Origin of the sequence: Herbidospora solisilvae (genome assembly GCF_009901565.1) — a bacterium.
Lineage (GTDB): Bacteria > Actinomycetota > Actinomycetes > Streptosporangiales > Streptosporangiaceae > Herbidospora > Herbidospora solisilvae.
Genome location: NZ_WXEW01000003.1, coordinates 276,586 through 503,614 on the forward strand (window position 1 = coordinate 276,586; position 227,029 = coordinate 503,614).

The 227,029-nt window shown below is 69.6% G+C and carries 209 protein-coding genes, 2 tRNA genes and 4 pseudogenes (2 of these 215 running past the window's edge); 108 read left to right on the top strand and 107 right to left on the bottom strand.

Annotated elements, in window-relative coordinates; all coding sequences use genetic code 11:
* Positions 1-274: the beginning of a WD40 repeat domain-containing protein gene (locus GT755_RS10960; protein ID WP_161479611.1), read on the bottom strand. 668 nt of this gene lie to the left of the window's left edge; only the first 274 of its 942 coding nucleotides appear in the window; the start codon lies at positions 272-274; the stop codon falls past the left edge of the window.
* Between the two features lie 88 nt (positions 275-362).
* Complete coding sequence (locus GT755_RS10965; RefSeq protein WP_161479612.1) at positions 363-818, bottom strand: MarR family winged helix-turn-helix transcriptional regulator; 456 nt, start codon at positions 816-818, stop codon at positions 363-365.
* A 70-nt stretch (positions 819-888) separates the two neighbouring features.
* Here GT755_RS10965 and GT755_RS10970 point away from each other — a divergent pair, with 70 nt between their 5' ends.
* Together GT755_RS10970 and GT755_RS10975 are read left to right on the top strand one after the other, a co-directional pair.
* Positions 889-2,955, top strand: coding sequence for an LLM class flavin-dependent oxidoreductase (locus GT755_RS10970; protein WP_161479613.1), 2,067 nt, complete (start codon positions 889-891; stop codon positions 2,953-2,955).
* Positions 2,952-3,863 (top strand): LLM class flavin-dependent oxidoreductase, encoded by a 912-nt coding sequence (locus GT755_RS10975; RefSeq protein ID WP_161479614.1) that lies wholly within the window; start codon positions 2,952-2,954, stop codon positions 3,861-3,863. Before GT755_RS10970 ends, GT755_RS10975 begins: the two co-directional genes overlap by 4 nt.
* On the opposite strand, the gene GT755_RS40520 is transcribed toward GT755_RS10975, so the two are convergent.
* The gene (locus GT755_RS40520) at positions 3,830-6,820 is read right to left on the bottom strand and encodes a glycosyl hydrolase 115 family protein (protein ID WP_161479615.1); all 2,991 of its coding nucleotides are present in this window, start codon (positions 6,818-6,820) and stop codon (positions 3,830-3,832) included. The genes GT755_RS10975 and GT755_RS40520 overlap by 34 nt on opposite strands.
* 218 nt (positions 6,821-7,038) lie before the next feature.
* Between GT755_RS40520 and GT755_RS10985 the strand changes: the two genes are divergently transcribed.
* Positions 7,039-7,467: a hypothetical protein gene (locus GT755_RS10985; protein WP_161479616.1), complete on the top strand. Its 429-nt coding sequence runs from the start codon at positions 7,039-7,041 to the stop codon at positions 7,465-7,467.
* On the opposite strand, the gene GT755_RS10990 is transcribed toward GT755_RS10985, so the two are convergent.
* The 7 genes and pseudogenes from GT755_RS10990 to GT755_RS11020 all read right to left on the bottom strand — a co-directional run bounded on the left by GT755_RS10990 (position 7,431) and on the right by GT755_RS11020 (position 16,178).
* Positions 7,431-9,944, bottom strand: coding sequence for an ATP-binding protein (locus GT755_RS10990; protein ID WP_161479617.1), 2,514 nt, complete (start codon positions 9,942-9,944; stop codon positions 7,431-7,433). The two genes, GT755_RS10985 and GT755_RS10990, sit on opposite strands and share 37 nt — an antisense overlap.
* A gap of 4 nt (positions 9,945-9,948) precedes the next feature.
* Positions 9,949-10,784 (bottom strand): annotated as a pseudogene (locus GT755_RS10995) (potassium-transporting ATPase subunit C).
* Positions 10,784-12,787 (bottom strand): potassium-transporting ATPase subunit KdpB, encoded by a 2,004-nt coding sequence (kdpB, locus tag GT755_RS11000; RefSeq protein ID WP_161479618.1) that lies wholly within the window; start codon positions 12,785-12,787, stop codon positions 10,784-10,786. The pseudogene GT755_RS10995 and the gene kdpB overlap by 1 nt, the downstream one beginning before the upstream one ends.
* Entirely contained in the window at positions 12,787-14,433 is a 1,647-nt protein-coding gene (gene kdpA, locus GT755_RS11005; protein ID WP_161479619.1) for a potassium-transporting ATPase subunit KdpA, read from the bottom strand. The genes kdpB and kdpA overlap by 1 nt, the downstream gene beginning before the upstream one ends.
* A gap of 1 nt (position 14,434) precedes the next feature.
* Entirely contained in the window at positions 14,435-14,524 is a 90-nt protein-coding gene (kdpF, locus tag GT755_RS39465) for a K(+)-transporting ATPase subunit F (protein WP_161479620.1), read from the bottom strand.
* Between the two features lie 200 nt (positions 14,525-14,724).
* Positions 14,725-15,363, bottom strand: coding sequence for a response regulator (locus tag GT755_RS11015; protein WP_161479621.1), 639 nt, complete (start codon positions 15,361-15,363; stop codon positions 14,725-14,727).
* Positions 15,360-16,178: a sensor histidine kinase gene (locus GT755_RS11020; protein WP_328794290.1), complete on the bottom strand. Its 819-nt coding sequence runs from the start codon at positions 16,176-16,178 to the stop codon at positions 15,360-15,362. The genes GT755_RS11015 and GT755_RS11020 overlap by 4 nt, the downstream gene beginning before the upstream one ends.
* Before the next feature lie 111 nt (positions 16,179-16,289).
* Here GT755_RS11020 and GT755_RS11025 point away from each other — a divergent pair, with 111 nt between their 5' ends.
* The 4 genes from GT755_RS11025 (at position 16,290) to GT755_RS11040 (ending at position 19,951) form a co-directional block, all read left to right on the top strand.
* Positions 16,290-16,994 carry an ABC transporter ATP-binding protein gene (locus GT755_RS11025; RefSeq protein ID WP_161479622.1) on the top strand — a complete coding sequence of 235 codons (705 nt, stop codon included), beginning with the start codon at positions 16,290-16,292 and terminating at the stop codon, positions 16,992-16,994.
* Positions 16,991-17,710: an ABC transporter permease gene (locus GT755_RS11030; RefSeq protein WP_161479623.1), complete on the top strand. Its 720-nt coding sequence runs from the start codon at positions 16,991-16,993 to the stop codon at positions 17,708-17,710. Before GT755_RS11025 ends, GT755_RS11030 begins: the two co-directional genes overlap by 4 nt.
* Complete coding sequence (locus GT755_RS11035; RefSeq protein WP_161479624.1) at positions 17,707-18,279, top strand: hypothetical protein; 573 nt, start codon at positions 17,707-17,709, stop codon at positions 18,277-18,279. Before GT755_RS11030 ends, GT755_RS11035 begins: the two co-directional genes overlap by 4 nt.
* A 205-nt stretch (positions 18,280-18,484) precedes the next feature.
* Positions 18,485-19,951 carry an MDR family MFS transporter gene (locus GT755_RS11040; RefSeq protein WP_328794291.1) on the top strand — a complete coding sequence of 489 codons (1,467 nt, stop codon included), beginning with the start codon at positions 18,485-18,487 and terminating at the stop codon, positions 19,949-19,951.
* Positions 19,952-19,988: 37 nt separating this feature from the next.
* Here the strand turns inward: GT755_RS11040 and GT755_RS11045 are convergent, their stop codons facing one another.
* Complete coding sequence (locus GT755_RS11045) at positions 19,989-20,444, bottom strand: PPOX class F420-dependent oxidoreductase (RefSeq protein ID WP_161479625.1); 456 nt, start codon at positions 20,442-20,444, stop codon at positions 19,989-19,991.
* 78 nt (positions 20,445-20,522) lie between these two features.
* Between GT755_RS11045 and GT755_RS11050 the strand changes: the two genes are divergently transcribed.
* Together GT755_RS11050 and GT755_RS11055 are read left to right on the top strand one after the other, a co-directional pair.
* Entirely contained in the window at positions 20,523-20,984 is a 462-nt protein-coding gene (locus GT755_RS11050) for a lamin tail domain-containing protein (RefSeq protein ID WP_161479626.1), read from the top strand.
* 9 nt (positions 20,985-20,993) lie between these two features.
* The gene (locus GT755_RS11055) at positions 20,994-22,175 is read left to right on the top strand and encodes an ROK family protein (RefSeq protein ID WP_161479627.1); all 1,182 of its coding nucleotides are present in this window, start codon (positions 20,994-20,996) and stop codon (positions 22,173-22,175) included.
* Here the strand turns inward: GT755_RS11055 and GT755_RS11060 are convergent.
* From GT755_RS11060 to GT755_RS11100, 9 genes are all read right to left on the bottom strand, one after another.
* Entirely contained in the window at positions 22,147-22,581 is a 435-nt protein-coding gene (locus GT755_RS11060) for an Ohr family peroxiredoxin (RefSeq protein ID WP_161479628.1), read from the bottom strand. The two genes, GT755_RS11055 and GT755_RS11060, sit on opposite strands and share 29 nt — an antisense overlap.
* On the bottom strand, positions 22,578-23,210 hold the full coding sequence (locus GT755_RS11065) for a sigma factor (protein ID WP_161479629.1): 633 nt from the start codon (positions 23,208-23,210) through the stop codon (positions 22,578-22,580). The genes GT755_RS11060 and GT755_RS11065 overlap by 4 nt, the downstream gene beginning before the upstream one ends.
* Positions 23,207-24,076: an RNA polymerase sigma-70 factor gene (locus GT755_RS11070; protein WP_328794292.1), complete on the bottom strand. Its 870-nt coding sequence runs from the start codon at positions 24,074-24,076 to the stop codon at positions 23,207-23,209. Before GT755_RS11070 ends, GT755_RS11065 begins: the two co-directional genes overlap by 4 nt.
* A gap of 10 nt (positions 24,077-24,086) precedes the next feature.
* Entirely contained in the window at positions 24,087-24,785 is a 699-nt protein-coding gene (locus tag GT755_RS11075) for an alpha/beta fold hydrolase (RefSeq protein WP_161479631.1), read from the bottom strand.
* On the bottom strand, positions 24,782-24,970 hold the full coding sequence (locus GT755_RS11080; RefSeq protein ID WP_161479632.1) for a hypothetical protein: 189 nt from the start codon (positions 24,968-24,970) through the stop codon (positions 24,782-24,784). Before GT755_RS11080 ends, GT755_RS11075 begins: the two co-directional genes overlap by 4 nt.
* Positions 24,967-25,350, bottom strand: coding sequence for a cupin domain-containing protein (locus GT755_RS11085; RefSeq protein ID WP_030455367.1), 384 nt, complete (start codon positions 25,348-25,350; stop codon positions 24,967-24,969). Before GT755_RS11085 ends, GT755_RS11080 begins: the two co-directional genes overlap by 4 nt.
* Positions 25,351-25,354: 4 nt before the next feature.
* A complete protein-coding gene (locus tag GT755_RS11090; protein ID WP_161479633.1) occupies positions 25,355-26,107 on the bottom strand; it encodes an SDR family oxidoreductase in 753 nt (250 codons plus the stop codon).
* A 214-nt stretch (positions 26,108-26,321) separates the two neighbouring features.
* On the bottom strand, positions 26,322-28,424 hold the full coding sequence (locus tag GT755_RS11095; protein ID WP_161479634.1) for a ThuA domain-containing protein: 2,103 nt from the start codon (positions 28,422-28,424) through the stop codon (positions 26,322-26,324).
* Positions 28,424-31,234, bottom strand: a complete 2,811-nt coding sequence (locus GT755_RS11100) for a PQQ-dependent sugar dehydrogenase (protein WP_202609895.1) — start codon at positions 31,232-31,234, stop codon at positions 28,424-28,426. The genes GT755_RS11095 and GT755_RS11100 overlap by 1 nt, the downstream gene beginning before the upstream one ends.
* Before the next feature lie 131 nt (positions 31,235-31,365).
* Between GT755_RS11100 and GT755_RS11105 the strand changes: the two genes are divergently transcribed.
* Entirely contained in the window at positions 31,366-32,550 is a 1,185-nt protein-coding gene (locus GT755_RS11105; RefSeq protein WP_161479636.1) for an ROK family transcriptional regulator, read from the top strand.
* Between the two features lie 39 nt (positions 32,551-32,589).
* On the opposite strand, the gene GT755_RS11110 is transcribed toward GT755_RS11105, so the two are convergent.
* A complete protein-coding gene (locus GT755_RS11110) occupies positions 32,590-38,226 on the bottom strand; it encodes a ThuA domain-containing protein (RefSeq protein WP_202609896.1) in 5,637 nt (1,878 codons plus the stop codon).
* Positions 38,227-38,422: 196 nt separating this feature from the next.
* Entirely contained in the window at positions 38,423-39,700 is a 1,278-nt protein-coding gene (locus GT755_RS11115) for an esterase-like activity of phytase family protein (RefSeq protein WP_161479638.1), read from the bottom strand.
* 155 nt (positions 39,701-39,855) lie between these two features.
* On the opposite strand from GT755_RS11115, the gene GT755_RS11120 reads away from it, so the two are divergent.
* The 4 genes from GT755_RS11120 to GT755_RS11135 all read left to right on the top strand — a co-directional run bounded on the left by GT755_RS11120 (position 39,856) and on the right by GT755_RS11135 (position 45,497).
* Complete coding sequence (locus GT755_RS11120; protein ID WP_161479639.1) at positions 39,856-42,579, top strand: helix-turn-helix transcriptional regulator; 2,724 nt, start codon at positions 39,856-39,858, stop codon at positions 42,577-42,579.
* A 54-nt stretch (positions 42,580-42,633) separates the two neighbouring features.
* Positions 42,634-43,455 carry an alpha/beta fold hydrolase gene (locus GT755_RS11125; protein WP_161479640.1) on the top strand — a complete coding sequence of 274 codons (822 nt, stop codon included), beginning with the start codon at positions 42,634-42,636 and terminating at the stop codon, positions 43,453-43,455.
* Complete coding sequence (locus tag GT755_RS11130) at positions 43,452-44,243, top strand: alpha/beta hydrolase (RefSeq protein ID WP_161479641.1); 792 nt, start codon at positions 43,452-43,454, stop codon at positions 44,241-44,243. The genes GT755_RS11125 and GT755_RS11130 overlap by 4 nt, the downstream gene beginning before the upstream one ends.
* 291 nt (positions 44,244-44,534) lie before the next feature.
* Positions 44,535-45,497 carry a glycoside hydrolase family 11 protein gene (locus GT755_RS11135; protein ID WP_161479642.1) on the top strand — a complete coding sequence of 321 codons (963 nt, stop codon included), beginning with the start codon at positions 44,535-44,537 and terminating at the stop codon, positions 45,495-45,497.
* Positions 45,498-45,555: 58 nt separating this feature from the next.
* Here GT755_RS11135 and GT755_RS11140 read toward each other — a convergent pair whose 3' ends face one another.
* Together GT755_RS11140 and GT755_RS11145 are read right to left on the bottom strand one after the other, a co-directional pair.
* Complete coding sequence (locus GT755_RS11140; RefSeq protein ID WP_161479643.1) at positions 45,556-47,226, bottom strand: choice-of-anchor P family protein; 1,671 nt, start codon at positions 47,224-47,226, stop codon at positions 45,556-45,558.
* Between the two features lie 113 nt (positions 47,227-47,339).
* Positions 47,340-47,933 (bottom strand): TetR/AcrR family transcriptional regulator, encoded by a 594-nt coding sequence (locus GT755_RS11145; protein WP_161479644.1) that lies wholly within the window; start codon positions 47,931-47,933, stop codon positions 47,340-47,342.
* Positions 47,934-48,021: 88 nt separating this feature from the next.
* Here GT755_RS11145 and GT755_RS11150 point away from each other — a divergent pair, with 88 nt between their 5' ends.
* The 12 genes from GT755_RS11150 (at position 48,022) to GT755_RS11205 (ending at position 60,700) form a co-directional block, all read left to right on the top strand.
* Positions 48,022-48,792: an SDR family NAD(P)-dependent oxidoreductase gene (locus GT755_RS11150; RefSeq protein ID WP_161479645.1), complete on the top strand. Its 771-nt coding sequence runs from the start codon at positions 48,022-48,024 to the stop codon at positions 48,790-48,792.
* Between the two features lie 58 nt (positions 48,793-48,850).
* On the top strand, positions 48,851-50,482 hold the full coding sequence (locus GT755_RS11155) for an ABC transporter substrate-binding protein (protein WP_328794293.1): 1,632 nt from the start codon (positions 48,851-48,853) through the stop codon (positions 50,480-50,482).
* Positions 50,479-51,402 (top strand): ABC transporter permease, encoded by a 924-nt coding sequence (locus GT755_RS11160; RefSeq protein WP_161479646.1) that lies wholly within the window; start codon positions 50,479-50,481, stop codon positions 51,400-51,402. The genes GT755_RS11155 and GT755_RS11160 overlap by 4 nt, the downstream gene beginning before the upstream one ends.
* Positions 51,399-52,178, top strand: a complete 780-nt coding sequence (locus GT755_RS39470) for an ABC transporter permease (RefSeq protein WP_161479647.1) — start codon at positions 51,399-51,401, stop codon at positions 52,176-52,178. Before GT755_RS11160 ends, GT755_RS39470 begins: the two co-directional genes overlap by 4 nt.
* Positions 52,175-53,752, top strand: a complete 1,578-nt coding sequence (locus tag GT755_RS11170; RefSeq protein WP_161479648.1) for a dipeptide ABC transporter ATP-binding protein — start codon at positions 52,175-52,177, stop codon at positions 53,750-53,752. The genes GT755_RS39470 and GT755_RS11170 overlap by 4 nt, the downstream gene beginning before the upstream one ends.
* Positions 53,673-54,995, top strand: a complete 1,323-nt coding sequence (locus GT755_RS11175; protein ID WP_161479649.1) for an NtaA/DmoA family FMN-dependent monooxygenase — start codon at positions 53,673-53,675, stop codon at positions 54,993-54,995. Before GT755_RS11170 ends, GT755_RS11175 begins: the two co-directional genes overlap by 80 nt.
* Positions 54,992-56,092: an LLM class flavin-dependent oxidoreductase gene (locus tag GT755_RS11180; RefSeq protein WP_161479650.1), complete on the top strand. Its 1,101-nt coding sequence runs from the start codon at positions 54,992-54,994 to the stop codon at positions 56,090-56,092. The genes GT755_RS11175 and GT755_RS11180 overlap by 4 nt, the downstream gene beginning before the upstream one ends.
* Complete coding sequence (locus GT755_RS11185) at positions 56,089-57,123, top strand: LLM class flavin-dependent oxidoreductase (RefSeq protein ID WP_161479651.1); 1,035 nt, start codon at positions 56,089-56,091, stop codon at positions 57,121-57,123. The genes GT755_RS11180 and GT755_RS11185 overlap by 4 nt, the downstream gene beginning before the upstream one ends.
* Complete coding sequence (locus GT755_RS11190; protein WP_161479652.1) at positions 57,120-58,244, top strand: LLM class flavin-dependent oxidoreductase; 1,125 nt, start codon at positions 57,120-57,122, stop codon at positions 58,242-58,244. Before GT755_RS11185 ends, GT755_RS11190 begins: the two co-directional genes overlap by 4 nt.
* Positions 58,241-58,954: a DUF1684 domain-containing protein gene (locus tag GT755_RS11195; RefSeq protein WP_161479653.1), complete on the top strand. Its 714-nt coding sequence runs from the start codon at positions 58,241-58,243 to the stop codon at positions 58,952-58,954. The genes GT755_RS11190 and GT755_RS11195 overlap by 4 nt, the downstream gene beginning before the upstream one ends.
* Before the next feature lie 91 nt (positions 58,955-59,045).
* The gene (locus GT755_RS39475) at positions 59,046-60,164 is read left to right on the top strand and encodes a helix-turn-helix domain-containing protein (protein ID WP_161479654.1); all 1,119 of its coding nucleotides are present in this window, start codon (positions 59,046-59,048) and stop codon (positions 60,162-60,164) included.
* A 32-nt stretch (positions 60,165-60,196) separates the two neighbouring features.
* Positions 60,197-60,700 (top strand): hypothetical protein, encoded by a 504-nt coding sequence (locus tag GT755_RS11205; RefSeq protein ID WP_202609898.1) that lies wholly within the window; start codon positions 60,197-60,199, stop codon positions 60,698-60,700.
* 38 nt (positions 60,701-60,738) lie between these two features.
* On the opposite strand, the gene GT755_RS11210 is transcribed toward GT755_RS11205, so the two are convergent.
* The 3 genes from GT755_RS11210 to GT755_RS39480 are packed head-to-tail and all read right to left on the bottom strand — an operon-like array spanning position 60,739 to position 63,025.
* A complete protein-coding gene (locus GT755_RS11210) occupies positions 60,739-61,701 on the bottom strand; it encodes an alginate O-acetyltransferase AlgX-related protein (RefSeq protein WP_161479655.1) in 963 nt (320 codons plus the stop codon).
* Between the two features lie 11 nt (positions 61,702-61,712).
* Positions 61,713-62,675, bottom strand: coding sequence for an MBOAT family O-acyltransferase (locus GT755_RS11215; protein ID WP_328794294.1), 963 nt, complete (start codon positions 62,673-62,675; stop codon positions 61,713-61,715).
* Complete coding sequence (locus tag GT755_RS39480; protein ID WP_235966467.1) at positions 62,621-63,025, bottom strand: MBOAT family O-acyltransferase; 405 nt, start codon at positions 63,023-63,025, stop codon at positions 62,621-62,623. The genes GT755_RS11215 and GT755_RS39480 overlap by 55 nt, the downstream gene beginning before the upstream one ends.
* A 124-nt stretch (positions 63,026-63,149) precedes the next feature.
* On the opposite strand from GT755_RS39480, the gene GT755_RS11220 reads away from it, so the two are divergent.
* The 3 genes from GT755_RS11220 (at position 63,150) to GT755_RS11230 (ending at position 65,734) form a co-directional block, all read left to right on the top strand.
* On the top strand, positions 63,150-63,797 hold the full coding sequence (locus tag GT755_RS11220; protein ID WP_161479656.1) for a response regulator transcription factor: 648 nt from the start codon (positions 63,150-63,152) through the stop codon (positions 63,795-63,797).
* A 14-nt stretch (positions 63,798-63,811) separates the two neighbouring features.
* Positions 63,812-64,906, top strand: coding sequence for a sensor histidine kinase (locus GT755_RS11225; RefSeq protein WP_161479657.1), 1,095 nt, complete (start codon positions 63,812-63,814; stop codon positions 64,904-64,906).
* A 75-nt stretch (positions 64,907-64,981) separates the two neighbouring features.
* A complete protein-coding gene (locus GT755_RS11230; RefSeq protein WP_161479658.1) occupies positions 64,982-65,734 on the top strand; it encodes a hypothetical protein in 753 nt (250 codons plus the stop codon).
* 74 nt (positions 65,735-65,808) lie between these two features.
* On the opposite strand, the gene GT755_RS11235 is transcribed toward GT755_RS11230, so the two are convergent.
* The 3 genes from GT755_RS11235 to GT755_RS11245 are packed head-to-tail and all read right to left on the bottom strand — an operon-like array spanning position 65,809 to position 68,653.
* Positions 65,809-66,921, bottom strand: a complete 1,113-nt coding sequence (locus GT755_RS11235; protein WP_161479659.1) for an alpha/beta hydrolase — start codon at positions 66,919-66,921, stop codon at positions 65,809-65,811.
* Between the two features lie 44 nt (positions 66,922-66,965).
* A complete protein-coding gene (locus GT755_RS11240; protein ID WP_161479660.1) occupies positions 66,966-67,634 on the bottom strand; it encodes a response regulator in 669 nt (222 codons plus the stop codon).
* The gene (locus GT755_RS11245; RefSeq protein ID WP_161479661.1) at positions 67,631-68,653 is read right to left on the bottom strand and encodes a sensor histidine kinase; all 1,023 of its coding nucleotides are present in this window, start codon (positions 68,651-68,653) and stop codon (positions 67,631-67,633) included. Before GT755_RS11245 ends, GT755_RS11240 begins: the two co-directional genes overlap by 4 nt.
* Before the next feature lie 82 nt (positions 68,654-68,735).
* On the opposite strand from GT755_RS11245, the gene GT755_RS11250 reads away from it, so the two are divergent.
* Positions 68,736-69,419, top strand: a complete 684-nt coding sequence (locus tag GT755_RS11250) for a response regulator transcription factor (RefSeq protein WP_328794295.1) — start codon at positions 68,736-68,738, stop codon at positions 69,417-69,419.
* A gap of 3 nt (positions 69,420-69,422) precedes the next feature.
* Here the strand turns inward: GT755_RS11250 and GT755_RS11255 are convergent, their stop codons facing one another.
* Complete coding sequence (locus tag GT755_RS11255) at positions 69,423-70,652, bottom strand: sensor histidine kinase (RefSeq protein WP_161479663.1); 1,230 nt, start codon at positions 70,650-70,652, stop codon at positions 69,423-69,425.
* Between the two features lie 89 nt (positions 70,653-70,741).
* Between GT755_RS11255 and GT755_RS11260 the strand changes: the two genes are divergently transcribed.
* A complete protein-coding gene (locus GT755_RS11260) occupies positions 70,742-71,353 on the top strand; it encodes a phosphatase PAP2 family protein (RefSeq protein WP_161479664.1) in 612 nt (203 codons plus the stop codon).
* Here GT755_RS11260 and GT755_RS11265 read toward each other — a convergent pair.
* The gene (locus tag GT755_RS11265) at positions 71,341-71,715 is read right to left on the bottom strand and encodes a DoxX family protein (protein WP_161479665.1); all 375 of its coding nucleotides are present in this window, start codon (positions 71,713-71,715) and stop codon (positions 71,341-71,343) included. The two genes, GT755_RS11260 and GT755_RS11265, sit on opposite strands and share 13 nt — an antisense overlap.
* Positions 71,716-71,919: 204 nt before the next feature.
* Here GT755_RS11265 and GT755_RS11270 point away from each other — a divergent pair, with 204 nt between their 5' ends.
* A complete protein-coding gene (locus GT755_RS11270) occupies positions 71,920-73,197 on the top strand; it encodes a C40 family peptidase (protein ID WP_161479666.1) in 1,278 nt (425 codons plus the stop codon).
* Here GT755_RS11270 and GT755_RS11275 read toward each other — a convergent pair.
* From GT755_RS11275 to rraA, 3 genes are read right to left on the bottom strand one after another with little or no spacing between them, the layout of a single operon-like run.
* Positions 73,179-73,568, bottom strand: coding sequence for a DUF2255 family protein (locus GT755_RS11275; protein WP_161479667.1), 390 nt, complete (start codon positions 73,566-73,568; stop codon positions 73,179-73,181). The two genes, GT755_RS11270 and GT755_RS11275, sit on opposite strands and share 19 nt — an antisense overlap.
* A gap of 51 nt (positions 73,569-73,619) precedes the next feature.
* Positions 73,620-74,111 (bottom strand): DinB family protein, encoded by a 492-nt coding sequence (locus tag GT755_RS11280; RefSeq protein WP_235966468.1) that lies wholly within the window; start codon positions 74,109-74,111, stop codon positions 73,620-73,622.
* Positions 74,112-74,116: 5 nt separating this feature from the next.
* Positions 74,117-74,593: a ribonuclease E activity regulator RraA gene (gene rraA / locus GT755_RS11285; RefSeq protein ID WP_161479669.1), complete on the bottom strand. Its 477-nt coding sequence runs from the start codon at positions 74,591-74,593 to the stop codon at positions 74,117-74,119.
* A gap of 54 nt (positions 74,594-74,647) precedes the next feature.
* Between rraA and GT755_RS11290 the strand changes: the two genes are divergently transcribed.
* Positions 74,648-75,043, top strand: coding sequence for a hypothetical protein (locus GT755_RS11290; RefSeq protein WP_202609899.1), 396 nt, complete (start codon positions 74,648-74,650; stop codon positions 75,041-75,043).
* A complete protein-coding gene (locus GT755_RS11295) occupies positions 75,043-75,324 on the top strand; it encodes a hypothetical protein (protein ID WP_161479670.1) in 282 nt (93 codons plus the stop codon). Before GT755_RS11290 ends, GT755_RS11295 begins: the two co-directional genes overlap by 1 nt.
* Here GT755_RS11295 and GT755_RS11300 read toward each other — a convergent pair.
* Complete coding sequence (locus tag GT755_RS11300) at positions 75,321-76,361, bottom strand: cytochrome P450 (protein ID WP_235966470.1); 1,041 nt, start codon at positions 76,359-76,361, stop codon at positions 75,321-75,323. The two genes, GT755_RS11295 and GT755_RS11300, sit on opposite strands and share 4 nt — an antisense overlap.
* A gap of 172 nt (positions 76,362-76,533) precedes the next feature.
* Here GT755_RS11300 and GT755_RS11305 point away from each other — a divergent pair, with 172 nt between their 5' ends.
* Positions 76,534-77,478 carry a TetR/AcrR family transcriptional regulator gene (locus tag GT755_RS11305; protein WP_161479672.1) on the top strand — a complete coding sequence of 315 codons (945 nt, stop codon included), beginning with the start codon at positions 76,534-76,536 and terminating at the stop codon, positions 77,476-77,478.
* 163 nt (positions 77,479-77,641) lie between these two features.
* Here the strand turns inward: GT755_RS11305 and GT755_RS11310 are convergent, their stop codons facing one another.
* The 3 genes from GT755_RS11310 to GT755_RS11320 are packed head-to-tail and all read right to left on the bottom strand — an operon-like array spanning position 77,642 to position 80,587.
* Positions 77,642-79,141 carry a tripartite tricarboxylate transporter permease gene (locus GT755_RS11310; RefSeq protein ID WP_161479673.1) on the bottom strand — a complete coding sequence of 500 codons (1,500 nt, stop codon included), beginning with the start codon at positions 79,139-79,141 and terminating at the stop codon, positions 77,642-77,644.
* A gap of 1 nt (position 79,142) precedes the next feature.
* The gene (locus tag GT755_RS11315) at positions 79,143-79,625 is read right to left on the bottom strand and encodes a tripartite tricarboxylate transporter TctB family protein (protein WP_161479674.1); all 483 of its coding nucleotides are present in this window, start codon (positions 79,623-79,625) and stop codon (positions 79,143-79,145) included.
* A complete protein-coding gene (locus GT755_RS11320) occupies positions 79,625-80,587 on the bottom strand; it encodes a Bug family tripartite tricarboxylate transporter substrate binding protein (protein WP_161479675.1) in 963 nt (320 codons plus the stop codon). Before GT755_RS11320 ends, GT755_RS11315 begins: the two co-directional genes overlap by 1 nt.
* A gap of 141 nt (positions 80,588-80,728) precedes the next feature.
* Between GT755_RS11320 and GT755_RS11325 the strand changes: the two genes are divergently transcribed.
* Positions 80,729-82,291 (top strand): sensor histidine kinase, encoded by a 1,563-nt coding sequence (locus tag GT755_RS11325; protein WP_328794296.1) that lies wholly within the window; start codon positions 80,729-80,731, stop codon positions 82,289-82,291.
* The gene (locus GT755_RS11330) at positions 82,288-82,950 is read left to right on the top strand and encodes a response regulator (protein ID WP_161479676.1); all 663 of its coding nucleotides are present in this window, start codon (positions 82,288-82,290) and stop codon (positions 82,948-82,950) included. Before GT755_RS11325 ends, GT755_RS11330 begins: the two co-directional genes overlap by 4 nt.
* Here the strand turns inward: GT755_RS11330 and GT755_RS11335 are convergent.
* Both GT755_RS11335 and GT755_RS11345 read right to left on the bottom strand, forming a co-directional pair.
* A pseudogene (locus tag GT755_RS11335) lies at positions 82,932-83,816 on the bottom strand (nucleotidyl transferase AbiEii/AbiGii toxin family protein). The gene GT755_RS11330 and the pseudogene GT755_RS11335 overlap by 19 nt on opposite strands.
* A 38-nt stretch (positions 83,817-83,854) precedes the next feature.
* A complete protein-coding gene (locus tag GT755_RS11345; RefSeq protein ID WP_161479679.1) occupies positions 83,855-84,634 on the bottom strand; it encodes a type IV toxin-antitoxin system AbiEi family antitoxin domain-containing protein in 780 nt (259 codons plus the stop codon).
* A 286-nt stretch (positions 84,635-84,920) separates the two neighbouring features.
* Between GT755_RS11345 and GT755_RS11350 the strand changes: the two genes are divergently transcribed.
* Positions 84,921-86,717 (top strand): elongation factor G, encoded by a 1,797-nt coding sequence (locus tag GT755_RS11350; protein WP_161479680.1) that lies wholly within the window; start codon positions 84,921-84,923, stop codon positions 86,715-86,717.
* Here the strand turns inward: GT755_RS11350 and GT755_RS11355 are convergent.
* Together GT755_RS11355 and GT755_RS11360 are read right to left on the bottom strand one after the other, a co-directional pair.
* Positions 86,671-87,267, bottom strand: a complete 597-nt coding sequence (locus GT755_RS11355) for a YoaK family protein (protein ID WP_161479681.1) — start codon at positions 87,265-87,267, stop codon at positions 86,671-86,673. The genes GT755_RS11350 and GT755_RS11355 overlap by 47 nt on opposite strands.
* A gap of 17 nt (positions 87,268-87,284) precedes the next feature.
* A complete protein-coding gene (locus tag GT755_RS11360; RefSeq protein ID WP_328794297.1) occupies positions 87,285-88,778 on the bottom strand; it encodes a glycosyl hydrolase family 18 protein in 1,494 nt (497 codons plus the stop codon).
* A 192-nt stretch (positions 88,779-88,970) separates the two neighbouring features.
* Between GT755_RS11360 and GT755_RS11365 the strand changes: the two genes are divergently transcribed.
* The 3 genes from GT755_RS11365 to GT755_RS11375 all read left to right on the top strand — a co-directional run bounded on the left by GT755_RS11365 (position 88,971) and on the right by GT755_RS11375 (position 90,624).
* Entirely contained in the window at positions 88,971-89,534 is a 564-nt protein-coding gene (locus tag GT755_RS11365) for a DUF6461 domain-containing protein (protein WP_161479682.1), read from the top strand.
* Positions 89,531-90,055 (top strand): DUF6461 domain-containing protein, encoded by a 525-nt coding sequence (locus tag GT755_RS11370; RefSeq protein WP_161479683.1) that lies wholly within the window; start codon positions 89,531-89,533, stop codon positions 90,053-90,055. The genes GT755_RS11365 and GT755_RS11370 overlap by 4 nt, the downstream gene beginning before the upstream one ends.
* 125 nt (positions 90,056-90,180) lie before the next feature.
* Positions 90,181-90,624 (top strand): ester cyclase, encoded by a 444-nt coding sequence (locus GT755_RS11375; RefSeq protein ID WP_161479684.1) that lies wholly within the window; start codon positions 90,181-90,183, stop codon positions 90,622-90,624.
* A 37-nt stretch (positions 90,625-90,661) separates the two neighbouring features.
* On the opposite strand, the gene GT755_RS11380 is transcribed toward GT755_RS11375, so the two are convergent.
* The 3 genes from GT755_RS11380 to GT755_RS11390 all read right to left on the bottom strand — a co-directional run bounded on the left by GT755_RS11380 (position 90,662) and on the right by GT755_RS11390 (position 97,126).
* The gene (locus GT755_RS11380) at positions 90,662-91,681 is read right to left on the bottom strand and encodes a DUF7662 domain-containing protein (protein ID WP_161479685.1); all 1,020 of its coding nucleotides are present in this window, start codon (positions 91,679-91,681) and stop codon (positions 90,662-90,664) included.
* Between the two features lie 388 nt (positions 91,682-92,069).
* Positions 92,070-96,422 (bottom strand): discoidin domain-containing protein, encoded by a 4,353-nt coding sequence (locus GT755_RS11385; RefSeq protein WP_161479686.1) that lies wholly within the window; start codon positions 96,420-96,422, stop codon positions 92,070-92,072.
* Between the two features lie 275 nt (positions 96,423-96,697).
* Entirely contained in the window at positions 96,698-97,126 is a 429-nt protein-coding gene (locus GT755_RS11390) for a hypothetical protein (RefSeq protein ID WP_161479687.1), read from the bottom strand.
* 58 nt (positions 97,127-97,184) lie between these two features.
* Here GT755_RS11390 and GT755_RS11395 point away from each other — a divergent pair, with 58 nt between their 5' ends.
* Genes GT755_RS11395 through GT755_RS11405 form a run of 3 tightly spaced genes read left to right on the top strand, consistent with a single transcriptional unit; the run spans position 97,185 to position 99,221 of the window.
* A complete protein-coding gene (locus GT755_RS11395; protein ID WP_161479688.1) occupies positions 97,185-98,165 on the top strand; it encodes a DUF6745 domain-containing protein in 981 nt (326 codons plus the stop codon).
* On the top strand, positions 98,165-98,551 hold the full coding sequence (locus tag GT755_RS11400; RefSeq protein ID WP_235966472.1) for a hypothetical protein: 387 nt from the start codon (positions 98,165-98,167) through the stop codon (positions 98,549-98,551). The genes GT755_RS11395 and GT755_RS11400 overlap by 1 nt, the downstream gene beginning before the upstream one ends.
* Before the next feature lie 46 nt (positions 98,552-98,597).
* Positions 98,598-99,221 carry a class I SAM-dependent DNA methyltransferase gene (locus GT755_RS11405; RefSeq protein WP_161479690.1) on the top strand — a complete coding sequence of 208 codons (624 nt, stop codon included), beginning with the start codon at positions 98,598-98,600 and terminating at the stop codon, positions 99,219-99,221.
* On the opposite strand, the gene GT755_RS11410 is transcribed toward GT755_RS11405, so the two are convergent.
* Together GT755_RS11410 and GT755_RS11415 are read right to left on the bottom strand one after the other, a co-directional pair.
* Positions 99,218-99,577, bottom strand: coding sequence for a PASTA domain-containing protein (locus GT755_RS11410; protein ID WP_161479691.1), 360 nt, complete (start codon positions 99,575-99,577; stop codon positions 99,218-99,220). The genes GT755_RS11405 and GT755_RS11410 overlap by 4 nt on opposite strands.
* 41 nt (positions 99,578-99,618) lie before the next feature.
* On the bottom strand, positions 99,619-100,386 hold the full coding sequence (locus GT755_RS11415) for a putative protein N(5)-glutamine methyltransferase (protein ID WP_161479692.1): 768 nt from the start codon (positions 100,384-100,386) through the stop codon (positions 99,619-99,621).
* A gap of 469 nt (positions 100,387-100,855) precedes the next feature.
* Between GT755_RS11415 and GT755_RS11420 the strand changes: the two genes are divergently transcribed.
* Entirely contained in the window at positions 100,856-102,463 is a 1,608-nt protein-coding gene (locus GT755_RS11420) for a TROVE domain-containing protein (RefSeq protein WP_161479693.1), read from the top strand.
* On the opposite strand, the gene GT755_RS11425 is transcribed toward GT755_RS11420, so the two are convergent.
* The gene (locus GT755_RS11425; protein ID WP_161479694.1) at positions 102,460-104,277 is read right to left on the bottom strand and encodes a sigma-70 family RNA polymerase sigma factor; all 1,818 of its coding nucleotides are present in this window, start codon (positions 104,275-104,277) and stop codon (positions 102,460-102,462) included. The genes GT755_RS11420 and GT755_RS11425 overlap by 4 nt on opposite strands.
* 203 nt (positions 104,278-104,480) lie before the next feature.
* Between GT755_RS11425 and GT755_RS11430 the strand changes: the two genes are divergently transcribed.
* From GT755_RS11430 to GT755_RS11455, 7 genes and pseudogenes are all read left to right on the top strand, one after another.
* Entirely contained in the window at positions 104,481-105,014 is a 534-nt protein-coding gene (locus GT755_RS11430; RefSeq protein ID WP_328794298.1) for a DUF305 domain-containing protein, read from the top strand.
* Positions 105,011-106,453: a ferredoxin reductase family protein gene (locus tag GT755_RS11435; RefSeq protein ID WP_161479696.1), complete on the top strand. Its 1,443-nt coding sequence runs from the start codon at positions 105,011-105,013 to the stop codon at positions 106,451-106,453. Before GT755_RS11430 ends, GT755_RS11435 begins: the two co-directional genes overlap by 4 nt.
* A 187-nt stretch (positions 106,454-106,640) precedes the next feature.
* Positions 106,641-107,504 (top strand): lytic polysaccharide monooxygenase auxiliary activity family 9 protein, encoded by an 864-nt coding sequence (locus GT755_RS11440; protein WP_328794299.1) that lies wholly within the window; start codon positions 106,641-106,643, stop codon positions 107,502-107,504.
* 60 nt (positions 107,505-107,564) lie between these two features.
* Positions 107,565-108,095, top strand: coding sequence for a DUF305 domain-containing protein (locus tag GT755_RS11445; RefSeq protein WP_161479697.1), 531 nt, complete (start codon positions 107,565-107,567; stop codon positions 108,093-108,095).
* Between the two features lie 2 nt (positions 108,096-108,097).
* Positions 108,098-108,502, top strand: a pseudogene (locus GT755_RS38550) (GNAT family N-acetyltransferase); the annotation flags it as partial.
* A 42-nt stretch (positions 108,503-108,544) separates the two neighbouring features.
* Positions 108,545-109,306 carry an aldo/keto reductase gene (locus GT755_RS38555; RefSeq protein ID WP_268903250.1) on the top strand — a complete coding sequence of 254 codons (762 nt, stop codon included), beginning with the start codon at positions 108,545-108,547 and terminating at the stop codon, positions 109,304-109,306.
* Positions 109,307-109,354: 48 nt separating this feature from the next.
* Positions 109,355-109,591, top strand: coding sequence for a hypothetical protein (locus GT755_RS11455; RefSeq protein WP_161479699.1), 237 nt, complete (start codon positions 109,355-109,357; stop codon positions 109,589-109,591).
* Here the strand turns inward: GT755_RS11455 and GT755_RS11460 are convergent.
* Positions 109,588-110,091: a VOC family protein gene (locus tag GT755_RS11460; protein ID WP_161479700.1), complete on the bottom strand. Its 504-nt coding sequence runs from the start codon at positions 110,089-110,091 to the stop codon at positions 109,588-109,590. The two genes, GT755_RS11455 and GT755_RS11460, sit on opposite strands and share 4 nt — an antisense overlap.
* Before the next feature lie 98 nt (positions 110,092-110,189).
* On the opposite strand from GT755_RS11460, the gene GT755_RS11465 reads away from it, so the two are divergent.
* The gene (locus GT755_RS11465) at positions 110,190-110,402 is read left to right on the top strand and encodes a hypothetical protein (RefSeq protein WP_161479701.1); all 213 of its coding nucleotides are present in this window, start codon (positions 110,190-110,192) and stop codon (positions 110,400-110,402) included.
* On the opposite strand, the gene GT755_RS11470 is transcribed toward GT755_RS11465, so the two are convergent.
* Positions 110,371-111,573: an ROK family transcriptional regulator gene (locus GT755_RS11470; RefSeq protein WP_161479702.1), complete on the bottom strand. Its 1,203-nt coding sequence runs from the start codon at positions 111,571-111,573 to the stop codon at positions 110,371-110,373. The genes GT755_RS11465 and GT755_RS11470 overlap by 32 nt on opposite strands.
* A 119-nt stretch (positions 111,574-111,692) precedes the next feature.
* Here GT755_RS11470 and xylA point away from each other — a divergent pair, with 119 nt between their 5' ends.
* The 5 genes from xylA (at position 111,693) to GT755_RS11495 (ending at position 117,350) form a co-directional block, all read left to right on the top strand.
* Complete coding sequence (gene xylA / locus GT755_RS11475) at positions 111,693-112,835, top strand: xylose isomerase (RefSeq protein WP_030456334.1); 1,143 nt, start codon at positions 111,693-111,695, stop codon at positions 112,833-112,835.
* Positions 112,835-114,196 carry a xylulokinase gene (gene xylB / locus GT755_RS11480; RefSeq protein ID WP_161479703.1) on the top strand — a complete coding sequence of 454 codons (1,362 nt, stop codon included), beginning with the start codon at positions 112,835-112,837 and terminating at the stop codon, positions 114,194-114,196. Before xylA ends, xylB begins: the two co-directional genes overlap by 1 nt.
* 132 nt (positions 114,197-114,328) lie before the next feature.
* The gene (locus GT755_RS11485) at positions 114,329-115,006 is read left to right on the top strand and encodes a DUF998 domain-containing protein (RefSeq protein WP_161479704.1); all 678 of its coding nucleotides are present in this window, start codon (positions 114,329-114,331) and stop codon (positions 115,004-115,006) included.
* Between the two features lie 122 nt (positions 115,007-115,128).
* The gene (locus GT755_RS11490) at positions 115,129-116,991 is read left to right on the top strand and encodes a sensor histidine kinase (protein WP_161479705.1); all 1,863 of its coding nucleotides are present in this window, start codon (positions 115,129-115,131) and stop codon (positions 116,989-116,991) included.
* Positions 116,988-117,350, top strand: a complete 363-nt coding sequence (locus GT755_RS11495; protein WP_161479706.1) for a DUF742 domain-containing protein — start codon at positions 116,988-116,990, stop codon at positions 117,348-117,350. The genes GT755_RS11490 and GT755_RS11495 overlap by 4 nt, the downstream gene beginning before the upstream one ends.
* A 10-nt stretch (positions 117,351-117,360) precedes the next feature.
* On the opposite strand, the gene GT755_RS11500 is transcribed toward GT755_RS11495, so the two are convergent.
* The 4 genes from GT755_RS11500 to GT755_RS11515 are packed head-to-tail and all read right to left on the bottom strand — an operon-like array spanning position 117,361 to position 121,076.
* Positions 117,361-117,936 (bottom strand): GTP-binding protein, encoded by a 576-nt coding sequence (locus GT755_RS11500; protein ID WP_061296721.1) that lies wholly within the window; start codon positions 117,934-117,936, stop codon positions 117,361-117,363.
* The gene (locus GT755_RS11505) at positions 117,917-118,285 is read right to left on the bottom strand and encodes a DUF742 domain-containing protein (protein ID WP_062341071.1); all 369 of its coding nucleotides are present in this window, start codon (positions 118,283-118,285) and stop codon (positions 117,917-117,919) included. Before GT755_RS11505 ends, GT755_RS11500 begins: the two co-directional genes overlap by 20 nt.
* Positions 118,282-118,689 (bottom strand): roadblock/LC7 domain-containing protein, encoded by a 408-nt coding sequence (locus GT755_RS11510; protein ID WP_030456327.1) that lies wholly within the window; start codon positions 118,687-118,689, stop codon positions 118,282-118,284. The genes GT755_RS11505 and GT755_RS11510 overlap by 4 nt, the downstream gene beginning before the upstream one ends.
* Complete coding sequence (locus GT755_RS11515) at positions 118,686-121,076, bottom strand: sensor histidine kinase (protein ID WP_161479707.1); 2,391 nt, start codon at positions 121,074-121,076, stop codon at positions 118,686-118,688. The genes GT755_RS11510 and GT755_RS11515 overlap by 4 nt, the downstream gene beginning before the upstream one ends.
* A gap of 177 nt (positions 121,077-121,253) precedes the next feature.
* Between GT755_RS11515 and GT755_RS11520 the strand changes: the two genes are divergently transcribed.
* The 6 genes from GT755_RS11520 to GT755_RS11545 all read left to right on the top strand — a co-directional run bounded on the left by GT755_RS11520 (position 121,254) and on the right by GT755_RS11545 (position 127,201).
* Positions 121,254-122,057 carry an SDR family NAD(P)-dependent oxidoreductase gene (locus GT755_RS11520; RefSeq protein WP_161479708.1) on the top strand — a complete coding sequence of 268 codons (804 nt, stop codon included), beginning with the start codon at positions 121,254-121,256 and terminating at the stop codon, positions 122,055-122,057.
* Between the two features lie 31 nt (positions 122,058-122,088).
* A complete protein-coding gene (locus GT755_RS11525; RefSeq protein WP_161479709.1) occupies positions 122,089-123,384 on the top strand; it encodes an alpha/beta hydrolase in 1,296 nt (431 codons plus the stop codon).
* Complete coding sequence (locus GT755_RS11530) at positions 123,381-123,833, top strand: hypothetical protein (RefSeq protein ID WP_161479710.1); 453 nt, start codon at positions 123,381-123,383, stop codon at positions 123,831-123,833. The genes GT755_RS11525 and GT755_RS11530 overlap by 4 nt, the downstream gene beginning before the upstream one ends.
* Positions 123,834-123,905: 72 nt before the next feature.
* Complete coding sequence (locus GT755_RS11535; RefSeq protein WP_161479711.1) at positions 123,906-125,228, top strand: alpha/beta hydrolase; 1,323 nt, start codon at positions 123,906-123,908, stop codon at positions 125,226-125,228.
* A 278-nt stretch (positions 125,229-125,506) separates the two neighbouring features.
* Positions 125,507-125,665 carry a hypothetical protein gene (locus GT755_RS11540; protein ID WP_161479712.1) on the top strand — a complete coding sequence of 53 codons (159 nt, stop codon included), beginning with the start codon at positions 125,507-125,509 and terminating at the stop codon, positions 125,663-125,665.
* A gap of 225 nt (positions 125,666-125,890) precedes the next feature.
* On the top strand, positions 125,891-127,201 hold the full coding sequence (locus GT755_RS11545; protein ID WP_161479713.1) for an acyltransferase family protein: 1,311 nt from the start codon (positions 125,891-125,893) through the stop codon (positions 127,199-127,201).
* Positions 127,202-127,419: 218 nt separating this feature from the next.
* On the opposite strand, the gene GT755_RS11550 is transcribed toward GT755_RS11545, so the two are convergent.
* On the bottom strand, positions 127,420-129,495 hold the full coding sequence (locus tag GT755_RS11550) for a glycosyltransferase family protein (protein WP_161479714.1): 2,076 nt from the start codon (positions 129,493-129,495) through the stop codon (positions 127,420-127,422).
* Between the two features lie 76 nt (positions 129,496-129,571).
* Positions 129,572-130,714, bottom strand: a complete 1,143-nt coding sequence (gene wecB / locus GT755_RS11555; RefSeq protein WP_161479715.1) for a non-hydrolyzing UDP-N-acetylglucosamine 2-epimerase — start codon at positions 130,712-130,714, stop codon at positions 129,572-129,574.
* 119 nt (positions 130,715-130,833) lie between these two features.
* On the opposite strand from wecB, the gene GT755_RS11560 reads away from it, so the two are divergent.
* The 6 genes from GT755_RS11560 (at position 130,834) to GT755_RS11585 (ending at position 138,593) form a co-directional block, all read left to right on the top strand.
* The gene (locus GT755_RS11560; protein WP_161479716.1) at positions 130,834-132,429 is read left to right on the top strand and encodes a glycosyltransferase family 4 protein; all 1,596 of its coding nucleotides are present in this window, start codon (positions 130,834-130,836) and stop codon (positions 132,427-132,429) included.
* A gap of 105 nt (positions 132,430-132,534) precedes the next feature.
* Positions 132,535-133,797: a nucleotide sugar dehydrogenase gene (locus GT755_RS11565; protein ID WP_030456316.1), complete on the top strand. Its 1,263-nt coding sequence runs from the start codon at positions 132,535-132,537 to the stop codon at positions 133,795-133,797.
* Positions 133,798-133,810: 13 nt separating this feature from the next.
* Entirely contained in the window at positions 133,811-134,899 is a 1,089-nt protein-coding gene (locus tag GT755_RS11570) for a glycosyltransferase (protein ID WP_328794300.1), read from the top strand.
* 93 nt (positions 134,900-134,992) lie between these two features.
* On the top strand, positions 134,993-136,768 hold the full coding sequence (locus GT755_RS11575) for a DUF4434 domain-containing protein (protein WP_328794301.1): 1,776 nt from the start codon (positions 134,993-134,995) through the stop codon (positions 136,766-136,768).
* A 26-nt stretch (positions 136,769-136,794) separates the two neighbouring features.
* Complete coding sequence (locus tag GT755_RS11580) at positions 136,795-137,451, top strand: NUDIX hydrolase (RefSeq protein WP_161479718.1); 657 nt, start codon at positions 136,795-136,797, stop codon at positions 137,449-137,451.
* A 50-nt stretch (positions 137,452-137,501) separates the two neighbouring features.
* A complete protein-coding gene (locus GT755_RS11585; RefSeq protein WP_161479719.1) occupies positions 137,502-138,593 on the top strand; it encodes an acyltransferase family protein in 1,092 nt (363 codons plus the stop codon).
* 59 nt (positions 138,594-138,652) lie between these two features.
* On the opposite strand, the gene GT755_RS11590 is transcribed toward GT755_RS11585, so the two are convergent.
* Positions 138,653-139,363 carry a polysaccharide deacetylase family protein gene (locus tag GT755_RS11590; protein ID WP_161479720.1) on the bottom strand — a complete coding sequence of 237 codons (711 nt, stop codon included), beginning with the start codon at positions 139,361-139,363 and terminating at the stop codon, positions 138,653-138,655.
* A gap of 102 nt (positions 139,364-139,465) precedes the next feature.
* Between GT755_RS11590 and hisC the strand changes: the two genes are divergently transcribed.
* A complete protein-coding gene (gene hisC / locus GT755_RS11595) occupies positions 139,466-140,539 on the top strand; it encodes a histidinol-phosphate transaminase (RefSeq protein WP_161479721.1) in 1,074 nt (357 codons plus the stop codon).
* Here the strand turns inward: hisC and GT755_RS11600 are convergent.
* The 3 genes from GT755_RS11600 to GT755_RS11610 are packed head-to-tail and all read right to left on the bottom strand — an operon-like array spanning position 140,514 to position 141,925.
* Positions 140,514-141,407, bottom strand: coding sequence for an EamA family transporter (locus tag GT755_RS11600; RefSeq protein ID WP_161479722.1), 894 nt, complete (start codon positions 141,405-141,407; stop codon positions 140,514-140,516). The two genes, hisC and GT755_RS11600, sit on opposite strands and share 26 nt — an antisense overlap.
* 60 nt (positions 141,408-141,467) lie before the next feature.
* A complete protein-coding gene (locus tag GT755_RS11605; protein WP_161479723.1) occupies positions 141,468-141,752 on the bottom strand; it encodes a hypothetical protein in 285 nt (94 codons plus the stop codon).
* A complete protein-coding gene (locus tag GT755_RS11610; RefSeq protein ID WP_161479724.1) occupies positions 141,749-141,925 on the bottom strand; it encodes a hypothetical protein in 177 nt (58 codons plus the stop codon). Before GT755_RS11610 ends, GT755_RS11605 begins: the two co-directional genes overlap by 4 nt.
* Positions 141,926-142,242: 317 nt before the next feature.
* Here GT755_RS11610 and GT755_RS11615 point away from each other — a divergent pair, with 317 nt between their 5' ends.
* The gene (locus GT755_RS11615) at positions 142,243-143,055 is read left to right on the top strand and encodes a hypothetical protein (protein ID WP_161479725.1); all 813 of its coding nucleotides are present in this window, start codon (positions 142,243-142,245) and stop codon (positions 143,053-143,055) included.
* A gap of 435 nt (positions 143,056-143,490) precedes the next feature.
* On the opposite strand, the gene GT755_RS11620 is transcribed toward GT755_RS11615, so the two are convergent.
* The 4 genes from GT755_RS11620 to purD form a co-directional block, all read right to left on the bottom strand.
* Positions 143,491-144,783 carry a transcriptional regulator gene (locus GT755_RS11620; RefSeq protein WP_030456307.1) on the bottom strand — a complete coding sequence of 431 codons (1,293 nt, stop codon included), beginning with the start codon at positions 144,781-144,783 and terminating at the stop codon, positions 143,491-143,493.
* 212 nt (positions 144,784-144,995) lie between these two features.
* Positions 144,996-146,267: a UDP-N-acetylglucosamine 1-carboxyvinyltransferase gene (gene murA / locus GT755_RS11625; protein WP_161479726.1), complete on the bottom strand. Its 1,272-nt coding sequence runs from the start codon at positions 146,265-146,267 to the stop codon at positions 144,996-144,998.
* A gap of 834 nt (positions 146,268-147,101) precedes the next feature.
* Positions 147,102-147,572 (bottom strand): hypothetical protein, encoded by a 471-nt coding sequence (locus GT755_RS11630; RefSeq protein WP_161479727.1) that lies wholly within the window; start codon positions 147,570-147,572, stop codon positions 147,102-147,104.
* A gap of 37 nt (positions 147,573-147,609) precedes the next feature.
* Complete coding sequence (purD, locus tag GT755_RS11635; RefSeq protein ID WP_161479728.1) at positions 147,610-148,827, bottom strand: phosphoribosylamine--glycine ligase; 1,218 nt, start codon at positions 148,825-148,827, stop codon at positions 147,610-147,612.
* Positions 148,828-149,087: 260 nt separating this feature from the next.
* Here purD and corA point away from each other — a divergent pair, with 260 nt between their 5' ends.
* Positions 149,088-150,191: a magnesium/cobalt transporter CorA gene (corA, locus tag GT755_RS11640; RefSeq protein ID WP_161479729.1), complete on the top strand. Its 1,104-nt coding sequence runs from the start codon at positions 149,088-149,090 to the stop codon at positions 150,189-150,191.
* A 54-nt stretch (positions 150,192-150,245) separates the two neighbouring features.
* Here corA and GT755_RS11645 read toward each other — a convergent pair whose 3' ends face one another.
* The 4 genes from GT755_RS11645 to fbaA all read right to left on the bottom strand — a co-directional run bounded on the left by GT755_RS11645 (position 150,246) and on the right by fbaA (position 154,219).
* Positions 150,246-151,145 (bottom strand): glycerophosphodiester phosphodiesterase family protein, encoded by a 900-nt coding sequence (locus tag GT755_RS11645; RefSeq protein WP_328794302.1) that lies wholly within the window; start codon positions 151,143-151,145, stop codon positions 150,246-150,248.
* Positions 151,146-151,212: 67 nt separating this feature from the next.
* Positions 151,213-152,496, bottom strand: a complete 1,284-nt coding sequence (locus GT755_RS11650) for an adenylosuccinate synthase (RefSeq protein WP_161479731.1) — start codon at positions 152,494-152,496, stop codon at positions 151,213-151,215.
* A 99-nt stretch (positions 152,497-152,595) separates the two neighbouring features.
* On the bottom strand, positions 152,596-153,012 hold the full coding sequence (locus GT755_RS11655) for a DUF3151 domain-containing protein (RefSeq protein WP_030456299.1): 417 nt from the start codon (positions 153,010-153,012) through the stop codon (positions 152,596-152,598).
* 184 nt (positions 153,013-153,196) lie between these two features.
* Complete coding sequence (fbaA, locus tag GT755_RS11660) at positions 153,197-154,219, bottom strand: class II fructose-bisphosphate aldolase (protein ID WP_161479732.1); 1,023 nt, start codon at positions 154,217-154,219, stop codon at positions 153,197-153,199.
* 120 nt (positions 154,220-154,339) lie between these two features.
* Between fbaA and GT755_RS11665 the strand changes: the two genes are divergently transcribed.
* Positions 154,340-155,038: a DedA family protein gene (locus GT755_RS11665; RefSeq protein WP_161479733.1), complete on the top strand. Its 699-nt coding sequence runs from the start codon at positions 154,340-154,342 to the stop codon at positions 155,036-155,038.
* A gap of 128 nt (positions 155,039-155,166) precedes the next feature.
* Complete coding sequence (locus GT755_RS11670) at positions 155,167-155,550, top strand: hypothetical protein (RefSeq protein WP_161479734.1); 384 nt, start codon at positions 155,167-155,169, stop codon at positions 155,548-155,550.
* Here the strand turns inward: GT755_RS11670 and pyrE are convergent.
* Complete coding sequence (gene pyrE, locus GT755_RS11675; RefSeq protein ID WP_161479735.1) at positions 155,522-156,058, bottom strand: orotate phosphoribosyltransferase; 537 nt, start codon at positions 156,056-156,058, stop codon at positions 155,522-155,524. The genes GT755_RS11670 and pyrE overlap by 29 nt on opposite strands.
* Before the next feature lie 126 nt (positions 156,059-156,184).
* On the opposite strand from pyrE, the gene GT755_RS11680 reads away from it, so the two are divergent.
* Together GT755_RS11680 and GT755_RS11685 are read left to right on the top strand one after the other, a co-directional pair.
* Positions 156,185-156,724 carry an RNA polymerase sigma factor gene (locus GT755_RS11680; protein WP_285586058.1) on the top strand — a complete coding sequence of 180 codons (540 nt, stop codon included), beginning with the start codon at positions 156,185-156,187 and terminating at the stop codon, positions 156,722-156,724.
* A 120-nt stretch (positions 156,725-156,844) separates the two neighbouring features.
* The gene (locus GT755_RS11685; protein ID WP_161479737.1) at positions 156,845-158,011 is read left to right on the top strand and encodes an NYN domain-containing protein; all 1,167 of its coding nucleotides are present in this window, start codon (positions 156,845-156,847) and stop codon (positions 158,009-158,011) included.
* A gap of 16 nt (positions 158,012-158,027) precedes the next feature.
* On the opposite strand, the gene GT755_RS11690 is transcribed toward GT755_RS11685, so the two are convergent.
* A complete protein-coding gene (locus GT755_RS11690; protein ID WP_161479738.1) occupies positions 158,028-158,654 on the bottom strand; it encodes a response regulator in 627 nt (208 codons plus the stop codon).
* A gap of 3 nt (positions 158,655-158,657) precedes the next feature.
* Positions 158,658-162,842 carry a HAMP domain-containing protein gene (locus GT755_RS11695; RefSeq protein ID WP_161479739.1) on the bottom strand — a complete coding sequence of 1,395 codons (4,185 nt, stop codon included), beginning with the start codon at positions 162,840-162,842 and terminating at the stop codon, positions 158,658-158,660.
* Positions 162,843-162,965: 123 nt separating this feature from the next.
* On the opposite strand from GT755_RS11695, the gene GT755_RS11700 reads away from it, so the two are divergent.
* Entirely contained in the window at positions 162,966-164,483 is a 1,518-nt protein-coding gene (locus GT755_RS11700; protein WP_285586055.1) for a PP2C family protein-serine/threonine phosphatase, read from the top strand.
* On the opposite strand, the gene GT755_RS11705 is transcribed toward GT755_RS11700, so the two are convergent.
* From GT755_RS11705 to GT755_RS11715, 3 genes are all read right to left on the bottom strand, one after another.
* On the bottom strand, positions 164,370-165,584 hold the full coding sequence (locus tag GT755_RS11705; protein ID WP_161479740.1) for an MFS transporter: 1,215 nt from the start codon (positions 165,582-165,584) through the stop codon (positions 164,370-164,372). The genes GT755_RS11700 and GT755_RS11705 overlap by 114 nt on opposite strands.
* A gap of 125 nt (positions 165,585-165,709) precedes the next feature.
* Positions 165,710-167,482 (bottom strand): S9 family peptidase, encoded by a 1,773-nt coding sequence (locus GT755_RS11710; protein WP_161479741.1) that lies wholly within the window; start codon positions 167,480-167,482, stop codon positions 165,710-165,712.
* Between the two features lie 138 nt (positions 167,483-167,620).
* Positions 167,621-168,400: a putative RNA methyltransferase gene (locus GT755_RS11715; protein WP_161479742.1), complete on the bottom strand. Its 780-nt coding sequence runs from the start codon at positions 168,398-168,400 to the stop codon at positions 167,621-167,623.
* Positions 168,401-168,622: 222 nt separating this feature from the next.
* Between GT755_RS11715 and GT755_RS11720 the strand changes: the two genes are divergently transcribed.
* The gene (locus tag GT755_RS11720) at positions 168,623-169,357 is read left to right on the top strand and encodes an MBL fold metallo-hydrolase (protein ID WP_161479743.1); all 735 of its coding nucleotides are present in this window, start codon (positions 168,623-168,625) and stop codon (positions 169,355-169,357) included.
* Here GT755_RS11720 and GT755_RS11725 read toward each other — a convergent pair.
* Positions 169,309-170,517, bottom strand: coding sequence for an MFS transporter (locus tag GT755_RS11725; RefSeq protein WP_161479744.1), 1,209 nt, complete (start codon positions 170,515-170,517; stop codon positions 169,309-169,311). The genes GT755_RS11720 and GT755_RS11725 overlap by 49 nt on opposite strands.
* A gap of 58 nt (positions 170,518-170,575) precedes the next feature.
* On the opposite strand from GT755_RS11725, the gene GT755_RS11730 reads away from it, so the two are divergent.
* Positions 170,576-171,427 carry a PD40 domain-containing protein gene (locus tag GT755_RS11730; protein ID WP_161479745.1) on the top strand — a complete coding sequence of 284 codons (852 nt, stop codon included), beginning with the start codon at positions 170,576-170,578 and terminating at the stop codon, positions 171,425-171,427.
* Between the two features lie 46 nt (positions 171,428-171,473).
* Here GT755_RS11730 and GT755_RS11735 read toward each other — a convergent pair whose 3' ends face one another.
* The gene (locus GT755_RS11735) at positions 171,474-173,681 is read right to left on the bottom strand and encodes an MMPL family transporter (protein ID WP_161479746.1); all 2,208 of its coding nucleotides are present in this window, start codon (positions 173,679-173,681) and stop codon (positions 171,474-171,476) included.
* A gap of 104 nt (positions 173,682-173,785) precedes the next feature.
* Between GT755_RS11735 and GT755_RS11740 the strand changes: the two genes are divergently transcribed.
* Entirely contained in the window at positions 173,786-174,244 is a 459-nt protein-coding gene (locus GT755_RS11740; protein ID WP_161479747.1) for an NUDIX domain-containing protein, read from the top strand.
* Here GT755_RS11740 and GT755_RS11745 read toward each other — a convergent pair.
* Positions 174,228-175,094, bottom strand: a complete 867-nt coding sequence (locus tag GT755_RS11745; protein WP_161479748.1) for an aldo/keto reductase — start codon at positions 175,092-175,094, stop codon at positions 174,228-174,230. The genes GT755_RS11740 and GT755_RS11745 overlap by 17 nt on opposite strands.
* Before the next feature lie 23 nt (positions 175,095-175,117).
* Positions 175,118-175,975 (bottom strand): DUF4429 domain-containing protein, encoded by an 858-nt coding sequence (locus GT755_RS11750; protein ID WP_161479749.1) that lies wholly within the window; start codon positions 175,973-175,975, stop codon positions 175,118-175,120.
* A gap of 37 nt (positions 175,976-176,012) precedes the next feature.
* Here GT755_RS11750 and GT755_RS11755 point away from each other — a divergent pair, with 37 nt between their 5' ends.
* Positions 176,013-179,054: a BTAD domain-containing putative transcriptional regulator gene (locus tag GT755_RS11755; protein ID WP_161479750.1), complete on the top strand. Its 3,042-nt coding sequence runs from the start codon at positions 176,013-176,015 to the stop codon at positions 179,052-179,054.
* On the opposite strand, the gene GT755_RS11760 is transcribed toward GT755_RS11755, so the two are convergent.
* The 3 genes from GT755_RS11760 to GT755_RS11770 all read right to left on the bottom strand — a co-directional run bounded on the left by GT755_RS11760 (position 179,036) and on the right by GT755_RS11770 (position 181,923).
* Positions 179,036-179,860, bottom strand: coding sequence for an ABC transporter permease (locus GT755_RS11760; protein WP_161479751.1), 825 nt, complete (start codon positions 179,858-179,860; stop codon positions 179,036-179,038). The genes GT755_RS11755 and GT755_RS11760 overlap by 19 nt on opposite strands.
* Positions 179,861-179,873: 13 nt before the next feature.
* Positions 179,874-180,824 carry an ATP-binding cassette domain-containing protein gene (locus tag GT755_RS11765; RefSeq protein WP_161479752.1) on the bottom strand — a complete coding sequence of 317 codons (951 nt, stop codon included), beginning with the start codon at positions 180,822-180,824 and terminating at the stop codon, positions 179,874-179,876.
* 76 nt (positions 180,825-180,900) lie between these two features.
* A complete protein-coding gene (locus GT755_RS11770; protein WP_161479753.1) occupies positions 180,901-181,923 on the bottom strand; it encodes an FAD-dependent oxidoreductase in 1,023 nt (340 codons plus the stop codon).
* 271 nt (positions 181,924-182,194) lie between these two features.
* Between GT755_RS11770 and GT755_RS11775 the strand changes: the two genes are divergently transcribed.
* Positions 182,195-182,953 carry a hypothetical protein gene (locus GT755_RS11775; RefSeq protein ID WP_156046096.1) on the top strand — a complete coding sequence of 253 codons (759 nt, stop codon included), beginning with the start codon at positions 182,195-182,197 and terminating at the stop codon, positions 182,951-182,953.
* Between the two features lie 17 nt (positions 182,954-182,970).
* Here the strand turns inward: GT755_RS11775 and GT755_RS11780 are convergent, their stop codons facing one another.
* Positions 182,971-184,110, bottom strand: coding sequence for an MFS transporter (locus GT755_RS11780; protein WP_161479754.1), 1,140 nt, complete (start codon positions 184,108-184,110; stop codon positions 182,971-182,973).
* 105 nt (positions 184,111-184,215) lie between these two features.
* Here GT755_RS11780 and GT755_RS11785 point away from each other — a divergent pair, with 105 nt between their 5' ends.
* The 5 genes from GT755_RS11785 (at position 184,216) to GT755_RS11805 (ending at position 187,794) form a co-directional block, all read left to right on the top strand.
* Positions 184,216-185,097 carry an LLM class flavin-dependent oxidoreductase gene (locus GT755_RS11785; RefSeq protein WP_161479755.1) on the top strand — a complete coding sequence of 294 codons (882 nt, stop codon included), beginning with the start codon at positions 184,216-184,218 and terminating at the stop codon, positions 185,095-185,097.
* Positions 185,094-185,750, top strand: a complete 657-nt coding sequence (locus GT755_RS11790; RefSeq protein WP_161479756.1) for a Crp/Fnr family transcriptional regulator — start codon at positions 185,094-185,096, stop codon at positions 185,748-185,750. The genes GT755_RS11785 and GT755_RS11790 overlap by 4 nt, the downstream gene beginning before the upstream one ends.
* Positions 185,751-185,834: 84 nt before the next feature.
* Complete coding sequence (locus GT755_RS11795) at positions 185,835-186,284, top strand: DUF3307 domain-containing protein (protein ID WP_161479757.1); 450 nt, start codon at positions 185,835-185,837, stop codon at positions 186,282-186,284.
* A gap of 8 nt (positions 186,285-186,292) precedes the next feature.
* Positions 186,293-187,132: a PhzF family phenazine biosynthesis protein gene (locus GT755_RS11800; protein WP_161479758.1), complete on the top strand. Its 840-nt coding sequence runs from the start codon at positions 186,293-186,295 to the stop codon at positions 187,130-187,132.
* A 143-nt stretch (positions 187,133-187,275) separates the two neighbouring features.
* Positions 187,276-187,794, top strand: a complete 519-nt coding sequence (locus GT755_RS11805) for a hypothetical protein (protein ID WP_328794303.1) — start codon at positions 187,276-187,278, stop codon at positions 187,792-187,794.
* On the opposite strand, the gene GT755_RS11810 is transcribed toward GT755_RS11805, so the two are convergent.
* Positions 187,791-188,393: a TenA family protein gene (locus GT755_RS11810; protein ID WP_161479760.1), complete on the bottom strand. Its 603-nt coding sequence runs from the start codon at positions 188,391-188,393 to the stop codon at positions 187,791-187,793. The two genes, GT755_RS11805 and GT755_RS11810, sit on opposite strands and share 4 nt — an antisense overlap.
* Before the next feature lie 79 nt (positions 188,394-188,472).
* Here GT755_RS11810 and GT755_RS11815 point away from each other — a divergent pair, with 79 nt between their 5' ends.
* On the top strand, positions 188,473-189,765 hold the full coding sequence (locus GT755_RS11815; protein WP_161479761.1) for a serine/threonine-protein kinase: 1,293 nt from the start codon (positions 188,473-188,475) through the stop codon (positions 189,763-189,765).
* On the opposite strand, the gene GT755_RS11820 is transcribed toward GT755_RS11815, so the two are convergent.
* The 5 genes from GT755_RS11820 to GT755_RS11840 form a co-directional block, all read right to left on the bottom strand.
* Positions 189,762-190,553: a hypothetical protein gene (locus GT755_RS11820; protein WP_161479762.1), complete on the bottom strand. Its 792-nt coding sequence runs from the start codon at positions 190,551-190,553 to the stop codon at positions 189,762-189,764. The genes GT755_RS11815 and GT755_RS11820 overlap by 4 nt on opposite strands.
* Positions 190,554-190,610: 57 nt before the next feature.
* On the bottom strand, positions 190,611-192,818 hold the full coding sequence (locus tag GT755_RS11825) for a xanthine dehydrogenase family protein molybdopterin-binding subunit (RefSeq protein WP_161479763.1): 2,208 nt from the start codon (positions 192,816-192,818) through the stop codon (positions 190,611-190,613).
* Positions 192,815-193,795 (bottom strand): FAD binding domain-containing protein, encoded by a 981-nt coding sequence (locus tag GT755_RS11830; protein WP_161479764.1) that lies wholly within the window; start codon positions 193,793-193,795, stop codon positions 192,815-192,817. Before GT755_RS11830 ends, GT755_RS11825 begins: the two co-directional genes overlap by 4 nt.
* Positions 193,788-194,234, bottom strand: coding sequence for a (2Fe-2S)-binding protein (locus GT755_RS11835; protein ID WP_161479765.1), 447 nt, complete (start codon positions 194,232-194,234; stop codon positions 193,788-193,790). The genes GT755_RS11830 and GT755_RS11835 overlap by 8 nt, the downstream gene beginning before the upstream one ends.
* Before the next feature lie 114 nt (positions 194,235-194,348).
* Entirely contained in the window at positions 194,349-195,194 is an 846-nt protein-coding gene (locus tag GT755_RS11840; RefSeq protein ID WP_161479766.1) for an SDR family NAD(P)-dependent oxidoreductase, read from the bottom strand.
* Between the two features lie 155 nt (positions 195,195-195,349).
* Between GT755_RS11840 and GT755_RS41080 the strand changes: the two are divergent.
* Positions 195,350-195,727: pseudogene (locus GT755_RS41080) on the top strand (helix-turn-helix domain-containing protein); the annotation flags it as partial.
* Between the two features lie 101 nt (positions 195,728-195,828).
* Positions 195,829-196,203 (top strand): MmyB family transcriptional regulator, encoded by a 375-nt coding sequence (locus tag GT755_RS41085; protein WP_328794304.1) that lies wholly within the window; start codon positions 195,829-195,831, stop codon positions 196,201-196,203.
* A gap of 62 nt (positions 196,204-196,265) precedes the next feature.
* Here the strand turns inward: GT755_RS41085 and GT755_RS11850 are convergent, their stop codons facing one another.
* Positions 196,266-198,254 (bottom strand): alpha/beta fold hydrolase, encoded by a 1,989-nt coding sequence (locus GT755_RS11850; RefSeq protein ID WP_161479767.1) that lies wholly within the window; start codon positions 198,252-198,254, stop codon positions 196,266-196,268.
* A gap of 394 nt (positions 198,255-198,648) precedes the next feature.
* On the opposite strand from GT755_RS11850, the gene GT755_RS11855 reads away from it, so the two are divergent.
* On the top strand, positions 198,649-200,511 hold the full coding sequence (locus GT755_RS11855; RefSeq protein ID WP_161479768.1) for a serine hydrolase: 1,863 nt from the start codon (positions 198,649-198,651) through the stop codon (positions 200,509-200,511).
* Between the two features lie 305 nt (positions 200,512-200,816).
* Here the strand turns inward: GT755_RS11855 and GT755_RS11860 are convergent.
* The 4 genes from GT755_RS11860 to GT755_RS11875 all read right to left on the bottom strand — a co-directional run bounded on the left by GT755_RS11860 (position 200,817) and on the right by GT755_RS11875 (position 203,335).
* A tRNA-Leu gene (locus GT755_RS11860) sits at positions 200,817-200,928 on the bottom strand.
* A gap of 330 nt (positions 200,929-201,258) precedes the next feature.
* Complete coding sequence (locus GT755_RS11865) at positions 201,259-201,822, bottom strand: hypothetical protein (RefSeq protein WP_161479769.1); 564 nt, start codon at positions 201,820-201,822, stop codon at positions 201,259-201,261.
* A 27-nt stretch (positions 201,823-201,849) separates the two neighbouring features.
* Complete coding sequence (locus GT755_RS11870) at positions 201,850-202,782, bottom strand: hypothetical protein (RefSeq protein WP_202609904.1); 933 nt, start codon at positions 202,780-202,782, stop codon at positions 201,850-201,852.
* A 292-nt stretch (positions 202,783-203,074) separates the two neighbouring features.
* Positions 203,075-203,335 carry a GntR family transcriptional regulator gene (locus GT755_RS11875; protein WP_328794305.1) on the bottom strand — a complete coding sequence of 87 codons (261 nt, stop codon included), beginning with the start codon at positions 203,333-203,335 and terminating at the stop codon, positions 203,075-203,077.
* 736 nt (positions 203,336-204,071) lie between these two features.
* On the opposite strand from GT755_RS11875, the gene GT755_RS11880 reads away from it, so the two are divergent.
* Positions 204,072-204,500, top strand: coding sequence for a GntR family transcriptional regulator (locus GT755_RS11880; protein ID WP_161479770.1), 429 nt, complete (start codon positions 204,072-204,074; stop codon positions 204,498-204,500).
* A gap of 40 nt (positions 204,501-204,540) precedes the next feature.
* Here the strand turns inward: GT755_RS11880 and GT755_RS11885 are convergent, their stop codons facing one another.
* From GT755_RS11885 to GT755_RS11895, 3 genes are read right to left on the bottom strand one after another with little or no spacing between them, the layout of a single operon-like run.
* Positions 204,541-205,512 (bottom strand): hypothetical protein, encoded by a 972-nt coding sequence (locus GT755_RS11885; RefSeq protein WP_161479771.1) that lies wholly within the window; start codon positions 205,510-205,512, stop codon positions 204,541-204,543.
* An 18-nt stretch (positions 205,513-205,530) separates the two neighbouring features.
* The gene (locus GT755_RS11890; RefSeq protein ID WP_161479772.1) at positions 205,531-206,100 is read right to left on the bottom strand and encodes a cysteine hydrolase; all 570 of its coding nucleotides are present in this window, start codon (positions 206,098-206,100) and stop codon (positions 205,531-205,533) included.
* A 6-nt stretch (positions 206,101-206,106) separates the two neighbouring features.
* Entirely contained in the window at positions 206,107-207,279 is a 1,173-nt protein-coding gene (locus GT755_RS11895; RefSeq protein ID WP_202609905.1) for a hypothetical protein, read from the bottom strand.
* A 507-nt stretch (positions 207,280-207,786) separates the two neighbouring features.
* Between GT755_RS11895 and GT755_RS11900 the strand changes: the two genes are divergently transcribed.
* The 7 genes from GT755_RS11900 to GT755_RS11930 all read left to right on the top strand — a co-directional run bounded on the left by GT755_RS11900 (position 207,787) and on the right by GT755_RS11930 (position 212,236).
* Positions 207,787-207,996 carry a hypothetical protein gene (locus tag GT755_RS11900; protein ID WP_161479773.1) on the top strand — a complete coding sequence of 70 codons (210 nt, stop codon included), beginning with the start codon at positions 207,787-207,789 and terminating at the stop codon, positions 207,994-207,996.
* 10 nt (positions 207,997-208,006) lie between these two features.
* Positions 208,007-208,195, top strand: a complete 189-nt coding sequence (locus GT755_RS11905) for a hypothetical protein (protein ID WP_235966480.1) — start codon at positions 208,007-208,009, stop codon at positions 208,193-208,195.
* Positions 208,196-208,324: 129 nt separating this feature from the next.
* Positions 208,325-208,717: a hypothetical protein gene (locus tag GT755_RS11910; RefSeq protein WP_161479775.1), complete on the top strand. Its 393-nt coding sequence runs from the start codon at positions 208,325-208,327 to the stop codon at positions 208,715-208,717.
* Positions 208,714-210,516, top strand: a complete 1,803-nt coding sequence (locus tag GT755_RS11915; protein ID WP_161479776.1) for an FtsK/SpoIIIE domain-containing protein — start codon at positions 208,714-208,716, stop codon at positions 210,514-210,516. Before GT755_RS11910 ends, GT755_RS11915 begins: the two co-directional genes overlap by 4 nt.
* A 132-nt stretch (positions 210,517-210,648) precedes the next feature.
* Complete coding sequence (locus tag GT755_RS11920; RefSeq protein ID WP_161479777.1) at positions 210,649-210,825, top strand: helix-turn-helix domain-containing protein; 177 nt, start codon at positions 210,649-210,651, stop codon at positions 210,823-210,825.
* Between the two features lie 66 nt (positions 210,826-210,891).
* Positions 210,892-211,044: a CopG family ribbon-helix-helix protein gene (locus GT755_RS11925; RefSeq protein WP_161479778.1), complete on the top strand. Its 153-nt coding sequence runs from the start codon at positions 210,892-210,894 to the stop codon at positions 211,042-211,044.
* Positions 211,045-211,048: 4 nt separating this feature from the next.
* On the top strand, positions 211,049-212,236 hold the full coding sequence (locus GT755_RS11930; protein WP_161479779.1) for a site-specific integrase: 1,188 nt from the start codon (positions 211,049-211,051) through the stop codon (positions 212,234-212,236).
* A gap of 92 nt (positions 212,237-212,328) precedes the next feature.
* Here the strand turns inward: GT755_RS11930 and GT755_RS11935 are convergent.
* Together GT755_RS11935 and GT755_RS11940 are read right to left on the bottom strand one after the other, a co-directional pair.
* Positions 212,329-212,402, bottom strand: a tRNA-Pro gene (locus GT755_RS11935).
* A gap of 46 nt (positions 212,403-212,448) precedes the next feature.
* Positions 212,449-213,351: a metallophosphoesterase gene (locus GT755_RS11940; RefSeq protein ID WP_161479780.1), complete on the bottom strand. Its 903-nt coding sequence runs from the start codon at positions 213,349-213,351 to the stop codon at positions 212,449-212,451.
* An 81-nt stretch (positions 213,352-213,432) separates the two neighbouring features.
* Here GT755_RS11940 and GT755_RS11945 point away from each other — a divergent pair, with 81 nt between their 5' ends.
* Complete coding sequence (locus tag GT755_RS11945; RefSeq protein ID WP_030456254.1) at positions 213,433-213,888, top strand: GatB/YqeY domain-containing protein; 456 nt, start codon at positions 213,433-213,435, stop codon at positions 213,886-213,888.
* Positions 213,889-213,950: 62 nt separating this feature from the next.
* On the opposite strand, the gene GT755_RS11950 is transcribed toward GT755_RS11945, so the two are convergent.
* The gene (locus GT755_RS11950) at positions 213,951-216,194 is read right to left on the bottom strand and encodes a transglycosylase domain-containing protein (protein ID WP_328794308.1); all 2,244 of its coding nucleotides are present in this window, start codon (positions 216,192-216,194) and stop codon (positions 213,951-213,953) included.
* Positions 216,195-216,442: 248 nt separating this feature from the next.
* On the opposite strand from GT755_RS11950, the gene GT755_RS11955 reads away from it, so the two are divergent.
* Positions 216,443-216,739, top strand: a complete 297-nt coding sequence (locus tag GT755_RS11955; protein ID WP_030456252.1) for a WhiB family transcriptional regulator — start codon at positions 216,443-216,445, stop codon at positions 216,737-216,739.
* 3 nt (positions 216,740-216,742) lie between these two features.
* Here GT755_RS11955 and GT755_RS11960 read toward each other — a convergent pair whose 3' ends face one another.
* Both GT755_RS11960 and GT755_RS11965 read right to left on the bottom strand, forming a co-directional pair.
* Positions 216,743-217,861, bottom strand: coding sequence for an ArsA family ATPase (locus tag GT755_RS11960; RefSeq protein ID WP_161479781.1), 1,119 nt, complete (start codon positions 217,859-217,861; stop codon positions 216,743-216,745).
* Entirely contained in the window at positions 217,858-218,838 is a 981-nt protein-coding gene (locus tag GT755_RS11965) for an ArsA-related P-loop ATPase (RefSeq protein ID WP_030456249.1), read from the bottom strand. Before GT755_RS11965 ends, GT755_RS11960 begins: the two co-directional genes overlap by 4 nt.
* 62 nt (positions 218,839-218,900) lie before the next feature.
* Between GT755_RS11965 and GT755_RS11970 the strand changes: the two genes are divergently transcribed.
* The 4 genes from GT755_RS11970 to GT755_RS11985 are packed head-to-tail and all read left to right on the top strand — an operon-like array spanning position 218,901 to position 221,100.
* Positions 218,901-219,056 carry a DUF4177 domain-containing protein gene (locus tag GT755_RS11970; protein WP_137246435.1) on the top strand — a complete coding sequence of 52 codons (156 nt, stop codon included), beginning with the start codon at positions 218,901-218,903 and terminating at the stop codon, positions 219,054-219,056.
* The gene (locus GT755_RS11975; protein WP_161479782.1) at positions 219,053-219,508 is read left to right on the top strand and encodes a RidA family protein; all 456 of its coding nucleotides are present in this window, start codon (positions 219,053-219,055) and stop codon (positions 219,506-219,508) included. The genes GT755_RS11970 and GT755_RS11975 overlap by 4 nt, the downstream gene beginning before the upstream one ends.
* A 15-nt stretch (positions 219,509-219,523) precedes the next feature.
* Complete coding sequence (locus GT755_RS11980) at positions 219,524-220,318, top strand: NUDIX hydrolase (protein ID WP_456319069.1); 795 nt, start codon at positions 219,524-219,526, stop codon at positions 220,316-220,318.
* The gene (locus GT755_RS11985) at positions 220,318-221,100 is read left to right on the top strand and encodes an MBL fold metallo-hydrolase (RefSeq protein WP_161479783.1); all 783 of its coding nucleotides are present in this window, start codon (positions 220,318-220,320) and stop codon (positions 221,098-221,100) included. Before GT755_RS11980 ends, GT755_RS11985 begins: the two co-directional genes overlap by 1 nt.
* Here the strand turns inward: GT755_RS11985 and GT755_RS11990 are convergent.
* Positions 221,097-221,777, bottom strand: a complete 681-nt coding sequence (locus GT755_RS11990; RefSeq protein ID WP_030456245.1) for a Crp/Fnr family transcriptional regulator — start codon at positions 221,775-221,777, stop codon at positions 221,097-221,099. The two genes, GT755_RS11985 and GT755_RS11990, sit on opposite strands and share 4 nt — an antisense overlap.
* Before the next feature lie 41 nt (positions 221,778-221,818).
* On the bottom strand, positions 221,819-222,409 hold the full coding sequence (locus tag GT755_RS11995; protein WP_161479784.1) for a TetR family transcriptional regulator: 591 nt from the start codon (positions 222,407-222,409) through the stop codon (positions 221,819-221,821).
* A gap of 91 nt (positions 222,410-222,500) precedes the next feature.
* Between GT755_RS11995 and GT755_RS12000 the strand changes: the two genes are divergently transcribed.
* On the top strand, positions 222,501-223,394 hold the full coding sequence (locus GT755_RS12000) for an SDR family NAD(P)-dependent oxidoreductase (protein ID WP_161479785.1): 894 nt from the start codon (positions 222,501-222,503) through the stop codon (positions 223,392-223,394).
* A 24-nt stretch (positions 223,395-223,418) separates the two neighbouring features.
* A complete protein-coding gene (locus GT755_RS12005) occupies positions 223,419-224,351 on the top strand; it encodes a polyprenyl synthetase family protein (protein ID WP_328794309.1) in 933 nt (310 codons plus the stop codon).
* 4 nt (positions 224,352-224,355) lie between these two features.
* Here GT755_RS12005 and GT755_RS12010 read toward each other — a convergent pair whose 3' ends face one another.
* The 3 genes in view from GT755_RS12010 to metX are tightly spaced (each overlapping or abutting the next) and all read right to left on the bottom strand, a layout consistent with a single transcriptional unit that may run on beyond the window.
* A complete protein-coding gene (locus GT755_RS12010; RefSeq protein WP_161479786.1) occupies positions 224,356-224,826 on the bottom strand; it encodes a CoA-binding protein in 471 nt (156 codons plus the stop codon).
* A complete protein-coding gene (locus GT755_RS12015) occupies positions 224,823-226,145 on the bottom strand; it encodes an O-acetylhomoserine aminocarboxypropyltransferase/cysteine synthase family protein (RefSeq protein WP_161479787.1) in 1,323 nt (440 codons plus the stop codon). The genes GT755_RS12010 and GT755_RS12015 overlap by 4 nt, the downstream gene beginning before the upstream one ends.
* Positions 226,142-227,029, bottom strand: the 3' portion of a protein-coding gene (gene metX / locus GT755_RS12020; RefSeq protein WP_235966481.1) for a homoserine O-acetyltransferase MetX. It continues 297 nt past the right edge of the window; the window shows 888 of its 1,185 coding nt (coding positions 298-1,185); its start codon lies beyond the right edge, outside the window; it ends in the stop codon at positions 226,142-226,144. Before metX ends, GT755_RS12015 begins: the two co-directional genes overlap by 4 nt.

Below are 227,029 nucleotides of genomic sequence, written 5' to 3' on the forward strand. Positions count from 1 at the left end.
TCCCGCTGATCGCCACCGGAGCGGCGGCGAAGCCGACCGGCCTGCCTTTGCCGTCGAGCGCTTCGAGCTGGGCGTCCTTGAGCTGGATGATCTGGCCGTGGTGCGTCACCAGCCGCCAGTTCCCGCACAACACGGTCGCCTTCTTGACCTTGCACGCCTTGGCCGACGCGTAGCGGATGCTGTCGCCGTGGTGCGGCGCGGCCTGCGCGGCGACCGGCACGGCCACGATGGCGACGACCGTCGCCGCCAGCGCGACCAGAACCCCGATCTTCATCTTTACCCCCTGGTTGTGTTCCCCGTCACATCCTTGGATGCGGGCAGAGGGTGGCGGGTTGGTCACAGATCGGAAACGATGGCGCGGCTCACTTGTGGGTGACCTCGATGCGGTCGAGGAGGGTGGCGGAGATCTCCGCGAGCGCGGTGACCTGCTCGGGAGTGAGGGTGTCCATGACGTAGCGCTTGACCGCCGCGTCGTAGTGCTTCCTGGCCTCGCAGGCCAGTTCGCGTCCGCGTGCGGTGAGGCGGACGGCCGAGCCGCGGCTGTCCTCCTCGCAGGCCTCCCGGGTGATCAGGCCGCGCTGCTCCATGCGGCGGAGCTGGTGGGACAGGCGGCTCTTCTCCCACTCCAGGCCGCAGCGCAGCGCCAGCGAGCGCACCGACTCGTCAGGGCGTTCGTTCACGGCGACCAGGACGTCGAAGTCGGCCTCGGACAGGCCGGTGGCGGCGGCGAGCTCGCGGCCGAGGACGCCGCTGAGCCGGACGCGCATGCGCTGGTAGCTGGCCCAGGCGAGGGCCTGGGGGTCGGTGAGATCGGCCATGAACCCCAGATTAGTTGATGCATCAACCTTGACGTATATTGGTTGACGTATCAACCTAAGGGAGTCCCCCATGAACTATGGCCACGCGCTGCGGTTCGGCGCCCTCACCGGCCGCACCGAGCTGGTCGAGGAGCTCGGCTACGACCTGGCGATGGTCCCCGAGTGGACCGGGTTGTCCTGGCTGGCCGGGCGGACCGGGCGGATCGGCCTGGTCGGCCGGCTCGACGTCGCCGAATGGAACGCCGCCGTGCTCGGCCGGTCGGCCGCTGGGCTCGACCTGCTGTCGGGCGGCCGGGTCGCGCTCACGCTCGGCACCTCGGGCGACGTCGCGGCGCTGGCCGAGGCGATCGAGGTGATCCGGGCGATCTGGGACGCCTCGGCGCCCCGGCTCACCTATGACGGCGTCCACCACCGGCTCGCCGGCGCGGAGCCGGGGCCCGAACCGGCGCACGCCGTGCCCATCTGGGTCACCGGCGACGATCCCGCCGTACTTGAGCTGGCCGGACGGCAGGCGGACGGGTGGGTCGGCGTCCATGATCCCGAGCGGCCCGAATGCCCGCGTACCGCGAACAAGCTGATCGACGAGGCCGCCATGGCGGCCGGGCGGGACCCGCGCGAGATCCGGCGTGTCCTCGTCGTCACGGGCGACGTCCCGGCGGGGGTGCTCGACGACGGGTTCGGCACGATCGTCCTGCGCAGCGACGACGAGGCGGTGCTCACGCGGTTCGCCCGCGAGACGATCCCCGCCCTGCGGGCCGCCGCCCCCGGCGGGCTCTCCGACCGGCCGGTCCGGCCCGCCGCCGCGCTCGCCAAGCGCCGCGGGGGCATCGACTACGACGGTGTGCCCGAGTCGCTGGCCGCCACGGCCGTGGAGCCGGGCGACCGGAACTACGGGCGGTTCCGGTCGAACTACCTGCGGGGCGGCTCTCCCGGGCTGCTGCTGTTCCCGCGCGACCCTTCCGAGGTCGCCGAGGCGCTGGCCTTCGCCCGCCGCCACCCCGCTCTGCCGCTGGGCGTGCGCAGCGGCGGCCACGGCGTCAGCGGCCGGTCGACCAACGACGGCGGGATCGTCATCGACCTGCGGCACCTCGACGCCGTCGAGGTGCTCGACGTGGGCACCCGCCGGGTGAAGATCGGTCCGGGCGCCCGCTGGAACAAGGTCGCCGCCGCCCTGCGCCCCCACGGGTGGGCGCTCGGTTCCGGCGACTACGGCGGCGTCGGGGTCGGCGGGCTGGCCACGGCGGGCGGCATCGGCTACCTGTCGCGCAAGCACGGGCTCACCATCGACCACCTGCGGGCGGTCGAGATCGTGCTGGCCGACGGGTCGGTGGTCAGGGCCGACGAGCACGAGAACGCCGAGCTTTTCTGGGGTGTACGCGGCGCCGGCGCCAACTTCGGGATCGTCACCTCCTTCGAGTTCGAGGTCTCGGAGGTCACCGACGTCGGCTGGGCCCAGCTCGTCATGGACGCCGCCGACCAGGCCGGCTTCCTGCGGCGATTCGGCGAGGTGGCCTCGACGGCCCCGCGTGACACCACGGCCTTCCTGATCATGGGACCGCCCCGGCGCGGCCGGCCGGCCGTCGCGCAGATCATGGCCATGGTCGACTCGGCCGATCCCGAGGTCATCGTCGAGCGGCTCCAGCCGTTCGCGGGCATCTCCGCGCTCTACCAGCAGCAGGTCGTCGTCGCGGCGTACGCCGACGTGATGGACAACGCTCACGGCGGCGACCACCAGGGGCAGGGCGAGCCGGTGGCCCGGTCGGCGTTCGTCCGCGAGATCACCCCGGCCTTCGCGGCGGCGGCGGCGAAGATGCTGGCCAGCGGGGTCGTGTACTTCTTCCAGATCCGCACCGTCGGCGGCGCGGTCGCCGACGTCCCGGCCGACGCCACGGCCTACGCCCACCGCGACGCCGGTTTCCAGGTCACCGCGATGGGGATCGACGACAAGCGGATGGACGCGCTCTGGGAGGCGAGCCGCGAGCACTTCGACGGCCTCTACCTCAGCTTCGAGACCGGCCTCGGCAAGGTCGCCGACGCGTTCCCGCCGAAGACCCTCGACCGGCTGCGGGCGCTGAAGCGCCGCTACGACCCGGACAACGTCTTCCGCGACAACTTCAACATCAGGGATGAGAAATGAGCGACTACGGCCACGACCTGCTGTTCGGCACCTTCGTCAGCCCGGCGATCGAGCCGGTCAGGCACGCCGTCGACCACGCCAGGGCCGCCGAACGGGCCGGGCTCGACCTGGTCACCTTCCAGGACCACCCCTACCAGCCGCGGTTCCACGACACCTGGACGCTGATGTCCTACATCGCGGCGCAGACCGAGCGGATCAGGCTCAGCGGCAACGTCACCAACCTGCCGCTGCGCCAGCCCGCCGTGCTGGCGCGCAGCGTGGCGAGCCTCGACCGGCTCACCGGCGGGCGGATCGAGCTGGGCATCGGCGCGGGCGGGTTCTGGGACGCCATCGCGGCCATGGGCGGGCGGCGGCTCACCCCGGCCCAGAGCATCGAGGCGCTGGAGGAGGGCATCGGGATCATCCGCCAGATCTGGGCCGCCGACGAACGCGGCGGGGTGCGGTCGGACGGGCCCTACTACCCGGTGAAGGGCGCGAAGCGCGGCCCCGCCCCGGCTCACGACGTGGGGATCTGGGTGGGGGCGTACAAGCCGAAGATGCTGGCGCTGACCGGCCGGGCCGGCGACGGCTGGTTGCCGTCGCTGCCCTACCTGCCGGGCGGCCCCGCCGACCTGACCGAGATGAACCGGCACATCGACGAGGCCGCCCTCGCGGCCGGACGCGAGCCGAGCGCGGTCCGGCGGCTGCTCAACATCACCGGCGAGTTCACCTCGGCGAACCGCGGCCTGTTGCAGGGACCGCCGGAGCAGTGGGTCGAACAACTCGCCGGGCTGACCGCCGACTACGGCATCAGCGGCTTCCTGCTGATGTCCGACGATCTGGCCAAGACCGAGCTGTTCGCCGAGGAGGTCGCCCCGGCGGTCCGCGAGGTCGTTCAGAAGTGGCGGCTCGGCGGCGGGCCGAGGTAGCTGGTCAGCAGTCCGCCGGTGTCCACGACGATCTTCTGGACGACGACCGTCGGGTCGACCATCCAGAACTTGAGCGTGTGGGCGCCGGGTTTCGTGATGGTGTGCGTGGTGACGGTCCGGTTGACGTTGTCGGAGGTGTTGCGCTCCCACTGCTTGTTCATCCGGGTGTCGTCGGAGCCCGTGGCCGCGATGACGTCGACGACCTGGGGCGCGGCGTCGTCGATGGAGACGGCGTACTTGAGGCCCTCGGTCGGGAGCACGTTGTTGCGCGGCGACAGGTAGGCCCAGACCTTGACCGGACCGGTCGTGAACAGGTGCAGGTCGTACGCCAGATGGGGGCTGTTCCCTCCGGGGGTCTGGCGGGGCGCGGTCACCGGCCACGGGGTGAGGCCGTCGCCGGTGCGGCCGATGCCGGGGATCGTCTTCCACGAGCCCACCGTCTTGGACGGGCGGGCGGCTTCGAGGGAGACGTACCCGCCGGCCTCGACGAAGCCCTTCACCGGGCCCGACGGGTTCTTCACCACGGCCCGCACCACGGAGGTCGAGCCGTTCGGGCCGGTGACCGTGATGGGCACCTCGGTCGTGCCGCGCGGGGCGCGCGACCAGTCGACCTTCAGCGTGCTGCGGACCTGCTTGTCGAGCCGGCCCTTGGAGGGTTCGGCGCGCAACCACGGCACCGATGGCCTGATCTGGTAGTCGAACGGCACGGTGCCCTTGTTGTAGACCTCGATGTGCTGGTCGGGCGCGCTCTGGTAGGGGCTGAACTCCGGCAGCGTCGCGGGCTCCACGCCCATCTCGGCGACGGCCGGGACGGTGATGCGCCGGAGCGCGGGGTAGAAGGCGTCGGGCAGCGCGACGTGGTTGAGCTCGGGCTGCTGCCAGGGGGCGTTGGGGCCGTAGCGTTCGACGTCGCCGTAGCCGATCTTGGGCTGGAGCTGCCAGTTCTTCCACTTCCCGCCGGCGAGGCCGGTGTTGTAGTGGTCGGACATGGCCTGGTCGTCGGCGAAGCGGGCCTCGGCGACGTCGGCCAGGTCGTTGGTGGCGGCCCGGCCCTGGGCGGCGTAGCGGATGTTGGTGAACTGGGCCAGGCGGAGCGCGTAGAGGTTCGCGGTCGCCTTCACCTGGTAGAGGACGAGCTGGAAGTAGGCGTCCTGGGCGTTCTGCGGCAGCCTCCTCGCGACCTTCTCGGCGCGTGCCGACAACGCGGCCCACTCGGCCGTCACCCGTTCGGCCTCCCGGTAGTTGGTCAGGCTGTAGGGGCTGGCCTGGTCGTCGTAGACCACCGCGGAGGAGTCGGTCGACAGGTCCTTGGTGGGATCGAGGCTGATCAGCCGGTTGAGCAGTTCCGGCTTGCGGCGCGACTGGAGGGCCGCGTAGTCGTGCAGCACCTCGGCGATCTCATGGGCCTGGCCGGCGCCGAAGTTCTGGGCGGCGTAGCCGCGCTCCCAGTCCGAGATCCTCTCCAGCGGGATGGGCTTCCAGGCGTAGTCGAGGAAGAACTGCGTCGGCAGCTCCTCGTTCTTGAAGTCGCCAACGTTCACCACCCAGAGCCGGTCGACTCCGTAGGTGTACGACAGGTTGAGCTGCTCCCAGATGTTCGGCAGCTGGTTGGTGTCGACCCACTTGTAGTTCCGGCCGCCGCCCACGTAGTCGAAGTGGTAGTAGAGCCCGTAACCGCCGGCCCGGGGCGGCGCGCTCCGGTCGGGCAGCTTGCGCATGTTGCCCCAGTTGTCGTCGGTGAAGACGACCGTCACGTCGTCGGGCACCCGCATCCCGCGGTCCCAGTAGCGCTGGACCTCCTTGTAGAGCGTCCACACCTGCGGCACGTCGGTCATGCCCTCGGCGGCCAGCAGCTCGCGCTGCGTGCCGACGATGTCGGTCATCAGGTCGATGCCGTCGCCGTCGGGCAGGCTGACGTCGCCGTTGCCGCGCATGCCGAGGGTGACCACACCCTCGAAGTCCTCGTTCTTCATCCGCTGGATGCCGTCGCGCCAGTACTGCGTGATGGCCTCGCGGTTGCGGCGGAAGCTCCAGTCGCCGTTGCCGCCGTAGGGGTCGCTCGTGCCCGCCACGGCGTGCCGGTTCCACTCCTCGATGCCGCGCATCATCGGCGCCTCGTGGGAGGTGCCCATGACGATCCCGTACGCCTTCGCCGTCGCGTGGTTGGCCGGGTCGTCCTCGGCGAACGCGCGTCCCCAGACGGCGGGCCACAGGTAGTTGGCCTTCAGCCGGAGCATGGTCTCGAAGACCTTGGCGTAGAGGTGCCGGTTGAACCCGCCCGGGTAGCCCGGGGCCAGGCCCGGCCCGAAGAACTCCGGCCCCCAGGTGCCGAGCGCCGGGTTCTCGTCGTTGATGAAGATCCCCCGGTACTTGACCGCCGGGGTGCCCTGGGTGTGCCGCCCCGGCTCGACGTAGAGGGCGTTCCTCTTCTGTACGGGCACGTCGTCCCACCAGTACCAGGGCGAGACGCCGATCTCCTTCGAGACGTCGTACACCCCGAAGATGGTGCCGCGCTGGTCGCTGCCCACGATCACGAAGGCGCTCCGCAGCCCGGGCAGCGGGTCGCGCACGACCTGCTCGATCGTGGTCTCCCACTTGCCCCGGATGCCCGACACGTCGAGCTTGCCCCGCGCGACCAACTGGTCGATCAGCGGGCTGCGCCCGAGCGTGCCGACGATGACGACCTCACCCCGGGCGGGCGTCTCGGTCGAGACGACCGGCTTGACGCCGGTGACCTTCTCGACGTCGGTCTGGAGGTCGCCGACGGCCCGGGTCACCCCCGGGAAGTCGGCCTGGCTGACGTGGATCGCCGCCGCCCTGCCGTCGGCGACCAGCGGAAACCGGCCGTGGCCGGGAGTGCTCTTGATGTACGAGCCCGACGAGACGTCGTGGGCCTGCGCGGGCGCCACCAGCGTCGTGAAGACGAGGGTGGCGGCCAGCACTGTTCGTAAGAGCATGGGGGTGGCTCCTTCGCTCCTTCGACAACTTTCGCCGTGGGCTGGAAACTTTCTATCAGCGGGCTGACAACGTCAACCACGGTCAGCAAAGGCCGAGGTAAGGAATGTACGGTTCATCGGGCCGCTGGCCGCCCGTTCCGCCGCCCTAGTGGTGCTCGTCGCGGCGGCGGTGCGGTTGCTCCCATAGAGGGACCGTTCCAAACAATGGAGTCCCTGACATGAAACGCATCAGCGCCCTGCTGACGACCCTTGCCCTGTGCCTGGTCGTGGTCCCGCACGCCGAAGCGGCCGCGACGGCCAAGTGCACCCTCACCATCACCCCGAAGGACACCGAGGACGACACCACGATCACCGTCCAGTGCACCCCGCGCGCCGAGGGCGACCGCATCGACTACGTGACCATCAAGGGCGCCGACTGGCCCGACGGCGACGACACCCAGAAGGTCTGCCAGGCCCACTCGCTGATCTGGACCCGCGTGATCGACTCCCAGCTCCTCAACGAGGACCTCGCCGGCGACGAGATCTACGTGGAGGCCCGCATGCGCACGCCCGACGCCCGGCTCTACTACGTGAAGACCAACGAGGTCTCCGGCAAGTGGGGCGTGAACGTCTACATCGGCGAGCCCGACTGCGGCCACCTGCCCTGACGGGCCGGCAGGCGCAACACCATGGTGAGGCCGCCGCCCGGGGTCTCCTCCGGGGTGAGCGTGCCGCCCATCGCCTCGGTCAGCCCCCGCGACAACGCCAGGCCGAGGCCCACCCCCGTGTGGTTGTCGCGGTCGCCCAGACGCTGGAACGGCTGGAAGACACGTTCGTGCGCGTCGGGCGGGATGCCCGGCCCCCGGTCGATCACCCGGACCTCCACCTGGTCGCCGACCGAACTGGCCGTCACCAGCACGGCCGGGCCGTAGCGGACGGCGTTGCCCATCACGTTGACCAGCACCCTCTCCAGCAGGGCGGCGTCGGCGACGACCTCCGGCAGGTCGTAGGGCACGGTCGTCTCGATGCGGGCGCCGAGGTCGTCGACCGCGCGGGGCACGATCTCATAGAGGGCCAGCGGTTCCAGGGTCACGCCCAGCACCCCGGCCTGGAGACGGCTCATGTCGAGCAGGTTGGACACCAGGCGGTCGAGCTTCACCAGCGACTCGTCGGCGGTGGCGAGCAGTTCGGCGCGGTCGCCCGGAGACCAGACGATCTCCTCGCTGCGCAGCGACTCGACCGCCGCCTTGGCCGAGGCCAGCGGGGTGCGCAGGTCGTGGCTGACCGCCGCGAGCAGGGCGGTGCGCATCTTGTCGGCCGCCGCCAGCGGCTTGGCCCTCTCGGCCGCCTCGGCCAGGCGCTGCTGACGCAGGGCCACCGCGATCTCGGCCGCGAACGCCTCCAGCACGCGCCGGTCGGACGCGTCGAGCGGTGCTCCCCGCGCGGCGAGCACCAGGTCGTCGTCGATGATGACGTCGGTGTCGCCGCTCGACGGCTTCACGCAGGGCGGGCCGCCCGTGGTCGCGATGATGTTCCAGGTCTTCGGCTCCGCCGCGCGTTCCAGCAGCGTCACCGAGGTCAGGCCGAAGGTCTCGCGCAGCCGGGCCAGCAACGACGGCAGCGCCGACTCGCCGCGCAGCACGTGCCCCGCCAGGGCCGACAGGATCTCGGCGTTCGCGCTCGCCTGGGCGGCCTGCCGGGTGCGCCGGGCGGCCAGATCGACTATCGCGGCCACGGCGGCGGCCACGATCACGAAGACGACCAGGGCGAACAGGTTCTCCGGGTCGTTGATCGTGAACTCGTACAGAGGCGGCGTGAAGAGGTAGTTGAGCAGCAGGGAACCGCCGACGGCGGCGGTGACGGCGGGCCAGGTGCCGCCCGCCAGGGCCACCCCCACCGTGAGCATCAGGAAGAAGAGGATCTCGCTCGGCAGCGACAACTCGGCGCGGAACGGCAGCAGCACCGCCGCCAGGCCGGGCATGCCGGCCAGCGCCAGGATCCAGCCGGTGACGCGCCGCCGTCGCGTCAGGGCGGCCCGGGAGCGCTGGCGGCGCGCGCGGCCCTGCCGCGCCTCCGCGTGGGTGATCATGTGGACGTCGATCGAGCCCGACTGCGCCGTCGTCTCGACCCCCACGCCCCGGGAGAGGATCTGGGCGAACCGGCCGCGCCGCGAGGCCCCCAGCACGAGCTGGGTCGCGTTCACGCCACTCGCGAAGTCGAGCAGCGCCGTGGGGATGTCGTCGCCGACGACCTGGTGGTAGGTCCCGCCCAGCGATTCGGTCAGCGTCCGCTGCCGGGCCAGGTTGGCGGGGTCGCCGCCGGTCAGGCCGTCGGCGCTGATGACGTGCAGGGCCAGCAGGTCGGCGCCCTTGCTGCGGTCGGCGATCCGGGCCGCGCGCCTGATCAGCGTGTCGCCCTCGGGGCCGCCCGTCAGGGCCACCACCACCCGCTCCCGGGCCTCCCACGTGCCCCGGATGCCGTGTTCCTCGCGGTAGCGGTCGAGCTGCTCGTCGACCTTCCCGGCCACCCACAGCAGGGCCAGCTCCCGCAGCGCCGTCAGGTTGCCGACGCGGAAGTAGTTCGACAGCGCCGCGTCGACCTTCTCCGGCGCGTAGACGTTGCCGTGGGCCATCCGCCGCCGCAGCGCGTCGGGCGACATGTCGACCAGCTCGATCTGGTCGGCCTGCCGGACCATCTCGTCGGGCACGGTCTCCAGTTGCGGCACGCCGGTGATCTCGTGGACGACGTCGTTCAGCGACTCCAGGTGCTGCACGTTGACCGTGGTGACCACGTGGATGCCCGCGTCCAGGATCTCCTCGACGTCCTGCCAGCGTTTGGCGTTGCGGGAGCCCGGCACGTTCGTGTGGGCCAGCTCGTCGACCAGCACCACCTTCGGCGCGCGTTCGAGGACGGCGTCGACGTCGAGTTCGGTGAAGGTCCCGCCCCGGTATTCCATGAACCTGCGCGGGAGGATCTCCAGGTCATCGAGCTGGGCGGCGGTCTGGACGCGGCCGTGGGTCTCGACGATCCCCACGACCACGTCCCGGCCGCGCTCCTTCGCCCGGCGGCCCTCGCCGAGCATCGCGAAGGTCTTGCCGACCCCGGGCGCCGCGCCCAGGTACACCCTCAGTCGGCCGCGCGGCACGTCGTCACCCCTTGTCGAGCGCCTGGTTGAGCTCCAGCACGTTGACCCCGGGTTCGCCCATGAAGCCGAACGAACGGCCGGTGGTGTACTCGCTGATGAGCGTCTTCACCCGGTCGACGGGCAGGCCGCGCTCCCTGGCCACGCGGGGGCCTGGAGTTCGGCGTAGGCGACGGAGATGTGCGGGTCGAGCGAGGAGGCGCTGGCCGTGACCGCGTCGGGCGGGACCACAGCAGTCACGTCGCCCCTGATCGGGACGGTGCGTCCGGCGCTGTAGTCCTCGCCGGGCTTGCCGCACTCGACCGTGACGCCCTGGTAGGTCGCGACGAACGGCTGCGCGGGGCAGGCCTGGTTGACGCTGACCGCGCGGGTCGGCGTGCCGAGGGCCGGGAAGAGCTTCAGGACCGCGCCGACCCCGTCGGGGGTGCAGTAGGGACGGGCCCCGCTGACACCCTCGAGGTGGCCGATGGCCGCCGACCGTGCGCAGACCTGGGTGAGCAGCGACTGCTTGCCCGTGTCGGGGTGCCCCTCGTCGTCCACGGCGCCGGGGACCGGCAGGGTGTCGAGGACGTCCTCCGGTCCCAGGTTGCCGGCCGCGGTGGCGAGCATGTCGTAGCCGCCCGCCGAGGGGCGCGACTGGAAGTACTTGGCCACCGGGTCGCCGTCGGCGTCGGTGAAGCTCTGGCCGATCAGCGCGGGGTTTCCGTTGGCGTTGCCGTTGAACACCGCCTGGGCCACGCCCGTGGTCACCAGGGGGTAGGCCACGCCGAGGATCACCGTCAGCACGGCCACGGCCCGCAGGGCCGCCAGGTGCTGCCTGATCCAGCTGGGGAGACGATTCATCACACGATCCCCGCGATCAGAAGGTCGATGAGTTTGATGCCGACGAAGGGGGCCACGATGCCGCCCAGGCCGTAGACGAGCAGGTTGCGGCTGAGCAGTTTCGAGGCGCTCGACGGGCGGTACTGCACGCCGCGCAGCGCCAGCGGTATCAGCGCGACGATGACGAGCGCGTTGAAGATCACCGCCGCCAGGATCGCCGACTGGGGCGAGTCCAGGCGCATGACGTTCAGCGCGTCGAGGCCCGGATACACCGCCGCGAACATCGCCGGGATGATGGCGAAGTACTTGGCGATGTCGTTGGCGATGGAGAAGGTCGTGAGCGCGCCCCGGGTGATGAGGAGCTGCTTGCCGATCTCCACGATCTCGATGAGCTTGGTCGGGTTGGAGTCGAGGTCGACCATGTTCCCGGCCTCTTTGGCGGCGCTGGTGCCGGTGTTCATGGCGACGCCGACGTCCGACTGGGCGAGCGCGGGGGCGTCGTTGGTGCCGTCGCCGGTCATGGCGACCAGCCGGCCGCCCTCCTGCTCGCGCCTGATCAGGGCGAGCTTGTCTTCCGGGGTGGCCTCGGCGAGGAAGTCGTCCACGCCCGCCTCGTCGGCGATGGCCTTGGCCGTGAGGGGGTTGTCGCCGGTGATCATGACGGTCCTGATGCCCATGCGGCGCATCTCGTCGAAGCGCTCCCGCATGCCGGGCTTGACGGTGTCCTTCAGGTGGACCACGCCGAGGACCTGGTCCTTCTGGGCCACCACCAGCGGGGTGCCGCCGCTGCCGGAGATGGCGTCCACGATGGCCCCGACCTGCTCGGTCGGGTGGCCGCCGTGGTCGCGGACCCACTTCATCACGGCGGTCGCCGCGCCCTTGCGGATCTCGCGCCCGCCGACGTTCACGCCGGACATGCGGGTCTGCGCGGTGAACGGCACCCATTCGGCGTCGTGGACGTCGCGCTCCCGCAGGCCGTAGTGCTCCTTGGCGAAGACCACGATCGAGCGGCCCTCGGGGGTCTCGTCGGCCAGCGACGAGAGCTGGGCCGCCTCGGCCAGCTCGTGTTCGCCGACCCCGGAGACCGGGAGGAACTCGGCGGCCTGCCGGTTGCCGAGCGTGATGGTGCCGGTCTTGTCGAGCAGCAGCGTCGAGACGTCTCCGGCCGCCTCGACGGCGCGTCCCGACATCGCCAGGACGTTGCGCCGCACCAGCCGGTCCATGCCGGCGATGCCGATGGCCGACAGCAGCGCGCCGATCGTCGTGGGGATCAGGCAGACCAGCAGCGAGACCAGCACGATGCCGCTGACGCCGTCGCCCGTCAGGGCGAGCGAGTCGGGGATGCCGGGGTTGGCGCCCTTGGCCCAGACGGCCATCGGCTGCATGGTCACCGTGGCGACCAGGAAGATGATCGTGAGCGCCGCCAGCAGGATGTTCAGCGCGATCTCGTTGGGGGTCTTCTGCCGGTTGGCGCCCTCGACAAGGGCGATCATGCGGTCGACGAAGCTCTCGCCGGGCTTCTGGGTGATCCGCACGACGATCCGGTCGGACAGCACCTTCGTGCCTCCGGTGACGGCGCTGCGGTCGCCGCCGGACTCGCGGATGACCGGGGCCGACTCGCCGGTGATGGCCGACTCGTCGACCGAGGCGATGCCCTCAATGACGTCGCCGTCGCCCGGGATGACCTCCCCGGCCACGACCACGACCTCGTCGCCCTGCCGGAGCTCGGTGGCGCTGACCCGCTCGCCCGACACCCGCACGGCCATGGTGTCGCGCTTGGTCGCGCGCAGGGTGGCGGCCTGGGCCTTGCCCCGGCCCTCGGCGACCGCCTCGGCCAGGTTGGCGAACAACACGGTCAGCCAGAGCCAGACCACGATCGCCCAGGCGAACACCCCGGGCTCCAGGATCGCCAGCACGGTGGTGAACACCGCGCCGGCCTCGACGATCAGCATGACCGGGTTGCGCCAGAGCGTCCCGGGGTTGAGCTTCTTGACGGCGTCGGGGAACGACGCGATCCAGGTCATCAGAGCAGTCCTTCCGCGATGGGGCCCAGCGCGAGGGCGGGGAGGAAGGTCAGGGCGACGAGGACGATCGTCACGCCGACGACCAGGCCGACGAACTGGGGCCGGTGCGTGGGCAGGGTGCCGGCCGACTCCGGCACCGGCGTCTGCCTCGCGAGTGAACCGGCCAGGGCGAGCACGAAGATGATCGGCAGGAACCGGCCCAGCACCATGCACATGCCGAGCGCCACGTCGTACCAGGGCGTGTTCACCGTGACGCCGCCGAACGCCGAGCCGTTGTTGTTCGAGGCGCTGGTGAAGGCGTAGAGGATCTCGGAGAAGCCGTGCGGCCCGCTGTTCAGCATCGCGGCCAGGCCCGCCGCGTTGCCCATGGCCACGGCCGTGCCGACCAGGACGAGCACCGGGGTGACCAGGAAGTAGAGGGACGCGAGCTTGATCTCGCGTGAGCCGATCTTCTTGCCCAGGTATTCGGGCGTCCGGCCGACCATGAGGCCTGCCACGAACACGGTGATGACGGCCAGGATCAGCATGCCGTAGAGGCCCGCGCCCACGCCGCCGGGCGCGACCTCGCCCAGCATCATGTCGAACAGCGTCATCATGCCGCCGAACGGCGTGTAGCTGTCGTGGAAGGAGTTGACCGCGCCCGTCGAGGTCAGCGTGGTCGCCGCCGCGAACGTGGCCGAGTTGGCCACCCCGAACCTGACGTCCTTGCCCTCCATCGCCGCGCCGACCGCCTGCGGCACGGTCGCGTTCCCGGCCAGCTCGAAGACGTTGGTGAGCACGATCGACGCGACCGCGATCACGCCCATCACGGCGAGGATCGCGTAGCCCTGGCGGACCTGGCCGACCATCCGGCCGAAGGTCCGGGTCAGCGCGACCGGGATGAGCAGGATCAGGAAGATCTCGAACCAGTTGGTCCAGGCGGTGGGGTTCTCGTACGGGTGCGCGGAGTTGGTGTTGTAGAAACCGCCCCCGTTGGTGCCCAGCTCCTTGATGGCCTCCTGACTGGCCACCGGCCCGCCGGTCACGTTCTGCACGTTCCCGGTGAGGGTGGTGATCTCATGGGGACCGGCGAAGTTCTGCACCACCCCGCCCGCCACCAGCACGAGCGCGCCCACGAAGGCGATCGGCAGCAGGATGCGCAGCGTGCCACGCACCAGGTCGACCCAGAAGTTGCCGATCGTGTCGCTGTTCCGCCGGGCGAACCCGCGCACCAGCGCGATCGCCACCGCCATGCCGACCGCCGCCGACACGAAGTTCTGCACGGCCAGGGCGGCCATCTGGGTCAGGTGACCCATCGTGTTCTCACCCGAGTACGCCTGCCAGTTCGTGTTGGTCACGAAGCTGATGGCGGTGTTCCAGGCGATGTGGTCGGGCACCGGGGCGAAGCCCAGCGACAACCAGAGTCTGTCCTGGAGGCGCTGGAGGGCGTACACGAAGAAGATCGAGACGATCGAGAAGGCCAGCAGGCTCCGGGCGTAGGCGCCCCAGCGCTGCTCGTTGCCGGGCTGGACGCCGAGCAGGCGGTAGACGACCCGCTCGACGGCGTTGTGCTTCGTGCCGGTGTAGACGCGGTGCATGTGGTCGCCGAGCACCCTGTAGACCAGGGCGAGGGCGACGATCAGCGACAGGATGAAGAGCCAGCCCATGTCAGAACCGCTCCGGGAACAGCAGGGCGGCGACCATGAAGATCACCAGGCCGATGGCCACGGCGAGGCCGACGGCGTTGATCGCGCTCACAGGCGCTCCACCGCCTTCACCACGAACCCGAAGACCACGAAGATCGCGATCGTCAGGGCGACGAAGATGAGGTCACCCATCTCTGTTCACTGCTCCTCAGTTCCGTTTTCCGGGCGGTACGACGTCCAGGAAAACGGCACTTCCGGGCGGTTCAGGAGATCTTGATGGCTTCCATATGCGGGTGCCGGAATTCTTGACGGCTAACCCACGAGACGGCTCTCGTAGGCGGCGATGACGAGATGCGCCCGGTCGCGGGCGTGCAGTTTGCTCAGCAGGTTGCCGATGTGGGTCTTCACGGTCTTGATCGAGATGGTCAGGCGGGCGGCGATCTCGTCGTTCGACAGGCCGTGGCCGACCAGGGTGAGCACCTCGGTCTCCCGCTCGGTCAGCGTCTTCACCGACTTCGCGGGGGCGGGGCGGCTGACGTACGACTCGATCAGGCGCTCCAGCACGCTCGGGGCCAGCAGCGACTCGCCCTGGTGGACTCGGCGGATCGCGTCGAGCAGGCGGTCGGGGTGGGCGTCCTTGAGCAGGAAACCGCTCGCGCCCGCCAGCAGCGCGGCCCTGACGTACTCGTCGAGCTCGAACATCGTCAGGACGATGACCCTGGCCTCGTCACCGGCCGCCAGGATGCGGCGGGTGGCCTCGATGCCGTCCATGCCGGGCATCCGGATGTCCATGAGCACGACGTCGGGACGGGTCGCGGCGCAGACGGCGACGGCCTCGTCGCCGGTGCCCGCCTCGCCGGCCATGGCCATGTCGGGCTGGGCGCCGATCACCGCGGCCAGGCTGTGGCGCAGCAGCGGCTGGTCGTCGGCGATGACCACGTGGATCGTCATGACGCCCCGGGGACCCGGGCGCTGACCCGGAAGCCGTTGTCGACCGGCCCGGCGTCGAGGGTGGTCACCCGTTCTCTGAGGCCGTCGAGCCCGTGACCGGCGCCGGGGTGGGCGACCCAGCCGTCGACCGGCCCGTCGTCGTGGACGGTCGCGACGATCCAGCCGCCGTCGCGGTGGACCCGGACCGCCACACCGGTCGGACCGGCGTGGCGGGCGGTGTTGGTGAGCGCCTCGCGGACGACCGCGCAGACCGCCAGCTGCGCTCCCGGGCTGACCTCGCCGACGTCGTCGAGGTCGAGGCTGACCCGCAGGCCGGCCCGCTCGGCCTCGCCGACGATGCCGGGCAGGTCGCTGAGCTTGTCGGCCGGGCGCAGCGGCGCCGCCGCGCCGTTGTCGCGCAGCACCCCGAGCATGCGGCGCAGCTCCGTGGTGGTCTCGCGGCCGATGCGCTCGATGTCCTCCAGCGCCGCGTCGGGATCGTCGTGGACGTAGCGGGCGGTGGTCGCCCTGACGGTGATCAGACCGAGGCCGTGGGAGACGAGGTCGTGCAGATCACGGGCGATGCGCAGCCGTTCGGCCTGGGCCGCCCGCTCGCCCGCCCACGCGGTGAGCTGGGCTTCGTAGGCGGCGCGCTGGCGGCGTCCCCGGATCAGCGCCCAGACCGTGGTGGTCAGCGCCACCGTCGCGATGACGGCGGGCACGATGACCATGCCGGGCCCGTCGCCCCCGGCGGACAGCAGGACCAGCAGCAGGAGGACGTACACGGCGGTGATCGGAGGCCAGACCCGCCGCTCGCGTTTCGGAATCGCCACCACGTCCGCAGTGTAGGAACCCCTTCGCGTGCGACGCATCGGACCAGGGTCCGAGACGCGGGTCCCGACCCGGGTCCGATGTGGTTCCGGCGGCCCGCCGGTTGGCTGGGCGGCGTGATTACCATCGACGGCCTCGTCAAGCGGCGGGGCGGCAAGGAGATCCTGGCCGGGGTGGGCTTCGAGGCCCGGCCGGGACGGGTGACGGGTTTCCTCGGGCCCAACGGCGCGGGCAAGAGCTCCACGTTGCGCATCCTGCTCGGCCTCGACCGGGCTCATTCGGGCACGGCGCTGGTCGACGGGGTGCCCTACACGAGGCTGGCCGACCCGGTCCGGACCGTCGGGGCGGTGCTCGACGGGTCGGGCGCGCACCGGTCGCGGACCGGGCGGGCGCACCTGCGGTGGGTGGCCCGGTCGGCCGCGCTCCCGCTGTCACGGGTCGACGAGGTGCTGGCGCTGGTCGGGCTGACCGACGCGGCGGCCAAGCGGGTGGGCGGCTACTCGCTGGGCATGGGACGGCGGCTCGCCCTGGCGACGGCGCTGCTGGGCGACCCCTCCGTGCTGGTCCTCGACGAGCCGCTCAACGGGCTCGACCCGGAGGGCATCCGGTTCGTCCGGACCTTCCTCCGCGAACGCGCCCGGTCGGGGCGGACCGTCCTGCTGTCGAGCCACCTCATGGGGGAGCTCGCCGAGACCGTCGACGACGTCGTGGTGATCGACCGCGGCCGGATCGTCGCCTCGGGCACGCTGGCCGAGGTCACCGGAGAGCACCGGAACCTGGAGGACGCGTTCTTCGCGCTCACCTCGGGGAGCGGGCGATGAGGGCCGTCAGGGCGGAGCTGGCCAAGCTGGGGACGTTGCCGTCGGTGTGGCTGGCCGGGGCGCTGGCGCTGGTCGTGCCGGCCGGGATCGCGCTGCTCAACAGCCGCGTCCCCGGCCCCGACCGGGGCTACCAGGAGCTTGGGTTCGGCGTGATGGGCGTGATCGTGCTCGGGGTCGTGGCCGTCAGCAGCGAGTACCTCACCGAAGGGGCCGACGCGGGCGGCGGTCGGCAGCTCGCCACCAGCCTCACCGCGGTGCCGTCGCGGGTGCGCTTCCTGGCGGCCAAGGCCGCGGCGGTCGTGCTCGTCGCCGTGCCGCTGGCGTTCGCCGCCACGGCGGCGACGATGGGGATCGTGCACGTCACGCTCGCCGAGCGGGCCGCGGCCCTCGACGCCGGGCGGCTCGCGGGGGTGGTCTGCTACTGGACGTACACGGCGCTGCTGGCGTTCGCGATCACGGTGCTGCTCCGGCACGGGATCGTCCCGCTGACGGTGCTCCTGGTCAACACCTCGGTGGTGAGCGTGACCTTCCTGCTCACCAAGGTCACCCCGCTGGCCTACTACTTCCCGGACATGGCCGGGATGCGGATGTTCGTCGGCGAGATCGCCGACGACCGCGTCGTGATCAGCCCGCTGCTCGGCCTGCTGGTCATGTCGGCCTGGGTGGCCGGGCTGCTGGCCCTCGCCGGGGCCGTCTTCACCCGGAGGGACGCATGATCGGGGCGGAACTGTCGAAGCTGGTCTCCCTCCCGGCGACGTGGACGACCCTCGGCTCGACGCTGGCGGCGAACGTGCTGCTGACCTTCGTGATCGCCGTCGGAGACACGCCGGTGGCCTACTCGCGGGCCGGGTTCATCGTCCTCGGGGTGCTGGCGACCTGCTCCGAATACACCGGCGGCCAGATCAGGACCACCCTGACCGTGATGCCGCGCCGGGTGCGCCAGCTCGCGGCCAAACACGCCGCGCTGGCGGTGGTGACCCTCCCGGCCGCCGTGGTCGTGGCCCTGTCGGGGCCGTTGATCGTCTTGGCCGTGCTCGGCACGCCGGTCGGCCTCTGGCAGGTGGCGGAGGTGACGGCGTACCTGACCCTGCTGACGCTGGTCGGCGCGGCCGTGGGGGTGCTGCTCCGGCACACGCTCGCGGGCGTCGGCCTGCTCCTGGGAGGCCTGTTCGTGGCGGCCCCGTTCGTGCACGAGTACCTGCCGGACGAGATGGTCACCCTCGTCGTCTCGACCCCGGTCCTCCTCATCGTGGCCGCACTGGCCTACCGACGCCGCGACGCGTGAAAACGTGTCGCGCGTCACAGTCTTCCTGTCCAAGCCCCGGTTGAGCTGCGAGAACGTGGCGGCGGCGCGGGGGAGGAGGGTGAAAATCGGGTGACATCCGGAGGCGGCTTCCGGAATTCTGAGTGGGCGAGACGAGTTTTGTCGGTGGCGCGGGCCATCCTGGCCATGGCCGCAACTCAGTTTCCGTTCCCCTGATTGAGGTACCGTGTCCAGCCCACAACTTGACCAGCTCGACTCACCCGCCCAAGCCGCGACCGAACCCCCACGTCGCACCCCGCCCGTGATCAGGCTGCTGGTGCTGGCCACGTTCGTGGTCATTCTCAACGAGACCATCATGATCAACGCCATTCCGGAGTTGATGAAGGCTCTCCAGATCACCGCGCAGACCGCCCAGTGGTTGTCGACGGCCTTCATGCTCACCATGGCGGCCGTCATCCCGATCACCGGCTGGTTCCTGCAGCGGGTGACCACCCGCGTCGCCTACACGACCGCTATGGGACTCTTCCTGTTCGGTACGGCTCTCGCGGCGGCGGCCCCCGTCTTCGAGGTGCTGCTCGCCGGGCGGATCGTCCAGGCGTCCGGCACCGCGGTCATGATGCCGCTGCTGATGACGACCCTGATGCAGGTCGTGCCCGAATCGGAGCGCGGCCGGGTGATGGGCAACGTCTCGCTGGCCATCTCGGTCGCCCCCGCCATGGGCCCGACCGTCTCGGGGGTGATCCTCCAGTTCGGCCCGTGGCGGCTGCTGTTCGCCGTGGTGTTCCCGATCGCCGCCCTGATCACCTACTTCGGCCTGCGGCAGCTCAAGAACGTCGGCGAGACCAAGGTCGGCACGATCGACTGGTTCAGCGTGGTCACCGCCGCCGCCGGCTTCGGCGGCCTGGTCTACGGCCTGAGCCGCTTCGAGGGCGGCGACGCCACCGTGGCGGGCTCGATGGTCGCCGGCGGCGTGGTGCTGATCGCCGTGTTCGTGTTCCGGCAGCTACGCCTGCAGAAGCGCGGCGGCCCGCTGCTCGACCTGCGCACGCTGACCCACCGCACCTACACGATCTCGCTGATCCTCATGGCGGTCGCCTTCATGGCGATGCTGGGCTCGATGGTGCTGCTCCCGCTCTACCTCCAGGACATCCGCGGCCTCACCACCCTGCAGACCGGCCTCCTGGTGATGCCCGGCGGCCTCGCGATGGGCCTGCTCGGCCCGACCGTCGGCCGCCTCTTCGACCGCTTCGGCGGCCGAGTGCTCGTGATCCCGGGAGCGGTCGCGATCGCCCTGTCGCTGGCCGGCTTCACCCAGATCACCATGACGATGCCCTACTGGCAGATCCTCGGCCTCCACGCCCTGCTGATGATCGGCCTGGCCGGCACCTTCACCCCCGTCTTCACCCTGGGCCTGGGCGCCGTCCCGTCGTCGCTCTACAGCCACGCGAGCTCGATCCTGAGCACGCTGCAGCAGGTGGCCGCGGCCATCGGCACCGCCCTCGTGATCACGGTCATGAGCGCCCGCGCCGAGACCCTCCACGCCGCCGGCGCCACGGCCGACGCCGCGCTCCTCGGCGGCATGCGCCTGTCGTTCCTCATCAGCGCGGTGATCTCGATCGCGGTGATCGTCACCGCGGTCATCCTCCCGGCCCGAGCCGCCAACCACGGCGAGGGCGCCCCCATGCACCACTGACCCGACGGCGGCCCTTGGCCTGACCATCGGATGGAGGTCAGGCCAGGCGGGCCGGGAAGCCGCCTGTCGCGACCGGGCCCCAGCGGGTCGGGGTGATGCGGAGCAGGGACTTGCCCTGGCGGATCATCGCTTCGCGGTATTCGTCCCAGTCGGGGTGTTCGCCGGAGATGCAGCGGAAGTACTCCACGAGGGGTTCGAGGGCCTCCGGGAGGTCGAGGACCTCCGCGTCGCCGTCGACCTGGACCCACGGGCCGTCCCAGTCGTCCGACAGGACGATCACGCTGACCTGCTCGTTGCGGCGGGCGTTGGCGGTCTTGGCGCGTTCGGGGTAGGTCGAGATCACGATCCGGCCCTCGGCGTCGACGCCGCAGGAGACCGGGGAGGCCTGGGGGCGGCCGTCGCGGCGGGCCGTGATGACGATCGCGTGGTGGCGGGGGCGCAGGAAGTCGAGGAGTTCTTCCCGGGTGACGGTGTCGTTCTTCGCGATCTTCATAGTGTCACTCTAGGCGCGGGGGCCACTTCTCCATATCATTCGAAACCCGGCAAGTCCCCCTCCCTCTTGGAGCGTTCCATGAAGCGTGTGCTCGCGGTCGCGCTGTTAGGCACCGCGGTCTTCGCCCAGCCGGCTCAGGCGAAGGCTCCGGCCGTACAGATCACCAAGATTTTCTATGACTCGCCCGGCTCGCCCGACAACGGCGCGAACGGCAGCGTCAACGGCGAGTGGATCCAGCTCAGGAACTTCTCCAAGAAGGCGGTCAGCCTGAAGGGCTGGACGGTCCGCGACGAGACCAGGCGGGCCGACCACGTCTACACGTTCGGCGTGTTCACCCTCAAGCCCGGCAAGACGGTCACGTTGCGGTCCGGCAAGGGCAAGGACACCGCCACGACCCGCTACTGGCAGCGCAGCGGCCAGGGGACCTTCACCTACATCTGGAACCAGACGTCCGACACCGGCTACCTGCACAACGCGTCCGGCAAACTGGTCGACTCCTGCTCCTATGACTCGTCGCGGGATGACTACGTCATCTGCTGAACTCAGGTCATGAAGAACCTGGGGGCGCTGCTGCGGCACATCCACCTCAACGGGCCGACCTCACGGGCCGCGCTGACGGAGGAGTTCGGGCTGAACCGCAGCACGACCATGGCGCTGACCGCCGAGCTCGCCGCCCTGGGCCTGGTCAGGGAGGAGCTGCCCGACGACGTCCAGAAGGCCGGGCGGCCCTCGCTGGTGGTCAGCCCCGAGAGCGAGAAGGTGTTCGTGCTCGCCTTCGACGTGGCGGTCGACTGGCTGGTGGCGGCGCGGGTCGGGCTCGGGGGCGTCATCCTCGACCGGCGGGCGGCGGTGCGGCAGCGGCGGTTCCCCGACCTCGACGACGTCGTCGGCACGCTGGCCGAGTTCGCCCGGCAGCTCCTGCGCGACGTGCCCGACGGCGCGGTCTGCGTGGGGGTCGGGGCCTCGTTCTGCGGCATGATCCGGCCCCACGACGGCACCGTCAGGTACGGCCCCAAGACGGGCTGGGTCGACCAGGCCTTCGGGCCCGAGCTGGAGCGCCGGCTGCCGCTCGACCTGCCCGTCAGGGTGGGCAACGAGGCGCACCTCGGCGCGGTCGCCGAGAACCAGCGCGGCGCCGGGATCGGCTTCCGCGACCTCATCTACCTGCACGGCGACGTCGGCGTGGGCGGCGGGGTGATCGTCGACGGCAAGCGGCTGGGCGGCAACGACGGCTACGCGGCCGAGGCCGGGCACATGGTCGTGAACCCCTTCGACGGGCGGCCGTGCCTGTGCGGTTCGCGGGGCTGCCTGGAGGCGGAGGTCGGCGAGAGCGCCCTGCTCGACCTGGCCGGGTGGCCCCACGGCAGCGTCGGCCGCGACGCCGTCGCCTCGGTCGTGCACGCCGCCGAACGCGGCGACCGGACCGCCCGCGAGGCGCTCAACCGGGTCGGCGACTGGCTGGGGGTCGGGGTGGCCAACCTGATCAACCTGTTCAACCCGGGCGTGATCGTCTTCGGCGGCATGCTGCGCGACGTCTACCGGGGCTCGGCCGAGCAGGTGCGCACCCGCATCGAGGCCAACGTCCTGCCGGTGTCGCGGGAGCGCGTGGAGTTGCGCATCGCCGCACTCGGCGACGACACGACGCTGGTGGGCGGGGCGGAACTGGGCTTCGCCGGGCTGCTGGACGATCCGGCGCAGGCCGTCAGGCGGGCTCATCGACCGAGAGGCTGATCGTCGCCGGGCTCATCTTCGTGTACGGGCAGAGCGCCTCCGCCCGCGCCACGAGAAGGGCCGCCACGTCGGGGTCGGCGTCCGGCCAGGTGACCGCCAGGTCGGCCCGCACCTGGTAGCCGTCGTCGGCGGGGTCGCGGCCGAAGGCCACCGTCACCGCCACGCTGATCGACGAGGGGTCGAGGTGGTGCCGCCGGGCCGCCAGGCTCAGCGCCGCCTGGAAACAGGCCGCGTACGCGGCCGCGAAGAGCTGTTCCGGGTTCGGCCCGCCCGAGTCTCCGCCGAGTTCCCGGGGCAGCCGCAGCTCCAGGTCGAGCGCGCCGTCGGCCGAGACCGCCCGGCCGGTGGCCCGGCCGTGGGCCGAGCTGCCGCCGGTCACGGTGACGCTCGTGACGTACAGAGTCATGGCCGGTGCCAGCCCTCCAGTTTGTCGGGGTTGAGCACGATCCACACCGCCGTCACGTCGGTCGCGGCCACGCTGACGCTCACCACCGCGACCGCCCGCCCGTTCTGCCGCAGCACCAGGCCGGTCCGCCCGTTCACCGGTTCGACGGCGGCCTCGACCCCGGCCAGCAGCCGGGACAGGAACCGGGTGACGGCCTCGGCGCCGTGGGTGGGATCGAGCGGGGCGCGGACCTTGCCGCCGCCGTCGCTGACGACCAGGACGTCCGGGGACAACACCGCCCGCAGCGCGGGCGCGTCGCCGGTGGAGCAGGCGGCGGCGAAGCGGTGGGCGACGTGGTCGTGCCGGACCGGCGGCAGGAGGCCGCGGCCGGGCCGGGACGCGGTCCGGGTCACGGGTGGCGGGTGCGGAGCGCCGGAGGCCAGGAGCTCCAGGCAGATGCCTCCGGCCACGCGGGTCAGCCACGCCCGTGGGCTGGTGATCGCGGCGCGCTCGGGTTCGGTCAGGGCGTACCAGCGGCGGTAGGTCTCCTGGACGATCTGGTCGGCGGCCGTCTCGGAGCCGAACAACCAGGTCGCGACGTCGATCAGGTGGCGGCGCTCGTCGAGCATCTCGGTCAGGGAATCGGTCATTTCGAATAGCCGGCGAGTTTGTCGGGGTTCATGACCCAGAGCAGCTGGTGGATGCCGTCGCGGGAGGCGTCGAGGACGAGCAGGGCCCCGCCGGTCTTCTCCCGGGCCGGGACGAACACGGCCGGGGCGCCGTTCGCCTCGACGAAGGTGACCGTCGCGCCGGGCCAGAAGCGGGGGGCGAAGGAGGCGACGAACTTGGTCACGCGCGGGACCCCGTGCATCACCAGGCGGGCCGCGCCCCGGACGCCGTTCCCGTCGGTCAGGCTCACGACGTCTTCGGCGAACAGGTGCTCCAGCGCCACGACGTCGCCCGACTGGGCGGCGTCCAGGAAGGTCTCCAGCAGGCGGCGGTGCTCGGTCTTGTCGATGGGCTCGTGCCGCCCGGCCGCCAGGTGCTTGCGGGCCCGGCTCACGAGCTGGCGCGCGTTGGCCGCGCTGACCTGGATGATCTCCGCGATCTGCTCGTACGGGTAGACGAACGCCTCCCGCAGCACATAGGCCGCCCGCTCGGTCGGCGTGAGCCGTTCGAGCAGCAGCAGGAAGGCGAACTCCAGCGCCTCCCCGCGCTCGGCCCCCAGGGTGGGATCGGCGCTGGTGTCGACCGGCTCGGGCAACCACGGCCCGATGTAGGACTCCCGCCGCGCCCGCGCCGAGCGCGCCACGTTGATCGACAACCGGGTGGCGATCGTCGCCAGGAACGCCGGCGGGCTCTGCACGGCCGACCGGTCGGTGTCCTGCCAGCGCAACCAGACGTCCTGGACGACGTCCTCGGCCTCGGCCGCGCTGCCCAGCATGCGGTAGGCGATGCCGAACAGGCGCGGCCGAAGCTCGGTGAAGACCGATGCGGCGTTCTCCAGCGAATCCACGAGCCTCACTTCATCGGACGTGGGTGACGGCGTCGAGGATGGTCCGCGTCACCGTGTCGGGCCATGAGACGGCGATCGCGTGGGAGGCGCCGGAGATCTCCCTGGTGCCCATGGAACCGGCCCGTTCCGCCATGAAGCGCATCGCCTCGACCGGGATGGTCGCGTCGCGTTCCCCGTACACGAACCACGACGGCGTCTCCCGCCAGGCCGCCCTGGTGGCCAGGTCGGTCAGCGCCCGTTCGGTGATCGGGCGCTGCAGCACCGCCGTCACCGCCGCCCACTCGGGGTCGACGTCGTGGCAGAACTGCCGGTGGAACCGGTCGGCGGCGATGCGGAACTCGACGCCGCCGGTGGCGACCGGGTAGGAGACCAGATTCTCGGCCAGGGTGCCGCCCTCGAACTTCTGCGCCAGCGTCAGGGCGCTCTCGCCCGTCTCCGGGGCGAAGGCCGAGACGTACACGAGCGCCCTCACCGCCGGATGGACGGCCTCGGTGATCACCATGCCGCCGTAGGAGTGGCCGACCAGGACGACCGGCCCCCCGATGCCGTCGACCACGTCGCGGACGTAGGCGGCGTCGCCCTCCAGATCGCGCAGCGGGTTCGCCACCGCGACGACGGGCAGCCTGTTGGCGTGCATCCGCCGGATGACACGCTTCCAGCTGCCCGACCCGGTGAAGGCGCCGTGGACCAGGACGACGGTGGGATTCATCGGGTGTCCCAGATGACGTCCTCTTCGAGCACCTCCACGGTGCCGATGAGGCCGCGGAGGCCGATCTCCTCGCGTTCGGCGTCGGCCGGGTCGTACAACCACTCGGTGATCGGCTCTTCGGCGAGCTCCTCCGGGTGGCTGTTCTCGGCCATGGCCAGTTCGGCCTCCAGGAATTCCTCGTTCATCGCGACCATCCCAGGCGGTCGAGTTCGTCCTGTTCGACGAAGGTGAGCATCGGCGTGCCCGGAGCGCAGAACATCGTGACGGTGAACTTCAGCCGCATGTCGTCGCGGGCGTTGCCGTCCTGGAAGTGGATGGGGTCGCCGCCCGGCTCCCAGAAGACCTCGCCGGCCTTGACGATCCTGACCGGCTGCCCCTGCAGCTCGAACCGCATCTCGCCCTCGATGACGTAGCCGAAGGCCGGGCCCGAGTGACGGTGGGGCGGAGTTCCGGGGTCGCCGGGCGGATACTCGATGACGATGGTCGAGGCGTGCGCCCCCTCCGGGATGAACGGAGGGTCGACCTCCTGGAGCACCGTCAGCGCGGTCTTCCATGCTTCGGACATGTGATCACTTCCCCTGGTTGTCCTTGAGCCAGTCGAAATAGCCGATCCGGCCGAGGGTCGCCCCGTCCCCGGGCACGAGCGTGCGCTGCTCCAGCTCACTGCCGAAATAGCGGGCATGGACGTCGGTCACGACCGTGCGCGGGTCGCCGAGGGCCTTGAGCGCCTCGCCGATGAACTCGTCCATCTGGTACTGGTCGGGCCCGGCGATCTCCAGCCGCCCGTTCAGCGGCGCGCCGACGGCCACCTTGGCGACGTTCAGCGACACCTCCGCCGCCGCGATGGGCTGGAACCGGACCGGCGCGACGTGCACGCCGTCGTCGCGGGTCGCCTCGTCGGCGATGCCCTTGACGAACTCGAAGAACTGGGTGGCGTGGACGAGCGAGTAGGGCACCCCCGCGCCCTCGATGAGCTTCTCCTGGGCGATCTTGGCCCGGAAGTAGTCGTTGTCCGGCAGCCGCTCGCTCCCGACGATCGAGAGGGCGACGTGGTGCCCGACCCCGGCGGCCTTCTCGGCCTCAAGGAGGTTCGAGGTGGACGTGGTGAAGAAGTTCCACACGTCCTCCCGCTTCCAGGACGGCGAGTTCGACACGTCGACCACGACGTCGGCGCCCTCCATCACCTCGGCCAGCCCCTCACCGGTGAGGGTGTTCACCCCCGTGCTGGGCGCGGCGGCGACCCCCTGGTGACCGTGCTCCTCCAGCTTCTCGATCAGCCTGGACCCGATCAACCCGGTGCCCCCGATGACGACGATCTTCATTGCCTTCCCCTTCTTTCGTTGCCGGACGTCAGCTAGGACAGGGGAGAGCCTGAAGTTGTGACAAAAGCCGCGAACTTCTTTTCAGATACCCAGTGACCTGGCGTTATATGACAGGCCTGATCCAGGCGCGGTGAGATGGTCGCTGGGGTCGTGGTGAATCGGTCGCACGGAAAAGGGGGCGCCGGTCGCCCGGCGCCCCCTTTTTAAATGTTGCCTAGCTGCCGTAGACCTCGAACTGGAAGAGCGAGTAGCCCCAGGCCGTGCCTCGGGTCGTGCCATAGATGCGGACGTACCTGGCCTGGTTGTTCAGGCCCGTGTTGTCGTCCTCGCCGCCGTTGCCGCCGGTCACCGATCTGGCCGTGGTCCAGGTCGATCCGTTGGTGGAGGTCTGGATCTGGTACGCCGAGCCGTAGGCCGCCTCCCACAGCAGGCGGACCCGGTTGATCGTGTACGTCTGGCCCAGGTCGACCTGGATCCACTGCGGGTCGGCGAAGGCGCTGGCCCACCTCGTCGTGGCCGAGGAGTCGACCGCGGCCGAGGCCGGGTAGGCGGCCGCCTCCACGCTCGATGCCGTGGCCGGCTTGTTCAGGGCGAGGTTGGTGACGGTCGGCGTACAGGGCCTGAGGAAGGTGAAGTCGTCGACGTCGAACAGGCCGGTGCCCGTGCCGGTGAAGGTCAGGAAGATGTTCGCCGTGCCCGACGGGACGCCGCTCAGGGGGGCGAGCACGTCGGCGTAGGTGTCCCAGCTTCCGGTGTTCGGGACCGTCAGGGTGCCCAGGATCGGGCCCGTCTGGGAGCCGGTGCGGACCTGGATCTGGCCGCCGTTGCCGCCGGAGACGACGCGGGCCCGGATCGCGGTCGCGCCGCCGACGGTGATGTTGTTGTAGCCCGCCCAGTCGCCCGGCTCGATGTAGCCGAGGGTCTGGCCGTTGTTGGCGCCGGCCTTGGTGAAGGCCTGGGCGCCGTTCACCGAGGTGAACGACTCGGCGTGCACGCGCACGTCGCAGGTCGGCTGCCCGCCCAGCTCCTTGATCCGGACGTTGCGGAACGACGCCTGGTCGCCGGAGCCGTGGTTCTGGAGGCCGATGTAGCCGTCGAGGTTGCGCGCGGCGTCGGTGTTGGTGAAGTCGTTGATCAGCACGCCGTTCAGGTAGACCCGGACGCGCTGGCCCTCGACCAGCAGCTCGTAGGTGTTCCACTCGCCCGGCGGGTTCAGGTTGGCGTCGCGGGCGGCGATGTCGGCCGACTTGAAGCCGTAGATCGAGCCGGTGGTGCGGTCGGCCGTGTCGGTGGCGTCGATCTGGATCTCGTAGCCCTGGTTGACGGCGATGTTGGGGTCGCCGCCGGGGTTCGGGAAACCGATGAAGATGCCCGAGTTGCTGTCGCCGGTGAGCCGCCAGTCGGCCTTGAGCGAGTAGCTGGTGTACTGCTTGGCGTTGTACCAGAACAGGCCCATGCCGCCGACGGACGACAGGGTCGCGTCGGAGTTGGAGAAGCTGCCCGGTCCCGACTGCGACCAGCCCGTGGTCGAGCCGTTGTAGAGCGTCGTGTAGCCCGTCTCGGGGCGGCAGTCGGCGTCGGCGCGCTTGGCGGCGTACCGGATGCCGCCGAGGAGCTGGCTGCGGAAGCCCGCCTCGGCGTACGTCGACTGGGTGTGGCCGAAGCCCGTGTAGAAGGAGCGGCCGTTGTCGATGCCCTTGCACCACGTGATCGGGTGGTCGGCGCCCATCGAGCCGCCGGAGTAGGTCGACTCGTCGAGCGTGGCCAGGACCCGGGCGGTCGAGCGCGGGTTGGTCTGGTAGTTGTACAGCTCGTCGGTGCGGGTCCACGCCGACGGCAGGTGGGCGGTCGCCGGGTGGGCCCGGTTCTCGGTCCGCGAGGTCACCTGCTGGATCGCCGGGTGGCTGGCGAAGTAGGCGCCCGCCAGCGTGTTGTAGAACGGCCAGGCGTACTCGGTGTCGGCCGCCGCGTGCACGCCGACGTAGCCGCCGCCGCCGCGGATGTAGCTCTCGAACGCCGTCTGCTGGGTGGCGTTCAGCACGTCACCGGTCGTGTTGAGGAACACCACCGTCTCGTACTGGGCGAGGTTGGCCGTCGTGAAGGCGGCGGCGTCCTCGGTGGCGGTCACCGTGAAGCTGTTGGCCGCGCCCAGGTCGCGGATGGCCTGGGTGCCGACCGCGATCGAGTCGTGCCGGAAGCCGGCCGTCTTGGAGAAGACGAGCACGTCGTAGGGGGCGTCGGCGGCCTGGGCCGGTGACGCCGTCAGGGTGGTGGCGGCCAGGGCGATGGCCCCGGCTGCCGTCAGTAACTTCCGCATCAGGAAACCGTCCACTTCTGGTTCGCGGCCGCGGTGCAGGTCTGCTGGGACACGACGGTGCTGTCGGCGGTGCTGCTACCCGTCACGTCGAGGCACTTGGCCGATCCGACGTTGCGGATCGTGCCGTCGCTGTTCACCGTCCAGTTCTGGGCGTTGGTGCCGTTGCACGTGTAGATCTGGATCTTCGCGCCGTTGGCGGTGCTGGCGCCCGAGACGTCGAGGCACTTGCCGAGGGCCCGGAAGGTCTGTCCGGTACGGGTCCACGTCTGGGCCGCCGAGCCGTTGCACGTGTAGATCTGCACCTGGGTGCCGTCGGTGGCGGTGCCGCCCCGGACGTCGAGGCACTTGCCGCCCAGACCGGTGACGCGACCGCCGGCGGGCGGGGTGCCGGTCGCGAAGGTGAAGCTGTCGAGGTCGAACAGGGCCCCGGTGCCGGTGCCGGCGAAGGTCACGTAGAGCGAGGTCGCGGTCGACGGCGCGCCTGAGATCGTGCCGGTGACGTTGACGAAGGTCTCCCAGCCGCCGGTCGGCGCGACGGCCGCCTGCCCGATGATCGGGCCGGTCGCCGAGCCGGTGCGGAACTGGAGGGTGCCGCCGATCCCGGCCGAGGAGACCCGGGCGGTGAACGAGGTCACGTTGTCGAGCTTGTACGGGTCGAACTGGATCCAGTCGCCGTTGTGGATGTCGCCGACCGTCCGGCCGCCGTCGGCGGTCGTCTTGGTCATCGGCGCGACGCCCGACGAGGTCTTGTAGTGCTCGGCCTGGCGCTTGCGCGGCTGGAGCAGGTGCTGGGTGTGGGTGGTCAGGCCGCCGTTGTCGGTGTAGGACGCGTCGAAGATCGGGAAGATGTTGGCCGCGTCGTCGTGCTCGCCGTCGACCGGGATGGTGATCGTGCCCGAGCAGCCGTTCTGCGCGGTGATCTGGTGGGCGTGCTGGTCGTGGCCGAGCAGGTAGGTCATGGTCACCCGCGAGCAGGCGACCGTGCCGTCCTCGGGGTCGGTGACGGTGACGCTCCACGGCACGCTGTCGCCGAAGGAGGCGAGCTGGCCGGAGGCCGGCAGGTTGATCGTCACGGTCGGGGCGGTGTTGCCGACGCTGATCACGACGCTCGCGGTGCCGGTCGCGCCCTGCGGGTCGCGCACGGTCAGCGTGGCCGTGTAGGTGCCGTTGGTGCTGTAGGTCTTGGTCGGGTTGGCCGCCGTCGACGTGGTGCCGTCGCCGAACGCCCACGAGTAGGTCAGCGCGCCGCCCTCGGGGTCGCTGGAGCCCGCCGAGGAGAACGTCACGGCGAGCGGGGAGGCGCCCGAGGTCCGGTTGGCGCTCGCCACGGCGTTCGGGGCGCGGTTGCCGCCGCCGACGTAGTCGTAGCGGTAGAGGGCGCTGTTGGCGTCGCCGTTGAAGTAGCCGGTGCCGTAGTCGAGCACGTAGTAGGCGCCGTCGGGGCCGAACGCCGAGTCCATGACCTGCTTGCCGTTCCACGGGAAGGTGTCGATCGTGCCGACCGACCCGTCGGTGTTGACGTGGATGGGCTTGACCCAGCCGCGGCCGAACTCGGTGGCGAAGAACTGGCCGTCGAACGACTGCGGGAACTTCGTGGCCGAGGTGTTGGAGGCGCTGTAGCGGTAGACCGGGCCGCCCATGGGCGACTCGCTGCCGCCGCCGAACGCGGCGGGCGTGCCCGCGTCACCGCCGTAGCGGATCCAGGCCGGGCGCGGCTGCGGCAGCGTCTGGAGGCCGGTGTTGCGGAAGGAGTTGTTGGTCGGCTGCCCCGCGCAGTTGAACTTCGCACCGGTCGAGTTGGTGGCGAAGTTCCACTCGTTGTACGTCTCGCTCGTGGTGTTCGTGCCGGTGCAGTACGGCCAGCCGTAGTTGCCGGGGCTGGTGACCCGGTTGAACTCGACCTGGCCCGAGGGACCCCGGGTCGAGCTGGTGGAGCCCGCGTCGGGGCCGTAGTCGCCGACGTAGACGATGCCCGTGGCCTTGTCGACGCTGATCCGGAACGGGTTGCGGAAGCCCATCGCGTAGATCTCGGGACGGGTGCCCGCGGTGCCCGGGGCGAACAGGTTGCCCGACGGGATCGAGTAGGTCCCGTCGGCGTTCACCTTGATGCGCAGGATCTTGCCGCGCAGGTCGTTGGTGTTGCCGGCGCTGCGCTGGGCGTCGTAGGCGGGGTTGCGCTCGGTCCGCTCGTCGATCGGCGAGTAGCCGGCCGACTCGAACGGGTTGGTGTCGTCACCCGTCGACAGGTAGAGGTTGCCGGCCGCGTCGAAGTCCATGTCGCCGCCGACGTGGCAGCACATGCCGCGGTTGGCGGGCACGTCCAGGACGTTGACCTGGCTGCCCATGTTGAGGGTGAAGTTGGCGTTGAGCGTGAACCGGGACAGGCGGTTCACGCCGGTCCACGTCGTCCAGGTGGCGGCGGTTCCGGAGGCGGGGGCGTCGCCGGACGGGGTGCTCAGCGGCGGCGCGTAGTAGAGGTAGATGTGCCGGTTGGTGGCGAAGCCGGGGTCGACGGCGACGCCCTGCAGGCCTTCTTCGTCGTGGGTGTAGACCGGCAGCGTGCCGATGACGGAGGTGTTGCCCGCGGCGTCGGTCCGCCGCAGGGTGCCGTTGCGGGCCGTGTGCAGGACCGAGCGGTCGGGTAACACGGCGAGCGACATCGGCTCACCCATCTCGGGCTCGCCCTTGGCGAGGGTGACCTGCTGGAAGTCGGTCGCGTTGATGGTGTGGGCCTGTGCGGGGACGGCGGTGACGCCCGACAGGAGAAGCAGTGATGCGGTGGCGATCAGCCACCTGCGGCGGTGTTTCATGTGCATCCTTAAGGCGGACTTGACTCGATCGAAGCGTAAATTGTTTCGGGGACATGGTCTAGAAGTTACGTACGGTCCAACTAATCTTTTGATTTTTCAGACGAAAGTAGCTTGTGAGGTAGTTTTTTCCCGTGAAGACCAACCGCCCGGAGAACCCGCACCAGGCCGCGCTGCTGCGCCTTCTCCGCGACGGGCCCAGGTCCCGAGCCCAGCTCAACGACCTCACCTCCGACGGGATGTCACGGTCCAAGCTCAACGCCGAGCTCGACCGCCTGATCGAGCTCGACCTGGCCGAACCCGACGGCTTCGCCGAGTCGCGGGGCGGCCGGCGGTCCGGCCTCGTCAGGTTGTCGGCCACCACCCGTTTCGCGGCCATCGACATCGGCGCCACCTCGGTCGACGTCGCCGTCACCGACGGGGAGCTCAACGTGCTGGGCCACGTCAGCGAGCCGATCGACATAAGGAACGGCCCCGCCCCGGTGCTCGACCGGGTCTTCGACCTCGTCGGGAAACTCCGGGAGCAGGGGCTCTACCGGCAGCTCAACGGGGCCGGCATCGGCGTGCCGGGGCCGGTGAGCTTCGCCGAGGGCGTGCCGGTGGTGCCGCCGATCATGCCCGGCTGGAACCGCTACCCGCTGCGCGAGACGGTCAGCCAGGAACTCGCGTGCCCCGCGATGCTCGACAACGACGTGAACCTGATGGCGCTCGGCGAGCTGCACGCCGGAGTCGCCCGCCAGGTCGACGACTTCCTGCTGGTCAAGATCGGCACCGGGGTCGGCTGCGGCATCGTGGTCGACGGCCGGATCTACCGGGGCGTGTCCGGCAGCGCCGGAGACATCGGCCACATGATGGTCGACGAAGACGGGCCGCTCTGCCCGTGCGGCAACATCGGCTGCCTGGAGGCCTACTTCGGCGGCTCCGCGCTGGCCGCCCAGGCCGAGTCGGCCGCCCGCAACGGGACCTCACCCCATCTGGCCGCGCGCCTGGCCGCCACGGGGTCGGTGACCGCCGAAGACGTCGCCATGGCCGCCGCGCAGGGCGATCCGGTGGCCATCCAGCTGATAAGGGACGGCGGGCGCCGGGTCGGCCAGGTGCTCGCCGGGCTCGTCAGCTTCTTCAACCCCGGCCTGGTGATCATCGCGGGCGGGGTGGCCCGCCTGGGGCACATCCTGCTGGCCGAGATCCGCAGCGTCGTCTACCGGCGGTCGCTGCCGCTGGCGACCGGCAACCTGCCGATCGTGTTGTCGGAGCTGGAGGACGTCGCGGGTGTGGTGGGCGCCGCCCGGCTCATCAGCGACCACGTGTACTCCGCATGAGAAGACCGGGGCGCCTCCGAAGAGGCGCCCCGGCTTGGACTAGCTGTAGTACTCGATCAGGGCCGCGGCGTCCCGGAGGAAGGTCGCCTTCGCCTCGGCGTTGTCGACGATCTTGGGATCGTTCACCGCCTCGACGAACCGCTCAAGCTTCTTGATGATCTTCGGCTTGTCGCGGTCGCGGCCCTTGTCCTCCGACACCATGACCTTCGCGATGTCGTCCTGGAGCTTCGCGGCCCCGGTCGCCGAGAGCTTCCCGGCTGCCTGGAACCGCTCGATCAGGAGCGAGATGTCGTCGGTCGAGGTCGTGGTCGTGAACCTGACCTCCTTGGTGTACGTCCCGCCGGCCTCGGTCGTGACGGTCACCAGGAGGATGTGCTCGCCCAGGGCGAGCTTGTGGAGCGGCTGGATCGAGCCCGAGACGTACGGCTGGCCGTCGAGCGTGCCGGTCACCGTCTTGACGCCGGCGCCCGCCACCTCCCAGGCGATCGTCACGTCGGAGCCGTCACCGTAGGCGCCGCCGCCCTCGATCCCGGTGATCACGATGGTCGGCTCGGTGTCCTCGATCGTGATCGTCGCGGCCTTGGTCTCCTCGACGTTGCCGGCCTTGTCGATCGCCCGGTAGCGGAGCTCGTGGTCGCCCACGCCGGTCACGGCGACCGCGGCGGTGTAGGTCGTCCAGTCGCCGCCGTCGAGGCTGTACTCGATTTTCTCCACGCCCGAGGTGGCGTCGGTCGCGGCCAGCGCCACCTGGTTCCCCGGCAGGAAGTCCGCCGTGGTCAGGGGGGTGGTCGCGTCGACCTTCAGGGCCAGCGACCTGGCCGGCTCGACGTTGCCGGCCTTGTCGACCGACCGGTAGTTCAGCGTGTGCGGGCCGTCGCCGGTCACCACGACCGGTTCGACGTACGTCGTCCACGCGCCGCCGTCGAGCTGGAACTCGCTCTTCTCCACACCGCTGCCGCCGGCGTCGTCGGTGGCGGCCAGCGCCACCTGGACCAGGCTGGTGAACCAGCCGCTGGCCGGGAGCGCCGGGTTCGGCGTCGCGGTCGTGGCCGGGGCGGTGGTGTCGCTGCTCGGCTGGGTCACCTTGAAGTAGTCGAACTTGGCCGGCTTCGCCGCCGTCTGGTTGGCGCCCAGGGCGAACAGGCCGATCCGGCCCGCGCCGACCGCCGTGTTGGTCACGGCCTCGGCGATGTTCGTCCAGGTGGTGCCGTCGGCCGAGTAGGAACCGCGGAAGGTGGTGCCGGTCTTCTGCAGGCGCAGGTACCAGACGCCCTGGGTGAGGTTGTTCGCGCCGGGCTGCGGGTTCTGCACCGAACCGCCGACCTCGCTGCGCAGCTCGATGCGGCGGGTGACCGCCGAGCCGGCCGTGTTGTCGGTGAGGAAGTCGAACTTCACGTAGTTGTCGTCGTCGACGTGCACGATCAGACCACCCTGGTGGTACTGCTCGTTGAACGCCGAGCCGTCGAGCTTGGTCTCCAGGGTCCAGTCGCCCGAGGGCGCGGTCTGGAGGATGAAGTTCTTCGGCGCGGTGTTGGCCGTGCCGTAGATGTCACCCTGCGCGGTGTCGATCTCCAGGTTGCCGCCGGCGACGCGGTGGGTGGCGGCGTCCGGGCGGACGACCGCGTTCCACCGGCAGACGTCGAGCGCGGTGCCGTCGAACTCGTCGTTCGGGCCCGGCTTGACGGCCTTGTCGTCGGGGGTGATGTGGAACCAGTCGAAGGCGGCGTCGACGATCGGGCGGGTGCCCGAACCGGCCAGCGAGACCAGGCCGATGCGCGGGTTGGTGATCCCGGCCAGCGACTTGGTCTGCGTCATCGCGGTGAAGGTCGCGCCGTCCTGCGAGTAGTGCGCGGTGATGTTGGCGCCGTCGCTGACGAACCGCACGTAGACGGTGTCGGAGTAGGCGTCGCCGAGGGTGGGCGAGTTGCTGGCGGCGACCTCGTTCGGCACGCCGTTCTCCTCGCGGATGAACTGGAACACGCGGTTGGCGTGGTCGTTCGCGCCGCGCGCCTGGAGCACCATCTTGGCGTAGTTGTCGTCGTCGCCGTAGATGAGCAGGCCCGCCTGCTGATACTGGTTACGGGCGTCCATGGTGAACTTCGCGGTGGCCGTCCACGCGCCCTGCGGCGCGGGCTGGAGCACGATGTTCGGGGTGCCCGTGTTGTTGGTGCCGTAGATGTCGGTCAGCGAGGTCGGCAGGATGACCTTGCCGTCCTGGACCCGCAGGTTCTGGTCCTCGCGGATGACCGACCAGCGGTCACGGTTGAGCGACGTGCCCAGGAAGTCGTCGGAACGACCCGAGAAGCACGTGCTGGTGACGGCGTCCACCCTGATGGCCACCGACGCGGTGGTGGCCGCGCCGCGGGCGTCGGTCACGGTCACCGAGGCGGTGTGCGTGCCGGGGGCCGCGTAGGTGTTGCTCGCCGTCGCGGTCGTCGGCCCGAAGTTCCACTTGTACGTCAGCGGCGTGTCCCCATCGGGATCGGTCGCCGTGGCGGTGAAGTCGACCTTCAGCGGAGCCGTGCCCGACAGCGGGCTGGCCGTGACCGTCACGGCGGGGCGCTGGTTCTCGGTGACGCCCTTGCCGATGAAGTCGATCCAGTTGAAGTTGAGCAGCGAGTCACCCGCCGCCGCGCTCGCCGGCTTGCGCAGCACGAAGAACAGCGGCCCGGTCGTCGCCGGAGCACTGTTCAGGGTCAGCGTGACGTCCTTGTACGTCTGCCACGCCCCCGTCGGGGTGATGTCGATCTGGCCGACCACCGGGCCGTCGTCCGGGTTGCCGGTCTTCACGAGCACGGTGCCGCCCACGCCGGCCGAGGCCGTGCGGAACCGGATCTGGGAGATGCCGCCCAGGTTGATCGGGGTGAAGGAGAACCAGTCGCCGTCCTGGGTGAACCCGATGTTCTGGTTGCCGCCCTGGGTGTCGCCGGTGTTCTCGATCTGCACGCCCGGGGCGTCGGTGCCCACGCCGTCGGCGACGCGGCCGGTGCCCGAGAAGTGCTCGGCCTGCTTGCGCTTGGGCTGGAGGATGACCTCGGCCCGGCCGGTCAGCGACTGCGAACCGCCCTGGCCGCCCTTGTCGGCGTACGTCGCCTCAAGGATGTAGAAGAGGTTGTCGTCGATCCCGTGACCGCTGTCGGTCAGGGTCTGGATGGTGCCCGAACAACCCTCGTGCTGGTCGAGCGGGTGACCGTGGCTGTCGTGACCCAGGTAGGCCTGGATCTTGACGTCGTCGCAGTCGATCGTGCCGTCCTCGGGGTCGGTGACGGTGATCTTGTAGTTCACCTGGTCGCCGAACTCGAAGAAGCCGCCGTTCGGGGGCAGGTCGAGGGTGACGGTCGGGCGGGTGTTGCCCGCGTTGATCGGCAGGTTGGCGGTGCCGGTCAGACCGTCGGGGTTGGTCACCGTGAGCACGGCGCTGAACTGGCCGGCCTGGGTGTAGGTGTGGCTCGGGTGCTGCTCCGTCGAGTCGGTCGAGCCGTTCCCGTCGAAGTCCCAGGCGTAGGTCAGCGGCTTGCCGTCGGGGTCGCTGGAGCCCTGGCTGGAGAACTGCACGGCCAGCGGGGCCGGGCCGTCGGTCTTGTCGGCCGTGATCCGGGCGATCGGCGGGCGGGTGCCCTTCACGTAGTCGATGCGGTAGATGCCGGAGTCGGCGTTGTCGCCGCCGAAGCCGGAGCCCCACTCGATCAGGTAGAGCGCGCCGTCGGGGCCGAACTTGATGTCCATCGGCCGCTTGAACGCCATCGAGCCGAGGATCTGGTTGATCTTGACCTGGCTGGTGCCGGGCTCGTCGAGCAGGAACGAGAACATCTTGTTCGTGTTCCACTCACCCATGATCGCCTTGCCGTCCCAGTAGGCCGGCCACTTGCGGTCCGACTCGATCGCCGGGTCGAAGCGGTAGACCGGCCCCGCCATGGGGGCGCCGCCGTTCAGCTCGGGGAAGCTGTTCGGGTTGGTCTGGCTGACGTAGTGGATGTTCGCCGGGATCGCGGGCGGGAGGTTGGTCAGGCCCGTGTTGTTCGGCGAGTTGTTGACCAGGTTGGTGCAGTTGAACGCCTGGCCGGACACCCGGGTGCCGAAGTTGTAGTCGATGTACGGCGTGTTGCCGCCCACGCAGTACGGCCAGCCGTAGTTGCCCGGCTTGCTGACGAGGTTCCACTCCACGGTGCCCTGCGGGCCGCGGTTGGGGTTGGCGGCGCCCGCGTCGGGGCCGTAGTCGGCCACCATGAGCAGGCCGGTCTTGGCGTCCAAGCCCACGCGGAACGGGTTGCGGAAGCCCATCGCGTAGATCTCGGGACGGGTCTGGGCGGTACCCGGGGGGAACAGGTTGCCCTCGGGGATCGTGTACGTGCCGTCGGCCTGCGGGCGGATGCGCAGGACCTTGCCGCTCAGGTCGTTGGTGTTGCCCGCGGTGCGCTGGGCGTCCCAGGCGGCGCGGCCGGCCTGCTCGTCGATCGGCGTGTAGCCGTCGGAGGCGAACGGGTTGGTGTTGTCGCCCGTGGTCAGCCACAGGTCGCCGGTCTTGTGGTCGATCGCCAGGCCGCCGCCGTGGTGGCAGCACTCGGCGCGCTGGACCGGGATGTTGAGGACCTGGACCTCGCTCGCCAGGTCGAGGGTGTCGCCGGTGACCGTGAAACGGCTCAGGCGGTCGACGTTGACGCCGGCGGGGGAGTAGTAGACGTACACCCAGCCGTTGGTGGCGAAGTTCGTGTCCAGCACCAGGCCCATGAGGCCGGCCTCGTTGGCGGTGTAGACGTTGAACCGGGCGGCCGTGACGGTGGCGCCGCTGGGCTTGATGATGCGGAAGTCACCGAGGCGGTCGATGTAGAAGACGCGGCCGTCCTTGGCGACGTCCAGCATCATCGGGTTCGAGGTGTTGTCGTCGAGGGTGACCTTCTCGAAGCTGGAGCTCTGCGAGGCCGCGCAGTCGGCCTTCTCGACGCCCGCCGCCGTGCGGATGCCGCCGAGCAGCATCTTGGTGAAGTTGGCCTCGACGAAGCTCTCCTTGGTGTGGCCGAGGCCGGTGTACCAGGAGCGGCCGCCGTCGTAGTCCTGGCACCAGGAGATCGGGTGGTCGATCCCCATCGTGCCGCCGGTGTAGGACTTCTCGTCGAGCGACTGGAGCACGTGCACGGTGCTGCGCGGGTTGGTCTGGTAGTCGTACCACTCGTCGACCCGGGTCCAGGTCGTCGGCAGGTGCGCCGTGGACGGGTGGGCCGGGTCCTCGGTCCTGAGGGTGGCCTGCTGGGTGGCCGGGTGGGACTTGAAGTAGCCGCCGACCAGCTTGCCGTACCACTCCCAGTTGTAGTGGGTGTCGGAGGCCGAGTGGATGCCCGCGAAACCGCCGCCGCCCTGGATGTACTTCTCCAGGGCCTCCCGCTCGGACGCGTTGCTCAGCGGGTCGCCGGTGGTCGACAGGAAGACGACCGCCGCGTACTGCGCGAGGTTGGCGTCGGTGAAGGCCGCGCTGTTCTCGGTGGCGTCGACGGCGAAGTTGTTCTCCGTGCCGAGCTTCTGGATCGCGGCGATGCCGTCGGGGATCGAGTCGTGCCGGAAACCGGTCGTCTTGGAGAAGACGAGGATCTTGAACTCGGGATCAGCCGCCGCTGCGGCGGCCTGCGCCTGGGCGTGCGCGGCCACCGGCGGCGTCAAAGGCAGCACGAGGGCAGCGGCCAAGAGGAGAACCTTGGCCAGCCTTCGAAAAGGCATGAGAGACCTTTCCTGACAGGAGGGAGACAGTCAGGCAAAGCGCGCGCGCCGATCACGCTGCCACGTATTCAGTTAGCCGGAGATGCCACTCCCCGGGTGATTAATGAGGTTTGTAACACGGATGTTTCCGCTGGGCACAGGGGTGATCAGGTAACGATTGCGATCAGTGCAGCGGCTTCGGCAGCCTGATCGTCACGATGCGGCTCTTCACGCCGCTGTCGACGAGGCGTCCGTCGGCCCCGAACTCGCCCAGCCCGAAGTCGTTGTCGTTGGCCACCACGATGGTCTTCGGGTCGAGCACCGCCAGGCCCTCGACCTTGCCCGGCAGCGTCGGGGCCACCTTCGACAGGTCGGCGACGAGCGTCTTCGGCGCCGGGCGCACCTGCGTCAGGTCGGTCAGCGCCTCCAGCGAGGGGGTGGTGGACGTCTGGTCGTACCGGCCGCCGAGGAGGTTCTCCGCCTTGGCCAGGTCGATCTCGTAGACGTGCGCGACCCGGTCGGTGCGCTCGTCGACCAGGATCCGGTCACCCGCGACGTGGGCCAGGCCGGAGATCTTCATCTGGCTCTGGTCGCCGTTGTACGACGGGTCGAACGTTTTGATGTCCTCGAACCGGTAGGCGTACTCGCCGGTGACCCGGCCGCGCCGGAGGTCGAACGTGAGGATGCGCGCGGTCCGCGAGGTGTCGCCGACGGCCTTCGTCGGGTTCTGCAGCGGGCTCTGCACCGCCAGGTAGAGGGTGTTCCCGTTGATCGCCAGGCCCTCGAAGCCGCGGTTCTGCGGCCGGAGCGACAGGATGCCGGGCAGCACGTCCTTCACCGGGTAGTCGGCCCCGGTCAGGTTCAGGCCCTCGGGCACGTACCGGGCGATGACCCGGCCCTTCGACGACACGTGCAGCAGCGACGGGCCGTACTCGTCGACCAGCCAGAAGTCGCCGTGCCGGTCGACCACGACGTCCTCGGTGTCGACGCCGCTCGGGTTGTAGCCGAGCTTGGTCAGGCCGTCCCAGGTGTAGGGCGGCTCGTCGTGGCCCGCCTGGTTCGACATGCCGGTGACGGGCCGGCCCGAGCGGCCGGTGATCGGGATCCACTGCTTGACCTCGACGCGGTGCCGGGTCGACACGCGGGCGATGGCCGGGGCGAACTCGGGGATCGGGAAGGTACGCCGCTTCTCTCCCGCGATCGTCGGCTGCCCGTTGGGGCCGCGGTCGGTGACCATCCAGAACTCGCCGCTCCGGGAGGCGGGGAACAACCCGGAACCGATACCGCCCAGCTTCACGCCCCGGTCGTCGGCGATCGACGACTGGAGCTCCTGCAACGGAATCGAGGGGATGGTGACGTCCGCGACGACGACCGGGGCGGGCGCGGGCTTCGCCGTGGCCGTGCCGGGGACGGCGAGCGTCGCGGCGGCCAGGGCCAGACCGGCGAGGGCGGGACGGAACATCGGCGTACCTTCCGTTATGTCACAAGATTGCCAGCCGACCACCGTAATGACCGATATTGAACGGCGGGCCTCATCCCGATGAAGGGAAACCGGCGGGTGGGCTGTCGGGGGGTCGTGCCTTCCGGCCCGCCGGAGAGATCTGGTGTGATTGGTCCGTGTTGAGGCTCCTCGGGCGGGATGACGAGCAACGTCGGCTGGAACTCCTCTTCGGCAACGCGCGCAACGGGCATGGCGGGTCGTTGCTGATCACCGGCGAGCCCGGGATCGGCAAGACGGCCCTGCTGGAGGCGACGACCACCGGCGCGGCCGGGCTCCGCCTGATCCGGCTCGACGGGTTCGAGTCGGAGATGGAGTTGCCGTTCGCGGCCATCCAGCGGCTGACGATCCCGTTGAGCGGCCACTTCCCGGCCCTGCCCGACCGGCAGCGTGAGGCGATCAGGGTCGCCTCCGGCCTGGCCGAGGGGCCGCCGCCCGACCGCTTCCTGGTCGGTCTCGGGGTGCTGGGGCTGTTCGCGGCGGCGGCGGGCGAGACGCCGATCGTGTGCGCGGTCGACGACGCCCACCTGCTCGACCAGGAGAGCCTCGACGTCATGGCGTTCGTGGCGCGCCGCATCGCGGTCGAGCCGGTGGCGCTGCTGTTCGCCGCCCGTGACGAGGACGGCCTGGCCTCCCGGCTCGCCGGGGTGCCCGAGCTCCTGCTCGAAGGGCTCGCCCAGGAGTCGGCGACCGCGCTGCTGCTCCGGTCGTTGTCGGCCCCGATCGACCCGGCGTCGGCGGCGGCCATCGCCCGCGCCACCGGCGGCAACCCGCTCGCGCTGATCGACCTGGCCGAAGAGGCCCGCGACATGACCGGTCTGGGCTTCGGCGACGACCCGATCCCGGTCGGCCGCCGCCTGGAGGCCCACTACGCCCGCCGTCTCGGCCACACCGATCCGCGGGTACGCCTCTGGGTCCTCCTCGCCGCCGCCGACACCACCGGCAACCTCGACCTGATCACCTCGGCCGCCCGCGAGCTGGGCCTCGACGACGAGGTCGCCGAGCGGGCCGAGGCGATCGGGCTGGTCGAGCTGCACGAGACCGTCCGGTTCCGGCACCCGCTGGTCAGGTCGGCCGCCTACAACGCCTCGTCGGGCACCGACCGCAGGCGCACTCACCGGGGACTCGCCCGGGCCGCCGCCGCGCTGGGCATGGTCGAGCTCGAAGCCTGGCACGCCGCCAAGGCCACCGTCGGCACCGACGCCCGGGTGGCCGACCGGCTGGAGCACGCCGCCGACCTGGCCGCCCGCCGAGGCGGCTTCGCGTCCCGGGCCAGCATCCTCACCCGTGCCGCCGAGCTCACCCCGTCGGGGCCGGTCAGGAACTCCCGGCTGGTCGGCGCGGCCGAGGCGGCGCTCGCGGTGGGCGCGGTGAAGGTCGCGGGCGATCTGCTCGCCCACGTCGACGAGAGCACCGCCGGGCCCGTCGAGCAGGGCCGGGCCATCGTGGTGCGGTGCGCGCTGGCCATGTTCTCGGCCGACGCGCGGCTGCTGCCCTCGGCGGCGGCCGAGCTGGTCCGGGCGGCCGACGCCTTCCAGGGCCGTGACCTCGAACGAGAGCGGCGCGCGCTGCTGCGGGCATATGAGGCCTGCGCCGTCAGCGACCGCCTGACGGCCGGGATCAGCCAGGAGGACTTGGGGCGGCGCATCAGCGCCGGGGCGGCCGGCGGCGGGCCCTACGCGGAGATCCTGGCCGGCATCGGCGCGCTCATCCTGCTGCCCTACAAGGAGGCGGTGCCGCGCGTCCGGGCCGCGTTCGACGCGATCCTGACGCTGCCCGACCACGAGATGATGCACATGGGCTCGGCCATCGCCGCGCTCGGCGCGTTCCTGTGGGACGACGGCAGACGCCGCGCGGGGCTCGCCCGCGCCGCCGCGGCCGCCCGGGAGATGGGCGCGCTGCAGGCCCTCGACACCCTGCTCTGGGTGATCTCCCTCGCCGAGCTGATGGGCGGTTCGATCCGCCTCGCGCAGGAGGCGATGGAGCAGGTTCGGGAAGTGCGCCTGGCGATGGGCTACGACGCGGAGCACGTCATCAACGCCTCGCTGATGAGCTGGACCGGCTCCCCCCGGCACGTCGTGCTCGCGATCGCGGAGGGGGCCAACGCGCTCGGCTTCGGCGGGGTCGGCGCCACCGCCGTCGGGGCCGTCGGGCTGCGCGACCTCGCCGAAGGCGCCTACCGCGACGCGTACGACCGGCTCAGGCCGCTGATCGTCGATCCGTTCCTGCAGGTGACGCCGATCGAGTACCCCGACTTCGTGGAGGCCGCCGTCCGCAGCGGGCACGCCGCCGAAGCCCGGCCCGTCGTCGACGAGCTGCTGGCGAGGGCCGAGGCCAACGGGTCGGCGTGGTGCCGGGGCGTGGCCCAGCGGTCTTTGGCCCTGATCAGCGACGACGCCGCCGCCGAGGCCTGCTACACCTCGGCGGTCGAGGCCCTCGGCACGACCACCGTGGAGATCGACCTGGCCAGGACCCACCTTCTCTACGGGGAATGGCTCCGCCGCCAGCGCCGCAGACGGGAGGCCGGGGAGCAGTTCCAGCTCGCGATCGGGCTCTTCGAACGGAACGGCGCGGACATGTTCGTACCGAGGACGAAGGCGGAACTCGAAGCGGTCGGCCTGAAAGCGGCGGCCCGGAGCGGGTCGGAGTTGCCCGACCTGACCACGCAGGAGCTGACCATCGCCCGGCTGGCCGGGCAGGGCCACACCAACGCCGAGATCGCCGCCACGCTCTTCATCAGCGCCAACACCGTCGACTACCACCTGCGGAAGGTGTTCCAGCGACTCGGCATCTCCTCCCGCCGCCAACTCGCCGACAAACTACGTGAATCGCGTGGTACGTAGCCACCCTCCTCCGCGCGACGCTCGAGTCACCCCACTCGAGCCAAGGAGGCCACAGTGCCCTTTGTCACCGCGGATGACGGTGCGCGGATCTTCTACAAGGACTGGGGGACCGGGGGTTCCCCGGTCCTGTTCAGCCACGGCTGGCCGCTGAACGCCGACGCCTGGGAGGCCTCGGCCCTGTTCATGGCGAACAACGGCCACCGCGCCATCGCTCATGACCGGCGCGGCCACGGCCGTTCGTCGCAGACCTGGCACGGCAACGAGATGGACACCTACGCCGACGACCTGGCCTGCCTGATCGAGCACCTCGACCTGCGCGACCTCACCCTCGTCGGTCACTCGACCGGCGGCGGCGAGATCGTGCACTACATCGGCCGGCACGGCACCGCGCGGGTCGCCCGCGTCGTGCTCGTCGGCGCGGTGCCGCCGCTCATGCTGAAGACCGACGACAACCCGGAGGGCCTGCCGATCGAGGTGTTCGACGGGATCCGGGCCGGTGAGCTGGCGAACCGTTCGCAGCTCTACCGCGACCTGGCCGACGGCCCGTTCTTCGGCCACAACCGCAGGGGCGACGTGGCGCAGGGCTTCCGCGACGCGTTCTGGCTGCAGAGCATGGCCTGCGGGCACCGGGCCGCCTACGAGTGCATCGCCGCGTTCTCGGCCACCGACTTCCGTCCCGACCTCGCCAAGATCGACGTCCCGACGCTGGTCATCCACGGGGACGACGACCAGATCGTGCCGTTCGAGGTGGGCGGCGAGCGCTCGGCCGCCCTGATCGACGGCGCCGTCCTCAAGGTGTACGAGGGCAGCGGCCACGCCCTGCCCGACACCGACCGCGACCGCCTCCACGCCGACCTCCTGGAGTTCATCTCATGACGACCGTCGTACTCGTCCACGGCCTGTGGGTCACGCCCCGGAGCTGGGAGCAGTGGGTCCCCCACCTGGAGTCCAAGGGCGTGAAGGTGCTCACCCCGGGCTACCCCGGCTTCGAGATCGAGGTCGAGGCGCTGCGGGAGAACCCCGACGTCATCGCCAACCTGACCGTCACCGAGACGGTCGCCCACCTGGCCTCGGTGATCGAGGCCGAGCCCGAGCCGCCGATCATCATGGGCCACTCGTTCGGCGGCACGCTCACCCAGCTGCTGCTGGCCAAGGGGCTGGGCGCGGCCGGCGTCGTGATCGACTCCGCGCCGACCGAGGGCGTGCGGGTCAACCCGATCTCGCAGGCCAGGTCGCTGTTCCCGGCGCTGAAGAACCCCGCCAACCGGCACCGCGCCGTCGGCTTCACGCCGGAGGAGTGGCACTACGCCTTCACCAACACCCTGTCGGAGGAGGACTCGCGCGCCGTCTGGGAACGGTACGCGATCGCCGCGCCCGGCTACTGGGTCTGGGAGTACGGCCTGTTCGCCAACTTCAAGCCCGGCCACCAGGACACGTGGGTCGACTACGACGCCGACCGCGCGCCCCTGCTGTTCATCGCCGGGGAGAAGGACCACATCATGCCGCCGTCGGTGAACAGGTCCAACGCCAAGCACTACAAGAACTCGCCCGCCCTGACGGACTACCACGAGTTCGAGGGCCGCGACCACTGGACCTGCGGCGCCCCCGGCTGGGAGGCCGTCGCCGACTACGCCCTGGAGTGGGCCCTGAAGCACAGGCGCTGACGTTCCGCGGAGCCCGCTTCCCCGTCCGCGGGGGAGCGGGCTTTTCGCTCGAAGCCCGAAAGTTTCTTTCTCCCTGCCTGGCGGGGGTGTCCCGTTCATCTGGTTACATCGAGCAAAGCCATTCTGTGGATGTGGTTTGACCTGCATATTCGCCGCTGAGCTGCACGTTCAGATTTCGGAGATGTTTCTGAAAGTTGTTGACAGCCCGGATGCTCCCGCCGACACTTTCGGGGATACCGATCCGCTCCCGTCGGTCGTACCGAGCCCCCAAGGCAGGGAGGAAGCACTTCCATGAAAAAAGGCTTAGCGGCCGTAGGTGTCTGGGCCACGGTGATGGCCATGATCACGATGTTGCCGGGCATCGCCCAGGCGGCCGTGACCACCAACCAGACCGGTACCAACAACGGCTACTGGTACTCCTTCTGGACTGACGCCCAGGGCACGGTCTCGATGGAGCTCGGCTCCGGCGGCAACTACAGCACCTCGTGGCGCAACACCGGCAACTTCGTCGCCGGCAAGGGCTGGCAGACCGGTGGCCGCAGGACGGTGTCCTACTCGGGCAGCTTCAACCCGTCGGGAAACGCATACCTGACCCTCTACGGGTGGACTCGTAACCCGCTGATCGAGTACTACATCGTCGACAACTGGGGCACCTACCGGCCGACCGGCTCCTTCAAGGGCACGGTGACCAGCGACGGCGGCACCTACGACATCTACGAGACGACCCGCACCAACGCGCCCTCGATCGAGGGCACCCGGACGTTCAAGCAGTTCTGGAGCGTGCGCCAGCAGAAGAAGACCGGCGGCACCATCACCGCGGGCAACCACTTCGACGCGTGGTCGCGGGCCGGCATGCAGCTCGGCAACCACGACTACATGATCATGGCGACCGAGGGCTACCAGAGCAGCGGCAGCTCCAACATCACGATCGGCGGCGGCACCAACCCGCAGCCCACCCCGACCCCCACCGGCGGTGGCGGCGGCGGAGGCGGCTGCACGGCGTCGTTGTCGGCGGGCCAGTCGTGGAGTGACCGCTACAACCTGAACGTCTCGGTCAGCGGTTCGAGCAACTGGACGGTGACGATGAACGTGCCGTCCCCCGCGAAGATCAGCTCGACGTGGAACATCACCGCGTCCTACCCGAACGCGCAGACCCTGACGGCACGGCCCAACGGCAGTGGCAACAACTGGGGCGTGACGATCATGCGCAACGGCAACAACACGTGGCCGACGGTGTCCTGCCAGGCAGGCTGACCCGTCGACCGACGGAAAGCCCAGGTGATCGGCGCCTGGGCTTTCCGCCTGTTGTCAGTTAGGCCGACGGGCAGGACTGGCCGGGCAGGGTCAGCGAGGCGCGGGCGTGGCTGATGACGACGTCCACCCCTGCGATCGTCGTGACGTGGACGGCGTTGACCTTGATGCCGGTGCCGTTCCCGTAGGGCACCCGCTCGTTGAGGACGATCTTCGCCACCAGCGGGATGGTGATCGTGTGGTTCACCGGCGGGTTCGTGATGGCCGATCCGTTGACCTTGAGCGCGGTGAAGGTGGTCGTGCCCGAGGTGGTGACCGTCCCGCTCCCGGTGGCGGCCGCCGTCGCCTGGGCGGTGATCTCCTCCGCCGTGACCAGGCCGTTGAGCAGGTTCAGCTTCGCGGTGGTGGCCTTCGCTCTGGCGGTACGCAACCCGTCGGGCCCCACCGTGCCGGAGGCCTCCGTGGTGAGCACCCCGAGCGAGGCGACGGCCGGGAGCACCGCGGTCAGCAGCGAGTCGTGGTCGGAGCCGGGCGTGGCCGTGCAGGTGACGTCGGACGGAACCAGCGCCGGGCCGCCGATCAGCGGCGCGGTGACCTTGGCGGCGTGGGCGTGCGCGTCGAACTTGTGCTCCGGCGCGACGAACGTCACCGACGCGCACGCGGTCGCGTTGTTCATGCCGACCCGGTCGGAGACGTCGGCCGGGCAGGTCGAGTATTCGCCGATGACCCCGGCCTTCACCGGAACGTTGATGGTGCAGCTCGTCACGCCGTCGCCGATCCCGCCGCCGGCGGAGACGACCCCGTTCGCGACCGACACTGAGGGCTGGGCGCAGTCGCTCGTCGGCGTCCCCGCCGGGGTCAGCCCGTCGGGCAGGGCGACCTTGAACGACCAGCCGTTCTTCTCCCGCAGTTCCGAGGTGTTGGTCACGGTCAGCTTGAGCGTGGCGGTCTGCCCGATCGTGGGGCTGCCCGGCGAGTAGGAGACGCCGAGCGCCGGGGTCACGTCGAGCACCCGGACGTTGTCGATCGCCCCGTCGTTGCCGTTGGTGCCGCCCTGGGTGTTGACCAGGCGGATGCCGAGCTGCGAGCCGGAGAACAGGACGGGCGCGTCACTCGTGTAGGTGCCGACCGAGATGCCGCCGATCACCGCTCCGGGGTTGGCGCAGGTGTCGATGGGCTGGCTGAACGTCGGGATCGCGGTGTTCCCGTCGAGCAGGTAGAACACCATCAGCGGATGGGCCACGTTGCAGTTGACCGCCGCCGCGTCGACCGAGAACGTGACGAACCGGTTGCCGCTCCCGATGGACACCGGGTGTTCCGTCTCCAGCTGCACCTTGCCCGAGCCGGGCGGCGTGTGCGTGAAGGCCGTGACGGCGTGGTTCGTGGCCGGGTCGCCGCCCGCCCACTGGCCGAGCGCGCCGGCGAGATCCCGGACGACCGGCCACCAGCCGCCGCACTGCTGCGCGAGCGGAGGCGCGACGGCGGGGTTGAGACGGCTGGCGATGAGGCCGTTGCACGAGGTCAGCCAGGCGGGGTCGGCGGCGTAGGTCATGGCGTGGGGTGCGGGCCCGGTGTAGTCGGTGACCATCACGGGCGCCGTGCCCATGCCGTTCTCGAACTCCTCACTGAAGACGACCTGCGGATCGGCGGGCGCGGCGGTGGCCGCCCGGGGTGACAGGACCGCGGTCAGCGGGATGAGGGTGAGCACGACCGCAGGGACGATGCGTCGCAAAGGTGAAATCCCTTCGTGGCGAACTGGCGGTCCTCAGTTCGTACACAAAGTCTCCGATGAATCACTCTCTGTCAAGAAAGCACTCCTGCATACTCTGTGCAATTGGAGAATGCTTAGAGTGACATTGCTCGGGGCGCTCCCCGGCGCAGGTTCTCTATGGCCTCCGTGAGGCCGATCTCCAGGTAGCGGATGTCGTCGGTGGCGACCAGCATCGTGGCCCCGCCCGCGATCGCGCCGATGAGCTGGGTGGCCACGCGTTCGGCGTCGGCGTCTGGGCGGACCGCCCGCACGCCGTCGGCCACGTGGCGCTGCCAGCGCGCGTACATCCCCGTGATGATCTCTTCGACCGCCGGGTCGGCCAGTCCCAACTGGGCCGTCAGCGCCGACAACGGGCAGCGGCGGCGCTGGGCGGCGTAGCGGGCGATCACGCGGTCGCGCCAGGCCTCCCACTGGGCCCACGAGGTCAGGTCGCTCAGGTAGGGCTGTTGTTCTTCGAGGACGAGTTCGGCCTCGTGGGCGGCCACGGCGAGCAGCATGTCGGCTTTGCCGTCGGGGAAGTAGTGGAAGAGCTGGCTCTTGCTCGTGGCGGTCGCGGCCCGGATGTCGTCGAGACCCACGTTGGCGGGGCCGTGGTCGCGGATGAGCTTGGCGGCGCCTTCGACGATCCGCTGCCTGGTGGCGGCGCCCTTCGGAGTCAGTGCTCTCACCTGGGTACTCTAGCAAAAAATGAACTTGACAGTCCATTTTTGTGGTGGCATTTTGGACTGCACAGTCCACTTTAAAGGGAGCCCATTCATGGACCTGCAGCTCACGGGCAAGCGTGCCCTGGTGACCGGATCGACCGGCGGTCTCGGCGAGGAGATCGCCCGGACCCTCGCCGCCGAGGGGGTCGCGGTCGTCGTCCACGGGAGAGACCGGGACAGGGCCGAGGCGATCGCGGAGGAGATCGGCGGGACCGTCGCCATCGGCGACCTCGCCACCGATGAGGGGGCCGACGCCGTGGCGGAGGCGGCGAAGGAGGTCGACGTCCTCGTCAACAACCTGGGCGTCTTCGACCCCTCGCTGACCTGGGACAGCCTGTCGGCCGACGACTGGAACGACATCTACAACGTCAACGTCGTCGCGTCGGTACGGATGATCAAGAGGTTCGTCCCGGGCATGAGGGAACGGGGCTGGGGGCGGGTCATCCAGATCAGCAGCGCCCTGTCCGACTATCCGATGGACACCCAGCCCCACTATGCCGCCACCAACGCGGCCCGCAACAACCTGGCCGCCTCGCTCTCCCGCGAGCTGAAGGACTCCGGGGTCACCTCGAACGCGGTGGCGGCCGGCGGCATCCTCACGCCGAAGGCGAAGGTCCGGCTGACCGAGCTCGGGCGGCAGTCGGGCTGGGGTGAGACCTGGGAGGACATGGCCGAGACCGCCGGCAGGCGGCTCACCACCATGGTCGACGTCGGGCGGATCGGGCTGCCGCGGGAGTACGCCGACATGGTGACCTTCCTGGCCAGCCCCCGCTCCGCCTACGTCACCGGCGCGACGTTGCGGGTCGACGGAGGGTGGCACTAGACACACCCGCTTGACGGAGATTCCCCTATTTCCTACATTAAAAGTAGGAAACTGAGAGGTGATCTCCGTGCGCCGGTTCCGCGCCCCCCTTGCCGCATTACTGCTACTTCCGTTGCTCGCCGCATGCGGTGAGACCAGCGTCCCCCAGGGAAGCCCCGCCAAGGGCGGCTCGCTCGTCTTCGGCGTCAACACCGAGCCGCTCAACCTCGACCCCCACGCCAGCCCGCAGGACGTGACCGGCCTCTTCACCCGGCCCGTCCTCGACTCGCTGGTCGCCCTCGACGACAAGGGCGACATCCACCCGTGGCTGGCCAGCTCGTGGGAGATCTCCGACGACGGGCGCACCTACACCTTCAAGCTCCGCACCGGAGTCACGTTCAGCGACGGCACGCCCTTCGACGCCGCCGCCGTGAAGACCAACCTCGACCACATCGTCGACCCGGCGACCAAGTCGCAACTCGCGGCGGCCGCGTTCGGGCCGTACGAGAAGAGCACCGTCGTCGACCCGCAGACCGTCGAAGTCGCCTTCAAGGAGCCTTATTCGCCCTTCCTGGCGGCCCTGGCCACCGCCTACTTCGGCATCCAGTCACCCAAGCAGCTCGCGCTCGGGCCCGAGGCGCTGGCCAAGAAGGTCGTCGGGACGGGGCCGTTCGTCATCGACGCGTTCACGCCGCACCAGGGCATCACCTACCACCGCAACCCCGACTACGACTGGGCGCCGCCGATCGCCAGGCACACCGGCCCGGCCTACCTCGAACGCCTGGAGTTCAAGGTCATCGTCGAGGACGCCGTCAGGCTCGGCGCGCTGACCAGCGGGCAGATCGACGCCATCGCCAGTGTGCCGCCGGTCAACGTCACGCAGGTCGAGGCCAACCCGAAGCTGACCATCATCCGCAAGCAGGCCCCGGGCGGGAACTACAACTACTACCCGAACAACGAGAAGGGGGTCTTCGCCGACCAGAGGGTCCGGCAGGCCTTCCGCGACGGGATCGACTTCGCCACCGTCGTCGAGAAGCTCTACTTCGGCACCTTCGACCCCGCGTTCAGCGCGATCTCCCCGGAGACGGCCGGATACGACAAGGCCACCGAGACGCAGTGGAGGTACGACCCCGAAGGGGCCGCCCGGCTGCTCGACGAGGCCGGCTGGTCGGCCAGGGACGCCGAGGGCTACCGCACCAAGGACGGGCGGCGCCTGACGGTCAAGTGGCCCTTCCTCAAGGCGCTGGCCCGGGAGCAGCGCGGCACGCTGGCCGAACAGGTGCAGGCGGAGGCCAAGAAGGCCGGGTTCGACGTGCGGTTCGTCGACGTCACGCCTGCCGACTTCACCCCGAAGGCACTGGCCGGCGACTACGACCTCATCGACTTCAGCTGGCAGCGGGCCGACGGTGACGCGCTGCGCAACCTGTTCGCGATCTCCAACATCCCCCGCCCCGACTTCTTCGGCCAGAACCTGGCCCGCTGGAACGACGCCGAGGTCGACGGCTGGCTGACCGACGCGCTGCGCACCACCGACCCGGCCGAGCGGGCCGCGCTCTACGCCAAGGTCCAGCAGAAGGCCAACGCCGAGGCCTCGATCATCCCGGTCTACGTCTTCACCTACCTGCTGGGCGCGTCGAAGAACGTCCAGGACATCACCTTCGAGCCGCAGGCTTTCCCGGTCTTCTACGACGCCTGGGTGTCGCAGGCATGATCCGCCGTATCCTCACCCGGCTCGGCACCTCGGTGCTGGTGCTCTGGGGGGCGGTGACGGTCTCCTTCACCGCCCTCCACCTGACGCCCGGCAACGTGGTCGACGTGCTGATCGGCAGCAGCATCGTCACCCCCGAGGTGCGGGCCCAGATCATCGCCGACTACGGGCTCGACGAGCCGCTGTTCGTCCAGTACGCCACCTACCTGGGGCGGGTGCTGCGGGGCGACCTCGGGCAGTCGTACCAGCTGCACGAACCGGTCGCCTCGGCGATCGGGGCGCAACTCGGGCCGTCGCTGCAGCTCGCGGGGGCCTCGCTGCTGGTCGCCGTCGTGGTGTCGACGACGCTGGCGATCCTGACCGCGCGCCGGCGGCCCTGGATCCGGGGGTTGTCGTCGAACCTGGAGCTCATCGGGGTGTCGATCCCGACGTTCTGGACCGCGATCCTGCTGCTGACGATCTTCTCCTTCCAGCTCGGCTGGTTCCCGGCGGTCGGCGCCGACGGCCTCGCCGCGCTGGTGCTGCCGGTCATCGCGGTCGCGCTGCCGATCACGACCATGCTCACCCAGATGATGCGCGAGGGCCTGGAGCTCACCCTGGAGCAGCCCTTCGTGCTGACCGCCCGCACCCGCGGCATGTCCGACCTGGGGGTCCGGCTCCGGCACGCGCTGCGGCACGTGCTCGTCCCGACCGTGACGCTGATCGGCTGGCTCGTCGGCCTGACGGTCGGCGCGATGGTCGCGGTGGAGCAGATCTTCTCCCGCCAGGGCATCGGCCAGCTCACCCTGACCGCCGTCGGCGGCAAGGACCTGCCGGTCGTGATGGGCGTGGTGCTGCTCACGGCGGTCCTGTACGTCGTCGTCAACATCGTCGTCGACGTGCTCTACCTCCTCATCGACCCCCGGTTGCGGGGTGCCACGTGAGGATCTTCGCCGTGGCCTTCCTGGCCCTGGTCACGCTGGCCGCGCTCGCGCCCGGCCTGCTCACGGGCGGCACCCCCGACGCCGCCGACGCGCTGGCCGCCCTCCAGGGGCCGAGCGCCGACCACCTGCTCGGCACCGACGCCAACGGCCGCGACGTCTTCACCCGCATCGTGTACGGCGCCGCGCCCTCCCTGCTGGCCGGTCTCGGCGCGACCGCCCTCGCGGTGGTCGTCGGCACGGCGCTCGGCCTGCTGGCCGCGCTCGGCGGGCGGGTGGTCGACGAGATCGTGATGCGCCTGGTCGAGATCGTGTTGTCCTTGCCGACGCTGCTGCTGGCGCTGCTGGTCATCACGGTCACCGGGCCCGGCACGGTCAACGTGATCTTCGCGATCGCCCTCTACACCGCGCCCAGTTACGCCCGGCTGGTGCGCGCCCAGACCATGGTCATCCGCAACGCCGGGTTCGTGGAGGCGGCCGTCTCGCTCGGGCTCGGCAGAGGCCGGATCGTCACCCGGCACGTGCTGCCCAACGCGTTCGAGCCGCTGGTGGTGCTGGCCACCATCGAGGTCGGCACCGCCCTGGTGGCCGCCGCCTCGCTCAGCTACCTCGGGCTCGGGCCGCAACCGCCGGCGCCCGAATGGGGGGCGATGCTCTCGGCCGGGCGCGACTACTTCTCGGTCGCGTGGTGGATCGCGGTGTTCCCCGGGGTGGCGATCACGCTGACCGTCCTGTCCATCACCGTCGTCGGACGCCGGCTGCAGCGGAGGATCGCGTGAGCACACCCGTGGTCGAGGTGACCGACCTGCACGTGAGCTTCCCGGGCGTGCACGCCGTCCGCGGCGTCTCGCTCGCCGTCCACCCGGGCGAGTGCGTGGCCGTCGTGGGCGAGTCGGGGTCGGGCAAGAGCGTCACCGCGCGCACCCTCCTCGGGCTGACCGGGGAGGAGGCGACCGTCACCGCCGGGCGGCTGGCGATCGAGGGAGTGGACGCCTCGGGGTTCCCCGAACGCCAGTGGCGCTCGATCCGGGGGCGGAAGATCGGCTACGTCCTCCAGGACGCGCTGGTCTCCCTCGACTCGCTGCGCCCGGTCGGCAAGGAGATCGCCGAGACGCTGAAGCTGCACCGCGCGGCCCCCCGGCACGAGATCCCCGGCAGGGTGATCGACCTGCTGACCGAGGTCGGCGTGCCCGAGCCGGAGGTGCGGGCGAAGCAGTATCCGCACGAGCTCTCCGGCGGCCTGCGGCAGCGGGCCCTGATCGCCTCGGCCATCGCCTGCGGGCCCCGGCTGCTCATCGCCGACGAGCCGACCACCGCGCTCGACGTCACCGTGCAGGCGCAGATCCTGCGGCTGCTGGCCGAACGCAAACGGGCCGGTCAGGCGCTGCTGCTGATCAGCCACGACCTCGCGGTGGTGGCCGAGCTCGCCGACCGGATCCTGGTCATGAAGGACGGCGTCGTCGTGGAGGACGGCACGGCCGCGCAGGTGCTGGGGGCGCCCGGACATCCGTACACGAAGAGCCTGCTCGACGCCATCCCGGGGCCGGGCTCGCGGAACACCGTCGCCGGTGACGTGGTGATCAGGGCCGAGGGCCTGGTCAAGACGTTCAAGGGCCGGACCGCGGTCGACGGGGTCTCCTTCGAGCTGCGGGCCGGGCAGACGCTTGGCGTCGTCGGGGAGTCGGGGTCGGGCAAGACCACCACGGCCCGGCTGGTGCTCGGCCTGCTCCAGCCCGACCGCGGGACCGTCGAGGTCGACCGGCGGCAGACGCAGGTCGTCTACCAGGACCCGCTCAGCTCCTTCGACCCCCGCTTCTCGGTACGCCGCATCCTCGACGAGGCCCTGGAGGTCGGCGGGACGCCCCGGCGCGAGCGGGTGAAGCGCTCGGTCGAGCTGCTCGAACAGGTGGGGCTCGACGACAGCGTGCTCGACCGGCGGCCGCTGAAGTTGTCCGGCGGGCAGCGGCAGCGGGTGGCGATCGCCCGCGCGCTGGCCCCGCGTCCCCGCGTGATCGTCTGCGACGAGCCGGTGTCGGCCCTCGACGTGTCGATCCAGGCCCAGGTGCTCGACCTGCTCACCGGGCTGCAGGCCGAGCTCGGGGTCGCCTACCTGTTCATCTCGCACCACCTCGGGGTGGTGCACCACGTCAGCGACCACGTGCTGGTGCTGAAGGACGGCCGGGCCGTCGAGTCGGGCGACGCGCACCAGATCTTCACGGCGCCGGCCGACCCGTACACCCAAGAACTGCTCGCAGCCGTGCCAGGAGGGCACTATGACCAAGCAGATCCATCTCGCCGCGCACTTCCCGGGCGTGAACAACACCACCGTCTGGTCCGACCCCAGGTCGGGTAGCCAGATCGACTTCGACTCCTTCAAGCACCTCGCGCAGACGGCCGAACGCGGCAAGTTCGACTTCTTCTTCCTCGCCGAGGGGCTGCGGCTGCGCGAGATGAAGGGCCGCATCCACGACCTCGACGTCGTCGGGCGGCCCGAGTCGCTGACCGTGTTGTCGGCCCTGTCGGCGGTGACCACGCACCTGGGACTCGCGGCGACCGTCAACTCCACCTTCAACGAGCCCTACGAGGTGGCCCGGAGGCTGGCCACCCTCGACCACCTCTCGGGCGGCCGGGCCGCCTGGAACGTCGTGACGAGCTGGGACGCCTTCACCGGCGAGAACTTCCGGCGCGGCGGCTACCTGGCCGAGGCCGACCGCTACACCCGAGCCAGGGAGTTCCTCCAGACGGCCCGCGAACTGTGGGACTCCTGGGCCTCCGACGCGCTGCCCCGGGCCGACGGGCGGTTCGTCCGGCCCGGCGGCATCGGCTTCTTCGAGCACACCGGGCAGCACTTCGACATCCGGGGCCGGTTCGACGTGCCCCGGCCGCCGCAGGGCAACCCGGTGATCATCCAGGCGGGCGACTCGGAGGAGGGCCGCGAGTTCGCCGCCTCCTCCTCCGACGTCATCTTCAGCCGGCACAGCAAGCTGGAGGAGGGCCGCACGTTCTACCGCGACGTCAAGAGCCGCCTCGCCAAGTACGGCCGCACCGCCGACGACCTGAAGATCCTCCCGGCCGTCACCTACGTGCTGGGCGACACCCAGGAGGAGGCCGAGGAGCGCGCGGCCGAGATCCGCCGCGCCCAGGTCGGCCCGCAGACCGCGATCCTGTTCCTGGAGGCGATCTGGGGCCGCGACCTGTCCGGGTACGACCCCGACGGCCCCCTCCCCGACATCGAGCCCGACCTGTCGACCGACGTCTCCAAGGGCCGGGCCCAGTTCCGCCGCGACCGCGCCGAGACGGCGGCCAAGTGGCGGGCGCTGGCGGAGGAGAAGAACCTCTCGATCCGCGAGCTCGTCATCGAGACCGCCGCCCCGCAGACCTTCGTGGGCACCGCCCTCTCGGTCGCGGAGGAGATCGACCACTTCGTGCAGACCGACGCCGCCGACGGCTTCATCTTCGTGCCGCACCTCACCCCGGGTGGCCTCGACGACCTCGTGGACAAGGTCGTGCCGCTGCTCCAGGAGAAGGGCGTCTTCCGGGCCGACTACACCGGCCCGACCCTGCGCCACCACCTCGGACTGAAGGAGCTCTCATGAGCCTGCATCTCGCGGTCGCCCTCGACGGCGCCGGATGGCACCCGGCCGCCTGGCGGGCCGAAGGTGCTCGACCCGACCGGCTGTTCACCGCCGGCTACTGGGCCGACCTGGTCATCGAGGCCGAACGCGGCCTGCTCGACTGGGTCACCTTCGAAGACTCCCTCAGCCTCCAGTCGTCCCGGTACGACGCCCCCGACGACCGCCTCGACCAGGTGCGCGGCCGGCTCGACGCCGTGCTGCTGGCCGCCGCGGTCGCCCCGCTGACCTCGAAGATCGGCGTGATCCCGACCACCAGCGTGACCCACACCGAGCCGTTCCACGTGGCGATCGGCATCGCCTCGCTCGACTACGCCAGCAAGGGCCGCGCGGGCTGGCGTCCGCGGGTGTCGGGGCGTCCGGACGAGGCGGCGCACTTCGGCCGTCGTGAACTCCCCGACGTGGAGGCGCTGTTCCGCGAGGCGTCGGACGTCGTCGAGGTGGTGCGCCGCCTCTGGGACAGCTGGGAGGACGACGCCGAGATCCGCGACGCCACGACCGGCCGGTTCATCGACCGCGACCGGCTGCACTACATCGATTTCCAGGGCGAGTTCTTCTCCGTCAAGGGCCCGTCGATCACCCCGCGCCCGCCGCAGGGCCAGCCGCTCATCACCGCGCTCGGCCACTCCACCGCGCCGTACGAGTTCGCGGCCCGGAACGCCGACGTCCTCTACGTGACCCCGAAAGACCGCGACGACGCGCGGCGGATCGTCGAGGAGGTACGCGAGCTCAACCCCGGCCTGAAGGTCTTCGCCGACCTGGTCGTCTTCCTCGGCGACCACAAGGCCCGCCTCGACGAGCTCGACGGCGCCCCGCTGGAGTCGGACGCCCACGTCTTCGAGGGCACCCCGGCCGAACTCGCCGACCTGCTGCTCGACTGGGGTCTGGAGGGATACCGGCTCCGCCCGGGTGTCCTGCCGAACGACCTGACCGCCATCACCCGCGGCCTGGTGCCCGAGCTCCAGGCGCGGGGGGCGTTCCGGACCGCGTACGAGACCCCCGACCTGCGTGGACGGCTCGGGCTCGGCCGTCCGGCCAGCCGGTATGCGAGGGTGTCGTGAAGTTCCTCGCGCTCACGCTGGGCTTCCACAACCACCCCGCCAAGTCGGTCGACCAGCGTTTCCGCGAGATCGTCGAGAGCGCGGTCGTGGCCGAGGAACTGGGCTTCGACGGCTTCGCGTTCGGGGAACGCCACGAACGCCCGTTCCTGTCGTCGTCGCCGACCGTGGTGCTCAGCCACATCGCGGCGAAGACGTCCACGATCCGGCTCTTCACCGCCGTCACCACGCTCGCGCTGCTCGATCCCGTCCGGGCCTTCGAGGACTACTCGACCCTCGACCACCTGTCGGGCGGCCGGCTGGAACTGATCATCGGCAAGGGCAACGGCACCGCGCAGGCCGAGTTGTTCCACGTCACCGAGGCCGACCAGTGGGACCGCAACCGGGAGGGCTACGAGCTGTTCCGCCGCCTCTGGCGGGAGGACCGGGTCACCTGGGAGGGCCGCTTCCGCCCCTCGCTCGACGACGCCGAGGTGCTGCCCCGCCCGTTCCAGCAGCCGATCAGGGTCTGGCACGGCAGCGCCACCAGCCGCGAGTCGGTCGACCTGGCCGCCTTCTACGGCGACCCGCTGTTCTCCGCCAACGTCTCCAACCCGGTCGAGCCGTACGCCGAACTCGTCGCCTACTACCGGGAACGCTGGGAGCACCACGGCCACGATCCCAAGGACGTGGTCGTCGGCGCCGGGACGGCCGGCTACTACAGCGCCCCGAAGTCGCAGGACGCGATCGAGACCTACCGGCCGGTCTTCGACGCGCGGCTGAAGTTCTTCGCCCAGCGCGGCCTCGACCCGGTCTTCCACAGCCTGGAGGACGCCATCGAGCGCAGCTCGATCCTGATCGGCAGTCCCCAGCAGATCATCGACAAGGTCCACCGCTACCACGACCGGCTCGGCCACGAGGTCATGCACATCTCGGCCGAGGCCGAAGGGCTCCCCGACGCGCGGCACCGGGCCTCGCTCGAACTGTTCCAAGCGGAGATCGCGCCCGTGCTCCGCGCCGAAATCCCCAGCAGACCCCTGGGAGGGCTCGCATGACCCGGCTGTCCATCCTCGACCTGGCCCCGATCGTCTCAGGCGGCGACGCCCGGCAGGCCCTCGCCAACACCCTCGACCTGGCCCGCACGGCCGAAGCGGCCGGTTATCACCGCTACTGGCTGGCCGAACACCACTTCACGCCGGGCGTGGCGAGCTCGGCCCCCGCGGTGCTGATCGGCGCGGTCGCCGCCGCGACCAGCACCATCCGCGTGGGCTCGGGCGCGGTGCAACTCGGGCACCAGACCGCGCTGGGCGTCGTCGAGCAGTTCGGCACCCTCGACGCGCTCCACCCGGGCCGCATCGATCTGGGCCTCGGCCGGTCGGGCCAGCGGGCCAAGGAGTTCCGCGCCGCCGCCGACGCGCCCCCGCCACCGCCGCAGGAGGCGCGGGTGGTCGACGGCCTGCTCATCCCGAAGCCGTTCTCGTTCGCCTCCATCGCCAACAAATCGATCTTCACCCTGTGGGCGCAGCTCCTCCAGCAGCCCGGCGCGGAGGCGCCCGACTTCGCCGAGCAGGTCGACGACATCAGGGCGTTCATCGCCGGGACCTACCGGTCGGCGGAGGGCGTGGAGGCCCACGTCAACCCGGGTGAGGGCGCCGAGCTGGAGCTGTGGATCCTCGGCAGCAGCGGCGGCCAGAGCGCCCAGGTCGCCGCCGAACGCGGCCTGCCGTTCGCGGCCAACTACCACGTCAGCCCGTCGGCGGTGCTGGAGGCCGTGGAGGCCTACTGCGACGCGTTCAAGCCGTCGGAGCTGCACGCCAAGCCCCACGTGATGGTCTCCGCCGACGTCGTCGTGGCCGAGACGGAGGCTCTCGCGAGAAGGATCGCCGCGCCGTACGGGTTGTGGGTGCGCAGCATCCGGACCGGAGACGGGGCGATCCCGTTCCCCACGCCCGAGGAGGCGCTCGCGCACGAGTGGTCGCCCGAAGACCGCGAACTGGTCGCCGACCGCCTCGACACCCAGTTCGTCGGCACGCCCGCCCAGGTCGTCGAGCGCCTCCGGGTGCTCCGTGACGTCACGGGCGCCGACGAACTGCTCGTCACCACCATCACCCACGACCACGCCGACCGCGTGCGTTCGGCCGAACTGCTCGGCCGGGCCTGGAAGGAGCTCTCATGACCACCCGCGAGGACGAGGTGCGGGACCTGCTCACCCTGACCGGCACGACCTGGATCGACGGCGAGACCGTCGTCCCGGGCGTGCCCGGAGTGTGGAGCCCGACCGGCGGCGGCGTCGAGCTGAAGGCCGGCCTCGACGACGGCCTGACCATCGACGGCGAACCCGTGACCGGCCCGGTCGTCATCACCCCCGACGTGCCGGCCCTGTACTTCGGCCGCGTCAGGATCCAGCTCGTCATCCGCGACGGCCTGCCCGCGATCCGCACGTGGGACCCCGACGCCGAGACGCTGCGCGCCTTCACGGGCATCGAGTCCTACCCCCACGACCCGGCGTGGATCCGCCCGGCCGTCTTCCGCCCCTACGGGGAGACCCGCCCGGAGACCGTCCTCACCGCCGACGGCCGCGACCGCGACCTGCTCCTGGTCGGCGAGGTCGTCGTCGACCTCCCGGGCGGCAGCCGCACCCTCGCGGTCACCGAGGCCCCCGGCGGCCTGTCGGCCCACTTCGGCGACCTGACGAACGGAGATGAGACCTTCCGCTTCCGCACCCTGCCCCTGCCCGCGCCGGGGCCGGACGGGACGCTGGAGGCCGACTTCAACAGGGCGCACCTGCCGCCGTGCGCCCTGACCGACCACTTTCTGTGCTTCTTCCCCCCGCCGGGCAACCGCCTGGACGTGAGGGTGACGGCGGGGGAGAAGCGCATCGTCTGACCGGGTGATGAAGTCAGTATTTGGCGGCTACCTGGGCTTTTGTGAGAACTGTTTTGCTTGCGATTTCCGCAAGCATCCATAGACTCAACTCATGCCGGACCCGACGACCACCCGAATACACCAGCTGATCTCGGCACGGGGCCAGACCCAGCGGCAGTTCGCCGCCGAGGTCGGCATCGACGAGACCAAGTTCTCCAAGTCGATGTCCGGCGTCCGCCGTTTCACCTCGCTCGAACTGGCCAGAATCGCCGAAAGGGGCGAGGTGACGGTCGACTGGCTACTCGGCGTCGACCGTCCGTTGCCGGCGACGGCGGCACGAACCCGCGACGCCGTCGACTCCGAACAGGCGGCGATCGCAGAGGCCACGCGCCTATCACGTTTCTGGGCCGACCTGGAGTTCCTCGGATACCGTCAACCGAGAGCAGACCTCAAGGCACGCCCACCCGGCGGTCACCCCGGCGGCCAGGGCCGAGCCCTGGCCGCGACCGCGATCCAGATGGCCGTCGCGGCCGGGCACCGACCCTGGGAGACGTGCGACCTCACCGGCCTGGTCGAAACCGTCTTCGGCATCGACGTGCGGGTGATGCGGTTCGAAACCCGCTACGAGGGCCTCAGCTGGCGGGATGAGACCTGCAGCCTGATGGTGGTCGGCACTTCCGAGGTTCCGGCCCGCCAGCGGTTCACCATCGCCCACGAGCTGGGTCACCTGCTTGCCTCCGACGACCAGGGCCTCCACTCTGATGCCAACCTCAACGACGGCGACCACACGAAGCAGGACACCGAGGTGCGGGCCAACGCGTTCGCCACCGAGTTCCTGATGCCGGCCAAGGTCCTGACCGAACGCGCCCGGAACCTGGAATGGTCGGAGCGCGCCTTCGCCATGCTGTCCTGCGATCTCTGCGTCTCGCCGGTGGCCCTGGCCTGGCGACTCCTCAACCTCAGGCTCATCACCGAGGAGCAGTGCACGGGGTTCCGATCGATCACCGGGCTCGCCGCCGCGGAACTGGCCGGACGTCTTGACGAACACGTGCGCCTGATCAGCAGATCGGAACAGCCGCGCATCCCGCTGCAACTGCTGAAGACGAGCTACCGCGCCTATCAGGAGGGCCAGGCCACCATCAGACCGCTGGCCAACCTCCTCGCGATCGACCCCGGCCAGCTCAAAGCCATCATGGACGGTGCCCGAGAGGACATCCCCCTCTCGTCCTGAGTCTGTTCATCCACTGGTTCCCCGACAACACCGTGCTGATCAACTTCGCCTGCGTGAAGCGGCTCGATCTCCTCAGGGACATCCTGCGCGGCCGGGGCCGCTGGACCGAGGCCATCGAGTATGAGGCGCACAGGTCCGCCCAGTTCTATCCCGATCTCCACACCCTGATCAGCGATGGCTGGCTGGGTGAGGCGATCGAGGTCTCCGACCCGCAGGCCGTGTTCCGAATCAACCGCATCCGCACGGCCGCGTTCGGCGGCTCCCATGACGAGCCGACCAAGCACCTGGGAGAGGCTCAGACCTGTTATGTGATCAAGTCCTTTCCGGAATTTCGGCATTCCTACTGGATCACCGATGACCGGGACGCGGCCGAGTACGCCCGAGCCCAGGGAATCACGACCAAAGACACGCGCAGGCTGATCTCCGACGGCGTCCAAGACGGCGCCTGCACCGCAGACGAGGGATTTCGCCTGTTAGGCGAAATGCGGGCACTCGGCCGGAGCGTTGACGTGCCCGGTGACCTCGCCGACCTCTGACGGGCACGCCGGCGGGCTCGTGGCGGTCACCCGGGATCTCAGAGGAGGGGAGAGCTGCCGCCGACCAGGTGGCGTTCGACGATCTCCACGATCACCGTCTCGGCGTCGTCCCACGTCACCGGGCCGTCGTTGCGCTGGTAGGTCAGGTTCGCGAAGTAGGGGCGCAACCACGGCATCGAGTTGCGGGTGAACGAGTCGCCGATCAGCACGGTCTTCGGCTCGTAGAGCGCCGCGCCGGTGCGGTCGAGCCGGTGGCGGTCGATCGTCTCCTCCCGGGGAGAGCCGAGCAGCCGGCCCAGGTCGCCCTCTCGCGGCTCGCGGCCGGTGAACTCCAGGCGGGTGCCGGCAGCGAGGGCCGGGTCGAGGACGCGGGCCAGTTCGGCGGCGTAGGTCGCGGCGGCACGGTCGGTCCAGTGGCTGTCGGTACGCCAGTAGGCGGGTTGCCCGGTGGTGCGCTGGAGCTCCTCCAAGGGGGCGCGCAGGTCGACGTACCAGGGGAGATCGGCCTCTCGGAGCGCGGTCCAGAACTCCTCCTTGCGGTCCCGTAGGCAGTCCCGGCCGGGGAAACGCGACGGGAGCCACTGGGGGGAGACCGTCGTCTTGTCGGGGGCGACGGTGAGGACGAAGCGTTTGCCGGCCGCCTCGACGCGTTCGCCCAGGCGGCGCAGCGCCTCGATCGTCTCGGCGATCGCGCGTTTCGGCCGGCAGGCCTCGGTCACGTCGTCGCCGAAGTAGAGCCATCCGTCTTCGCCCTCGATGACCCTCGGGTAGCCGAAGCCGTAGGCGGGGGCGTGGCCGAACAGCGACTCGGTCAGGAAGACGTTCGCGCGCACGGCCTCGTCGCGTAAGGGCAGGTGGGCGGTGGCCCACGCGGTCCAGTCGCCGTCGAGGGCGGGCAGCGGCGGCAGGGGCCGGTTCTCCATCTCCACGGCGCGTTCCCCGGCCGCCAAGGCGATGGCGGGGGCGAAGAAGAAGAGCAGGGCGGCCAGGCGGGTGCGCATGGGCGTACACCTCAGAACTGGTAGTAGAGGAACGGGCTGAACGTGCCGGCGGCGACCAGCAGCGCGGCGTAGGGGGCCGCCAGCCAGGTCACCGCCGTGCGGAGCGGGCGCGGGCCGGTCGCGACCAGCGGGCCGAGCGGGCGGCCGGGCAGGAACACGATGAGCAGGGCCAGCGCGAAGACGGCCAGGCGTTGCGGGTTGGCGGCGTGGGCGACGAACTCGTCGAGGGGGCCGGGCCGCCACGTCACCATCGCGCCGAGCATGCGCCACGCGGCCGGCATGCTCTCGGCGCGGAACACCACCCAGCCGAAGACGACCAGCAGGAATGTGACCAGACGGCCGGGACGGAAGCGCAGCACCCGTTCGGCGACCAGCAGGACGCCGTGGTAGAGGCCCCAGACGAGGAAGGTCCAGTCGGCGCCGTGCCACAGGCCGCACAACACGAAAACGGTGAGCAGATTGCGATAGGTCTGCCACGGGCCGTGCCGGTTGCCGCCGAGCGGAATGTAGACGTAGTCGCGGAACCACCGCGACAACGACATGTGCCAGCGCCGCCAGAAATCGGTTATCGAATGGGCCGAATAGGGCCGGTCGAAGTTCTCCGGCAGCCGGAATCCGATCATCAGCCCCAGGCCGATCGCCATGTCCGAGTAGCCGGAGAAATCGAAATAGATCTGCAGCGTGTACGCCAGCGCGCCCACCCACGCCGTCATGGTGGACATCTCCGCGCCGGGCGCGAACGCGGCGTCGGCGATCGGCGCCAGCGAGTCGGCGATGACCACCTTCTTCGCCAGCCCCAGCGCGAACCTCGGGAACCCGGCCGCGAGCCCGCCCTCGACGGGCCTGGCCAGCTGGCCCGAGATCTCGTGATATCTGACGATCGGACCGGCCACGAGCTGCGGGAACATCGCGATGTACGTCACGAAGCCGACCACGCTGGTCTGCGCCGGCGTGCTGCGCCGGTAGACGTCCACGACATGGAGATGTGGTGGAAGGTGAAGAACGAGATGCCGATCGGCAGCGCCAGTTCGACCAGCGGCACGCCCTCCATCCCGAGGGCGCGGAGCTGCTCGGTGGCGAATCCGGCGTACTTCCAGACCGCCAGGATCGCCAGGTTCCACCCGACCGCCGCGCCGAGCACGATCGTGCGGCGGCGCTCGATCCGGCCGAGCACCCGCCCCGCGGCGTAGTTCACCGCGATGGCCGACAACAGCAGGAGCGTGTACGCCCCCGCGCCCCACGCGTAGAAAACCAGGCTGGCCACCGCGACGATCCCGTTCCGGAACCGGGGCAGCAGCCAATAGGCCACGAGCGTGGCCGGCATGAAGAACCACAGAAACAGTGGCGCGGCGAATGACATCGCCGGGAGTCCACCAGAATTGTCATCTGGACGGCATAAACAGAATTGGTTATGTCCGCGTTATTCGCCCTCTGACATCCTGGGCCGGATGCGGGTCCTGGTCGCCGAAGACGAACGAATGATCGCCGACGCCGTCGTGGCCGGGCTGAGGGCCGAGACCATGACGGCCGACGTCGCCTACACCGGCGCCGCCGCGCTGACCCTGCTCGCCGCCGGCGATTACGACGTGCTGGTGCTCGACCGCGACCTGCCGGGCGTGCACGGCGACGAGATCTGCCGTGCGGTCGCCGGGAGCGTGCGGGTGCTGATGCTGACCGCGCTCGGGGGCGTGCCCGACCGGATCGCCGGGCTCGCCCTGGGGGCCGACGACTACCTGCCGAAACCCTTCGTGTTCGCCGAACTGGTGGCCCGGGTCCGCGCCCTCGGCCGCCGGTCGGGCCCGGCCGACCCGCCGGTGTTGCGGCGCGGCGACCTGAGCCTCGACTCGGCCCACCGGCAGGTGTTCCGGGCCGGGCGGTACGTGCCGCTGGCGCGCAAGGAGTACGGCGTGCTGGCCGTGCTGCTGCGGGCGCGGGGCGGGGTGGTGTCGGCCGAGGAACTCCTGGAGAAGGTGTGGGACGAACAGACCGACCCGTTCACCAACACGGTGCGGACCACGATGATGAAGCTCCGCCGCAAGCTGGGCGAACCGGCGGTCATCGAGACCGTGCCCGGCGTCGGCTATCGCCTGCTCTGAGCATCAGGGCCCGGATGGCGCTGCTGTTCGGCGGGACGGTGCTGGTCATCGGCGCGGTCCTGCTGGGCTGCGTGTTCCTCGTCGTCCGGGGCTCGATGGGCCCGCTGCCGCAGGAGATGACGACGCTGGTCTTCTCCTCCGACGGCGGGAACCCCTCGTTCTCGGGGCTCTACGAACTGGCCGTCAAGCGCGCCTACCTGGAGCAGACCCAGGACCGGGTGCGCGACCTCGGCGGCCTGGTCGTGCTCGCGGCGACCCTGATCGCGGCGGCGGCCGGATGGTGGGCGGCCGGCTGGGCGCTGCGCCCGGCCCGCCGGGTGACCGTCGCGGCCCGGCGGGTGGCGCTCAGCCACGACCTGACCGAACGTGTCGGCTACGACGGCCCCGACGACGAGATCCGGCAACTCGCCGACATCTTCGACGGGGTGCTCGGGCGGTTGGCCCGCGCCCACGAGGGCCAGCGCCGCTTCATCGCCAACGCCTCGCACGAGCTGCGCACTCCGCTCACGGTCAACCGGACCCTCGTCGACGTGGCCGTCGGCCGCGCCGGGGCCAGCGAGGAGGTGGTGCGGCTGGGCGAGTCGCTGCTGGTCGTCAACGAACGGCACGAACGGCTCATCGACGGGCTGCTCGCGCTCGCGCAGGGGGAGCAGGCGCTGACCGACACGAGCACGTTCGACCTGGCCGACGTGGTCGAACACGTCGTGGACCTGGGGGCGGCCGAGGCCCTGGAACGTGCGGTGACCGTCGGCCACGACGTGGCCGAAGCGGTGACCGAGGGCGACCCAGTGCTGGTCGAACGGCTGGTCCAGAACCTGTTCGAGAACGCCGTCAGGCACAACACGCCCGGCGGGCGGGCGTGGCTGACCACGCGGGCCGATGCGAGGGGGGTCGAGCTGACCGTCGAGAACACCGGCCCGGTCGTGCCCGCGTACGACGTCGAGACCCTCTTCCAGCCGTTCCGCCGACGTTCGGAGCGCGGCACCGGCCTCGGCCTGTCGATCGTGCGGGCCATCGCCACCGCCCACGGCGGCACGGTCGCCGCCCGTCCCCGGGAGGGCGGCGGGCTCGTGGTGACCGTGCGGCTGTCGCGGCACTGTGCGATCTGAGTGCGTGATCAGACCCGATCCTGTGACATGCGACTCCCGCCTGAACCACCGTGACCGGCCTTACGTCTCTGGGGCATGAGACTGAGAACCACCCTGCTGGTGGCCCTGTTGTCGCTGGTCACGGCCTGTGGCGGCGGCGAACCGACCGCGACCGCGGCCGAGCCGGAGAAGAGCGCCCCGGCCACGCCGGTCGCGGTTCTGCGGGCCGAAGGCGGGTTCGTCACCGCCAGCATGAACGTGCTGCGCGCCCCCCGGGTCGTCGTCTACGGCGACGGCCTGGTGATCGCCGACGCGGCGTACCGGATGACCATCCCCGAGGCCGAGGTCACCCAGACCGTCGACGCGTTGCGGAAGTACCTGACCGGGCAGCCGCCCACCGCCACGCCGAAGCCGGGCGCGCCGATGGTGACCGACATCCCGGCGACCGTGCTGGCCGTGGCCGGTGACGACGGCAAGCTGATCGAGGTGCGGGCCGAGGCGCTCGACCAGGTCGCCGACTTCTACCCCAAGGAGCTCGTCGAGGCCAAGAAGCTCCTCGACGGCCTGGCGACCAAGGCGGCCGACAAGAAGGAGGCCTACACCTCCGACCGGGTCCGCGTGGTCGCCGAGTCGGTGCCGACCGCCGAGGGCAAGCGCACGCCGTGGCCGGCGGGCGTGCCGGAGCCGTCGGGCCAGATCGACCCCGTGTGGCAGAAGGACCTGACGGGCGCGGAGGTCCCGGCCCTGGTCAAGGCCGCGCCGCCGGTGCCGGACGCCGGACTGCCGATCTTCGAGACCAAGTCGGGTGTGTTCGTGTTGTCGTGGCGGTATCTGCTGCCGGACGAGTGACGCGTAAGGGCCCCGCCGGGGAGAGTGCGGCGGGGCCCTGGATCTTAGTTTGTATGGTAACCAAATCAATTAAACTATGAAAGGAAGTCCAGGAGGATCTGGCGGCTGTGCTGGGCGGGGAGGCTGCCGTAGGCGTCGTCGGGGGCGTGCTCGGCGAACGGGAGGATCTTCGTCGTCACCGGGACGCCGTTGTCCGCCAGCAGCCGGGCGAAGGCGGTCACGTCCTGGGGGCGGGCGCTGCGGTCGCGGTCTCCGACGACCAGCAGGGTCGGCATGAGGCCCGGCCGGACGAACGTCTTCGGGGAGACCTCGCGGTAGCGGCCGGGAAACTCCGACGGGCTGCCGCCGGTGTAGAGCACCGCCGCGTTCCGGCTGCCGTCGACGTTCCGGGTCCACATCTCCGACACGTCGGTGACCGGGTAGAAGCCGACCACGCTCGCCGGAGGCGGCGGGACGTCGCCGCAGCTCGACGTGATCTCCCCGGCCCGCAGACGGTAGGCGGCGTTCAGCGCCAGGCCGCCGCCGGCCGACATGCCGCCCATCGACAACCGGTCGACGTCGAGGTTGAACCGGGCCGCGTTGGCGCGGGTCCAGGCGAGGGCGCAGACGAAGTCCTGCGGTGCCCTGTCCCAGGTGGGCGCGCCCGGAGCCGACAGGCGGTAGTCGACGGCGATGGCGGCCACGCCGTGGTCGGCCAGCCAGCGGCCGGTGCCGCGCAGGTCACCGCGGTCGAAGGTGTGGAAGCCGCCCGCGTGGGCCAGCACGATGGCGGGCGTCCTGGCTGAGGCGCCGCGCGGCAGGTAGACGTCGGCCTGGAGGTCTCCGGCGAACGTCTCGGTGACGTCGGGCCGCACCCCGGGGTAGGCGATCTGGGTGAACATCTCCGCCCACTGGACGTCGGTCCCGGCCTCGTAGGCCGCCTTGGCCTGGAGGCCCGCCACGACCACCGCCCCGGCGGTCGCGACCGAGGTGACCACGGTCAGCACGCGGCCCCACCGCCGCAGGCCCAGCCGCAGCGCCAGCAGCCCGAGCAGCAGGCCGGCCAGCCCGATCAGGGCGACGTGCAACGGATACTGGCCGGTCAGGACCGGGCCGATGATGCCGGCCTTCGGGATCGCGGGGACGTAGCCGCCGAGGACGAGCGCCCCGGCCACGAAGGCGAGCAGTGAGGCCACGAGGGCGATCACGATTCTGAGCATGCGAAAGAGAACTCTTGTCATGAGGGGGTTCCTTAGAAGGTCATCCGGCCGGGGGTGACCAGGCCGGTCTCGTAGGCGAAGACGGCCGCCTGGGTGCGGTCGCGCAGGTGGAGCTTGGACAGGATGCGGCCGACGTGGGACTTGACGGTCTGCTCGGCCACGTGGATGGCGGTGGCGATCTCGGTGTTCGACAGGCCCCGGGCGACCAGGACCAGCACCTCGGTCTCCCGTTCGGTCAGGCCGGCGATCCGCTCGGTGACGTCGGGCGGCGGGACCCCGCCCTGCCGGGCGAACTGGCTGATCAGGCGACGGGTCACGGCCGGTGCGAGCAGCGCGTCGCCCGCCGCGACCACCCTGATCGCCTCGGCGAGCCGGTCGCCGGAGGCGTCCTTCAGCAGGAAACCGCTCGCTCCGGCGCGGAGCGCCTCGTAGACGTACTCGTCGAGGTCGAACGTGGTGAGGATGAGCACGCGGGCCGGGAGGGTGCGGGTGATCTCCCGGGTGGCCTCGATGCCGTTCATCCCGGGCATCCGGACGTCCATGACGATCACGTCGGGCGCCAGCGTGGCGGCCTTGGCCACGGCGTCGGCGCCGTCGACGGCCGTGCCGGCCACCTCGATCCCCGGCTGGACGCCGAGCAGGATCGAGAAGCCCTCCCTGACCATGGCCTGGTCGTCGGCGATGAGCACGCGGATGGTCATGACGTCTCCGTGAGGGGCAACACGGCGCTGACGGCGTAGCCGCCGTCGGCGGTGGGTCCGGTGGTGAGGGTGCCGCCCAGCATGGCCGCGCGCTCCCGCATGCCCAGGATGCCGTGCCCGGCCCCGGGCCCGGCCTTGGGCGGGTCGTGCGGGCGGGTGTTCGTGACGCCGATCCGGAGCTCGCGGTCGTCGCGGACGACCCGGACCGTGACGGCCGCGCCGGGTGCGTGCCACATCGTGTTGGTCAGCGCCTCCTGCACGATCCGGTACGCGTTCAGCCCCACCCCGCGCGGGACGTCCCCCAGGTCACCGGTGGTCTCCAGGGTCGCGCCCGCGGCCAGCCGGTCGAGGTCCGTGAGCGACGGCTGCGGGCTGACGTCGGGTTCGGCCCGGAGCAGGCCGAGCAGGCGGCGCAGTTCGCCCAGCCCCTCCAGCGCGGTCGAGCGGATCGTGGCGAACGCCTCGGTCAGCTCCGGCGGCGGGTCGGCGACCCGGTGGGGCCCCGCGTCGGCCTGGATCGCGATCACCGACATGTGGTGGGCGACCACGTCGTGGAGCTCCCTTGCGATCCGGGCCCGCTCTTCGAGGAGTGCCCGCTGACCGCGCTCCTCGGCGAGCGCCGCCTGGGTGTCCCGGCGGCTGCGGATCAGCCACCCGGCCGCCCCGGCCCCCGCGACCGCGACCACGGCGAGCGGGCCGCCGGGCAGGACCGGCAGCACGCCGGCCGCGGTGAACAGGGCGGCCTTCCCGGCGTCGAGGCGGAGGGCCAGCAGCAGGACGATCCCGGCCTGCACGAGCCACCCGTACATCGTGTCGTTGGCGCCCGGCGGGTGGGTGAGCTGCACCCAGACGAGCAGCACGCTCGACGCGGCCCAGGCCGGCACGGGCCACCACAGGGCCGCGACCAGCATCGCGGCGTGCACGACGGCCACGATCTGGGCGAACTGGTCGTCGCCCGTCATGGCCAGGAGCACGGCGGCCACGACGACCAGTGCGCGGGGAAGCGGTCCGAACCTCATGGCTCCAACGGTAGAAAGGCGGGCGGCTGGTCCGCGTCACTCTCAGGTAGGGGTGGCGGGCCTGATCCGGCAGGATGAACGGGTGGCTGCTGCGAAGGTGCTCGTCGTCGAGGACGATCCGGTGATCGGGGCCGAACTGGTCGAGGCCCTGGGCGTGAACGGGTATGTCCCCGTGCTGGCCGTCACCGGGCGGTCGGCCATCGATCTCGCCCACGACGGAGCGCCCGACCTGGTGCTGCTCGACCTGGGGCTGCCCGACGTCGACGGCGTGGTGGTGTGCCGGAAGTTGCGGCTGGCCGCGCCCGAGGCGGTGATCGTGGTGCTGACCGCCCGGACCGAGGAGCTCGACGTCGTGGTGGCCCTCGACGCGGGGGCCGACGACTATCTGACCAAGCCGTTCCGGCTGGCCGAGCTGATGGCCCGGCTGCGGGCCCACCTGCGGCGGCAGGCCGTGGTGTCGCCGGGGCGGGCGCTGTCGGTGGGCGGGCTGCGGCTCGACGTCGCGGCCCGGCGGGCCTACCTCGACGGGGTCGAGCTGTCGCTCCGGCCCAAGGAGTTCGACCTGCTCGCGGTGCTGGCGGGGCAGCCGGGCGAGGTCGTGACGCGCGAGGAGCTGATGGACCGGGTCTGGGACGAGAACTGGTTCGGCTCGACCAAGACGCTCGACGTCCACGTGTTCGCGCTGCGGCGCAAGCTGGAGGAGCCCGGCGGCCGGGCGCCCCGGATCACGACGGTCCGGGGGCGCGGCTACCGGATGGAGGCCTGACGGTCAGCGGCTCGGCAGCAGGAGGCTGAAGGTCGGCGGGCGTTCGCGCCTGAGGATCAGCCGGCCGCCCTCCGCTTCGGCCAGTGAGCGGGCCAGGCCGAGGCCGATGCCGTGGCCGTCGCGGGGGATGCGGCCGAAGATGTCGCGGCCCTCGGGCACGCCGTCGCCCTCGTCGGAGACGTTCACGGCGATGCCCGCGCCGACGTCGGTCACGGTCAGGGTGATCTCGCCCGCGCCGTGCCGCCGGGCGTTGTCGAGCAGCACGAGGAGGATCTGGCGCACCGCCGCCGTCGAGGCCGTCACCTCGGGGAGGTCGTCGTCGACGCGGATCGTCACCTCCTCCCAGTCGGCGCGGATCTCCGCGATCAGGACCGGCAGGTCGAGCGGGGCGTGGCCGGCGTCGCGGGAGAGCGTCACCAGGTCCTCGATGATGGTCTGGAGCCGCTCGGCCCGCGCCATGGCGCTGGCCACCTTCACGGGCGAGGGCCGGTCGAGGGCCGACTCCAGGCCCAGCATCAGGCCGGTCACGCCGGTGCGGAGCTGGTGGGACACCTCGCCGCTGAACGCCCGCTCCCGGGCCAGCACCTCGCCGAGCCGCCCGGCCGTGGCCGCGAGGGCCTCGCCCGCCTGGTCGACCTCCAGGACACCCGATTTGGGGGCCCGTACGGTGAAGTCGCCGTCGCCCAGGGCCTGCGCGGCGCCGGTGAGCCGTTCGAGGGGGATGGCCAGCCGCCGCGACAGGTAGATGGCCACTGCCGCCCCGGCGCCGAGCGCGGCCAGCGCCAGGATCGCGATGAGCTGCCAGGCCTCGTACACCTCCTCGTCGACCTCCTCGGAGGGGGTGGACACCCGGACCACGCCCGTCCCGGACGGGATGGGGGCCGCCGCGACGTAGTCGGCGCCTTCCTCGCCCTGGTGGGGCAGGCCGTCGCGGATGGTGCGGGCGGCGAGGGGGGAGGTCGCCGGGCCGGCGCCCCGGGTCAGCTTGCCCTCGTGGGAGTAGATGCCGATGACGATGTCCTCGTCGTCCTCGCGGGGCAGCACCGTGGGGTCGTCGCGGAGGGCGGTGGCGTGTCGGGAGGCGCTGCGGGCCAGTTCGGAGGCGGTCCGGTCGTGGTAGCGGTCGTTGGTCAGCACCGCCAGCGGCACCGCGAACAACACGATCGCGAGGGCGGTCACCCCGAGGATCGCGGCGAGGGCACGCTGCCGCAGTGGGGTCCCTTCGGGCGTCATGTCGCTATCGTCCCAGGCGGTCGGAAAGTGAACGGAGGGTTAACCGAACCCTCATCGGCCGCTGACCAGATGCTCCCTAGCGTGAAATGGTGATCAGGTTTGTCGCCGGGCTGCCGCTGCTGGTTCTCGTGACGGTGCTCGGCGTCGTCGCCGAGACCCCCGCCTGGACCGCCGTCGACGGGGCGCTGGTCCAGGTCGTCCACGACGCGAGAAACCCCGTCCTCACCGGGGTCGCCCTGATCCTCAACCTGCTGTTCGGCACCGAGGCCGGGATCGTCATCTCCCTGGCCATGGGGGTGTTCGTGCTGGTCGTGCGGACGCCCGAGGCGGTGCGGGCGCTGCTGGTGGTGCTGGCCGGGTGGGGGCTCGGGGCGCTGCTGAAGGTCGTGTTCGACCGGCCCCGGCCGCCGGTCGCCTTCTCGATGCTCGGCGAGATGGGCGACACGAGTTTCCCATCGGGGCACGTCTGCCTGACGGCCGCCGTGGCCGTGGCCGCCTGGGTGCTGGCCCGGCGGCCCTGGGTCGTCGTGGTCGGCGCGGTGCTCGTGGTGGGGCAGATGCTGGCCCGCGTCTATCTCGGGGTGCACTACCCCACCGACGTGCTGGCGGCGGTGCTCGCGGTGGCGGCGTCGTCGATCATCGTGCTCCACGACACGGCCCGCGAGGTTGTCCACAGCCTGGGGAGAACTCAGAGCGGGTAGGGCCCGAAGCGCCCCCACGCGACGAACGCCGCCAGCACCAGCAGCACGGCCGCCGGGACGGCCTGCGGAAGCTCCTTGCGGCGCACGTGGACGAGCACCGCGCCCGCCATGGCGACGGCCAGCCCGGTCGCCGCGATCGGCACGAGGATCGGCGCGATCCCGGTCACCCCCGGCAACACCAGCCCGAGCGCCCCCAGCGCCTCGACCGCACCGATCGCCTTGACCTGCCCGGCCGAGAAGTCCTCGGTCCACGCGAGGCCCGACTTGGCCAGTTCCTCCTTGGGACGGCCGATCTTCATCGCGCCCGCGCCGAGGAAGGCCAGGGTGAGGAGGGCCGCGACGACCCAGAGGGCTATGTTCATGGGGGTTTCCTTTTGACTTGAAGATTCAACTGAAACCTAGTCCATTCCGGACACCGCCCGCCCCCGCTGATTGCCGCGCCGATCAGCCGGGCATGCCCTATGCGCATCCGGGTCAGACGTCGTGACGTGTCCGTCCGGTTCCCTGTCATACCAATCGTCACCAGTGACCCTTAAGGCCGGTGATGGCCCGGCATGCTCCGCTTCATGCGAAGGATCGTGCTCGCCTGTGTCCTGCTGCTCGCCCTGTTCGTGGGGGTTCCGGCCCGCGCCGCCACCCCGCCCGACGAGTGCCCGCCGGGCGAGATCGCGGGCATCACGTCACTCGACGGCGGCTACTGGCTGGCCGGCCGCGACGGCCGCGTGCACGCCTACGGCACCGCGAAGCTCTTCGGCTCCCCCGGCAGGCCCGCGGCCACCATCGAGGCGACCGCGTCGGGGGAGGGCTACTGGCTCGCCGCCGCCGACGGCACCGTCTGGGCGTATGGCGACGCGAAGGTCGCCCGCACGACCACGCCCGCGCTGACCTCCCCGGTCGTCGGGTCGACGCGTACCGAGAGCGGCCTGTGGCTGACCACCGCCGACGGCACCGTGGTCGCCCCCGACGGCACCCTCACGGCGCGCAGACATGCGGTCGTCGACATCGTGGCCACCGCGTCGGGGAAGGGCTACTGGCTCGTCGCGGCCGACGGCTCGGTCTGGGCGTACGGGGACGCGGCGGCCGTACCGAAGAAGCCCTCGAACCTGAAGGCCCCCGTCGTCTCCGCCACCTCAGCGGGCGCCGGACTGGTGCTCGCCGGCGCCGACGGCGCGGTGTTCGCCCTGGCCGGGGCCGCCTTCCACGGCTCGGCGGCGTCCCTGCGGCTCGCCAAGCCCGTCATCGGCGTCGCGGCGGCCACCGCCGACGGCTACACCCTCGCGGCGGGCGACGGCGCCGTCTTCACCTTCGGCACCGACGGCTTCATGGGCAACGCCGTCACGACGGCCGCCGACTGCGCCCCGCCCGAGCCCACCCCCGGCTCGGAGATCGTGCGGATCGCCACCGCGATCAAGGACGGCCGGGCCATGCAGGGCTGGCAGGGCGGCTTCGTCCCCTACGCGTGGGGCGGCGGCCACGGCTCGGCCCCCGGCCCGTCGTTCGGCACCTGCAACTGGTACACCGGCCCGCTCCCGTGCCGCGCCGACGTGACGTTCGGCGTCGACTGCTCGGGCTTCGCCCGCTGGGTCTATCACCTGGCCTACGGCCGCGACGTCCTGGGCGGCGAGAACACCAACGGCCAGCTCAGGAAGCTGACCAGGTCGACGACCGGCCGCCCAGGAGACCTCGTCTTCTACGGCCGCAGTCCGTCGGACACCCGCCACGTGGCCGTCTTCATCGGCGACGGCAAGGTCATCAACGCCCTGCGCACCGGAACGGTGATCCGCGTCGACCCGATCGACGTGAGCAGGGACCGCCTGCCCGGCTTCTACCGCGTGGCGGCCTGACGGGGCACGAGCCGGATGGTCGTCTCCTTGGCCGGACCGGCGACCATCGGGTCGACGTAGGCGGTGTCCTGGTCGCGATACTTCATCCGGTACGCCAGGTCGATCCCGTCGTTGACCGTCGAGTCGCCCTCCAGCACGAACCCGACGTCCTTGCTGACCCCGCCGGCGCTCACGTGCCCCTCACCCCGTTCCCGCGCGGCCCGGAACCACCGGCCGCCCTCGCCCTTGTAGGAGCGGACGTAGAGGTCGTCGTCGTGCCGGACGACCCAGACGGTGACGGGCTTGAGGAAGCTGCCGTCGGCCCGCTGGGGCGAGATCTCCAGCTCCTCGGCCTCTCCGATGGCGACGAGTTCGTCCTGAGTCCATGTCATGGTCGTCAATGCTCCGCCGCGCCCCCGGGCGAGAGCCGGAGGCTCGCCGGGTCAGGCCATCGTCTTCTGGCCGTCGATGGTCTCGCGGATGATGTCGGCGTGGCCCGCGTGCTGGGCGATCTCGCCGAACAGGTGGGTGAAGGCACGGCGGGCCGAGCGGGTCGCGCCCGGCGGGAACCACGGTGCGCGGGGCAGTTCGTGGACCTGGTCGAGGTCGAGGGTGCGGACCAGGTCGTCGGTCGCGGTGGCGGTGCCCTCCCAGATGGCCAGCAGGTCGTCGAGCTGCTCGTCGTCCTCCATGCGGAACTGGCTCGCCCAGTCGACCTGGACGGCCTGCATCGCCTCCGCGCCGCCCGAGGCGAAGCGGGCCCAGGCGGCCTCCATCAGGGCGACGTGCTTGACGATGCCGCCGAGGCACAGGTCGCTGGCCGTCGGGCGGAGGCGGGCCTGTTCGTCGGTCAGGCCGTCGACGGCGTGGCGGAGGAAGCGGCGTTGCGCGGCGAGGGACTCGATGAGGTCGGCGCGTTCCTGCTCTGTGGTCATGTCGGTCATCTTCCTCGGGTGGTCACCAGAATGCCGTCGTCGTCGCTGTAGATCGTCGCGCCGGGGTGGAACAACACCCCGCCGAAGATGACGGCGACGTCGCGGGTGCCGAGACCGTGTTTGTGGCTCTTGCGCGGGTTGCTGCCGAGCGCCTTGACGCCCAGGTCGATGGCGCCGAGGGCGACCACGTCGCGGACGGCGCCGTTGACGACCACGCCCGCCCAGCCGTTGGCGGCGGCCGTGCCGGCGATGACGTCGCCCAGCAGGGCGGCCTCCAGGGAGCCGCCGCCGTCGACGACCAGGGCCCGGCCCTCGCCGGGCTCCTCCAGGATCGACTTGAGCAGCGCGTTGTCCTCGTGGCAGCGGAGCGTCGTGATCAGGCCGTGGAAGGCGCGGCGGGCGCCGTACTGACGGAACTGGAGGCTGCACGACTGCAGGGCCTCGCCATGCTCGTCGTAAAGATCGGCGGTGGACATGTGCATGATCCTCGCATGCCGTCACCTTGGGTGACCGTGCAGTCACTAGGGTGCCGGTCCATGAGGTTCTTGCTTCGGGCTCTCGTGGCCCTCGTGGCCGCCGGCGGTGTGGTGTTGGGCGCGCCCGCCGCGCACGCCGATCCCGAGCCCTCGTTGCTCGGCGGGATCGTCGGGGCCGACCTGGGCTCGGTGGTCGGACTGGTGCCGAGCCTGGTCTGCGGCAACCGGCTGATCAACTACAACTCGCCCGTGGACAACTCGCCGACGCTCTGCGTCAACGGGGCCATCGCCAGCGGGAACTCGGTCGACAGCGGCAACTACAGCAACAAGGGGAATCCGGTGAACAGCGGGAACTTCTCCAACGCCAACGGGGCGACCAGCAGCAACAACTCCTCCAACAGCGCGAACCTCGCCAACGGGCCTCAGAAGACCAAGGTCGGGGGTCTGGTCAAATGATGATCATCGCGACGCTCGCCATCGTCCCGGCCCTGATGGGCGGCGGCCCGGGGCCGATCGCGTCGGCCGGCATCACCAACGTCACCAAGGACCGCGGCGCCATCACCAACGTCGGCAACAGTTACAACAGCGGCAATTACCGCAATCGCAAGAACGGCGTGAACAGCGGCAACTTCTCCAACGTGAACGGGTCGGCCAACAGCGTGAACGCCTCGGTCGCCTCGAACTTCGCCGACGGTCGGCAGAAGATCATCGTCATCGGCGGGAAGCGCAAACACTAGAGCCGGACCGGCAGTGCGGTCAGCCGGTAGGTGCCCGGGTCGGGGGTGCGCAGCGTCGCAGGGTCGGCGGCGAGCTCCAGGTCGCGCTTGAGCAGCTCGGTCAGCGCGACCTGGGTGGTCACCCGGGCGATCGAGGCGCCGACGCAGAAGTGCGGGCCGTGCGCGAAGCCCAGGTGGGGCGCGCGTTCGCGGGTGACGTCGAGCTCCTCGGGGTCGTCGAAGACCCGGGGGTCGCGGTTGCCGCCCACGAGCGCGCAGGTCACCGGGGTGCCGCCGGCGATCTCGACCCCGCACAGGTCCATGGGCTCGTGGGCGTAGCGGGGGATCGACAACATCGTCGGGCCGCAGAACCGGGTCAGCTCCTCGACCGCTCTCGGCATCAGGCCGGGCCGCTCGCGGAGCACGGCCAGTTGGGCGGGGTGGGCGAGCAGGGCCAGCACGGCGTTGGCGATGAGGTTCGTGGGGGTCTGACCGGCGAGGACCAGGTGCCAGACCAGGGTCACGAGCTCCTGGTCGGTCAGTTCCGTGGTCACCAGGTCGGACAGCAGGTCGTCACCCGGCTCGGCGCGCCGCCGGGCCACCGCCGCCTTGGCGCCGTCCATGATGCCGGGGATCGCCGCCGCGAAGCCGGGGCCGCCGGGCGTGTCGACGACCCGGCCGTAGGCGCGCCACCGCTCGCGGTCGTCCTCGGGGACGCCGACCAGGGCGCAGATCACGTCCATGGGCAGCGGACGGGTGAAGGCGGAGATGAGGTCCGTCTCGCCGTCGAGCGGGTCGAGCAGGCGGCCGACGATCTCGGTGATCCGGGCGCGGAACGCCTCGGCCCGGCGCGGGGTGAAGGCCGGGGCGGCGGCCTTGCGCAGGCGGGCATGCTCGGCGCCGTTCATCTCGCTCATGGTCCGCATGTACGGAAGACAGTCGTCGGGCACGTCGGGACGCATGAAGCTCTCCGACCGGATCTCCAGCCGGGGATCGGTGAGCGCCGCCCGAATGTCGTCGTAGCGGGTGACGACCATCCACTCCGGGGCTCCCGGCATCCGGAGGACGGCGAGCGGGCCCGCCTCCCTGGCCCGGCCGTAGACGCCGAACGGGTGCCCATGGTGGCGGCGAGGTCGATCTCGTACACGAGCCCTCCGACATTCAGATGATGAGAACATCTGGATGGCGACGCTATCCTGGGCGATGTCGGTCCGGCAAGGCGGAGGCGAAATGGCTCGGCTGTCCCGTGTGGAGCACCAGCGGCTCACCCGTGAGAAGGTGCTCGCCGCCGCGCGCGCCGAATTCCTCCTGTACGGCTTCCGCGACGCGAAGATAGACGACATCGCCGAGCGGGCCGAGCTCACCCGGGGCGCGGTCTACTCCAACTTCCCCGGCAAACGGGCGCTCTACTTCGCGGTCCTGGCCGCCGAACGTCCCGCCGTGACGGCCGCGCCCGCGACCACCAGGGCCCAGGCCCTCCACGAGTTCGCCCGCGCCTGGCTGGCCGGTGTGCCGATCAGCTCGGAGGCGTGGCTGGGCCGCGACCTGCTGCCCGAGGTCATGGCCGACGAGGCGACCCGCAAGCCGTTCGCCCAGCTCGTCAAGCTGAGCGCGATCCTGCTCGGCCTGACCCTCGAACGCCTCGACCCGGGCGCCGGCCGGCAGGTCCGGGTCGCCGAACAGGCGCTCACGATGCTCCACGGCGCCGGCCAGTTCAGCGGCTTCACCGACCTGTTCGACGTGGTCCGCGCCTGCGAACACCTCGCCGCCCTCGACCTCGGCGACTCCTGGCCGCCGCCCCACCTGGCGTTCGCGGCCAAGGTCGACGTGGTCGACGAACCGGCCGGCGACCTGCCCGACGGCGTCGTGGTCACCCTCGCGCCCCATCGGGTGTCGGCCGTCGAAGAGGCCATGCGGGCCACCTCCGACGACGTGACCCTCATCGTGGCGGCGGGCGAGGAGCTGGCGCTGCTGGCCGAGCTCGTCATCGGCGACACCCTGCACTGCCTGGAGCCTCTCCGCGCCGCCCCGCCGTTGCGGGTGCTCTACGGGCCGGAGGGCGTGAGTACGACGGAGACGGCCGTCCGGGTCACGAACGGCCGCATCGTGGCCAGGGCCGAGGGTTTCGGCGCCTGCCACGCCGTCGCATCACATCCGGTGCGCCCGCTGCTGTGACCTGAGACAACGGGCGCCCGGAGATCGGTGGCCGACGGTTTCCCGCCGGCTGTTCACAGCCTGTGGACGACGACACCGGACGCCGCGCCCGCCCGCCCGGGACGGGGTCAGGTTCGCCCGTCCGGCCGACGTTTCCGCGATGGTCGTCCACAGCCTGTGGAAATCAGGTCCGCAGTGCCTCCCGCTTGCGGCGTGACAGGATCCGGCGTACCAGGGGCGCCGCCAGGATCAGCGCCGACAGGGTCAGCAGGATCGCCGCGATCGGGCTGGTCACCAGGACCGTCGCGTCCCCCGCGCCGATCGCCAGAGCGCGTCGGAGCTGGATCTCGGCCATCGGCCCCAGGATCAGGCCGATCACCGCCGGCGCGAGCGGCAGGCCGAACCTGCGCATCGCGAAGCCGATCAGGCCCAGAAGGTAGAGGACGACCAGGTCCACCCACGAGGCGTTGAGCGCGTACACGCCCAGGGCCGCGAACAGCAGGATGCCCGCGTACAGGTAGGGCCGGGGGATGTGCAGGACCCTGGCCCACACGGGGGCCAGCGGCAGGTTCAGCACGAGTAGCATCGCGTTCCCCACGAAGAGAGAGGCGATCATGCCCCAGACCAGGGCGGGGTTGTGGTCGAAGAGCTGGGGGCCGGGCTGGAGGCCGTACTGCTGGAAGGCGGCCAGGAGGATCGCGGCGGTGGCCGACGTCGGCAGGCCCAGGGTCAGCAGCGGCACCAGGGTTCCGGCGGCGGAGGCGTTGTTGGCCGCCTCCGGCCCGGCCACGCCCTCGATCGCGCCCTCGCCGAACTCGCGCCCCTTGGCCAGACGCTTCTCCACCGAGTACGACAGGAACGTCGGGATCTCCGCCCCGCCTCCCGGCAGGGCGCCGAAGGGGAAGCCCAGCGCCGTGCCGCGCAACCACGGCTTCCACGAGCGGGCCCAGTCGGAGCGGCCCATGAACGCGCGGCCCACCGGGATCACCTCGGGGTGGCCGTGGCGGAGCCGGGAGGCGACGTACAGGACCTCGCCCAGGGCGAAGAGGCCCACGGCCACCACGACGACGTCGATGCCGTCGAGCAGTTGCGGGATGCCCAGGGTGAGGCGGGCCTGTCCGGTCTGCTGGTCGATGCCGATCAGGCCGATGACCAGGCCGATCCCCAGCGACGCGAGGCCGCGGACGACCGACCGCGACAACACCGACGACACGGCCGTGAAGGCCAGGATCGCCAGCGCGAAGTAGTCCTCCGGGCCGAAGGAGATCGCGAAGTCGACCACGAGAGGGGCGGCCACGACCAGGAGGGCGGTGGCGATCGTACCGGCGACGAACGAACCGATCGCCGCCGTGGCCAGCGCCTGGGCGGCGCGGCCCCGGCGGGCCATCTTGTTGCCCTCCAGCGCCGTGATCATGGACGAGCTCTCGCCCGGAGTGTTCAGCAGGATGGACGTGGTCGAACCGCCGTACATGCCCCCGTAGTAGATCCCGGCGAACATGATGAACGCGCTGGCCGGCGGCACGTTGAAGGTGATCGGCAGGAGCAGCGCCACGGTCATCGCGGGGCCGATGCCGGGGAGCACGCCCACGAGGGTGCCGAGGGTGACGCCGACGAGGGCGTACAGGAGATTGACCGGCGTGAACGCCGTGGCGAAGCCGTCGAGCAGCAGCTGGAGCGAGTCCATCTCAGATCAGCCCCTCCAGCGGCCCGCCGGGCAGCGTGACGCCGAGACCCTTCACGAAGGCCAGGTAGGACGCCACGGCCAGCACGATCGCCAGCGCCCCGGCCCGCAGCCGGTTCTCGGCGCCGAGCACCCACGACACGCCGAAGAACAGCAGCGCGCCCGCGACGATCCAGCCCAGCAGGTCGACCGACGCGGCGAACGCCAGGAAGATCACGCTGATCAGGGCCACCGACTTCTTGTCGGACGTCGCCGACGGGTCGACGTCCTCGCTCTCCTCCGGGTCGCCCTGTCCACCCCGGAGCACGTCGACCACATAGAACACGCCGGTCGCGATCATGGCGGAGCCGACGATGATCGGGAAGAACCGCGGTCCCAGCCCGAGCGTCGAAGCCGCCGCCGTCACGTCGGCGGTGCCGACGATGACGAACACGCCGAGGGCCAGCACGGCCCCCGCGAGCAGCAGTTCCGGGTTCCTCCACCTCATCAGGACACGAGCCCCATCTCGGCGATGATGCCCTTCACCCGGGCCGACTCGGAGTTCAGATAGTCGGCGAACGGCTGCCCGGTCTGGAAGACGTCGATCCAGCCGTTCTTGGCCACCGCGTCCTTCCACGCCGCCGAGTCGTGCATCTTGGTCACCAGGTCGGTGAGCGACTGCTTGGCGGCGTCGTCGAGCCCGCCCGGAGCCACGAACCCGCGCCAGTTGGCGAGTTCGACGTCGAGCCCTCCCTCCTTCAGCGTCGGCGCGTCGATGCTCTCCAGACGGTCGGGCGACGAGACGCCCAGCGCGCGCAGCTTGCCCGACTTGACGTGCTCGGCGAACTCGCCGATGCCGGAGATGCCGATCGCGACCTTGCCGCCGAGCAGCGAGTTCAGCGCCTCACCGCCGCCCGAGTGGGCGATGTAGTTGACCAGCTTCGGGTCGACCCCGGCCGCCTTGGCCATCAGCCCGGCCAGGATGTGGTCGGTGCCGCCGGCCGAACCGCCGGCCACGGCGACCTTGGCGGGGTCGGTCTTCCACGCGGTCGCGAGGTCCTGAAGGGTCTGGAAGGGCGAGTTCGCGGGCACGACGACGATCTCGTACTCCTCGGTCAGCTTGGCGATCGGCGTCGTCTCGGCCAGCGTGACCTGGGACTTGTTCTGCTCGATGGCGCCCACCATGACCAGGCCCATCGTCATGAGCAGGTTGCCGTTGCCCTTCTCCCCGACGAGCTGGGTGAGGCCGATCGTGCCACCGGCGCCGGGCACGTTGTAGACCTCGACCTTGAGGTTCGGGTCGGCCGACTTGAAGGCCTGCTCGGCGGTCCTGGACGTGGTGTCCCACCCGCCGCCGGGCGCGGCCGGAGCCATGATCTTCAGGGCCGAGGTTCCGCCGCCGGACGACGGGGCCCCACATGCCGCGACGGCGGCCAGCAGCGCCGCCGCCAATATCAGAGTTCGTCGCATCGCCGACTCCCACACTGGTTACCTGAACGTGGTGAGGATGCTGAGCGAACCCGCACGATCCGTCGATCCTTTATGTGATTGACGTCATATAGGTCGTATTGGTCATGACCTGGTTTTCCGCCGGACTCCTATAGTGAACGCGTGAAACGGCTGCTCAACGCCTCATTGGGCACCCAACTATTCGTCCTCCAAATGGTGATCGTGCTGCTCACGGTCGTCGGCACCGCGACGGTCTGGGTCGGGCACACCCGCCGCCAGCTCGACGAGCAGCACGAGCAGCGCGCCCTCGCCATCGCCGAGTCGGTCGCCGGCCTGCCCGGAGTCCGGGAGGCCTTCGACGACCCCCATCCGGAGCAGACGCTGCAGCCGATCGCGTTGAGCGTCCAGAAGGCCACCGGCGCCGACTACGTCGTCATCGCCAACCGCGACGAGATCCGCTACGCCCACCCGAACGCCGCCCTGATCGGCCAGAAGTTGTCGACCGACGGCACCGAGGTGATGACCACCGGCCAGGAGTGGACCGGCGTGCAGACCGGCACCCTCGGCACCTCGGTGCGCGGCAAGGCGCCCATCTTCGGCCTCGACGGGCAGGTCATCGGCCTGGCCAGCGTCGGAATACTGGAACAGACGGTCGCCGCCGAACTGGGCGACGCCCTCCCGCCGCTCATCTGGACGGTCTTCGGCGTGCTGGTCCTGGGGTCGGCGGCGGCGGCGTTCATCACCCAGCGGGTCCGCCGCCAGACCTTCGGCCTGGAACCCAAGGAGATCGCCGCCCTGCTCGAACAGCGCGAAGGCGTGCTGCACGGCGTGAAGGAGGGCGTGGTCGCCCTCGACCTCGACGGCCGGATGACCCTGATCAACGACGTCGCCCACGAACTCCTCGGCGACGTCGGCGGATCATTGGACGACCTCCCGTCGAACGACCGCCTGCGCGACGTCATGGCCGGCGACGACGTCGGCGAAGACCGGATCGTGCTTCGCCACGGCCGCACCCTCGTGCTGAACCGCACCCCGGTCGAGGTGCGCGGCCAGCACCGCGGCTGGGTGGTGACCCTGCGCGACCGCACCGAGCTGATCCGCCTCTCCCATCAGCTGGACGAGGCCACCAACACCACCGACATGCTGCGCGCCCAAGCGCATGAGTTCGCCAACCGCATGCACACCGTGGTCGGCCTGCTGGAGCTGGGCGAACAGGAGATGGCCGTCCGCTACATCACCGAATCAGCCGGCGGCCAGTACGCCACCGACATCCGCGAACAGGTGAAAGACCCGACCCTGGCGGCCCTGCTGCTGGCCAAGTCGGCCCAGGCGGCCGAACGCGGCGCCGCCCTCCGCCTGGCCCCCGACGCGTGCGTCGAAGAAGGCACTCTGGGCGACCCCCACGACGCCGTCCTCGTCGTCGGCAACCTGGTGGCGAACGCCCTCGACGCCCTCGACGGCCGGGGCGGGACCGTGGAGGTCTGCGTCCGGACGACGGAGGAGGGCCTGCACGTGAGGGTCGGCGACGACGGCCCCGGCATAGCGGCCGACCTGGCCGAAGAGGTGTTCCGCGAGGGCTTCACCACCAAGGCGGCGCAGTCGGGCCCCCGGGGCCTCGGCCTGGCGCTGACCAGGCAGGCATGCCTACGGCGCGGCGGCTGGGTAAGGGTGCACAACGAGCGCGGCGCCGTCTTCACCGCGCTGCTGCCGAGGCGGTCAGGATGATCAAGGTTCTCGTCGTCGACGACGACTTCATGGTGGCCCGCATCCACGTGGGATACGTCGGCCGGATCCCGGGCTTCAGCGTCGTCGGCACCGCCCACGGCGGCCGGGCGGCAATCAGCTCGGTCGAGGAACTCCGGCCCGATCTGGTGCTGCTCGACGTGTACATGGCCGACATGTCCGGCCTGGATGTCCTCCACCACCTCCGGGGCCTCGCCCACCCGGTCGACATCCTGATGATCACCGCCGCGAACGACATGGACACCGTCCGGGCCGCCCTGCGGGCCGGCGTCGTGAACTACCTGGTCAAGCCCTTTACTGCGGCCGAACTGACCGAACGTCTCGACCAGTACGCCCAGTCCCGTCGGCGGCTCGCCATGGCGGGACCGGCCGTCCAGGAGGACATCGACCGCCTCTTCGGGGGGACGAACCGGGCCGTGCTGCCCAAGGGCCTGTCGACGGCGACGTGCGCCCTGGTGGCCGACGCACTGCGCACCAACGGCGGCGACCTGTCGGCGGCCGAGACGGCTGCGGTGACGGGGTTGTCGCGGGTGAGCGCGCGGCGGTACCTGGAGTATCTGTGCGCGACGGGACAGGCGGAACTGCGACCGAGGTACGGGACGGCGGGCCGCCCGGAACACCGCTACCGCTGGACGACCTGAGCCGACCACATCGACGCGACGGGATCCCACTCGCCCGGGTCGGGCCGGCTGAGTATCGGCGTGATGAAGGCGTCGGCGGCTGCTCCGGCCTCGGCCAACGATCGGCATCCGCGCAGACCGGAGACATCACCGGCCACCGACTCGTAGCCGCGTTCCCACGACGGCCCGGGAACCCGGAACTTCTCCGGCACCCGTAAGTCGAGACCCAGTCCGGTCCGTCGCAGGATCTCGCTGTCGAGCGCGATCCGGACCGCCCTGCCGTTCAGCCGTTCCCGTTGGCTGATCAGCAGCAGGTCCGCGAGGTCACGCCACCGGCTCGACGCGATTCCGCGGTGGAGTTCGTACATGGCGCAGATCTTGTCCGCGACATGGTCGGCGAGCGGATAAAGCCGAGCCTGCGGCCAGTCCACCGGCCAGGGCAACACGATTCCGGCGGAAAGCGGAACGACCTCCGGAACACTCGTGGGGTGACGGCCGGTGACGAAATCCACAGCCACCGAATCGATCCTGCGAGTGCCCAGATTCACATCGAAGGACTGTTTGGCGCCGCCTATCTGGTCGGCGTGTTCGACATAACCGGTCGGGACGAAACCGAAGAAATCTCCGAGATCCATCCGGGCGGCTTTGAGAAGCGCGTCACGCGCTTCTCAAGTGTCTTTGGCCGACGGGCACTGAAAATCGATGTCCCGGCTCAGCCGGGCGGCGGCGGGATACCTGAGCAGCAGCGCCTGGCCTCCTTTGAGCAGCCAGCCCTCTGGATCATGATGGAAGACCCGAGCGGCGAGGCGGCTGAAGTAGAAAGCACGGAAGACCATGGTGGGGTTCAGCCCGTGTCGATCGGCGTGTGCGGTGACTCTGCTCTTCATCGCCTTTTCGAAGTCACGCGGACTGGCATAGGGGCGGCTCAAATTCCGTCCTCCGGGGAGCGTACGTCCAGCAGCCTTCTTATCGCAGCGAGTCCGCCCGACTCGCCGTGTTCTTCGAAAACCTTCGCGACAATGTCGAGGGCACGTTTCCGATCTATACTTGGAAGCTTCGTTCTGGCGGATTCAAGCAGATATGTCAGGAAATCCTGGCTCGATGCCGAATGAGGCAAACCATAGGTTTTGGGGAAGGGGGTGATCCGGGTGGCCAGGCGTGTCTGATCGGCCTGACCCAATCGCAGCGCGTCCGCGATCACGCCGCCGACATGTCCGCCATCAGCGCGGGCGGCCAGCAGGTCGACCACCGTTCGCTCGGCCGTCGTCACCGGAAGTCCGTCGACGATGGTCACGTCCGAAAGGTCGATGGCGGCACGGTGGAGCTTGACCCCCGGCTCCCGGGTGGTTCGCCGGGCGGGAACCGTGATCTCCACGCGCGATGCCGGGACGTCGCCGAGTCCGTGGAGTTCGCATGCGGAGCTGTGGGAGACGACGCCACCGTAGGTGTCCGGCTGGTGTCGCTGCCAGGCGGGCCGGGCCGGATCTAGCCTGAGCCAGGCCAGCTTGATCTCCAGGTGATCGGGCACGGGCGCGCCCCCGACCAGATAGACCCCTCTTCCGACGCCTTGGATGAGACCGGCCTCGTGCAGCCGCGTGAGGTCGACGGAACTGAGCCCGGCGAGTTTGGCCTGTGCCGTGGTCACCAGGCCCCACTGATCGGTCGCTTGCGCACTCACCACTTTGAGCGCCTGATGACGCCTCATGCAGCGAATGCTACATCCTGGCCGTAGCGTTCGCTGTATCCGCTCACGGTGATAAATCGGTTTATGACGGTAGGCCGACTTTGCTACCGTCGCCCTGCCAGCCAGGCCGATCAACGGGAGGGGATGTCATGCGGTACGCCGCCGCGCCCCTCCGTACCTTCCAGGTGATCCGCGTGTCTTCCGGTGCCCGGCTTCGGCTGCGCGCCCGATTCCGGTTGTCCGCCTTCTCGTAGAAGGCTTCATCGCGCCGTCCTTTCCGGATTCACCTCTCGAAAGAGAAACGGCCATGACTCTCCGCAACATCGGCATCCTCGCCCATGTCGACGCCGGCAAGACCACCGTCACCGAACGCGTCCTGTTCGCCACCGGGGCGACGTACAAGCAGGGTGAAGTGCACCATGGCACCACCGTCACGGACTTCGATTCGCAGGAGCGCGACCGCGGGATCACGATCTTCGCGGCGGCGGTGACCTGCCACTGGCGGGGCGCCCAGATCAACCTGATCGACACCCCCGGGCACGTCGACTTCTCCGACGAGGTCGAGCGGTCGTTGCGGGTGCTCGACGGGGCGGTCGCGGTGTTCGACGCGGTGGCGGGGGTGGAGCCGCAGAGCGAGGCCGTCTGGCGGCGGGCCGATCGGTATGGCGTGCCGCGGATCGTGTTCGTCAACAAGATGGACCGGCCCGGCGCCGACCTCGACGCGACCGTCGAGGCGATCCGGCGGCGGCTGCATCCGGTGCCGCTCGTGCTCGGGCGGCCCGGGCTGGTCGAACAGGTCGCGGAGCGACATCCCGACGTCCTGGACGAGTATCCGCACGTCTCCCCGGCGACGCTCCAGAGGGCGCTGCGTGAGCTGACCCTCTCCGGCGAGGTGGTCGTCGTGCTGAGCGGGTCGGCCTACCGCAACCAGGGCATCGAGGCGCTGCTCGACGCCGTGGTGGCCTACCTGCCCGAGCCGAGGGTCGAAGCGCGGCCCTTCTCGGGGCTGGTGTTCAAGGTGGCCGAGCGGACCGCGTTCCTGCGGGTCTACTCGGGCACGTTGCGCAAGGGCGACACCGTCCTCGACACGACGACCGGGAAGACCGAGCGCGTCTCGCGGATCCTGCGGATCCAGGCCGACCGGCACACCGACATCGACCGCGCCGAGGCGGGCGACATCGTGGCCGTCACCGGACCCAAGTCCGTGCGGACGGGCACGACATTGGCCGACCCGGCGGCGCCGCTCGTGCTGGAGCCGCCCTCGACGACCGAACCGGTCGTCTCGGTCGCGGTCGAGGCCGAGACCCGGGCCGAGCACCAGAAGCTCGCCGTCGCGCTGGCCCGACTGGCCGACGAAGACCCATCAATTCGTGTACGAACCGACCCCGAGACCGGCCAGACCATCCTGTCCGGCCTGGGAGAACTCCACCTGGAGGTGGCCGTGGAGAAGATCCGCCGCGACCGCGGCCTCACCATCCGCGTCGGCGCCCCGCAGGTCGCCCTGCGGGAGACCGTCGTGGAGGGCGTGACCGGCGTGCTCTACCGCCACGTCAAACAGGACGGCGGCGCGGGCCAGTACGCCCACGTCCGCATCGACGTCGAACCGTGCGACGAGCCGTTCGCCTTCGCGAGCACGGTCGTCGGCGGCCGCGTGCCGAAGGAGTACGTGAAGGCGGTCGAACAGGGGTGCCGCGACGCCCTGGCCGAAGGCCCCCTCGGCGGCCACCCGGTCATGGGCCTGCGGGTGACCCTGACCGACGGCGCGACCCACGTGAAGGACTCCTCGGAACTGGCCTTCCGCACGGCCGGCCGCCTCGCCCTCCGCGAGGCGCTGCGTGCGTGCCGGATGGCCGTCCTGGAACCCGTGACCGAGGTGACGGTTACGGTGCCCGACGACCTGGCGGGCGGCGTACTCGGCGACCTGGCCGCACGAAAGGGCCAGGTCTCCGGCACCGAGGCCCGGCCGGGCACGGTCGTCATCACGGCGACGGTGCCCCTGGCCGAGGTCTTCGGCTACGCGACCCGGCTCCGCAGCCGCACCCAGGGCCGCGGCGCCTTCACGACGAGACCGGCGGGCTATGCGGTAGCAGGAAGATCGCGGTGATCAGGAGGAGGACCGCCAGAACCGGGGCGAACGGGCGGGCGGCTGTCAGCAGCATGGCCGTCGAGGCCGCGCCGACCGCCAACGCGCCGATCTGCCGGAGGGCCGTCACGAAGGTGTCCCTCCGGCCGGTCGCCAGGTCGTGGAGGGAGGTGGTCAGCACGCCGGTCATGTACGTCGTGTTCGGGTGGAGGCCCAGCATCATCGCGCTCTGGCCGCCCATCGCGATCCCGGCCAGGGCCAGCAGGGCCAGTCGCCCCGACAGGTCGGGGTGGGTGCCGGTGCCGATCCAGCCGACGGCCACGATGACGAGCAGGACCAGTTCGGCGATCAGGCCGAAGGTCCGCCGGTCGCGGAAGGTCGCCGCCCAGGCGTAGGCGCCGGCGCCGAAGCCGGCCACCGCCGTCAGGGCGGCGAGCCACTTGCCGGAGGCGGCCGTCACCACGTTGCCCGTGATGATGCCGGCGAAGGCGCCGCCGAGTTCGAGGAAGGTGAAGAGGTCGACCGCGCCGGCGCAGCAGGCCAGCGCGGTCGTGCCCCACATGATCCGCATGTCAGGGGACGTACCCCCTAACGGCCCTGCAGTGCCTTCACGTTGTCGCCGAAGGTCCAGTTGCGGGAGCCGTCCCAGTTGATCGACCAGGTCATCAGGCCCTTCAACTGGCCGTTGAAGCTGTTCCAGGCCTGCGACACCAGCGACGGCGACATGTGGCCGCCGCCCGCGCCGATCTGTGCGGGCAGGCCGGGGACCTGCTTGTCGTACGGCACCCGGATCGTCACGCCCTGGATGACCAGGCCGTTGTTGAGGCAGGTCGTCTGGGCGACGAAGCCCTGGACCGTCCCGGCCGAGTAGGAGTCGCCGGAGCAGCCGTACATCGAGCCGTTGTAGTACTGCTGGTTGAGCCACCACAACCGGCCGTTGTCGGCGTACTTCTTGATGATGGGCAGGTATGCGCCCCAGATCGAGCCGTAGGTGACGCTGCCGCCGGTGACGTAGGCGGTCTCGGGGGCCATCGTCAGGCCGAAGTTCGACGGCATCTGCGCGAGCACGCCGTCGATGATGCGGATCAGGTTGGCCTGCGAGGTCGAGAGCGTGTTGATGTTGCCGCTGCCGGTGAGGCCGGTCTCGATGTCGATGTCGATGCCGTCGAAGTTGTAGCGCTTGAGGATCGGCACGATCGTCGCGACGAACCGGTCGGCCACGGTGGCCGACGACAGGTCGATGCCCGCCGTGGCGCCGCCGATCGACATCAGGATCGTCGCGCCCGCCGCCTTGGCGGCGCACATCTCGGCCGGGGTGGCGACCTTCACGGTGGCGTCCATCCCGTCCTCCCACAGGACCGTCCCGTCGGACCGGATGACCGGGAAGGCGGCGTTGATGACGTTGTAGCCGTGCTGCTTGATGCGCGCGTCGGTGATCGGGATCCAGCCGAGCGGCGGGTGCACGCCGTTGACCGCGCCGTCCCAGTTCTCCCAGTAACCCTGGAGCACCTTCCCGGCGGGCTTGCCCTTGACCGCGCAGGTCGGGCCCACGGTGGGGGTGACCGTCGGGGTCGGCGAGGGGCTGGCGGTCGGCGTCGGGGAGGGCGAGGGAGACGGCGAGGGTGAAGGTGAGGGCGACGGCGACGGGTTGGTGCCGCCGGGGCCGTCGAAGCTGATGTCGTCGGCGTAGTAGGTGCCCTGGCCGTACCAGCCGTGGAGGTAGACCTGTGCCGTGGTCTGCCCGGCGGCGGTGGTGAAGTTCAGGGTCAGCAGCCGCCAGTCGGCCGACGACGTCCAGACCGAGGCGCCGCCCTGCACGCCCAGGTAGACGTAGTTGCCCCGGACCCACGCCGTCAGCACGTAGGCCGTGCTCGGGCGCACCGACACGTTCTGGCTGCACCGGGCGTTGTCTGAGGCGCTGGCCGCACCGGCAAGCGCTCTCGTTCCGGTACGAACCGGGGAGGCCACCGCCGACCCGAGGCCTCCCGTGCACGTCCAGGGTGAGAGCGAGCCCGATTCGAGCCCGGGGTTGGCGAGCAGGTTGGCCGCGTTGGCCTGCGAGGGGATCAAGAGTGCGGCCACCAGGGCCAACGTCAAGAACACAGCACGTTTCACGAGGAAACCCTTCTGTCGCCCGGGCAGCGCAGATCACCGGGAGTGGGGTGCGGGCCACGGTGACTGGGGCTCGCGAGCAACAGCAGTCGAATTATCTGACGTTGATCGTGGATACGTCCATAGGAGGATTTGTCGGACTCGACTGCCAGACTGCGCGCCATGATCACAGCGGCGGACTACGCCTGGCAGCGAGACTGGGAAGAGATCTACACGGTCACCTTCGTGAAGGGCGCCGACGAGGACGAGGTCCTCCGCCGCTTCGGCGTCACCGAGCCGGGCGAGGTGACCTGGGACGACGTCTATGAACGCTACGAGGAGCGGGACGGCGAGAACGACCTGGTCGTGGTCGCACGGACGGGTGACTGGATGATCGCGCTGCACATGTGGGGCTGGGAGGCTGCGGAGAACGTCTTCCTGGAGAAGATGTCACGCGGCGGCGAGGCCGTGTCGGTGATGCGCCACGACTACGCCGCGTCCCACTACTTCGGTCACGCCGTGGACGGCTCCGTGCGCACCTCGTTCCCGCCGAACCGGCCCGGAGAGCGCGACGGCGCCGCACCGGACGCCCTCCTCGACGACATGCGCGACCTCGGTCTCGACCCGGAACCCAAGGGCTCCGGCAGCGTCGCCTCCGCACTCGCACTGGCGAGCTGCATCACCGGCGTGCTCTTCACCCCCGGCCTCTTCCAGGATCCCCTGTACGGGGGGACCTTCGGCGCATGAACCGCCCGATCTACACCGTCACCTGGGTGCGTGGATGGGACGTACACGACACCCTGAAACGCCTTGGTGTGGCTGACGTGGCGGCCCTGACCTGGGAAGACCTCTACCTGCGCGACTCCCAGACCAACGGGCACAGCGACCTCGTCGTGGTCGCCGCGGCGGGCGACTGGGTGGTGGCCCTGCAGGTGGGCGGCTGGTGGTTCGCCTTCGACGGGGACCTCAACGAGGTGACCCGGGACGGCGGCGAGGCCGTCTCGGTGATGCGCCACGACCGTTCCCACGGGCACTTCGCCCACAGCGTCGACGGCAGGTCGCGCATCCATTTCCTGGTCAGAGAGCCGGGCACCCGCTGGGGTTCGGCGCCGGACGCGCTTGGCGACCTGATCTACGCCGACGACCATCCCGACCCCGACGCGGCGGCCCTCGCGCTGGCGGCCGGGGTGACCGGCGTCCCCTTCACGACAGGTCTGTTCGCCGAGCCCCTGACCGGAGGCCGGCTCACACGTGGCCGCCTTCGGTAGCTGATCCGAAAGGGCTGAGTTTGCCTTCGCGGGCATTCCGTGGCGTGCCCGCGACTGTCGCGTGGGATGTGTTCTGCCTGGCCATAGGTAACGTGAGGTATGTCCTGACCAGGGAGGAACCATCCATGGTTGACAAGTGGGAGATCAAGCGGGAGCTGGCCGACGCGATCAACGAGCACGACATACCCCGCATGCTCGATTGTTTCACCGAGGACGCGACCTTCGTCTCGCCCGTGGGACTGGCGGAAGGGCACCAACAGATCGCGTGGATCTTCGAGCAGTTCTTCAGGGGATTCCCGGACCTTCGCCTGACGGTGTGGTTCGAGGCCACCAACAACGACGATCCCCTGGTGGTCGAATGGACCGGGACCGGCACGCACACCGGGCCGTTCCTGATGCCCGACGGGCGCGACCTGGAGCCGACGGGCCGCCGCATCACGCTGCGCGGCACCTGCGCCTCGTTCGTCGACGACGGGAAGATCGCCACGCACCGGGAGTACTTCGACCAGCTTGAGCTGTTCTCCCAGCTCGGCATGCACCTGGAGAAGGGAGATCCGGCTGCGGCCTAAACCGCGTGCTGGTGGCGGGAACCGCAGGCGTCGGTGGTCACATCCGTCCCCGGACACAGCCGCTCAGCGCTGTTCCGGGCACACGATGGGCATCTGGTCTCGCGAGCTCTTTCTCGAGGTAGACGCCGTTGTTCGGGTCGAGCGTCTCACCGGGTCGTACTCGTTTGACGTAGAGCCCGACGATCCAGCTTGAGGTGTTGATCACCTTGATCGTGTAGACCTTTTCGGGGTCCAGAGCGACATCCTGGTCGAAAGCGTATTCGGTGAGCGCGTCCCTGTTGATGTCCTCGGTCTGCGATTCGGCGAGTATTTCACCGCCGGGGCCCTTCAGTTGGACTTTCATCGGACGCGGCTGATCTCCTCCGGGGAACGTTTCGTTTACGCCCGCGACGATTCGGACCGATGAAATCACCGCTGGAGCCGATACCCGAACGGCCTGAGCGGCGCTGCCTCCGGCATCGATGTCATGCGATTCTGCGCCCGCGTCTCTGTCACTGGAGTTGTCCTGGAGGCATCTCATGGGCCCGGTCGGGACGGCTTCCTGCACAGTCTTCGCCGACGAAAGCGTTTCGTTCTGCTTTCCCGCCATCGCGGTGAGACCGACGATACTGGCAAGCGCGATAGTCACCGAGGTCGCCGCCCACAAGTACCCGCCCCGGAGTTCGGTCAGCGCCGTCGCCCAGCTGAGGAAGACGGCGATCACCAGCACCACCCCGACACTCAGCCAGCCGGTCGAACCGGACAGGTAGTTGATCGCCACCCCGGTCGCTACCGCGAGAACCGCGCTGAGTACCCCGCGAAGCCAGGCGGGTATCTGCCGTATCCGTGCGAACGTCACAATGCCGGCGTCCAGGTCGACACTCTCGACCTTCCAGCCGACCGTCCGCCAGGCGCGCCCCTGTGCACGCCGCCGGGACGTCCACCAGCCTTCCCGGCGAGCTTGGGGCGGGAGCTTTCCGATGAGGGCCGTGATATCGCCGAGGGAGAGATCAAGCCGGTTCTTGGTGCTGTCTGTCTCCTGTAGCAGTTTCGTCAACGGCTTGTAGTCGATCGCCATTGGGTGGCCCTATTCCGTTCGAGCGCTGGGACACAGGGAAGACGCGGCGGATTCCTAAAGGGATGGCACCCATGACTTTTACGTCTTTCCACCGAGAACGAAACACGGCGGGCGGGAAGCGACATGATGGCCGATCGGCCGTCGCTTGGAGCAAATTGGAGCTCCCTTTTTCGCGAGATGACGAGCTACTTTGCGTCGACGGCGACTCAAGAGCGGTGGCGGTCGTTGGAGAGCCAGGATCCGTGGACGCTGGCGGCGGAAGCGCGCGTCAGGGGGAACCGACCAGCGATCTGGGCACATCCAGCACGCTCGCAATGTCGACGTCCATGAAAGAACCAGCCGTGAGCCCCCCGGGCCCCACGGCTGGTCCTGTCAGGTGGTCAGCGCGTCACTGGTTGATGACGAACTGGGTGCCGGGCTCGCGGACGATGTCCCCGTCGGCCGAGTTCGTGATGGTCACGTTCGTGAGGGTCGCCGAGCCCCGGGCTCCGGACATCGCCAGGATGCCCGCGCCGTTGTTGGACTTGTCGATCTTCACGTTGGTGATCTGGGCGGTGACCTCGCCGCCGCCCGTCTTGAACTGGATGCCGTCGTAGGTCGAGTCGACGATGTCGGTGTCCCGGATGGTCACGCCCGGGATGCCGGCGCCCTGCGCGAACAGGGTGATCGCGCCGAACTCCTGGTCTTCGTTCCAGAACGCCCCGCCGGTCCGGTAGAGGCCGTTGTTGGCGATCAGCGTCGTCCCGGTGAACGGGATCGGGTCGTGGTCGGTCGCCAGCATGATGCCGGGGTAGTTCGCGGTGTCGTAGATCAGGTTGTTCTCGATCTTGTTGCCGAAGCCGCCGTAGACCGCGATGCCGTTGGCGCGCCAGGGCAGCTGGATCGTGTTGTTGATGAACTGGTTGTTGGAGCCGATGTCGACCGACTGGTCCTTGACGTACTTGGACGCCCAGACGGCCAGCGCGTCGTCGCCGGTGGTGCGGAACGAGCTGTTGAACACCTTGGAGTTGCGGGTGCCGTTGGCGAAGTTGATGCCGTCGGCGTAGGTGTTGCGGATGCGCATGCCGCTGAACTCCACCCCGATGCCCGGGCCCCACAGCTCGGGGATGTTCGTGTAGTCGCGGCCGGCCCAGACGCCCACGTTCGCGTGCTCGATCCACACGTTCGTGATCTTGGTGTTCTGGCCGAAGCGGCCGTTCAGGCCGACGCCGCCCTCGGCCCCGCCGGGTCCGCCGCGGATGCGGCCCGAGCCGAAGATCGCGATGTCCGAGATCTGGGTGTTGTTGTCGATATCGAAGCCGAAGTTGCCCTCGTGCGGGTGGTTGATGCCGCCCTGGACCAGGTGCGGTTCGGTGAGCGTGTAGAGCTGCGAGTGCCACATGCCGGCGCCGCGGATCGTCACGTTGCTGATGCCGACCTGGTTGTGGCTGCCGCGGTTCAGCGGGTCGTCGGTCAGGATCTTCTGCTCCTGCCGCCACTGACCTGCGGGGATCCACACGCAGCTGATGACGCCGTTCTGGTCGTCGGTGACCGCGCGCTGGATGGCCTGGGTGTCGTCCTGGCCGTCGTTCGGGATCGCGCCGTACTGGGTGATGCTGGTGCAGTTCGAGGGCTGGCTCAGCGGGGGAGCGACCTGCTCCAGGTCGATCAGGTCGATGATGTAGAAGGCGGCGTCGTCACCGGCGTCCCGCTGGAGGCGGAACTTGGTGCCGACCGGGTAGGTCTGGCTGAGCAGGGCGTTCGACTCGTCGAACAGGCGCCGGGCGTCGCCGCCGGGGGTCTGCACGAGGCCCTCGGGGTCGTCGGTGGAGCCGTACAACCACGAGTGCTTCGACGACAGGGTGATCTTCCGGTTGAACGTGCCGTCGATGTAGAGGCTGATCGTCTTGTCCTGGCCGCCGCCGCCGGCGGCGTCCGGGATCGAGTTGCGGATGACGATCGAGTTCGACGGCACCGTCGAGGTGAACTCGACGTACTGGCCGGTGCTGTTCAGGCGGACCGAGCTGCGGCCGCTCGACTCCGAGGCGAAGTTCGTGTGCCCGAAGGTGCGCAGCGCGTCGGCGGTCAGGACCGTCCCGTTGTGCTGAGCGGCCTCGGCCTCGTACTCGGTGTACGGCACCGCGGCGCCGCGCCCGACCACGATGGCCTGCGTGAACGTGTTGTTCGACTCGTTGGTCTCGGCGATCTGGCCGGTGGCGTCCGCCGTGGCGGTGATGGTGGCGCCGCCGGAGGTGGCCGTCCAGGTGCCGGTGATCGCGACGTTGGCGGTGGCCCCGGCCGCGATGGAACCGGTGGAGGTGTTCAGGGTCGTCGACCCCACCTGGACCCGGGTGACGCTCGTGCCGCTCGCGGTCGTGCCGCGGTTGTTGACCGCGACGGTGAAGCTGACCGGGGAGCCGACGGCCGGGTTGGCCGGGTTGGAGGTCAGGCCGGTGATCTGTAGGTCGGGGCCGGGGGCCTGGGCGACCTGGAGCTGGGTGGGCGCGGTGAAGGTGTTGTTGGCTTCGTTCTGCTCGAACACGGTGCCGTCGGGGTCGACCGTGGCGGCGACCGCGTAGGCGCCCTGCGGGCGGGTGCCGATGTTCTGGGTGAACGTGGCCTCGGCGCCGGCCGCGAGAGCCGGGATGTTCACGGTGCCGACGAGGCTGCCGCCGACGGTGACGTTGACGCTGTCGGCCGGGGCGGCCGAGGTGCCGTTGTTGCGGACGGTCCCGGTGACGGTGATCGCCTGCACCTCGTTGGGCGAGGCGGGCGACCAGCTCAGTGCGGTGACCTGGAGGTCGGGGTTGGGCGCCGGGGTGCCGAACACCTGGAACTCGGCGATCTGGCCCGCCGGGGCGCCGGTGTTACTCGTGATGCGGAGCTGCACGTCGGCCGTGGTCGCGGTGACCGGGATCGTCACCGTGTTCTGCGCGGCCGGGTTGAACGTGTAGGCCGTCGCGCCGACCAGGCTGGTGTAGGTGGTGGCGGCCTGGTCGCGTCCGAAGACCTGGATGTTCTGCGTACGCGAGCCCCACGCCGACGAGGGGTTGAGCTTCAGCACCACCGAGGTGATGGCGGCGTTCGACCCGAGCTTGACCGTGAGCACACTGGGCCAGACGCCGGACGCGCCCTCCCAGTAGGTGTCCAGGTTGTTGTCGTTGGCGTTGGCCGCGACGAACGTGTGGACGTGCCCCGACTCGGTGATCTCCTTGCCCTGGGCCAGGTTGGTGCCCGTCGGCGGGTTGGTGCCGGTCCGGGTCACCGAGTTGCTGAACGGGCCGATGTTGCCGGCCGCGTCCTTGGCCCGCACCTGGTAGGAGACGGTGGCCGTGGCGGGCTGGTTGTCGGTGTAGGTGAGCACGCCCGCGCCGACCTGCGCGACGTAGGCGCCGCCGCGGAAGATCTCGTATCCGGCCACGCCGACGTTGTCGGTCGCCGCGCCCCACGCCAGCCGGATCTGGCCGGCGGCGGGCTCGGTGTAGCTCAGCGTGCCCGGCGCGGAGGGCGCCTGGGTGTCGCCGCCCGACTGCCCCTGGCGGGTGACCGAGTTGCTGTTGCCGGAGGTGTTCCCGGCGGCGTCGCGGGCGCGCACGTGGTAGGTCACCGTGGCCGTCGAGGGCTGGGTGTCCGTGTACGTCAGCACGTTGCCCGCGACCGTCGTGACGAGCGAGCCGCCCCGGAAGATCTCGTAGCCGGTCACCCCGACGTTGTCGGTCGAGGCGCCCCAGGCGAGCCTGATCTGGTTGGCGGCCGGCTCGGTGAAGCTCAGCGTGCCCGGGGTGGAGGGCGCCTGGGTGTCACCGGGGGTCGTGGGGCCGTAGACCTCGAACTCGGAGATCTGCCCGGCGGCCCAGCCGGTGTTGCCGGTGATGTTCAGGCGCACGTACCGGGTCGAGGTCGCGGTGAAGTTGATCGTCACCGTGTTCCCGCTGGCCGGGTTGAAGGTGTAGCCCGCCGACCCGACGATGTCGGTGAACGACGTGCCGTTCGTGCTGCCCTGGACGGCCAGGGTCTGGGTCCGCGTCGCCCAGCCGGAGGCGGGGAGCTTCAGCACCACCCGGTTGACCGAGGTGGACGCGCCCAGGTCGACCTGGAGCCACTCGGGGAAGACGTTGTTGTTGCTCTCCCAGTAGGTGGCCTGGTTGTTGTCGTTCGCGTTCGAAGCGACGTAATTCTGCGACACGGAGCTGCCGCTCATCGTACGGCCGGAGGCAAGATTGCCACCGGTGTTGCCGCCGCCGTCGGTGGCGTAGATCTCGAACTCTGAGATCTGGGCGGCCGGCCAGCCGGTGTTGGCGGTGACGTCGACCCGCCAGTAGCGGTGCGTCGCCGAGCCGAAGTTGATCGTGACGGAGTTGCCGGTCGCCGGGTTGAACGTGTAGTTCGCCGAGGCCACGACGGTGGAGAAGGTGTTGCCGTCGGCGCTGCCCTGGACGGTCAGCGTCTGGGTGCGGGTCTGCCAGGCCGAGGCGCCGGGCACCTTGAGCACGACCTGGTCCACGGCGGTGGCACTGCCGAGGTCGATGCGCGCCCACTGCGGGAAGCTGTTGTTGACGCTCTCCCAGTAGGTCGACTGGTTGCCGTCGTTGAGGGCGGAGGCGGGCTGGCCCGCGGTCGAGCTGGACACCGCGGTGGCCTTGCCCAGAGACAGATTGGGTCCGCCGGCGGCGGACGCGGGCGGGGCGAGGAGCCCAGACGCGACGAGGCCGGCGGCGACGACGGTCGCCACCAGCCTCAGGGGTCCGTGCAGCTTTCTCATTCGCGTTCTTCTCTCGTCAGGGTCGACAGGTGGAGACACGGATGGGGGCGGGAGCACGGACGCAGTGCATTCCCTGAAGAGTTGCGAGAAACAGAGAGAAATTAGACGATAAATTGCAAGATTCTTGCGTAGTGCTGGTCGAATGTTACATATGTGCTACGGGGCCGTCAATGTTCCAGTCACCTGCGGATGAGGGCGCTGCGAGCTTGGTGAGCGGCGATCTCCGCGGGGCATGTCCCGCTCCGCGCCGAGGAGGACCGTGGCCGAGGGGTTCCTCAGGAGATCCCGTAGACGGCGAGGAACAGCCGCAGGCGCGGTACGTCCTCTCGGGTGAGCAGCCCGTCGAGCATGGCCATGGCGGGGGCCCGGTCGCGTCCGGCCAGGCGCTTGCGGAGCAGCGGCGGGATCGCCCGGTTCAGCTCGGCGAGCGCCAGCTTTCTGATCTCGCCGTCGGCCCGCTCGGCGATGTCGAGCAGCCGCACGACGGCCTCGTCGTCCTCGGCGGGCGGCCGGAGGCTGGTCCGCCAGGCCGCGACGGCCGAGATGCCGGCGGCGAGGGAGGAGATGAGGGCGCTCATCGAGGTCACCACACCCGAGCCGACCCCGAACGACGTCATCGTCTGCGACGTCAGCGTGCCGAACGAGATGACCCCGGCGACGACGACGAGCCCGAGGATGAGGTAAATCGTTAAGTTCGAGCGCATTCGATCAGGTTATGATCGAAAACATGATCGTTGGAAAGGACGACACCACCTCCATCAGGTGAGTGTCACGACGCGGCGAGACGCCGCCTCCATCCGCGAAGACTGGCTCCGGGTCGCCCTGTCGACCGAGCCCGCCGACCGCCCCGAAGCCGAAGCCGCCATCACGGGCCTCTACCGGCTGAACGGGCTTCCCCCGCCCCGGTTCCACTGGGTGCCCTCCCCGGCCGACCTCCCGCATGTCGATGCTGCGCCGCTGACCCGCCTGTTCTCCGGGCGACGGCGGCAGCTGACCCGCGACCTCGACGCCGCCATCCTGGTGACCCAGCGCCGGAGGGAGCAGGTCCGCCGCCAGGTGGTGTGGCCGCTCAATCGCAGCCGCCTCCCCTTCAGGCTGGTCGTGTACGACCACGACCGCGACTGGCCGGACGTCCACGACGTGTCGTGGCTGGCCTACTACGACTGCCTGCCCTGGGCGCCCGGCGTCGACGGCATCGACCTGTGGGACCGGGCCGCCCGAGCGGGCGGCTGGTGGGTGCCCCACCGGCAGGTGTGCGTGGTGGTGGACCGCCCGGCGGTCGTCCACACCCAACCGGGTCCCCAGGACGGCGAGGTGGTCGTCCACCGAGACGACGGACCGGCGGTCGTCTACCGCGACGGCCGCCCGGCCTACGCCTGGCGCGGCCTGCGTGTGCCGCGCTGGGTGATCGAGGAGCCGACGGCCGACCGGATCAGGAACGAACCCGACCCCGATGTCCGCCTCGCCGCGATCCAGCGTTTGGGCTGGCCGGAATGGGTCGACCAGTCCGCCGCACGCCTCATCGCCACCGCCCCCGACCCGGGGAACGACGCCGAACTCCACCTGTACGCCGCCATGGAACACACCGTCCTGATCGTCGTCAACGGGACCGTCGAACGCGACGGCACCCGCCGCCGCTACGGGCTGATCGTCCCCGACGACGTCGCCGACCCGGTCGAGGCGGCCGCCTGGACCTACGGAATCACCGCCCCGCTCTACAAGCAGCTCGTGAGGAGGACATGATGATCACACTCGCCACCCTGTCCGCGCGTACCGGACACACGTTCGACGACCATCTCGACCGGAGCCTGACCATCCCGGTCCTCGACGGGCTCCAGGCTCAGGGAGACCTCCTGGTCATCCCGGCCGTCCTGCTGGGGGCCTCCGACTGGCGTCCGGTGCCGCCGGAGGGGCTCGTCCTGCTCGACGGGGTGCACCCGCACGTGCTGGTGGCCGACCCCGGCACCTGCCTCTGGACCGACGGCCTCGACGGCCGGTCGTTCGCCGCCACCGCTCCCGTCTATCTGATGCACCCCGAACACGGGGCGACCGGGCTCGCGCCGGGCCGCTACGTGACCCGCCGCCAGCGCGAATGGCGCAAGACGGTGGAACTGCCGGTCTTCGACTGACCCCGGGGGCGGACCGGCCGGGCCGGTCCGCCCTTAGGGTGCCGGTGTGCCCGACTTCCTCACCGAGACCCGCGCCGGATACGACGCCCTCGTCGCCGAATACGTCGACCTGTTCATGGACGACCTGGAGACCAACCCGTTCGACCAGTCGGTCCTCCAGCTGTTCACCGATCTCGTCCCGCCCGGCAAGGTCCTGGAGGCCGGGTGCGGGCCCGGTCGGATCACCTCGTGGCTGCACCGGCGCGGCCTGGACATCTCGGGCGTCGACCTCTCGCCCGGAATGCTGGCCCACGCCCGGGCGACCTTCCCCGACATCGTGTTCAGTGAGGGCGACATGCGCTCGCTCGACGTCCCCGACGCCTCGCTGAGCGGCCTGGTCGCCTGGTATTCGATCATCCACATCCCGGCCGAGCTCCTGCCCGGCGTCTTCGCCGAGTTCCGGCGGGTGCTCGCGCCCGGGGGTCTGCTCCTGGTCGCCTTCCAGGTCGGCGACGAGATCCTGCGGGTCCGGGACATCGACTTCCGCCGCCTCGACCCGGCCGTGGTCACGGGGCTGCTCGCCGAGGCCGGGTTCACGCCGGTCGCGCAGGGGAGCAGGGAGCCGCGGGAGACGGAGAAGGTCCCGCAGGCCTGGCTGCTGGCCCGAGCGGGCCAAGCGGTGCTCGGTTAATTTCCGGTGTACAGGGTGATCCGCGTGGAGAAGGGCACCTGGGTGCCGCCCACCGGATCCTGCCGGGTGACGAACCTCGACTCGTCGGAGATCGTCACCCCGCTCCGGTCGAGCAGCCAGTAACCCGAGCCCTGGAGCCGCCCGACGGCCTCCGCCCACCGCAGGCCGGTCACGTCGGGCAGCGTCCCGCCCTTCCTGACCAGCTGTTCCCTCGCTTCGGCGCGGCTGGCGTAGTAGCCGTCGACGGAGCCGATCAGCACACCGCACCCGCCGGCCAGGATGAGGGTCGCGAGCACCACGGCCATGATCACAGAGGAGCGGTCGCGCTCGCGGAGCGGCGGGGCGGTGTCGTTCATGGAGACAATCTGACGTTGTTGGGGACCGGCGGAAACACCTGTTATCGAATCGGCATTTGCCCGACGATGACAGTCGCGTCAAGCTCCTCGGAAGACGTGATGAAGGGCTCCAGACCGGCCTTCAGCACCGCCGCGCACGCGCCGGCCGCCTGCTCCTCCGAGGTCTCGACGAGCACCGATCCGCCCGGCGCCAGCCATTCGGGCGCCAGCCGGAACACCCGCCTGATCAGCTCCAACCCGTCTTCACCCCCGTCGAGGGCCACCAGGGGTTCATGCAGCCGCGCCTCGGGCGGGAGGAAGTCGACCTCTTCGGTCGGGACGTAGGGCGCGTTCGCCACCAGCACGTCGATGCGCCCCCGCAGGAGGAGCGGCAGCGCCTGGTAGAGGTCGCCCTGGTGGACCAGCGCCTGCGGCACGTTCCGCCGGGCGCAGGCGACGGCCGCCGGGTCGATGTCGGAGACGTGCAGGATCACTCCCGGCACCTCGGCGGCGACGGCGGCCCCCACGGCCCCCGTGCCGCAGCAGAGATCGACGACGACCGATCCCGGCCGGGCCCGCGCGATGGCCTCACCGGCCAGGAACTCGGTCCGCCGCCGGGGCACGAACACCCCGGGATCGACGAGGACACGCAGATCGCGAAACCGGGCCCAGCCGAGCACCTGTTCGAGGGGGAGGCCCGCCACCCGCTCGCCGATCATGCGGCGCACTTCTTCGGGGGAGCCGGCGGTGGAGAGGATCAGCCGCGCTTCGTCTTCGGCGAAGACGCAGCCGGCGGTACGGAGTTCGGAGACGACCGATGAGAGGGACACGAGACCTGCCTTCGTTGGCGGAACTGGGCGGGAATGGGTCTCACCTCCTCATCCGAGAGCTGACTACGAAACGCCATCACCCTACCGCACGCCCGGCCGGGCCCAGAAAACGGGTGGGCGAATTGAACGGTGATCTGTACCGTCTTTAACGTCGGTTCGCGAATGGCGCGGGTCGAAGACAATCGGTTATCGACTTCGGATCGAGAGGTCGCGGGTTCGAATCCCGCCCGGGGTGCCACCTGCCCCGGTAGCTCAGTGGGAGAGCGCTTATGCCGGTCGTCGGCACCATATCCGCGCCATTCTCGCACCGGCGTCGGACGGGTCGAAGCCGGTCGGTTATCTCAACGCGGTGGTTGCGGGTTCGAATCCCGCGGGTTCGAGAAATCGAGCTCCAGCTCAAATGGAAGAGCTCCGTGACATCGGTCGGCGCCACCATATCCGTCCACTTTTCCATTACGGAGGAATCGCCGTGAACGACATTCGTGACCCCCTCGCCGACGTCTCCGAGATCGGCGCGAAGAAGGTGCGCAACGCCGCCGGCGGCGTCGTGTACGAGAAGGACCTGTGGCAGCGGGTCGAGGACTTCCTCATTCTCGGCACCACGGGCGGCACCTACTACGTCGACGGCGGCAAGCTGACCGAGATCAACGTCGGCGTCCTCTACAAGGCGCTGCACACCGACGGCCCGCGTGTGGTCGAGCTGCTCACCGAGATCTCCACCGCCCGCCCGCCCCGCGCGCCCAAGAACCAGCCCGCCCTCTTCGCGCTCGCGGCGGCGTACGCGCGTGGTGACGAGGCGACCCGCCGGGCCGCCAAGGCGGCGCTGCCCAAGGTCGCCCGTACCACCGACCACCTCGCGACCTTCTTCGGCTACTACAAGAACCTCGGCGGTAAGCGGACCTCGCGGGGCACCAGTCCCGTGATGGGCCGCTCGTTGCGGTCCGCGCTCGGCTCGTGGTTCCTGCAGGGCGAGGCCGACGACGTGGCGTTCAAGGTCTGCAAGGCGGGTCAGCGCAAGACCCCGTCGGGTGAGTCGTTCGCGCTGCGCGACGTGCTGCGGATGGCCCACCCGGCGGGCGACACCGACCAGCGCAAGGTGCTGTTCGGCTGGATCGCCGGCAACGTGGCCGACGACGTGGCCCGCGCGGCGCTGCCCTCGGTCGACCGGTTCCTCACTGCCAAGGCCGTCACCACGGTCGAGGAGGCGACCCGGCTCGACGTGCCGTGGGAGTTCCTGCCCGACGCGATGCTCACCGAGCCGAAGGTCTGGGACCACCTCGTCGACACGATCGGCATGACCGCGCTGCTGCGCAACCTCGCCCGGATGACCCGCATCGGCACGCTCGTGCCGCTCGGCGACGCCACCCGGCGCGCGGTCGCCCGGCTCACCGCCTTCCACCAGCTCCGCAAGGCGCGGATCCACCCGCTGGACGTGTGGCTGGCGATGCGCGTCTACGCCTCGGGCCAGGGCCGCGACGGCACGACCTGGACGCCGGTCCCGGCGATCCTCGACGCGCTGGAGGAGGCGTACGAGAAGTCGTTCGGCTACGTCCAGCCGACCGGGAAGCGGCTGCTGCTCGCGGTCGACTCGTCGGGCTCGATGGCCTACGCGCAGTGTGTGGTCGGCGGCTCGCCCGTCGGCACGCCCTACGAGGTCGGGTCGGCCATGGCGGTCATGCTGGCGCGCATCGAGAAGGGCAACGTGCACGCCATCGAGGTCGACACGAAGGTGCACGCCTCGAAGGTGAGCGCGCGGACCAACCTCCGCGACATCGCCAAGTGGCGGCCGTCGGGCGGCGGCACCGACCTGTCGTTGCCGTTCAAGCACCTGCTCGGCGAGCGCATGAACGTCGACGGCGTCGTCGTCTTCACCGACAACGAGACGTGGGCGGGCCGGGGCGCCCCGGCCGACGCCCTGGCGCGTTACCGCAAGACGGTCAACCGCGACGCCCGGGTGGTCGTGGCCGCCATGACGGCGGCCGGCTACTCGGTCGTCGACCACGACGACCCGAACGCGCTCAACGTGGCCGGCCTCGACGCCTCGCTGCCGCTGATCGTGAACGGCTTCGTCCGCTAACGGGCCTGCTGGAACGCCTTGCCGGCCCGGGTTGCGACGCCGTCCTCGGTGAACAGGCCGCTGTTGGGTTCGGCCTCCTTGGCGGGGAGGCCGAACCACGCGTACCGCTGCACATAGGGCAGTGACGCGAGCATCTTCGACGAGGCGGCGAGGAAGGCGGCCTGCTCGGCGTCGCTGGCGTACTTGGCGCCGCCGGAGAAGTCGATCAGGGCGTACTCGGTCAGCCAGATCGGCTTCTTGTACCGCTGCCAGACCTTCTGCAGATAGCTCTTGAGCTGCTGCGTCGCGGCGGCGGCCCGGAAGTCGCCGCCGTACCAGTGCAGGGTGACGAAGTCGACGCGGTAGCCCCTCTCCTTGGCCCCCTTCATGAAGCGGTCGAGCCAGCCGCCCGGGGTGTCGCCGCCGAAGGCCACGCCGGGGGAGCCGAGGATCTTCCCGGCCTTCTCCAGCTGCGGCCACAACTCCAGTGCGCGTTCCACGGTCATGTTCGACTGCTGGGCCAGGTCGGGCTCGTTGAAGCTCAGCAGGTACGGGCCCGCCTTCTTGGCCTCCGCGAGCGCCTTCGGCGTGACGCTGTCGGCACCCCAGATCATCGGGACGAACTCCACGTTCCTGGGGGTCCGCACGCCGTTCTGGTGGGTCGCCCAGGTGTAGTACCAGCGGGCCCCCGACTTGGCCAGGGAGGTGCTGACCCCGTTCATCGGCCACACCCCGACGCCCTTCTTCACCGCGGGGGCGGCGGGTGGCGGAGGCGGCGGCTCCTGGGTCTTCGACGGTCTGGGCGAGGGCTTCTTCGACGGTTTCGGCGACGGGCTCGGGCTCGGCTCGCGGACGGGCGTCTTCGACGGCGCCGGGCTCTCGGTGACCACCACGGGTGGCGGAACGGCGACGGGCCGGGGCGGCGCCTCGCTCGTCCAGGGCTGGAGCACGAACACCCCGGCCGTCACCGCCGCCGCCCCCGCGGCCGTGAGGGGGAGCCAGACGTTCTTGGCCGCCACGGCCGTCGTCTTGAGCGTGACCGGCACGAGCTTGGTGAGCATGAACCCGGCCGGCACCGCCACGAGGGGCAGCCCGAGCAGCAGCCTCTCCAGGGGGACCATGCCCTGGGTGCGGCGGCCGCAGAACGTACACCCCCGGATGTGCCGGGCGAACCGTTTGCGCCACAACGGCGAGGGCACCCCGTCCCAGCCCAGGAACATGCCCCGGAGCTCGGGGCACTGGGCGCGCGCGTTGAGACAGCGCACGACCGACTGCGCGATCTGGATCTGCTCCTTCATGCGCTGCACCCGCACGGCCGCGTGCTTGGCCGACAACCCGAGCGACGACGCCAGGTCGGCCCGCCCGAGCTCCCCGGTCTCCTCCAGCCACCACAACGACAGCAGCGCCCGGTCGTCGGGGTCGAGCCAGCGGGTCGCCTCGGCGACCTCGCGCCGCTGGTCGGTCAGCCCCAGCTGGAGGATGGTCAGCCCGGCGAAGTCGGAGGCGGGGTCGGCCACCTCGGTCGCCGTGTCGAGGTCGGTCCTGCGGTGCTGGGCGGTGCGCTTCTCGGCTTCGTGGTCGCGTACCTGCCGGACCGCGATGGCCACCAGCCACGACCGGTAGGCGTCGAGGTCGCGGAGCCCCGGCAACCCGCGGACCATCCGGATCAGGGTCTCCTGGACGACGTCGTCGGTGTCGTTGTGCCCGTTCAGCGCCCGGCCGACGATGTTGTAGACCAGCGGCAACGAATCGGCGACCAGGCGGTCGAGGGCAGCCTGGTCCCCGTCGCGTGCCGCCGCGACCATCGCCGTGTCGGGTCCGCTCCTCGCTGGCATGCTGCATCCCCTTCTGAGGGCCGTGCTTCGGAGACCCCGTGGCGGGGCCCGGGGTTACGAAAATCTACTGACCTTTTCGGTGGTTTTTTGTTGTTCTGCCGTGACCTGCGGGTCTCCGGTAGCAGAAGAGGCATATCGGAACGACTGAGTCCCACCGGGAGGTACGTGACGTGCGACTGACGACTGGCGCACCCTGGGCGGTCGTGCTCGCGGCCCTCCTGGTGTCGGGCTGCGCCGCCCCGCAGGTTCACGCTCCTGCTGCGGCGGCGGTGCAGCCCTCTGCGGTGGCGCGGCCCTCGGCCGCGTTCAACCCGACGGACGTGGCCTGGATCCAGCTCGAGATCCCCATGACCGAGTCGGTGCTGGCACTGACGGACCTGGCGCCTGAACGCACAGCGAACCCGTCAGTGCTGGCCCTGGCGTCCCAGGTCGCGGCCGAACAGCAGCAGCAACTTGAGGGGCTACGTGGTTTGTTGCGTGAAGCGGGGCTTCCGCCGACAAACGTCCACGAGGGTCATGACATGCCCGGTATGGTGACGAAGAGCGACCTGTTGATAGCGCAACGTCTCAACGCGGAGCCGTTCGACAAGCTGTTCCGGAAACACCTGAAGGACTTCCTGACCCAGTCCCTGCTGGTCGCGAAAGGCGAACAGACATCCGGCGCGAACGAGGCGACGAAGCAGTACGCCAAGACCCTGTCGGCCGCCCGCGAAGCGACGCTGGCCGATCTGAGATGACGACCCACTGGGAGTCCCTGCTCCGCCCCCCGTCGGAGGCCCGCTGGGTGTCCCTGCTCGACGAGGAGGGACCGGCCACGGGCAGCCTGCACCCGGTCCCCGCACAGAGGCGGCGCGGCCGCCGGTCCCGGCCCGCCGTTCAGAGGAAGCCGGTTCCCCGGCGCCGCCCGGGAAACTTCGTCGGCACCCTGCTCTGGACCGGCGCGGTCGTGGCGACCGTCGGCTGCTGGGCCGACCTGCCAGAAGTCGCCTCCACCGCCGACGGCCTGGCCTGGCTGGGCCGCCTGACCGGCCTGCTGGCCGGCTACGGCGCGGCCATCCTGGTGGCCCTCATGGCCCGCATCCCCTACCTCGACCGGACGATCGGCTCCGACCGCCTCTCCCGGTGGCACGCCCTGGGAGGCCGCGGCACGCTGGCGTTGTCGGTGGCGCACATGGTCTTCGCCATGGCCGCCCGCGCGGTCAGCTCGGGCGTGTGGGAGGGCACCTTCGGTCTCGTCCTGTACGGCCCGGGCATCCTCGAAGCGACCGTCTCCCTGGCGTTGCTGCTGGCCGTGGGCCTGATCTCGGCACGGGCGATCCGGTCGCGGATGTCCTACGAGGCCTGGCACCACGCCCACTTCCTCACCTACCTGGCCATCTACCTGGGCTTCGCCCACCAGCTCACCGGGCCGTCCTTCGGCGGCGTCGGCGCGTGGGCCTGGCGGGGCCTCTACCTGGGCGTGGCCGCGCTCCTCCTCTGGTACCGCTTCACCCTGCCGGTGATCCGATCCCGGCGGCACCGCCTGAGGGTGGCCGGGATCCGGCGTGAGTCGGCCGACGTGGTCTCCGTCTACATCGCGGGCGACGACCTGGAGTCGCTGGGCGCCGAGCCCGGCCAGTTCTTCCGGTGGCGCTTCCTGACCAAGGGCATGTGGTGGGCCGCCAACCCCTACTCCCTGTCGGCGGTGCCGAGCGGACGGCACCTGCGCATCACCGTGAAAGCGGCCGGCGCCCACAGCCGGGCCCTGTTCTCCCTGGCCCCCGGCACCCGCGTCTGGGCCGAGGGCCCCTACGGCGCGCTGACCGCCGCCCGGGGGCGTTCGAACCGGGTCCTGCTGATCGCGGGCGGCGTGGGCATCAGCCCGCTGCGGGCCCTGTTCGAGTCGATGCCCGGCCAGGTCACGCTGCTCTACCTGGCCCGGACGGTCGAGGACCTGGTGCTGCGCGGGGAACTCGACGCCATCGCGGCGGCACGGGGCGCGCGCGTGCACTACACGGTGAACGAGGACCTGACGGTTCCGCTGACGGGCCGCTCGTTGTCCCGCGCCATTCCCGATCTGGCCGACTACGACGTGTTCGTGTGCGGGCCGCGCGGGATGACGCAGAAGGCGCTCAACGCGCTGCGGCGGGCGGGCGTGCCGAAGCAGCAGATCCACCTGGAGAACTTCGACTTCTAGGCCTCCGAAACTCGGACTTGCGGAGTCAGGAAGTCTGGGTGATCCTTCTCTTAGGAAGGTTTCTTTATAGAAAGCTGAAGTCCGCGGCCGTCACCCCGCGTTCCCCCGCTGATCCTTCCGCCATGGGCTCCGGCTCTCCTCATGAGGTGGCCGGAGTTCGCGTATCCGCTCCACGGAGGAGAGCCAGGTGTTACGTAACAAGGTGGCCGCAGCCGCCGCCGGCCTGATGGCCGGCTCGCTGCTCGTAGTCCTGCCGTCCGCGCCCGCCAGCGCCCACGGCACCATGTCGAACCCCCCGAGCCGGGTCTACCAGTGCAAGAACGAGGGCCCCGAGTCGCCCGACTCGGCCGCCTGCGCCGCCGCCGTCGCGGCCGGCGGCACCCAGGCCTTCTACGACTGGAACGAGGTCAGCCTGCTCGAAGCGGGTGGCCGACACCGCCAGCTCATCCCCGACGGGAAACTCTGCAGCGCGGGCCGTGACAAGTACCGGGGGCTGGACCTCCAGCGCACCGACTGGCCGGCCACGCCGTTCTCGGCCGGGCCGCGCACCATCACCTACCACGCCACCGCGCCCCACTCGAACAGCAACTTCGAGTTCTACATCACCCGCGAGGGCTGGAACCCGTCGATGCCGTTGAAGTGGTCGGACCTGGTGCACATCCAGACGTTCAACAACTTCAACCCGACCACCTTCACCAATTGGACCATCAACATCCCGCAGCGGACCGGCCGCCACATCCTCTACTCCATCTGGCAGCGGGTGGTCGGCTCCAACGAGGCGTTCTACACCTGCTCCGACGTGGTCTTCGGCGGCGGCAACCCGAACCCGAGCCCCTCGCCGACGCCGACCGTCACCCCGACCCCCACACCCACGCCGACCCCGACGGTCACGCCCACCCAGAACCCCGGGGGCACCTGGGCGCCGGGTGTGGCCTACCAGACCGGCAACCGGGTGACCTACGGCGGTGTCACCTACCAGTGCCGCCAGCCGCACACCTCGCTCGTCGGCTGGGAGCCGCCGAACGTGCCCGCCCTGTGGCAGCGCGTCTGATCCCGTGAGTGAACGCGGGCCGCGTCCGACGGGCGCGGCCCGCCGTCGAAGGAGGCGGGCATGCGCCGGCTGCTCATCGTTCTCTTCTTTGCCTGTACGGCCTGCGCCCCGCCCGGCGTACAGGAGGAGGCGCCGGTCAACGCGGCCGACGTCATGTTCCTGCAGATGATGGTCGCGCACAACAAACAGGGCCACGAGCTGGCCCGGCTCGCCGAGAGCCGCGAGCTGCCCCAGAAGGTCGAGCAGCTCGCCGCCGCGATGCGGGCGACCCAGGCGACCGAGACGAGCACGATGACGACCTGGCTCCTCCAGTGGGAACAGCCCCTGACCATGGACCAGGAGGCCCACCACGCCCACGGCGGCACCGCGATCGACGCGCAGAAGGACCTGACCCGGCTGCGCAGGACCGCCGACGCCGACTTCCCCCGCGAACTGCTGAACGCCCTCATCGCCCACCAGGACGACGCGATCCAGTTCGCCCGGTACGAGAAGGGCAGCGGCGCCAACCCGGCAGCGCTCGACCTGGCCGAGCAGATCGACGTCGCCCGGTCGGCGCAGATCACCTACATGCTGGACCTGCTTGACTCATAGGCATGCCGGAACTCCAGCTTCTGCGCGCCGATCACGCCGATCGGCTCCTGACCTTCGAAACCGACAACCGCGCCTTCTTCGCCCGAACCGTCGAGGACCGGGGCGACGACTACTTCACCACGTTCCCCGTCCATCACCAGGCCGTGCTCGACGACCAGGCCAAGGGCAGGCTGCGCTTCCACGTGCTGGTCGCCGACGACGGCGAGATCCTGGGCCGCTTCAACCTGTACGACCTGGAGAACGGCACCGCCGAACTGGGCTTCCGCCTGGCCGAGAAGGCGACCGGCCGGGGCGTGGCCACCGCGGCGGTCCGGGAGTTGTGCGACCGCGCGAAGGGCTACGGCCTGCGCAGCCTGAGGGCCGGCGCCGACGTGGCGAACCGGGGCTCCCGGCGAGTGCTGCAACGCGCCGGTTTCGTCCAGACCGGCGAGACCTCGTTCTGGCGCAATCTGTACGACGAGTTCCTGATCGGCGGCGAACTCCGGGTCCGGCGGCTGGGCTTCGGCGCCATGCACCTGTCCGAGAACGACGGCGACGTGGTGAGACGCGCCGTCGACCTCGGCGTCACGCTCATCGACACCGCCTACCTCTACGGCTGGGGTGCCAACGAGGAGCTGCTGGCCCGCACCCTGTGGCCGTACAGAGAAGAACTGCTCGTGACCACCAAGGTCGGAGTCGCGCAGCCCGGTCAGCTCGACGGACGGCCGGAGGTGCTGCGCGCCCAAGTGGACGCGGCGCTGACGCGCCTGCGCATGGAACGGCTGGACCTGCTCCAGCTCCACCGGGTCGACCCCGAGGTTCCGCTCGCCGACCAGGTCGGCACCCTCAAGGACCTCCGCGACCAGGGCAAGATCGGCCACATCGGACTCTCCGAGGTCACCGTCGAACAGCTCGCGCAGGCGCGCGAGATCGTCGAGGTGGCGAGCGTGCAGAACCGCTACAACCTGCTCGACCGCGAGCACGATGCCGTCGTGGACGCCTGCGAGGCGGCCGGCATCGCCTTCCTCCCGTGGCGGCCGGTGCTCCCCGCGGTCGACGGGCTCACGGCCGAGTCGGGCGCGACCCCGGCCCAGCTGGGCCTGGCCTGGTTGCTGGCCCGCTCTCCGGTCATCCTGCCCATCCCCGGTACGTCGAAGATCGCCCACCTGGAGGAGAACGTCGCGGCCGGTGCGATCCGGCTCACCGAGGCCCAATGGAAACGGCTCAGCTGACCGGCACATGAGGCGATCACGTTGGTGGTCGATCCGAAGCTGGGAAAGATGCGCGCGGTGACGGAATGGCCGGACTTCTCGCATCTGGAGCAGACGCGACGCGCCATCGCGGCCATTCCGGGAGGAGGATGGCGGCTCCGGCACGGCGACAGCACGGAGCCGGTCCTGGCATGGCTGATCAGCGCGAACGGCCAGGCCGCGCCGATAGTGATCGACGCCTCCCACGTCGCGGCTCCGGCGGATCCCACCCACGCCGATCGAGTGGTCCCCCCGGAGGCCGACTAGCGGGAGACCCCGATGCCGCCCGGGGTCGTCGCGCCGAAGCGCTCGATCTCCTTCGTCAGGTCGAGCGGCCGGACCGACGCCTTCCCGCCCGCGATGGCCTCGGTGATGAGGTCGGCCGGGACCAGCCACGACACCTCGAACTCCAGCCCGTCGGGGTCCTTGGCGTAGAGGGCCTTGGTGGTCGAGTGGTCGGAGGCGCCGACGAGCGCGCCGAGTTCGAGCAGGCGGGTCTGGATGCGTTCGAGCTCGGCCAGCGTGTCGACCTCCCACGCCAGGTGGTAGAGCCCGACCGCGCCGCGCCCGGCGGTGGTGGGGCCCGCGTCGGCGCCCACTTCGAACAGGCCGAGGTCGTGGTCGTTGGACGACCCCTCCGCCTGGAGGAACGCGGCTCCGGGGAAGCCCATGACCACTCGGAAGCCGAGGGCCTTCTCGTAGAAGTCGACGCTGCGTGCGACGTCGCGGACGTACAGCACGGCGTGGTTGAGTCGCTGAACCGGCATGTCTCCAGCAGCAACCGGGGATCTCCGCTTGTTCCCGGGAAACTGTCGGTCCCAGGTCCTAGGGTGGTCGGCGGCCATTTCTAAGGGGGACGTGAACGATGATCGTCGACCGCGTGGCGCGGGAGCGCGCGGAGAACCAGCTGTTGTTCCAGGCGGTCCACGAGGTCGCGCGCGACCACGCCGGAGCCGCGGTCGACGACGTGGTCGCGGCGCTGCTGCGCAACCTCCCTCCGGCGCCGAGGTTGTCGGGAGACGAGGTGCGCCGGATCGCCGAGCAGATCAGCGTGGGGCGGGATCCCTCCGGTCTGTGAGCCGCTCTGAGAGCGCGGCCGGGTCGGCGACCACGGTCTCCAGCACCTGACCGGCCGCGCCGAGCGCCGCCGCCTCCGAGCCGAGCTGGGAGACCTCGACCGGCGGGGCCTGGGCGCGCAGTTGTGCCAGGCGCCCGCCCATCGTCTCGGCGACGACGCCGCCGATCCACGGGAACAGGGGGGCGTAGATGCCGCCCAGGACGATCGTGTGGGGGTCGACCAGGTTGATCGCCGACGACAACGCCACCCCGAGTGCCCAGCCCGCCTTGTCACAGGCCGCGAGGGTGGCGGCGTCGCCGTGTTCGAGCTGGGCGACGATCGCGTCGATGCCGTGGGCATAGGGGCTGCGGTCGCCGGCCGCCTCGAAGAAGGCGTCCTGTCCGGCGTACTGCTCCAGGCAGCCCCGGGCGCCGCAACGGCACTGCGGGCCCTCCGGCGTCACGACCACGTGGCCGAGCTCGCCGGCGAAGCCGCGTGCGCCGCGGAACAGGGCGCCGTTGACGACCAGGCCGGCGCCGATGCCGATCTCGCCCGAAACGTAGAGGAAATCGGCCCGGCCGACGCCGAACCAGAGCTCGCCCAGGGCGGCCAGGTTGGCCTCGTTCTCCACCCTGATCGGCACCCCGAGGTCGAGCGCGGTGCCCACGGGCACGTTCCGCCAGCCGAGGTTGGGGGCGTTGTGGATCTCGCCCGACTCGACGTCGACCGGGCCGGGCACGGCGAGGCCGGCCCCGACGACCCGCAACCCGGTTCCCTCGGCCTGGGCGAGCGCCGACAGCGCCAGGCGCCGGAGGTCGCCGATGACGTCGAGCGGTTCTGACAAGCGGTTGTCGACCGTCTGTGTCAGACGCAGCCTGACCCGGCGGGCCAGATCGACCACCCTGACCGCCAGATAGTCGACGTTGAGCTCCAGGCCGAGGGCCGCGACGCGGTCTCCGCTGACCCGCACCTCGACCCCGGGACGACCGCGCTCGCCGCCTCTGACGGCCCCGGTCTCCACCACCAGCCCGGCGTCGAGCAGGTCTCCCACCAGCTTGGACACGGTCGTCTTGGTCAGTCCGGTGACCTCGGCCAGGGACGCGCGCGTGAGCGAGCCATGCGTCCGGACCTCCCGCAGGACGAGGGAGAGGTTGCGCGCCCGCATCGCGTCGTGCCGTACGGCCTGCGCCATTCGCACCTTCCTGACTGCCGGTCCAGAAATCTGGACGAAATCCTAGACACGCCTACTTGACCGGCACGAGTCCCCGTTCCATATTTAGTCCACAACGTAGACTAATTCGGAGGCGCCCCGTGTACACCCCCTCACCCGAGGACAAGTTCACATTCGGTCTGTGGACCGTCGGCTGGCAGGCGCGCGACCAGTTCGGTGACGCGACCCGTGCCCCGCTCGACCCGGTCGAGACCGTGCACAAGCTGGCCGAGCTCGGGGCCTATGGCGTGACCTTCCACGACGACGACCTGCTCGCCGTGGAGCCCGACCGCGACCGGGCGATCGAGAACTTCAAGAAGGCCCTGGCCGACACCGGCCTCAAGGTGCCCATGGCGACCACCAACCTGTTCACCCACCCGGTGTTCAAGGACGGCGGCTTCACCAGCAACAACCGCGAGATCCGCCGTTACGCCATCCGCAAGGTGATCCGCAACCTCGACCTCGCGGCCGAGCTGGGCGCCAAGACCTACGTGTGCTGGGGTGGCCGCGAGGGCTCCGAGTCCGACGCCGCCAAGGACATCCGCGCCGCGCTCTCCCGTTACAAGGAGGCCATGGACATCCTGAGCCAGTACGTCATCGACAAGGGCTACGACATCCGCTTCGCGATCGAGCCCAAGCCGAACGAGCCCCGCGGCGACATCCTGCTCCCGACCGTGGGCCACGCGCTGGCGTTCATCAACGAGCTCGAGCACCCCGAGATGGTCGGCCTCAACCCCGAGACCGGTCACGAGCAGATGGCCGGCCTGAACTACTTCCACGCCATCTCGCAGGCGCTGTGGCACGGCAAGCTGTTCCACCTCGACCTCAACGGGCAGCGCGGCATCAAGTACGACCAGGACCTCATCTTCGGTCACGGCGACGTGCAGAACGCGTTCTTCCTGGTCGACCTGCTGGAGCACGGCGGCTACGAGGGCCCCCGCCACTTCGACTACAAGCCGGTCCGGACCGACGACAAGCAGGACGCCTGGGACTCGGTCGCGGCGAACATGCGCACCTACCTGATCCTCAAGGAGAAGGCCAAGGCCTACCGGGCCGACCCGGAGGTCCAGGAGGCGCTGGCCGCCAGCAAGGTCGACGAGCTGGGCGCCCGCACCCTCGGCGAGGGCGAGACCCTCCAGGACCTGCTGAACGACGAGTTCGACCTCGACGGCGTGGCGGCCCAGGGCTTCCACTTCACCCGTCTGTCGCAGCTCGCCCTCGAGCACCTGCTCGGCGTGCGGTAATGACACTCGTCGCGGGGGTCGACTCGTCGACCCAGAGTTGCAAGGTCGTGGTGCGCGACGCCGAGACCGGCGCGCTGGTCCGCGAAGGCAGGGCCAAGCACCCCGAGGGCACCGAGGTCCACCCGAGCCACTGGTGGACGGCGCTGCAGGAGGCCATCGCCCAGGCGGGCGGCCTCGACGACGTCGCGGCGGTCTCGGTGGGCGGCCAGCAGCACGGCATGGTCTGCCTCGACGAGAACGGCGAGGTGGTCCGTCCGGCGCTGCTGTGGAACGACACCCGGTCGGCCCAGGCGGCCCGCGACCTGATCGCGGAGCTGGGCGGCCCGGAGAAGTGGGCGGAGGCGGTGGGCAGCGTGCCCGTCGCGTCGTTCACCGTCACCAAGCTGCGCTGGCTGGCCCAGCACGAGCCGGAGAACGCCGCGCGCACCGCGTCGGTCTGCCTCCCGCACGACTGGCTGACCTGGAAGCTCGGCGGCACCCCCGCGACCGTCACCACCGACCGCGGGGAGGCGTCGGGGACCGGCTACTGGTCCCCGGCCACCGGGGCCTACCGGCTCGACCTGCTGAAGCTGGCCATCGGCCACACCCCGCAGGTCGCCAAGGTCCTCGGGCCGAGGGAGCAGGCCGGGACGTACAACCAGGCCCTGCTCGCGCCCGGCACCGGTGACAACATGGCCGCCGCCCTCGGCGTCGGCGCCCACCCCGGCGACGTGATCGTCTCCATCGGCACGTCCGGCACGGCCTTCGCCGTCGCCGAGCACCCGTCGGCGGACTCCTCCGGAGGCGTGGCCGGTTTCGCCGATGCCACCGGCCGGTTCCTGCCGCTCGTCGCCACGATGAACGCCGCCCGCACGCTCGACGCGGTCGGCAGGGTCCTGGGCGTCGGTCCGGCCGAGCTCAGCGATCTGGCCCTGGGGGCGCCTCCCGGGGCCGGAGGGCTGACGCTGGTGCCGTACCTGGAGGGCGAGCGCACTCCGAACCGGCCCGACGCGACCGGCTCCTTCCACGGGCTGCGGCTGGCCAACGCGACGCCGGGGCACTTCGCCCGCGCGGCCGTCGAGGGCATGCTCTGCGGTCTCGCGGACGCGCTCGACGCCCTCGGCCTGGCACCCAACCGGGTGCTGCTGATCGGCGGCGGCGCGCGCTCGGAGGCCGTGCGCACCATCGCGCCGAGCGTGTTCGGCGTGCCGGTGCACGTGCCCCCGCCCGGGGAGTACGTCGCCGACGGCGCCGCCCGCCAGGCCGCCTGGCTGCTCACCGGTGGCGAGGAGCCGCCGGAGTGGGCCTCCGGTGAGGTCACCGTCTTCGAGGGCGACCCCATCCCCGGCCTGCGCGAGCGGTACAGAGAAGCCGCGGCGTGACCTCGCCGGGGGTGGGCCTGGGCCCACCCCCGGCCCTGGGGCGACCCTGATCCCCCCTAGGGGGTTTGCATCAGGGGCGAATGGGGTCTTAACCGGATGCATATCCGGCGGCCGAAGAGGCACTCTCGAAGTATGGTCAAGAGGCTCTCCCCCGTGATCGCGATCTCCGGTCTGGTGCTCGCGATGGCCGCCGTCGTGGCCGGTCAGCTTGATCCCTCCTCTCACCTCGACCCGGTCGCGCTGTCGATCAGCGAGTACGCCGCCCAAGAGCGCGGCGTGCTGACCGAGTTCGCCCTCGCGATGCTGGGCCTGGCCTCACTGGCCCTGCTCGCCGGACTGAAGGCCGCCGCCGCGCCGGTCGACGGCTGGCCCGAGCGGCTGATCCTCCTCTGGTCCCTCACCCTGCTCGCCGTCGCCGTCATCCCGTGGACGCGCGCGCAGGACTACCTCGTGGCGGTCGCGTTCCTGGCGCTGCCCGTCGCGACCGCGCAGCTCGCCGGCCGGTTCGGCGACCACGACGAGTGGCGGCCGGTGGCCCGCACGCTCGAATGGCTGACCCTGCTCGCGGGGCTCGGCCTGGCCGCCGTCACCTACGCGGCTCTGCCCGGCCGGGGCGTGCTGATCGGCGCGGCCGAGCGCGGCCTGCTCGTCGTCGAGTTCGCCCTGGTGGCCTCGATCACCTGGCAGCTTCTCCGAGTCGGGCTCATGACCGCGATCACTACAGTTCCGGGAGTCGTCCGTCAGCCCGTTGCCGAGCCGACACAAAACGCCACGTCCGAGGCCGTGAGCCCGCACGCTCACGCCGCGTGACCACACAATCGTGATCCTCGAATGAATCAAACCGGGGCAAACTGCTAACCTCATCGGCTACGTACGGCCGATGAGGTGCCATGGCTTCGAGCAGATCCATCCGGTTCAAGATTTCCACGCTGTTGATCATTCCACTGGTCTCCCTGGTGGGCCTTTGGGGTTTCGCGGCGGTCATCACGACCGGTGAATCGCTCGACCTGCTCAAGGTGGAACGCCTCTACGACGGCCTCGGCCGCCCCGGCGACACGCTCGTGCTGGCCCTCCAGCGGGAGCACCTGCTGTCGGCCGAGTACGCCGCCACCGGCACCCGCCAGGCCTTCGACACCCTCGTGGAACAGCGTCTGGTCACCGACCGGGCCCGCAAGGACCTGCGCCGCCAGGCGGCGACCCCCGACGTGCAGGACGCGCTGACCCCGGCCATGGCCGGGCGCTTCAGCGACGTCATGGCGGCCGTCGACGAACTCGACGACCTGCGCAACGACATCGACACCAAGGCGGTCGGGCTGACCGCACTCGGCGAGCGGTTCGGCCTGCTGCCGACCGCGATGCAGGCGCTCGACCACACCATCACGCTCAACAACGACGTGCCGCTCTACCAGCAGTCGCGCAGCCTGGGCCTGCTGTCGTTCGCCAAGGACTTCCTGGCCCGCGAGAGCGCCCTGGGCGCCGGCGTGCTCATCAACGAGCGGCCGTTCACCGTCGAGGAGAGCCGGGCCTTCATCCGCTACTCCGGCACCCGCGACTTCCTGTTCCTCCAGGGCATGAAGGAGCTCGACCCCGAACTGCGCAAGCCGTTCGAGGACATGCTGGTCTCCGACGCCTACCGGTCGTACATCCGGCTGGAGACGCGGATCGTGAGCGCCGCGCCGGTCAGCCACGCGGCGTGGCGGCGGGCCGTCGACGCCACCGAGAAGGCCTTCCGCGACGCGCTGCTGTCGAGCGAGCAGCGCCTGTCGGTGCGGGCCGAACCGGTGGCGGTGAGCACGTTCGTCCGCACCGGCGTCGCCGGGCTGCTCGGGCTGGTCGCCGTCGTGCTGACCCTCTTCGTGTCGGTACGCCTCGGGCGCGCCCTGACCCGGGAACTCGCCACCCTGCGCGGTGCGGCACGGCAACTGGCCGAGGTCCGGCTGCCCCGGGTGGTGGAGCGCCTGCGGCGCGGCGAGAAGGTCGACGTGGCCGCCGAGGCGCCCGCGCTGGAACCGCCGGGCACCACGGGCGAGGTCGCCGACCTCGCGCACGCCTTCAGCGCCGTGCAGCACACCGCGATCGACGCGGCCGTCGACCAGGCCCGGCTGCGCGAGAGTGTGGGCCTCGCGCTGCGCAACCTCGCCCGGCGGAGCCAGGGGCTGCTGCAGCGGCAGCTCAAACTGCTCGACGGCATGCAACGACGTACCGAGGACCCGGGCACTCTGGAAGAGCTCTTCCGGCTCGACCACCTGACCACCCGCATGCGGCGGCACGCCGAAGGCCTGATCGTCCTGTCGGGCGGCACGCCGGGCCGGACCTACCGGCAGGCCGTGGCCGTCGCGGAGATGCTCCAGGGCGCCGTGGCCGAGGTGGAGGACTACCCGAGGGTCCGGATCTACCCGATGCCGGAGGTGGCCGTCCAGGGCGCCTCCGTCGCCGACTACATCCACCTGTTCGCCGAGCTCATCGAGAACGCCACGACCTACTCGCCGCCGCAGACCGAGGTCTCGGTCCGGGGCGAGACGGTCGCCAAGGGGTTCGCGGTCGAGATCGAGGACCGGGGCCTGGGGCTCGGCCCGGCCGAGCTAGAAAAGATCAATTCACGACTGGCCAGCCCGCCGGAGTTCGATCTGGCCGACACCGACCGGCTCGGCCTGGTCGTCGTCGGACGGCTGGCCACCCGACTGGGAGTACGTGTGGAACTGCGGCAGTCGCCGTTCGGCGGAACCACCGCCATTGTGCTCATCCCGTCCTCGGCGCTCGCGCCGGAGCCGGTGCTGGAAGGGGTCCGCGCATGACCGCGTCGTCGGAGGAGTGGGTCGACGACGGGCCGGTCGTCCGGTCCTACGCGCTCACCAGGGGGCGGGCCACGACCGACGCGCCCCTCGACCTCATGTCGGTGGTCGCCGCCACCGGCGCCAGGATCCAGCCGGGGGCCGACCTGAACCGCGAGCACCAGCGGCTGCTGGGGCTCATCCCGCGCTCGCGCCAGGTGGCCGACGTCGCCTCCGACGCCGACCTGCCTCTCGGCGTGGTCCGGATCCTGCTGGGCGACCTGCTCGACCACGGCCTGATCCTGGTCCGCCCCGCGAACACGGCGAAGCCCCCCGCGGAGAACATCCTCCGCGAGGTCATCAACGGCCTGCGCGCGCTGTGAGGCGCGCGCTCTAGCGTTGGGTGGCGGTCAGGGTCTTCAGCGCGTGCTCGACCAGGGTCACCAGCACGACCTTGGCCGACGCCCGGCGACGCACGTCGCAGAGCATGACCGGGATCTCCGGGTCGAGGTCGAGCGCGATGCGGACGTCGTCGGGCTCGTAGCGCTCGGCGCCGTCGAAGCAGTTGACCGCGACGATGAACGGGGTGCCCCGCTGCTCGAAGTAGTCGATCGACGGGAAGCAGTCGGTCAGCCTGCGGGTGTCGGCCAGCACGACCGCGCCGAGCGCGCCGTACGACAGCTCGTCCCACATGAACCAGAAACGCTCCTGGCCGGGCGTGCCGAACAGGTAGACGACGAGCCCCTCGCGGATCGTGATGCGGCCGAAGTCCATGGCGACCGTGGTGGTCGTCTTCGTCTCGACGCCGTCGAGGTCGTCCACGCCCACACCGCGGTCGGACAACACTTCTTCGGTCCGCAGCGGGCGGATCTCGCTGATCGCCCCGACCAGCGTGGTCTTGCCGACGCCGAAGCCGCCGGCGACGAGGATCTTGAGAGCGACCGGCTCGTCAGAGGGCGCGAAGGCCATTGATCACTTCCTTGAGAATGCGCGCGCTTGGCAGCGGCGCAACCTGAGCCGGCGGGCGCACCCGCACCAGCCCCTGGTCTTGCAGATCACCGAGGAGTACCCGCACCACCCCGAGGGCGAGGTTCAGATCCGACGCGATGTCGGCGACCGAGGCGGTGTCGGCCGCCAGCTCGAGGATGGTGGCCTGCTCCGGCGTGATGTCGGCCCGGTCGCGCGGACTGACACCGGTGGTGGTGATCAGCGCGATCAGGTCGAGGTCGTCGCCGGAGGAGCGGGCCCGGCCGCCGATGAGCGCGAAGGGACGGACGACGGGCCCGGCGTCGTCGTCCAGCCACTCCTTGCGCGTCACGGTGTGGCCCTCCTGGGGTTGGTCGAGATGTGTTGCCCCACCCTCTTGACCAGCATCGCCATCTCGTAGGCGATGTGACCGACGTCGGCGTCCGAGGCGGCCAGCACGGCCAGGCAGGTGCCCTGCCCGGCGGCCGTCACGAACAGGAAGGCGGCCTCCATCTCGACGATGGTCTGGCGGACCTCACCGCCGCCGAAGTGCCGTCCGGCCCCCCTGGCCAAGCTCTGGAACCCGGCGGCCACCGCCGACAGGTGCTCGCTGTCTTCACGTGAGAGTCCCTGGGATGCACCCACGACCAGACCGTCAGTGGAGAGGATCACCGCCTGACGGACGGCCCCCACCCGGCTGATGAGGTCATCGAGCAACCAGTTCAGTTCGCCGGACCCCGAGACTTTCCCGGTCATTCCTCACCCTTCTCGCCGTTCGCGTTATCTGCGTAGTCTGCATCCTCACGGCCCCTGCGCGCTCCCTGTTGGAAGGCGGAGAACATCGCGCGAGCCTGTTCCGGCGACCGTTCCTCCGGCGTCTCGGCGACGGGCGCGGTCAAGGGGGTGTCCATGAGCTGCGGTGCCAAGTTCGCCTGCCGGACCCGGCGGGGCAGCCCGTTGTGGGTGCCGCTGGCGACCGAGGTCGGCATGTTGTTCGGCAGAGTCGGCCGGGCGGCCGTGGTGCGGGTCCGGGTGGGCAGGCCGCGCGCGGAGAGCGCCGGCTTCTCCTCGGGCTCCATCGGCGGCACCAGCTCGACGGGCGGGACCGCCTCGATGCGCCGCTCCGACGGGGTGAAGTAGGGGGAGGGCTCGGGCTCCTCCACCGAGGGCTTCTCCTCGGCCCGGAAGACGACCTCCTCTTCGGGCTCCTGCTTCTTGTGCCGGGGCTCGTGGTCGCCGAGGTCGCTCAGGTCGCCGCTCTCGGCCGCGGTCAGCGCGGCGTGCGCGCCGTTCCGCGACGGTACGGCGCCTCCCGGCGTCCCGTCGGAGACGAGGCTGCGCGGGATGAGCACGATGGCGGTCGTGCCGCCGTACGGGGACGACCGGAGCACCACGCTGATGCCGTAACGGGCCGCGAGCTGGCCGACCACGAACAAACCGAGCCGGTCGGAGTCGGCCAGGTCGAACTCGGGCGGGCTGGCGAGTTTGTCGTTGATCTCGGCGTACTCCTCGGGGGCCAGCCCGAGACCGCGGTCTTCCACCTCCAGCACCAGCCCGTTGGCCACCAGTTCGGCCCGGACCTGCACCTTGGTCTGCGGCGGCGAGAAGATCGTGGCGTTCTCGATCAGCTCGGCCAGCAGGTGGACGACGTCGGCGACGGCCGCGCCGGTCAGCGAGGCGCCTGGCATCGGCAGCACGGTCACCCGCGTGAAGTCCTCGACCTCGGCGACGGCGGCGCGCATGACGTCCACGACCGGAACGGGCTTGCGCCACGAGCGGCCGGGCGCGGCGCCCGAGAGGATGATGAGGCCCTCCGCGTGACGGCGCATGCGGGTCGTGAGGTGGTCGAGGCGGAACAGGTCCTCCAGCGACTCCGGGTCCTTCGACCGGCGCTGCATCGAGTCGAGCAGGGTGAGCTGGCGGTGCAGCAGGCTCTGGTTGCGGCGGGCCAGGTTGAGGAACACGTGGCCGACGCCGCGCCGCAGGGCCGCCTGCCCGACGGCCGCCTCGATGGCGGTCCGCTGCACGGAGCTGAAGGCGTGGCCGACGTCCTCGACCTCCATCGAACCGCCGGCGTCGATGGGCGGCGCCTCGTGCTCGACGTCGACGTCCTCGCCCTTCTTGAGGCGGTCGACGACCTGGGGCAGCCGCTGGTCGGCCAGTTCGAGCGCGGCGTTGCGCAGGTCGGCCAGGTCGGCGACGAGCCGGCGGCCGAACCGCACCGAGAAGACGATCGTCGCCACGACGGCGATCAGACCCACACCACCCGCGATGGCGATCCGGCCGAGGATCCCGGTGGCCAGTTCGGCCGAGTGGGCGTTGAGCGCCTCGGTGGCCGGCCCGCGCGCCCGGTCGAGCTCGCCGACCAGGCTGTCGGTGGTGGGCTGCCAGCGCATCACGTCGGCCGGCAGCGCGCCGCCCAGCCGCTGCTGCGACAGGATCAGGTCTTCGAGCTCCGAGAACCGCGCGTAGAGGTCGGAGTTGAGCACCCGCTCATACGGCCCGCGCACGTCGGGCAGCAGCGTCGGCAGGTTCTTCGCGTAGTAGTGCTTGCGCAGCGCCACGAACTCCGCGAACGCGTTGTGCGCCTCGGCCGACATCTGGTTCTGCGCCAGCGAGCCCTTCACCAGGGCGTCCTCGCGGGCCAGCATCTCGTGCGCGGTGCCCATGGTCACCAGGGCACTGGCCTGCTGGAACATGGCCACGTCGGGGATCTGGACCATCTGCTCGTAGACGTCGAACAGCTCGTCCAAGATCGTGTTGTAGGCGACAATGGCCTGCAGCACGTTGAACTTGCCGACCGAGACCGAGTCGCGGATGTTCGAGAGCTCGTCCAACGCGCCGAGCAGGTCGTCCATCGATCGCTGGAGGGTGTCGGACATGATCGACCGATTGTCCGACGCCGTCGCGACCTTGACGAAGGAGTTCACGGTCGACGTCGTCTGCGCCTGCAGCGCGTTGAGCTCGGGGGAGGACGTCCGGTTCTGGCTCAGCAGCTCGGCCACCATGGCGCGCTCGGCCTGGAGCCGGAGCCCGAGATCCGTGGAGCTGACGCCGACGGACTCGTACAGCTGGCCCGTGCGTAACAGGGCCAGGCCGTCACCGACGGTGAGGTTGAGGACGAATCCCCACAGTGCGCTCAACGTCAGAAGAGGCAGAAGCAACAAGAGAAAGATCTTGAACCGAATCGACCGGTTTCTTGAACCCATGGCCACTCCTGCAGTGCGTGGAGGCTCGCGCCGCATTTGGGGGGAAATGCACCTCCGGAAGATCGCACAGGAGACTAGCACCGATACAGTTCGAGCGCAGTGGAGGAATTGATGATTAGCGTGATCACCGGGGCCAGTTCGGGCGTTGGTGCTGCTGCGGCGCTGGATCTTGCCCAAAAGGGATACCAACTTGTGTTGGTTGGGAGGGATCGCGAACGCTTAGAGTCGACTGCGTCCCGTGTCCGTTCTGTCGCCGACAGTGAGGTGACCGTCGAGGTTTCGGACTTCGCGAGGTTGGCCGACGTCCGCGATCTGGCCTCCCGAATCCGCGCGAAGTACGACCGGATCGACGTCCTGGCGAACAACGCCGGCGTGATGGTGCCCGACCGCCGCATGACTGCGGACGGTCACGAACTCATGATCCAGGTCAACCACCTCTCGCCGTTCCTGCTGACGAATATTCTTCTAGATCGCGTCGGGCGTGTCGTGACGACGAGTTCCCGCGCCGCGAAGACGGCCCGCCTCGACCCCGACGACCTCTCGCGAGAACGCCGCCGGTGGAACGGCTGGCTGCAGTATGGCGAAACCAAACAAGCGAACGCTCTATTCACGGTCGCCCTCGCCGCGCGCGGCTGTAAAGCGACCTGTTTCCATCCCGGGGTCATCAAGACGTCATTTGCCGGCGGCACCCTGTTCATGAAACTCGTCACCCTGCCGGGCCTCCACGAGCCGGTGGAGAAGGCGGCGGCCCGCCTGACCCACCTGGCGACCTCGCAGGACGGCGAGCAGCTGGCCGGGACCTACTTCCGCGACAACCGCCCCGACAAGGTGCCGGCCCGGATGAAAGACCCTGACCTGGCCGAACGCCTCTGGAAGGTGAGTGCAGAAGCGGTCGGGCTCGAAAGTAAGCCCTAACGGGATGTGATCGTTCGTTTACCATCTGCTGGTGACGTTCTGCCTGGCGGATGCCGTGTCGATGCGCCTGCTGGCCACCCGCCTTGACGAGGCGGCCGGAGAGATCACCCGCCTCCAGGGCGGTTCGGTGACCGCGGGCCTGCCCCTGACCGCACCGCGCGAACTCGCCCACTACGAGGGGCCGCTGCGCGAACTGGTCGAATGGTGCCACTCGTCGGCCGCCGACCTGAGAAGGAGAGCGGCCGTCGCGGCCCAGGCCGACCTGATCGAACGCGGCCCCTTCGCGGGGGCGAGCCCCTACGAGGCGCTGAAGTCGGCGGCCGCGGGCGGGGTGGATGACGAACTCGCGGCCTTCGACCGGTTGGGGGCCGACGGGGACGCGGCGGCGTTCTTCGCGGGGCTGACGCCGGGGCGGGCCCTCGCGGTGGCGTTGGCGCGGGCGGGGGAGGTGGGAGCGCGGGCGGGGGTGCCGTTCGAGCTGCGCTTCGCTGCGAACCGGCATCTTGTGCGGCTCGCGCTTGCGGAGGCGGTTCGGGTGGGGGACGGGGCGGCGGCGGACAGATACACGAAGCTGCTGGCCCCTGACCGGCAACTTCTGCTGTTCGACCCACGCGGCGCGGGCCGCATCGCCGAGGTTTTGGGAGACCTCGCCGCCGCCACGTCGGTCGCCATCATGGTGCCCGGCACCGGGAGCAGACTCGCCAACTACCTCAGGGGCGCCGGTGCCGACCTCCGCAACGTGCACGAATCGACGGCGCGCATGTCCAGAGGCGCCTCGGCGACGATCATGTGGGTGGGCGCGGAACTGCCGTCTGGCCTGGGAGCGGCGGCGCTGAGATTCCACGCCGAACGCGGCGCGCCCAAACTGCGGGAGTTCACCGAAGGTCTCGCTCTCCAGCCCGACGTGCGCACCACCTTGATCGGCCATTCATATGGGAGCGTGGTCACGGGGCACGCGGTCAAGGCGGGCCTCCATCCCGACAATCTCATCGCCGTCGCCAGCCCCGGGTGGGGCGTCGACTTCGCCGCCGAACTCAACGCCCCGAAGACGCGCCTGTTCGCGATGCGTCATGAAGGTGACGTCATCAAACTCGTCCCGCCCGTGGACGACGTGATGTCGGTGATGGGCATCGTCCCGCCCACGTCGATAGCGGGCCATGGGAGCGATCCCGTCTACCTGCGCGGTGTCGAGCGCCTGCCCTCAGGCGGAGAGCCGACGTTGGGAGTGGACATGCACGCACACTCCGACTACTTCGGACACTCGACGGCGTCTCACGTGGCCACGTGGAACATCGCTCGTGTCGTCGTGGGAGAGGCAGGCCGATGAGACATTTGCTGGCCTTCGTGTTCCTGCTCGCGATGGGGGGATGCCACATGTGGTCCGAAGAGGAACCGGTGATCGCCGAGGCCATCGCCGATTTGGACGCCGCTCTCACCCGCACCGTGCAGGCGGCCGGCTTGCCCGTTGACGTGGCGAGGAAACCGAGGCCTCATCCGTGCCACTCGGAGACCCGCCATGGCGCGAGCGTCGACATCGACGGCGCATCGGAGGAGCCGGCCAAGACGGTCGCGGAGGTCTTGGCATCGTGGCGTCGGGAGGGGCTGACGGTCGTGTCCGACCGGACACGAGATCAGAAGTGGCCGCAGGCGACCGTTCGGGGGCGGTTGGTCGAGATGACGATCACGGGCTTCCCCGACCGGAAAGCGGTGTGGATCTGGGGAAGCACGGCCTGCCTGGAGGGCGAAGTGCCGGAGACCTGGCGCGATGTCCTATAGGCGCGGAGACCTTGCGACGGCTGCGCAGACGATGCAGATAACTTTGGGTGATGGTTCGTTTACCATCTGCTGGTGACCTTCTGTCTCGCGGATGCCACATCGATGCGCCTCCTGGCCTCCCGTCTTGATGCGGCAGCCGAGGAGATCAACCGCCTGCAGGGTGCCTCGGTGGCCGTCGGGCTTCCTCTTACCGCTTCGCCGGAGTTGGCGCACTACGAAGGACCGCTGCGCAACCTGGTCGAGTGGTGCCACTCTTCGGCGGCCGAGATCCGCAGAAGAGCGGCCGTGGCCGCGCAGGCCGACCTCATCGGCTGGAACCCTGCTGGCGACAACGCGGCCTACGACGCCCTGATGACGGCGGCGGCGGGCGGCCTCGACGACCAACTCTCCGCCTTCGACGCCCTTGGCGCGGAGGGTGACGTGGCGGCGTTCTTCGCCGCGCTCGCTCCGGTGCAGGCGCTCGGCGTGGCGTTGGCGCGGGCGGCGCAGGTGGGTGCCAGGGCCGGGGTCCCGTTCGAACTCCGCTTCGCGGCGAACCGCCAGCTTGTACGTCAGGCACATGCGGAGGCCCTTCGAGTCGGCGACAAGGCCACGGCGGCCAGATACGCCAAACTTCTCAGCCCCGACCGGCAACTTCTGCTCTTCGACCCGAGAGGCCTGGGCAAGATCGCCGAGGTCAAGGGCGACCTCGCCACCGCGAAGAACGTGGCCGTTTTCGTTCCGGGCACCGGCAACCATCTCGCCAACTATCTCGCCGGTTCCGAGGGCACCTTGCAGACCATCCACGGCGCGGCCGCCGGACTCTCCGCGAGCACCGCCACGATCTTCTGGATGGGTTCTCCGCTCCCCCAGAGTCTGGGAGCGGCGACGCTCGATCTGTCTGCCGATCGTGGCGCGCCAGAGTTGCGGGACTTCTTCCACGACCTTCGTCTCGCCCCCGAGGTGCGCACCACCCTGATCGGCCACTCCTATGGGAGCGTGGTCACCGGTCACGCGGTGCGGGAAGGTCTCCACCCGGACAACCTCGTCGCCGTGGCGAGTCCAGGGTGGGGCGTCGCGTCCGCCGGCGAGCTCAACGCTCCGCAGACGAAGTTGTTCGCCATGCGGCACCAGGGCGACATCATCAAGCTCGTCCCGACCGCCGATGAGACCCTCGGCATGCTGGTACCGCTGCCGGACACCGTCGCGGGTCACGGTGAAGACCCCGTCTACATGTCGGGGGTGGAACGTCTGTCGTCAGGATCGGAGGCCCACCCGGTCTATGGCATCGACCTGGATGCGCACTCCGACTACTTCGGCGGCAGTGAGGCAGGTCGTCTCGCCGGCCTGAACCTGGCCAGAGTGATCGTCGGTGACGACTACGAGACTTATGAAGAAGCGAGGGCTGCCCTGTGAAGCGGATCGTGGTCGCCCTTCTTCTAGCGGTCACTGGATGCGCCTCCGAGCCTCGGCCACCGATATCCGACGCACTCAGAGATCTCGATGCGGCGCTGGCGCGGGCGATACAAGTTAGTTCTCTAACCGGGCCTCCTAAACGCACCCCGGGACGATGGTGGTGCAAGCTCGGGGAAGGGCAGGCATTCCAGCTTGGTTTCACCGCTCCCGCCCGGGATCCGCGGGCGACGGTTGCCGCGGTTGGCGAACTCTGGCGCCGGGAGGGGCTCACCATTCAGATGGACCGCACACAGCACCCCAACCGCCCCGAAGTGGTCGTCCGTGGCCGGCTGATCGAGATGTCTGTGCATGGCTTCCCCGAGCGCGGCACCGTCTGGATCGCCGGGAACACCGCGTGCCTGGACGGGGAGGTTCCCGAAGCATGGCGAGATGTGTGAAGCGTCCTCGCGACCGGGCACAGCCTCGTTCAGCGGTAAGAGAGGTGTAGACCGATGCCAGCGCCCATAAGCAGCAAATCACCCATCTGGCCAATCGGACACCCCGTCCCAGAACCGAGAGTGATTCTCTCGCTCTGGAGCTCCCAAACGCTTCCCAGCAAGTGTTCGCCTGCCGTTTTCGTCAGCTCCCCGTTGTGTTCTCTTTCGCCCCGATAGCGTCCCCAGGTGGCAGCGGCAGTGACTTCTTCAAGCCCCCCGGTTGTCTCGCAGCGCGACCCCTTCCTCGACAACGCCAAGTTCTGGGCGATCGTCCTGGTCGTGTGCGGGCACCTGGTGGAGGATCTGCGCGACGTACCGTACGCGCACGCGCTCTACCTCTTCGTCTACACCTTCCACATGCCGCTGTTCATCACCATCAGCGGCTACCTGTCGCGGAACTTCACCAGGCTGAGAGCACAGAAGCTCGTCTCGACGCTGTTAGTCCCTTACGTCATCTTCGAGATCGCCTACTCGCTGCCGCGCTGGATCCTCTACGGCAAGTTCCAGCTCACCCTGCTCGACCCCTACTTCCTCACGTGGTTCCTGCTCTCCCTTTTCATCTGGCGGCTCTCGACCCCGGTCTGGTTCCAGGTCAAGTGGCCGCTGGCCGTCGCGGTCGGCATCTCCCTCATCAGCGGCGCCTCGGCGCTCCCCGACGAACTGTCGATGAACCGAACCCTGGGCCTGCTCCCGTTCTACGTCCTGGGCCTGGTGCTGACCCCGCAACACTTCGACCTCCTCAAGAGGAGGTGGGTCAGGCTCACCGGAGCGCTCGTGCTGGCCGTCGGGATCGGAATCACGTTCCTGGTCCACTACGAAGTGCCGACGGAGTGGATCCGCTGGCGGCACGCCTACACGAGGATCGGGGTCGACAACGTCACCGGAGCGGGCATCCGGTTGCTGATGCTGGTCATCGGCGCGGTCCTGGTGGCGGCCTTCCTGTCGATCATCACGTCGAGGAAGACGTGGTTCACCGCGCTGGGTGGCCTGACCATCTACGCCTACCTGCTGCACGGCTTCGTCGTGAAGGGCCTCGACCGCTTCCACGACCAGCTCAACAACCCCATCGGCGTGGCCGCCGTGATCGTCTTCGGCGTCGCCCTCACGGCCGTCCTGTGCACCCCGCCGTTCCGCCGGCTCTTCAAATGGGCGATCGAGCCCAACCTGAAGTGGGCCTTCAAATCCGACCCCGCGCGCCAGTCGCCCCCACCCGTTGAGCCGCCCCCCGGCGACCGCCCCCACGCCGCCACCCCCCAGTTCGGGCCCGACGATGGCGAACCGCAAACCGGCCGACCGCAGAGTGGTGTTTCTCGGACCTGGCCCCACGACGCCGCACCGCGGACCGGCCGACCGCAGGGTGACACCTCCCAGATCTGGCCGAACGAGGGCACGCATCCGCCCGCCCCGCCGGCTTGGCCGAACGACGGTGCACCACATCGAACCAACCAGCCGCAAGGTGGCACCTCCCACGTCTGGCCCAAGGATGGTGAACCGTAAACCGGTTCACCACAGGGCGGCACGGGTCAGACCTGGTCCAACGGTGGCGAACCACACCGAACGAGCCCGGCGCAGGGTGGCACGGCCCAGACCTGGCCGAACGAAAGCACACTTCCGCCCAGACGAGCGCACACCCCCCGCCCACCCCCACCACCCCTGAAAAGCAGAACGGCGCCCCTCATCGCAAGAGAGGTGGCGCCGTCGCGACGTACAGGGGATCAGATCATCACGTGCTCATCCGGGTGGGCCACGAACGAGAACACCGCGTTGCGGGTCAGCTTGTAGTCCGCCGCCTGCCACGTGTGTTGTGACGCGTCCGACCCGCGCATGTACACGAAGTTGAACCGGTCGGCCGAGTAGATGCGCACCCCTTCCTCCTTCAGTCTGCGCACCAGCCGCGTGTCCTCACCCGCGTTGACCGCTTCGAAGGGGTAGGTCCGCAGCAGGTCGGCGCGCGCCAAAATGGTCGCGCCCTGCACCAGGTGGGTGTACCGGTTCTCCAGGCCGGGCAGCCGGAACACCGTCGTGTTGGAGTCGGGGAAGTACGTGTAGTGCGCCCCCTTGCCGGTCAGCTCGCAGTCGGCGTAGTCGAAGACGCGCACCAGGTCCCACAGGTAGTTGGGGCCGTAGAGGTTGTCGTCGTCCATCTTGGAGATGAGTTCGCCCTCGGCCTGCGCGATGCCGAGGTTCAGGACCTCGCCCAAGGTGAAGTGGGGCGGTGCGTGCAGGACCTTCACGGCCGGGATGCCGGCGGCGAGCGCCTTGTCGCGCACCACGTCGGCGTCTTCCGACAGGCCGTGCAGGACGAGGATGAGTTCCAGGTTGCGGTGGCGCTGGCGGGCGACCTGGGAGATGGCGTGTTCGAGCTGGCCGGCGCGGTTGGTCGGCAGTACGACCGAGACGCTGAGCGAGCGTTCGGCGACGGGGTGGCCGAGGTCGCCGAGGATCTGGTCGACGCGGTGGGAGAACAGGTGCTTGTCGAAGACCTCGCGCATGGCGAGGTGGCCCTGGCGGGCGCGCAGTTCGGGGCTGTTGATGTAGTACAGCGCCCGGTTGTACGCCTCCTCCTGCGAGTGCGCGATCGGGATCAGCGGGCCGAAGGTCTCCTCGATGGCGCGCGACCAGCCGGACAACACGGTGGTGCCGCAGGCGGAGAGTTCGAACACGCGGCGGGCGCACATGGTCGGTGAGTCGATCACCGAGTTCACGTTAAGGAAGACCTTGTACATCTTGTACGCCGCCAGCATCTGCTCATAGGGCAGTTCGCCGACGATGTGGGGGCGGTACTCCTCGGGCCAGGCGTACTTGTCGGCGACGGAGGCGTTGCGGGCGAAGATGTGCAGGCCGAGCTCCCGGGTGGGGGCGATGACGGTCTCCATCTGCTCCCGGCGCTCGGGGTGCTTGTCGCGGAAGTACATGCCGCCGAAGACGACGTCGTACTTGCGGCCCCAGCGGGTCATGATCGGGTTGTGGATGCGCGGCTGCGCGGCGAACTGGAGCACGCCGACCCGGTCGTGGCCGAGGATCTCACGGTATTTCGGGATCATGTCGCCGTCGCAGGTGTACACCTGGTCGAACAGCTTGGCCGTGTCGATGAAGAAGTCGAAGTTCGGCGGGTCCTCCTTGTTCCAGAAGACCGTCGGGATGCCCTCGGAGCGGCACCATTCGACCAGGTCGCGCAGCTCCTGCTTGGGCGCGTTGGTGCCGGTCATCTGGTAGCGCCAGCGGCCCTGGTTGCCGTGCCAGGCCGACTCGCAGAACAGCACGTCGGGGCGCTTGTCGGCGAAGATCTCGCGCCAGTCGTGCAGGCCGAACTCGATCTGGTCCCACTCGTACTTGAAGGCGAGCCGGGAGAAGTCGTCCAGGATGACCGCGACCTTGAGGTCGGGGCGGTTCTGGATGCCCTCGGGGTCGGGCCACTTCAGGTTCGGGATCCTGACCGTCGGGCCGCGCTTCTCGGCCTCGGCCTGGACGTCGAAAGCCGACGGCGGCGCCTTGGGGGCCTTGTTGCCCCGCCACGCCTTGCGCAGGTCGCCCGGCAGCTTGACGATCTTCTTGGGGTTGGAGCCGGCCTTGGTGATGGCCTCGCCCACCCGGTACTGGCGCCCGGTCTGGGTGGCCTTGGCCTTCCAGAGGGCGTACTCGGCGCGGGCCTCCTGGTAGGCGAGCCGGGTCTCCAGCTCGCGGATCGTCTCCTCGTAGAACTCGACGGTGCGACGGTCCTCGGGCAGCCAGTTGACCGGGCCGAGGCGCTGGAATCTCGGCTCGTCGGGGGTCTCGTCGGTCTCAGACATGCCTCGTCCCTGCTCGTCGTCTCAAGGGTCGATATCGTACGGCGCAGGCCGTGGTCGTTTGGTGTGTTTGTCGGACTTAGTCCCCGACGACGTTCCGGGCGGCCGGGGAAAGGTTCTCGCCCTGCAGCCAGGCGGCGATCACCCGGGCGATGCGCGGGCCGGCCTTGCCGTCCCACAACATCGGCAGGTCACCGGAGGGCGTCTTCGCGCCTTCGGCCAGCGCGACCGTGGCGGCGGCGGGCAACGAGGCGGGGGTCACCAGGCGGTTGGTCCCGTGGGTCACCGTGATCGGGCGTTCGGTGTTCATCCGCACGGTCAGGCACGGCACCTCCAGCATGGTGGTCTCCTCCTGCACGCCGCCCGAGTCGGTCACGACCAGCGCCGCGCCCCTGACCAGCGACAGGAAGTCGATGTAGCCCAATGGGTCGATGATGCGCATCCGAGGGCCGTCGACCAGGCCGGCCTCCGCCAGGCGGGTGCGGCCACGCGGGTGCAGCGGCACGATGACCGGCACCTGCTCGGCGACGCCGAGGACCGCGTCCACGAGCTCCTTCGCGGCGGCGGGGTCGTCGACGTTGGCGGGGCGGTGGAGCGTGGCGACCGCGTATTCGCCCGAGATGCCCAGGCGCTCCTGCACGGGGGCCGGGTCGAGCTTGGGCAGCGCCGAGAACAGGCTGTCGATCATCGGGTTGCCGACCAGATGCACCTTGGACGAGGGGACGCCCTCGTTCGCCAGGTAGGACAGCGCCTCCGGCGAGGTGGCGAACAGCAGCTCGGAGAGGCTGTCGACCACGATGCGGTTGACCTCTTCGGGCATCGTGCGGTCGAACGAACGCAGGCCCGCCTCGACGTGGGCCGTCGGGACCCCCAGCTTCGCGCAGACCAGGATCGCGGCGAGGGTGGAGTTGACGTCGCCGTACACGACCACCAGAGACGGCTTCTCCCGCTCGACGACCTCCTCCAGACCGACGAGGAGCGCCGCGGTCTGCTTCGCGTGGGAGCCGCTGCCGACACCCAGATTCGCGATGGGTTCGGGCAGCCCGAGGTCGGCGAAGAACACGTCGGACATCAGGGCGTCGTAGTGCTGCCCCGTGTGGACGATGCCCTGACGGATGCCCAGGTCGGCCAGTCCGTTGACCACCGGAGCGGCCTTGGGGAAGTTGGGCCGGGCACCCAGGACGTGCAGGACGAGGGTGTCCTGGAGACGCGAATCCCTCACTGACCTTGCCTTTCATCCATGATGGGGGCAAACGTTGCCTATGGTACGGTCACGCCGTGGTAGCTGAGGCCAACAAGCCCATTCCGGCAAAGGCCGCGAAGGCCAGTGCCCGAAGGTTCATGAAGGGGTTCGTCAAGAGCCCGGTGACGACCTCCCGGATCTTCGTGGGGAAGGTCGTGCAGGACCCGCTTCGGGTGGCGCACGCAGCCGCGGAGACCGTGCCGAAGCCGCTTCGCCCTCTCGTGGGCAAGGTGGCGTGGCCGGTCGCGCGGGTCGCCAAGGTCACGATCCGCAAGATGTGGCGGCGGATGGCCAGGGTTCCCCTCAACGACTCCCGGGCCGTCTTCGACGCCGGGCACATGAGCCAGGCCATCGACATGCTCAAGCCGCATGAGCGCTGGGTCTTCATCAAGAAGCGGCTGGCCCTGTACGAGGGCGAGCGCGCCGCGCTGCTGCCCAACCCGATCCCGCCGAAGCCCAAGGTGATCATGGGTGAGCGGGTGCCGGGCCGCGCGCTGCACATCGTGACGAACGCGCTGCCCTTCACGCAGGCCGGTTACACCGTGCGCACCCACCGCATCGTGACCGCGCAGAAGGCCGCCGGGCTCGACCCCCACGTGGTGACGAGCTGGGGCTGGCCGGCCCTCCAGGGCTTCCCCGACGTGGAGCCCTACGAGGAGATCGACGGCATCCCCTACCGCCGTCTGCTGCCGACCGGCAGCGAGATCCCGATGGAGACCCGGGGCCGCATCACGCGCGGCGCCGAAGACGTCACCGAGCTGGTCCGCCAGCTCCGCCCGCAGGTCCTCCACGCCGCCACCGACCACCGCAACGGGTCGGTCGCGATGGCCGTGCGGGAGAGGACCAACACCCCGTTCGTGTACGAGGTCCGCGGCTTCCTGGAGGAGACCTGGGCCAGCCGCGACCCCGCGCGCGTCGGCACCGAGCGCCACCGCCTCATGCGGGAGCGCGAGGCCACCATCATGAACTCGGCCGACGCCGTGGTGACGCTGGCCGAGACGATGGTCGGCGAGATCGTCGAGCGCGGCGTCCCGCGTGAGCGCATCTTCCTGGCGCCCAACGCCGTCGACGCGTCGCTGCTGACCGCCGAGTACGACGGCGCGTCGCTGCGCCGCCAGTACGGCATCGGCGACCACGAGATCGTCATCGGCTCGGTGTCGTCGATCGTGGCCTACGAGGGCTTCGCGACGATGTTGTCGGCGGCCGCGTTGCTCAAGCAGTCGGGCACGCCCGTGAAGGTGCTTCTGGTGGGCGACGGCACCGAGCGCGAGAACCTCCTCGCGCAGGTGAACAAACTCGGTATAGGTGACATCGCGATCGTGCCGGGGCGCGTCGGGCCCGACGAGGCCCTGCAGGCCCAGGCGGCCATCGACATCTTCATCTGCCCCCGCGAGGACCTGCGCGTATGCCGTCTGGTGACGCCGCTGAAGCCGGTCGAGGCGATGGCGCTGGGCAAGCCGGTCATCCTGAGCGACCTGCCGGCCCTCGCCGAGCTCATCGGCGACGGCGAGCCGGGGATCCTCGTGCCCGCCGGGAACGCGCAGGCGCTGGCCAACGCGGTGGCGGAGCTCCGCGACGACCCCGAACGCCGCCGCAAGATGGGCGTGGCCGGCAAGGAGGAGGTTGCCGCGAAGCGAACCTGGAGCAGCCTTGCCAACACTTATCGGGAAATTTACGAATCACTCACCCGCTAGAGAAATCCACCAGGGACGCCGGATGTGCAGCATCAGGCATCATTGGTGCCGACTTGAGATAGCCTTTGCGACCATGAAGTGTTCTCTCCACCCCCAGGCCATGTCGTGAGCGAGATCGATCTCACGGTCATCGGGCTGGGCTACGTCGGCATGCCGCTGGCCAAGGAGGCTGTGGCGGCAGGTCTGAAAGTCGTCGGCCTCGACGTTGACGCGCGCAAGGTGGACGCGCTCAACGAGGGACGTTCCTACATCGACGACCTGACGGACGCCGACCTCGACAGCATGCTCGCGAACGGTTTCACCGCGACGCTCGACCCGACGGTGCTGGCCCGGTCCGCGGCCATCGTCATCTGCGTGCCCACCCCGCTCGACGAAGACCACCGTCCCGACCTGTCCGCCGTCGAAGGCGCCACCCGCGCCGTCGCCGAGCAGCTCACCGCCGGCACCCTCGTGGTGCTCGAGTCGACGACCTGGCCCGGCACCACCGACGAGGTGGCCCGGCCGATCCTCGAGAAGTCCGGCCTCGTCGCGGGCGACGACTTCCACCTGGCCTTCTCGCCGGAGCGCATCGACCCCGGCAACCCGAAGTTCGGCCTGCGCAACACCCCCAAGGTGGTGGGCGGCTACACGACCGCCTGCCGCGACCGGGCGACCGAGTTCTACGCGCGGTTCGTCGAGCGGGTCGTCCCCGTCTCCGGAACGCGCGAGGCCGAGATGGCCAAGCTGCTGGAGAACACCTACCGCCACGTGAACATCGCGCTCGTCAACGAGATGGCGATCTTCTGTGACGAGCTCGGGGTGAACCTCTGGGAGTCGATCGAGGCCGCCGCGACCAAGCCGTTCGGGTTCCAGAAGTTCCTGCCGGGCCCCGGCGTGGGTGGTCACTGCATCCCCGTCGACCCGTCGTACCTGTCCTACGCGGTGCGCAAGCTGGGCTTCCCGTTCCGGTTCGTGGAGCTGGCGCAGGAGATCAACGAGCGCATGCCGTCCTACGTGGTGACCCGCGTGCAGCGGCTGCTCAACCGGGACAAGAAGGCCGTCAACGGCTCGAAGGTGCTGCTGCTCGGGGTGACCTACAAACCCGACATCGCCGACGAGCGGGAGACGCCCGCGATACCGGTCGCCGAGGCGCTCATGGAGCTCGGGGCCGTCGTGAGTTACGCCGACCCCTACGTCAAGGAGTGGTCGGTCGAAGGTACTCCGGTGCCGCGCGAGGAAGACCTCGAGACGGCCATCCGGGAGGCAGACGTCACGGTGCTGCTCCAGCAGCACTCGATGTTCGACCTGGAGCTGGTCGAGCGGCAGGCCCGCCTGGTGCTGGACACCCGGGGCGTGCTGGCCACCAGCGAACGCGTCGAGCGGCTGTAAGGGGGCCTGGCGCGTGCACGTGCTCGTCATGACGGTGGTGCATCACCCCGAGGACGCCCGGATCCTGCACCGGCAGATCCGCGCGCTCGTGGACGCCGGTCATGAGGTCACGTACGCCGCGCCGTACTCGGCGCGCGGGGTGGTGCCGCGGTCCTGGGTGAACGGGGTCGACCTGCCCCGGGCGGCCGAGCGGCGGCGGATGAGCGCCGTGCGGGCCGCGCGCAAGGTGTTCAAGAGCATGCGCGGCAAGGTCGACATGGCGCTCATCCACGACCCCGAGCTGCTGTTCGCGGTCGCCGGGGTGCGCAACCGGCCGACGGTCGTGTGGGACGTCCACGAGGACACCCCCGCGACGTTGTCGCTGAAGCCGTGGTTGCCGGCCTTCCTCCGGCCGCCGACCCGGTTCGTGGCCCGCATGCTGGAGAGCTGGGCCGAGCGCAACTTCCACCTCCTGCTGGCCGAGACCGCCTACGCGGGCCGGTTCCGGGAGGCGCATCTGGTCGTGCCGAACGAGACCTGGGTGCCCGACACGGTCTCGCCGCCCGGCGACGACCGGGTGGTCTACCTGGGCTGGTTGTCCGAGGCGCGGGGTGTGCGCGAGGCCATCGAGGTCGGCCGCCTGCTGCGGCCCCACCGGGTGGTCGTCGAGCTCATCGGGTACGCCGACCCGCAGTCGCGCCGCATGCTCGCCGAGGCCGTGGAAGAGGGCGCGCTCGAATGGCGCGACTTCATGCCCAACGATGAGGCGCTCAAGCGGCTCGACGGTGCGCTGGCCGGGTTGTCGCTGCTGCACGACGAGCCCAACTACCGCCACTCCATGCCCACGAAGATCGTGGAGTACATGGCCCACGGCATCCCGGTCATCACCACCCCCTCGCCCCGCGCGGTCGAGCTGATCGAGCGTTACCGCAGCGGTGTCGTGGTCCCCTGGAGCGACCCGCAGGCCGTCGCCAAGGCGGTGCTCGCGCTGCGCGACAACCCCGAGGAGCGCCGCAACGCCGGCGCCCGCGGCTACGCCGCCGCCCGCGGCAACCACCACTGGCCCAACTCCGCGCGTCGATTCGTCTCCCAGCTCGAAGCCTGGAACGGCGTCAAGCCGTAGCCCCGCCCCTGAACGAATCAGCCCACGTCGATCGGATGAGGTGACGGTTTGCGCTGGCTTGCTCTGCTTCTAGGGATCGCGATCCTCGGTGGCGTGGCCACCGTGGTGATCGCCCTCCAGGAGCCCGAGACGCCACACGCCGCGCGGATCGGCAGCACCTCGCCGTCCGAGCCGAGCCCGACTCCGTCCGACACCGGTTTCACCGACCCGTGCGGCACGTTCGACACGAACATGCGCACCCCCTACGCGATCACCGGCTACTGGATCATGCCGTCGGCCGACCGCTGCAACTGGCGCCGCCAGCTGGAGGAGATCCACAAGGTCGGCGGCGACACGGTGGTCCGCATCGGGTTCGGCCTGCAGCCGCGCGGGGTCGACGCCGAGGGCCGCATCCTGGAGACGGCCCCCGACGACCAGAGCGAACCCAAGCCCGACGAGCGCTACGGCCACTGCGTCGAAGACGGCCTGACCTGCTACCAGGCGGCCGAGCGCGACCTGAAGGCGGCCAACCCGGGCAACCGCATCTCGTGGTCGTTCGTCTTCCGCACCGACGAGCAGTACGGCGACGGCGTCTTCCGCTGCCCGCAGATGGAGAAGAAGATCGTCGTCGGCGACCGGGTGTTCTTCCGCCTGATCGCCGACGAAGACGGCTCCGACGACGCCACCTGCGACTTTTCCAGCAAGGGCAAGGGCTACCACCTGATCCTGGTGTCGGCGGGCGCGACCGACAGCCTGACCGAGCTGCTCGACCTCGGCGACCGGTTCGGGATCAAGGTCTTCCCGTCGCTGCCGCTGGCCCCGCGCGACCCGACCGGCGTCACCCGCGCCAACCCGCGCCACATCGGCACGCTCACCACGCTGACCCGCCGCATCCTGCAGGACTACGGCACCCGCTTCGCGGGCCGCGACTCGCTCGGCGGCGTCTACCAGCCCTTCGAGCTGGTCATCAGAGACTGGGCCGACCCTGAGAACGTTCCCACCCTCCAGGTGTACGCCGAACAGCACCGCATCGTCGAACAGGTGCTCCCCGGCAAGCCGATCCTGGTCAGCCCCTACCTCGACGCCCGCAAACGGGTCGACTACACCTCGACCCCCGCGCAGGTGGGCGAGGGCTTCAAGGCGCTGGCCCGCACGGGCGTCGGCATCATCGCGCCGCAGGACTCACGCGGCACCGGCAAGGTCGGCCTGTTCTGGCCGAACTGGAAGAACCAGCCCGTCGACGAGCGGCTGAAGCCGGTGGTGGGGGAGAGCACGTACAGCACCGCCTATTGGGGTGCCACCCGCGACTACTACCGGGCCATGTACGAGTCCCGCCTCGAACTGCGCGACGAGGAGGGCGTCGACGTGCAGCTCTGGGCCAACGTCGAGGCGTTCGAGCCGTCGGCGACCGAGAAGTGCGGCACGCAGGGCACCCGCGGACGCACCGACAAGCCCCGCCTCGACACGGCGGTCACGCTGGTCGGGCCGTACGTGTCGAAGATCATCTCGTACATGTGGAGCGACTTCTTCACCTGCGGCAGCCCGTCGCTGGCCGAAGACCTCGCGACCGACTGGGAACGTCCCATCGCCATCCAGGCCATCAGGGCGAAGCGGCAGATCCAGGACGGCCTGCAGATTCGCGGCTACCACCTGGAGAACGTGCGGGTGACGCTGAGCTGGACCGGTCTGGAGACCCCGCGCGTGGTCGACTCTCAGTCGGTGGGCTGGTTCGACGGGCAGCCGATCGCCGACTTACCACCCGCCGTCGGGCAGGTCTGGATCCCGGTCGACTGGGAGAGCGTGCCGCCCGACGCGTGGGTCAGGGTCGAGGTGACCGCCACCGACGGCCGCAAGGCCGCCGAGCCGGTCTACTACCACAACAACGATTGATCGCGACAGCGTGTAACGTGCCTGACATGGTCCCGCGCATCCCCGTCAGCGTGGATCTCGTCGTGCTTACAGTGAGGTCGAGCGCCCTGTGCGCGCTGGTGTGGCGACGGGATCGTCCGCCCTACCCCGATCTGTGGGCGCTGTCCGGCGGCTTCATCCACCTCGACGAAGACCTCCCGGCCGCGGCGGCCCGCGTGCTGGCCGAACGGGCCGGCATGGCCGGGGCGCCGGTCCACCTGGAGCAGCTCCGCACCTACGGCTACCCCGACCGCGACCCGCGCCAGCGTGTCGTGTCGGTGGCCTACCTGGGGCTGGCCCCCGACCTGCCCGCGTCGACCGAGGCCCACATGAGCTGGCAGCCGCTGAGCGAGCTGACCGAGATGGCCTTCGACCACCGCCGCATCATGCTCGACGGGCTCGAACGCGCCCGGTCGAAGCTCGAATACACCTCACTCGGCGCGGCCTTCTGCCCGACCGAGTTCACCGTCGCCGAACTGCGCCGGGTCTACGAGATCGTGTGGGGCCGCCCGCTCGACCCCCGCAACTTCCACCGCAAGGTGACCAAGACCGAGGGTTTCCTGGTGCCGTCGGGCCGGACGACCACCCGCGACGGCGGCCGACCGGCGATGCTCTACCGGCGGGGCCCGGCCGAGGCGCTCCACCCGCCCATGTTGCGGGTCTGAGCCGCGATTGGGGTCCCTGTTACCGGTGTGATTAGGGATATTCTCCCCCTGTGCTGATATCGGAGCCGCGCACTGTGCCGGCGGCGGCCGCCGTTGACCCACCCTTCGTCCAGCCCCGCTTACGGGTGCTCGACCTGCTGCGGTTCGTCGCGGCCATGGCGGTGGTGCTGTTCCACTTCGGGGAGACGCGCGCGTGGGGGACGGTCAACGCCTTCCCGGCGCTGAGCGGCGTGACGATGTTCGGCTCCTACGGAGTCCGGCTGTTCTTCATGATCAGCGGCTTCGTGATCCTGATGAGCGCCTGGGGGCGCACACCCGGCGAGTTCGTGGTCTCCCGGATCGCACGCTTATATCCGGCCTACTGGGCCAGCGTGATCATCCTGGGCGGGATCGCGCTGATGGGGTTCATCACCGACCACCGGCCCACCCTGAGCGAACTGCTCGCCAACCTGACGATGTTCCAGCACGGCCTGCGGATCCGCGACCTGGAGATCGTCTACTGGACGCTCTGGCACGAGCTCGTCTTCTACGTGATGATCGCCTGCTTCGCGGTGGTCGGGATCACGTACCGGCGGGTGCTCGGCTTCATGGGCGGTTGGATCTTCCTGCTCGCGCTGGCAGAGCGGCTCGACATCTCGGTGCTGAAGGTCGGGCTGGCCCAGTTCGGCGCGCCCTATTTCATTGCAGGCATGTCCCTCTACCTGATCTACCGCTTCGGCAACTCGCTGCTGCCGTGGTTGTTCGTCGGCCTCGCCTACGCCTTCGGGCTGGTCCAGCTGCTCGGCGAGGGGCCGTCGGCGATCAAGCGGTTCGGCGAGCCGCTGGGCACCGCGCTCGTGGTCGGCGTGATCTCGCTGATGTTCCTGGTGATGATCCTGGTCGCGCTCGGACGCCTCGACGGGATCGACTGGCGGGGGCTGACGCTGCTGGGCGCGCTGACCTATCCGCTCTATTTGTTCCACCACCACGTCGGGTTCCTGATGATCCAGTGGCTGAACCCGGTCCTCGGGCACCGGGTCACGCTGCCGGTGGTCATCGGGATCGTGCTGGTCGTGGCGTGGGCGGTCTACCGGTTCGTCGAGGTGCCCGCCCAGCCACGGTTGAAGGCGGCGTTGTCACGCTCACTCAAGATCGCCGACTAGCGGGTTGTTTCGGGCAGATTCCCGGCGTGAGACGCGGCCGGCCTGCGGCCGTCCGCGTCTCACTTCTTCTTCGGCGGCTTGGGCCAGGCCTCGCCCGGCTTCAGTTCGCGGTCGCCGAGCAGCGTGGAGACGGTGACGAGCTTGTAGCCCTTCTTCGTCAGGGTGTCGACCACGGTCTCCATGGCCTTGACCGTCTCCGGGACGATGTCGTGCAGCAGGATGACGGCGTTCGGCTTGGCGAACTTGAGCGTGCGCTCCTTGATGACCTTGGTGTTGCGGGCCTGCCAGTCGAGGGTCGAGCCCGTCCACAGGATCTGCGGCAGGCCGAGCGTCTCCATCAGGGAGCCGACGCGTGAGTTGGTCGCGCCGTTCGGGGGGCGCATGAACGTCGGCGTGATGCCGACGGCCTCCCTGATGACGTCCTGGGTGCCGGTGATCTCGGAGACGATCTCCTCGTCGGAGAGCTTGGTCAGGTCGGGGTGGTCCCAGGTGTGGTTGCCGATCTCGTGGCCCTCGTCGACCATGCGCCTCATCATGTCGACGCGGCTGCCGACCTTCCGGCCCAGGACGAAGAAGGTGGCCTTGGCCTTGTGCTTCTTCAGGGTGTCGAGCAGGGCGGGGGTGTAGGGCCAGGGCCCGTCGTCGAAGGTGAGCGCTATGCACTTGTGGCGCTCGCAGTAGGGCTTGGGCTTCGCGTTCGCCGGTGCGGCCGGGACGAGCAGGGACGTGGTTAAGGCGAGGGCGAGTGCCCCCCGGACGATCACGCGCATGGTGCCGAATCCTAAGGGGTGTTCCTGGGACGACTCTGAGATCGGCACGAATGACCTCAAGTAGGGTGTGGGGCACATCGCCGCAACGGAGGGGTGGAATCAATGCCGCAGTTCAGGGCCGTTCTCGACACCATGACGGCCTACACGCCGGGCAAGGCGGTGGTGTCGGCCGACGGGCGGTCGTACAAGTTGTCCTCCAACGAGTCCCCCGAGCCGCCGCTGCCCAGCGTCGTCGCCGCCATCGCCGAGGCCGCCACGACCGTCCACCGCTACCCCGACCCCGCGGCGGTCCGGCTGACCGAGGCGCTCGCGTCCCGTTACGGCGTCCCGCCGGAGCACATCGCGCTCGGCGCGGGCTCGGTCACCGTCGCCCAGCAGCTCTTCGAGACGGTCGGCGAGCCGGGCGCCGAGGTCGTCTACGCGTGGCGTTCGTTCGAGGCCTACCCGCTGCTCGCGGATCTGTCCGGGGTCTTCTCGGTACGTGTCCCGCTCGCCGCCGAGACCCACGACCTCGACGCGATGGCGGCCGCGATCACCCCCGCCACCCGCATGATCCTGGTCTGCAACCCCAACAACCCGACGGGCACCGCCAACCGCGCGGCCGAGCTCACCGCGTTCCTCGACGCGGTTCCGTCGGACGTGCTGGTCATCCTCGACGAGGCCTACCGGGAGTACGTGCGCGACGAGGCCGTCCCCGACGGCCTGACCATCTACCGCGACCGCCCCAACGTCGCCGTGCTGCGCACCTTCTCCAAGGCCTACGGCCTGGCCGGCCTCCGCGTCGGCTACCTGATCGGTCCCGAGCCCATCGCCGCGGCGGTCCGCAAGACGATGGTCCCCTTCGCGGTCAACCACCTCGCCCAGGCCGCCGCCGTCGCGTCGCTGGCCGCCGAGGACGAACTGCTGGAGCGCGTCGAGCGGGTCGTCGCCGAGCGCAGCCGCGTCCGCGAGGCGCTGATCACCCAGGGCTGGACGGTCCCCGAGTCGCAGGCCAACTTCGTCTGGTTGCGCCTGGGCGACGACACCCCCGCGTTCGCCGCCGCGTGCGCCGCTGAGGGCGTCGCTGTGCGGCCGTTCGGGACGGAGGGTGCCCGTGTGTCGATCGGTGACCGTGAGGCCAACGACGTCTTCCTGAGCGCCGCGCAGGCGTTCAGGGCACACGTCTCCGCTCGGTAGAGACCACCAGCGCCACCCCGGCGACGATGACGAGACCGGCGGCCACCATCATGGCCGTCACGGTCTCGCCCAGGAAGATCATCCCCAGCGCGACCGCGACGACGGGGTTCACGTAGGCGTAGGTCGAGACGAGCGAGATCGGCGCGTTGCCGAGCAGCCACACGTACGACGTGAACCCCACCAGCGACCCCACGACGATCAGGTAGGCCAGCGCGGCCCACGACCGCCCCGACACCTCCGACAGGACGAGGTGCTCCCCGGCCAGCCCGCTGCACACCAGCAACCCGCCGCCGCCGACGACCATCTCCACGGTCGACGCGGCGAAGGGGTTCTTCGGCATGGGCGCCCGCCCCGACATGAACGACCCCACGGCCCACGAGAACGACGCCAGCAGGATCACCACCACGCCGACCGAGCCGCCCGACATCCCGCCGGTCAGCGAGATGCCGGCCACGCCGAGGAACCCGATGAGCACCCCGGTCAGCGTCAGGACGTGGGGCCGGTCGCGGAAGACCGTGCGCATGATGACGAGCCAGAGCGGCGTCGAGGCGACCAGCAGCGCGGCGAGCCCGGTGGAGATGTGCTGCTCGGCCACGGCGACCATCCCGTTGCCGCCCGTGAGGAGCAGCAACCCGACCAGGGCCGCGTCGAGGAACTCGCGGCGGTTCATCCGGAACGCCTCCGGGCCGGTCTTGACCAGCAGGAACACGCCGAGAATAAGGGCCGCCACGACGAACCGGAGGCCGCCGGAGACGAAGGGCGGCATGGTCTCGATGACGAGTCCGATGCCCAGATAGGTCGATCCCCAGACGATGTAGACGGTCGTCAGGAGGATCCACACACGAATGTCACGACCGTCCCGCTGCATGACTCCTGACAATAGCCAAACGGGGGTAAAGCCCTCCAGAGCGGGACCCGAAATCGGGCATCAGCCGTAGAAGGCGGGATCGAGCACCTCGATGTCGGTGATGGTCGTGCCCGTGGGATCGAGACTGAGCCCGATGACCTCCGTCCCGGCCAGCAGCAACGGCAACGACCGGGGGCTCGCCGACCCCGGCGGCGAGGTCAGCAGGTTCCGGCACCCCTGCGAACAGGCGCAGACCCCGAAGTAGGGCAGGTCGTGGACGGTCCTCGCGAGGGGGTCGACCCCGAGCAGGTCGACGATCGTGGCGGTGAGCCGGGGGTGCACCTCCCTCAGCCGGAGCCGGCTCACTGGAGGTACTCCAGCACCAGCAGGCAGAGCGTCGCCGCCCCGAGATAGGCGCCGCCCGACGTCATGAGCGCTGTCGGCGCGGTCTTCCCGGACCGGAGACTGACGATGTAGCAGATCAGCGCGATGACGGCGGAAACGAGAGCCGCGATGATCAAAGAAACGACAGGCGACATTTCCTGACTTTCTTTCTGATAGCGCATAGTGGGTGACCCCAGAGAGATATCAGCGCAGGCCGCCGGACACCCGAAGATCATCTGTTCTTGCACGACTTTCCGCAGGTCTGGACGCCTGTGGACAACTCTGGACGTAACCGGATGACATGGTTAATGCTCGCGCTCACGACGTTTGGGAATTATGGGGCGTAGCCCTCGTTGACCCACTAATCTCGCCACCATCACCGGTCCCGCCGGTGACCTTTCCACGGGGTTCTCGGCCTTTCTGGCCCACGCGCGGTCGCGCTGTCTGACTGTTTGAGAAACGGAACTCGCTCATGGGTGATGCACGCGGGGAGCGGATCGACTGCGCTGTCCTCCTGGCCAAGCTCGACAGCCTGTACCGCAAGGCGGGACGGCCCAGCTACGGCCGGATGTCGGAGCTGGCGCGGACCATGATCAGTGCGGAGAGCGGGGAGGAGTGGCGCCCGCTCTCCACCTCGCACCTGTCCAACATCATGAAGGGCAGGTTCACCCGGCTGCCGGGCTGGCCCCTCATCCGCACCATCGTCACGGTCCTCTACAAGTTCGGCACGATGAACGGCCGCATGGAGGCCTCGCCTCAGGCGATCAGCACGCTCACCCAGGAGTTCGCCGAGGTGTGGGACGCCATCGAGACCCGGGACGCCCCGGCCAGGCCGGTCGCCCAGATGCCCTACGTCCCCGGCGACATCCTCGAACAGGCTCCGGAGGAGGTCCGCCTGCCCCCGGTGAAGTCGGCCGCCTTCCGCATGCCGAGGGCGTGGGGCCGCATCGGCGCGTCGATCCTCCGCCGGGCCGAACAGGGCGACGCCGGCGCCGCCTATCAGATCGCGGTCCTGCTGGCCTGCGAGGCCACCCGCGAGGAGCTGACGCCCGCCTACCGCCGCCTGCTCCTGGAGGCGGCGGCCGAATGGAAGAAGGAGGCCACCGGCACGGTCGCCGAGGCGCTGAACCTCCGGTTACACGGCCCAGGGCTGCTCCGGGCGGCCGGCGACCTGGCCTTCCGACGGCCACGCCCGGCCAAACGCAACGTCATCTTCATCCAGGCCTTCCTGCACGCGGAGGCCTCACTCCAGAAGGCCGCCATCCCCGACGACCAGGGCCGGTGACGCGAGCCTGACGACTGGCCGCACTCGGCGGACCTGCCTCGCGCACATCGTCGTGTGCGGGCAAGCCGGTGTCGACCTCGCTCATGCCGGTGCTGTACGCCCGCCCACCCGGGCCGCGATCATCGTCTCTTCCGTGACCGACGGTTCTCCCGACGATGACCCCACCCTGTGGAAAACCTCGGGTGCCATAAAGGTCCCTGCGGGAGGTGAACTCTCGTCTCCGCGCGGCGCGTGCGATGGCCGTTCACAACCCGGGCATTTCATGACTTGCATTGAGTTTGCGCAATATTGCGCAACTCCAGCCCCGCCTGCCCCGCACTTTCTCGAATCCGGTGAAGTGAATTCTCTGTCCGGATTTATCCGGACGTATCCGTACACATAAAAAAGCAAGTACCCGGCACCCCCGGTTAAGGGGATGCCGGGTACTCACCCGTCTCAGCGGTTCAGCTTCTCCACGATCAGCCGGTAGAGCTGCCGGGGCCGTCCCGGTTGGGGTGTCCGGTTCGGTGGGAGCGGCCACGCGAGTCCCTCGTCGACCAGCGTGCGCAGCAGTCTCCGCGCCGTTCTCGGTGTCACCCCCAGCATCTTGCCCGCGCCCTCGGCGTCGACGACGGTGTCGCCGCCTTCCAGCTTGGCCGCCAGCCGGGCCAGGACCTCGACGCCCTTCGGCTTCGCGGGGCCGGCCGACTGCGGGGGCATCCGGGGCGGGGGCACCAGCGTGCGTCCCTCCCGGTCGACCGCGAAGCCCTGGGCCTGCTTGCCGGCCTGCGTGCGGGCCAGTGCGGCCCGTGCGTGGGTCTCCGCGTCGTGGGTGGTGCGGCCCATGCCGACCCCGACCTCGACCGCCAGGCCCAGCTCGTCGCGGATCCTCGCCGCGAAGGGCAGCACCCGGAAGCCGTCGGTCGCGCCGGCGATCGATCCCCGTGTGGCCACCACCAGGTAGCTGTGGTCGTCGATCGGCCACACGCTGGCGTTGATGCGGTTGGCCTCCTGCACCAGCAGGCGGTGCAGGGAGAGCCGCAGCTCGTCACGCCAGTAACGGGGCGCCGCCCGCCTTATGGGCTCCCGCAGCGTCGGCACCTCGACGAGGATCACCGTCAGCTGGGATTCCTCCAGCCGGTGGTGCGCCCCGAGCAGGGCCGCCGTGTGGAGAGCGGTCCGGACCGCCGCCGACGTGGGCCGGATGCGGACCGTGGGGATGCCCGCCGCCGTTAATCGGTCGGCCACACCCGGTATGCAGGTCAGGGCACCCGTGGTGGCGCCCTGGCGGACCAGCCGCTCGTGATAGGCCGCGATCGTGCCGGTCGCTCCCGGCTCGTCGCGGCTGTGCACCTCTGCCGTGGATATGCCCAGGTCCGCGAACGCCTCGTCGACCTCGCCCCGGCTCAGCACGTCGACGCTGACCCGCCTGGGGTCGATGCGGTCGTCGAGGGCCGCCCGTGCGATCGCGGCCGTCAGGGCCGCGCCGCCCAGTTGGACGTGGGTCGCCGGCATCGTCAGCACCCCGGCTCGCCGTGCCAGCTCGTATGGAATCGGGCTGGCGAATAGGCAGGCGTCGACGCCGCCCAGCCGGGTCACCTTGTCGGATGCCTCCTGCTCGTCCCGGTACGCGGCCGCCACGAGGCGGCACGGCACCGGAGCGGCGGCGTGTCCCATGAGCATGACCCGCTCGACGAGGTCATGGGGCCCCACCACACCGATGGTGAGGTCCGGCGTCCCAGCGCCCATTCCGCCCCCCACGCGGCCGCGCGGTGAGTCTTCAGTGCGCTCGACCAATGTTCGTCCCATCCCGCGTGCCTTCTCGATTGACTTCTCTTTGGAACGATCGCTCCCGGAGGCCGTAATGTCACGCCCGGATTTTCCGGAATACCGTTCTGAGAAGGGCGGCACGGTCCTTTCCCATTATGTTGTGGCTGGTCAATGCCATTATGGACGTCGAACTAGGCAAAAGGGGAAATCTCGCGTTCCACATCGGCGCCGAGGGCCCGGAGCCGCTGCGCGATGTCGGCGTGGCCCCGGTCGATGCGGTAGCCCGACTCGATCACCGTCTCGCCCTCGGCCGCCAGCCCCGCCAGCACGAGCGCGATGCCCGAGCGCAGATCGTGCGCCTCGACGGTCGTGCCCCGCAGCGGGGTGGGCCCGTGGACGACCGCCCGGTTGCCGTCCACCTCGACCCGCGCGCCCATCTTGTTGAGCTCCCGGGCCAGCGCGAACCGGCCGTCGAAGATGCGCTCGTGGATGTAGCTCGGCCCGTGGGCGAGTGCCGCCATCGCCATCAGCTGCGGCTGGAGGTCGGTCGCGAAGCCCGGGTAGGTGTCGGTGATCACGTTGATCGGCCGCAGCTGCCCGTCGCGGCGGGCCTGCACGACGGCGCCCTCCTGGAAGAACTCCACGCCCATCTGCTCCAGCTTCCACCGCACGACACCCAGGTGTTCGAGCGAGGTGCCGAGCAGGGTCACCTCGCCGCCGGTGATCGCGGCGGCCATCATGAACGCCCCGGCGTCGAGCCGGTCGGCCATGACGGTGTGCTCGACGGCCTTGAGCTCGCGTACACCCTCGACGGTGATGAACCCCGTCCCCTCACCGCTGATGTTCGCGCCCATCTTGCGCAGCATCTCGATGACGTCGAGGACCTCGGGCTCCAGCGCCGCGTTCTCGATGACCGTCGTGCCCTGGGCCAGCGCGGCGGCCATGATGAGGTTCTCGGTGCCCGTGTGGGAGGGCCGGTCGAGGTAGAGCGTGGCCCCGGTCAGCCCGGCGGCCTTGATGTGGATCGTGCTCTCCTGCTCGTCGACCAGGGCGCCGAGCCGCTTGTAGCCGTTGTAGTGGAAGTCGAGGTTGCGGGCGCCCAAGTTGCATCCGCCGACCCCCTCGACGATGACCTCGCCGACCCGGTGCAGCAGCGCCGGCACGAACAGGATCACGCCTCGGAAGCGCGAGGCGATCTCCTCGGGCAGCACGGGCGTGTTCACACCCGACGCGTCGATGACCAGCGTGCGCTCCGCCTCGTGGAACTGCACCCGGGCCCCGACGGCCTCGGCGAGCTCGATCGCCCGGCGCACGTCCTCGATCAGCGGGACGTTACGGAGGACCGTCCGGCCTTCCGCCGCCAGCAGGGCCGCCCCGATCATGGGCAGCACGGCGTTCTTCGCGCCTTGAACGAACGCGGTTCCACGCAGCGCATTGCCACCGCGCACGCGGTAACGAACCATGAAGAAAACTCCTCGGTTGGGGGTGGGGAGGATGGTGCGGCAGGTGCGGTAGCCGGGTATCGGCCCACAGTAGCCGCTAGCCGGGGTCATTCGCGGCGAAACCACCCTCGCAAAGTCCGGCCCGTAAGGCTGTTAAAGGCCGTCGCTTACGGGCCCGGTGTTCTGGCCGGGAATGCGAAGTTCGCCGGATTCAGCGCAAGGAACACGAACGACTGATCGAACGCCCGAAACGCTTCGAAATCAGCCCCAAAACCAACATCCGCCCAGGCAGGGGACAGCTTCCCCCACTTCCCGCACAGCGATTTTCGGTCTCCTGTACGCGACCACGGCCCGAAATCCGACACACCGCCACCACCGGCCGAGTAGCGCCGTCGGCGACGTACCGACAGCGCGCCTTACCGGAATACCGCTCTTTCACTTGTCCTATTTTGTCAGGACGCAGCGGCCGGATCAGGGAAAACAGTGACCTCTGTGGTTCGTCTCACCTATCAGTGTCCTTGGGGTGTCTGGGGCTGGCCTGAACGATCCACACGGTGCGTGAGTCGTCATCAATCACATACCGGACCCGACCGCCGCTGGTAACTTCGTACTTCCACTGTTCGAGATCGCGGCCCTTGTGGCGAAGACTGCGAAGAGCCCCGCTGAGGCGATGTCGTCGCTCGGGTTCGGTCATGGAACGCGGGTCGGTTCGCAACGCCTCCAGGCATCGCCGGGTGTTCGCCAGAGTGTGGCGACAGAGCTCGTCCCAGCCCTTCACCACATCGTTGCCACCGAATCGGACATCCCACTCCGAAGCGGGTGGGGGGACCGTGACGCGGTCGCCGCGCTTCGGGCTCACTCGGGCACCTCGCCCGGGCCGTAGTCGCTGATGGTCATCTGCAGGGCTGCTTTGTACTCGGCAGGGTCGGCCTTGATGCGGGCGGTTCCGCGCCAACCTGCGATGACCGCTGCCGCGCTGGTGTCGTTGTCGAGTTCGGCGGCGTCCGACAGGGCTTCGACCAGCTCCAGAGTGAACGAGCGGAGTTCCTCGGAGTCGAGGTGGCGGACCCAGGGGAAGACCTCGGTCATCGCGATGACCAGGGTACGGGCCGTGGGGTCGTGGCGGATCAACGCGAGGAACAGGCGTGAGGCCGTCACCAGGGTCTGGTCGCGGCGGTCTTCGACGTCGGCCGCGGTGAGGTAGAAGTCGGTCGCGTCGCGGTGGGTCACCCGCACCCGCCCGAGCCGGGCCGCGCGCTCGGCGACGGCCCGGGGGTTTCGCGACAGCTCGGAGAAGGTGACCGCTTCTGCGGGAATGGCGCTCATGGCGCCACCCTAGTTCAGAACGTGTTCTGAATTCAGGTCAACGGCCTGCGGCGATGTCGGTTCGGTGGAAGGAGCCGCGCATCTGGATGCGCCCCACGAGTTCGTAGGCCCGCTCCCGCGCCTCAGCCACCGTCTCGCCCGTGCCCACCACGTTCAGCACGCGCCCGCCGTTGGAGACGACCCGCCCGTCCTTCAGGGCGGTCCCGGCGTGGAGCACGTAAGCGCCCTCGACCTCTTCCGACAGGCCCTCGATGGGGTCGCCCTTCACCGGGGTGCCGGGGTAGTTCTCGGCCGCGATCACCACGGTCACGGCCGCGCCGGGGCGGGAGACCACGGCGGGCTGGGCGGCGAGTTCGCCGGTCGCGCAGGCGAGCAGCAGGTCGGCGAGGGGGGTCTCCAGGCGGTCGAGCACGACCTGGGTCTCGGGGTCGCCGAAGCGCGCGTTGAACTCGATGACCTTGGGGCCCTTGCTCGTCAGGGCCAGGCCGGCGTAGAGGACGCCGGTGTAGGGCGTGCCGCGGCGGGCCAGCTCGTTGACGGTCGGGGTGACGACGGTCGTCATGATCTCGTCGACCAGGCCCTCGGGGGCCCACGTCAGGGGGGTGTAGGCGCCCATGCCGCCCGTGTTGGGGCCCTCGTCGCCGTCGTGGGCGCGCTTGAAGTCCTGTGCGGGCTGCAGGGCGACGGCCGTCTTGCCGTCGCACAGGGCGAACAGCGAGACCTCGGGGCCGTCGAGGTATTCCTCGATCACCACGCGCTCGCAGGCCGCGGCGTGGGCCAGCGCGGCGGAGCGGTCGGTCGTGACGACGACGCCCTTGCCGGCGGCCAGGCCGTCGTCCTTGACCACGTAGGGCGGGCCGAAGGTGTCGAGGGCGTCGAGGGCCTCTTCGGGGGTCGTACAGGAGAAGGCACGGGCGGTCGGGACGCCGGCCGCCTCCATCACCGACTTGGCGAAGCTCTTGGAGCCCTCGATCGCGGCGGGTTCGCGCGACGGGCCGAAGCACGGCACGCCGACCGCGCGGACGGCGTCGGCCACCCCGGCGACCAGCGGGGCCTCGGGGCCGATGACCACGAGGTCGACCGCGAGGTCGAGCGCCAGCGCCGCGACGGAGGAGCCGTCGAGGGGCGACACGTCGTGGAGCCGCGCCACCTCGGCGATGCCCGCGTTGCCGGGCGCGCAGTGCACCTCGGCGGGTCGGAGAGCACGGCAGATCGCGTGCTCACGGCCTCCTGAACCGATCACCAGAACTCGCACCCACGCATTCTCTCAGGCCCGGCGACCACGGTTATCCTGGGACCCTGTGATATTTTGGGTTGGCTTTGCGGTGTCAAGTGGCGATTGGAGGTGGTACGGGTGTCTTCTGGCGATCCCGTCAGTACGTGCACGCGCGCGTCTGACGTGCGCGACATCCCTCTCCATTTCCAGATGCACGCCGCCCGCATGCCCGCGCCCGTGTAAGGGGTGACTCCGCTGTTCGCGTGGAGCATGTGAGCTCGGCCTTTGAAGGGACCGACATGCGCTCCGCCACGCTCTTCCCCCGTCGTTACACCCGTGCCGCCACCGTGGTCTCGCCGGTGCGCGAGCACAAGAAGTTTCCCTGCGTCCCGTCGAGCGAGTCGCTCATCACCTTCGGCGCCTACATCGGCGGCCGGAAGGTGGCCGCCGACGGAATAGCGCAGGCCGTCCAGCTGGTCCGGCAGCACAACGAGGACGCCGCCAAGCCCGACGCCTACGTCTGGGTCGGGCTCTTCGAGCCGGAGGCCCCCGAGGTCGAGTGGCTGGCCGAGACGTTCGGGCTGCACCCCCTCGCCGTCGAAGACGCGGTCAAGGCCCACCAGCGGCCCAAGGTGGAACGTTACGGCGACTCCCTTTTCGTGGTGCTGAAGACGGTCGCGTTCCTCGACCACGAGGTGCTGACCGAGTCGGCCCAGATCATCGCCACCGGCGAGATCATGGTGTTCGTCGGCCCCGACTTCGTCGTCACGGTGCGCCACGGCGCCCACAGCCCGCTCAGCGACGTGCGCGAGAAGCTCGAAGACAAGCCCAAGCTGCTCAACCGGGGACCGACCGGCGTCCTCCACGCCATCGCCGACCACGTCGTCGACAAGTACCTCTACGTCGCCGACCAGATGCAGGCCGAGCTCGAAGAGGTCGAGGCCGCGGTGTTCGCCGAGGTCAGCTCGCGCGACATCAACCGGATCTACCACCTCAAGCGGGAGATGCTGGAGCTCAAGCGCGCCGTCGCGCCGCTCTCCACCCCGTTCTCGCAGCTCCCGCAGCGCCGCAGCATCCCCTCCGACATGCGCGAGTACTTCCGCGACGTCTCCGACCACCTGTCGCGCGTGTGCGAGCAGGTCCAGTCGAGCAACGAGCTCTCCGACTCGATTCTTCAGGCCGCGCTGGCCCGCACCAACGCCCTGGCCAACGAGGACATGCGCAAGATCTCGTCGTGGGTGGCGATCCTGGCCGTCCCGACCATGATCGCGGGCATCTACGGCATGAACTTCGAGCACATGCCGGCGCTCGACGCGGTGTGGGGCTATCCGGTGGTCGTCGGCGTGATGGTCGTCGCCTGCGCCCTGCTCCACCGGGCGTTCCGGCGCAACGGCTGGTTGTGAAGTACGGCCGCTGAGACGTTTCCCGCCGCGCCTTCGAGACGCGGCGGGCGAATTTCAGACCGCCGCGACCGCTTTCACCGAACGCGGCAGCGGGATGCCGCGAGTGGCCCACAACTCGCGCATGCGGTCGGGGTAGTCGGTCACGATCGCGGCCACGCCCAGGTCGAGCAGTTCGGCCGCCTCGGCGACGTCGTTGACCGTCCAGACCACCACGGGCAGCCCGCGCCGGGCCGCGCCCGTCATCAGCTGCTTGTCGACGAGCACCCGGTCGGGCGACAACACGGTCGCCCCGGCGGCCTCGGCCGCGCCCGCGATGTCGACCTCGAAGTCGCGGATGTCGAAGCCGGCCATCCACACCGGATCGATGGTCGCCGCCTCGACCAGCGCGTATCTGTTCGGTACGGCGTCACGTGCCGCCGCCAGGATGCGCCAGTCGAAGCTCAGGATGGCCGAGTTGTCGAGCCGCCGGTGCCGCGCCAGTTCGTCCAAGACCAGACCGGTGAAGACCTTCGGGTCGGCCGACAGGTCGGGCCGGGTGGGGTCTGACTTGAGCTCGACGTTCAGCCGCACGTGGTCGGCGCCGTAGGCGCTGACGAGCCCGAGCACCGCGCCCAGCGTTGGCATGCGGGTGTCGGGACGGCCGACCTGGGTGCGCACGAACGGGTCGTTCTCGCGCACGGGCCGGCGCACCCCGACGTCGAGGGTGCGGAGCTGCACCAGGGTGAGCTGGTTGATTGGCCGGCCGACCAGTTGCTCCGTGCCGGTGTCGCGGCTCGTCACCGCGGAGACGGTCAGGTCGTGACTCAGGACCAACTGGTGGTCGGCGGTCAGCACGACGTCGAACTCGATGGCGTCGACGCCGATCTCCAGCGCGTAGGCGAGACCGGGCAGGGTGTTCTCGGGCCGCAGGCCGCGGGCGCCCCGGTGCCCGTGCAACTCAACAGGTCGGTGCACAACCGCGAACCCTACAAGGCACGCCGACCGGTCCCCTGTATTGGGGCTCCGATCGGCGTGCCCTATTTCAGACCAGGGACCGGATCTGCAGCGTCTGGGTGCGGCCGGGGCCGACGCCGATCGCGGAGATCGGCGCGCCGGACATGTCTTCCAGCGCCTTGACATAGGCCTGCGCGTTGGGCGGCAGGTCGTCGAGGGTCTTGGCGGAGGTGATGTCCTCCTCCCAGCCCGGGAACTCCTCGTAGATCGGCTTCGCGTGGTGGAAGTCGGTCTGGGTCATCGGGATCTCGTCGTGGCGCACGCCGTTGACGTCGTAGGCGACGCAGACCGGGATCTTCTCCAGGCCCGACAGCACGTCGAGCTTGGTGAGGAAGAAGTCGGTCACGCCGTTGATGCGCGCGGCGTAGCGGGCGATCACGGCGTCGTACCAGCCGCAGCGGCGGTTGCGGCCGGTGGTGGTGCCGTATTCGTGCCCGGTCCTGCGCAGCCACTCGCCGGTCTCGTCGAGCAGCTCGGTCGGGAAGGGGCCCGAACCCACTCGGGTCGTGTACGCCTTCACGATCCCGATCACCCGGTTGAGGCGGGTCGGCGGGATGCCCGAACCCGCGCACGCGCCGCCGCTGGTCGGCGACGACGAGGTGACGAACGGGTAGGTGCCGTGGTCGATGTCGAGCAAGGTGCCCTGGCCGCCTTCGAGCAGCACGAACTTGTCGTCGTCGAGCGCCTTGCTCAGGATGAGCGCGGTGTCGGCGATGTGGGGGCGCAGCCGCTCGGCGTAGCCGAGGTACTCCTCCAGCACCTTCGCCGGGTCGAGCCCGCGCCGGTTGTAGATCTTGGTGAGGATCTGGTTCTTCTCGTTGAGGGCGGCCTCGATCTTCTTCTGCAGGATGCCCGGGTCGAGCAGGTCCTGCACCCGGATGCCCATCCGGTAGATCTTGTCGCCGTACGCCGGGCCGATGCCCCGCCCGGTGGTGCCGATCTTGGCCTTGCCGAGGTAGCGCTCGGTGACCTTGTCGATGGCCTTGTGGTGGGGCATGATCAAATGCGCGTTCGACGAGATCAGCAGCCGCGAGCAGTCGATGCCCCGCGCGGCTAGCCCGTCGATCTCCCCGAGCAGCACGCCCGGGTCGATGACGACGCCGTTGCCGATCACGGGTGTGACGTTGGGGGACAGCACTCCCGTGGGCAGCAGATGCAAGGCGTATTTCTGGTCGCCGATGACGACGGTGTGACCCGCGTTGTTGCCGCCCTGGTAACGGACGACGTAGTCGACGACGCCACCGAGGATGTCGGTGGCCTTTCCTTTGCCCTCATCGCCCCACTGGGCGCCCACGAGAACGACAGCCGGCATGGTCAATCTCCCGGAACAAAAACCAAAGCCCCTGACGCAAGCGACAGGGGCTCTTGCAAACCGAGACTACCTGAGCTGCCGGAAAAAGGGGATCTCCGGTCAGTTCGACAGCGCGTCGGCCGCCTCCGGGGAGGAGTCACGCAGGAACTGCTGGCAACGTTCGGCCTCGTCCTTCTCACCGATCGCGTTGGCCGCGCGGGCCAGCGCGTTGAGGCAACGCAGGAACCCACGGTTCGGCTCGTGGTCCCACGGGATCGGCCCGTGGCCCTTCCACCCGGCGCGGCGCAACTGGTCGAGTCCCCGGTGGTAGCCGGTGCGGGCGAAGGCGTAGGAGGTGATGGCGTGCCCCGCCGCGAAGTAGTCGTCGGCCAGGGTGGCCCACGCGGCGGAGTAGGTGGGGAACCGGGCCGCGACGTCGGCCGCCTTGATCCCGCTCTCCATCATCTTGCGCGCCTCGGCGTTGTCGGGAAGCTGCGTGGGGGGTGGGCCGGCCAGCAGGTTCTCGTGCGTTTCCACAGCGGCTCCCGTTCTCGTGATCGGTCTTTGAACACTGTCTTACCTGTAGCGGCAAACCGTAATCATTTACTCCTGCAGATGCCAAAGGCCCGAATCTCCGTCGATCCGGGCCTCCACGCATGCGGCCTGTCTGAGGCGGATTCCGAGCGCGGGTCGCAGCCGCCTTCGGCCGTCCGCGCCTCGCTTAGCCCAGCTTGGTGCCGGCCGACTTGAGGTGCTCACAGGCCTCGACGATGCGCTTGGCCATGCCGGCCTCGGCCAGCTTGCCGTAGGCGCGGGGGTCGTAGGCCTTCTTGTTGCCGACCTCGCCGTCGACCTTCAGCACGCCGTCGTAGTTCTTGAAGAAGTGGTCGGCGACCGGGCGGGTGAAGGCGTACTGGGTGTCGGTGTCGATGTTCATCTTGATGACGCCGTACGAGATCGCCTCGTGGATCTCCTCGAGCAGCGAGCCCGAGCCGCCGTGGAAGACGAGGTCGAACGGCTTGTCCTTGCCGTACTTGTTGCCGACGGCGTCCTGGATGTCCTTCAGCACCGACGGGCGCAGCTTGACCGCGCCGGGCTTGTAGACGCCGTGGACGTTGCCGAAGGTGGCGGCGAGCATGTAGCGGCCGCGCTCACCGAGGCCGACCGCCTCGGCGGTGGCGATGGCGTCCTCGGGGGTCGTGTACAGCTTGTCGTTGATCTCGTGGGAGACGCCGTCCTCCTCGCCGCCCACGACGCCGATCTCCATCTCCATGACGACGCGCGCCTCGGCGCACTTGTCGAGGAGCTCGGAGGCGATCTGGAGGTTCTCCTCCAGCGGCACGGCCGAGCCGTCCCACATGTGCGACTGGAACAGCGGTTCCTGGCCGCGGGCGACCCGCTCGCGCGAGATCTCGATCAGCGGGCGCATGAACCCGTCGAGCTTGTCAGCCGGGCAGTGGTCGGTGTGCAGCGCGACGGTCACGTTGTACTTCGCGGCCACCACGCGGGCGTACTCGGCAAGGGCGGTGGCACCGATGACCATGTCCTTGACCGTGGTGCCGGACGCGAACTCGGCGCCACCGGTGGAGACCTGGATGATGCCGTCGCTCTCGGCCTCGGCGAAGCCGCGCAGCGCAGCGTTCAGCGTCTGCGACGACGTCACGTTGATCGCCGGATAGGCGAACCCGCCGGCCTTGGCCCGGTCGAGCATCTCGGCGTAGACCTCTGGGGTTGCGATAGGCATCGAAAGTCAGCTCCAATGAGTGAGGATTGGTCTGGACCAGTATTCCGAAGCGTGCCCGGATGTGTGAAGCGCCCCGGCTTGCCGCCGGTCTTCATCATGCCGGGGTACGCTGCTCTCGCGATGGACGTCACGAATCTTCTCAGCGCCGAGTGGTGGATCGTCACCTTCGGGCTCATCGGCATTCTCACCATCATCTTCGCCGAGACCGGTCTGCTGATCGGCTTCTTCCTGCCCGGCGACTCGCTGCTGGTGGTCGCCGGCATGGGCGCGTCGGCGAAGGTGGCCTCGGCGGTCGGCCTCGACACGCCGTTCCCGTTGCCGGTGCTGCTGGTCGGCGCACCGGTCTGCGCCATCGCGGGCGCCCAACTCGGACACTACATCGGCGCGAAGGCGGGCCCGCGCCTGTTCGCCCGGCCCGACTCGCGCCTGTTCAAGCAGGAGTACGTCGAGAAGGCGCAGTACTACTTCGAGAAGTTCGGCCCCGAGAAGGCCGTCGTGCTCGCGCGGTTCATCCCGATCGTCCGGACCTTCCTGAACCCGGTCGCCGGCATGCTGGGCATGCGGCCGCGCCGTTTCCTGGTCTGGAACATCGTCGGCGGCGTCCTGTGGACCGACGGCCTGCTGCTGTTCGGCTACTTCATCGGCGACCTGGTGCCCAACGTCGACCGCTACATCCTGCCCGGCGCCGCGGTGATCATCATCCTCTCGGTGATCCCGATCATCCGCGAGGTCATGAAGAACCGGAAGGCCGCGGCGGGTGGCTCTCCGTCGGCCCCGGTGACCGAGCCCAAGGGCAAGCACCACCGCGAGACGGCCTGACCTGTCGGCGATAGCCGATCGTAATAATCTTACTTTTTGGGACAGCTCGCTCTTTCCAACCGGTTACCGTCAGAAGAGTGGGACGACACAGGTCCGATCCGTTGGGGATCGCCCGGATCGTACTCATCGTGCTCGCGGTAGGTGCCCTGCTGTCGCTGATCGTGGTGGGTGTCGTAGGGCTGCTCACCGCCACCGACCCCGTCGACGCCCCCGACACGCCGGTGCCCCCCGCGGCCTCCGCCCAGGCCGCCCGGACCGCCCCCGCGACGCTCCAGATCGTCTGCCAGGCCGACCACTGCCCCGTCTTCGTCCGGATCCCCGGCGGCGACGTGCTGATCAACGGGCAGCTCTCCAAGGGAGAGCAGGTCGCCTACTTCGACGGCAAACTCGACGTCGTCCTCGACGACGCCTCACTCGTGAAGATCTGGGAGAACGGGAAGCCGCGCCCCCCGGTCGAGTCCGGGGAACGCGTCGCCTTCACCGTCACCCGAGGCCAAGGTCAGCCAAGCTGAACGCCGACCGGTAGGGCACTCCGGCGGCGGCGAGGTTCTCGTCGCCACCCCGGTGCACGATCGTGGCGATGCCCACGACCACCGCTCCGGCCTCGTTCAACGCCTGTACGGCGGTCAGCACCGACCCCCCCGTCGTGGTGGTGTCCTCCACGGCCAGCACCCGGCGACCGGCCACGTCGGGGCCCTCGATGCGGCGCTGGAGGCCGTGGGCCTTGCCCTCCTTGCGGACCACGAAGGCGTCGAGGCGCTCGCCCCGCGCGGCGGCGGCGTGCACCATCGCGGTGGCCACCGGGTCGGCGCCCAGGGTGAGCCCGCCGACCGCGTCGAAGCCGAGATCTCTCGTCAGGTCGAGCATCACCCGGCCCACCAGCGGCGCCGCCGTGCCGTCGAGGGTCACGCGGCGCAGGTCGACGTAGTAGTCGGCCTCCTTGCCCGAGGAAAGGGTCACCCGGCCGTGCACGACGGCCTTGTTCTTGATCTCGTCCAGCAGAAGCTCTCGGTCAGTCATGGCCCTCAGCGTATTGACCGTCTGAGCAAGTCAGTTTTTCTGACTCCCTCAAGTCGCGTTAGGAGTCGCCCTGGACGCGGAATCATCAGGCGGTCAACCTTAGGTAATCGAGAGGTAACATTGAGTGTGCAAATCGGGCAAAGCGACGCGCAATTGCTCGACGCCCTCCGAGCCGGCGACTCCGCCGCCTACGGCGCCCTCTACGAACGCCACCGCCCGGCCGCCCGCGTGGTCGCGCGCCACCTGCTCCGTCACGGGGCGATCGACGACGCCGACGACATCGTCGCCGAGACCTTCACCCGCATCCTCGACCTGATCCGCCGGGGCGGCGGCCCGAGAGGGGAGTTCCGCCCTTATCTGCTGGCCGCCGTCCGCCGCGCCGTCTACGACCGCGCCGACCGCCGCGACGTCCCCACCCACGAGATCGAGCGCTACGCCCCCGGCGAGCCCTTCGTCGATCCGGCGCTGGCGCGCTGCGAACGGGCCGACCTCGCCAGGGCCTTCCGGTCGCTGCCCGAACGGTGGCGCGAGGTGCTCTGGCACACCGCCGTGGAAGACCACCAGGCGGCCGAGATCGCCCCTCTCATGGGGCTGACGGCCAACGGCGTGGCGGCCCTGGCCTACCGCGCGAGAAGAGGTCTGAGAGACGCCTACCTGCGCACGTGACAGGAGGCAATAACGGGACAAACTGGTACGGTCCCGGAGGAGACAATCGGCGGGATTCATCCTCGCGCCATGAGCCACCCGATTACCCTGAGATGGCCACGTTAAGGAAGGCGGTGTCGCGTGGATCGCTGCGCGCTTTTCGTCGACGCCGGCTATCTGCTGGCCGATGGCGCGATGGCCGTTCACGGGACCCGCCACCGTGAGGCCGTCACCTGGGACTATCCGGGCCTCCTCCAACTGCTGACCAACCTCGCCCGCGAGCGCACCGGCCTGCCGCTGCTGCGCTGCTACTGGTACGAGGCGACGGTCGAGGGCCGTCGCACGCCGGAACACGACGTGCTGGCCGACATCCCCGGCCTCAAGCTGCGCCTGGCCCGCATCCGGCCGGGCCGCCGTGAGGGCGTCGACGCCCAGGTCCACCGCGACCTGATGACCCTGGCCCGCAACAACGCCGTCTGCGACGCGGTCGTGGTCAGCGGCGACGAAGACCTGGCCCAGGTGGTCAGCGACGCGCAGGACCTCGGCATCCGAGTCACCGTGATCTCCATCGCCTCCGACGGGAGCTGGGCGGTCTCCCGCACGCTCCGCCAGGAGTGCGACGACCTGATCGAGATGAGCGGCGGCCACCTGAGGCCGTTCGTGACCCTCTCGACCGGCGCCGACGTGGCCCAGAACGGAACACGGACCACCGGCTCCCTCCCGGCCCTGAACGGCGCCCAGGCGGCTCTGCCGCCCCCCACTCCGGCTCCCGCGCCGCCACCGCAGCCCCAAGCGTCCCAGCCGCAGTCGAAGGGCTCCCACGCGGCCCCGCCGCCGAGGCAGCCGACGCCGACCTACACCTACAACCCCACCCCCGAACCGCCCCCGCAGCCCGCTCCGCCACCTCCTGCCGCGCCCCCGCAGCCCCAATACCAGGGCTCCCACGGCAGCGGCAGAGACACTGGCTACCGCGAGTCCAACACGGGCGGCTTCCCGGCCGCCCAGCTCGGCCCCTACACGGGCCCCCAGGCCGCCCCGGTGGCCGCCCACAGCGGCGCGACCACCACGCTGGCCGAGGCCGTCAAGGCGGCCCACAAGGAAGGCCACGACTTCGGCGACTCGATAGCCCGCGACGCGCCGGCGTTGTGGCTGGAGGCGGTCCTGGCCAGGAAGCCGCGCATGCCCTCCGACCTGGAGGCCAGACTCCTCCAGGGCTCCTCACTCCCGATCGACTTCCTCCTGCACGACGAAGTCCGCCACGCGCTTCGGCGCGGCTTCTGGGACGCTCTGGAGCGGGCCCGCCGCTAGCTCGGGGCGGAGTCGATCAGCCCAGGGCGTCGAAGCCCGCTCTCAGGTTCGCGATGCGCTGGCCCAGGTCCGACAGGGGCCCGCTCAAGGGTGAGTCGCCGTTCTTGCGGGCGAGTTCGCGTACCCGGCTCAGTTCCTCCTCCACCGCCGTGAGGCGGCGGGAGAGTTCCGGGAGGACGGCGGGCTCGTCGCCGTTGCCGGGGAGTTCGGTGGCGAGGCGTTCGCGGAGCAGGGCCGCCTGTTCGGTCAGGCGGCGGTTCATGTTGTAGAGCTCGACGAAGACGGCCACCTTCGCCCTCAGGACCCACGGGTCGAAGGGCTTGGTCAGGTAGTCGACGGCGCCCGCCTGGTAGCCGCGGAAGGCGTAGTCGGGGGCGCTGTCGACGACCGTCAGGAAGATGATCGGGATGTTCCTCGTGCGTTCGCGGCGCTTGATGTGGGCGGCGGTCTCGAAGCCGTCCATTCCGGGCATGCGGACGTCGAGGAGGATCAGCGCGAACTCGGTGCTGAGCAGGGCTTTCAGAGCCTCTTCCCCGGAGCGGGCGCGTACGGGGGTCAGGTCGAGGGAGCTGAGGATGGCCTCGAGTGCGATGAGGTTCTCCTCGCGGTCGTCGACCATGAGGATCTTCGCCCGGTCTGGCATCGATCACGCACCTTCAGTGGAATCCGTCACATCCGAGTCTGCCCGACCAGAACTACCCGATACACGCCCGCGCATGAGCCAGCCGCGCAGGCGTTCGAGAAGACGGTCGACGTCGACCGGCTTGGGCACGTAGTCGGAGGCGCCCGACGCGATGCTCTTCTCGCGGTCGCCCCGCATGACCTTAGCGGTCAGGGCGATGATCGGAAGGTCGGCGAACTGGGGCATCCGGCGGATCGCGGACGTCGTGGCCCAACCGTCCATCTCGGGCATCATGATGTCCATCAGGACCAGGGCGACGTCCTCGTTGCGTTCGAGCTGTTCGATGCCCTCGCGGCCGTTCTCGGCGTAGACGACCGTCGTGCCGTGGCGTTCCAGGACGCTCGTCAGGGCGAAGACGTTGCGGATGTCGTCGTCGACGATGAGGATCTTGGCGCCGTTCAGGGGGTCGTCGCCGACCCAGTCGCGGCCGTTGACGTCCTCCATCGGGCGGACTGGCGGAGGCGGCAGTTCCGGGATCACGTCGTCGTTGACCACCTGGAGCGCCTGTTCGGGTCGGTCGACGACCGCCAGGGAGGTCGCCGCGCCGCCGTCGCGGGCCGACAGCGGGCCCGCGTAGGTGGTGGGCAGGTAGAGCGTGAAGGCGCTGCCGTGGCCGGGTTCGCTGTCGACGTGGATCTCGCCGCCGAGCAGGCGGGCGATGTCGCGGCAGATCGACAGGCCGAGGCCGGTGCCGCCGTACTTGCGGCTGGTGGTGCCGTCGGCCTGGCGGAACGCCTCGAAGATCACGTCGAGTTTGTCGGGGGCGATGCCGATGCCCGTGTCGACGACCGAGAAGGCCAGGATGTTGTCGCTGGTCTGCAGGGTCTCGTCCACGAACGCGACGTCGCCGGCCGGGCGGACCCGCAGCCGGACCTCGCCGCGCGGGGTGAACTTGACCGCGTTGGAGAGCAGGTTGCGCAGCACCTGCTGGAGGCGCTGTTCGTCGGTGCGCATCTCGGTCGGCACCGCGTCGTCGACGTCGATCGCGAACGACAGGCCCTTGTCCTGGGCCAGCGGGGCGAAGGCGGCGTCGACGTAGTCGTAGAGCTTGGGGAGCGACAACTCGGCGGGGTGGATGTCCATCCGGCCGGCCTCGACCTTCGACAGGTCGAGGATGTCGTTGATCAGCTGGAGCAGGGCCGAACCGGCGCCGTGGATGGTCTTGGCGAACTCGACCTGCTGGTCGGTCAGGTTGCCCTCGGAGTTCTCGGTCAGCAGCTTGGCCAGCACGAGCAGGCTGTTCAGCGGGGTGCGCAGCTCGTGGGACATGTTCGCCAGGAACTCGCTCTTGTAGCGGCTGGAGACCGCGAGCTGCTCGGCGCGCTCCTCCAGCGTGCGGCGGGCCTGCTCGATCTGGAAGTTCTGGATCTCGATCGCGCGGTTCTGCTTGGCCAGCAGCGCCGCCTTGTCCTCCAGTTCGGCGTTCGAGCGCCGCAGCTCCTCCTGCTGCCGCTGCAGCTCGTCGGACCGCTCCTGGAGCTCGGTCGCGAGCCGCTGGCTCTCCTTCAGAAGATCTTCGGTACGGGAGTTCGCGATGATCGTGTTGATCGTGACCCCGATCGACTCCACCAGCTGGGTCAGCAGGTCGAGGTGCACGTCGGAGAACTTGGCGAACGAGGCCATCTCCAGCACGCCCAGCACGTGGCTCTCGAACAGGATCGGCACCACCACGATCTGCGCCGGCCGCGACGAGGTCAGCGCCGTGTCGATCGTGAACGAGTCGGGCGGCACCTGGTGGATGATGATCTGCTTGGCCTCCAGGGCGGCCTGCCCGACGATGCCCTCGCCGAGGGCGAACCGCTGCCGGGGGCTGCGGCCGGGCTGGATGCCGTAACCGGCGATCAGCGTCAGCTCGCCGTCGACGACCAGGTAGCAGGCGCCGTAGCTGGCCGACACGAGCGGGGTCAGCTCGCTCATGATCAGGCGGGCGACCTCGATCATGTCGCGGTGGCCCTGCATCAGGCGGGAGATCCGGGCCAGGTTCGACTTCAGCCAGTCCTGCTGCTGGTTGGCGTTGGTGGTGTCGCGCAGGTTGGACACCATCGTGTTGATGTTGTCCTTCAGCTGCGCCAGCTCGCCCGGCGCCTCGACGGTGATCGACCGGGTCAGGTCCCCGCGGGCGACCGCGCTGGTCACCTCGGCGATGGCGCGCACCTGCGTGGTCAGGTTCCCGGCCAGCTCGTTGACGTTCTCGGTCAGCCGCTTCCAGGAGCCCTCGACGCCCTCGACGCGCGCCTGACCGCCGAGCTGGCCCTCGGAGCCCACCTCACGGGCGACTCGGGTCACCTCGGAGGCGAACGAGGAGAGCTGGTCGACCATCGTGTTGATCGTGGTCTTCATGACGAGCATCTCGCCCTGGGCGTCGACGTCGATCTTGCGGGTCAGGTCGCCGTTGGCGACCGCCGTGGTGACCTCGCCGATGTTGCGGACCTGGTAGGTCAGGTTCGTCGCCATCGAGTTGATGTTGTCGGTGAGGTCCTTCCAGACCCCCGACACCCCCGGTACGCGCGCCTGCCCGCCCAGCCGGCCCTCGGTGCCCACCTCGCGGCCGACGCGCGTGACCTCGTCGGCGAACGAGGAGAGCTGGTCGACCATCGTGTTCATCGTGTCCTTGAGCTCCAGGATCTCGCCCTGTGCGTCCACGGTGATCTTCTTGGTCAGGTTGCCCTGGGCGACGGCGGTGGAGACGGCGGCGATCTGGCGGACCTGGCTGGTCAGGTTGTTGGCCATGAAGTTGACGTTGTCGGTGAGGTCCTTCCAGACCCCCGACACCCCGCGCACCTGCGCCTGGCCGCCCAGCCGGCCTTCGGTGCCCACCTCGCGGGCGACTCGGGTGACCTCGGCCGCGAAGGACGAGAGCTGGTCGACCATCGTGTTCATGGTCGACTTGAGTTCCAGGATCTCGCCCTGGGCGTCGACGTCGATCTTGCGCGTCAGGTCGCCGTTGGCGACCGCCGTGGTGACCTGGGCGATGTTGCGGACCTGGTAGGTCAGGTTCTTGGCCATTGAGTTGACGTTGTCGGTGAGGTCCTTCCAGACGCCCGACACGCCCTTCACCTCGGCGCGACCGCCCAGCCGGCCCTCGGTGCCCACCTCGCGGGCCACGCGGGTGACCTCGTCGGCGAAGCCCGAGAGCTGGTCGACCATCGTGTTGAGGGTCTCCTTCAGCTCCAGGATCTCGCCCTGGGCGTCGACCGTGATCTTCTTGGTCAGGTTGCCCTGGGCGACGGCGGTGGAGACGGCGGCGATCTGGCGGACCTGGCTGGTCAGGTTGTTGGCCATGAAGTTGACGTTGTCGGTGAGGTCCTTCCAGACCCCCGACACCCCGCGCACCTGCGCCTGGCCGCCGAGCTTGCCCTCGGTGCCGACCTCGCGGGCGACACGGGTCACCTCTTCGGCGAAGGCGGAGAGCTGGTCGACCATCGTGTTGACAGTGATCTTGAGCTCGAACATCTCGCCGACGGCGTCGACGGTCACCTTGCGTGACAGGTCGCCGTTGGCGACGGCCGTGGTGACCTCACCGATGTCGCGCACCTGTGCGGAGACGCGGCTGGACATCGTGTTCACGGCCTCGGTCAGATCACGCCAGCTCCCCGACATGCCGCGCAGGTTCGCCCGCCCGCCGAGCTTGCCCTCGGTGCCGACCTCGCGGGCCACCCGGGTCACCTCGCCGGTGAACAGGGCGAGCTGGTCGACCATGCCGTTGATGGCCTTGCCGAGGCGGCGCACCTCACCCCTGGCGGCCCTGTCGAGGTCGATGCGCTGCGACAGGTCGCCCTTGGCCACGGCGTCGATCACGTCGGCCGCGCCGGTCACCGGGGTCACCAGGGCGTCGATCAGGCTGTTCACCGATTCGACGCTCTCGGCCCACGAGCCCACACCGGGCCCGGGGGTCAGGCGTTCACCGAAGCGGCCCTCCTTGATCACCTCACGGCGGACCCGGGCCAGCTCGTTGGCCAGGTGTTCCCGGCGGTCGGCCACCTCGTTGAGCAGCAACCGGATCTCGCTCAGGATGCCGGGTGGCGCGTGCGGGACTCTCCGCCGGAAGTCTCCGTCTCGCCATACGGTCAGCGTGTCCAGGAGCGGCTTCAGATCAGACTCGGTGTAGCTGCGTTCGGTCCGGGCCGGTTCGACGTCCGCACGCGTCATGGGGCCTCCTTACGTGTACGCCCAGTCTGTCACGTTCCGTGGTAGCTCCACCGGCCGTTGATTGACCACGCGTCAGGGTGATTTGTGGTAAGCACGAGTGCAGTGGCGAATTCTCCACGTGCCGTGCTCGCGGCTTCTTTCACGATGGGCGAGACGGCCGTTCCGGCGGCGAAGCGGTTCACCCGAGAGGTGATGACCGCGTGGGCCGCCATGCCCGTCGGCGCCGAGGCCGAGCGGCTCACCCAGGCGCTCGTCGAAGGCGTCTCCGGCGAGTCGTTCGAGGTGAGATGGCTCCACCAAGGCGACTCTATCCAGCTTGAGGTCATCGAGCGCGGTCATGACTACGGTCCGCCGCTCGACGCGGCCGACTGGGGGGTCTCGTTCTCGGGCAATTCCCGGGTGCGCTGGGCGCGGCTCGACCTGCCGGGTGGTGGCGGCGTACCGGAGGAGGAGGCGTGGACCGAGCCCACGCCGAGCCCCGGGTGGCTGGGGTTTCTGGCCGACGCGAGTGACCTGCTCGCCGGCACGCTCGACCCCGGCATGGTGCCGGCGATCATCGCGCAGATCGTGGTGCCCCGGCTGGCCTCCTGGTGCGCCGTCTACACGGCCGACCAGGGCACCGGGCCGTTGCGGCTCGACTATCTGTGGCACGCCGACGAGGCGCAGAGCGACGCGTTGCGGGCGCGGCTGGCCGACGTGGTGCTGCCGTCGGCCGACGGGCCCGCCGTGCTCAGCGTCGACGGCACCCAGGCGCTCGGGTTCCCGCTGACCGCGCGGGGGCGGCGGCTGGGCGTCATGTGCCTGGGGCGGCGTGACCGGTTCCCCGACGAGAGCCTTCAGCTCGCCGAAGACCTGGCCCGCCGGGCGGCGCTGGCGCTCGACAACGCTCGCCTCTACGCCCAGCAGGCGGCGGCCAACCGGGCGCTGCAGCGGAGCCTGCTGCCGCCCGAGGAGCCCCGCACCCCCGGCCTCGACTCCTACGTCATTTACGAGCCGGCGGGCGAGACCAACGAGGTCGGTGGCGACTTCTACGACCTGTTCCCGATCGGCGACGGCGTCTGGCGGTTCGCGATCGGCGACGTCTGCGGCACCGGTCCCGTCGCCGCGGCCGTCACCGGCCTGGCCCGGCACACCATCCGGCTGCTGGCCCGCGAGGGTTACGGCGTCGCGGCGGTGGTGAAACGGCTGAACCAGGCGATCCTCGAAGAGGGGGAGCGGGCCCGGTTCCTGACCCTGCTGCACGGCGAGATCACCATCGCCGACGACGGCCTCGACATGCGGCTGGTGTCGGCCGGGCATCCCGAGGCGCTGCGGTTGCGGCCGAGCGGGGTCGTCGACGTCGTGGGCTCGCCGCAGTCGCTGCTGGGCGTCTTCCCCGAGGCCGAGTTCGAGGCCGACTCGATCCATCTGGGGCCTGGAGATGTGCTGCTGGGGGTGACCGACGGCGTGACCGAGCGGCGGCAGGGGTCGCGGCTGCTCGACGACGAGGGCGGGCTCGCCAAGCTGCTGGCCGAGTGTGTCGACCTGTCAGCCCGCGCGGTCGCCGAGCGGATCAGGCGTGCCGTCCAGGACTTCGCCCCCGAGCCCAGCGCCGACGACCTGGCCATCCTCGTGCTCCGGGCGCCGGTGGAGCCGCTCTAGCAGCATCACGGCCAGGCCCGCGACCGCGAGGGCCGCGCCGACCAGGGCCGCCGACATCCAGCCCCAGCCGGCCGCGATGGCCAGCCCGGCGAGATATACGCCGCCCGCGTTGGCGAGGTTGAAGGCCGAGTGGTTCGACGCCGCGGCCAGGGTGGGGGCGTCGGCGGCGTACCGGATGACCATGGTCTGGAGCGGTGCGGTCATCAGGAAGCCGATGGCGAGGATGGGCACGACCATGACGGGCGCCGGCCAGAAGTAGAAGAGCACCAGCACGCCGGCGAGCCCGGCCAGGCTCGCGTAGGCGGTGGGGCGGGCGGCCAGGTCGGTGAGCGGCCCGGCGGCGGCCACGCCGATGGTCATGCCGACGCCCGCGAGAGCCAGCACCCACATGACCGATCCCTCGCCGAGGCCCATGACCTCGGTCGTGATGGACGCCAGGTAGGCGTAGGCGGCGAAGACCCCGCCGAAGCCGAAGACCGCCGTGCCGAGGAACAGCAGGACCTTGGGGTTCCGGAAAGCTCGGAGCTCACGCTTGAGACTCTGGTGAGGCTCGGGAGGGGTGTACGGGATCAAGAGCACCAACGCGACCAGAGCGAGCAGCCCGATGGCGGTGACGACCAGGAAGGTGGCCCGCCAGCCGAGATGCTGGCCGAGCAGCGTGGCGCCGGGAACGCCGATGATGTTGGCCAGGGTGAGCCCCAGCAGGATCGAGGCGACCGCCCGGCCCTCCCGGCCCCTCCGCGCGAGGCGGGCGGCCACGACCGAGGCGACGCCGAAGAACGCGCCGTGCGGGAGCCCCGCGACGAACCGCCCGGCGGTCAGCCACCCGAAGCCCGGGGCGAGCGCCGAGAGCAGGTTGCCCACCACGAAGAAGGCCATCAGGGCCACCAGCAGGCGCTTGCGGGACATCCGCACGCCCGCCGCGGCGAGCAGCGGAGCGCCCACCACGACGCCGATGGCGTAGGCGGCCACGAGGTTCCCGGCGGCGGGCACCGAGGTGTCCAGGTCGGCCGCGACCACGGGCAGCAGTCCCATGATCACGAACTCGCTGACGCCGATGCCGAACGCGCTGATCGCCAGGGCGAGGAGGGCAGAACGCACGCGCGGAACAGCGCCGAGACGCCCCGCGTCTATTTCGCGGCGCGCAGGTCCGGCGGTATGGCGCAGAGGCTCCGCAGTGCGGTGAAGAGCCCCGGCATCGTCCTCCTGAGGCCTGGCGTCGTCGTTCAGAGGCCTGGGGTCGCGGGTTGTTTGCGGCCGTCCATGACCCTGGTCGCGAACTCGATCTGGGTGCGCATCTGGCGGATGCGCTCCTCGACGACCAGGGACGCGTGGCCCGCGTCGTAGCGGTAGACCTGGCACGGGACCGGGACGGCCTCGATGAAGCTCTCGATCTGCCTGATCGGGCAGCGGGGGTCGTTCTCGCCCGCGAGGATCAGCAGCGGCGCCTCGACCATGTCGGCGTAGGTGATCGGGGAGGAGGCCACGTAACGTTCCGGGACCTCTTCGGGGGAGCCGCCGAACAGGGCGCGGTGGAAGGAGCGGAGGGCCTCCGACTCGTCTTCGTAGGCCGCGCGGTGGTCGGCGATCGGGACGGCCGCGATGCCGGCGCTCCAGACCTTGGGCTGGGTGCCGAGGCCGAGCAGGGTCAGGTAGCCGCCCCACGAGCCGCCCGCCAGGATCAGCCGGTCGGGGTCGGCGATGCCGCGGTTGACCACCCAGTCGCGGACCGCCGAGACGTCGGCCAGCTCGATGTGGCCGACCTCGCCGTGGAGGGCGTCGCGCCAGGCCGTGCCGTAGCCGATCGAGCCCCGGTAGTTGACCCGCACGACGGCGAAGCCGCTGTCGACCCAGGCCGCCACGTGGGGCAGGAACGAGTCGTTGTCCTGCGCCGACGGGCCGCCGTGCAGCAGGAAAACGGTCGGGTAGGGGGCCGCCTGGCCGGTGGGCCGGGAGATCATCGCGTGGATCCAGCCGCCGGGGCCCTCGACGTCGACGTCCTCGACCGGGACCGACGGGGGCGCGGTCGGGCCGGGGCTCATGACGACGTGGCCGTGGCTCGACCGGATCACGGGCGCGTGGGCGGCGCTCGACCAGGAGTACTCGACCGTGCCGTCGGGACGGGTGGCGGCCGCCTCGATCACGCCGTGGGGCGTCTCGATCGGGGTCATGGCGCCGCCGACGAGGTCGTACTTGAACAGCTGGGTGCGGCCCCGGTGGTGGTTGACGATCAGGAGGGCGCGGCCGTCGTCGTACCAGTCGGCGGTGACCTCGCCGGGGTCGCGGAGGTAGATCTCGCGCTGCTCGCCGGTCAGCGGGTCCCAGACCAGCGGCTCGTGGCGGCCCCTGCGCTCGTGCAGGACCAGCAGGCGGCGGTCGCCCAGGACGGGCGAGAAGCGGATGCCGCGCACGCCCTTGCCGGGGCCGTCGTAGAGGTCGCCGACGACCGAGCCGTTCTTCTTCACCACCCGCAGGGCCGGGTGGCGGGCGTCGCCGTGCTCGCTGTGGTCGATGGCGATCAGGGAGCCGTCGAGGGAGATGCCGGCCACCGAGGCCGACTCCTTGTGCTGGTAGAGGACGGTCGGTTCGGTGCCCTCGCCCATCAGGACGATCTGGAAGCCGAGCCGGCACGAACGCCCTATGGCGGCGGTGCCGTTGGCGGCCAGCGCGAGACCGGCCGGGTGGCCGGGGGAGATGTCGAGCGGCCTGGCCGCGCCGCCGTGGAAGTGCTGGCGGATCCAGACGCCGTATTCGTCGCCGTCGGTGTCGGCGAACCACCAGATCCACTGGCCGGTGGGGTCGATGTCACCGTAGGCCGTGCCGTTGGGCCGGTCGGTCACCTGACGGCTGGTGCCGGTGGCCCGGTCCCAGGCGTAGATCTCCCAGGTGCCGGAGGCGTTGCTGCGGTAGACCGCGTGGTGCGGGGCCTGACGGGCCCAGGTGGGCAGCGTCATACGCGGGGAACGGAACCTGGTCTGCCAGCGTTCCTCGGCCTTCATCGGCTTTCCTCCCGGGTCCGCCGTCGGTCGCGGTCAAGTATGTCCCGTCAGCCCCCGGAATGGCCGACAAACAGGGGATCTCAGGTGGGAATTTACGGTGAAAAACCCCTTTGGTCACTAGGGCTGCGGGCACCATTTTCAGCTTTTCGGACGCCACACCGTGACCTGCACCGACACTCGCACCCTGGCCCCCTCCGACACCTCCACGGCACGCGCGTGCCAGGCGCTCGGACCCATCGCGATCACCGACATGACCTCGGCCGCCGTCAGGTCGAGCCAGCCGGCGACCGGCTCGGTCACGTCGCGTTCGAAGTGGTCGCCGAGGGTGTCGGTCAACCGCCGGTCCTTTTCGTCGTCGACCGACAACAGACCGAAACGTGCCACGATCGGCGCCAGGTGGTCGGAGTTCGGCGTGACCGTTATCAGGGTTCCCATTGGTTTCAGGACACGGCGAAACTCCCCGGCGTTCCGGGGGGCGAACACGTTGAGAAGCGTGTCAAAGGCCGCGTCGCGGACCGGAAGCGGTTTCCACACGTCCGCGACGACCGCGCCGATCCTCGGATGGGCCCTGGCGGCCTTCTTCAGGGCGTGCTTGGAGACGTCGAGGGCCAGGCCCCGGTCGTGGACGGCCCGCGCCAGGTAGTAGCCGGTTCCGGCGCCGGCGTCGCCGACGACGCCCTTGGCGTGGGCGGCCACCGTCTCGGCGATCGGGGCGAAGGCGCCGCTCGCGAGGAACGTCTCCCGTGCCGAGACCATCTCCGGGGTGTCGCCCTTCACCGGGGTGCTCAGCAGGTTGAGGTAGCCCTGCCGGGCGACGTCGAAGGAGTGGCCGCGCGGGCAGCGGGCGGCGCCCCCCGTGAGGGTCAGGTCGTCGCGGCAGACGGGGCAGACCAGCAGGTCGATGACGTCTCCAAGCATCCGACCAGTATCCCGTCAAGTCGTCTGCAACCGGTCTGGGGTGAACTGTCCCTATGACGAACAAAAGACGTAACTGCCCGAGTTGTCGGACCGTTCTGGACGAAGGCCCGATCGTCTACCGCTGCGCGAAGTGCCAGCGTGCCGTGTACGCCGCCGACGTGAACTTCGATTATTCAGGCCGATGATGCACGATGACCGCATGTAGGAGAATAAAGTGCGGTAATGCCGTACGAACCGATGACCTTCGCCGGGGTCGAGGTCACGCCGCTGTGTGATGCCGTCGGGCCCATGGGGCCGAGCATCGCCCGGCCGCTGCCCGAACTGTTCCCCGGCGGGTCGTTCGCCGACGGCGAGGAGTGGATCCTCCACTTCCACTGCTTCCTGCTGCGCACCGGCGCCCACACCATCCTGGTCGACACCGGCGTCGGCGACCTTACCGGCCCCGCCGCGGGCTGGGCGCCCATCCCCGGCCGGTTGCTCCAGGAACTCGACGCGGTCGGCGTGGCACCCGCCGACGTCGACACCGTGATTCTCACCCACCTGCACAGCGACCACGTGAGCGGCTGCGTCGCCGAAGGCGTGCCGGTGTTCCCCAACGCCCGTCACGTCATCCAGGAGGCCGAGCTCGACTGGCCGGGCGGCGGGCTCATGCGCGACCGGATCGTGAAGCCGCTGGGCGACCAGCTCTGGATCGTGCACGGATCCCGCGACCTCTTCGAGAACGTCCGGGTGGCGCACACCCCCGGGCACACCCCCGGGCACCAGGTCGTGCTGGTGGGCGACCTGATCGTCTCCGGCGACGTGCTGCACCACCCGGTGCAGCTCGCCGACCCGACGATCGGCTACCACTACGACGACGACCCCGAGAGGGCGCTGACCAGCCGTCAGGTCGTGCTCGGCCGGGCCGCCTACCTGGCGACCTCCCATTTGGCCGAGCCCTTCACGAAGGTCCGTTGACGGTAGCGCAGCACCTGGAAGACGCCGAGGGCCCAGATCGGATACTGCACCACCAGCGCCCACCGGAAGTCGCCGTGCAGGTCGAGCCCGACGCCGATCAGGCCGAGCAGGGCGACCGTGGCCAGGAAGCCGCCGCCGTTGACGATGCCGGTGGCCACGCCGATGCGTTCGGCCGGGTTGAAGGTGCGGGCGAAGTCGAAGCCGATGACCGAGCCGGGCCCGTTCGTGGCCAGGACCGTCATCAGCAGCACGAGCAGCCACAGGGGCGAGGGGCCGGGCCAGAGCAGCACGGCCGTCCAGACGCCCGCCGTCGAGCCGACGATGCCCAGGACCATCCACGAGCGGCGGTGCGGCCAGCGTCCGGCGACCCAGCCGAAGAGCGGGTTGCAGGCCAGCGACACCACGGTGATCGTGGTCAGCAGCGCCCCGGCCGCGTTCGGCGAGAGCCTCTGGTCCTGGAGCAGGAACGGGTAGCCCCAGAGCAGCAGGAACGCCGCCATCGACGACTGGGTGGCGGCGTGTGTCCACAGGCCGAGCTGGGTGCCCGGTTCGGCCCAGGCGGCGCGTAACCCGCGCGGGCTCGCGGCCCTCCCCGGCCGGGCCTCGCGCAGCAGCACGACCACCACGGCGAAGGCGACCACGCTCAGGCCCGCCGCGCCCAGGAAGGTGTCGCGCCAGCCGAAGGCGTGCAGGGCCGAGATCAGCGGTACGGCCGCCAGGATGCCCCCCAGCGCCCCCAGTAGCCCCGTGGTCTGCACCATCAGAGAGTTGCGGCCGGGCGGGAACCACAGGTTCACGATGCGGATCACGCTGATGAACGTGGCCGCGTCACCGGCGCCGATCAGGATCCGGGCCGTGATCGCTCCGGCGGCCCCGCCCGCGAGGGCGAAGACCAGGTTGCCCGCCGCCAGCACGACCGCCCCGGCGAGCAGCATCTTCCTGGAGCCCAGCCGGTCGACGAGGATGCCGACGGGGACCTGGAGGGCGGCGTACACGAGCAGTTGGAGCATCGCGAGCGCCGACAGGCCGGCGGCGCCGAGGTCGAAGCGGGCGGCGGCCTCCAGGCCGGTGACGCCGAGGGTCTGGCGGTGGAAGACCGCGACGAGGTAGGCGACGACTCCGGCGCCCCAGTAGAGGTAGGCCTTCCGCGTCCCCGACATGGGGCGATTTTACCTTTCGACCGTTTTCGCCCCTCGGGCAGTGCGAAGATCGCATGCCATGAGAAGACTGCTGGCCACCGCCGTCGCCCTGGTCGCGATCATTCCCGCCGCGCCCGCCGCGGCCGCTCTCCCGTCGGGACTGGTGTTCTACCGGTACGAGAAGGGGGTGACCATCCACACCCCCTACGCCAGGCACACCGTCGACCCGAACGGCCAGTTCTCGGTCTCCCAGGACGGCCGCAAGGTCGCCTACGTCGACATCGACGGCAAGGTGCACGTGAAGGCCGACGGGGTCGACAAGGTCGTCGCCTCGGGCGCGGTGGCGGGCACGCCGTGCGCCACCCCGGCCTGGTCGCCCGACGGCACGAAGGTCGCCTACGCGGTCATGTCGACCGAGGGCACCGCCCCGATCGCGGTCGTCGGCGCGGACGGCAAGGGCCGCAAAACGGTCGGCCGGACCTACGGCGTCTGCCATCTGGCCTGGTCGGGCAACGGCCGCTACCTGGCGGGCTACACCGGCACCACCGACGGCGTGCACGTCCTGGACGTCACGACCGGCAGATCGCGCAAGGCCAAAGGCGTCGGCCGGGCCAACCACGTGCAGTCGCTGTCGCCCGACGGGCGCAAGGTGGTCTACCGCGCGCTGGGGCGGAACACCGAGGGCGGCGACGGCACCTGGCCGCTCTGGTACACCCCGCGCATCGTCGACACCGTGACGGGCAAGCGGGTGGTGCCGCCGGTCAAGGGCACCCTGATCGGGGCCATGTACCTGAACGACGGGAAACTCGCGGTCAGGGTCAAGGGCGCGACCCGGAACACGGTGGTGATCCTCACTCCGGGCTTCAAGGTCGTCAGGAAGATCTCCGAACCGTTCCAGTACCGGAAGTACGCGCTGCTGCGGGTGCTCTGACGGCGACGGCCCGGCTCCCCCGGAGCCGGGCCGTCGCGTGTCCGGCCTAGACGAGCGCGGGCTCCTTGCGCGGAGCGGGCAGTTCGTCCTCGTCGTCGTCGCCGTGCGACAACGTCGGCAGCCAGTTCAGCCAGCGCGGCAGGTACCAGTTCCACTCGCCCAGCAGCCGCATCGTGGCCGGGAGCAGCACCGCGCGGACGATCGTCGAGTCGATCAGGATCGCCGCCGCGAGGCCCACGCCCATCTGCATGAACGTCAGCAGCGACAGGGTGGCGAAGACCGCGAACACGGCCACCATGATGAGGGCGGCGCTGGTGACCACCCCGGCCGTGGAGCGGATGCCGTGGGCGACCGCGTCCTCGGTGCGCATGCCCTTGTCGTAGGCCTCCCTGATCCGGCTCAGGATGAACACGTGGTAGTCCATCGACAGGCCGAACAGGATGACGAACAGGAACATCGGCAGCCAGTCGGTGATCGTGCCCGTCGACTGGAAGCCGATGACGCTCTCGCCGTACCCCCACTGGAAGACCAGCACGAGCACGCCGTACGCCGCCGCGACCGACAGCAGGTTGAGCAGGATCGCCTTGACCGCGACCACCAGGGAGCGGAAGGAGACCAGCAGCAGCACGAACGCGAGCAGCAGCACGAACCCGAAGACGAGCGGCCGGGTGGCCGACATCTGGTCGTTGAAGTCCATCGACCCGGCGGTCGAGCCGGTGACGTGCGCGCCCGGCAGGGTGGCCGGGATGATCGTGTCGCGCAGCTCGTGGATCGCGTTCTCCGAGACGGCGTCGGTGCCGGTGCCCTTGACGCCGATGCTGATCCGGGCGACGTCGCCGCGCGGGTTGACGTCGACGGTGACCGGCTCGTTGAAGTGGCCCGAGGCCAGCGCCCGCTGCTTGAGCCGCTCGATCGCGGCGGTGTCGGGGTTCTGCACGACCACCACGGCGGGTTCGTTGCCGCCGGGGAAGGCCTTGTCGATCGCCTTGAACGTCTCGGCGATCTTGTAGTCGCCCTGGAGCTCGTCGATCGTCTGGGGGCCGGGCTTCAGGCTCAGACCGGGCACCGCCAGCGCGATCATCAGGCCGCCGGCGACCACCACCGAGACGATCGGATGGCGCAGCACCGGCCGCAGGATCGCCCCCCACACGCGGCTCTCGCCGCCCCGCACGCCCAGGATGCGCCGCCAGGTGACCCGGCCCCGGGTCAGCACCCGGACGGTGCCGTGGAATGCGCGGGCGTCGACCTTGTCGCCGATCAGCGACAACAGCGCGGGCAGCGCGGTCAGCGAGCCGACCACGGCGGTCAGCACGACCAGGATGGTGCCCTCGGCGAAGCCCATGAAGATGCCGTTGCCGGTCAGGAACATGCCCGCCATGGCGACGATCACGGTGATGCCGGAGATCAGCACCGCCCGGCCTGAGGTGCCGGCGGCGATCTCGATCGCGCGCTGCTTGCTCCGGCCCTTCGCCCGTTCCTCCCGCTCCCTCATGATGTAGAAGAGCGAGTAGTCGACGCCCACGGCCAGGCCGATCAGCAGCATGACGTTGGTGGTGGCGGCGTCGACGGCCAGGAACTGGCTGGTCAGGGCGAGCAGACCGGTCGCGGCGGCGATGGCGGTCAGCGCGAGCGCCACCGGGATGACCGCGGCCAGGATCGCGCCGAAGGCGGCCAGCAGGATGCCCAGCGTGATGGGCAGCGAGAGCTGCTCGGCCCGGACGAAGTCCTCGTCGATGGCCTCGCCGATCAGCTTGTCGGCGCTGGCCCCGCCGGCCTGCTCGACCCGCAGTCCGGGGTGGCGGGCCTGCACGCCGTCGACCGCGTCGAGCAGCGGCTGCACCCGGTCGGCGGCGGTGTCGGCGTCGCCCTTCATGGTGAACTGGATCAGGGTGGTCCGGCCGTCGGCCGTCACCGGGGCCGGAGAGGTGATCTCGTCGACCAGGCCGGTCGCGGTGATCGAGCGCTTCACGTCGTCGATCGCCCGCTGGAAGGCCGGGTCGTCGGTGGTCAGCTCGGTGCTCTGTACGAACACGACCTCGCCGGCCGGGTCGACGTACCCCGCTCCGTCGAGGATCTGCCCGGCGGCGCGCGAGTCGCCGTTGGCGCTCTCGTAGGACTTCATCTCCGCCGTGCCGACGGCGCTTCCGACGAGCGTGGCCCCGGCCACGAACGCCACCCAGATCAACAGCGCCCACCAGCGGTGGCGTGCGCTCCAGCCGCCCACCCGGGCGGCGATGTTCCGATTCCGAACCATGTCTACGAACGTAGAAATCGATCGGGGCCGGAACCTCCTGCGTGGATGGGAGATCGGCCCTCCTTCCGGAGAGCTAGGGGACAACCCCGGCTAACCTCAGGGCTGTGATCCCCGCAGACGTGTTCTACGCCCGGCTCCACCGCGTGATCCCGGCCGCCGCCGGGTTCGTCACCGACCCCGACGACCGGGTGCTGCTCGTGAAACCCAACTACCGCGACATGTGGGGCTGGCCCGGCGGCCACGTCGACGAGAGTGAGACCCCTGAGGAGGCCTGCGCCCGGGAACTCAGGGAGGAGGTCGGGTTGACGCTCTCCGTGGGGCGGCTGCTCGTCGTCCATTGGGTGCCGGAGAAGGACGAGCGGCCCTTCCCGCTCGTCCACTTCACCTTCGACTGCGGCACCCTGCCCGACGGCGCGCGGATCACCATCCAGGAGGAGGAGCTCGACGACTGGGGGTTCTTCACCCCCGCCGAGGCCGACAAGATTCTGCCCGACTGGCAGGCCCGGCGGCTGCACGCCTCCGTCGCCGCGCGCGCGTCGGGAGGGTTCAGCTACCTGAGTTGAGGCGGGCCAGTTCGTCGGCCGACAGCGCCAGGTCCAGCGCCTTCAGCGAGTCGAGGATGCTCTCGGGGCGGCTCGCGCCCGGGATCGGCACGATGCGCGGGCTGCGCGCCAGCTGCCAGGCCAGGCAGACCTGCTGCGGCGACACCCCGTGGGCGGCGGCGATCTCGCCGAAGGCGGCGTGCCGGCTGCCCAGCTCGGCCGCCGAGCCCATGCCGCCCAGCGGCGACCACGACAGGAACGCGATGTCGATCTCCTCGGCGACGTCGATCTCGGGCTCGCTGGTGCGGAACCTCGGCGAGAACTCGTTCTGCACGGCCACCAGGTCGTCGCCGAGGATCTCCCGCGCGATCCGCAACTGCTCCGGGTCGGCGTTGGAGACGCCGGCCGTCTGGACCTTCCCGGCCTCGACGAGGTCCTTGATGGCGCCGATCGCCACCTCGTAGGGGACCTGCGGGTCGGGCCGGTGGTGGAAGTAGAGGCCGATCGACTCGACCCCCAGAGCCTTCAGCGAACGGTCACAGGCCTGGAACAGGTACTCGGGCCGGCTGTCCCTGCCCCAGCCGCCGCCGGGCGTGCGGGTGTGCCCGCCCTTGGTGGAGACCAGGACCGACCCGGCGTCGCCGCTCCAGCTCGCCAGGGCCTTGGCGACCAGACGCTCGTTGTGGCCGACGTCGGTGTGCGAGGGCGTGTAGGCGTCGGCCGTGTCGATGAGGGTGACCCCGGCGTCGAGTGCCGCGTGGATGGTGCGGATCGACTGGGCCTCGTCCGGCATGTGACCGGCGGTGGACATGGGCATCGCGCCAAGACCGATGGCGCTGACCTGACGGCTTCCGATGCGGCGGGTAATCATGCCCCTCAGGCTAGCCAGGGCCTTCACAGACGTTTCAACAGCGCCTGCTTGGCGGTCGCGAACTCGTCGTCGGTCAGCACCCCGTCGCGGTGCAGCGCGCCCAGTTCGCGCAGGCGGCGGAGCACGACGTCGTGGTCGTCGTCCTTCGGGACGGCCTCGACCGCGGGCGGTTCGGCCAGCGGATGGGGCAGCCGGGCCACGACGGCGGTCACCAGCAGGGCGACCGTGCGGGTCTCCTTGTCGAGGCCCCACAGGACGACCGAGGAGGGGTCGTGCTTGATCGGCGGCCGGGTGGACGGCTCTTCCTTGCGGGTGAACCTCAGCCGGCCGTTCTCCATGCCGCCGTTGGGGATCCACTCGACGGCCGCGAGGTCGGCCAGCGCGATGCGCTGTGGCCCCGCCTTGCGCTTGGAGGTGTCGGCCGCCCAGTTGAACTCGATCAGGATCAGGTCGCCGTCGAAGGTGATCAGGGCGTCGGAGGCGTTGGCGGTCAGCGGCACGGGAGGGCCGGGCAGCAGGAAGCGGTCGCTGGGCCCGTCGGGCACGCCTTCGGCGAGCAGGGCGGCGCGGACCTCGTCGGCGAAGTACTCGGCCACGCCCGTGCGGTCGGCGTCGATCGTGAGCCTGTAGGGGTCGGCGGCCTCGGGGAGGCGTCCGCCCGTGGCGTGGCTGAACGGGTCGGCGCCCTCGCGCATGCGCAGGCGTAACTGGCCGCCCTTGCGGGCGGGCTGGTAGGCGATGCCGGCCACGGCCGCGAGCGGCACCACGAGTTCTCCGAGGGCCTGGCGGAGCTTGTTCACCCCGCGCTCCTTGGCGGGCACGATCCGGATGACGTCGCCATTGAAGGTCCACGAGCCGTCGCGTACCAGCACCTCGGTCATGGCCGGATCTTACGCATCAGGTGGCAAAGTGGGGATTATGCGTGTGGGGATTCTCGGGCCGCTCGAAGTGCGGTCCGACAGGGGCGACGCCGTGACGATCGGCGGGGCCCGCCTCCGTGCCCTGCTGGTCCGTCTCGCGCTCGACCCCGGCCGGCTGATCACCCACGACGAACTGGCCGAGGCCCTCTGGGGCGACGCGCCCCCGGCCGACCGGGCCAACGCCCTCCAGTCCCTCGTGTCGCGGTTGCGCCGGGTGCTGCCCGACCCCGCGGCGCTGCGCTCCGAACCCGGCGGATACCGGCTGACGCTGCCGAAGGAGAACGTCGACGCCCACCGGTTCGCCGCGCTGGCCGCGAGCGGACGGGCCGCGCTGGCCTCCGGCGACCACCGGCGGGCGGCCGGGCTGCTGGGCGAGGCCGCCGCGTTGTGGCGGGGGCGCCCGCTGGCCGACGTGGCCGACGCGCCGTTCGCCGACGCCGCCGTGGCCGGGCTCGACGAGGCCTGGCTGACCGCCACCGAAGACCGGCTCGAAGCCGAGCCGGTGATCACCGAACTGCGCGACCTGGCCGCCCGCCATCCCCTGCGGGAACGGGTGCACGCCCTGCTGATGCGGGCGCTCGCCTCCTCCGGGCGGCGGGCCGAGGCGCTGAGCGTCTTCGAGGAGGTCCGGCACGCCCTGGCCGACGAGCTCGGCGTCGACCCCGGCGCCGAGCTGCGCGAGGCCCATCTGACCGTGCTGCGCGAGGAGCAGGCGCCGCGCCGGGGGCGTCCGGTGTTGCGGGCGCCGCTGACCAGCTTCGTCGGCCGCGACCACGACATGGCCGAGATCGGCCGGCGGCTGGCCGACAGCCGCCTGGTCACCCTGGTCGGCCCCGGTGGCGCGGGCAAGACCCGGCTGGCGAGCACGGTCGCCGCCGGGCTCGACCGGCCGGTCTGGCTGGTGGAGCTGGCCCCGGTCACCAACCCCGACGACGTGCCGCAGGCGGTGCTGACGGCGGTGGGTGCGGGGCAGACGAAGGTCCAGGAGGGCACCGTCGCCCGCATCGTCGAGGTGCTGTCGGGCGTCGAAGGCGTGCTGCTGCTCGACAACTGCGAGCACCTCATCGACGCCGCCGCCCGGCTGGCCGACGAGTTGCTGGGGTTGTGCCCCCGGCTGACGGTGCTGGCCACCAGCCGGGAGGCGCTGGGCATCTTCGGCGAGTCGCTCTGGCCGGTGCCGCCGCTGGCCGAGGAGCCGGCGGTCCGGTTGTTCCTCGACCGTGCCGAGGCGGTGCGTCCCGGGTTCGCCCTCACCGAGGCCAACACGCCGGTCGTCCAGGAGATCTGCCGCCGCCTCGACGGGTTGCCGCTGGCGATCGAGCTGGCCGCGGCCCGGTTGCGCTCGCTCACCGTCGACCAGGTGGCGGCCCGGCTCGACGACCGGTTCCGGCTGCTGACGGGCGGGAGCCGTACCGCGATGGCGCGGCACCAGACGCTCCGTGCGGTGGTGGCCTGGAGCTGGGACCTGCTCGGCGACGACGAGCGCGACCTGGCCGAACGGCTCGCGGTGTTCCCCGGCGGGTTCACCGCCGAGGCGGCCGAGGCCGTGGGCGGCTCGCTCGACCTGCTGGCCGCCCTCGTCGACCGGTCGTTGCTCCAGCTCATCGACGGACCCCGCTACCGCATGCTGGAGACCATCCGCGAATACGGCCTGGAGCGGCTGGCCGAACGCGGTGAGGTCGACGAGGTCCGCCGCGCCCACACGCGCTACTTCCTCGACCTGGCCGAGCAGGGCGGCGGCCAGATGCGCGGCCACGGGCAGCTCACCTGGATCCGCATCCTCGGCACCGACCACGACAACCTGCTGGCCGCCTTCCACTACGCCATCGAGCGGGGCGACGCCGCCACCGCGACCCGGATGACCGCCGCCCTCGGCACGTTCTGGATGATCACCGGCCGCCGGTCGGAGTCGGTGCCCTGGCTCAAGTCGGCGCTCGACCTCGACGGCGAGATCGACCGGAACGCGTGGCTGGTCACCACGATGATGTATCTGCTGAACTCGCTGATGAGCCAGCCGGTCGAGGACGTCGAGGCCCTGATCGCCCGGTTCGGCGAGATCTCCCGGCAGGCCGACATCGACGACGACCCGCTGCTCTGCCTGCTCAGCCCGATCTACCACCTGTTCCAGGACGACACCGAAGGCGGCCTGGCCGCGATCGACCGGGCCCTCGGCGTGGCCGACCCGTGGAGCAGGGCGATGCTGCTGATGTTCCGGGGATTCATGCTGGAGAACGAGGGCGACCCCGTCGGCATGCTGGCCGACCTGCGTGAGGCCGCCGCCGGGTTCCGTGAGGTCGGCGACCGCTGGGGGCTGGCCCAGGCGCTGACCTTCATCGCCGACGCCGCCATGTTGTTCGGCGACTTCGACCTCGTGGTGAAGTCGCTGGAGGAGGCCATCGAGCTGACCCGGCTGCTCAATCCCGACGACGACGCCGGGCACCAGCGCATGTACCTGGCCACCGCCCGCCGCCGCCAGGGCGATGTCGACGGCGCCCGCCACGAGCTGCGGCTGATGGCCGAGTCGAGCCGCAACGAGTGGTCGGTCAGGGACGCCGCGTTCTCCCGGATCGGGCTCGGCGACCTGGCCCGCGAGGTGGGCGACCTGGTCGAGGCGCGCATCCAGTACGAGGAGGCGGCCGCCGCCGTCGACCGGTCGGGCATCGTGTCGCCGCAGTTCCGGGCGCTGGTGCTGACGTGTCTCGGCCATCTGGCGGTGGCCGAGGGCGATCCGGACGCCGCCGCCACCGCCGCCGCCGAGGCCGCCGAACTGGCCGACTCGGTACGCGACCGGCCGGTGCTGGCCCGGGTGGGCGTGCTGGCAGCCGAGGTGGAGGCCGTACGCGGGAACACCGAAGGGGCGGCCCGGATACTCGGCGCGAGCGAGCAGCTCCGGGGCGCCCCCGACGCGTACAACCCCGACGTCTTCCGCATCTCCGTCCAGTTGCGGGAGACCCTCGGCGACGAGGCCTACCGGCAGGCCTACGACAAGGGCGCCGCCCTCGACCGGCCGGCCGCGATCGATCAGGTCCTGCGCCGGTAGGCCCGCACCGCCAGCGGTGCGAAGACCGCGAGCAGGCCGAGACCCCAGGCGGCGACCCAGACGACGTGCGTGGCCACCGGTCCGCCGATCATGAGGCCGCGGGCGGCCTCCATCGCGTGGGCGACCGGGTTGACCTGCACCCACGACTGGAGCCAGCCCGGCAGGGTGTCGACCGGGGCCATCATGCCGGTGCCGAAGGTCAGCGGGAACATGGTCAGGAACGCGACGCCCTGCACCGCCCCCGGCTCCCGTAGCACCATCCCGAGCAGGACGAAGGCCCAGCTCAGGCAGAACGCGAACGCGATGGTCATGACCACGGCGGCCAGCGCGGGCACGATCCCGTTGACCAGCTCGAAGCCGAGCACGAGCCCGCAGACCGTGAGCGAGAGCGTGGCGACGACGTAGCGGATCAGGTCGCCGAGCACCGATCCGATCAGCGGCGCCGACCGCCCGATCGGGAGGCTGCGGAACCGGTCGAAGACCCCCTTCTTGAGGTCGGTGTTGAGGCTCACGCCGGTCGCGACCGAGGCGAACACGACGGTCTGCACCAGGATCGCCGGGAGGAGGAACTGCAGGTACTGGTGGGTGTCCCCGGCGATGGCGCCGCCGAGCAGGAACACGAACAGCACCACGAAGATGATCGGCTGGAGGGTCACGTCGAGCAGTTGCTCGGGTGTCCTGATGGTCTTTATCAAGCTGCGCCGCGCGAGGGCGAGACTATGTCTGACCAGCCCGAAAGGGCGTGGCTGCGAGCGGGTGGGGACGGGCTTCTCGTGCTGTACGGGGGAGAGCGTGGTGGTGGTCATGGGGGATCGCCTCTCAGGCCGCTTCTTCGTCGGTGGCGCGCTGGCCGGTGAGGGTGAAGAACACCTCGTCCAGGCTGGGCAGGCGCAGGGACAACTCGGTGACGGAGACGCCGGCCTGGGCCAGCCGCGCCACCGCCTCGGTGAACTGGGCGTCGCCGTCGACGGGCACGGTGACCACGCCGCGGCTGGGCGACTCGGCCGGACGGCCCGAGACGCTCGTGAGGATGGCCTCGGTCTCGGCGAGGCGGGCCGGGTCGGCGGGGCGGGCGAGGATGGTCTGGCCGCCGACGATCTGCTTGAGCTGGGCGGGGGTGCCGTGGGCGATCGACCGGCCGTGGTCGACGACGGTGATCTCGTCGGCCAGCGCGTCGGCCTCCGCCAGGTACTGCGTGGTCAGCAGCACGGTCACGCCGTCCTTGACCAGCCCGCGCACGATGTTCCACACGTCGTCGCGCTTGGACGGGTCGAGGCCGGTCGTCGGTTCGTCGAGGTAGATGACGTCGGGGCGGCCGACGAGGCTGGCGGCCAGGTCGAGGCGGCGGCGCATGCCGCCCGAGTAGGTCTTGGCCTGCCGCGCCCCCGCGTCCGCCAGCCCGAACTCGCCCAGCAGCTCGGTGGCCCTGGCCACCGCCTCGCTCTTGCGCAGATCGAGCAGCTGCCCGATGAGGACCAGGTTCTGCATGCCGGTCAGATCTTCGTCGACGGAGGCGTACTGGCCGGTCAGGCCGATCAGGCGGCGGACCTTGGCGGCGTCCTTGACGACGTCGAGCCCGCCCACGAACGCCCGTCCCTCGTCGGGGCGCAGCAGCGTGGCGAGGATCCGCACGGCGGTCGTCTTGCCGGCCCCGTTCGGGCCGAGCACCCCCAGCACGGTCCCCTGCGGGGCGGAGAGATCGAGCCCCGCCAGGGCGGTCGTCTTCCCGTAGCGTTTCACGAGGCCCCGGGCCTCGAATGCGTATTCCATGCCTCCCAGCGTGCGGCCCGCCCCTGTCATCCGGCGCACAGCGCGCTGTCAGCCTCAGCGGGCCCTCAGCAGCGCCTCAGCCGGCTCTCAGCGAGTTGTGCGGAGCCAGTCGCCGGGCCAGGTCGAGGGCGGCCGCCCGGCCGGCCCGGTTCGCGCCGACCGTGCTGGCCGAAGGGCCGTAGCCGACCAGGTGGACCAGGGGGTCGGCCACGACGCGGGTGCCGTCCATGCGGATGCCGCCGCCCGGTTCGCGCAGCTTCAGCGGGGCGAGGTGGCGGAGGTCGGCGCGGAAGCCGGTGGCCCAGACGATGACGTCGGCGGGGAAGACCTCCTCGCCCCACGACACGCCGTCGCTCACGAGGTGCGTGAACATCGGCCGCCGGGTCAGCACGCCGCGTTCCAGTGCCTCGGTGACGACCGGGGTGTAGGTCAGGCCGGTCACGCTCACCACGCTCTGGGGCGGCAGGCCGGCCCGCACCCGCTGCTCGACGAGCGCCACCACTTCGCGGCCGTCGAAGCCCTCGGGCCGGAAGTCGGGTTCGCGGCGGGTCACCCAGAGCGTCGACCGCGCCACCGCGCCGACCTCCGAGAGCACGTGCATCGCGGAGTGGCCGCCGCCGACGACCACGACGTTCAGACCGGCGAACTCCGCCGGGCCCGTGTAGGACGCGTAGTGGAGCTGCCGGCCGTCGAAACGCCCGGGATAGAAGGGCCAATGGGGGCGGGTCCACGTTCCGGTGGCGTTGACGATCCCTCGGGCGCGCCATTTGTCGTCCACCGTGAAACCCGGCTGGACTTTTCCCACTTTGTACGGGCGGATGACGTCCAAACCCATTTGTGCTTCATAAGCGGCGAAATATTCCGGTACGGCCTCCGCCGCCGCCCTTGTCGGGTCGACAGAGGGCCGGGCCATGCCCGGCAGATCGAAGATCCCGTGCACGCGATCCATTGTCAGCGTGGGGGATCGGTGCCGCCACGCCCCGCCCGGGGAGTCCTCCGCGTCGAGCACGACCTGCGACAATCCGAACCGCCGAAGGTGGTACGCAGCAGACAATCCGGCCTGACCAGCCCCGATCACCACAACATCGACATCTCTCACGACCTTCTCAACCAAGTGAACCCCGGGAAACTTCCCGAATTAACGGGCATTTCATGGCCGAGCTTTCCCGTGCCTTTGTGTGTGCTGCCAAAGTAGATCCGCCCAGTTATTGCATGATCGGCACATGAGGTACGGAACGTACATGATCGCCCTAATCATGGGCCTGGGTTTTCTGGGGGCTGCGCTTCCCGCGCAAGCCGCCCCGGTCTCTGACACCCAAGTCGTGGGCCACGCGCCCGTTCAAAAGTACAAGAAAGCCAAGAGAGTCAAGGTGATCAAGTACCGGGTGAAGAAGCGGCACATCCGTATTCGCCCGAAGATTGAATGGCACCACATCCACCACTACCACCGCATCTTCCACACGAAGCACTGGCTCCACAAGCACCACCACCACAGGCGCCACTTCGTGCACCGGCACCACCACCACAAGCACGACAACCACATCATCCACAACCGCTGCTTCAACAAGCACCTGCACCACCTGCACGAGCACCACCACAAGCCGAAGCACCACCGCCACCATGGCCACCACTTCGAGGGCATGCAGGGCGCTCAGACCGCTCCTCGCATGGACTGGAACGAGGGCATGGACGCCGGCATCTCCGCCGAGCGTCGCGCTGTGAGCGCTTCGGACCGTCACTGCGTGCCGGGCCACTTCTACGACGAGGACGGCGACGACGGCTTCGAAGAGGAAGACGGCTTCGAGGACGACGACGACCTCGGTGGCGGCGCCATCGGCGGCCCGGCCGGTTCGGCCGCCCAGGGTTCCACCATCACCGGCGTCGTCCACGTCGCCGGCAAGCCGGTGACCCTGCTTCCGCAGCTGAACGCTCAGGTCAGCGGCGGCAGCTGCCCCGCGGGCAGCACGCTGGTCGGCGGCTCGTGGACTGTTCCGCTGCTCAGCCAGGGCGTCCCGATGGCGCCCATCCGCAGCGCCGCCAGCGGCACGCAGTGGCAGATGCAGTTCGTGAACACCGGCAGCCTGCCGACCGTCGTGACGGTCTCGTCGAGCTGCCTGGCCCACTCCTGACGATTCAACCTGATGACTCAGGAGTCGGCCGGTAGGTAACGGGTCGACAACCAGATCACCGCTCCGAGGACCAGTCCCACAGAAAGGGCCAGCCGAAGCGACGTCGCGTCGGCGAGGAACCCGATCAGGACTGGTCCGAGGAGCAACCCGGCGTAGCCGATGGCGGCCGTCTGCGCGATGGCAGGCCCCGACTGCGCCGGGTCCGCCCCGCCCGCGAGCGACAGCGCGAACGGGATCACGGTGGCCATCGCCACCCCGGCGACCAGCAGCCCGACCAGCGCCACCTCGGCCACCGGCGCCGTGATCACCACCCCGAACGACAACGCCACCACGAGCCCGCCGAAGCGCAGGCACGCGGCGGCGCCGTAGCGTCTGCGCAGCCGGTCACCGGCCAGCCGGGCGGCCAGCATGCCGCCGGCGAACAGGGGATAACCGAGGGCGGCCAGCGACTCGGGGGCGCCCAGCACGTCGCGCAGATAGAGACCGTTCCAGTCGCCGACCATGCCCTCGATCATGAACGCGGCGAAGACCACCACCCCCAGCACGTACACCACGGGCGGCAACCGCCGGCGCACCGCCGCGCCGCCGTCGTCGCTGCCGGGGTCGGGCAGGTACGTGCGCGCCAGCGCCGCCGCGATCGGCAGGCTGGCCACCGCCACGAGCAGCAGGTGGTCGCGGAACGACAACCCCAGCCGGATCGCGCCGATCCCGATGGCTCCCGACGCGATGGCGCCGATGGACCACCCGGCGTGGAACCCGCTCATCAGCGACCGGCCCGAGGCGTTCTCGGCCACCGCGCCCTGGGCGTTCATCGAGATGTCGAACAGGCCCACGGCCATGCCGAACGCGGCGGCCGCGACGATCAGCGTGACGTAGTCGGGCGCCAGCGCCACCCCGGCCAGGGTGAGCGCGCTGAGCGGCATCGACAGGGTGAGCGACCGGCCGCTGCCCAGCCGGCGCAACATGGGCCGGGAGCCCTGCATGGCCAGCAGCCCGCCGAGCGCCCACGCGAGCAGGACGATGCCGAGTTGCGATTTGGTGAGGTGGACGGTGTCGGTCATGGCCGGGACACGCACCGTCAGCGTGCCGGACATGATCCCGCACAGCACGAAGGACGACGTCGTTCCTAATCGGGCCCTGGTGAGGTCGGGGGCCAACAGGTGTCCTCTCGATCGGTCAGGGAGGGGAGGGCACGCAAACCCGACCAGGTTAAAAGACCGATCGGAAATGTGGGGATTTGGCCCGCATGTCACGATGGTTAGATGCGTGCCGGAATCACGATCCTGCCCGAACACCGCCGCCCCGAGCTCGAACGCCGCTGGCGAGCCGCCGAGGCCTACGGCTTCGCCCACGCCTGGACCTTCGACCACCTGGGCTGGCGCACCCTCGTCGACGGCCCGTGGTTCGGCTCGGTGCCGACCCTGTCGGCCGCCGCGATGGTGACCTCGACCATCGAGATCGGCCTGCTGGTCTCCTCGCCCAACTTCCGCCACCCGGTGCCGTTCGCCCGCGAGCTCACCGCCCTCGACGACCTCTCCCAGGGCCGCTTCACGCTCGGGATCGGCGCGGGCAGCCGGGGCGACTACGACTCCCGCGTGCTGGGCTGGAAACCCGCCAGCCGGCACGCCCGCTACGCCGAGTTCGTCGAACTGCTCGACCTGCTGCTGCGCGAGGAGCGGGTGTCGTGGTCGGGCGACTACTACGAGGCCGTCGAGGCGCGCAACACGCCCGGCTGTGTGCAACGCCCGCGCCTGCCGTTCCTCGTGGCGGCCGACGGGCCGAAGGCGATGGCGCTGGCCGCCCGGTTCGGCGACGGCTGGGTGACCCTGGGCGGACGCGGCAAGGAGACGCTCGACGCCTGGTGGGCCGCCGTCGCGGAGGCCTCGCGCCGGTTCGACGACGTGCTCGCCGACCTGGGGCGTCCACGGGAGGGCGTGCGGCGGTTCCTGCAGTCGGATTCCGCCCCCGTCTATTCGTTGTCGAGTGTCGAGTGTTATCGCGATTTTGTAGGAAGGTCTGCCGAACTCGGTTACACCGACATGGCCGCGCCCTGGCCGCGCGAGACTGGCATCTGGGCCGGAGACGAATCGGTCCTCGACGCGGTGGCGGCAGACGTGCTGCCGGAACTACGAAGGGCGCCATGACGGAGCTGTTCGACAAGCTCACCCCCCAGGAGCAGATCGACCTGCGGGCCCGCGGCCGGACCCGCACCTGGGCCCGTGGCGAGATCGTCTTCACGCAGGGCGACCCCTCCACGTGGGTGCTGCTGGTCCTGTCGGGCAAGGTCAAGATCTCGGCCGCGACCGAATCGGGCACCGACGTGGTGCTGGCCGTACGCGGCCCCGGAGCCGTCGTCGGTGAGATGGCCTCCATCGACGGCCAGCCCCGATCGGCGACCGTGACCGCGGTCGAACCGGTCGAGGGCCTGGCCATCCGCGACTTCGCCGGGTTCCTGCGGGAGAACGGCCGCGTCGCGGTGCTGATCATGCGTACCGTCACCGAACGCCTGCGCGACGCCGACCGCAAGCGGATCGAGTACGGCGTGCTCGACACCGCCGTCCGGGTCGCCAACCGGCTCGTGGAGCTGGCCGAGCGCTACGGCGAGCCGGTGCCGGGCGGGGTCAGCCTCGAACTGCCGCTCTCCCAGGACGAACTGGCGAGCTGGGTGGGCTCCTCCCGGGAGGCCGTCAACAAGGCGCTTCGCGGATTGCGTGATCGAGGTCTGATCGAGACGGGCCGCCGGCGCGTACTTATCAATGACATGGACGGACTGCGGCGCCGCGCACGTCAGTCGTAGTGAGTACTGGTTCACAGAACTTCCCGGCAGCCCGCCCTACTGTCGATCATGTTGCGGAATGGTGCGGGAAGGACGGATGTGGACATGAGCGACCGCCTGGCGGAGTTCGCCGCCGTCTATGTCACGCTCTACACGACCCACATGATCGTGGATCACTGGATCCAGACCGACCACCAGGCGTGCACCAAGATCAAGCCCGGCTGGGCCGGACGGCTGGCCAACACCACCCACGTCCTCACCCACGTGGTGCTCGCCCTGGCCGGCCTGATGGTGCTGGTCTGGCAGCTCGGCGCGGTCTTCGCCCCCGCCGACGTCGCGATCGGCCTGGCCGTCACGGGGGTCACCCACTGGATCGCCGACCGCCGCTGGCCGATCCAGTGGCTCGCCGCCAGGACCGGCCGCGGCAGGTTCGCCGCGCTCGGCGTGCCCCGTCCCGGCCACGACGACAACCCGTCCATCGGGACGGGGGCGTATGTTCTTGACCAGACCTGGCATCTCGCCTGGCTGTTCGTCTCGGCACTGATCATCGTCTAGGGGGCGTCATGATCCTCAGGTACGCGGCCTTCACCGCCGACCCGTCAGGGGGCAACCCGGCCGGGGTCGTCCTCGACGCGGCGGGCCACACCGACGCGGAGATGCTGGCCATCGCGGCCGAGGTCGGCTACTCCGAGACGGCGTTCCTGTTCCCCGAAGGGGACGACCGCTACACGATCCGCTACTTCAGCCCGCTGGCCGAGGTCGCCTTCTGCGGCCACGCCACCATCGCGACGTCGGTGGCGATCGGCGAACGCACCGGATCGGGCACCATCCACCTCACGACCAAGGCCGGCCCGGTCGACGTCGACGTGGTCGCCGAGCCCAACGGCCCGGTCACCGCCACCCTCACCTCGCCGCCCGCGACCACCCGCCCGGCCGACCACGCCGATGTCGAAGCGGCCCTGCGCGCCCTCGGCTACAGCGCCGCCGACCTCGACCCGGCCTTCCCGGTGCACGTCGCCAACGCCGGCATGAACCACCTGGTGGTGGGCCTGGCCTCCCGGGAACTGCTGGCCGCCCTCGACTACGACTTCGAGGCCCTCGGCGCGCTGATGGCGGCCCGCGACTGGATCACCGTGAACCTCTTCTGGGCCGAGTCGCCGACCGTCTTCCACGCCCGCAACCCGTTCCCGCCGGGGGGTGTGGTCGAAGACCCGGCCACGGGCGCCGCCGCCGCGGCCTTCACCGGCTACCTGCGCGACCTGGCCTTGATCAAGGAAGACGACGTCGTCACCATCCACCAGGGCGCCGACATGGGCCGCCCGAGCCTGCTGACCGCCGCCCCGCTGACAGACGACCAGCGAATCAGGGTCAGCGGCCGAGCCGTGCGCTTCACGGAGAGCTGATAAGACATCGCTCATATGCCGCACGGCGGTTGCCCACAGCCTCGGTGTGCCGTTCTACTTCGCCGGCCCAGGCTGCTGAACGTACGTGATCACGACTTGCCAAAGGTTCAAAGCGGACGGTCGATCGGTCTAGGTTGTCCACCGTGCAGCGCCGCAGCTACCGATATGTAGGGCCTCCCGAACTTGCGGCCCTGATCAGGCCGGGCGGCGAGGGCCGGCGGATCGGGTCGACGGCAGACCTCGACGACTGGGCCGATGGGCTGGTCCCAGGCGAGCTGGCCGAGCCGGTCACCTTCGTCGTCGACCTGGACGGGCTGCTGAGGGTGGCGTCCCGCCGGAGCGAACACGTGGCGTGCGCGGGCGGCGGCCGGGTGCTGAGCGCGGGCGAGATGAGCTTCAGCCGCGAATCAGGGCTCTGGACGGTCGCCGAAGTGAGCAATCAGTCGACCGGCTACTGCCCCGACACGAGCTCGTGGTCGGCCGTCGCCGAGGCCCTGAACCGGGCCGGCCTGAGGCATCCTGCCGGTTTCACGCATGCCGTCGTCTTCCGCAGATGTCCCCGGTGCCGGGAGCTCAACATCGTGCGGGAGAGGGACTTCGTCTGTGTCTTCTGCGGTTCGGACCTCCCCGAGGTGTGGAACGTCGATCCCTCCAGCGCCTAATTGGTGACGTCCCAGAAGGCGATTTCGTGTTCCATGCCTCGTAGGAACAACTCCCGGGCCCGCCCCGGGTGGACGTCGGCCTCGTCGATCATCTTGGCGATGCGTTCGGTGAGGGCCTGGAAGCCCGGGTCGGCGTAGGTCTCCACCCACGCCCGGTAGCGCGGTGCGGCCGTCTCGGCGAGGGACTGGCCTAGGGTCGAATAGCCCCACATGCACGGATAGAGCGCCGCCAGCCCCTCTCCGTAATGGGCGGCGCTGTCGAGCAGGAACTCGGTGTAGGCGGCGCAGGCCTTGCCCTTGGTGGCCGTGTTGAGGTCGGCTCCGTAGCGGGCCGACATCGACCGGTGGAGCGCGAGTTCGTCGTGGAAGGTCGAGTAGGCCAGGTCGACCAGGTCGCCCAGGTGGGCGTCGGGGGCCTGCCAGGCGAGCCGGGAGAAGACCCGGACGTAGTCGAGCAGGAACAGGTAGTCCTGTTCCAGCCAGGCCCGGAAGGTGGCCTCGGGCAGACTGCCGTCGGCGATCCCCCGGACGGTCGGATGGGCGAGCTGCCGCTCCACGAGGGGACGGCCGAGGTTGTGAAGTTCGGTGGAAAGCGACACGCTCCCATTTTTACCCGCCACGTCCGACGTTTCCCCCGGGCGCTATGGTGTGGACGTCGTGTGCGCCCCGGGAGGACCCATGCCCGCTGGCCCGTTGGAGCCGGGTGACCCGCCCGTCCTGGGCACCTTCGAGCTTGTCGGGCGTCTCGGCGAGGGCGGCCAGGGCATCGTGTACGAAGCCCGCTCCTCCACGGGCGAGCGCGTGGCCGTGAAACTGCTGCGCGGCGGGGCCGATCCCGCCATCAGGCGGCGGCTGGCCCGCGAACTGGAGTCGGCGCGGCGGGTGGCGCCCTTCTGCACCGCCCGGGTCCTGCACGCCGAGTTGGACGTGGCCGCGCCCTTCGTGGTGAGCGAGTTCATCGACGGGCCGTCCCTGCACGACCGGGTGCGCGACCGGGGGCCGCTGCGCGAGGGCGAGCTCGAACGGCTGGCCGTGAACACCGCCGCCGCCCTGGCGGCCATCCACGGCGCCGGGGTGGTGCACCGCGACTTCAAGCCGGCCAACGTGCTGCTCGGGCCCGACGGCCCGCGGGTGGTCGACTTCGGCATCGCCCAGCTCGCCGACGCCGCCACGTTGCCGACCTCCATCTCCGGCACGCCGCCCTACATGGCCCCCGAGCAGCTGGGCGGCGTCCACGGGTCGGCCGCAGCCGACGTGTTCTCGTGGGCGGCGACCATGGTCTACGCCGCGACCGGCGAGCCGCCCTTCGGCAACGACACCGTCGCGGCCGTCTTCAGCCGCATCCTCAACACCGCTCCTCGTCTCGACGGAGTGCCGTCGCCCTTACGCGAGACGCTGGCCCGCTGCCTGGCCAAAGACCCGGAGGCGCGGCCCACGGCCCACGAGTTGTGGGTGATGCTGATCGGCGTGGGGCCGCAGACGGCCGTGCCGACGGAGAAGCGGCGGCGCAGCGGCCCGAGCCTGGCCGCCGCCGCGGGCATCGGGTTCGCCGTCGCGGTGACCATCGGGATCCTGTGGACCGCCCTCAACGACGCCCCGGGCACCCGCGCCCAGACGGAGCCCGGCCCGACGTCCCAGACCCAGACCACCGGGGAGGGCATCCCCGCCTCCTTCGCCGGAACCTGGAGCGGCGACGTCCTGCGGGACGGGGGCGCCGACCGCACCTCCATCGTCCTCGTCCTCGAAGGCGGCGCCCAGAACGGCACCTGGCGGCGCGACGACTGCGAGCAGGACGTCCGGCTCCGGACGACCCGCGGGAACGGCGAGATCCTGGAGATGTCCGTCGTGCAGCTCGGCCAGTGTGTGGGCGGCGACATCACCCTCACGCTGACCGAGCCGGGCACGGTGGAGTTCGCGGGCCAGGAGGGCGGCGGCTCCGCCCTCTACGAGGGCACGCTGACGAAGGGTTAGGCCCGCGCGATCTGGAAGGTGTACCCGCCGGTCTTGGCCGCCCCCGACCTGACCACCAGCGCGTAGGCCCCGTCGCCGTTGGCGAGCGGGATGGGCGCCTCGTAGCCGCAGAGCGGGATCGGCTGGCGCGCGGTCGCGATGCTCTTCTCGGCCGCGTCGACGAGTTCCAGCTCGATGGCCTGGCACGCGCCGTTGCCGCCGATGAGCTTGATGGCCGTCGCGCCGTCGGAGTCGAACTCGTAGCGGTCGATCCGGCCGGGCACGTCGAGCTGGCCGTTGACGTTCAGGCCGATCGTGGTGGGGATGTCGCGGACCTTCACCGTGGCCACGCGGAAGCTGTAGGGGCCGACGACGTTCGTCTGGCCGTACACCTCGAGACGGTGTGCTCCGGTCTTGGTCAGCTTCACGACGGTGGAGCCCCACGCGAGGGCGAACCCGGACGGGCTGATCGGCTGACCGTCGACCTCGGAGACGACCTGGAACTCGATGCCGTCGCCGGACATGTCGGTCACGTAGAACTCGCGGGCGTCGCCCAGGTCGAGCGGGTAGACGTCCCGCTGCCCGGCCCGGCTGAGCTCGGCGGAGATCTCGGCGCCGTCGGCGACGACGTCCGAGGACGACTCGGCGGACTCCTCAGCGGACTTCTCGGCGGGTTCGGCGGCTTCGGTGGGTTCGGCGGCGTCCGGCGTCGCGGTGCTGACGACGGTGGTGGCCGGTTGTCCGCCGGAGACGGCGGCGCATCCGGTCAGGGCGAGGAGGACGAGGGCGAGGGGGAGAGCGGCCTTCATGCCACCAATGGTGCGCACTCCGGCTTGCAGTCGGCTTTCCGGCCGCTCAACCCGCGATCAGTCCATGAGCATGTCCATGGTGATCGGCAGCGCCCTGATCCGCTTCCCGGTCGCGTGGAAGATCCCGTTGGCGATGGCGGGCGCCACGCCGACCAGCCCGATCTCGCCGACGCCCTTCACCCCGATCGGGTTGAACGCGTCGGGTTCCCCCACGAACTCGATGTGCACGTCGGGGATGTCGGCGTTCACCGGGATCAGGTAGTCGCCGAAGGTCGCGTTCGCGATGCGGCCGGTGTCCTTGTCGGTCACCGTCTCCTCGAACAGCGCCATCCCGACGCCGCCGACGGTCCCGCCGAGGATCTGGCTGCGAGCCAGCTTCTCGTTGAGGATCCGGCCGCCGTCGTTGACCGTGACGATCCGGGCGACCCTGATCCGCCCGAGGTCCTCGTCGACGCGCACCTCCACGAACCGGGCGCCGCGTGCCCCGGCCGGGGTCATCCCGAGCTGCTCGGGTGAGTTCGGCGTCGAGTTGCCGTCGGCCGACAACTCGGTCAGGCCGTGGACGGCCAGGATGCGGGCCAGCGACTCGCCGCGCGTCGGCTCGCCCTTGCGGAACAGGCGGCCCTCCGACACCTCGATGTCCTCGAACGGCACGTTGGCCAGCGGCGAGAACGGGTCGGTCCCGGCCAGGTCGACGAACTTCTGGATCAGCCGCCCGCAGGCGTCGTGCACGGCGCTGCCGAGCGCCGCCGTGAGCCCCGAGCCGCCGGCGGCGGTGCCCACCGGCATCGAGGAGTCGCCGAGCTGCATCTCGACCTGGTCGACCTCCAGTCCGAGCAGCCCGGCCGCGAGCTGGGCCATGATCGTGTACGTCCCGGTCCCGATGTCGGTGACCGCGCTGCGGACGTACGCCGAGCCGTCGCCCTTGACGATCACCCTGGCCGAACACGGCTGCTGGTACCAGAAGAAGCTCACCCCGGCCACGCCGTAGCCGACCAGCTCGTGCCCGTCGCGCATCGACCGGATCTCCGGGTTCCGCTCCGACCAGCCGAACCGCCGCGCGCCCACCTCCAGGCACTGCCGCAGCGCGTTGCTCGACCACGGCCGCCCGGTCTTCGGGTCGACCTCGGCGTAGTTCAGCAGGCGTATCTCCAGCGGGTCGAGCCCGACCTCCCACGCCAGTTCGTCGATGGCCGACTCCAGCGCGAAGTTGCCCTGGGCGTCGCCTGGGGCGCGCATGAAGTTCGTCCACGGGATGTTCAGCCGGACCTGCTGGTCGCGGGTGGTGACGTTGGGGCTGGCGTAGGACCAGGTGGAGACCGAGGAGCAGGGCTCGTACTCGTCGCCGTCGAGCGGGAGCGTGGTGAGGCTCTCGTGCTCGATCGCGGTCAGCCGGCCGTCGCGGGTCGCGCCCAGCCTGATCCAGTTGATGCTGGCGGTGCGGTGGCCGAGGCCGGTGAACATCTCGGGCCGGGTCAGCTCCAGCTTCACCGGGCGGCCGACGTGCCGGGCGGCCATCACCGCGAGCGGGATGTGCGACCAGCAGCGCAGCCCGGCGCCGAACCCGCCGCCGACGAACGGCGTCAGCACCCGCACGGCGTCTCTCGGGACGCCGAACATCGCGGCCACCACCTGCTGGATCATGTTGGGCCACTGGTTGGAGTCGTGCAGGGTCAGGGTGTCGCCGTCCCACGACGCGACGGTGGTGAACAGCCCCAGCGGGTTGTTGGTGTTCTCCGAGGTCGTGTACGTCTGGTCGATCATCACCGGGGCCCGGTTGAGCGCCGTCCTGACGTCGCCCCAGGCGGTGTCCTCCCCCCACGGGTCCTTGATGCGCTCGGCCCTGGGGTCGTGCGGGTCGAGGAGGGCCTCGTGGCGGTCGTACTCGACCTCGATCCGGCGCGCGGCGGCGGTGGCGTTCTGCTGGGTGTCGGCGACGACGACGGCGATGTACTGGCCGTAGAAGCGGATCACGTCGTCCTGGAGCGGGGGCTGCGGGTTCTTGACGAACGACGGCGGCGCCTCGCCCAGGTGGTCGGCGTTCTCGTGGGTGATCACTTCTAGCACGCCGGGCGACTTCTCGGCCGCCGTCGTGTCCATGCGCCTGATCCGCCCCGAGGGGATGGTCGAGCGCACCACGGCGGCGTAGGCCATGCCGGGCAGGTTGAAGTCGTTGGGGTATCTGGCCTGGCCGGTCACCTTGAGAGGGCCGTCGACGCGGTTGACGCCCGCCCCCAGGATGCGCGGCTGCTGGATCGTCGTCACGAGGTCACCTCCGTGAGGGCGCGGATCAGGGTCCGCTTGGCCAGTTCGACCTTGAACGCGGTGCCCGGCACGACGAACGGGTCGCGGATCGTGCCGTCGGCCGCGCTCCGGAAGGTGTCGGGGGTGGCGGGGGCCTCGCGCAGCACCTCTTCGGCCTCGAAGCAGCGCCACGGGATGGTCCCGATCCCGCCCATGGCGACCCGCGCCTCCTTGATCACCCCACCGTCCATGATCACCGCGACGGCGGCGGAGGTGAGCGCGAACTCGTACGAGGCCCGGTCGCGGATCTTCAGGTAGATCGACCGGGTCCCCGGCGGCGGCAGCGGGATGTCGATGGCGGTGATGAGCTCGCCGTGGCGCAGCACGTTCTCCCGGTCCGGCGTCTCGCCGGGCATCAGGTAGAACTGCGTCAGCGGGACGAGCCGCTCGCCCTCCTCGCTCTGGATGTGCACCACCGCGTCGAGTGCCACGAGGGGCACCGCCAGGTCGGAGGCGTGCAGAGCGATGCAGGCGGGGCTCGCCCCGAGGATCGCGTGCATGCGCGCCACGCTGTTGACCGCCTCGCAGCCCGACCCGGGCTCCCGCTTGTTGCACGCGGGCACGGCCGGGTCGCGGAAGTAGCGGCAGCGGGTGCGCTGGAGCAGGTTGCCGCCGATGGTCGCCATGTTGCGCAGCTGCGCCGACGCCCCCCGCAGCAGCGCCTCCACGACGAAGGGCGCCCGCTCCACGAGGGTGCGGTCGGCCGCCAGCTCCTCCATGGTGGTCAGCGCCCCGACCTGCAGCATCGTGCCGTTCCTGCGCACCCCCCGCAGCGGCAGCCGGGTGATGTCGACCAGCAGGTCGGGATGGAACACGCCGTCCTTCATCAGGTCGACCTCGGTCGTGCCGCCCGCCAGGAAGTCGGCCTCCGGATCATGGGAGACCGCCCTGATCGCCTCGGCGACCGTGGCCGGCCGCTCATAGCGGAACTCACGCATTCCGGGCCACCTCCCGGACGGCCGCGACGATGTTGGAGTAGGCCCCGCAGCGGCACAGGTTGCCGCTCATGTACTCGCGGATGTCGGCATCCGTACCGGCCCTGTTCTCCCCCAGCAGCGCGACGGCCGACATGATCTGCCCCGACGTGCAGTAGCCGCACTGGAAGGCGTCATGCCGGACGAACGCGTCCTGCATCGGATGGGACTCCAGGCCCTCGATCGTGGTGATCTCCCGGCCGTCGCACTGCGCCGCCAGCGTGAGACACGCCAGGATGCGCCGGCCGTCGGAGAGGACCGTGCAGGCGCCACAGGCGCCCTGGTCACAGCCCTTCTTGGTACCGGTGAGATCGAGCCTGTCGCGGAGGGCGTCGAGAAGAGTGACCCTGGGGTCGGCCAGGTCCAGCGGATATTCCGTGCCGTTGACGGTCAGCGTGGTCATGAGGTCCCCCTTTGTAGCGACGCTAACCATCGAGGTGGGGACCGTCACAAGTGTGTACGGACGAGGATCAACACGCCCATGGGGGAGATCTGACCTGCTCCTGGCACGCTCGTGTCAGGACTGCGGGAAGTCGGTGCTGTGGGCCAGTTCGCGTCCGGCCTCGATGTCCGCCTGGAGCGCCCGCACCTTGCCGGTGGCGTAGGAGTAGGCGTCGGACCCCAGGAGCCGGCGGAGCGGGCCGTCGCCCGACGCCACGAGCGAGATGATCGCGGCGGCGCCCTTCACGGGGTCGCCGAGCTGGCTGCCCTGGAGGTTCAGGTGGTCGTCGGTCATCTGGCGGATGGCCTCGTACCCCTCCGTCGTCGAGGTCGGCAGGGCCAGCGAGTCGGTGGTCAGGAAGCTGGTGCGGAAGTAGCCCGGCTCCACGAGGGTGACCTTGACGCCGAACTCCGCGACCTCGGCCGCGAGCGCCTCGCTCATGCCTTCCAGCGCGAACTTGCCCGCGCAGTACAGACCCCAGCCCGGGACGGAGACCAGGCCCAGCACGGACGAGACGTTCACGACGTGGCCGCTCTTCTGCGTCCGGAAGATCGGCAGCACGGCCCGCAGGACGTTCCAGACCCCGAAGACCTGGACGTCGAACATCCGCCTGGCGTCGGCGTCAGTGGTGTCCTCGACCGAGGCGAGGAAGCCGTAACCGGCGTTGTTGACCACCACGTCCAGGCGCGAGAAGCGCTCGGTGGTGCGGCGGACCGCGTCGGCGACCGCGGTCTCGTCCGCGAGGTCGACCTCCAGGGCCAGCAGCCGGGAGGTGTCCACCCCGGCCAGGGCCTCGGTGAGGCGCTCGGTGGAACGGGTGGTCGCGGTGACGTTGTGACCGGCTTCGAGCAGCTGGCGCACGAGCTCCAGGCCGAGCCCGCGGGACGTGCCGGTGACGAACCAGGTCGCAGGGGTGGTCATGTGAATCTCTCCTTCATGCGGTGGGACGTGACTCAAGTCTTCGCCACGGGAGGGCTCCAGCCGGCGCCATATCCGGCCCCCTGCGTCCTGGGACGCCGCGTCCTAGGTACGGCCGATCCAGGCTCGCCCGTGGCGTTTTTTGGCAGGATGAGGCCATGGCGGCCGAGAACAGGGAGCTCGCGGATTTTCTCCGACGGGCCCGGAGCAGAGTCGACCCCTCCCGCGCGGGCCTCCCGGCCGATGACCGCATCCGCCGGGTCCCGGGCCTGCGACGCGAGGAGGTCGCGCTGCTGGCGGGGGTGTCCACCGACTACTACACGCGGCTGGAACAGGGACGGCGCATCACCCCGTCGGCCGGGGTCCTCGACGCGATCGCCCGCGCACTCGGCCTCGACGCGGCCGGGCGCGAACATCTCGGCCACCTGATCGGACCGGCCACCGGGACCCGCCGCCGCGTCCCGACCGTGCAGAGGGTGCGCCCCGGCCTGCACCAGTTCCTCGACGCCCTCGAAGGCACCCCCGCGCTGATCCTCGGCCGCAGGACCGACGTCCTGGCCACCAACCGCATGGCCAGAGCCCTGAGATCAGCGACTTCGACGCCCTCCGTCCCCGCGAGCGCAACTACGCCCGGTGGATGTTCCTCACCGACCAGGCCCGCGACCTGTTCCTCGACTGGGACGTGCAGGCCCGCGCTGCCGTGGAGAGCCTGCGTCTGGACGTCGGGCACGATCCTGGGGACCGGGCCGCCGGGGAGCTGGTGGCCGAGCTTTCCGAACGCAGTCCCGAGTTCCGGCGGTGGTGGGAGGAGCACGGGGTCTATCAGCGGACCTTCGGGTCCAAACGCCTGCGGCACCCTGTCGTGGGGGAGCTCACGGTGGAGTACGAGACGCTCACGATGCCGGGCGACCCGGACCAGACCCTGTTCGTCTACACCACCGAGGCGGGAACGGCTTCACACGAGGCCATGCGGCTTCTGACCAGCTGGGCGCTGTCCGGCGACCGGGTCTGAGCAATCAGCCGCTCCCCGGGTCGGACGATCTCAAGGCCGCGGTCCATCGGCGGAACGGTGGATCAGCGCTCCGGCAGTGGGGTGACGCGGTCGCCGATCATGTCGAGGGCGAGGAGGGTGAGGTTGGCGGCGAGGGCGGCGCCGACGATCGCGGTCATCACGCCGGGGAGGCCATCCGCGGCGGCGAACCCCAGCCAGGCTCCGGCGAGCGCCGCGGCCGGTGCGGCGGCCAGGCCCCGGTGCCGTTGCCGGGAGGTCCGGTCGCGGCGGGTCCAGGCGCAGTAGGCGCCGTAGCCGATGGCGGCGCCGACGGGCGGTACGGCGACGAGCGGGTCGCCGAGGTAGGCCGCCGGCCAGAGGATCGACACGGCCAGCACGGCCAGGGACCAGCCGCCGAGGCCGAGGATCACCGGGGTCAGCACACGCAGCCAGGTGCCGGTTCTGGGCCCGAAGCCACCGCGGCGGCGTACCCGGCGGGTCATCCCGGCGAGCAGGGCGGCGGCGGCCAGCGTGAGGCCGGTCAGCGAACCTACGAGGATCTTGGCGATGTTCGGCAGGCTGAGCGGGCCGACCTGGAAGTCGACCGTGTGGGTGGTGTATCCGGAAGTGTCGGCCTTGCCGTGGTCGAAGAAGGTGGTCAGCAGCCGCCGGTTGGCCTCAGGCTGGTATCGCCAGAAGTCGGTGGTGTGCCCCAGTTCGGCCAGGATCACCTGGTGGCTGTTGCGCAGTGCGGGCAGCAGTTCTCTGGTGGCCAGTTCGGCGGGTGTGGTGAAGTCGACGGTGCCGCTGATCAGGAGCGTTTCGACGTCGGTCGGGCGGACCTGCTGGTATTCGCGGTTGTCGGGGCTGGACGGCCACGCCTTGGTGAGGCCACCGCCGGCCCACAGCAGATCCGCGCCCGCGTTGCCGAGGATCGAGCCCTGGTCGCCCCCCGCGGCGTAGTAGCGGTCGACCGGCGCGGCGTCGATCATGGTGGTCGCGGCGGACTCTCCCCAGATGAAGGACGTCGGGATGGTCAGATCGGCGAGCAGGGAGATGGCCCAGAGCCCGCTTGGATCGCCTTCGGCGGCGGCCAGCCAGGCGTCGAGTATCGAGGGCGCGTTGAGCGGTGCGGCGAATCGGGTGGAGTTGACCATGCCGATCAGCGTCGCGGCGCGGACGTTGCCGCTTTTGACGGCCAAGGGTCCCCACCTGCCGGGCAGGTGGGCGGCGGTCGCCTCCATGGAGGCGGCGAGGTCTTCGGTGCGCGCCGCGCATGCCTGGTCCTGGGCGCACAGCCGCGCATATCGGGCGAGCTGGTCGTCCGTGATGGTGGGGTCCCAGAGGAAGTGGCCGGGCGGGTTCACGCCGATCATCACCGACCGGTGGATGGACCGCGGATGGCGCCAGGCGTAGATCATGGCGGTGCGGGTCCCGATGCTCTGGCTGATCAGATTGATCCGCTGGTAGCCCAGTGCGCGGCGGACGGCCTCCAGGTCCTCCACACGCTGCGGCAGCGAGTATCCGTCGAGGTCGGCGCCGTCCTCGGTCAGCCGTCGGGCACAGTCGGCGTAGGCCTGGGAGGTGCGGCGGGTCGTGCCGGATCCGGCGAGGTCGGCGGAGTGCCGCATCGCCGTGGTCACCTCAGGACAGTCGAGGACGAAGGAACCGTCGATGCCGCGGTAGCCGACCAGGACGATGTCGTGCCGGTCAGAGAGGCGAGCGGCTTCCTTGAAGGTCATGTTCGTCTGGCCGGGCCCGCCCCCGAGACGGAAGATCGGCTCGGCCGGGTCAGGCCCGGTGGCCCGGATGCGCTTCACCGGCAGCGTGATCGAGCGAGAGCCGGGAACGTCGTGGTTCTCCGGCACGGTCAGGGTGCCGCAGTCCGCCGGGAGCGCTCCGGATTCAGTCTCGTACGTGCAGGGGTTCAGGGTCAGTGCGCCGACCTTGGCCGAGGGGGAGGCCGCCGGCGTCGTCGTATCTCGGACGCCCAGGTAGCCGAGGGCAAGGGTGGCGAGGGTCATGGTCGCCAGCGCGATGATTCTGGCGGGCGTCGATCCGGAGGTGTTCATGCCGACCTCTCCTGTGTGTCAGGAGCGAGTCTGGTGCGAATGGGTCGGCGGCTCGCTGACGCCAGCCGGTGTATCGGAGGTAGGGGCAGCACTACCCTGCCGCCATCGTGGGGTTCGGCCGACACGGTCTGTCACGCGTCCAAACCGTACGCGGCGGCACTCATAACGCCCGTTCGCAGCCGAACATGGCGAGTTGCTCAGCGTGCTGACCGGCGCGGACCGGGCCGTCCCGGTCACCGTCGTCGGGGCCTGGACCTGTGGGCGGGTGTCGAGTTCAGCGTTGTGTCGCCGCGCATGGGGCTGGTAGTGCGCTCGCCCCGGTGCCTTCCGGCACCGGGATAGAGAGGGATGCGCCGTGGGTACAGGACCGCATAACGGCGCTCGGGGGTGCTGAATGGCCGCCTATATTCGGTGGGATCTTACTTACGACAAGTTCCGGCAGGCTTACGATCAATACTCTGTCGTGTTGGGCTTGCGGATCGTGGACGTCTGCGGCTATGACATCGCTGGTCAGGCACATTACGCGGCGATCTGGGAACGCGGGTCCGGTCCTCAACAGTGGACGGATCATCAAATTCCGTTCGACAAATATCTGACGGTCTATGACGAGCGCAAAGCCGCCGGCTTCCGGCCTGTCATCGTCAATGGCTATAACGTCGGCGCAAAAGTCTACTTCGCCACCGTCTGGGAGAAGGAGGAGCGCGCGGGGCATCCGCTGTGGACGTCGTATCACGTGGTCGGGCTCTCCGATCTATATACGCTTGTGAAGGAGCACAGAAGGAACGGTTACGTTCCCGTTGACATCAGCGGATACCGAATGGATGACGGCGTTTACTGTTCCGTCGTCTTCGAGGGGTGGCCCGGATACGACACCCGTTGGGACTGGATCCAGCCACAGGTGTCCGCCGCCAATTACCAGAACCTTTTCGACGGAATGGACCGAGACCATTACCGGCCGGTTCGCGCCATCGGATTCAGCGTTCCGAATTCCACCTACGACCGTCTCGACCACTTCACCTCGCTCTGGCGAAGGAGCGTGGGGCGGCCGTTCTCCGCGCGGCACAACCTCGATGTCAGCGCCTTCAAGTCCGAGGTCGAGCACTACGAACGGGAGAAGTATCGGCCGGTGTCGGTGGGAGGATTCTCCGCCGGTTTCGGATCGGCCGCGGCGCAGCGGTTCTGCCCGATCTGGGAGAAGCGTGAGGCGGCCCCGGTCATCGAAGGCCTGGTCGAGAAGTTCATGAAGTACTACAACGTGCCGGGGTTGTCGCTGGCGATCACTATCGGCGGACGGTTGGTGCACGCCGAAGGGTACGGCGTCGCGGACCGGGCGAGCGGCGAGAAGGTGACGGCCGCGAGCCGGTTCCGGATCGCGAGCGTGGCCAAGCCGATCACGTCAGCCGCCGTCATGAAGCTCGCGGAGACGGGCAGGCTCAGCCCGATCGACCTGGTCTTCGGGGACAGCGGGCATCTGGCGGGGTTCGGCATGCCAGCCGATCCCAGAGTCGAGGACATCATCGTGCTGCACCTGCTGCAGCACTCCTGCGGCGGCTGGCCGTACCGGCCCGACGATCCGATGTTCGGCGACATCTCACTCGACCATCAGCAACTCATCACGTCGGTGCTGGCGAACCGGCCGCTGAATCATGATCCCGGAACCCACTACGCCTATTCCAACTTCGGTTACTGCGTGCTCGGGCGGGTCATCGAGGAGGTGACCGGCGAGTCGTACGAGGCTTACGTACGGCGGGAGGTCCTGGCCCCATGTGGGATCGTCGGCATGGAACTGGCGGGCGACACCCTGGCCGACCGGCGTCCCGGCGAGGTCCTCTACTACGACCAGAACGAGGGCGACCCATACGGCATGGCCGTGACCCGGATGGACGCGCACGGCGGCTGGCTGGCCACGGCGAGCGACCTGCTGCGTTTCCTCGCACGGGTGGACGGGTCCGCCACCCCGCCGGACATTCTCGACCCCGACTGGGTCACCTACATGACCAAGCCCTCGGGGCTGGCGGACTCGAACGGCTACGCCTGCGGGTGGTCGGTCCACGGGTCCAGGTGGGGTCACGGCGGAGACCTTCCGGGAAGCACCTCGCTCCTGCGGCGCATCGGAGGATTCGGCGTGGCGGCATTGATCAACACGCGGTACCTCAAGGACGCCTCCGATCCGCTGGACACCAACGCGGGGCTCTCCAAGCTGGTGGAAGCCATACACGACCAGGTCGATCATTGGCCGACAGGTCTGCCTCTCTGAACTCCGGCTGTTGGGCCAGGGGCGACCGGCCGACGTCATGGAACGCCTGAGATCTGCTCGGCAGATCGTGTCAGCCACGCTTGCGGCGATCCGTCCTGAGCCGCTCAATCGTCGGGCAGTCCAGATGTAGACAAGCTCATCATGGCTAGTCATGCGATGAAGTCGGGCATCCGGCAAGCTCAGGTGGTGACCACGCCCACGGGCAAGGAAGGCCCTGACGCGAAACCAAACGGAGAAAGTCCTCTCGGCAACAGAAAAAGGCCCGACCCATCAAATGGATCAGACCTTTACCTGGTACTACACCGTCGGGGTGGCGGGATTTGAACCCACGACCTCTTCGTCCCGAAGGAAGACCAGGCTGTCTGCGAGGGTCGCGTGACGTCGATCGGGGTGCCTCTCAACAGCTATAACACCCTGAAGAGGACGGGTGCTGTCGGAGGGACCCTGAGGGTGGTGGCTCCCACTGGTGGCTCCCGAGGCTCCCGCCGAGAGGGAGGAGATCCTCTTGACTTGGAGATCAACTGGCGCAGTGTCTAGCGTCGCTGATTGCTGCCAATCCCAAGAGCGCTTGCACTCTAAGGGTTCGCTACGACTTGCCCAGCGACGATCTTGACTGTTGTAGCCGGCATGCGCTGTGGAGCAAGGAACAGCAAGCAAGCATGTCAGGGGCGTACCGGAATCTTGCACACAGAATCTGGCAGTGTGCTTGAAACCGGGCAGCCCGTGCGTAGACAGGCGTCGGGACTGTCAGCCTGACAGACTGTCGCGCTTCAGCTTGCTTTTCCAAACGGGATTCAACGGCGGCGCTTCAGTGACGGAGATTTCCGCAGCATCCATGTTCGAGATGGCCATAACTGAATCGAATAGCCACACAAGACGAGAAAAGCTGAATATGGCTAACAATATAGCATATTCAAAGGAAAAGCGCATGGAGTGCGGATCGTGATTATTGTCGAGCGCCTGAGCGCACAGGCAAATTAGGGCCGAAGCGCCAACATTGACGAGTAGATATGTCCAGTTGCGCCGCAATTCCTCGGCGAAATGGAGGCGCGCTTTGCGTGCTCGTTGGCCGGTCGCTGCCATATACACAGTGGCAGCGATCGCGCTTAGGCCGCCGAGTACTGATATTACTGTTGCCCCTGTTTCATAGACTCCGAGACGTTGATCCAGGGTGATCCATGAAAGGAAGTCGCCCCGTTTATACCGATTAACCACGAGAAGGTGGAAGGCTAGAATCGTTGCGGCCAGGATGTAATCGATCCAAGGGTTATCGGACCACCAGCCGACCAGGGAGATCCGTAGTCGCCGCACGTCGCCGCCCTTCGGTGATGGCCCCAGCTAGTCGGTGCTGACTGCTAGCCGAAGCTCTGCCTCATGTTCAGCTGCTACGCCTAGGATCGCATCTACCGCCGACAAAATCCGGATCGAGTTGCCCTCTGTGTCGACTGCGGGTACCCGGCGCTTGGCTGTGACATGGTGCTCGACGAACTCGGCTAGCTGCGTGTACTCGGCTCCGGAGGGCTCAGCATAGACGAGCGTAGCCCTGGCCTTGTCCGCTGACCCTGGCATCACATGCTCAAGATCGATTAAATCGTTCAGCAGCCCCTGCCTGTCCTCGGAGCGCCCCTTACCTTTGGGCACGGAGATGATCAAGGTTACGTTGATATCTCCGTAGTCTTGCCTGGCCCTCTTCAGAAAGCCCGCGAGACGGCCGTTTCTATCGTTGAGCGCATCGATTTTACGTGCGCCCATCCTGATTTCAATCTTGTTCGCGCCTTCAGCCTTGCGAAGGCGGTCGATCTGGGCGGGTGAAATCAGCGCTCGTACGGTGAGGTCGGCTTGACCAAATACCTTCATCGCATTGAGCCATGACTCAAGGGCTTTGTGGCTAGGGGCGCTGGTCGACCCCTGCATAATGCCTACGATGTTGCCGAACGGAAGAAAGCAGATAACGGACGTTTCCAGATATCCTTCGCTGGCTTTTGACTCAAGCTCGCGCCATTCCCCTGTATCCCAGTTCATTACCGAGAGCCACTCGCCCTGCCCCTTGACCCGGTGAAGAAGAAGGTGATCTTCCTCTTCAATGGTGGTGGTGTTTCCGACTAGCCGCTCGTTCCCATCGAACGTCCTCTCGCCGACGGTGGACCGGGCCTGTGCGGCAAGAAACTCCTCCCACGCAAATTGGGGGTAGCGGCGCTGTGTTCCAGACTCGGAGACGACAATCTCATAGAAGGAAACTGTACGTTCTTTTAGTGTCCGCGTTTTGGCCACTTAGCCCTCCTCTGCGGTTTATCGCGACAGGATACTGGCTCGTCGGTGTATGGGCTACTTGCTAGGCAAATGATGCAGACTTGTCCCTATTGGCATGATTTACGGCGAAGGGTGTCGCGTATCCTCTGGCTGTCGACTAGGCCATGCCACCCGCGCAGTACTCGGCAGAGCCGGGCGACCCAAGATCAATAAGCCGGCGCTAGGTCCTAGCAAGCGCGTGGGGAATCTGACCTGCTCTGCGCTGCCCGAGTTGACATGCCACCGACGTTATCGGCGGTTGCCTTTCTACTTGCTACCCATCGCTTGTGGCAGGCGGTTCGATCACGAAGCTCCCCATCCCTGGCTCCGTTCGAATGAGCCCATCCTGGCGCAGCGCACGATGAACCTTCTGGCCCGTCGCTGTGGCGATGCCGTAGATCTCCTGTAGGGCGAGAACGGACGGCACCTGGTCGCCGACGGCGAACTCCCCACGCTCGATCTGCCCCTTGATGTCCTCATACACCTGGACCCATCGGGGTATCCCCGGCTTCCAGTCCAGCCCTTGATCAGCCACGCAGACACGCTAAGTACGTGATGTCATGCCTAGCGAGATACGACATGCCTAGCGTGCTATAGCATGGTGTACTACGGTGAAGAGCATGGTGACTCCCGAGAGCATGCCTGACCCGGTATCCCGTCAGGGGCGCACGGAGATCACGCCTGTGTGGGTGCCGTTCCAGAGTGCCCGAAGCGATCGGTTTCGAGTGACTGAAACGGCGTGCTGCGGAGTTTATGAATGGGCATGCCAGGGCGGGATGTATTTCATACTCCGGTACACCAAGCAGAACGGATATGAGGAAACGGGGAGAGGGTTATATCGGGAAGCCCGAGCCCTATGGGACGAGCTGGCAATTGCGCACAAACTTACTCACGGCCGCGTCCCAGGCAGCCGCAACGCGCACAGGAAATCATCGTCTCCGACTAACGCTCTAGAAGGGTGAACTCAGCATGACTGATGCTAATCGGGACCGGTTCATCCATCTCATGCGATTGGCATGGGACCTGCGAATTTCTGGGCTTGGAGTATCGGTCAAGTTATCGCCGGGACAGGAGCCATATTTAGAGATCCCTAGGGCTGTGGGTCCTTTACGGGTGATGGCAACCCTGCAGTACAACGAGTGGGTATTTAGCTGGGGTAGAGGTCGAGATAACTCGATATCTGCTCTCAGCGTGCAAGCTTCGTCAAGAATTCTACAGTTCGCACGAAACGACGATGGGCTAACTCGCGGTTCTATCGGCTAAGGAAATCTATGGCTTATCAGCGTATCGCCAGCATCATAAAAGATCGGGTTCAAGCGTGCGTTTACCCGGATGGTGCCTTGCTGCCTTCTGAGGCAGCCCTCTGTCGGGAGTTCGGTGTCGCTCGTTCCACAATAAGACGAGCTCTCGGCCTGCTTGAGAGTGAAGGCTTGATCGTTGTTATCCCAGCAAAAGGGCGCGCTGTAAAGAAGTGCCTTAGGGCTCCGCAATACCTGTACTCGGCTATCGCGGCGGATCTACGTAGAAAAATTCGAGACAGGGAGCTGCGGATGGGGGATATTATACCGAGCGAAGCAGCTCTTTGTAGGCGGTACGCCGTCTCGCGCTACACGATCCGTCAAGCGCTGGCGCTCCTGCAAAGCGACGGTTTGATTGCCGTTAAGGCTGGCAGCGGACGGTTTGTTTGTCCCTATCCGTGATTCATGGATCACTTTCGCGACTTGAATCACTGTCGGCACATTATATCGCCAGGCGGAAATCTTCGATTTTTTGGCGGATTACCGTACTAGGGTCGCCGCCATGACGCTTAGATGTAATCATCTGCGTCATGTCCACGTCAGTGAGAAAAATAATCATCTTGCCGTCCAATACCCATTGCTCACGCCGAACCATTACTGCTGTCGAGTCGGGCTCGTTGCGGCTAATGACAATCCCGAAGAGGCCGGGACCTTTTTCGGTGAGGTAATTTACTAGCTGTAACACCTCATCCTTTCCGATTGACTTGCAGTAATTTTTTGCGTCTGCAACGATATAGTCGGCTCGATAGTGCACACGTAAAAAGTGGAAGAATCCCGAGTTGCAGTAGTTGGGTATCACGATATCGCGGCGATTGGTTTTTGTTTCATTTCGAACTTCAAGTATGGGCCGTTCAAGGGGTGGAAAGAAGAGGAATTCCAGTATCTCTGCACATAATTTCTGATATGCGTACCACTCTGTACGGCCGCATCTGACAGAGTTCAGCCGTGCAAGCAGAGTCTCCGCTATATCGCTAGGTTGCTCTGGGTCGAAACTATGTCTGGCAAGAAAATGGTCAGCAATGTAAGGATGGTTGGACAGTACGGTTTCTAACCACGTCCCATCAAGAACCGTGATTTCTTGCTCGGCTAGTTGGTCTATGTATCGGGATGTGAGAGTTTCCGGTGTAACCATGACCAGCTGCGGACTTGGCAAGTCTGGATACTTCTCTCGAAATGCCTCGCGATACCTTAGGAGCTGATCGATTCTATCTTTGATTCTATGCCTTGTTTGCGGTGTAATTCTGGCCAGTTCTATGATTTGCGGATTTTCTCCGAGAGCTAATAGATCGGGCCTTGATTGGTGGCCAAGCCTTTGTTCGTGGAGCAGATCGATCTCCGGGTATTGTATTCGGTAAATTGCCGATACTAGTCGAACAAGATCTGATTCGCTAAGATTGGGGAGCTGAAATTTCATACTTTTGCCCTGTTCTGATTAGTTCGGAACTTCTTCTGGAATACCCATTAGCGTTCCCCATGGGATATCTGTGGTCGTGATGATCTGCCCCTTGCCGACGAAGCGCGAGGCGACGAAGATCCCCGCATCGTGAGCGGCCTGCCCCGCGTGGCTCGCGGAAGCGTCCGCGATAAGCCAGGGAGTACAATCCCGCTCGAACGCGTCAACGACAGTCTTGAGCACGCAGCTCTCCGTGTCGAGCCCGCAGACGTAGAAGTCCTTCCATCCGTATTCCTGTGCGAGCCGGTCGCCTTCCTCGCTGAAGAAACTGTAGATGGTCTTGTCTAGAACAGCCGTCGCCTTGTCGGCCATTGGGAGCAACTCCGGAACGATGTCGATCTCAGGAGAACTCTTCACCTTCGACCATCGGATCAGACGCTCATAAGGGCTGCCGTCGTAATTGATGTACCGGGTGAACACCACCGACCCACCCGAGGCTTGCCACCTATCCACCAGGGAAGCGATCACCGATATTGCAGGCTTGGAATGTTCCGTGATGAACCCGTTCTGCGCGTCAATGATGACCAACACCGAAGACCTGTCGAACATGGGGCCTTACCTCTCCCTGGTTTCGCGGATAATCTCGATGGCCTCGGATAAGCGGTCCGGTGTGCCGCTCGTCTCCAAGATGGCCATGCGCATGCACTTGTGATATTCGGTCTCTTGCGGACGGGCGTTAAGCAGCCGGGAACGCGCACCACGCAGAAAGCGCCAGCCGTATTCATCGGCGACGTGCGGGTCTCGCCCTTGCTCGATCTGCGTGTTGATGAACTCGCAGTACGACCACATTGCCTGTGTGGCGAGTTCGACGTTGACGATCTCGTGTTCTGCCAGGGCTCGACGTGGCGCTGTGGGGTAATAAACGACACCCGACCATGACGCGTATCCGATCGAGATTCCCTTGAATCCGTACGACACCATTTCGGAATGTTCGAAGCCATCGGCCAGCAAAGAGCGCTCGACCAATTCAGCGTGCGCGAGTGACGATGGCGACATCTCCGAGTCCCGCTCATGCAGAATCCTCGGGATGCACATGATGCGGAGCGCAGTGTCCAGCTCATGGGCCTGCCATGACGGAGCATGAACCCAATACGCGCTCAGGACATAAGACGCATGAGCCGATGCCGACAATGCCTCGGACAGATAACCCGATGCCCACTCCAGGTCACGGGCGTAGGTCTGCCGACGCCATATCGCCAAGTTCGCGAGGTTAGGTAGCTCCAGTTCCTCGACGAGATGGAACATGGCCACCCCGAACGGCCAGAGGTAGAGCGCGCACTTGCCGTGGACGTTGGGCACGTCAACGCGATGGCATTCCAGACCGAACGTCGCATCGGTAGGAGTAGCCGACGCCCGCTCGATCAGCGCCGCGACGCGCGAGGCCCCGATATAGGCCGGGATGAATTTGTGCGACCGAACCCCGGACAGCGGTCGCGGCGATGTCTGCGCCGGCTCGATCGCCCCGAACAGTTCTTGCGTCGTGGCCTTGTAGATCGCGCAGTACAGCTCAATGTAGAGCGGGTCCTGACAGTGGGCCTTCCCGGACTCATGGCGGTAGATCGTCTTCTCGATCGAATCGAGCTCCGGTAACCCGCGCGTCGCACCCAAACGATGCAACTCCTGGGCCGCGCGCCGCCTGCTCCATCCGAGCTTCTGACGTGCTGCGGTTAAGACGCGGTTCGGCTCTAATCGCCTGCTCGTCTCCCGAGACAGGGGAACTTCGGACATCAGTCGTGTCCTCTCGTGTCCAGTCCTGTCATCTGCCGGTCAGGAGCCCCAACTCCGAAGCTGAAGACATGACACAGAGACACCGCCCAAACAGCCGCAGAGCTCCACCGCAAAGGAGTTCGCGGGACTTCCGGAAATCGCCTGGTGCCGGTTGCACGTCATCTGACCTGCCCATAACTGGGGATTGTCGGGGACTTGTCAAGGCTAGACGGGCCGCACTCAACCTGTCCCGTCCTGTATCGATCCTTCCACTTTCGGCATCGAAGATTTCGCGATTTCCCCCAACCCGGCGATCTCCCCGCCGAACGCCTCAACCCCCCACGCGAGACCACCGACGTGGAAGGGAGGTGAACGGACTTTGAGGATCCCGATCGGCGGCACCTACGCGGACCGGTGCCCGTGCGGCGCCCTCACGCACCAGATCGGCGGCTGCTGCCGCAAGTGCGTCCGGCGTTTCCGCTGGCTTCGTCGCATGACCCCCCACTAGCGCCAAGAGGAGTACGTCCCATGTTCGTGATCGTCTCGATCGCCGTGTTCGGGATGGCCCTGGCCATGGCCGGCTTCGTCCAAGCGGTGATCGTCATGAAGCGAGAGGACAGAGCCGCGAGCCGGTCACGCACCCACCGCACCGCCACGGCGTCGATCTCCAGGCGCGCGATGGGACTGCACGTGATCGACGACATCGACCAGCGCCCCGTGACCTACGGAAGGAGGTGACTACACCTTGATGATCTCGATCTCCCTCGTGCTCCTGCTGGGCCTGGCGGTGTTCATCGCGCTCCGCTTCACCTACCTGCGGTTCACCCACGCGCTCCTGTGCATCCTGTTCGGCTTCTACCTCTCGGAGACCGCCGCCGCCCCGGAGGTGCGCCGGTTCATCTCGATCGTCCTGGCGACCGTGTTCGGCATCTCCTGACACCCACCCACGCTCACAGCCTGGCCAGGCTTCACCCGTCACCACCACAGAAGGAATCGATCATGCGAGACACGTACACCGCTCAGACCCGTTACCCGGACTGGTGCCACCCGTCCACGACCCATGGAGGTGATCCTCACGACCCCCACGCCGAACCGCTCACTCGTTGACCTTCAGGAGGCCCGCGCCCGACACCGCCAGGCCCTCGACCTGATCGCCAGCCGCCCTCGACTGCGCGGCATGCTCCAGCTCACCGAAGACGGCCGCACCGTCATGAGCGTCCTGAACCTCATCCCCGTTCTCTGCGCCGAGATCGAACGCCTCTCCCGCCGCATCGACGCCCTACGGCTGGACCACGCGAACCTCACGGCCGCCGCCCACGCCACCCTCTCCGCCCACCGCGAGGGAGAGCCGGACCCGCTCTACTACCTGCGCGATGAGCTCTCCGCGGAAGGCCCTCCTCCCGCCGCACCTGCGGCCACTGGCCGCTACCGCTACCCGTACCCGGGTGGGCCTCGATGACCGCCCACCGACGCCTCACCCGCCACCAGATGCGCCGGCACGCCCGACGCATGCGCCGCGCCGGCGTCGAGCCGGTCATGCTGATGACCGAACACGCCTCGTTCGGATCGGCCGCGATCGTGGTCATCTGCTCGTGGCTGTGGCGCTACCGCTCCGAACTCGCGCCCATCGCCGTCGCAGTCCTGGCGGAAGCCATCGCCGTACTGCTCCACATCAACAACCCCGAGTCGTGGAAGACCGTCCTGGCCATCACGGGCATGACGGCCTGGCTGGTCGCCCTCTTCGGTTACCTCGTGGGCCTCAGACGCGGTGCCGAACGGGCCTACGCCGTCGTCTGGGTCCTGTGCACCGGCGGTTGGATCAGCGCGGCAACAGCGCTCGGACCCGGCTCCGCACCGCTTCCGCTCCTGCTGATCGTCGGCGGGACGCTGATCGCTCTACCGTGGTGGGCGCATCGCCGAAGACGCGCCCGTGTACGAGTAGAGCGCACCCTGGCCGCCTGGCCGGAGATCGCCCAATCGATCGGACTGGCCGGCTCACGCATCCAATCGGCCGTCATCGACTTGTGGGGATACCGTGCCCGCGTCGCTCTGGCCCGAGGCCAGACCGTAGAGGACGCCATGGCCAAACTCCCCGCGCTGGAATCGGCCCTGGGCACCCGACGCGGCGCGGCGCGAATCCAGCCGATCCCCGAACGCGCCAACCGGCTGGAACTACGGGTGATCGAGACCGACCCACACGCCGACGCCATCGTATGGCCAGGACCGGCGATCACCTCGATCACCGAACCGATCGAACTGGGCGTCTTCGAAGACGGCACCCCGGTAACCGTCTCTCTGAACCGCCGTCACGGCCTGGTCGGCGGTGTGGCGGGTGCCGGCAAGAGCGGCGGGGTGAACGTCATCATGGGCAACCTGACAGCCTGCCCGGACGTGATCGTGTGGGGCGTCGACCTCAAACGCGGCATGGAGCTACTGCCGTGGGCGTCCTGCCTCGACCGCATCGCCACCACACCCCGCGAAGCAGACGAGCTGCTCAACGATGCGGTTGCCATCCTCGACGGCCGCGCCGAAATGCTCGCCATGAACGGTGTACGGGTCTGGGAGCCCACCCCCGAGGCCCCCGCGCTCGTCATCGTGGTCGACGAGTACGCCGAACTCGCCGACGACGCACCCGAGGCGATCGTGAGCGCCGACTCGATCGCCCGTCGCGGACGCGCCGTTGCCGTGACCCTGGTCGCGGCAACGCAACGGCCATCCCAGAAGGCCATGGGCAACAGTGCCGTTCGCTCACAGATGGACGTACGCGTCTCGTTCAGAGTCAGGGAACGCCGTGACGCAGACCTGATCCTGGGCCAGGGCATGCACAAAGCCGGCTGGCACGCCGACCGCCTCGACGCACCCGGCAAGTTCCTCATCAGCGCACCCGAACACGACACCCCACGCCGCGCCCGGACCTACCTTCTCGACGACGCCACGGTGCAAGCCACGGCCGAACGGCACGCCGAGAGACGGCCGTCCCTCGATCCGGTCTCCCTGGTCGCCCTCGAACGAGGGCCTCAATCCACCGCAGAACCTCAGGGCAGGCACGGCCGCAACGGCAACCACGAAGGCGCGGAAGAAACTCTGTGGGCCGCGCTGCGCGAGGCACCCGAACAAGGCGCGACTCTGGGCGAACTGATCGACGCAACCGGCATGAGCCGCCCATGGCTCTACAAGCGACTCCGCGAGCACGCCGACGCCGGCCGCGTGATCCAAGTCGCCCGAGGCCGATGGCGTGCCGATCCCTCCGCCGACTAACTCCACGTAATCGTCTCAGGGGTTTGTCTACGTCTCCGTCTCGCGCGCGTCTGCACATAAGCGCGGAGACGGAGACAAAGACAAACACGAAGACAAGCACAGTGAGTGACGAACGGCCGAAGGGAGGTGCGCATGAAGGCATACACCGTCGAGCAGATCGCCGAGATCCTCAGCATCGGCCGAGACAAGGTCTACTACCTGCTTCGTACGGGACAACTCAAGAGCATCAAGATCGGCAAGTTACGCCGGATCACCGATCAGCACCTTGCCGACTTCGTTTCTTCGCTGGAGACCATCGACGAGGCGTAGAACGCCGTGATACAACGTTCTACAGCGCCTCTTGATAACTCCATAGCACCCGAAAGGAAGCCGTCTATGACGAGCGACCGAACGACCCTGCCACCCGTCCGGGTGGATGCGGAGCTGAAAGCCCGGCTCCGCAGGTACGCCGAGTCGCAGGAGCGGGATGTGTCGTGGGTGATCAGGAAGGCGATCGAGGAGTACCTCAACCGTCACGAGGAGGAATGACCCCTTGGCCAAGATCCTGATCGGCAAGTACGAAGCGACCATCTATCCCGAGGGGGATGGCTTCACCGGAGCCGTCTCCCTCGGGTTCGCCCCCGATGGCAAGCGCCGGCGACTCAAGCGCAAGGGCAAGACCAAGACCCAGGTCAAGGACAAGCTCATCAAGGCCGTCAAAGACCTTGAGTCGGGCGTGACCGCGTCAGCGACCTACACCATGCGAGACACTGTGGACGACTGGCTGAGGAAGGGCCTCAAGGGCCGGTCAGAGGGCACGATCACAAAGCTACGCATCCTCGCCGAGACGCACGTGATCCCGAAGCTGGGCAAGACGAAGCTTCAGGACCTCCGCGCCGATCACGTGGACGAGTGGTTAGACGGGCTCTCTGGCGACCTGGCCACCCGGACACTCCGGGATGTCCACAGCATCCTGAAGCGGGCTATCCGGCAAGCTCAGGCCCGCGACAAGGTCGTCAGGAACGTCGCCGAGCTGGTCACCACGCCCACGGGCAAGGAAGGGCGACCGAGCAAGGCCCTGACGCAAGACCAGGCGGAGAACGTCCTCAAGGCCGCAAGGTCATCCGGGATCAGCGCCTACGTGGTGATCAGCCTCACCACAGGCGTACGGACCGAAGAGGCCCGCGCGCTGTGCTGGGATCACGTCGTCGCCTGGATACCGGCTCAGAAGAAGTGGCAGCCGGTCACCGAAGCAGGGTTCAACCACAAGAGGTTCGCCATCTACGTGTGGCGTGCCGACCGAGTAGGAGGTGACACCAAGACCCGCAGGTCGCGGCGGACGCTGGAACTCCCCACGATGGCCGCACAAAGCCTCAAGCAACACCACACCCGCCAAGGCGCCCAAAGGCTCGCAGCGGGGGAGGAGTGGCAAGATCACAACCTGGTGTTCTGCACCAGCGTAGGAACGGGACTGGACGCCGCGAACGTGCGGCGCGCATTCCGCAAGATCACCCAAGACGCCGGGATCGGGACCGACTGGACTCCCCGGGAGCTGCGTCACTCGTTCGTCTCGATCATGAGCGACCAAGGCGTACCCATCGAGACCATCGCCGATCTCGTCGGGCACGCCGGCACCAGCGTCACGGAAGAGGTCTACCGGCACCAGCTCAGACCGGTGATCACGAAGGGCGCACAGGCAATGAACATCGTCTTCGGTAGAAGCCGCGCAGAGTCCGAGTGAGTTGGCTCCCCGATTGGCTCCCTGAGACCCTCAGCAACAGAAAAAGGCCCGACCCACTGAGTGGATCAGACCTTTCACCTGGTACTACACCGTCGGGGTGGCGGGATTTGAACCCACGACCTCTTCGTCCCGAACGAAGCGCGCTGCCAAGCTGCGCTACACCCCGGTGCTTTCTGCCTCGTTGAGTCTAGCGGACTTTCGCCGCGCTTGCGTCATCGCGCCACGCGCGGCACCAGAGTCAGCAACGTCGCCTCCGGAGGGCACGCGAACCGGGCGGGCGCGAAAGGAGACGTCCCGAGCCCAGCCGACACGTGGAGCCACGCCGACTCGTGACGGGACAAACCCTTCACCCGGGCCCGATCGATCCCGCAGTTGGTCACCAGGGCCCCGTAGAAGGGGATGCAGACCTGCCCCCCGTGCGTGTGCCCGGCGAGCAGCAGCTGATAGCCGTCGGCCGCGAACCGCGTCATGTTCCGGGGCTCGGGAGAGTGCATGACCCCGAGGCGCAGATCGGCGTCAGAGGGAGCAGGGCCCGCGATCCGGTCATAACGATCAAGGTCGATGTGGGAGTCGTTGATCCCGCCGACCGCCACGTCGAGGTCGCCGACCTTCAGCCGGGCCGTCGTGTTGTTCATGTCGAGCCAGCCGGCCGACGTCATGGCCGTGCCGAGTTCCAGCCACGGCAGGTCGGGGATGTTCCGCTTCTTGCTGTCGGTCTTGGACGTCCGCCACAGGTAGCGGGCCGGGTTCTTGAAATGCGGCGAGTACATGTCGTTGGAGCCGTACACGAACAGGCCCGGGAGGTCGAGGAAGGGCTCGACGGCCCGCATGTACGCGGGGATCGCGTCCGGGTGGGAGATCGTGTCGCCTGTGTTGACCACCAGGTCGGGCTCCAGGCGCGACAGGGACCGCACCCAGTTGATCAGGCGCGTGCGGCCCGGGGTGAGGTGCAGGTCGGAGATCTGCAGGATCTTCACGGGGCGGCGGCCGGGGTCGAGAACCGGCACTTCGAAGCGCCGGAGTCTGAACCAGTTGCGTTCGACGATCGACGCGTAGCCCAGCCCGGCGAGCCCGAGACCGACCACTCCCAGAGGTACCGCTACGACTTTCCGCACATCCCAATCATGCCCGAACGCCGGGTGGGCCCGGGATAACCCGGAGAGATCCCCGGCTGGGACACGGCAAGATAGTGGGCCATGAGCGCTCTGAAAGACAGGCTGAAGGCCGACCTCACGACTTCGATGAAGGCTCGTGACGACATCCGGTTGCGGACCATCCGCATGGCGCTGGCCGCCATCAACGTCGAGGAGGTCGCGGGCAAGGCCGTCCGTGAGCTGAGCGACGACGAGATCGTCAAGGTTCTCACCCGGGAGGCCAAGAAGCGCCGCGAGGCGGCCGAGGCGTTCGCCGGAGCCGGGCGTGAGGAGCAGGCGAAGGCCGAGCTGGAGGAGCAGGCCGTGCTGGAGGAGTACCTTCCGGCCCAGCTCTCCGACGCCGAGTTGGCCGCGCTCGTCGACGAGGCGATCGCCGAGACCGGGGCGGCCGGGCCGCAGGCCATGGGCCAGGTCATGAAGGTCGTCAACCCGAAGGTCGCGGGGCGGGCCGAGGGCGGCCGGGTCGCGGCGGCGGTGAAGGCGCGGCTGGCGGGCTGATCTTCCCGTACCCGACGGCTGAGGGCCCTCCCCCGATCGGGGAAGGGCCCTCAGCCGTTTGGTCAGTCGGTGGCCGGGATGATCACGCCGCCGCCGTTGTCGTCGGCGGGCGGAGGGCCGCCGCCGTCGTCGTTGCCCCGGTTGTCGCCGCCCCGGTGGTCGCCGGGGCCGTCGCCGCCCCGTTCGGGCTTGGGCTTCGGCTTGGGCTGGCAGAAGCCGGCGGAGCAGCCGCCGAACTCCGACATGTCGACCGGCGTGAAGTTCGTGGCGGGCACGCCCTTCAGCGCCTTCAGCATCGTGTACTTCCAGATCGGGCCCGAGATGGAGGCGCCGTAGACGTACGGGAAGGGCTTGCCGCCGATGGTGACGCCGGTCAGGTCGTACTTGAAGGCGCCGCGCGGGTCGCCGATGCTGACGGCCGACGCGAGGTCGGGGGTGTAGCCGGCGAACCAGGCGGCGGTGTAGCCGTCGGTGGTGCCGGTCTTGCCGGCCGCGTCGCGGCCGATGCCGCCGACGCCCGTCATGGTGCCCTTGGTGAAGACGCCGCTGAGGATCGAGCTGGCCGCGTCGGCGACCTTCTCGTCGAGCACCTGGTCGCAGTCGGGCTTGTAGTTGGTGGCCTTGCCGTCGCGGTCGACGATCTCGGTGATGACCATCGGCGCGCAGTACTTGCCGCGGGCGCCGATCGTGGCGTAGGCGTTGGCGACCGTCACCGGGTCCATCTCGTTGACGCCGAGGGTGAAGGTCGGCACCTCGCGCAGCTTCTCGCCGTCGGCGCGCTGGATGCCGAGCTTCTGGGCCATCTTGACGACCTTGCAGAGGCCGACGTGCTCCTCGAGCTTCATGAAGAACGTGTTCACCGAGCCCCAGGTGCCGGTCTGGAGGGTGTTGAAGCCGCCCGCGCCCTCGCTGGAGTTGAACACCTGGTGGGTCTCGCCGGTCCGGTTGCCCTTGCAGTCGCGGAACGGCGACAACGCGTTGGTCGGGATGTCGTAGGTCTTGCCGGTGGCGAAGCCGTCGCTCAGCTTCATGCCCTCGTCGAGGGCGGTCAGCAGGGTGATCACCTTGAACGTGGAGCCCGCCTGGAAGCCCGAGCCGCCGCCGTGGGCGCGGTTGGCCGCCAGGTTGTAGCTCATCTCGTTCTTCTTCTTGTTGTCACCGAACTTGCGGCTGGCCGCCAGCGCCTTGATCGCGCCGGTGCCGGGCTCGACCAGCGCCTGGGCGGCGACCTGCTCATCGGTCGGGTAGACGTACTTCCTGATCGTGTCGTCGGCCGCCTTCTGCATCTTCCGGTCGAGCGTGGTGCGGATGGTCAGGCCACCGCGGTTCAGGAAGTCGCGCCGGGCCTTCTCGGTCTTGCCGAAGTCGGGGTTGTTCAGGATGTCGTTCTGGACGTACAGGCAGAAGTAGGGGTAGGAGCTGTCTTCGCAGCCGCCCGGCATCTTCTCGCCCTTGTAACCGAGCTTCTGCTGCTTGGCCGCGAGCGCCTGCTCCGGGGTGATCTTCTTGAGTTCGGCCATCCGGTCGAGCACGGTGTTGCGGCGGGCCAGCAGCCGCGCGCGGAACTCCTTGCCCCGGCCCGGGTCGGTCTGGCTCGGGTTCTGCACCGCGCCGGCGAGCGTCGCGGCCTCGTGCAGCTCCAGTTCCGACGCGTGCTTGTCGAAGAAGCGCTTGGACGCCGCCTCGATGCCGTAGGCGCCGTCGCCGAAATAGGAGATGTTCAGGTAGCGGTTGAGAATCTCGTCCTTGGAGTACTTGTTCTCGATCGCCATGGCGTAGCGGATCTCGTTGAGCTTCCGCGTGTACGTCGCCTCGATCGCCTTCAGCTGTTCTTCCTCGGTCTCGGCCGAGTTGAAGATGACCAGCTTCACGTACTGCTGCGTGATGGACGAGCCGCCCTGCACGACCCCGCCGCCGAAGAAGTTCTTCGTCATCGCGCGGATCGTGCCCTCGATGTCGAGGGCGCCGTGCTCGTAGAACCGGAAGTCCTCGATCGCGATGATCGCCTGCTGCATCACCGGCGCGATCTTGCTCAGCGGCACCGACTCGCGGTTCTGGAAGTAGAACTGCGCGATCTGCTTGCCGTCGTTGTCGAGCAGCACGGTCTTCTCGGGAAGCGGGGGCTCGTTGAGCTCCTCCGCCTCGATGCGCAAGGACTCGACGCCCGACTTCGCGCCGAAGCCGGCTCCACCGATGGCCGGCAGCCCGACGGCCGCGACCAGCACGCCGGCCATGGAGGCGGCGGCGATGAGCTTGACGAGGGTCAAGATCGCGTTCCCGAAGCGGGCTTTGCCTGAAGCTTGCACGGAGCTAAGCGTACGTCGAAGCAAGGGAAGATTCGGTACCAAACGCACCACGCCGCATTACCCGCGCTTGGGATGACTAGTCATACCCGGACACGACCGGCCGCCAAATTTGGTCCCTGCGGGTCTGTCCATTCGGACTCCGCGTCTCGTACGTTCTCCTCTGCGGCAACTGAATAAGGAGGCTCGGCGACCGCGCCCGTCGGCCCCAGAAGTCACGACTGACCACCTAAGGGGAGTGGGGTCGAAAAATGTGGATCACGGATTGGACCTCCCGTGCCGCCTGTCGAGGTGCGGACCCTGACGCTCTGTTCGTTCAGGGCGCCGCGCAGAACCGGGCGAAGTTGATCTGTCGAGGATGCCCTGTCCGGACCGAATGCCTCGCCGATGCGCTGGACAATCGCATCGAGTTCGGGGTTTGGGGCGGGATGACCGAACGGGAAAGGCGCGCCCTCCTGCGCCGTCGGCCCGACGTCGACTCCTGGCGCGACCTGCTGGAGATGGCGAAGGAAGAATACGAACGGACGAACGAGCTGATCGCCGGCTGACCCTCAGCGCTTGGCGAGCAGCTCCCCGATCTCACGCAACCCGTCGAGGTCGTGTACGTCCTGAGACATCGCGGGCACCCGGGTGACCGGCACAGTGGGGTGGGCCGAGGCGAACTGCTCCTGCTCCCGGTGCTCGCGGGCGGCGAGCTGCATCCGTCCGGCGTGCAGTCTCAGCACGGCGGCGGTCAGCTCGTGCTCACCACGCGACTCCAGATCTTCCGCGGCGGCGGTGCTCCGCGCCGCGGACAGATCGGGAGCCGGGGAGCGGTGCACCCGGTTGATCACCAGACCGGCCAGCGGCATCCGCTCCTCGGCCAGTCGCTCCACGAAGTAGGAGGCCTCCCGCATCGCGTCACGCTCCGGCGTGGCCACCACGATGAACGCGGTGCCGGGCGCCTGCAGCAGCTTGTAGGTCTGCTCCGCCCGCTGGCGGAATCCACCGAAGACGGCGTCGAGCGCGGAGACGAACGTCTGGATGTCTTTCAGCACCTGGGCGCCGAGCACCTTGGTCAGCACCCCGGCCACCAGCCCGAACCCGGCGTTCAGGATCTTGAACGCGCTGCGCCCCCCGGCCTTGGCGGGCGCCATCAGCAGCCTGATCAGCTTCCCGTCGAGGAACCGCCCCAGCCGCTCGGGCGCGTCGAGGAAGTCGAGAGCCGACCGCGAGGGCGGCGTGTCGACGATGATCAGATCCCATTCGCCCGACCGCCGGAGCTGGCCGAGCTTCTCCATGGCCATGTATTCCTGCGTGCCGGAGAAACTCGACGAGAGCGACTGGTAAAAGGGGTTCGTCAGGATCTGGCGGGCCCGCTCAGGGTCGGCGTGGGCCTCGATGATCTCGTCGAAGGTCCGCTTCATGTCGAGCATCATGGCGAACAGCTCGCCGTCGGCCCCCGCGACCTTGCGCGGGGTGTTGTCGAGCGAGGTCAGCCCCATCGACTGGGCCAGCCGCCGCGCCGGGTCGACGGTCAGCACCACGACGTTGCGGCCCCGCTCGGCCGCCCGCAGCCCGAGGGCCGCCGCCGTGGTGGTCTTGCCGACGCCGCCCGACCCGCAGCACACCACGATCCGGGTGCCCGAATCGTCGATGATGCCGTCGAGGTCAAGCTCGGGCGAGGTCATGCGGCTCCTTGCGTGCGGATCGCTTCGGCGAGTTCGTAGAGGCCCGCGAGGTCGGCGCCGTCCGCCAGCAGGGGCAGTTCATATCGTGGCACCCCGGCGGTCTCCAGCGCGTCACGCTCGGTTCTTTCCAGCTCGGCCCGGCGCTGCTGCTCGACGACCTCTCCGGCCAGGGCCTCGGCGATGACCGCCGCGTTGCCGTCGTCGCCCAGGCCGGCCGCCTTCACGCCCATGGCCAGTTCGGCCAGGTCGAAGGGCCCGGCGAGGGTGGGGTCGACGGCCCTCACCATGTTGACGAAGATCCCGCCGACGGGCAGCTTGGCCGCGCGCAGCTCGGCGACGCCGTCGAGGGTCTCCTGGACGGGCATCTCCTCCAGCAGGGTGACGAAGTGCACAGCCGTCTCGGGTGAGGCCACCACTCCGCGCACCATGTCGGCGTGGGTGCGTACCGGACCGACTCGGGCCAGGCCGGCCACCTCTTGGGTGACGTTCAGGAAGCGGGTGACCCGGCCGGTGGGCGGGGCGTCCATGACGACGGTGTCGTAGACCCTCTTGCCGGTTCTGTCCCGGCGCCTGACGGCCTCGCTGGTCTTGCCGGTCACCAGGACGTCGCGCAGGCCGGGGGCGATCGTGGTGGCGAAGTCGACGACGCCCATCTTGGTCAGCGCCTTGCCCATGCGCTTGAGCCCGTAGAACATCTCGAGGTATTCGAGCATGGCCTCTTCGGGGTCGATGGCGAGCGCGTGTACGTCGCCGCCTCCCGGCGCCACCGCGATCTTGCGCTCCTCGTAGGGGAGCGGTGGAAGATCGAAGACCTGCGCGATGCCCTGGCGGCCCTCAACCTCCACGAGCAGCACCTTGCGGCCGCCGGCCGCGAGGGCCAGGGCCAGGGCGGCGGCCACGGTCGTCTTGCCGGTGCCGCCCTTGCCGGTCACGACATGGAGACGTACTCCGTCCCAGTCGGTGTCGCGAGATCTCACACCCGTGAGGCTACCCAAACGCCATTTCCCGATACGCCGAGGAGTATCGATAGCCTTCCGCCATGACGAAGTGGGAGTACGTGACCGTGCCGCTGCTGACGCACGCGACCAAGCAGATCCTCGACAACTGGGGCGAAGACGGCTGGGAGCTCGTGGCCGTCGTCCCCGGCCCTAACCCCGAGCAGCTCGTGGCCTACATGAAGCGGGCCAAGGCGTGAGCAGCCCCGAAGACCGCCTGTCGGCCCTCGGCCTGGCGCTGCCCGACGTGGTGGCCCCGCTGGCGGCCTACGTCCCGGCGGTCCGCTCGGGCGCCCACGTCTACACCTCGGGCCAGCTCCCGATCGCGGGCGGGGAACTGCTGAAGACGGGCAAGGTCGGCGCCGAGGTCACCCCCGAGGAGGCCTACGAGCTGGCCAAGGTCTGCGCGCTGAACGCGATCGCGGCCCTGAAGTCGGTCGTCGGCGACCTGTCGCAGGTGGCCGGCATCGTCAAGGTCGTCGGCTTCGTCGCCTCCGACCCGTCGTTCACGGGCCAGCCGCAGGTCGTGAACGGGGCCAGCGAGCTTCTCGGCGAGGTCTTCCAGGGCGCCCACGCCCGCAGCGCGGTCGGCGTGGCCGTGTTGCCCCGCGATGCCCCGGTCGAGGTGGAGCTGATCGCGGAGATCCGATAGTTCTACACTCGGACGGTGGACATTCCGCTGTCGGGCGAGCTGGGTGTACGGGCGCGTGACCTGCTGGCCGGGCGGCTCGTCCCGGTCCCGGCCAGAGCCGCCGCCACGGTGGCCCTGCTGCGGGAGCCTCCTCTGGAGGTCTACCTGCTCCGGCGCGCGGCCACGATGGCCTTCGCGGCCGGGGCCTACGTCTTCCCCGGAGGTTCCGTCGACCCCCGGGACGCCGTCGTGGACATCGGCTGGGCCGGGCCGCCGCCCGCCGACTGGGCCGTGATGTTGAGCGCAGACGAGGAAACGGCGCGGAGCCTCGTCTGCGCGGCGGTCAGGGAGACGTTCGAGGAGAGCGGCGTCCTGCTGGCGGGCCGGTCGGCGGCCGAGGTGGTGCCCGACACGACGGGCTGGGAGGCCGAGCGGCTGGCGCTGATCAGCCGGGAGTTGTCGTTCGCCGACTTCCTGGCGGACAACGGCCTGGTGCTCCGCTCCGACCTGCTGAAGCCGTGGGCCCACTGGATCACCCCGGAGATCGAGACCCGGCGCTTCGACACCCGCTTCTTCGTGGCCGCCCTGCCCTCGGGCCAGCGGACCCGCGACGTGGGCGGCGAGGCCGACACGGTCGTCTGGACGAGCCCCGCCGAGGCCCTGACCTCCGGATACTTCCTGATGCCGCCGACGCTGCACACGCTGACGACGTTGTCGGCCTTCGAGACGGTCGCCGACGTGTTCGCCGACGACCCCAAGATCACCACCGTCATGCCCGTCCCCGTCGAGAAGGCCGGGCAGATGGTCCTCACGACCGAGGGACAGATCTGATGAGCGGCCTCTCACTGCCGATCGACGGCTCGGGCACGGCGAACGCCTCCAACGTCCTGGCCCCCAACGCCTCCCCGATGACCCTCGACGGCACCAACACGTGGATCCTCGGCCGGGGAGAGACCGTCGCGGTCGTCGACCCGGGCCCCGACGACGAGACCCACCTGTCGACCGTGGCCGGCCGCCTGGGCGACCGGAGCGTGGCGGTCGTCCTCCTCACCCACGGCCACGAGGACCACAGCGGCGGAGCCCGGCGGTTCGCCGAGATGGTCAAGGCGCCGGTACGCGCCCTCGACCGCACCCACGTCCTGGGAGAGGAGGGCCTGGGAGACGGCGACGGCCTGACGGTCGGCGGCGTGGAGATCCGGGTCATCGGCACCCCGGGCCACTCGTTCGACTCGTTGTGCTTCTGGCTTCCGGCAGACGGCGCCCTGCTGACCGGCGACACCATCCTGGGCCGGGGGACGACGGTGATCGCCCCCGACGGCGACCTGGCCGACTACCTGCGCAGCCTCGACAAGCTGCGCGGCATGGCCGAACTGGCCGAGGCCCAGGCCCTGCTGCCCGGCCACGGCCCGATCCTGCCCGACCCGATCGGCGCGCTCGACCAGTACATCGCCCACCGCAGGCAGCGCCTCGACCAGATCCGCCAGGCGATCAGAGAGGGCGCGAAGGACGCGCGGGAGATCGTGGAGATGGTCTACGCGGAGGTGCCCAGGGATCTGTGGCCGGCGGCGGAGATGTCGGTCGCCGCCCAGCTCAACTACCTGAAGAGCCTCTAGCGGGAGCGGTTGTAGAGCCGCTCCATGTCCATGATCACGACGGCCTTGGCCTCGATGCGGAGCCAGCCGCGCCCGGCGAAGTCCGCCAGCGCCTTGTTCACCGTCTCGCGCGAGGCCCCCACGAGCTGGGCCAGCTCTTCCTGAGTCAGGTCGTGGTGGACGCGGATCCCGTCGTCGACCTTCTGCCCGAACCGCTCGGCCAGGTCGAGCAGGGCCTTGGCCACCCGTCCGGGCACGTCGGTGAAGACCAGGTCGGCCAGCACGTCGTTGGTGCGCCGCAGCCGCTGGGCGAGCGCCCGGAGCAGGTGGAGCGCCACCTCGGGACGCCCGGTCAGCCACGGCCGCAGGTCGTCGTGGGACAGGCCGGCCAGCTTCACGTCGGTCAGCGCGATGGCCGAGGCGGTGCGCGGGCGCGGGTCGAACAGGGAGAGCTCGCCGAACATCTCGGAGGGCCCCAGTACCGACAGGAGGTTCTCCCGGCCGTCGGACGCGGTCCGGGCGAGCTTGATCTTGCCTTCGAGCACGACGTAGAGGGTCGCGCCGGTCTCGTTCTCGCTGAACAGGGTCTGACCCTTCGTCAGGGTCACCTCGGTGATGCTCGTGCGGAGGGCCGCGGCGCTCTCACGGTCGAGCGCGGAGAAGAGGGGGGCCCTGCTCAAGACTTCTTCGGTGCTCATGCCTGCCTCCCAACTTCATTCGCGATCGTAGCCATTGTGGCCTATGCCCTGCCTTCTGTATCACCGGGACCACCAGAAATGAGACGCCGGACCGCGTCCTCGACGTAGCGGGCGCGCTCGTCGGGGGTCGTGGAGTCGACCAGGGCGGCGGATTCGGGGCTGACCGCCGTCCACACCGAGGCGAGATGGAGCACCAGGCTCAGGAGGACACCTGGCGGGAAGTCGGGGGGGAGGACGCCCTCGGCCTGGGCCTTGGCAATCGCCTCGGCCTTGTGGGTCATGCTCTCGACGGCCAGCGGGACCGGAGGGTCGTCGGCCCGCTCCAGGCGTTGCCAGGTCGCCAGCCGCATCACCTGGGGGTGGGCCTCATAGCCTCTGGCCAGGGCGGCGGCATAACCAGGCAGGTCGTGGGCGTCGATCGGGGTCTCCCGCACGATCCCCTCGACGATCCGGTTGAAGACGGCGTCGAAGAGCTGATCCTTGCTGCCGAAGTAGTGGTAGATCTGCGCCTTGTTGGTGCCGGCCACCGCCGCGACGCGGTCGACCCTGGCCCCGGCGATGCCGTATTCGGCGAACTCCTCCAAAGCGGCGTCGAGCAGGCGCTGTCGCGTGGCGTCGGCTTTCCCAGGCATGGCCCAAGAGTATTTTCTAACCGGTTAGTTGACAACTCTGCCGACCCTTGCCTAGCGTTTCAACTAACCAGTTAGTCAGAAGGAGCCGAACATGATCTGGTTCGTCACCGGCAGTTCACGTGGTCTCGGCCGCGAGATCGTCCTGGCCGCCCTCGAACGCGGCGACCGCGTCGCCGGCACCGCCCGCAACCCCGCCCAGCTCGACGACATCGCCGCGAAGTACGGCGACCGCGTGCTCCCCCTGCCCCTCGACGTGACCGACGCCGTAGCGGTCGACGACGCCGTGGCCACCGCCGTCAAGGCGTTCGGCACGCTCGACGTCGTGGTGAACAACGCGGGCTGGGCCGACACGTCGGCGTTCGAGGACACCCCCATCGACAACTTCCGCGCGCAGGTCGAGACCAACTTCTTCGGCGTCGTCAACGTCGCCAAGGCGGTCGTGCCGATCCTGCGCGAGAAGGGCCACGGCTCGCTGATCAACGTCTCGTCGATCGGCGGACGGCTCGGCGTGCCCGGCTTGTCGGCCTACCAGTCGTCCAAATGGGCCGTGAACGGCTTCACCGAGGTCATCGCGCAGGAACTGGCCCCGCTGGGCGTCAGGGTCACCACGATCGAGCCGGGCGGCATGACCACCGACTGGGGTGGCTCCTCGATGGCGATCCCGCCGATCTCCGAGCCCTACCGGCAGAGCGTGGGGGCCTTCGTCGAGCGGGTGCGGCACGGGGGTCACAAGCCGCTCGGCGACCCGGCCAAGGTCGCCCGGGTGATCGTCCAGCTCGTCGAGATGGACGAGCCCCCGATCCGGCTGCTCCTCGGCTCCGACGCCCTCAACGGCGCCCGGTACGCCGCGCGCACCACCGCGGAGCGCGATGCGGCGTACGAGGAACTGAGCCGTTCCACCGACCGCGACGACGCCACCGCCCAGGAGCGTGATCCTCTGGGTCAAGCGTTGTCCACGAGCCCCGATGGCGACGCGGCGGCGTGAGGCCGGTCGTGTATCGGTAGCCGGGTGACCGACTCGATGGGCGTCGCCGACCTTCTCAACGCGACGCGTGAACTGATCGAACCCGCCCACCGGGCCGCGATCGACCGGCTCTCCCCGGAGCTGCGGCACGTCGCGGGCTACCACATCGGCTGGTGGGACGAGCAAGGCCGTCCCAGAAGGGGCGGGCAGGGCCGGTTCGTCCGGCCCGCGCTGGCGCTGGGCTGCGCCCGGGCGGCCGGCGGGCACGCCCACGACGCGGTGCCGATGGCGGTCGCGACCGAGCTGGTCAACGACTTCTCGCTGCTCCACGACGACGTGATCGATGGCGACGCCGTCAGGCGGGAGCGCCCGGCCGCCTGGACGGTCTTCGGGCTGAGCGAGGCGCTGCTGACCGGCGACGCCCTGCTGGCGGTCGCGATGGCGCTGGTCGGGCCGGCCGGGGTGCGCACCCTCGCCGACGCGCTGCTCGACCTGTGCCACGGGCAGGCCAGCGACCTGGCGTTCGTCACCCGGCCCGAGGTGAGCCTGGCCGAGTGCATGACCATGGCCGAGAACAAGACCGGGGCGCTCCTCGGCGCCGCCTGCGAGCTCGGCGCCCTGGCCGGGGGAGCCCGGGAGGTGCACGTCTTCCGCGAGTTCGGCACCCGCCTCGGGCTGGCCTTCCGGCTCACCGACGACCTGCGCAGCCTGACCGCAGACCTGGCCTGCCGCCGCAAGAGCCTGCCGGTCGTGGCCGCGCTCAACTCCGGCACGCAGGTCGCCGTGCTCCTGGCCGAGTCGCTCAACGGCGAACCCGACCCCGCGGCCGAGGCCGACCTGGTCGAACAGACGGGCGCGCGGGAGTGGGCGCTCCGGGAGGCCGACCGGCAGGTCGAGCTCGCGTTCGCGGCGCTCGGCCACGGGGCCACCCCGGAGCTGCGGCTGCTGGCCGACCTCAGCGTCGGCCGGGGGCGCTAGGCGATTAGTGGATGCCGGTGCGGACCGACGTGATCCGCCCGGTGTTGAAGCCCAGCCAGTGCATGCGGCCCAGGTAGCGGGCGTGCTCGATCTTCATGCAGCGGTCCATGATCACGGTGAGGCCGCCCTCTGCCGCGATCCGGGCGCCCTCTTCGCTGATCACGCCGAACTGCAGCCACAACGCCTTGGCGCCGATCTCGACCGCCTCACGGGCGATGCCGGGAACGGCGTCGGGCGCGCGGAAGACGTTCACCACGTCGACCGGCTCGGGGATGTCGGACAGGCTCGGGTAGCAGGTCTCGCCGAGGATCTCCTTCTCGCGCGGGTTGACCGGGAACACCTTGAAGCCGTGGCGCTTGAGGTAGAAGCCGACGAAGTTGCTGGCCCGCAGCTCGTTGCCCGACAGGCCGACGACCGCGACGGTCCGGGCGGTGTTGACCACCCGCTGGATGTCCTGCGGCTCCTGGTACGTCATGACGCCAAACCCTTCTGGACGTGGGCGAAACCCTGCTCCAGGTCCCAGATCAGGTCGGCCACCGACTCGGTGCCGACCGACAGGCGGATCGTGCCGGCGCCCACGCCGGTGGCGGCCAGTTCGGCGTCGCCGAGCTGCCGGTGGGTGGTGCTGGCCGGATGGATGATCAGGCTCTTGGCGTCGCCCACGTTGGCGAGGTGCGACCAGAGCGAGGTGCCGCGGATGAACGACTGGCCGCCCTCGCGGCCGCCGGCGCACTCGAAGGAGAACACCGCGCCCGCGCCGCGCGGCAGGTACTTCTCGACCAGCGGCTTGTACTTGCTCCCGGCGAGCCCGGGATAGGTCACGTTGGAGGCCAGCTCGTGGGCGGCGAGGAACTCGGCCACCTGGAGGGCGTTGTCGACGTGGCGGTCCATGCGCAGCGACAGCGTCTCGAGGCCCTGGAGGAACAGGAACGCGTTGAACGGCGACATGGCCGCGCCCAGGTCGCGCAGGGTCTCGGCGCGCAGCTTCATCAGGTAGCCGTACTCGCCGAAGGTCTCGTGGAACTTCAGGCCGTGGTAGGCCGGGGACGGGTCGGCGATCACCGGGAAGCGGCCGTTCGACCAGTCGAACGTGCCGGCCTCGACGACCACGCCGCCGATGCTGGTGCCGTGGCCGCCGATGAACTTCGTCGCCGAGTGGACGACGATGTCGGCGCCCCACTCGATCGGCCGGCACAGGTAGGGCGTGGCGAACGTGTTGTCGACGATCAGCGGCAGGCCGTGCTCGTGGGCGATCGTGGCGACGGTCTCGACGTCGAGGACGTTGCCGCCCGGGTTGCCGATCGTCTCGCCGTAGAAGGCCTTGGTGTTGGCCTTGACCGCGCCGCGCCAGGCCTCGGGGTCGTCGGGGTCGACCCAGGTCAGCTCGACGTTCATCTTGCGGAACAGGTGCTTGAGCTGGTTGACCGTTCCGCCGTAGAGGGCCGAGGAGGAGACCACGTGGTCGCCCGGCTCCAGCAGCGTGAACAGCGCCGCGGCCTGGGCGGCGATGCCGCTGGCGAACGCGACCGCGCCGGTGCCGCCCTCCAGGTTGGCGATCCGCTCCTCGAACACCGCCGTGGTCGGGTTCATGATCCGGGAGTAGGTGTTGCCGTATTCCTGGAGGTTGAAGTAGGCCGCCGCCGACTCGGGGTCTTCGAAGACGTAGCTGGTGGTCTGGAAGATGGGCACCGCGCGGGCCCCGGTGTTCGGATCGGGCCGCTGCCCCGCGTGGAGCTGGCGGGTCTCGAACCCGAACTCCCGGGCTTCTTCGGTACGAAAGGGTCTGTCGCTCACGAAGCCATCTTCCTCGTCAAGAACTGCCGGATAAGCGGGGTCTGCCGTGCTTCCTCCAGCAGGAAGCAGTCATGGCCGTAGGGGGCGTCGATGAGGTGGTTCTCCACCGGCTTGCCCAGATTAGTCAGGGCGGCGGCGATCTCGTTCGACGCCTCCGGCGGATAGAGCCAGTCGGAGCTGAACGAGATCAGCAGCGTGCGGGCCTGGATGTTCTCCAGCGCCTTCTCCAGCGAGCCGCCGCCGTGTTCGCGGGCCAGGTCGAAGTAGGTCAGCGCACGCGAGATGTAGAGGTAGCTGTTGGCGTCGAACCGCTTCACGAACGAGTCGGCCTGGTGACGCAGGTAGCTCTCAACCTCGAACTCGGGCTCGACGATCGTGTGGCGGATGTCGTCGGCGAACTGGAGGCGGCGGCCGAACTTGTCAATGAGGGCCGGACCGGACAGATAGGTCACGTGGCCGACCATGCGGGCCACGCCCATGCCGGCGTCGGGCTTGCGGCCGGTGCCGTAGTAGTGGCCGCCCTGCCAGTCGGGGTCGCGCATGATGGACTCGCGGGCGATCGCGTTCCACGCCAGTCCTTGGGGGTGGAGGGCGTGGGTGGAGGCGATGACCACTATGGAGTCGACCTGACCGGGGTACTGGACCGCCCATTCGAGGGCCTGCATCCCGCCCAGCGAGCCCCCCGCCACCACCGCGAGGCGCTCGATTCCGAGCGCGTCGAGGAAGGCGCGTTCGGTGCGGACCATATCGGCCACCGTGACCACCGGGAAGTCCGACCCGTAGGGGCGGCCGGTCGCGGAATCAATGGTCGCGGGCCCTGTCGTGCCGTTGCAGCCACCGAGAAGGTTGGTACAGACGACGAAGTATTGGTCGGTGTCGAAAGC

Excerpts from the sequence above, each read along its gene's own strand:
- GT755_RS10965 (WP_161479612.1), bottom strand. The coding sequence starts at position 818 with ATGGCCGATCTCACCGACCCCCAGGCCCTCGCCTGGGCCAGCTACCAG.
- GT755_RS10970 (WP_161479613.1), top strand. The coding sequence starts at position 889 with ATGAACTATGGCCACGCGCTGCGGTTCGGCGCCCTCACCGGCCGCACC.
- GT755_RS10975 (WP_161479614.1), top strand. The coding sequence starts at position 2,952 with ATGAGCGACTACGGCCACGACCTGCTGTTCGGCACCTTCGTCAGCCCG.
- GT755_RS40520 (WP_161479615.1), bottom strand. The coding sequence starts at position 6,820 with ATGCTCTTACGAACAGTGCTGGCCGCCACCCTCGTCTTCACGACGCTG.
- GT755_RS10985 (WP_161479616.1), top strand. The coding sequence starts at position 7,039 with ATGAAACGCATCAGCGCCCTGCTGACGACCCTTGCCCTGTGCCTGGTC.
- kdpB (WP_161479618.1), bottom strand. The coding sequence starts at position 12,787 with ATGACCTGGATCGCGTCGTTCCCCGACGCCGTCAAGAAGCTCAACCCC.
- kdpA (WP_161479619.1), bottom strand. The coding sequence starts at position 14,433 with ATGGGCTGGCTCTTCATCCTGTCGCTGATCGTCGCCCTCGCCCTGGTC.
- GT755_RS11015 (WP_161479621.1), bottom strand. The coding sequence starts at position 15,363 with ATGACGATCCACGTGGTCATCGCCGACGACCAGCCGCTGCTGCGCCAC.
- GT755_RS11030 (WP_161479623.1), top strand. The coding sequence starts at position 16,991 with ATGAGGGCCGTCAGGGCGGAGCTGGCCAAGCTGGGGACGTTGCCGTCG.
- GT755_RS11035 (WP_161479624.1), top strand. The coding sequence starts at position 17,707 with ATGATCGGGGCGGAACTGTCGAAGCTGGTCTCCCTCCCGGCGACGTGG.
- GT755_RS11045 (WP_161479625.1), bottom strand. The coding sequence starts at position 20,444 with ATGAAGATCGCGAAGAACGACACCGTCACCCGGGAAGAACTCCTCGAC.
- GT755_RS11050 (WP_161479626.1), top strand. The coding sequence starts at position 20,523 with ATGAAGCGTGTGCTCGCGGTCGCGCTGTTAGGCACCGCGGTCTTCGCC.
- GT755_RS11055 (WP_161479627.1), top strand. The coding sequence starts at position 20,994 with ATGAAGAACCTGGGGGCGCTGCTGCGGCACATCCACCTCAACGGGCCG.
- GT755_RS11060 (WP_161479628.1), bottom strand. The coding sequence starts at position 22,581 with ATGACTCTGTACGTCACGAGCGTCACCGTGACCGGCGGCAGCTCGGCC.
- GT755_RS11065 (WP_161479629.1), bottom strand. The coding sequence starts at position 23,210 with ATGACCGATTCCCTGACCGAGATGCTCGACGAGCGCCGCCACCTGATC.
- GT755_RS11075 (WP_161479631.1), bottom strand. The coding sequence starts at position 24,785 with ATGAATCCCACCGTCGTCCTGGTCCACGGCGCCTTCACCGGGTCGGGC.
- GT755_RS11080 (WP_161479632.1), bottom strand. The coding sequence starts at position 24,970 with ATGAACGAGGAATTCCTGGAGGCCGAACTGGCCATGGCCGAGAACAGC.
- GT755_RS11085 (WP_030455367.1), bottom strand. The coding sequence starts at position 25,350 with ATGTCCGAAGCATGGAAGACCGCGCTGACGGTGCTCCAGGAGGTCGAC.
- GT755_RS11090 (WP_161479633.1), bottom strand. The coding sequence starts at position 26,107 with ATGAAGATCGTCGTCATCGGGGGCACCGGGTTGATCGGGTCCAGGCTG.
- GT755_RS11095 (WP_161479634.1), bottom strand. The coding sequence starts at position 28,424 with ATGCGGAAGTTACTGACGGCAGCCGGGGCCATCGCCCTGGCCGCCACC.
- GT755_RS11100 (WP_202609895.1), bottom strand. The coding sequence starts at position 31,234 with ATGAAACACCGCCGCAGGTGGCTGATCGCCACCGCATCACTGCTTCTC.
- GT755_RS11115 (WP_161479638.1), bottom strand. The coding sequence starts at position 39,700 with ATGTTCCGTCCCGCCCTCGCCGGTCTGGCCCTGGCCGCCGCGACGCTC.
- GT755_RS11130 (WP_161479641.1), top strand. The coding sequence starts at position 43,452 with ATGACGACCGTCGTACTCGTCCACGGCCTGTGGGTCACGCCCCGGAGC.
- GT755_RS11135 (WP_161479642.1), top strand. The coding sequence starts at position 44,535 with ATGAAAAAAGGCTTAGCGGCCGTAGGTGTCTGGGCCACGGTGATGGCC.
- GT755_RS11150 (WP_161479645.1), top strand. The coding sequence starts at position 48,022 with ATGGACCTGCAGCTCACGGGCAAGCGTGCCCTGGTGACCGGATCGACC.
- GT755_RS11160 (WP_161479646.1), top strand. The coding sequence starts at position 50,479 with ATGATCCGCCGTATCCTCACCCGGCTCGGCACCTCGGTGCTGGTGCTC.
- GT755_RS11175 (WP_161479649.1), top strand. The coding sequence starts at position 53,673 with ATGACCAAGCAGATCCATCTCGCCGCGCACTTCCCGGGCGTGAACAAC.
- GT755_RS11180 (WP_161479650.1), top strand. The coding sequence starts at position 54,992 with ATGAGCCTGCATCTCGCGGTCGCCCTCGACGGCGCCGGATGGCACCCG.
- GT755_RS11190 (WP_161479652.1), top strand. The coding sequence starts at position 57,120 with ATGACCCGGCTGTCCATCCTCGACCTGGCCCCGATCGTCTCAGGCGGC.
- GT755_RS11195 (WP_161479653.1), top strand. The coding sequence starts at position 58,241 with ATGACCACCCGCGAGGACGAGGTGCGGGACCTGCTCACCCTGACCGGC.
- GT755_RS39475 (WP_161479654.1), top strand. The coding sequence starts at position 59,046 with ATGCCGGACCCGACGACCACCCGAATACACCAGCTGATCTCGGCACGG.
- GT755_RS11210 (WP_161479655.1), bottom strand. The coding sequence starts at position 61,701 with ATGCGCACCCGCCTGGCCGCCCTGCTCTTCTTCTTCGCCCCCGCCATC.
- GT755_RS39480 (WP_235966467.1), bottom strand. The coding sequence starts at position 63,025 with ATGCCGGCCACGCTCGTGGCCTATTGGCTGCTGCCCCGGTTCCGGAAC.
- GT755_RS11220 (WP_161479656.1), top strand. The coding sequence starts at position 63,150 with ATGCGGGTCCTGGTCGCCGAAGACGAACGAATGATCGCCGACGCCGTC.
- GT755_RS11225 (WP_161479657.1), top strand. The coding sequence starts at position 63,812 with ATGGCGCTGCTGTTCGGCGGGACGGTGCTGGTCATCGGCGCGGTCCTG.
- GT755_RS11230 (WP_161479658.1), top strand. The coding sequence starts at position 64,982 with ATGAGACTGAGAACCACCCTGCTGGTGGCCCTGTTGTCGCTGGTCACG.
- GT755_RS11240 (WP_161479660.1), bottom strand. The coding sequence starts at position 67,634 with ATGACCATCCGCGTGCTCATCGCCGACGACCAGGCCATGGTCAGGGAG.
- GT755_RS11245 (WP_161479661.1), bottom strand. The coding sequence starts at position 68,653 with ATGAGGTTCGGACCGCTTCCCCGCGCACTGGTCGTCGTGGCCGCCGTG.
- GT755_RS11255 (WP_161479663.1), bottom strand. The coding sequence starts at position 70,652 with ATGACGCCCGAAGGGACCCCACTGCGGCAGCGTGCCCTCGCCGCGATC.
- GT755_RS11265 (WP_161479665.1), bottom strand. The coding sequence starts at position 71,715 with ATGAACATAGCCCTCTGGGTCGTCGCGGCCCTCCTCACCCTGGCCTTC.
- GT755_RS11270 (WP_161479666.1), top strand. The coding sequence starts at position 71,920 with ATGCGAAGGATCGTGCTCGCCTGTGTCCTGCTGCTCGCCCTGTTCGTG.
- GT755_RS11275 (WP_161479667.1), bottom strand. The coding sequence starts at position 73,568 with ATGACATGGACTCAGGACGAACTCGTCGCCATCGGAGAGGCCGAGGAG.
- GT755_RS11280 (WP_235966468.1), bottom strand. The coding sequence starts at position 74,111 with ATGACCACAGAGCAGGAACGCGCCGACCTCATCGAGTCCCTCGCCGCG.
- rraA (WP_161479669.1), bottom strand. The coding sequence starts at position 74,593 with ATGCACATGTCCACCGCCGATCTTTACGACGAGCATGGCGAGGCCCTG.
- GT755_RS11290 (WP_202609899.1), top strand. The coding sequence starts at position 74,648 with ATGAGGTTCTTGCTTCGGGCTCTCGTGGCCCTCGTGGCCGCCGGCGGT.
- GT755_RS11295 (WP_161479670.1), top strand. The coding sequence starts at position 75,043 with ATGATCATCGCGACGCTCGCCATCGTCCCGGCCCTGATGGGCGGCGGC.
- GT755_RS11300 (WP_235966470.1), bottom strand. The coding sequence starts at position 76,361 with ATGCCGGGAGCCCCGGAGTGGATGGTCGTCACCCGCTACGACGACATT.
- GT755_RS11305 (WP_161479672.1), top strand. The coding sequence starts at position 76,534 with ATGGCTCGGCTGTCCCGTGTGGAGCACCAGCGGCTCACCCGTGAGAAG.
- GT755_RS11310 (WP_161479673.1), bottom strand. The coding sequence starts at position 79,141 with ATGGACTCGCTCCAGCTGCTGCTCGACGGCTTCGCCACGGCGTTCACG.
- GT755_RS11315 (WP_161479674.1), bottom strand. The coding sequence starts at position 79,625 with ATGAGGTGGAGGAACCCGGAACTGCTGCTCGCGGGGGCCGTGCTGGCC.
- GT755_RS11320 (WP_161479675.1), bottom strand. The coding sequence starts at position 80,587 with ATGCGACGAACTCTGATATTGGCGGCGGCGCTGCTGGCCGCCGTCGCG.
- GT755_RS11330 (WP_161479676.1), top strand. The coding sequence starts at position 82,288 with ATGATCAAGGTTCTCGTCGTCGACGACGACTTCATGGTGGCCCGCATC.
- GT755_RS11345 (WP_161479679.1), bottom strand. The coding sequence starts at position 84,634 with ATGAGGCGTCATCAGGCGCTCAAAGTGGTGAGTGCGCAAGCGACCGAT.
- GT755_RS11350 (WP_161479680.1), top strand. The coding sequence starts at position 84,921 with ATGACTCTCCGCAACATCGGCATCCTCGCCCATGTCGACGCCGGCAAG.
- GT755_RS11355 (WP_161479681.1), bottom strand. The coding sequence starts at position 87,267 with ATGCGGATCATGTGGGGCACGACCGCGCTGGCCTGCTGCGCCGGCGCG.
- GT755_RS11365 (WP_161479682.1), top strand. The coding sequence starts at position 88,971 with ATGATCACAGCGGCGGACTACGCCTGGCAGCGAGACTGGGAAGAGATC.
- GT755_RS11370 (WP_161479683.1), top strand. The coding sequence starts at position 89,531 with ATGAACCGCCCGATCTACACCGTCACCTGGGTGCGTGGATGGGACGTA.
- GT755_RS11375 (WP_161479684.1), top strand. The coding sequence starts at position 90,181 with ATGGTTGACAAGTGGGAGATCAAGCGGGAGCTGGCCGACGCGATCAAC.
- GT755_RS11380 (WP_161479685.1), bottom strand. The coding sequence starts at position 91,681 with ATGGCGATCGACTACAAGCCGTTGACGAAACTGCTACAGGAGACAGAC.
- GT755_RS11385 (WP_161479686.1), bottom strand. The coding sequence starts at position 96,422 with ATGAGAAAGCTGCACGGACCCCTGAGGCTGGTGGCGACCGTCGTCGCC.
- GT755_RS11390 (WP_161479687.1), bottom strand. The coding sequence starts at position 97,126 with ATGCGCTCGAACTTAACGATTTACCTCATCCTCGGGCTCGTCGTCGTC.
- GT755_RS11400 (WP_235966472.1), top strand. The coding sequence starts at position 98,165 with ATGATCACACTCGCCACCCTGTCCGCGCGTACCGGACACACGTTCGAC.
- GT755_RS11410 (WP_161479691.1), bottom strand. The coding sequence starts at position 99,577 with ATGAACGACACCGCCCCGCCGCTCCGCGAGCGCGACCGCTCCTCTGTG.
- GT755_RS11425 (WP_161479694.1), bottom strand. The coding sequence starts at position 104,277 with ATGCCAGCGAGGAGCGGACCCGACACGGCGATGGTCGCGGCGGCACGC.
- GT755_RS11435 (WP_161479696.1), top strand. The coding sequence starts at position 105,011 with ATGACGACCCACTGGGAGTCCCTGCTCCGCCCCCCGTCGGAGGCCCGC.
- GT755_RS11445 (WP_161479697.1), top strand. The coding sequence starts at position 107,565 with ATGCGCCGGCTGCTCATCGTTCTCTTCTTTGCCTGTACGGCCTGCGCC.
- GT755_RS11455 (WP_161479699.1), top strand. The coding sequence starts at position 109,355 with ATGCGCGCGGTGACGGAATGGCCGGACTTCTCGCATCTGGAGCAGACG.
- GT755_RS11460 (WP_161479700.1), bottom strand. The coding sequence starts at position 110,091 with ATGCCGGTTCAGCGACTCAACCACGCCGTGCTGTACGTCCGCGACGTC.
- GT755_RS11465 (WP_161479701.1), top strand. The coding sequence starts at position 110,190 with ATGATCGTCGACCGCGTGGCGCGGGAGCGCGCGGAGAACCAGCTGTTG.
- GT755_RS11470 (WP_161479702.1), bottom strand. The coding sequence starts at position 111,573 with ATGGCGCAGGCCGTACGGCACGACGCGATGCGGGCGCGCAACCTCTCC.
- xylB (WP_161479703.1), top strand. The coding sequence starts at position 112,835 with ATGACACTCGTCGCGGGGGTCGACTCGTCGACCCAGAGTTGCAAGGTC.
- GT755_RS11485 (WP_161479704.1), top strand. The coding sequence starts at position 114,329 with ATGGTCAAGAGGCTCTCCCCCGTGATCGCGATCTCCGGTCTGGTGCTC.
- GT755_RS11495 (WP_161479706.1), top strand. The coding sequence starts at position 116,988 with ATGACCGCGTCGTCGGAGGAGTGGGTCGACGACGGGCCGGTCGTCCGG.
- GT755_RS11500 (WP_061296721.1), bottom strand. The coding sequence starts at position 117,936 with ATGGCCTTCGCGCCCTCTGACGAGCCGGTCGCTCTCAAGATCCTCGTC.
- GT755_RS11510 (WP_030456327.1), bottom strand. The coding sequence starts at position 118,689 with ATGACCGGGAAAGTCTCGGGGTCCGGCGAACTGAACTGGTTGCTCGAT.
- GT755_RS11520 (WP_161479708.1), top strand. The coding sequence starts at position 121,254 with ATGATTAGCGTGATCACCGGGGCCAGTTCGGGCGTTGGTGCTGCTGCG.
- GT755_RS11530 (WP_161479710.1), top strand. The coding sequence starts at position 123,381 with ATGAGACATTTGCTGGCCTTCGTGTTCCTGCTCGCGATGGGGGGATGC.
- GT755_RS11540 (WP_161479712.1), top strand. The coding sequence starts at position 125,507 with ATGGACCGCACACAGCACCCCAACCGCCCCGAAGTGGTCGTCCGTGGC.
- GT755_RS11550 (WP_161479714.1), bottom strand. The coding sequence starts at position 129,495 with ATGTCTGAGACCGACGAGACCCCCGACGAGCCGAGATTCCAGCGCCTC.
- GT755_RS11560 (WP_161479716.1), top strand. The coding sequence starts at position 130,834 with ATGAAGGGGTTCGTCAAGAGCCCGGTGACGACCTCCCGGATCTTCGTG.
- GT755_RS11580 (WP_161479718.1), top strand. The coding sequence starts at position 136,795 with ATGGTCCCGCGCATCCCCGTCAGCGTGGATCTCGTCGTGCTTACAGTG.
- GT755_RS11590 (WP_161479720.1), bottom strand. The coding sequence starts at position 139,363 with ATGCGCGTGATCGTCCGGGGGGCACTCGCCCTCGCCTTAACCACGTCC.
- hisC (WP_161479721.1), top strand. The coding sequence starts at position 139,466 with ATGCCGCAGTTCAGGGCCGTTCTCGACACCATGACGGCCTACACGCCG.
- GT755_RS11600 (WP_161479722.1), bottom strand. The coding sequence starts at position 141,407 with ATGCAGCGGGACGGTCGTGACATTCGTGTGTGGATCCTCCTGACGACC.
- GT755_RS11610 (WP_161479724.1), bottom strand. The coding sequence starts at position 141,925 with ATGTCGCCTGTCGTTTCTTTGATCATCGCGGCTCTCGTTTCCGCCGTC.
- GT755_RS11615 (WP_161479725.1), top strand. The coding sequence starts at position 142,243 with ATGGGTGATGCACGCGGGGAGCGGATCGACTGCGCTGTCCTCCTGGCC.
- GT755_RS11620 (WP_030456307.1), bottom strand. The coding sequence starts at position 144,783 with ATGGGCGCTGGGACGCCGGACCTCACCATCGGTGTGGTGGGGCCCCAT.
- murA (WP_161479726.1), bottom strand. The coding sequence starts at position 146,267 with ATGGTTCGTTACCGCGTGCGCGGTGGCAATGCGCTGCGTGGAACCGCG.
- GT755_RS11630 (WP_161479727.1), bottom strand. The coding sequence starts at position 147,572 with ATGAGCGCCATTCCCGCAGAAGCGGTCACCTTCTCCGAGCTGTCGCGA.
- corA (WP_161479729.1), top strand. The coding sequence starts at position 149,088 with ATGCGCTCCGCCACGCTCTTCCCCCGTCGTTACACCCGTGCCGCCACC.
- GT755_RS11650 (WP_161479731.1), bottom strand. The coding sequence starts at position 152,496 with ATGCCGGCTGTCGTTCTCGTGGGCGCCCAGTGGGGCGATGAGGGCAAA.
- fbaA (WP_161479732.1), bottom strand. The coding sequence starts at position 154,219 with ATGCCTATCGCAACCCCAGAGGTCTACGCCGAGATGCTCGACCGGGCC.
- GT755_RS11665 (WP_161479733.1), top strand. The coding sequence starts at position 154,340 with ATGGACGTCACGAATCTTCTCAGCGCCGAGTGGTGGATCGTCACCTTC.
- pyrE (WP_161479735.1), bottom strand. The coding sequence starts at position 156,058 with ATGACTGACCGAGAGCTTCTGCTGGACGAGATCAAGAACAAGGCCGTC.
- GT755_RS11690 (WP_161479738.1), bottom strand. The coding sequence starts at position 158,654 with ATGCCAGACCGGGCGAAGATCCTCATGGTCGACGACCGCGAGGAGAAC.
- GT755_RS11695 (WP_161479739.1), bottom strand. The coding sequence starts at position 162,842 with ATGACGCGTGCGGACGTCGAACCGGCCCGGACCGAACGCAGCTACACC.
- GT755_RS11710 (WP_161479741.1), bottom strand. The coding sequence starts at position 167,482 with ATGAAGGCCGAGGAACGCTGGCAGACCAGGTTCCGTTCCCCGCGTATG.
- GT755_RS11715 (WP_161479742.1), bottom strand. The coding sequence starts at position 168,400 with ATGCTTGGAGACGTCATCGACCTGCTGGTCTGCCCCGTCTGCCGCGAC.
- GT755_RS11720 (WP_161479743.1), top strand. The coding sequence starts at position 168,623 with ATGCCGTACGAACCGATGACCTTCGCCGGGGTCGAGGTCACGCCGCTG.
- GT755_RS11725 (WP_161479744.1), bottom strand. The coding sequence starts at position 170,517 with ATGTCGGGGACGCGGAAGGCCTACCTCTACTGGGGCGCCGGAGTCGTC.
- GT755_RS11730 (WP_161479745.1), top strand. The coding sequence starts at position 170,576 with ATGAGAAGACTGCTGGCCACCGCCGTCGCCCTGGTCGCGATCATTCCC.
- GT755_RS11735 (WP_161479746.1), bottom strand. The coding sequence starts at position 173,681 with ATGGTTCGGAATCGGAACATCGCCGCCCGGGTGGGCGGCTGGAGCGCA.
- GT755_RS11745 (WP_161479748.1), bottom strand. The coding sequence starts at position 175,094 with ATGATTACCCGCCGCATCGGAAGCCGTCAGGTCAGCGCCATCGGTCTT.
- GT755_RS11750 (WP_161479749.1), bottom strand. The coding sequence starts at position 175,975 with ATGACCGAGGTGCTGGTACGCGACGGCTCGTGGACCTTCAATGGCGAC.
- GT755_RS11755 (WP_161479750.1), top strand. The coding sequence starts at position 176,013 with ATGCGTGTGGGGATTCTCGGGCCGCTCGAAGTGCGGTCCGACAGGGGC.
- GT755_RS11760 (WP_161479751.1), bottom strand. The coding sequence starts at position 179,860 with ATGACCACCACCACGCTCTCCCCCGTACAGCACGAGAAGCCCGTCCCC.
- GT755_RS11765 (WP_161479752.1), bottom strand. The coding sequence starts at position 180,824 with ATGGAATACGCATTCGAGGCCCGGGGCCTCGTGAAACGCTACGGGAAG.
- GT755_RS11785 (WP_161479755.1), top strand. The coding sequence starts at position 184,216 with ATGCGTGCCGGAATCACGATCCTGCCCGAACACCGCCGCCCCGAGCTC.
- GT755_RS11790 (WP_161479756.1), top strand. The coding sequence starts at position 185,094 with ATGACGGAGCTGTTCGACAAGCTCACCCCCCAGGAGCAGATCGACCTG.
- GT755_RS11795 (WP_161479757.1), top strand. The coding sequence starts at position 185,835 with ATGAGCGACCGCCTGGCGGAGTTCGCCGCCGTCTATGTCACGCTCTAC.
- GT755_RS11800 (WP_161479758.1), top strand. The coding sequence starts at position 186,293 with ATGATCCTCAGGTACGCGGCCTTCACCGCCGACCCGTCAGGGGGCAAC.
- GT755_RS11815 (WP_161479761.1), top strand. The coding sequence starts at position 188,473 with ATGCCCGCTGGCCCGTTGGAGCCGGGTGACCCGCCCGTCCTGGGCACC.
- GT755_RS11820 (WP_161479762.1), bottom strand. The coding sequence starts at position 190,553 with ATGAAGGCCGCTCTCCCCCTCGCCCTCGTCCTCCTCGCCCTGACCGGA.
- GT755_RS11830 (WP_161479764.1), bottom strand. The coding sequence starts at position 193,795 with ATGCGTGAGTTCCGCTATGAGCGGCCGGCCACGGTCGCCGAGGCGATC.
- GT755_RS11835 (WP_161479765.1), bottom strand. The coding sequence starts at position 194,234 with ATGACCACGCTGACCGTCAACGGCACGGAATATCCGCTGGACCTGGCC.
- GT755_RS11840 (WP_161479766.1), bottom strand. The coding sequence starts at position 195,194 with ATGACCACCCCTGCGACCTGGTTCGTCACCGGCACGTCCCGCGGGCTC.
- GT755_RS41085 (WP_328794304.1), top strand. The coding sequence starts at position 195,829 with ATGTTCCTCACCGACCAGGCCCGCGACCTGTTCCTCGACTGGGACGTG.
- GT755_RS11850 (WP_161479767.1), bottom strand. The coding sequence starts at position 198,254 with ATGAACACCTCCGGATCGACGCCCGCCAGAATCATCGCGCTGGCGACC.
- GT755_RS11855 (WP_161479768.1), top strand. The coding sequence starts at position 198,649 with ATGGCCGCCTATATTCGGTGGGATCTTACTTACGACAAGTTCCGGCAG.
- GT755_RS11880 (WP_161479770.1), top strand. The coding sequence starts at position 204,072 with ATGGCTTATCAGCGTATCGCCAGCATCATAAAAGATCGGGTTCAAGCG.
- GT755_RS11885 (WP_161479771.1), bottom strand. The coding sequence starts at position 205,512 with ATGAAATTTCAGCTCCCCAATCTTAGCGAATCAGATCTTGTTCGACTA.
- GT755_RS11890 (WP_161479772.1), bottom strand. The coding sequence starts at position 206,100 with ATGTTCGACAGGTCTTCGGTGTTGGTCATCATTGACGCGCAGAACGGG.
- GT755_RS11895 (WP_202609905.1), bottom strand. The coding sequence starts at position 207,279 with ATGTCCGAAGTTCCCCTGTCTCGGGAGACGAGCAGGCGATTAGAGCCG.
- GT755_RS11900 (WP_161479773.1), top strand. The coding sequence starts at position 207,787 with ATGTTCGTGATCGTCTCGATCGCCGTGTTCGGGATGGCCCTGGCCATG.
- GT755_RS11905 (WP_235966480.1), top strand. The coding sequence starts at position 208,007 with ATGATCTCGATCTCCCTCGTGCTCCTGCTGGGCCTGGCGGTGTTCATC.
- GT755_RS11915 (WP_161479776.1), top strand. The coding sequence starts at position 208,714 with ATGACCGCCCACCGACGCCTCACCCGCCACCAGATGCGCCGGCACGCC.
- GT755_RS11920 (WP_161479777.1), top strand. The coding sequence starts at position 210,649 with ATGAAGGCATACACCGTCGAGCAGATCGCCGAGATCCTCAGCATCGGC.
- GT755_RS11925 (WP_161479778.1), top strand. The coding sequence starts at position 210,892 with ATGACGAGCGACCGAACGACCCTGCCACCCGTCCGGGTGGATGCGGAG.
- GT755_RS11945 (WP_030456254.1), top strand. The coding sequence starts at position 213,433 with ATGAGCGCTCTGAAAGACAGGCTGAAGGCCGACCTCACGACTTCGATG.
- GT755_RS11955 (WP_030456252.1), top strand. The coding sequence starts at position 216,443 with ATGTGGATCACGGATTGGACCTCCCGTGCCGCCTGTCGAGGTGCGGAC.
- GT755_RS11960 (WP_161479781.1), bottom strand. The coding sequence starts at position 217,861 with ATGACCTCGCCCGAGCTTGACCTCGACGGCATCATCGACGATTCGGGC.
- GT755_RS11970 (WP_137246435.1), top strand. The coding sequence starts at position 218,901 with ATGACGAAGTGGGAGTACGTGACCGTGCCGCTGCTGACGCACGCGACC.
- GT755_RS11985 (WP_161479783.1), top strand. The coding sequence starts at position 220,318 with ATGAGCGGCCTCTCACTGCCGATCGACGGCTCGGGCACGGCGAACGCC.
- GT755_RS11990 (WP_030456245.1), bottom strand. The coding sequence starts at position 221,777 with ATGAGCACCGAAGAAGTCTTGAGCAGGGCCCCCCTCTTCTCCGCGCTC.
- GT755_RS11995 (WP_161479784.1), bottom strand. The coding sequence starts at position 222,409 with ATGCCTGGGAAAGCCGACGCCACGCGACAGCGCCTGCTCGACGCCGCT.
- GT755_RS12000 (WP_161479785.1), top strand. The coding sequence starts at position 222,501 with ATGATCTGGTTCGTCACCGGCAGTTCACGTGGTCTCGGCCGCGAGATC.
- GT755_RS12010 (WP_161479786.1), bottom strand. The coding sequence starts at position 224,826 with ATGACGTACCAGGAGCCGCAGGACATCCAGCGGGTGGTCAACACCGCC.